General features: G+C 72.1%; 206 protein-coding genes, 3 rRNA genes and 2 riboswitches (2 of these 211 cut by a window edge). Of the genes, 65 read left to right on the top strand and 144 right to left on the bottom strand.

Annotated elements, in window-relative coordinates:
- The 3 genes in view from DEJ46_RS33480 to DEJ46_RS33470 are tightly spaced (at most 4 nt apart) and all read left to right on the top strand, a layout consistent with a single transcriptional unit that may run on beyond the window.
- Positions 1-648 carry the 3' portion of a HemK2/MTQ2 family protein methyltransferase gene (locus tag DEJ46_RS33480; RefSeq protein ID WP_150274990.1) on the top strand. 42 nt of this gene lie to the left of the window's left edge, so 648 of the gene's 690 nt are visible here — the last part of the coding sequence; its start codon lies off the left edge, out of view; the stop codon is at positions 646-648.
- 4 nt (positions 649-652) lie between these two features.
- The gene (locus tag DEJ46_RS33475; RefSeq protein WP_411757840.1) at positions 653-886 is read left to right on the top strand and encodes a CDGSH iron-sulfur domain-containing protein; all 234 of its coding nucleotides are present in this window, start codon (positions 653-655) and stop codon (positions 884-886) included.
- Positions 883-1,914: an iron-containing redox enzyme family protein gene (locus DEJ46_RS33470; protein ID WP_150272371.1), complete on the top strand. Its 1,032-nt coding sequence runs from the start codon at positions 883-885 to the stop codon at positions 1,912-1,914. Before DEJ46_RS33475 ends, DEJ46_RS33470 begins: the two co-directional genes overlap by 4 nt.
- Before the next feature lie 39 nt (positions 1,915-1,953).
- Here the strand turns inward: DEJ46_RS33470 and DEJ46_RS33465 are convergent, their stop codons facing one another.
- From DEJ46_RS33465 to DEJ46_RS33455, 3 genes are read right to left on the bottom strand one after another with little or no spacing between them, the layout of a single operon-like run.
- Complete coding sequence (locus DEJ46_RS33465) at positions 1,954-2,985, bottom strand: NAD(P)/FAD-dependent oxidoreductase (RefSeq protein WP_150272370.1); 1,032 nt, start codon at positions 2,983-2,985, stop codon at positions 1,954-1,956.
- The gene (locus tag DEJ46_RS33460; RefSeq protein WP_141298327.1) at positions 2,982-3,497 is read right to left on the bottom strand and encodes an isoprenylcysteine carboxyl methyltransferase family protein; all 516 of its coding nucleotides are present in this window, start codon (positions 3,495-3,497) and stop codon (positions 2,982-2,984) included. The genes DEJ46_RS33465 and DEJ46_RS33460 overlap by 4 nt, the downstream gene beginning before the upstream one ends.
- Before the next feature lie 13 nt (positions 3,498-3,510).
- The gene (locus DEJ46_RS33455) at positions 3,511-4,668 is read right to left on the bottom strand and encodes a type III polyketide synthase (protein WP_150272368.1); all 1,158 of its coding nucleotides are present in this window, start codon (positions 4,666-4,668) and stop codon (positions 3,511-3,513) included.
- Positions 4,669-4,674: 6 nt separating this feature from the next.
- On the opposite strand from DEJ46_RS33455, the gene DEJ46_RS33450 reads away from it, so the two are divergent.
- The 6 genes from DEJ46_RS33450 (at position 4,675) to DEJ46_RS33425 (ending at position 13,363) form a co-directional block, all read left to right on the top strand.
- On the top strand, positions 4,675-5,577 hold the full coding sequence (locus DEJ46_RS33450; RefSeq protein WP_150272366.1) for a UbiA family prenyltransferase: 903 nt from the start codon (positions 4,675-4,677) through the stop codon (positions 5,575-5,577).
- Positions 5,578-5,798: 221 nt separating this feature from the next.
- Complete coding sequence (locus tag DEJ46_RS33445; RefSeq protein ID WP_150272364.1) at positions 5,799-7,334, top strand: glycosyltransferase family 39 protein; 1,536 nt, start codon at positions 5,799-5,801, stop codon at positions 7,332-7,334.
- A gap of 314 nt (positions 7,335-7,648) precedes the next feature.
- Positions 7,649-8,740: a UDP-glucuronic acid decarboxylase family protein gene (locus DEJ46_RS33440; RefSeq protein ID WP_150272362.1), complete on the top strand. Its 1,092-nt coding sequence runs from the start codon at positions 7,649-7,651 to the stop codon at positions 8,738-8,740.
- Between the two features lie 135 nt (positions 8,741-8,875).
- A complete protein-coding gene (locus DEJ46_RS33435) occupies positions 8,876-10,765 on the top strand; it encodes a glycosyltransferase (RefSeq protein WP_150272360.1) in 1,890 nt (629 codons plus the stop codon).
- Positions 10,766-10,810: 45 nt separating this feature from the next.
- Positions 10,811-11,833, top strand: coding sequence for a UDP-glucose 4-epimerase GalE (gene galE, locus DEJ46_RS33430; RefSeq protein ID WP_150272358.1), 1,023 nt, complete (start codon positions 10,811-10,813; stop codon positions 11,831-11,833).
- A gap of 54 nt (positions 11,834-11,887) precedes the next feature.
- Positions 11,888-13,363, top strand: a complete 1,476-nt coding sequence (locus DEJ46_RS33425; RefSeq protein WP_190623021.1) for a UDP-glucose dehydrogenase family protein — start codon at positions 11,888-11,890, stop codon at positions 13,361-13,363.
- A gap of 79 nt (positions 13,364-13,442) precedes the next feature.
- Here the strand turns inward: DEJ46_RS33425 and DEJ46_RS33420 are convergent, their stop codons facing one another.
- Positions 13,443-15,137 (bottom strand): right-handed parallel beta-helix repeat-containing protein, encoded by a 1,695-nt coding sequence (locus DEJ46_RS33420; RefSeq protein WP_223835300.1) that lies wholly within the window; start codon positions 15,135-15,137, stop codon positions 13,443-13,445.
- 337 nt (positions 15,138-15,474) lie between these two features.
- Between DEJ46_RS33420 and DEJ46_RS33415 the strand changes: the two genes are divergently transcribed.
- The 7 genes from DEJ46_RS33415 (at position 15,475) to DEJ46_RS33385 (ending at position 22,882) form a co-directional block, all read left to right on the top strand.
- Positions 15,475-16,689: an MFS transporter gene (locus tag DEJ46_RS33415; protein WP_150272356.1), complete on the top strand. Its 1,215-nt coding sequence runs from the start codon at positions 15,475-15,477 to the stop codon at positions 16,687-16,689.
- Positions 16,690-16,739: 50 nt separating this feature from the next.
- Positions 16,740-17,186 carry a GlcG/HbpS family heme-binding protein gene (locus tag DEJ46_RS33410; RefSeq protein WP_150272354.1) on the top strand — a complete coding sequence of 149 codons (447 nt, stop codon included), beginning with the start codon at positions 16,740-16,742 and terminating at the stop codon, positions 17,184-17,186.
- Between the two features lie 63 nt (positions 17,187-17,249).
- Positions 17,250-18,089, top strand: coding sequence for an aldo/keto reductase (locus DEJ46_RS33405; protein ID WP_150272353.1), 840 nt, complete (start codon positions 17,250-17,252; stop codon positions 18,087-18,089).
- 56 nt (positions 18,090-18,145) lie between these two features.
- Positions 18,146-19,156 (top strand): aldo/keto reductase, encoded by a 1,011-nt coding sequence (locus DEJ46_RS33400; protein WP_150272351.1) that lies wholly within the window; start codon positions 18,146-18,148, stop codon positions 19,154-19,156.
- Positions 19,157-19,203: 47 nt separating this feature from the next.
- Positions 19,204-19,623 (top strand): SRPBCC family protein, encoded by a 420-nt coding sequence (locus tag DEJ46_RS33395; protein ID WP_150272349.1) that lies wholly within the window; start codon positions 19,204-19,206, stop codon positions 19,621-19,623.
- Between the two features lie 261 nt (positions 19,624-19,884).
- Positions 19,885-22,128 carry an alpha-N-acetylglucosaminidase gene (locus tag DEJ46_RS33390; protein ID WP_150272346.1) on the top strand — a complete coding sequence of 748 codons (2,244 nt, stop codon included), beginning with the start codon at positions 19,885-19,887 and terminating at the stop codon, positions 22,126-22,128.
- Between the two features lie 28 nt (positions 22,129-22,156).
- A complete protein-coding gene (locus DEJ46_RS33385) occupies positions 22,157-22,882 on the top strand; it encodes an adenosylcobinamide amidohydrolase (protein ID WP_411757796.1) in 726 nt (241 codons plus the stop codon).
- Between the two features lie 16 nt (positions 22,883-22,898).
- Here the strand turns inward: DEJ46_RS33385 and DEJ46_RS33380 are convergent, their stop codons facing one another.
- The 7 genes from DEJ46_RS33380 to DEJ46_RS33350 all read right to left on the bottom strand — a co-directional run bounded on the left by DEJ46_RS33380 (position 22,899) and on the right by DEJ46_RS33350 (position 27,530).
- On the bottom strand, positions 22,899-23,507 hold the full coding sequence (locus DEJ46_RS33380; protein ID WP_190623302.1) for an alpha/beta fold hydrolase: 609 nt from the start codon (positions 23,505-23,507) through the stop codon (positions 22,899-22,901).
- 143 nt (positions 23,508-23,650) lie between these two features.
- Positions 23,651-24,358, bottom strand: a complete 708-nt coding sequence (locus DEJ46_RS33375) for a DUF6230 family protein (RefSeq protein WP_150272344.1) — start codon at positions 24,356-24,358, stop codon at positions 23,651-23,653.
- Entirely contained in the window at positions 24,355-24,972 is a 618-nt protein-coding gene (locus DEJ46_RS33370) for a hypothetical protein (RefSeq protein ID WP_150272343.1), read from the bottom strand. The genes DEJ46_RS33375 and DEJ46_RS33370 overlap by 4 nt, the downstream gene beginning before the upstream one ends.
- Positions 24,969-25,406 carry a DUF6114 domain-containing protein gene (locus DEJ46_RS33365; protein WP_223835298.1) on the bottom strand — a complete coding sequence of 146 codons (438 nt, stop codon included), beginning with the start codon at positions 25,404-25,406 and terminating at the stop codon, positions 24,969-24,971. The genes DEJ46_RS33370 and DEJ46_RS33365 overlap by 4 nt, the downstream gene beginning before the upstream one ends.
- A complete protein-coding gene (locus DEJ46_RS33360; RefSeq protein WP_150272341.1) occupies positions 25,400-26,176 on the bottom strand; it encodes a DUF6230 family protein in 777 nt (258 codons plus the stop codon). The genes DEJ46_RS33365 and DEJ46_RS33360 overlap by 7 nt, the downstream gene beginning before the upstream one ends.
- Complete coding sequence (locus DEJ46_RS33355; protein ID WP_150272339.1) at positions 26,173-26,688, bottom strand: DUF6114 domain-containing protein; 516 nt, start codon at positions 26,686-26,688, stop codon at positions 26,173-26,175. Before DEJ46_RS33355 ends, DEJ46_RS33360 begins: the two co-directional genes overlap by 4 nt.
- A 161-nt stretch (positions 26,689-26,849) precedes the next feature.
- Positions 26,850-27,530, bottom strand: coding sequence for a DUF6230 family protein (locus DEJ46_RS33350; RefSeq protein WP_150272337.1), 681 nt, complete (start codon positions 27,528-27,530; stop codon positions 26,850-26,852).
- Between the two features lie 190 nt (positions 27,531-27,720).
- Between DEJ46_RS33350 and DEJ46_RS33345 the strand changes: the two genes are divergently transcribed.
- Entirely contained in the window at positions 27,721-28,332 is a 612-nt protein-coding gene (locus DEJ46_RS33345; RefSeq protein ID WP_150272335.1) for a TetR family transcriptional regulator, read from the top strand.
- 6 nt (positions 28,333-28,338) lie between these two features.
- Here DEJ46_RS33345 and lepB read toward each other — a convergent pair whose 3' ends face one another.
- On the bottom strand, positions 28,339-28,971 hold the full coding sequence (gene lepB / locus DEJ46_RS33340; RefSeq protein ID WP_150272333.1) for a signal peptidase I: 633 nt from the start codon (positions 28,969-28,971) through the stop codon (positions 28,339-28,341).
- Between the two features lie 122 nt (positions 28,972-29,093).
- On the bottom strand, positions 29,094-30,119 hold the full coding sequence (locus DEJ46_RS33335) for an AraC family transcriptional regulator (protein ID WP_223835297.1): 1,026 nt from the start codon (positions 30,117-30,119) through the stop codon (positions 29,094-29,096).
- Between the two features lie 142 nt (positions 30,120-30,261).
- On the opposite strand from DEJ46_RS33335, the gene DEJ46_RS33330 reads away from it, so the two are divergent.
- Entirely contained in the window at positions 30,262-30,666 is a 405-nt protein-coding gene (locus tag DEJ46_RS33330; protein WP_150272329.1) for a Rieske (2Fe-2S) protein, read from the top strand.
- On the opposite strand, the gene DEJ46_RS33325 is transcribed toward DEJ46_RS33330, so the two are convergent.
- Complete coding sequence (locus tag DEJ46_RS33325; protein ID WP_150272327.1) at positions 30,653-31,357, bottom strand: cysteine hydrolase; 705 nt, start codon at positions 31,355-31,357, stop codon at positions 30,653-30,655. The genes DEJ46_RS33330 and DEJ46_RS33325 overlap by 14 nt on opposite strands.
- Before the next feature lie 76 nt (positions 31,358-31,433).
- Between DEJ46_RS33325 and DEJ46_RS33320 the strand changes: the two genes are divergently transcribed.
- Positions 31,434-31,892 carry a pyridoxamine 5'-phosphate oxidase family protein gene (locus tag DEJ46_RS33320; protein WP_150272325.1) on the top strand — a complete coding sequence of 153 codons (459 nt, stop codon included), beginning with the start codon at positions 31,434-31,436 and terminating at the stop codon, positions 31,890-31,892.
- A 29-nt stretch (positions 31,893-31,921) separates the two neighbouring features.
- Here the strand turns inward: DEJ46_RS33320 and DEJ46_RS33315 are convergent, their stop codons facing one another.
- The gene (locus DEJ46_RS33315; protein WP_150272323.1) at positions 31,922-32,824 is read right to left on the bottom strand and encodes a LysR family transcriptional regulator; all 903 of its coding nucleotides are present in this window, start codon (positions 32,822-32,824) and stop codon (positions 31,922-31,924) included.
- A gap of 73 nt (positions 32,825-32,897) precedes the next feature.
- Here DEJ46_RS33315 and DEJ46_RS33310 point away from each other — a divergent pair, with 73 nt between their 5' ends.
- Positions 32,898-34,046, top strand: coding sequence for a DMT family transporter (locus tag DEJ46_RS33310; protein ID WP_223835295.1), 1,149 nt, complete (start codon positions 32,898-32,900; stop codon positions 34,044-34,046).
- On the opposite strand, the gene DEJ46_RS33305 is transcribed toward DEJ46_RS33310, so the two are convergent.
- The gene (locus tag DEJ46_RS33305) at positions 34,037-35,371 is read right to left on the bottom strand and encodes an aminotransferase class I/II-fold pyridoxal phosphate-dependent enzyme (RefSeq protein ID WP_150272321.1); all 1,335 of its coding nucleotides are present in this window, start codon (positions 35,369-35,371) and stop codon (positions 34,037-34,039) included. The genes DEJ46_RS33310 and DEJ46_RS33305 overlap by 10 nt on opposite strands.
- A 35-nt stretch (positions 35,372-35,406) precedes the next feature.
- On the opposite strand from DEJ46_RS33305, the gene DEJ46_RS33300 reads away from it, so the two are divergent.
- The gene (locus DEJ46_RS33300; protein ID WP_223835293.1) at positions 35,407-36,084 is read left to right on the top strand and encodes a pyridoxamine 5'-phosphate oxidase family protein; all 678 of its coding nucleotides are present in this window, start codon (positions 35,407-35,409) and stop codon (positions 36,082-36,084) included.
- Positions 36,085-36,112: 28 nt separating this feature from the next.
- Positions 36,113-36,757 carry an FMN-binding negative transcriptional regulator gene (locus DEJ46_RS33295; protein ID WP_150272317.1) on the top strand — a complete coding sequence of 215 codons (645 nt, stop codon included), beginning with the start codon at positions 36,113-36,115 and terminating at the stop codon, positions 36,755-36,757.
- 39 nt (positions 36,758-36,796) lie between these two features.
- Here DEJ46_RS33295 and DEJ46_RS33290 read toward each other — a convergent pair whose 3' ends face one another.
- From DEJ46_RS33290 to DEJ46_RS33280, 3 genes are all read right to left on the bottom strand, one after another.
- Positions 36,797-37,762 (bottom strand): DMT family transporter, encoded by a 966-nt coding sequence (locus DEJ46_RS33290; protein ID WP_150272315.1) that lies wholly within the window; start codon positions 37,760-37,762, stop codon positions 36,797-36,799.
- A 174-nt stretch (positions 37,763-37,936) separates the two neighbouring features.
- Positions 37,937-38,944 (bottom strand): EamA family transporter, encoded by a 1,008-nt coding sequence (locus DEJ46_RS33285; protein WP_150272313.1) that lies wholly within the window; start codon positions 38,942-38,944, stop codon positions 37,937-37,939.
- Positions 38,945-38,985: 41 nt separating this feature from the next.
- Positions 38,986-39,717 (bottom strand): Clp protease N-terminal domain-containing protein, encoded by a 732-nt coding sequence (locus DEJ46_RS33280; RefSeq protein ID WP_150272311.1) that lies wholly within the window; start codon positions 39,715-39,717, stop codon positions 38,986-38,988.
- A gap of 196 nt (positions 39,718-39,913) precedes the next feature.
- Here DEJ46_RS33280 and DEJ46_RS33275 point away from each other — a divergent pair, with 196 nt between their 5' ends.
- Positions 39,914-40,138 carry a hypothetical protein gene (locus DEJ46_RS33275; RefSeq protein WP_150272309.1) on the top strand — a complete coding sequence of 75 codons (225 nt, stop codon included), beginning with the start codon at positions 39,914-39,916 and terminating at the stop codon, positions 40,136-40,138.
- Positions 40,139-40,206: 68 nt separating this feature from the next.
- Positions 40,207-40,635 (top strand): SRPBCC family protein, encoded by a 429-nt coding sequence (locus DEJ46_RS33270; RefSeq protein WP_150272308.1) that lies wholly within the window; start codon positions 40,207-40,209, stop codon positions 40,633-40,635.
- Positions 40,636-40,728: 93 nt separating this feature from the next.
- Here the strand turns inward: DEJ46_RS33270 and DEJ46_RS33265 are convergent, their stop codons facing one another.
- Complete coding sequence (locus DEJ46_RS33265; protein WP_150272306.1) at positions 40,729-41,343, bottom strand: PadR family transcriptional regulator; 615 nt, start codon at positions 41,341-41,343, stop codon at positions 40,729-40,731.
- A 156-nt stretch (positions 41,344-41,499) separates the two neighbouring features.
- On the opposite strand from DEJ46_RS33265, the gene DEJ46_RS33260 reads away from it, so the two are divergent.
- Entirely contained in the window at positions 41,500-42,057 is a 558-nt protein-coding gene (locus DEJ46_RS33260) for a GNAT family N-acetyltransferase (RefSeq protein WP_150272304.1), read from the top strand.
- Here the strand turns inward: DEJ46_RS33260 and DEJ46_RS33255 are convergent.
- Complete coding sequence (locus DEJ46_RS33255; protein WP_150272302.1) at positions 42,046-42,399, bottom strand: hypothetical protein; 354 nt, start codon at positions 42,397-42,399, stop codon at positions 42,046-42,048. The two genes, DEJ46_RS33260 and DEJ46_RS33255, sit on opposite strands and share 12 nt — an antisense overlap.
- Before the next feature lie 135 nt (positions 42,400-42,534).
- Here DEJ46_RS33255 and DEJ46_RS33250 point away from each other — a divergent pair, with 135 nt between their 5' ends.
- Positions 42,535-43,344, top strand: coding sequence for a PhzF family phenazine biosynthesis protein (locus tag DEJ46_RS33250; RefSeq protein ID WP_150272300.1), 810 nt, complete (start codon positions 42,535-42,537; stop codon positions 43,342-43,344).
- 94 nt (positions 43,345-43,438) lie between these two features.
- Here DEJ46_RS33250 and DEJ46_RS33245 read toward each other — a convergent pair whose 3' ends face one another.
- Complete coding sequence (locus DEJ46_RS33245) at positions 43,439-44,221, bottom strand: CPBP family intramembrane glutamic endopeptidase (RefSeq protein ID WP_190623016.1); 783 nt, start codon at positions 44,219-44,221, stop codon at positions 43,439-43,441.
- A 200-nt stretch (positions 44,222-44,421) separates the two neighbouring features.
- The gene (locus tag DEJ46_RS33240; RefSeq protein ID WP_150272296.1) at positions 44,422-45,921 is read right to left on the bottom strand and encodes a glutamate--cysteine ligase; all 1,500 of its coding nucleotides are present in this window, start codon (positions 45,919-45,921) and stop codon (positions 44,422-44,424) included.
- A gap of 489 nt (positions 45,922-46,410) precedes the next feature.
- Between DEJ46_RS33240 and DEJ46_RS33235 the strand changes: the two genes are divergently transcribed.
- Both DEJ46_RS33235 and DEJ46_RS33230 read left to right on the top strand, forming a co-directional pair.
- Positions 46,411-47,001 (top strand): hypothetical protein, encoded by a 591-nt coding sequence (locus tag DEJ46_RS33235; RefSeq protein WP_150272294.1) that lies wholly within the window; start codon positions 46,411-46,413, stop codon positions 46,999-47,001.
- A gap of 331 nt (positions 47,002-47,332) precedes the next feature.
- Entirely contained in the window at positions 47,333-47,539 is a 207-nt protein-coding gene (locus DEJ46_RS33230; protein WP_150272292.1) for a DUF5999 family protein, read from the top strand.
- Positions 47,540-47,642: 103 nt separating this feature from the next.
- On the opposite strand, the gene gcvP is transcribed toward DEJ46_RS33230, so the two are convergent.
- Entirely contained in the window at positions 47,643-50,528 is a 2,886-nt protein-coding gene (gcvP, locus tag DEJ46_RS33225) for an aminomethyl-transferring glycine dehydrogenase (protein WP_150272290.1), read from the bottom strand.
- Between the two features lie 177 nt (positions 50,529-50,705).
- Positions 50,706-50,805, bottom strand: a riboswitch (glycine riboswitch).
- Positions 50,806-50,918: 113 nt separating this feature from the next.
- Here gcvP and DEJ46_RS33220 point away from each other — a divergent pair.
- Positions 50,919-51,287 carry a PRC-barrel domain-containing protein gene (locus DEJ46_RS33220; RefSeq protein WP_150272288.1) on the top strand — a complete coding sequence of 123 codons (369 nt, stop codon included), beginning with the start codon at positions 50,919-50,921 and terminating at the stop codon, positions 51,285-51,287.
- 427 nt (positions 51,288-51,714) lie between these two features.
- Here DEJ46_RS33220 and DEJ46_RS33215 read toward each other — a convergent pair whose 3' ends face one another.
- The 13 genes from DEJ46_RS33215 to DEJ46_RS33155 all read right to left on the bottom strand — a co-directional run bounded on the left by DEJ46_RS33215 (position 51,715) and on the right by DEJ46_RS33155 (position 67,344).
- Positions 51,715-53,115 carry a DNA polymerase IV gene (locus tag DEJ46_RS33215; RefSeq protein ID WP_150272286.1) on the bottom strand — a complete coding sequence of 467 codons (1,401 nt, stop codon included), beginning with the start codon at positions 53,113-53,115 and terminating at the stop codon, positions 51,715-51,717.
- A 146-nt stretch (positions 53,116-53,261) separates the two neighbouring features.
- Positions 53,262-53,879, bottom strand: coding sequence for a MerR family transcriptional regulator (locus tag DEJ46_RS33210; RefSeq protein ID WP_174867433.1), 618 nt, complete (start codon positions 53,877-53,879; stop codon positions 53,262-53,264).
- A 247-nt stretch (positions 53,880-54,126) separates the two neighbouring features.
- Complete coding sequence (locus DEJ46_RS33205; RefSeq protein ID WP_015032172.1) at positions 54,127-54,600, bottom strand: bifunctional nuclease family protein; 474 nt, start codon at positions 54,598-54,600, stop codon at positions 54,127-54,129.
- 53 nt (positions 54,601-54,653) lie between these two features.
- Positions 54,654-55,397: a MerR family transcriptional regulator gene (locus DEJ46_RS33200; RefSeq protein WP_150272284.1), complete on the bottom strand. Its 744-nt coding sequence runs from the start codon at positions 55,395-55,397 to the stop codon at positions 54,654-54,656.
- Between the two features lie 29 nt (positions 55,398-55,426).
- A complete protein-coding gene (locus tag DEJ46_RS33195; protein ID WP_190623299.1) occupies positions 55,427-56,368 on the bottom strand; it encodes an FHA domain-containing protein in 942 nt (313 codons plus the stop codon).
- An 81-nt stretch (positions 56,369-56,449) separates the two neighbouring features.
- Positions 56,450-57,481, bottom strand: coding sequence for a DUF881 domain-containing protein (locus tag DEJ46_RS33190; protein ID WP_411757795.1), 1,032 nt, complete (start codon positions 57,479-57,481; stop codon positions 56,450-56,452).
- Complete coding sequence (locus DEJ46_RS33185; protein WP_015032176.1) at positions 57,478-57,810, bottom strand: small basic family protein; 333 nt, start codon at positions 57,808-57,810, stop codon at positions 57,478-57,480. The genes DEJ46_RS33190 and DEJ46_RS33185 overlap by 4 nt, the downstream gene beginning before the upstream one ends.
- On the bottom strand, positions 57,807-58,736 hold the full coding sequence (locus DEJ46_RS33180) for a DUF881 domain-containing protein (protein ID WP_150272278.1): 930 nt from the start codon (positions 58,734-58,736) through the stop codon (positions 57,807-57,809). Before DEJ46_RS33180 ends, DEJ46_RS33185 begins: the two co-directional genes overlap by 4 nt.
- Positions 58,737-58,837: 101 nt before the next feature.
- On the bottom strand, positions 58,838-61,333 hold the full coding sequence (locus tag DEJ46_RS33175; protein WP_150272276.1) for a mannose-1-phosphate guanyltransferase: 2,496 nt from the start codon (positions 61,331-61,333) through the stop codon (positions 58,838-58,840).
- 116 nt (positions 61,334-61,449) lie between these two features.
- Positions 61,450-62,058, bottom strand: coding sequence for a CDP-alcohol phosphatidyltransferase family protein (locus DEJ46_RS33170; RefSeq protein ID WP_024756906.1), 609 nt, complete (start codon positions 62,056-62,058; stop codon positions 61,450-61,452).
- Between the two features lie 147 nt (positions 62,059-62,205).
- Positions 62,206-62,322, bottom strand: a 5S ribosomal RNA gene (rrf, locus tag DEJ46_RS33165).
- 84 nt (positions 62,323-62,406) lie between these two features.
- Positions 62,407-65,529: ribosomal RNA gene (locus DEJ46_RS33160) — 23S ribosomal RNA — on the bottom strand.
- 290 nt (positions 65,530-65,819) lie between these two features.
- Positions 65,820-67,344, bottom strand: a 16S ribosomal RNA gene (locus DEJ46_RS33155).
- Together the 16S, 23S and 5S rRNA genes form the textbook arrangement of a ribosomal RNA operon.
- 688 nt (positions 67,345-68,032) lie before the next feature.
- Here DEJ46_RS33155 and DEJ46_RS33145 point away from each other — a divergent pair.
- On the top strand, positions 68,033-68,482 hold the full coding sequence (locus DEJ46_RS33145) for a PTS glucose transporter subunit IIA (protein ID WP_150272271.1): 450 nt from the start codon (positions 68,033-68,035) through the stop codon (positions 68,480-68,482).
- Positions 68,483-68,562: 80 nt separating this feature from the next.
- Complete coding sequence (gene ptsP / locus DEJ46_RS33140; protein ID WP_150274982.1) at positions 68,563-70,233, top strand: phosphoenolpyruvate--protein phosphotransferase; 1,671 nt, start codon at positions 68,563-68,565, stop codon at positions 70,231-70,233.
- 78 nt (positions 70,234-70,311) lie between these two features.
- Here ptsP and DEJ46_RS33135 read toward each other — a convergent pair whose 3' ends face one another.
- Both DEJ46_RS33135 and DEJ46_RS33130 read right to left on the bottom strand, forming a co-directional pair.
- Positions 70,312-71,202, bottom strand: a complete 891-nt coding sequence (locus DEJ46_RS33135; RefSeq protein WP_150272269.1) for a hypothetical protein — start codon at positions 71,200-71,202, stop codon at positions 70,312-70,314.
- A 24-nt stretch (positions 71,203-71,226) separates the two neighbouring features.
- A complete protein-coding gene (locus DEJ46_RS33130) occupies positions 71,227-72,513 on the bottom strand; it encodes an MFS transporter (protein WP_317852202.1) in 1,287 nt (428 codons plus the stop codon).
- Between the two features lie 45 nt (positions 72,514-72,558).
- Between DEJ46_RS33130 and DEJ46_RS33125 the strand changes: the two genes are divergently transcribed.
- Positions 72,559-73,878: an aminotransferase class I/II-fold pyridoxal phosphate-dependent enzyme gene (locus DEJ46_RS33125; RefSeq protein WP_150272267.1), complete on the top strand. Its 1,320-nt coding sequence runs from the start codon at positions 72,559-72,561 to the stop codon at positions 73,876-73,878.
- Positions 73,879-73,986: 108 nt separating this feature from the next.
- Here DEJ46_RS33125 and DEJ46_RS33120 read toward each other — a convergent pair whose 3' ends face one another.
- Positions 73,987-75,642: a serine protease gene (locus DEJ46_RS33120; protein ID WP_223835270.1), complete on the bottom strand. Its 1,656-nt coding sequence runs from the start codon at positions 75,640-75,642 to the stop codon at positions 73,987-73,989.
- A gap of 155 nt (positions 75,643-75,797) precedes the next feature.
- Between DEJ46_RS33120 and DEJ46_RS33115 the strand changes: the two genes are divergently transcribed.
- Positions 75,798-76,565: an RNA polymerase sigma factor gene (locus tag DEJ46_RS33115; protein WP_150272266.1), complete on the top strand. Its 768-nt coding sequence runs from the start codon at positions 75,798-75,800 to the stop codon at positions 76,563-76,565.
- Positions 76,562-77,650: a CU044_5270 family protein gene (locus DEJ46_RS33110; protein ID WP_150272264.1), complete on the top strand. Its 1,089-nt coding sequence runs from the start codon at positions 76,562-76,564 to the stop codon at positions 77,648-77,650. Before DEJ46_RS33115 ends, DEJ46_RS33110 begins: the two co-directional genes overlap by 4 nt.
- Before the next feature lie 100 nt (positions 77,651-77,750).
- Here DEJ46_RS33110 and DEJ46_RS33105 read toward each other — a convergent pair whose 3' ends face one another.
- The gene (locus DEJ46_RS33105; RefSeq protein WP_150272262.1) at positions 77,751-79,721 is read right to left on the bottom strand and encodes an acetoacetate--CoA ligase; all 1,971 of its coding nucleotides are present in this window, start codon (positions 79,719-79,721) and stop codon (positions 77,751-77,753) included.
- A gap of 214 nt (positions 79,722-79,935) precedes the next feature.
- Between DEJ46_RS33105 and DEJ46_RS33100 the strand changes: the two genes are divergently transcribed.
- A complete protein-coding gene (locus tag DEJ46_RS33100) occupies positions 79,936-82,290 on the top strand; it encodes a glycoside hydrolase family 31 protein (RefSeq protein ID WP_150272260.1) in 2,355 nt (784 codons plus the stop codon).
- 71 nt (positions 82,291-82,361) lie between these two features.
- On the opposite strand, the gene DEJ46_RS33095 is transcribed toward DEJ46_RS33100, so the two are convergent.
- From DEJ46_RS33095 to DEJ46_RS33080, 4 genes are all read right to left on the bottom strand, one after another.
- The gene (locus DEJ46_RS33095; RefSeq protein ID WP_150272258.1) at positions 82,362-84,434 is read right to left on the bottom strand and encodes a hypothetical protein; all 2,073 of its coding nucleotides are present in this window, start codon (positions 84,432-84,434) and stop codon (positions 82,362-82,364) included.
- Between the two features lie 7 nt (positions 84,435-84,441).
- Positions 84,442-85,215, bottom strand: coding sequence for an ATP-binding protein (locus DEJ46_RS33090; protein ID WP_190623015.1), 774 nt, complete (start codon positions 85,213-85,215; stop codon positions 84,442-84,444).
- Between the two features lie 35 nt (positions 85,216-85,250).
- Complete coding sequence (locus DEJ46_RS33085; RefSeq protein ID WP_150272254.1) at positions 85,251-85,586, bottom strand: hypothetical protein; 336 nt, start codon at positions 85,584-85,586, stop codon at positions 85,251-85,253.
- Between the two features lie 163 nt (positions 85,587-85,749).
- Positions 85,750-86,313 (bottom strand): NUDIX domain-containing protein, encoded by a 564-nt coding sequence (locus DEJ46_RS33080; RefSeq protein WP_150272252.1) that lies wholly within the window; start codon positions 86,311-86,313, stop codon positions 85,750-85,752.
- On the opposite strand from DEJ46_RS33080, the gene DEJ46_RS33075 reads away from it, so the two are divergent.
- From DEJ46_RS33075 to DEJ46_RS33065, 3 genes are all read left to right on the top strand, one after another.
- On the top strand, positions 86,312-87,133 hold the full coding sequence (locus DEJ46_RS33075) for a M15 family metallopeptidase (protein WP_150272250.1): 822 nt from the start codon (positions 86,312-86,314) through the stop codon (positions 87,131-87,133). The genes DEJ46_RS33080 and DEJ46_RS33075 overlap by 2 nt on opposite strands.
- A gap of 89 nt (positions 87,134-87,222) precedes the next feature.
- A complete protein-coding gene (locus DEJ46_RS33070) occupies positions 87,223-87,696 on the top strand; it encodes a Zn-ribbon domain-containing OB-fold protein (RefSeq protein WP_150272248.1) in 474 nt (157 codons plus the stop codon).
- Between the two features lie 26 nt (positions 87,697-87,722).
- On the top strand, positions 87,723-88,880 hold the full coding sequence (locus DEJ46_RS33065) for a lipid-transfer protein (RefSeq protein WP_150274977.1): 1,158 nt from the start codon (positions 87,723-87,725) through the stop codon (positions 88,878-88,880).
- A 60-nt stretch (positions 88,881-88,940) separates the two neighbouring features.
- On the opposite strand, the gene DEJ46_RS33060 is transcribed toward DEJ46_RS33065, so the two are convergent.
- The 4 genes from DEJ46_RS33060 to DEJ46_RS33045 are packed head-to-tail and all read right to left on the bottom strand — an operon-like array spanning position 88,941 to position 93,282.
- Positions 88,941-89,546 carry a GTP-binding protein gene (locus tag DEJ46_RS33060; RefSeq protein WP_150272246.1) on the bottom strand — a complete coding sequence of 202 codons (606 nt, stop codon included), beginning with the start codon at positions 89,544-89,546 and terminating at the stop codon, positions 88,941-88,943.
- Positions 89,527-89,952: a DUF742 domain-containing protein gene (locus DEJ46_RS33055; RefSeq protein ID WP_150272244.1), complete on the bottom strand. Its 426-nt coding sequence runs from the start codon at positions 89,950-89,952 to the stop codon at positions 89,527-89,529. The genes DEJ46_RS33060 and DEJ46_RS33055 overlap by 20 nt, the downstream gene beginning before the upstream one ends.
- A gap of 10 nt (positions 89,953-89,962) precedes the next feature.
- Positions 89,963-90,412 (bottom strand): roadblock/LC7 domain-containing protein, encoded by a 450-nt coding sequence (locus tag DEJ46_RS33050; RefSeq protein ID WP_055644645.1) that lies wholly within the window; start codon positions 90,410-90,412, stop codon positions 89,963-89,965.
- A complete protein-coding gene (locus DEJ46_RS33045) occupies positions 90,409-93,282 on the bottom strand; it encodes a nitrate- and nitrite sensing domain-containing protein (RefSeq protein WP_150272242.1) in 2,874 nt (957 codons plus the stop codon). Before DEJ46_RS33045 ends, DEJ46_RS33050 begins: the two co-directional genes overlap by 4 nt.
- 415 nt (positions 93,283-93,697) lie before the next feature.
- On the opposite strand from DEJ46_RS33045, the gene DEJ46_RS33040 reads away from it, so the two are divergent.
- Positions 93,698-94,150 (top strand): hypothetical protein, encoded by a 453-nt coding sequence (locus DEJ46_RS33040; protein WP_223835268.1) that lies wholly within the window; start codon positions 93,698-93,700, stop codon positions 94,148-94,150.
- A gap of 65 nt (positions 94,151-94,215) precedes the next feature.
- Here DEJ46_RS33040 and DEJ46_RS33035 read toward each other — a convergent pair whose 3' ends face one another.
- The 5 genes from DEJ46_RS33035 to DEJ46_RS33015 all read right to left on the bottom strand — a co-directional run bounded on the left by DEJ46_RS33035 (position 94,216) and on the right by DEJ46_RS33015 (position 103,125).
- Positions 94,216-98,907 carry a hypothetical protein gene (locus DEJ46_RS33035; RefSeq protein WP_150272240.1) on the bottom strand — a complete coding sequence of 1,564 codons (4,692 nt, stop codon included), beginning with the start codon at positions 98,905-98,907 and terminating at the stop codon, positions 94,216-94,218.
- Positions 98,908-98,975: 68 nt separating this feature from the next.
- On the bottom strand, positions 98,976-99,887 hold the full coding sequence (locus DEJ46_RS33030) for a hypothetical protein (protein WP_150272238.1): 912 nt from the start codon (positions 99,885-99,887) through the stop codon (positions 98,976-98,978).
- Positions 99,884-100,714 carry a hypothetical protein gene (locus DEJ46_RS33025; RefSeq protein ID WP_150272236.1) on the bottom strand — a complete coding sequence of 277 codons (831 nt, stop codon included), beginning with the start codon at positions 100,712-100,714 and terminating at the stop codon, positions 99,884-99,886. Before DEJ46_RS33025 ends, DEJ46_RS33030 begins: the two co-directional genes overlap by 4 nt.
- Complete coding sequence (locus tag DEJ46_RS33020; protein WP_150272234.1) at positions 100,711-102,237, bottom strand: hypothetical protein; 1,527 nt, start codon at positions 102,235-102,237, stop codon at positions 100,711-100,713. The genes DEJ46_RS33025 and DEJ46_RS33020 overlap by 4 nt, the downstream gene beginning before the upstream one ends.
- A 186-nt stretch (positions 102,238-102,423) precedes the next feature.
- The gene (locus DEJ46_RS33015; protein ID WP_150272232.1) at positions 102,424-103,125 is read right to left on the bottom strand and encodes a GntR family transcriptional regulator; all 702 of its coding nucleotides are present in this window, start codon (positions 103,123-103,125) and stop codon (positions 102,424-102,426) included.
- Between the two features lie 174 nt (positions 103,126-103,299).
- On the opposite strand from DEJ46_RS33015, the gene DEJ46_RS33010 reads away from it, so the two are divergent.
- The 4 genes from DEJ46_RS33010 to DEJ46_RS32995 are packed head-to-tail and all read left to right on the top strand — an operon-like array spanning position 103,300 to position 106,956.
- The gene (locus DEJ46_RS33010) at positions 103,300-104,580 is read left to right on the top strand and encodes an MFS transporter (RefSeq protein ID WP_150272230.1); all 1,281 of its coding nucleotides are present in this window, start codon (positions 103,300-103,302) and stop codon (positions 104,578-104,580) included.
- Positions 104,581-104,636: 56 nt separating this feature from the next.
- On the top strand, positions 104,637-105,401 hold the full coding sequence (locus DEJ46_RS33005; RefSeq protein ID WP_150272228.1) for a LamB/YcsF family protein: 765 nt from the start codon (positions 104,637-104,639) through the stop codon (positions 105,399-105,401).
- Positions 105,398-106,096, top strand: a complete 699-nt coding sequence (locus DEJ46_RS33000; RefSeq protein WP_150272227.1) for a 5-oxoprolinase subunit B family protein — start codon at positions 105,398-105,400, stop codon at positions 106,094-106,096. The genes DEJ46_RS33005 and DEJ46_RS33000 overlap by 4 nt, the downstream gene beginning before the upstream one ends.
- Positions 106,093-106,956: a biotin-dependent carboxyltransferase family protein gene (locus tag DEJ46_RS32995; protein WP_150272225.1), complete on the top strand. Its 864-nt coding sequence runs from the start codon at positions 106,093-106,095 to the stop codon at positions 106,954-106,956. The genes DEJ46_RS33000 and DEJ46_RS32995 overlap by 4 nt, the downstream gene beginning before the upstream one ends.
- Here DEJ46_RS32995 and DEJ46_RS32990 read toward each other — a convergent pair.
- The 6 genes from DEJ46_RS32990 to DEJ46_RS32965 form a co-directional block, all read right to left on the bottom strand.
- Positions 106,940-110,569: a hydantoinase B/oxoprolinase family protein gene (locus DEJ46_RS32990; protein WP_150272223.1), complete on the bottom strand. Its 3,630-nt coding sequence runs from the start codon at positions 110,567-110,569 to the stop codon at positions 106,940-106,942. The genes DEJ46_RS32995 and DEJ46_RS32990 overlap by 17 nt on opposite strands.
- Positions 110,566-111,507, bottom strand: coding sequence for an SGNH/GDSL hydrolase family protein (locus tag DEJ46_RS32985; protein ID WP_150272221.1), 942 nt, complete (start codon positions 111,505-111,507; stop codon positions 110,566-110,568). Before DEJ46_RS32985 ends, DEJ46_RS32990 begins: the two co-directional genes overlap by 4 nt.
- Positions 111,504-112,814, bottom strand: coding sequence for a glycosyltransferase (locus DEJ46_RS32980; protein WP_411757794.1), 1,311 nt, complete (start codon positions 112,812-112,814; stop codon positions 111,504-111,506). Before DEJ46_RS32980 ends, DEJ46_RS32985 begins: the two co-directional genes overlap by 4 nt.
- Before the next feature lie 80 nt (positions 112,815-112,894).
- The gene (locus DEJ46_RS32975; RefSeq protein WP_150272219.1) at positions 112,895-114,016 is read right to left on the bottom strand and encodes a glycosyltransferase family 4 protein; all 1,122 of its coding nucleotides are present in this window, start codon (positions 114,014-114,016) and stop codon (positions 112,895-112,897) included.
- Between the two features lie 264 nt (positions 114,017-114,280).
- A complete protein-coding gene (locus DEJ46_RS32970) occupies positions 114,281-115,696 on the bottom strand; it encodes a HEAT repeat domain-containing protein (RefSeq protein WP_150272217.1) in 1,416 nt (471 codons plus the stop codon).
- A 254-nt stretch (positions 115,697-115,950) separates the two neighbouring features.
- The gene (locus tag DEJ46_RS32965) at positions 115,951-116,343 is read right to left on the bottom strand and encodes an ankyrin repeat domain-containing protein (protein WP_150272215.1); all 393 of its coding nucleotides are present in this window, start codon (positions 116,341-116,343) and stop codon (positions 115,951-115,953) included.
- A 308-nt stretch (positions 116,344-116,651) separates the two neighbouring features.
- Between DEJ46_RS32965 and DEJ46_RS32960 the strand changes: the two genes are divergently transcribed.
- Positions 116,652-116,846, top strand: a complete 195-nt coding sequence (locus tag DEJ46_RS32960) for a hypothetical protein (protein ID WP_015032212.1) — start codon at positions 116,652-116,654, stop codon at positions 116,844-116,846.
- 66 nt (positions 116,847-116,912) lie between these two features.
- A complete protein-coding gene (locus DEJ46_RS32955; RefSeq protein ID WP_150272213.1) occupies positions 116,913-118,676 on the top strand; it encodes a hypothetical protein in 1,764 nt (587 codons plus the stop codon).
- Between the two features lie 94 nt (positions 118,677-118,770).
- Here the strand turns inward: DEJ46_RS32955 and DEJ46_RS32950 are convergent, their stop codons facing one another.
- On the bottom strand, positions 118,771-120,270 hold the full coding sequence (locus tag DEJ46_RS32950; protein ID WP_150272211.1) for a PLP-dependent aminotransferase family protein: 1,500 nt from the start codon (positions 120,268-120,270) through the stop codon (positions 118,771-118,773).
- A gap of 64 nt (positions 120,271-120,334) precedes the next feature.
- On the opposite strand from DEJ46_RS32950, the gene DEJ46_RS32945 reads away from it, so the two are divergent.
- The 4 genes from DEJ46_RS32945 to DEJ46_RS32930 all read left to right on the top strand — a co-directional run bounded on the left by DEJ46_RS32945 (position 120,335) and on the right by DEJ46_RS32930 (position 123,877).
- Positions 120,335-121,066, top strand: coding sequence for a YczE/YyaS/YitT family protein (locus tag DEJ46_RS32945; protein ID WP_150272209.1), 732 nt, complete (start codon positions 120,335-120,337; stop codon positions 121,064-121,066).
- Positions 121,063-121,827 carry a glycerophosphodiester phosphodiesterase gene (locus DEJ46_RS32940; RefSeq protein WP_150272207.1) on the top strand — a complete coding sequence of 255 codons (765 nt, stop codon included), beginning with the start codon at positions 121,063-121,065 and terminating at the stop codon, positions 121,825-121,827. The genes DEJ46_RS32945 and DEJ46_RS32940 overlap by 4 nt, the downstream gene beginning before the upstream one ends.
- 55 nt (positions 121,828-121,882) lie before the next feature.
- A complete protein-coding gene (locus DEJ46_RS32935; RefSeq protein ID WP_150272205.1) occupies positions 121,883-123,247 on the top strand; it encodes an MFS transporter in 1,365 nt (454 codons plus the stop codon).
- A gap of 255 nt (positions 123,248-123,502) precedes the next feature.
- On the top strand, positions 123,503-123,877 hold the full coding sequence (locus tag DEJ46_RS32930; protein WP_015032218.1) for an RNA polymerase-binding protein RbpA: 375 nt from the start codon (positions 123,503-123,505) through the stop codon (positions 123,875-123,877).
- Between the two features lie 154 nt (positions 123,878-124,031).
- Here DEJ46_RS32930 and fxsA read toward each other — a convergent pair whose 3' ends face one another.
- The 4 genes from fxsA to DEJ46_RS32910 all read right to left on the bottom strand — a co-directional run bounded on the left by fxsA (position 124,032) and on the right by DEJ46_RS32910 (position 128,105).
- Positions 124,032-124,625: an FxsA family membrane protein gene (gene fxsA / locus DEJ46_RS32925; protein ID WP_150272203.1), complete on the bottom strand. Its 594-nt coding sequence runs from the start codon at positions 124,623-124,625 to the stop codon at positions 124,032-124,034.
- Between the two features lie 85 nt (positions 124,626-124,710).
- Positions 124,711-125,523, bottom strand: coding sequence for a polyprenol monophosphomannose synthase (locus tag DEJ46_RS32920; RefSeq protein WP_150272201.1), 813 nt, complete (start codon positions 125,521-125,523; stop codon positions 124,711-124,713).
- 412 nt (positions 125,524-125,935) lie between these two features.
- The gene (locus tag DEJ46_RS32915; RefSeq protein WP_150272199.1) at positions 125,936-127,597 is read right to left on the bottom strand and encodes an amidohydrolase; all 1,662 of its coding nucleotides are present in this window, start codon (positions 127,595-127,597) and stop codon (positions 125,936-125,938) included.
- A gap of 67 nt (positions 127,598-127,664) precedes the next feature.
- Positions 127,665-128,105, bottom strand: a complete 441-nt coding sequence (locus DEJ46_RS32910) for an Lrp/AsnC family transcriptional regulator (RefSeq protein WP_017242178.1) — start codon at positions 128,103-128,105, stop codon at positions 127,665-127,667.
- 226 nt (positions 128,106-128,331) lie between these two features.
- On the opposite strand from DEJ46_RS32910, the gene DEJ46_RS32905 reads away from it, so the two are divergent.
- Positions 128,332-128,700 carry a hypothetical protein gene (locus tag DEJ46_RS32905; RefSeq protein WP_150272197.1) on the top strand — a complete coding sequence of 123 codons (369 nt, stop codon included), beginning with the start codon at positions 128,332-128,334 and terminating at the stop codon, positions 128,698-128,700.
- A gap of 28 nt (positions 128,701-128,728) precedes the next feature.
- Here DEJ46_RS32905 and DEJ46_RS32900 read toward each other — a convergent pair whose 3' ends face one another.
- Together DEJ46_RS32900 and DEJ46_RS32895 are read right to left on the bottom strand one after the other, a co-directional pair.
- Positions 128,729-129,820, bottom strand: coding sequence for a phosphotransferase family protein (locus tag DEJ46_RS32900; RefSeq protein ID WP_150272195.1), 1,092 nt, complete (start codon positions 129,818-129,820; stop codon positions 128,729-128,731).
- 10 nt (positions 129,821-129,830) lie between these two features.
- The gene (locus DEJ46_RS32895) at positions 129,831-130,967 is read right to left on the bottom strand and encodes a hypothetical protein (RefSeq protein WP_150272193.1); all 1,137 of its coding nucleotides are present in this window, start codon (positions 130,965-130,967) and stop codon (positions 129,831-129,833) included.
- A 312-nt stretch (positions 130,968-131,279) separates the two neighbouring features.
- Here DEJ46_RS32895 and DEJ46_RS32890 point away from each other — a divergent pair, with 312 nt between their 5' ends.
- Positions 131,280-131,507 carry a hypothetical protein gene (locus DEJ46_RS32890; RefSeq protein ID WP_223835266.1) on the top strand — a complete coding sequence of 76 codons (228 nt, stop codon included), beginning with the start codon at positions 131,280-131,282 and terminating at the stop codon, positions 131,505-131,507.
- On the opposite strand, the gene DEJ46_RS32885 is transcribed toward DEJ46_RS32890, so the two are convergent.
- The 3 genes from DEJ46_RS32885 to DEJ46_RS32875 all read right to left on the bottom strand — a co-directional run bounded on the left by DEJ46_RS32885 (position 131,470) and on the right by DEJ46_RS32875 (position 134,378).
- Positions 131,470-132,642: an acyl-CoA dehydrogenase family protein gene (locus DEJ46_RS32885; protein WP_150272191.1), complete on the bottom strand. Its 1,173-nt coding sequence runs from the start codon at positions 132,640-132,642 to the stop codon at positions 131,470-131,472. The two genes, DEJ46_RS32890 and DEJ46_RS32885, sit on opposite strands and share 38 nt — an antisense overlap.
- Before the next feature lie 95 nt (positions 132,643-132,737).
- The gene (locus DEJ46_RS32880) at positions 132,738-132,887 is read right to left on the bottom strand and encodes an SCO1431 family membrane protein (RefSeq protein ID WP_150272189.1); all 150 of its coding nucleotides are present in this window, start codon (positions 132,885-132,887) and stop codon (positions 132,738-132,740) included.
- 75 nt (positions 132,888-132,962) lie between these two features.
- Complete coding sequence (locus DEJ46_RS32875; RefSeq protein ID WP_150272187.1) at positions 132,963-134,378, bottom strand: peptidase C39 family protein; 1,416 nt, start codon at positions 134,376-134,378, stop codon at positions 132,963-132,965.
- A gap of 193 nt (positions 134,379-134,571) precedes the next feature.
- Here DEJ46_RS32875 and DEJ46_RS32870 point away from each other — a divergent pair, with 193 nt between their 5' ends.
- Both DEJ46_RS32870 and DEJ46_RS32865 read left to right on the top strand, forming a co-directional pair.
- Positions 134,572-135,201, top strand: a complete 630-nt coding sequence (locus DEJ46_RS32870; RefSeq protein ID WP_150272185.1) for a uridine kinase — start codon at positions 134,572-134,574, stop codon at positions 135,199-135,201.
- A gap of 309 nt (positions 135,202-135,510) precedes the next feature.
- A complete protein-coding gene (locus tag DEJ46_RS32865; RefSeq protein ID WP_150272183.1) occupies positions 135,511-137,430 on the top strand; it encodes an AAA family ATPase in 1,920 nt (639 codons plus the stop codon).
- Here DEJ46_RS32865 and DEJ46_RS32860 read toward each other — a convergent pair.
- The 10 genes from DEJ46_RS32860 to ribD all read right to left on the bottom strand — a co-directional run bounded on the left by DEJ46_RS32860 (position 137,427) and on the right by ribD (position 145,964).
- A complete protein-coding gene (locus DEJ46_RS32860) occupies positions 137,427-138,461 on the bottom strand; it encodes a hemolysin family protein (RefSeq protein ID WP_150272182.1) in 1,035 nt (344 codons plus the stop codon). The two genes, DEJ46_RS32865 and DEJ46_RS32860, sit on opposite strands and share 4 nt — an antisense overlap.
- Positions 138,458-139,906, bottom strand: a complete 1,449-nt coding sequence (locus tag DEJ46_RS32855) for a hemolysin family protein (RefSeq protein ID WP_223835263.1) — start codon at positions 139,904-139,906, stop codon at positions 138,458-138,460. The genes DEJ46_RS32860 and DEJ46_RS32855 overlap by 4 nt, the downstream gene beginning before the upstream one ends.
- Before the next feature lie 219 nt (positions 139,907-140,125).
- The gene (locus tag DEJ46_RS32850) at positions 140,126-140,578 is read right to left on the bottom strand and encodes a PH domain-containing protein (protein WP_150272180.1); all 453 of its coding nucleotides are present in this window, start codon (positions 140,576-140,578) and stop codon (positions 140,126-140,128) included.
- Positions 140,579-140,622: 44 nt separating this feature from the next.
- Entirely contained in the window at positions 140,623-141,471 is an 849-nt protein-coding gene (hisG, locus tag DEJ46_RS32845; RefSeq protein ID WP_141302165.1) for an ATP phosphoribosyltransferase, read from the bottom strand.
- Positions 141,472-141,522: 51 nt separating this feature from the next.
- Positions 141,523-141,804, bottom strand: coding sequence for a phosphoribosyl-ATP diphosphatase (locus tag DEJ46_RS32840; RefSeq protein WP_055644610.1), 282 nt, complete (start codon positions 141,802-141,804; stop codon positions 141,523-141,525).
- A gap of 35 nt (positions 141,805-141,839) precedes the next feature.
- On the bottom strand, positions 141,840-142,325 hold the full coding sequence (gene ribH, locus DEJ46_RS32835; RefSeq protein WP_024760819.1) for a 6,7-dimethyl-8-ribityllumazine synthase: 486 nt from the start codon (positions 142,323-142,325) through the stop codon (positions 141,840-141,842).
- Positions 142,326-142,355: 30 nt separating this feature from the next.
- Positions 142,356-143,636, bottom strand: coding sequence for a bifunctional 3,4-dihydroxy-2-butanone-4-phosphate synthase/GTP cyclohydrolase II (locus DEJ46_RS32830; protein ID WP_150272178.1), 1,281 nt, complete (start codon positions 143,634-143,636; stop codon positions 142,356-142,358).
- The gene (locus tag DEJ46_RS32825) at positions 143,633-144,214 is read right to left on the bottom strand and encodes a nicotinamide riboside transporter PnuC (RefSeq protein WP_223835520.1); all 582 of its coding nucleotides are present in this window, start codon (positions 144,212-144,214) and stop codon (positions 143,633-143,635) included. Before DEJ46_RS32825 ends, DEJ46_RS32830 begins: the two co-directional genes overlap by 4 nt.
- Before the next feature lie 56 nt (positions 144,215-144,270).
- The gene (locus DEJ46_RS32820) at positions 144,271-144,879 is read right to left on the bottom strand and encodes a riboflavin synthase (protein ID WP_055644607.1); all 609 of its coding nucleotides are present in this window, start codon (positions 144,877-144,879) and stop codon (positions 144,271-144,273) included.
- 2 nt (positions 144,880-144,881) lie between these two features.
- Complete coding sequence (gene ribD / locus DEJ46_RS32815) at positions 144,882-145,964, bottom strand: bifunctional diaminohydroxyphosphoribosylaminopyrimidine deaminase/5-amino-6-(5-phosphoribosylamino)uracil reductase RibD (RefSeq protein WP_150272174.1); 1,083 nt, start codon at positions 145,962-145,964, stop codon at positions 144,882-144,884.
- A 173-nt stretch (positions 145,965-146,137) separates the two neighbouring features.
- A riboswitch (FMN riboswitch) is annotated at positions 146,138-146,267 on the bottom strand.
- 275 nt (positions 146,268-146,542) lie between these two features.
- Here ribD and DEJ46_RS32810 point away from each other — a divergent pair.
- Together DEJ46_RS32810 and DEJ46_RS32805 are read left to right on the top strand one after the other, a co-directional pair.
- On the top strand, positions 146,543-148,924 hold the full coding sequence (locus DEJ46_RS32810) for a chitinase C-terminal domain-containing protein (protein ID WP_150272172.1): 2,382 nt from the start codon (positions 146,543-146,545) through the stop codon (positions 148,922-148,924).
- Positions 148,925-149,206: 282 nt separating this feature from the next.
- Entirely contained in the window at positions 149,207-149,968 is a 762-nt protein-coding gene (locus DEJ46_RS32805; protein ID WP_150272171.1) for an SDR family oxidoreductase, read from the top strand.
- Between the two features lie 55 nt (positions 149,969-150,023).
- Here the strand turns inward: DEJ46_RS32805 and DEJ46_RS32800 are convergent, their stop codons facing one another.
- Complete coding sequence (locus DEJ46_RS32800) at positions 150,024-151,160, bottom strand: ROK family transcriptional regulator (RefSeq protein ID WP_150272169.1); 1,137 nt, start codon at positions 151,158-151,160, stop codon at positions 150,024-150,026.
- A 126-nt stretch (positions 151,161-151,286) separates the two neighbouring features.
- On the opposite strand from DEJ46_RS32800, the gene DEJ46_RS32795 reads away from it, so the two are divergent.
- From DEJ46_RS32795 to DEJ46_RS32785, 3 genes are all read left to right on the top strand, one after another.
- Positions 151,287-152,510, top strand: a complete 1,224-nt coding sequence (locus DEJ46_RS32795) for an MFS transporter (protein ID WP_150272168.1) — start codon at positions 151,287-151,289, stop codon at positions 152,508-152,510.
- Between the two features lie 139 nt (positions 152,511-152,649).
- Positions 152,650-154,050, top strand: coding sequence for a uracil-xanthine permease family protein (locus DEJ46_RS32790; protein ID WP_150272166.1), 1,401 nt, complete (start codon positions 152,650-152,652; stop codon positions 154,048-154,050).
- Between the two features lie 73 nt (positions 154,051-154,123).
- Positions 154,124-154,867 (top strand): DUF5995 family protein, encoded by a 744-nt coding sequence (locus DEJ46_RS32785; protein WP_223835261.1) that lies wholly within the window; start codon positions 154,124-154,126, stop codon positions 154,865-154,867.
- Between the two features lie 13 nt (positions 154,868-154,880).
- On the opposite strand, the gene DEJ46_RS32780 is transcribed toward DEJ46_RS32785, so the two are convergent.
- Complete coding sequence (locus DEJ46_RS32780) at positions 154,881-156,578, bottom strand: flavin monoamine oxidase family protein (protein WP_150272164.1); 1,698 nt, start codon at positions 156,576-156,578, stop codon at positions 154,881-154,883.
- A 59-nt stretch (positions 156,579-156,637) separates the two neighbouring features.
- The gene (locus tag DEJ46_RS32775) at positions 156,638-157,444 is read right to left on the bottom strand and encodes a carbon-nitrogen hydrolase family protein (protein ID WP_150272162.1); all 807 of its coding nucleotides are present in this window, start codon (positions 157,442-157,444) and stop codon (positions 156,638-156,640) included.
- Between the two features lie 291 nt (positions 157,445-157,735).
- Here DEJ46_RS32775 and DEJ46_RS32770 point away from each other — a divergent pair, with 291 nt between their 5' ends.
- Positions 157,736-158,302, top strand: a complete 567-nt coding sequence (locus DEJ46_RS32770) for a Repetin (protein ID WP_150272160.1) — start codon at positions 157,736-157,738, stop codon at positions 158,300-158,302.
- Positions 158,303-158,375: 73 nt separating this feature from the next.
- Here DEJ46_RS32770 and DEJ46_RS32765 read toward each other — a convergent pair whose 3' ends face one another.
- Together DEJ46_RS32765 and DEJ46_RS32760 are read right to left on the bottom strand one after the other, a co-directional pair.
- Positions 158,376-158,831 (bottom strand): Lrp/AsnC family transcriptional regulator, encoded by a 456-nt coding sequence (locus DEJ46_RS32765; RefSeq protein WP_015032260.1) that lies wholly within the window; start codon positions 158,829-158,831, stop codon positions 158,376-158,378.
- Positions 158,832-158,841: 10 nt separating this feature from the next.
- Entirely contained in the window at positions 158,842-160,329 is a 1,488-nt protein-coding gene (locus DEJ46_RS32760) for an amino acid permease (protein WP_150272158.1), read from the bottom strand.
- A 376-nt stretch (positions 160,330-160,705) separates the two neighbouring features.
- Between DEJ46_RS32760 and DEJ46_RS32755 the strand changes: the two genes are divergently transcribed.
- Positions 160,706-161,719 (top strand): GDSL-type esterase/lipase family protein, encoded by a 1,014-nt coding sequence (locus DEJ46_RS32755; RefSeq protein ID WP_150272156.1) that lies wholly within the window; start codon positions 160,706-160,708, stop codon positions 161,717-161,719.
- Here DEJ46_RS32755 and DEJ46_RS32750 read toward each other — a convergent pair.
- The 9 genes from DEJ46_RS32750 to fmt all read right to left on the bottom strand — a co-directional run bounded on the left by DEJ46_RS32750 (position 161,691) and on the right by fmt (position 169,435).
- Positions 161,691-162,200 carry a GNAT family N-acetyltransferase gene (locus tag DEJ46_RS32750; RefSeq protein WP_150272155.1) on the bottom strand — a complete coding sequence of 170 codons (510 nt, stop codon included), beginning with the start codon at positions 162,198-162,200 and terminating at the stop codon, positions 161,691-161,693. The genes DEJ46_RS32755 and DEJ46_RS32750 overlap by 29 nt on opposite strands.
- Positions 162,201-162,293: 93 nt before the next feature.
- Positions 162,294-163,736 (bottom strand): GuaB1 family IMP dehydrogenase-related protein, encoded by a 1,443-nt coding sequence (locus tag DEJ46_RS32745; protein WP_190623012.1) that lies wholly within the window; start codon positions 163,734-163,736, stop codon positions 162,294-162,296.
- 105 nt (positions 163,737-163,841) lie between these two features.
- Positions 163,842-164,174: a barstar family protein gene (locus tag DEJ46_RS32740; protein WP_150272151.1), complete on the bottom strand. Its 333-nt coding sequence runs from the start codon at positions 164,172-164,174 to the stop codon at positions 163,842-163,844.
- The gene (locus DEJ46_RS32735) at positions 164,171-164,608 is read right to left on the bottom strand and encodes a ribonuclease domain-containing protein (RefSeq protein WP_150272149.1); all 438 of its coding nucleotides are present in this window, start codon (positions 164,606-164,608) and stop codon (positions 164,171-164,173) included. Before DEJ46_RS32735 ends, DEJ46_RS32740 begins: the two co-directional genes overlap by 4 nt.
- A 65-nt stretch (positions 164,609-164,673) precedes the next feature.
- Positions 164,674-165,723, bottom strand: coding sequence for a sugar-binding transcriptional regulator (locus DEJ46_RS32730; protein WP_185909493.1), 1,050 nt, complete (start codon positions 165,721-165,723; stop codon positions 164,674-164,676).
- A gap of 135 nt (positions 165,724-165,858) precedes the next feature.
- Entirely contained in the window at positions 165,859-166,542 is a 684-nt protein-coding gene (gene rpe, locus DEJ46_RS32725; RefSeq protein ID WP_125748970.1) for a ribulose-phosphate 3-epimerase, read from the bottom strand.
- Positions 166,543-166,692: 150 nt separating this feature from the next.
- Complete coding sequence (locus tag DEJ46_RS32720) at positions 166,693-168,105, bottom strand: RsmB/NOP family class I SAM-dependent RNA methyltransferase (RefSeq protein WP_150272145.1); 1,413 nt, start codon at positions 168,103-168,105, stop codon at positions 166,693-166,695.
- A 36-nt stretch (positions 168,106-168,141) separates the two neighbouring features.
- The gene (locus DEJ46_RS32715; RefSeq protein WP_150272143.1) at positions 168,142-168,498 is read right to left on the bottom strand and encodes a hypothetical protein; all 357 of its coding nucleotides are present in this window, start codon (positions 168,496-168,498) and stop codon (positions 168,142-168,144) included.
- 4 nt (positions 168,499-168,502) lie between these two features.
- On the bottom strand, positions 168,503-169,435 hold the full coding sequence (gene fmt, locus DEJ46_RS32710; protein WP_150272142.1) for a methionyl-tRNA formyltransferase: 933 nt from the start codon (positions 169,433-169,435) through the stop codon (positions 168,503-168,505).
- Between the two features lie 227 nt (positions 169,436-169,662).
- Here fmt and DEJ46_RS32705 point away from each other — a divergent pair, with 227 nt between their 5' ends.
- Positions 169,663-170,181: a hypothetical protein gene (locus tag DEJ46_RS32705; RefSeq protein ID WP_150272140.1), complete on the top strand. Its 519-nt coding sequence runs from the start codon at positions 169,663-169,665 to the stop codon at positions 170,179-170,181.
- Positions 170,182-170,279: 98 nt separating this feature from the next.
- On the opposite strand, the gene DEJ46_RS32700 is transcribed toward DEJ46_RS32705, so the two are convergent.
- From DEJ46_RS32700 to pyrR, 14 genes are all read right to left on the bottom strand, one after another.
- Complete coding sequence (locus tag DEJ46_RS32700) at positions 170,280-172,418, bottom strand: primosomal protein N' (RefSeq protein WP_150272139.1); 2,139 nt, start codon at positions 172,416-172,418, stop codon at positions 170,280-170,282.
- Positions 172,419-172,543: 125 nt separating this feature from the next.
- Entirely contained in the window at positions 172,544-173,752 is a 1,209-nt protein-coding gene (metK, locus tag DEJ46_RS32695) for a methionine adenosyltransferase (protein ID WP_150272137.1), read from the bottom strand.
- Between the two features lie 307 nt (positions 173,753-174,059).
- The gene (coaBC, locus tag DEJ46_RS32690; protein ID WP_150272135.1) at positions 174,060-175,283 is read right to left on the bottom strand and encodes a bifunctional phosphopantothenoylcysteine decarboxylase/phosphopantothenate--cysteine ligase CoaBC; all 1,224 of its coding nucleotides are present in this window, start codon (positions 175,281-175,283) and stop codon (positions 174,060-174,062) included.
- 96 nt (positions 175,284-175,379) lie between these two features.
- Positions 175,380-175,652, bottom strand: coding sequence for a DNA-directed RNA polymerase subunit omega (gene rpoZ / locus DEJ46_RS32685; RefSeq protein ID WP_017242218.1), 273 nt, complete (start codon positions 175,650-175,652; stop codon positions 175,380-175,382).
- A 54-nt stretch (positions 175,653-175,706) separates the two neighbouring features.
- Positions 175,707-176,279 (bottom strand): guanylate kinase, encoded by a 573-nt coding sequence (gene gmk / locus DEJ46_RS32680; RefSeq protein WP_150272133.1) that lies wholly within the window; start codon positions 176,277-176,279, stop codon positions 175,707-175,709.
- 49 nt (positions 176,280-176,328) lie between these two features.
- Positions 176,329-176,652, bottom strand: coding sequence for an integration host factor (locus DEJ46_RS32675; RefSeq protein ID WP_030204477.1), 324 nt, complete (start codon positions 176,650-176,652; stop codon positions 176,329-176,331).
- Between the two features lie 342 nt (positions 176,653-176,994).
- Positions 176,995-177,831: an orotidine-5'-phosphate decarboxylase gene (pyrF, locus tag DEJ46_RS32670; RefSeq protein ID WP_150272131.1), complete on the bottom strand. Its 837-nt coding sequence runs from the start codon at positions 177,829-177,831 to the stop codon at positions 176,995-176,997.
- Positions 177,828-178,937 carry a quinone-dependent dihydroorotate dehydrogenase gene (locus DEJ46_RS32665; RefSeq protein WP_150272129.1) on the bottom strand — a complete coding sequence of 370 codons (1,110 nt, stop codon included), beginning with the start codon at positions 178,935-178,937 and terminating at the stop codon, positions 177,828-177,830. The genes pyrF and DEJ46_RS32665 overlap by 4 nt, the downstream gene beginning before the upstream one ends.
- Positions 178,938-179,012: 75 nt before the next feature.
- The gene (gene carB, locus DEJ46_RS32660; RefSeq protein ID WP_150272127.1) at positions 179,013-182,321 is read right to left on the bottom strand and encodes a carbamoyl-phosphate synthase large subunit; all 3,309 of its coding nucleotides are present in this window, start codon (positions 182,319-182,321) and stop codon (positions 179,013-179,015) included.
- The gene (gene carA / locus DEJ46_RS32655; RefSeq protein ID WP_017242224.1) at positions 182,314-183,462 is read right to left on the bottom strand and encodes a glutamine-hydrolyzing carbamoyl-phosphate synthase small subunit; all 1,149 of its coding nucleotides are present in this window, start codon (positions 183,460-183,462) and stop codon (positions 182,314-182,316) included. The genes carB and carA overlap by 8 nt, the downstream gene beginning before the upstream one ends.
- Entirely contained in the window at positions 183,459-184,037 is a 579-nt protein-coding gene (locus DEJ46_RS32650; RefSeq protein ID WP_190623009.1) for a hypothetical protein, read from the bottom strand. Before DEJ46_RS32650 ends, carA begins: the two co-directional genes overlap by 4 nt.
- Complete coding sequence (locus DEJ46_RS32645) at positions 184,034-185,347, bottom strand: dihydroorotase (protein WP_150272123.1); 1,314 nt, start codon at positions 185,345-185,347, stop codon at positions 184,034-184,036. Before DEJ46_RS32645 ends, DEJ46_RS32650 begins: the two co-directional genes overlap by 4 nt.
- 2 nt (positions 185,348-185,349) lie before the next feature.
- Positions 185,350-186,339, bottom strand: a complete 990-nt coding sequence (locus DEJ46_RS32640; RefSeq protein WP_150272121.1) for an aspartate carbamoyltransferase catalytic subunit — start codon at positions 186,337-186,339, stop codon at positions 185,350-185,352.
- Positions 186,340-186,423: 84 nt separating this feature from the next.
- Positions 186,424-186,987, bottom strand: coding sequence for a bifunctional pyr operon transcriptional regulator/uracil phosphoribosyltransferase PyrR (gene pyrR, locus DEJ46_RS32635; protein WP_150272119.1), 564 nt, complete (start codon positions 186,985-186,987; stop codon positions 186,424-186,426).
- Positions 186,988-187,232: 245 nt separating this feature from the next.
- Here pyrR and bldD point away from each other — a divergent pair, with 245 nt between their 5' ends.
- Positions 187,233-187,733 (top strand): transcriptional regulator BldD, encoded by a 501-nt coding sequence (bldD, locus tag DEJ46_RS32630; RefSeq protein ID WP_015032294.1) that lies wholly within the window; start codon positions 187,233-187,235, stop codon positions 187,731-187,733.
- Between the two features lie 231 nt (positions 187,734-187,964).
- Here the strand turns inward: bldD and nusB are convergent, their stop codons facing one another.
- The 15 genes from nusB to DEJ46_RS32555 all read right to left on the bottom strand — a co-directional run bounded on the left by nusB (position 187,965) and on the right by DEJ46_RS32555 (position 201,901).
- Entirely contained in the window at positions 187,965-188,402 is a 438-nt protein-coding gene (gene nusB / locus DEJ46_RS32625) for a transcription antitermination factor NusB (RefSeq protein WP_055644573.1), read from the bottom strand.
- A gap of 2 nt (positions 188,403-188,404) precedes the next feature.
- Positions 188,405-188,971 (bottom strand): elongation factor P, encoded by a 567-nt coding sequence (efp, locus tag DEJ46_RS32620; protein WP_030316297.1) that lies wholly within the window; start codon positions 188,969-188,971, stop codon positions 188,405-188,407.
- Between the two features lie 49 nt (positions 188,972-189,020).
- Complete coding sequence (locus DEJ46_RS32615; protein WP_150272117.1) at positions 189,021-190,133, bottom strand: aminopeptidase P family protein; 1,113 nt, start codon at positions 190,131-190,133, stop codon at positions 189,021-189,023.
- Between the two features lie 119 nt (positions 190,134-190,252).
- Entirely contained in the window at positions 190,253-191,212 is a 960-nt protein-coding gene (locus DEJ46_RS32610) for an AAA family ATPase (RefSeq protein WP_223835259.1), read from the bottom strand.
- 308 nt (positions 191,213-191,520) lie between these two features.
- On the bottom strand, positions 191,521-191,970 hold the full coding sequence (gene aroQ / locus DEJ46_RS32605; RefSeq protein ID WP_150272115.1) for a type II 3-dehydroquinate dehydratase: 450 nt from the start codon (positions 191,968-191,970) through the stop codon (positions 191,521-191,523).
- A complete protein-coding gene (gene aroB, locus DEJ46_RS32600) occupies positions 191,967-193,064 on the bottom strand; it encodes a 3-dehydroquinate synthase (protein ID WP_150272113.1) in 1,098 nt (365 codons plus the stop codon). Before aroB ends, aroQ begins: the two co-directional genes overlap by 4 nt.
- A complete protein-coding gene (locus DEJ46_RS32595) occupies positions 193,061-193,582 on the bottom strand; it encodes a shikimate kinase (RefSeq protein WP_150272111.1) in 522 nt (173 codons plus the stop codon). The genes aroB and DEJ46_RS32595 overlap by 4 nt, the downstream gene beginning before the upstream one ends.
- Positions 193,579-194,763: a chorismate synthase gene (aroC, locus tag DEJ46_RS32590; protein WP_150272110.1), complete on the bottom strand. Its 1,185-nt coding sequence runs from the start codon at positions 194,761-194,763 to the stop codon at positions 193,579-193,581. Before aroC ends, DEJ46_RS32595 begins: the two co-directional genes overlap by 4 nt.
- Before the next feature lie 114 nt (positions 194,764-194,877).
- Positions 194,878-195,159: a hypothetical protein gene (locus tag DEJ46_RS32585; protein WP_150272108.1), complete on the bottom strand. Its 282-nt coding sequence runs from the start codon at positions 195,157-195,159 to the stop codon at positions 194,878-194,880.
- A gap of 50 nt (positions 195,160-195,209) precedes the next feature.
- Positions 195,210-196,037 carry a shikimate dehydrogenase gene (locus DEJ46_RS32580; protein WP_150272106.1) on the bottom strand — a complete coding sequence of 276 codons (828 nt, stop codon included), beginning with the start codon at positions 196,035-196,037 and terminating at the stop codon, positions 195,210-195,212.
- Positions 196,034-197,863 carry an endolytic transglycosylase MltG gene (gene mltG / locus DEJ46_RS32575; protein ID WP_150272104.1) on the bottom strand — a complete coding sequence of 610 codons (1,830 nt, stop codon included), beginning with the start codon at positions 197,861-197,863 and terminating at the stop codon, positions 196,034-196,036. The genes DEJ46_RS32580 and mltG overlap by 4 nt, the downstream gene beginning before the upstream one ends.
- A gap of 101 nt (positions 197,864-197,964) precedes the next feature.
- Positions 197,965-198,429 (bottom strand): Holliday junction resolvase RuvX, encoded by a 465-nt coding sequence (gene ruvX, locus DEJ46_RS32570; RefSeq protein ID WP_099054263.1) that lies wholly within the window; start codon positions 198,427-198,429, stop codon positions 197,965-197,967.
- A gap of 2 nt (positions 198,430-198,431) precedes the next feature.
- Positions 198,432-201,101 carry an alanine--tRNA ligase gene (gene alaS / locus DEJ46_RS32565; protein ID WP_150272102.1) on the bottom strand — a complete coding sequence of 890 codons (2,670 nt, stop codon included), beginning with the start codon at positions 201,099-201,101 and terminating at the stop codon, positions 198,432-198,434.
- The gene (locus tag DEJ46_RS32560) at positions 201,101-201,457 is read right to left on the bottom strand and encodes a DUF6167 family protein (RefSeq protein ID WP_150272100.1); all 357 of its coding nucleotides are present in this window, start codon (positions 201,455-201,457) and stop codon (positions 201,101-201,103) included. Before DEJ46_RS32560 ends, alaS begins: the two co-directional genes overlap by 1 nt.
- Positions 201,458-201,463: 6 nt before the next feature.
- Entirely contained in the window at positions 201,464-201,901 is a 438-nt protein-coding gene (locus tag DEJ46_RS32555) for a DUF948 domain-containing protein (RefSeq protein WP_150272098.1), read from the bottom strand.
- A 166-nt stretch (positions 201,902-202,067) separates the two neighbouring features.
- Here DEJ46_RS32555 and DEJ46_RS32550 point away from each other — a divergent pair, with 166 nt between their 5' ends.
- Positions 202,068-204,344: an ATP-binding protein gene (locus DEJ46_RS32550; protein ID WP_150272097.1), complete on the top strand. Its 2,277-nt coding sequence runs from the start codon at positions 202,068-202,070 to the stop codon at positions 204,342-204,344.
- 34 nt (positions 204,345-204,378) lie between these two features.
- On the opposite strand, the gene rpsD is transcribed toward DEJ46_RS32550, so the two are convergent.
- The 6 genes from rpsD to DEJ46_RS32520 form a co-directional block, all read right to left on the bottom strand.
- Entirely contained in the window at positions 204,379-204,993 is a 615-nt protein-coding gene (gene rpsD / locus DEJ46_RS32545; RefSeq protein ID WP_015032311.1) for a 30S ribosomal protein S4, read from the bottom strand.
- Positions 204,994-205,324: 331 nt separating this feature from the next.
- Entirely contained in the window at positions 205,325-205,885 is a 561-nt protein-coding gene (locus tag DEJ46_RS32540; protein ID WP_223835257.1) for a hypothetical protein, read from the bottom strand.
- 32 nt (positions 205,886-205,917) lie between these two features.
- On the bottom strand, positions 205,918-207,270 hold the full coding sequence (locus tag DEJ46_RS32535) for a replication-associated recombination protein A (RefSeq protein WP_150274969.1): 1,353 nt from the start codon (positions 207,268-207,270) through the stop codon (positions 205,918-205,920).
- Between the two features lie 42 nt (positions 207,271-207,312).
- Positions 207,313-207,939 (bottom strand): vitamin K epoxide reductase family protein, encoded by a 627-nt coding sequence (locus tag DEJ46_RS32530; protein WP_150272095.1) that lies wholly within the window; start codon positions 207,937-207,939, stop codon positions 207,313-207,315.
- 171 nt (positions 207,940-208,110) lie between these two features.
- Positions 208,111-209,373, bottom strand: coding sequence for a histidine--tRNA ligase (hisS, locus tag DEJ46_RS32525; RefSeq protein ID WP_150272093.1), 1,263 nt, complete (start codon positions 209,371-209,373; stop codon positions 208,111-208,113).
- 11 nt (positions 209,374-209,384) lie between these two features.
- On the bottom strand, positions 209,385-210,092 hold the full coding sequence (locus tag DEJ46_RS32520; protein ID WP_150272091.1) for an MBL fold metallo-hydrolase: 708 nt from the start codon (positions 210,090-210,092) through the stop codon (positions 209,385-209,387).
- 163 nt (positions 210,093-210,255) lie between these two features.
- Here DEJ46_RS32520 and DEJ46_RS32515 point away from each other — a divergent pair, with 163 nt between their 5' ends.
- Both DEJ46_RS32515 and DEJ46_RS32510 read left to right on the top strand, forming a co-directional pair.
- On the top strand, positions 210,256-211,050 hold the full coding sequence (locus DEJ46_RS32515) for a peptidylprolyl isomerase (protein WP_150272089.1): 795 nt from the start codon (positions 210,256-210,258) through the stop codon (positions 211,048-211,050).
- Between the two features lie 201 nt (positions 211,051-211,251).
- A complete protein-coding gene (locus DEJ46_RS32510; protein ID WP_150272087.1) occupies positions 211,252-212,481 on the top strand; it encodes a DUF349 domain-containing protein in 1,230 nt (409 codons plus the stop codon).
- 73 nt (positions 212,482-212,554) lie between these two features.
- Here DEJ46_RS32510 and DEJ46_RS32505 read toward each other — a convergent pair whose 3' ends face one another.
- The 15 genes from DEJ46_RS32505 to pgsA form a co-directional block, all read right to left on the bottom strand.
- Positions 212,555-215,038 (bottom strand): RelA/SpoT family protein, encoded by a 2,484-nt coding sequence (locus DEJ46_RS32505; protein WP_150272086.1) that lies wholly within the window; start codon positions 215,036-215,038, stop codon positions 212,555-212,557.
- 229 nt (positions 215,039-215,267) lie between these two features.
- Complete coding sequence (locus DEJ46_RS32500) at positions 215,268-215,819, bottom strand: adenine phosphoribosyltransferase (protein ID WP_150272084.1); 552 nt, start codon at positions 215,817-215,819, stop codon at positions 215,268-215,270.
- Positions 215,816-216,886 carry a protein translocase subunit SecF gene (gene secF, locus DEJ46_RS32495; RefSeq protein ID WP_150272082.1) on the bottom strand — a complete coding sequence of 357 codons (1,071 nt, stop codon included), beginning with the start codon at positions 216,884-216,886 and terminating at the stop codon, positions 215,816-215,818. Before secF ends, DEJ46_RS32500 begins: the two co-directional genes overlap by 4 nt.
- Before the next feature lies 1 nt (position 216,887).
- On the bottom strand, positions 216,888-218,666 hold the full coding sequence (gene secD, locus DEJ46_RS32490) for a protein translocase subunit SecD (RefSeq protein ID WP_150272080.1): 1,779 nt from the start codon (positions 218,664-218,666) through the stop codon (positions 216,888-216,890).
- A gap of 143 nt (positions 218,667-218,809) precedes the next feature.
- A complete protein-coding gene (yajC, locus tag DEJ46_RS32485) occupies positions 218,810-219,268 on the bottom strand; it encodes a preprotein translocase subunit YajC (protein WP_150272078.1) in 459 nt (152 codons plus the stop codon).
- A 165-nt stretch (positions 219,269-219,433) separates the two neighbouring features.
- Complete coding sequence (ruvB, locus tag DEJ46_RS32480) at positions 219,434-220,534, bottom strand: Holliday junction branch migration DNA helicase RuvB (RefSeq protein ID WP_150272076.1); 1,101 nt, start codon at positions 220,532-220,534, stop codon at positions 219,434-219,436.
- A gap of 60 nt (positions 220,535-220,594) precedes the next feature.
- Complete coding sequence (gene ruvA, locus DEJ46_RS32475; RefSeq protein ID WP_150272074.1) at positions 220,595-221,227, bottom strand: Holliday junction branch migration protein RuvA; 633 nt, start codon at positions 221,225-221,227, stop codon at positions 220,595-220,597.
- Positions 221,224-221,823, bottom strand: a complete 600-nt coding sequence (gene ruvC, locus DEJ46_RS32470; protein WP_150272072.1) for a crossover junction endodeoxyribonuclease RuvC — start codon at positions 221,821-221,823, stop codon at positions 221,224-221,226. Before ruvC ends, ruvA begins: the two co-directional genes overlap by 4 nt.
- Before the next feature lie 117 nt (positions 221,824-221,940).
- Positions 221,941-222,693, bottom strand: coding sequence for a YebC/PmpR family DNA-binding transcriptional regulator (locus DEJ46_RS32465; protein WP_024758564.1), 753 nt, complete (start codon positions 222,691-222,693; stop codon positions 221,941-221,943).
- A 62-nt stretch (positions 222,694-222,755) separates the two neighbouring features.
- The gene (gene pdxT, locus DEJ46_RS32460; protein ID WP_150272070.1) at positions 222,756-223,346 is read right to left on the bottom strand and encodes a pyridoxal 5'-phosphate synthase glutaminase subunit PdxT; all 591 of its coding nucleotides are present in this window, start codon (positions 223,344-223,346) and stop codon (positions 222,756-222,758) included.
- A 6-nt stretch (positions 223,347-223,352) separates the two neighbouring features.
- Positions 223,353-224,267 (bottom strand): pyridoxal 5'-phosphate synthase lyase subunit PdxS, encoded by a 915-nt coding sequence (pdxS, locus tag DEJ46_RS32455; protein ID WP_055644543.1) that lies wholly within the window; start codon positions 224,265-224,267, stop codon positions 223,353-223,355.
- A gap of 115 nt (positions 224,268-224,382) precedes the next feature.
- Positions 224,383-224,925 carry a hypothetical protein gene (locus DEJ46_RS32450; protein WP_150272068.1) on the bottom strand — a complete coding sequence of 181 codons (543 nt, stop codon included), beginning with the start codon at positions 224,923-224,925 and terminating at the stop codon, positions 224,383-224,385.
- Positions 224,926-225,308: 383 nt separating this feature from the next.
- Entirely contained in the window at positions 225,309-226,463 is a 1,155-nt protein-coding gene (locus DEJ46_RS32445) for a glycosyltransferase family 4 protein (protein WP_150272066.1), read from the bottom strand.
- On the bottom strand, positions 226,460-227,395 hold the full coding sequence (locus DEJ46_RS32440; RefSeq protein ID WP_190623297.1) for a phosphatidylinositol mannoside acyltransferase: 936 nt from the start codon (positions 227,393-227,395) through the stop codon (positions 226,460-226,462). The genes DEJ46_RS32445 and DEJ46_RS32440 overlap by 4 nt, the downstream gene beginning before the upstream one ends.
- A 5-nt stretch (positions 227,396-227,400) precedes the next feature.
- Positions 227,401-228,056: the 3' portion of a phosphatidylinositol phosphate synthase gene (gene pgsA / locus DEJ46_RS32435; protein ID WP_150272062.1), read on the bottom strand. Its footprint extends 4 nt past the window's final position; only the last 656 of its 660 coding nucleotides appear in the window; the start codon falls outside the window, past its right edge — the gene reads right to left on this strand; the stop codon is at positions 227,401-227,403.

The raw sequence follows: 228,056 nt of genomic DNA, 5'->3' as shown, positions 1-228,056 counted from the left end.
ACGCTCATCGCCCTGCCCGGCGTGTACCGCCCGCAGGCCGACACCTGGCTCCTCGCGGAGGCTCTCTCGCACGAACGGATGGACGCGGACACCGACGTGCTCGACATCGGCACCGGAACGGGTGTCATCGCGCTGTCCGCGGCACGTACAGGGGCCCGGGTCGAAGCCGTCGACGTCTCGTGGCCCGCTGTCATCGCGGCTGCCCTGAACGCCTTCCGTCAGCGACTGCCACTGAGAGTGACGCACGGCGACTTCGCGACCCGTACCCGAGGCCGGCGCTTCGACGTCGTCCTCGCCAACCCGCCATACGTACCCTCACCACGATCCCGGCCGCCGCCGCACGGGGCCGCCCGCGCCTGGGACGCCGGCCCCGACGGGCGGAGAGTCATCGACCGCGTCTGCGCGTGCGCGCCGGCCTTGCTGCGACCCGGTGGCGTCCTGCTGATGGTGCACTCCGGGATGTGCGGTCCACCGGCCACTCTCACCCGTCTGGAAGCGGGCGGGCTGTCCGCCGAGATAACGGCGCGGGCCTCCGTCCCCTGGGGTCCCGTACTGCGTGCGCGACGCGCCTGGCTGCAGCAGCAGGGCATCGCGGGCGACGGCGACGAGCACGAAGAGCTGGTGATCATCCGTGCCGAGCACCCCTGACGGAGTGACGCCGGCGGGCACCTCGTGCCCCGCACGCCGGGTGGTCATCGATCCGCAGGGCCCGATCCTGGTCGAGGGCCCGGTGGAGTTGGTGCTGGACGACGGGACCCTCGCCCGATCCGATCGGTTCATGGTCGCGCTGTGCACGTGCGGCCGTAGCCGTGCGTATCCCTGGTGCGACACCAGCCACCGCCGCCGGGAGCGTGTGGCACCATCCGAGGACAGGAGCCTCGCATGACCCCCTCCAGCACGAGTGTCACGGAATCCGGACCCCACCTCGTCGCAGCGCGGGGTGACCTGTCCGGCGCCGTCGAGAGGGCCCTTCGCACCGGCCGGCCACCTGCGTACACCGAGGCCAGCCTCCGAAGAGCGGACCCCTGGGGAGAGGACCTCCAGCTCGCGCTGTACCTGCTGTACGAGCTCCACTACCGGGGCTTCGAGGGCGTCGACGACGACCGCGAATGGGACCCGGACCTGCTCCGTCTGCGGCGGGATTCGGAGAACCTGTTCCTCCGTGCGCTGCGCACCGCGCTCCCCGATGCGCCCCGGTCCGTCGAGGAGGCCTTCGCCCCGCTGCTTGTCGAACAGGCGAATCCGGCCGACAGCGCCAGCCACTACCTGGAAACCGAGGGCGAGCTGTGGCAGTTGCGCGAGTACACCGCCCTGCGCTCCCTCTACCACCTCAAGGAGGCGGACCCGCACGCCTGGGTCATCCCGCGTCTGACCGGCCGGGCCAAGGCCGCGATGGTGGCCGTCGAGTACGACGAGTTCGGCGCCGGGCACCCCGCACGCATTCACGCGCAGCTCTTCGCGGACCTCATGACCGACCTCGACCTGGACCCGGCCTACGGCCACTACCTGGATCACGCCCCCGCCCCGCTGCTCGCCACCGTCAATCTCATGTCCCTCTTCGGACTGCACCGGGCCCTGCGCGGAGCGCTGGTCGGCCACTTCGCCTGTGTCGAGGTCACCTCCCCGCCCGGCTCGCGAAGGCTCGCCGAGGCCATGCGCCGCTGCGGCGCGGGGCCGGCCGCCGAGCACTTCTACGCCGAGCACGTCGAGGCCGATGCCGTCCACGAACAGGTCGTACGGCGCGAGGTCATCGGCGGGCTCCTCGCCGACGAACCCGCCCTGGAGCCGGACATCGCCTTCGGGTGCGCGGCCACCGTCCTGCTCGAGAACAAATTCGGCGCCCACGTTCGCACCGCGTGGTCGGCGGGGCGATCCGCGCTCCGCAGCCCCCTGCCCCCGCACCCGACGAGCTGACCGTGGCCGGCCTCGACGGCTTCACGGCAGGGAAGACGCTCAGGCGAGGGCGTTCACCGCGAGGGTGAAGACGCGGGGAAGCCGGGCCGCGGTCGGCACGATCTTGTCCGCCAGCCGGGGCCGTTGCCGAGCTCGCACCAGGCAGTCGGTCAGGAGCCGGTGCTGGAGGGTCGCACGCTGCCAGGCGGCCTCGTACGAGCCGGCTGATCCGCGACGCAGCCGATCTACCAGGACCCTGGCGCCGGTGAGAGCCAGAGAGATGCCCTCGCCCGTCAGCGCGTCGATGTAGCCGGCGGCATCGCCCACCAGCAGGACCCGCCCGTGGACGCGCGTGCGGACCTTCTGGCGGAGGGGACCCGCACCACGCACGGCGCCGATCGCGGCCTGCCGGGGCAGAGTGGCCGCCAGTTCGGGGAAGCCGGCCAGCTGTTCGTCGAAGGGGGCACGCCGTGAGGTCAGGAGCGCGACGCCCAGGAGCTGTGGCCCGAGCGGCGTCACGTACGCCTCGCCGTGGGGACCCCAGTGGACCTCGACGTACGAGGAGGGCGGCGCCACGGCGTAATGCCGGCGGAGCCCGTAACGCGGGACGCCTTTGCCGGGCATGCCGAGCCCCAGCGAACGTCGCACCGGCGAGTGCAGTCCGTCCGCGGCGACGAGCCACCTGGCGCGCACACCCGTGGCGCCGTCGAAGACGCCCGCGGCATCCTGACGCACGTCCCGTACGCGTACCGGCAGGACGGGCACTCGGGCGGCGAGGACGGCCGCGTGCAGGGCGGCGTGCAGCACGGTGCGACGCACTCCGAGGCCGGGGCTGTGCCGGAACTCCGCCTGGGCGTGGTGCGGGCCCTGCCGGTAGCGGATGCCGAGGATCGGCCGTCCGGGCACGTCCAGTCCCAGCGCGCCCAGTTCCCTGACCGCCCCGGGCATCAGCCCCTCTCCGCAGGCCTTGTCGACGGGCAGGGCTCGCGGCTCTGCCAGGACGACGTCCAACCCTGCCCGCACGGCATACAGCGCGGTGGCCAGCCCCGCGGGGCCGCCGCCCGCGATCAGCAGATCGTGGGTGCGGCTCACGCCACGCTCACCCGCGCCAGGGCGGAGTTCTCACACCGGACGCGGACGGTGAGCAGCGCCGCGTTGGCCACGGTGAAGACGGTCGCGGTCAGCCACGCGGAGTGCACCAGGGGAAGCGCCACGATCTCCGCCACGACCGCGACGTAGTTGGGGTGGCGCGCGAAGCGGTACGGTCCGGCGCGCACGAGACGGGCGCCGGGGACCACGATGACCCGCGTGTTCCAGTACGGGCCCAGGGTCGTGACACACCACCAGCGCAGCGCCTGGGCCAGGACGACGACGGCCAGCATGGTCCAGCCGAGTACGGGCAGGAACGGTCGGTGGGCCAGCCAGGCCTCGGTCAGACAGCTCGCGAGCAGGGCCGTGTGCAGGGCCACCATGACCGGGTAGTGGCCGCGGCCGTACTCGACCCCGAGACGGGCCAGGGTCCAGGCCGCGTTGCGTCGTGCCACGACGAGTTCGACGAGGCGTTCCGCCGCGACGCCCGCCAGGAGGAGCGTGTACCAGAGCATGATCCGTGATTCCTCACCAGCGCAGGAGGACGAACTCGACACAGAAACCGGGACCCATCGCCATCATCAGGCCCCATGAGCCCGGTGGCGGAGGGGTGTTGGTGGTGACGTCCTCCAGGATCCGCAGTACCGAGGCGGAGGACATGTTCCCCGACACCGCCAGGGCCCGGTGGGCCGAGTCGAGTGCACCGTCGGGAAGGTCCAGGGCGTGTGCCACCGCTGTGAGGATCCGCGGTCCCCCGGGGTGGCAGATCCAGCTCCCGATGTCGTCCGGAGCCAGTCCCTGGGCGGCCAGGAAGTCCCGGAGGTCCGGACCGATCCGGGCCCCCACGACATCGGGGATGGCGGCGTCCACCACCGGCCGGAACCCTCCGGCACCGATCGTCCAGCCCAGCAGGTGCTCGGTGTCCGGGTAGAGGAGACTGCGGGTGGCCACCACCGCCGGCCGGCCGGACCGGTGGTCGTCGGCCCGCGCGGCATGCACGACGACCGCCGCCGCACCGTCGCCGAACAGGGCACCGGCGACGAGGTTGGCCGGTGAGTCGTCGCGCTGCTGCAGGGTGAGTGAGCACAGCTCCACGCTGAGCAGCACGGCCACCTCGCCCTGATGGCCGCGCAGGTAGTCGTGGAGCCGGGCAAGACCGGCCGCTCCCGCCACGCAGCCGAGCCCGAACACGGGGATCCGCTTCACATCCGGCCGCATGCCCATGCGCGAGGCGAGCCGGGCGTCGAGCGACGGCGCGGCGATGCCGGTGATGGAGGTGCACACCAGAAGATCCACCTCCGAGGGCGACAGCACGGCGGCTTCGAGCGCACACGTCAGAGCCCGTTCGCCGAGTTCCAGACCGGCGGCCATCCATGCCGCGTTCGTCTCACCGAAGTCCCCCAGAGCCGCGTACCGGTCGAGCGGCAGAGCGAGATGACGAGTCCGCACCCCGGCGGCCCCGTGCAGCCGGCGCAGCACCGTGCGGTCCGCTCCCGGGGCGAGGCAGAGGTCGCCGATCAGCTCGGTGAGCTCGTCCTGGGTGTACCGATGCTCCGGCAGGGCCGTACGGACGGCGGCGACGACGCTCTTCCATCCGTCCGGATCGGCCCGCTCGCCGATGGGGCCGCCGGCGGGCGCGGCCGAGGGCGTGACGGGGGCGAGCCGGTCGGCTGTGGGGACACGCATTCCGGGATGTCTCCTCACGACCGACGGCGCGATTACCTTGCTCCCGTGTCTCTATACCTCCCTGGTCTTCCGGTGCGAGCGACACACCGGCTCTCGACGCTGCTCCACTCGTGCCACCCGGAGCCGACACTCGCGGTGACGGCGTTCGTCACCGCTCTGGCCGCCACGTCGGGGCGCGGACCGGGGGGCGCCGTGGCGGTCGGAGCGGCGGTGCTCGCCGGTCAGCTCTCGATCGGGTGGTGCAACGACGCGGTGGACGCGGGCCGGGACACGGCCAGCGGCCGCCGCGACAAACCGGTCGCGACCGGGGCTCTGCGCCCACGGACGGCCGCCGTGGCCGCCTTGGTGGCGCTCGCCGCCTGCGTCCCGCTCTCCTTGCTCAGCGGCCCGGCCGCCGCGGCCGTCCACCTCACGGGCGTGATCGCCGGCGGGTGGGCGTACAACCTGGTCCTGAAGAGAACCCCGATCTCGCCCGTGCCGTACGCCGTCGGGTTCGCGTCCCTGCCCGCCTTCGTGACGCTCGGCCCGCCGACGCACGCCTGGCCCGCCTGGTGGGCCGTGGTCACGAGCGCCCTGCTCGGTGTCGGCGCCCACTGGGTGAACGCACTGCCGGACATCGCGGACGATCTCGCGACGGGCGTGCGTGGACTGCCGCAGCGCCTCGGTCCCGTGGCCTGTCGCCGGCTCGCTCTGGTCACGATGCTCACCGCGGTCGTGATCGTCACCGTGTGCCCGCCCGGGACGGCGGGAGCACCGGGCTGGGCGTGTGCGACGGCAGCGGGATGCGCCGCGGTGACGGGTACCGTCCCGAGGTGGCGTGAGGGCAGCCGATGGCCGTTCCGGGCGGCGATCGCGGTTGCGGGGCTGGCCGTCGTGCAGCTCCTGTCAAGGGGCTCGGTCATCGCCTGAGGCCGGAGCGCGGGTGTTCTCCGGCTCCCCGCGGTGTCTCCGATGCCCTCGGACCTGGAAGCGATGGCACCGCCGCCGGCAGCCGCCGCGGTTGAGGCCTGCGCATGGCACGGGCGTCAGCGGCGACACCGCGTCCCGCTCCAGCTCCGTTGAGGTGACAGAGTGTTCCCCCAACAGGATTGAACTGGGGCAAATGCGTCTGAAACGCCTAGGGTCCGAGCATGCACACGGCGAACTCACCCGTCAGCAGCGCCCCGCCCCGGTACGTCCCGGACGGTGACCGCACACCTCCGCCCGCCGTCCCGCCGAGCCGCCTCGCCACCGCGGGCGCGGTCCTCACGCCCGCCGCCGTCATGCTCGGCATCGCGCTGTGGGGCCTGAACCGCGGCACGATGTGGCGCGACGAGTCCGCGACGTTCCAGATCGCCCGGCGCTCGGTACCGGACATCTGGCGTCTCCTCGGCGAGCTCGACGCCGTCCACGGCCTCTACTACCTCCTGATGCACGCCGTCCTCGCCGTCCGGGCCGACGAGGTGATGCTGCGGCTCCCGTCGGTGCTCGGCGCGGCATGCTCCGCAGGACTGGTCGCCGCGATCGGCTGCCGGCTCGCCCGCCCCCGGGTGGGCCTGTGGGCCGGGCTGTTGTACGCGGCCACCCCGTTCACCTCCTTCTACGCACAGGAGGGCCGCTCGTACGCCCTCGTGGCCGCCGGTGCCGCGCTCGCCACCCGGTGCCTGGTGAGCGCCATCGAGCACGACTCGGCCGGACGCTGGGCCGGGTACGCGGCCGCCGTCGCCGGCACGGCCCTGCTGCACGAGTTCGCCGTGCTGATGCTGGTCGCCCATGGGGCCACGGTGCTGGCGGCCGGGTCCCGTCCCGGGGTCTGGCGGCGGTGGGCGGCGGCCGCGGGCGCGGCGGGCGTGCCGCTGGTGCCGCTCGCCCTGGTCTCCTCCCGCCAGGGCGGTCAGACCTCGTGGATCCAGGAGCCGGGAGTGGAGGAACTGAGGCTGCTCGCCCTGCAGTTCGCCGGCCCGGACGTCCGGGTGCTGACGGTCGCGGCGCTGCTCGCCGCCCTCGCCGTGCTGTCGCCTCTGCGGCGCAGCGGCCGTGTCGGCCTGACCGCGGTGGCGCTGCCGCTCGTCGTCCTGCCGGTGGCGGTGCTGTTCGCGGTCTCGCTCGTGAAGCCGCTGTTCGTCGACCGCTACCTGCTGTTCGCGTTCGCCGGATTCCCGCTGCTGGTCGCCGCGGGGTCGGAACGCCTCCTGGGCGCGCTGCGCTCCGCGCCCTGGCGGCCGGTGGTGACGGCGGCCGGCGTCGTGGCGGTCGCGGCCGCGTTCTGGTGCCAGCTCCCGTTCCAGGAGCAGCAGCGCGGCAAGGACGGCCGCATCGACGACCTCCGGGAGCTCGCCGCGTACGTGGCCGCGCAGACGCGCCCGAACGACGCGGTGCTGTTCGTCCCCTCGTACCAGCGGCACATCTTCCTCACCTACGACCGGGAGTTCGCCGGCCGCCGCGACATCGCCCTCAAGGCGGACGCGGCCTCGTCGGGCACGTTCTACGGCCAGGAGTTCGACGCGACCCGGATCGGTGCGCGCATCGGCGCGGAACGGCGGGTCTGGGTGGTGGCCTGGCCGAGCGCCTGGAGCGAACAGTGGTTCGACGAGGACCCGAAGATCATCGCCCTGCGCAAGGGATTCGAACTCGCCCGCAGCACGCAGCTGAAGAGCGGCCTGGTGCAGTTGTACGTACGGGAGTGAGCCGACGTCCGCGCGCGGCCGTCCTCCGGGCGCGCGCAGCCCGCACTCACACGTGCGCGTGACGGTGACCCGCAGGCCGCACGGCAGCGGCGGCCCGGGAACTGGGGAACTTCCCGGGGAGGCGGCCACCGAAGGGATCGGCCGAACAGCCGAACCACCGGAATCGCCTCCGAAACAACAAGTAAGTACGGCCATACGCTTTTGCTTACTTTTCCGGAGAATGCTGCGCTTATCAGCTCGCCCGATCAGCATTTCTCCGGCCGTCGCGCCAGTGGGGCGTGACGCCTTTCCGCTTCTCATCCCTGGAGAAACACATGCGCGTGGCCGTGACCGGTGGCGGTGGTTTCCTTGGGTCACATCTCTGCGAAGCGCTCTTGCGGCGCGGTGACTCGGTGGTGTGCCTGGACGACTTCTCGACGGGCGATCCCGAGAACATCGCCCCGCTCCTCTCCCACCCGGGCTTCGCCTTCCAGCACGCCGACGTGAGCGTGTCGGCGGAATGCGCCGGCCGCGTCGACGCCGTGGCCCATCTCGCGTCCCCCGCCTCGCCGCCCGACTATCTGCGCCGGCCGCTGGAGACCCTCAGGGTCGGCAGCCGCGGCACGGAGAACGCCCTGCGCCTCGCCCTGCGCCACAACGCGCGTTTCGTCCTCGCGTCGACCAGCGAGATCTACGGCGATCCGCTGGTCCATCCGCAGGAGGAGGCGTACTGGGGCAATGTGAATTCCATCGGCCCGCGCAGCGTCTATGACGAGGCGAAACGATACGCCGAGGCGGTCTCCGCGGCGTACCGCCGTACCCACGGCCTCAACGTCGGCATCGCGCGCATCTTCAACACCTACGGGCCGCGGATGCGCCCGCACGACGGGCGGGTGGTGTCCAGCTTCATCACCCAGGCCCTCACCGGTGAGCCCCTGACGATCTACGGCGACGGCAAGCAGACCCGCAGCTTCTGCTACGTCGACGACCTGGTCCGCGGTCTCCTGGCGCTCCTCGACTCCTCCGAGATGGGCCCGTTCAACCTGGGCAACCCGGTCGAACGGACCGTCACCGAGCTCGCCGAGGCGGTCCTGGCCATGACCGGGTCGCCCTCTGAGGTGAGGCACCACCCGCTACCGGTCGACGATCCGGTCCGCCGCCGCCCGGTGATCACCCGGGCCCAGGAGGTACTGGGCTGGCAGCCGGAGATCGACATCACCGAGGGCCTGCGCAGGACCGTCGCGTACTTCGCCGCCCGGCCGGACCGGCTCGGCGCCTCGGCCGCGGCGATCCGCGGCGGCCAGGACGAGACGGTGCCGCTGACCGCGGTGACCGGCTCCGCCACGGCGCAGACGATCCCCGGCCCGGCCGCCGAGACCGCCGGTGCGACGCCCACGACGGCCGGTCCGCCCGGCTCGGGCGGCTGATCTGCGCGACGCCCGCGCCTCCCCGCCGCACCGTCCAGGGGCCTCCCGCCTTTCCGCCGGCGGCTCCTTCCCCGGCTCCCCCGCCTCCTCCGTGTCCCACGGCCCGCTCACGCACCGCCTGGAGAACTCGCTGTCATGACGTCGCTGGAGCAAGGTCCCCCCCTCGCCACCGGGACCGTCCAGGATCCCCCACTCCGCTCCCCCGTACCCGGCTCCCCGGAGGAATGGGAGGCGCTGGGCGCGGAGATCCGTACCCTGTCCGGCGGATCCGTGGCCTCCATCGGCCCGGACGGCCCGGTCCTCGCCGGGCCGCCGCGCCGGCTCGACACGCTCCCGTCGAGCTTCGTACGCGCCTTCTCGCGCGTCGACCGCTTCCTCGTCGTCCTGCTGTCCCTCGGCTGGGTGGCCTGCCTGGTCTGGTTCTGGGCCTGGTGGCTCGAGCCCTCGCACCGCATCGGCTGGCCAGGTCTCGTCGTCAACAGCGCCCTGCTGCTCTATCTCACCTACCTGCCGGTGCACTTCCTCGTCGCGCTGATCCGGATGCGCCGCTTCGATCCGGCCGTCGGCGTGCCGGCGCTCCACACCGCGTTCGTGGTCACCCGCGCCCCTTCCGAGAGCTGGGACATCGCCCGCACCACCCTGGAGGCGATGCTCGCCCAGGACTTCCCGTACGGCTACGACGTGTGGCTGTGCGACGAGGACCCGACCGAAGAGATCCTCGACTGGTGCGAGGACCGCGGCGTCCACGTCTCCTGCCGGCGCGGCCGCGCCGACTACCACCGGGCCGAGTGGCCACGGCGCACGCGCTGCAAGGAGGGCAACCTCGCCTTCTTCTACGACCACTGGGGATACGCCCACTACGACGTGGTCGCCCAGCTCGACTGCGACCACGTGCCCGGCCCCCGGTACCTCGCCGAGGTCGTGCGCCCCTTCGCCGACCCGGCCATCGGTTACGTCGCGGCTCCCAGCGTGTGCGACTCCAACGCCGCCGAGTCCTGGGCGGCCCGCGGCCGGCTGCAGCGCGAGGCCATGTTCCACGGGCCCGTGCAGCTGGGCCACTCGGCCGGCCTGGCGCCCGTGTGCATCGGCTCCCACTACGCCGTCCGCACCCAGGCCCTGCGGGACATCGGCGGCCTCGGACCTGAGCTCGCCGAGGACTTCTCGACCACGTTCCTGCTCAACTCGGCCGGCTGGCACGGCGCGTTCGCGATCGACGCGGAGGCGCACGGCGAAGGACCGCTCACCTTCGGCGCGATGATCACGCAGGAGTTCCAGTGGTCCCGCAGCCTCGCGGTGATGCTCCTGGGGATGCTGCCCCGCCACCTCGGCCGGATGCCGCTCAAGCTGCGCGTGCGCTTCGCCACGGCGCTGATGTTCTACCCGCTGCTCGCCGCGGCCACCGTCGTGGGCATCGCGCTGCCGCCGATCGCCGCGATCACCGGCATGCCCTGGATCAACGTCAACTACGGGCAGTTCCTGGCGCACTTCTGGAGCATGTCCGTCTGGCTGATCCTGCTGACACTGCTCTGCCGCCGCCGCGGGCTGCTGCGCCCCCGGGACTCCGCCGTCCTCAGCTGGGAGATCTGGCTGTTCGGCCTGTCCCGCTGGCCATACGTGGCCTGGGGCGTGCTCGCCGCGGTGCTGCAGAAGCTGCGGCCCCGTCAGATCACCTTCAAGGTCACCCCCAAGAAGCGCGACGGCCTGGAGCCGCTCCCGCTGCGCACCGTCGCCCCGTACCTGCTGATCACCACGGTCCTGTCGGGCTCGGCGCTCGTCGGCCAGTTCACCGGGCCCGCCGTGGGCTATGTCTTCCTCTGTCTGCTCGGCGCCGTCTCGTACGCCGCCGTGACGCTCGCGATCGGCGTACTGCACGTCAAGGAGACCGCGCGCGCCACCGGTGTCTCCGTGTTCCGAGCCCTGCGCACGGCCGCGCTGCCGCTCTGCTGCGGCCTGGTGTGCGCCGTTCCCCTGGCGCTCGCCGTGTACGTCTTCCCCACCTATCTCACCGGCTACTACGCCTGGTGACGACCCGGCCGGCCCGCGCGTCCGGCCGAGAAATGAGAGTTCCCCGTGCCCCGTACGGTCCTTGTCACCGGCGGCGCCGGCTTCATCGGCAGCCACACCTGCGTCGAGCTGCTCGCGTCCGGCCACGAGGTCGTCGTCCTCGACGACCACTCCAACAGCTCCCCCGAGGCCCTCGAACGCGTCGCCAAGATCGCGGGCCGTCCGATCACGGCGGCCCATGTCGGGGACGTACGTGACCGCCGGGCCCTGGACGCCGTCTTCACCGCCCACCCGATCGACGCGGTGATCCACTTCGCCGCGAAGAAGGCCGTCGGCGAGTCGGTGCAGATCCCGCTCACGTACTACGACATCAACGTCGGCGGCACCACGGCCCTGATCTCGGCCATGCACGACCACGGGGTGCACCGGCTGGTGTTCTCGTCGTCCTGCTCGGTCTACGGCGACACGACGACCGTCCCGCTGACCGAGGCGTCCCCGGCCGCGCCGACGAACCCGTACGCCACCAGCAAATGGACCTGCGAGCGGATCCTGGCGGACGTCTGCCAGCATGTGCCCGAGCTGCGGGTACTGGCCCTGCGCTACTTCAACCCGGCCGGCGCCCACCCCACCGGGCTGCTCGGCGAGGACCCGCACGGCGTGCCCGGCAACATCATGCCGTACCTCACCCAGATCGCCGTGGGCCGTCGCGAGGAGCTGAGCGTCTTCGGCGACGACTACCCGACGCCAGACGGCACCGGCATCCGCGACTACATCCATGTCGTGGACGTCGCCGAGGGGCACCGCGCGGCGCTCGACCGCATCGACGACCAGCCCGGCATGCTGATCCTCAACCTCGGCACCGGACGCGGTGCGTCGGTCCTGGACCTCGTGCGCACCTTCCAGGAGGTGTCCGGCCGCCCGATCCCGTACCGCGTCACCGGGCGCCGCCCCGGCGACGTCGCGGAACTCGTCGCCGATCCGTCGAAGGTCGCCGCGGCCTGGGGCTGGAGGGCCCGCCACGACCTGGCCGCGATGTGCCGCGACGCCTGGCGCTTCCAGCAGCAGAACCCGTACGGCTACGCCCCCTGAGCCTCCCCCCCCACTCCCACCTTCCCCTCCCCCGCGTAGACAGGAGCACAACGCATGCGGTTGACCGTCATCGGTACGGGATATCTGGGAGCCGTGCACGCCGCTTGCATGGCCGAGATCGGACACGACGTCCTCGGTGTGGACATCGACCCCGAGAAGGTGGCCGGCCTCGCCGAAGGCCGGCCCCCCTTCTACGAGCCGGGATTCGAGGACGTCCTGACCCGGGCGCTCGACTCCGGCCGGCTGCGCTTCACCACCGATCTGCGGGAGGCGGCGGCGCACGGCGAGGTCCACTTCATCTGCGTCGGCACCCCGCAGCAGGCCGGCTCCCAGGCCGCCGACCTGCGGTACGTGGACGCCGTCGTCGACGGACTTGCCCCGAACCTGTCCGCACCCTGTCTGCTCGTCGGCAAGTCCACGGTCCCCGTGGGCACGACCGCCCGGCTGGCCGCCCGCGTCGCGCGGCTCGCGCCACCGGGCACGCGCGTGGAGCTCGCCTGGAACCCGGAGTTCCTACGCGAGGGCTTCGCCGTCGACGACACGCTGCGGCCGGACCGGATCGTCACCGGTGTGACCGGCGAGGCGGCGGACGAGGCGCTGCGCCGCGTGTACGCCCCGATGCTGGCGGCGGGCGTCCCGTACCTCGTCACCGACCCGAACACGGCGGAGCTGGTCAAGGCCGCGGCCAACTCCTTCCTGGCCACGAAGATCTCCTTCATCAACGCGATGGCCGAGATCTGCGACGCGACCGGCGCGGACGTCGCCACCCTCGCCGACGCGATCGGCCACGACACCCGGATCGGCCGGCAGTTCCTGAACGCGGGGATCGGCTTCGGCGGCGGCTGTCTGCCCAAGGACATCCGGGCGTTCACCGTCCGCGCCCAGGAGCTCGGCGTCGGGCCCGCGGTGGCGTTCCTCGGCCAGGTCGACGAGATCAACCAGCGGCAGCGGAGCCGGACCGTCGCGCTCGCCCGGCGGCTGCTCGGCGGCGACCTCACGGGCCGGCGGGTCACGGTGCTGGGCGCCACGTTCAAGCCGAACAGCGACGACGTACGGGACTCGCCGGCGCTGGCCGTCGCGGCGGAGCTGCACCGGCAGGGCGCGCGGGTCCGGGTCCACGACCCCGAGGGCGCGGCGAAGGCCGTGCTCGCCCACCCCGAACTGGACTGCGGAGCAGATCTGCTGACGGCGTGCCAGGGTGCCGAGCTCGTGCTGCACCTCACCGAGTGGAGCGAGTACCGCGAGCTGGATCCGGTCAAGCTGGCCCGCGTGGTTCGTACCCCGCTGCTGATCGACGGGCGCGACGCGCTCCCGCACGACGCGTGGCGCGCGGCCGGCTGGACCGTGAAGGCGCTGGGCCGTCCGGCACCGCCGCCGGAGGAGCCGCGGCCGGCCGGCGACCGGGCAGTGGAGGCCCTGCGCACTCTCATCGCGTCCCCGGCTGCGTCCGGTTCGCAGGCATCCGGAGTGCCGTCCCCCGCGCTTCCCGTCAGACCGGTGGGCGGCGTCAGCTCTGTCAGCGGGACGTAGTGAGCCGGTGGTGACCAGCGGCGCGCTGCCCGGACCGGTCTCGGCCGGCCGGGCAGCGCCGCACGGTACCGGGGCCGGCTCAGTCGGTGGCGCCGGGCTGGACGGCCCCGACCGCCGGAGTCTGCGGAACCGGGCGGCCGAAGTAGTCGACGGGACCCGGGTCGATGCCGAGGGCCCGCGGATCCACGCCGAGGGGCACCAGGCCCTCGCAGCGGGGCGCCAGGTTCTCCGGACCGGCGGCGCCGTCCGTGACCGGCGCGGTCAGGCCGCTCAGACACGGGTCGTCGCTGAGGCCGGTCGGACCGCCGTCCAGCGTCTCCTGGCCGGACGCGACACGCCAGCCGTCCAGGGACGTGTAGCGGTGCACGCCCCACTCCAGGGCCCAATCGCCAGTGCTGTAGTAGTCGTTGCCTGCGAGCCTGACGGTGCTCTGGCCGTACGCCGACTGGGTGTCGATCAGGGGGCCGCCGTCGGTCGCGAAGACGTTGTTGGCGACGCGCACACCGGCCATGCCGTCGCGCAGCCGCAGGGCCGGGGGCCGGGTGCCCGCGGCCACCGCGGAGGGGAGGCCCTCGGTGCGCATCACGACCGTGTTGTGGTGGATGTCCAGGTTCTTCATGCGGGTGCCGTAGGCGACGATACCGCCGTACTCGGGCAGCTTCCTGGCGTCGTCCCAGCTCATGTTGAAGCGGACGACGTTGTCGTGGTGGGCGCCGGTCGGCTGACCCGAGTAGACGAGGAAGCCGGGACCGTCGTTGCCATAGGCGAGGTTGTACTGCATGACGGAGTAGGACACGTTGTTGTCGAGGCCGAACCCGCCGCCGTCGACGCGTGATCCGGTGCGGTTGCGGTACGACTTGTTGTGCTCCAGGACGACGCGGGAGGAGTCGTAGACCCAGATGCCCTCGGGGCCCTCCTCGGCGTCGGTGGCGGACCTCGTGCCGTTGCCGTGGGCCACCGAGCCCACCACCTTCGCGTCCAGCACGCTGCCGAGCGAGATGCCGCTGCCGGTGTTGCGCTGGTCGCTCTCCGGATCGCCGGTGTTGGCGTACGCTTTGACGCCTTCGATCCGGAGTCCGGAGTGCGCGTACGCGGGGTGCGCGGCCTGGAACGCGGGTCCGTAGACGACGAGCCCGGTCTCGAGGTTGTCGTGCACGGAGACGTTGACGATCCGTACGTCGCCGAAGCCGGCGCGCGCCTCACCCTCGGCGCCGACGCTGATCCCGTTCTGGAATCCGCTCGCCTCCACGTTCGTGATCCTGACGTGGCTGAGCCGACGGGTGTCCGGCAGACGGTTGCGCAGCGCGATGCCGACGCCCTCGCGCCGTGACTTCCGGTCGCCGACGAGGGCGATGTCCCTCACCTCCACGCCGGCGGTGTCGCGCACGGTGATGCCCGACGTCCCGCGCGGGGCGATCGTCGCGCGCCCGGCGCCGTACGACTCGATCACGACCGGCTTCGTGGCGCTGCCCGCCTCGTCCTCGTCCAGGGTGATGCTGCCGGCGAACCGCTCGCCGCCCTTGAGCCGGAGACGGTCGCCCGGCCGGAACCGCACGGTGTTCGCGTGGTCGAGGGTCCGCCACGCCGCCGCCGGCGACATTCCGTCGTTCCTGTCGTCACCGTCGCGGCTCACGTAGAACGTGAACGGACCGCCCGTGGCGGGGCGGGCCGGCCGGTGGACACCGGGCACCTCACACCCCGTCAGCAGCAGAAGCGCCACGGCCGAGACGCCGACGGCGGCCCTCACCGTCCGGCTTCGGTTCTCCGCATTCACGAATACCCCTTATCGACTGTTCGCATGACATACCCCCATGCGCGAACAGAGTGCCAGAAGGCAGACATACGAAACGCCGACGACGCACGGAACCTCGCCACGCACCGAGCGATCACCGACGGCGCCGCCGAAGCCCGCGCAGAGGCGATGCCGACGACGACCTTCCCCCTCTGCCCGCAGCACGACCGAGCAGCCGGCATCACACCTGGGCCGGACTCACCTGCAGCCACCACCATCCCGAGCGCACGGATTGCCAGCGCTTGCACTTATAGCGCGCATGCAACTATTGTGAAGGCACGTAAAGAGCTCACTCAAGCAATTTCGGAAGGGTTGAGCCATGCCGCTCGCACTCCTCGCCCTGGCCGTCGGGGCCTTCGGAATCGGCACCACCGAATTCGTGATCATGGGGCTGCTGCCCGAGATCGCCGCCGACTACGGCGTCACCATCCCGACCGCCGGCCTGCTCGTCACCGGCTACGCGCTCGGCGTCGTCGTCGGCGCGCCCCTGCTCACGGTGCTCGGCAACAAGGCCAGCCGTAAGCGGATGCTCATGCTGCTCATGGGCCTGTTCGTCCTCGGCAACATCCTCTCCGCCGTCGCCCCGAGCTTCGGGCTGATGCTGACCGGCCGGGTCGTCGCCTCGCTCGCCCACGGCGCGTTCTTCGGCATCGGGTCCGTCGTCGCTGCCGAGCTGGTCGCCCCGGACAAGAAGGCCGGCGCCATCGCGACCATGTTCACCGGGCTCACCGTCGCCAACATCGTGGGCGTGCCGCTGGGCACCTTCATCGGGCAGGCGGTCGGCTGGCGCACCACCTTCGCGATCGTCGCCGCGCTCGGCGTCGTCGGGCTCTTCGGCATCGCCAAGCTCGTTCCCGCCACGCCGCGCCCCGAGGGCGCCCGACTGCGCCGGGAGCTGACCGCCTTCCGCAACCCGCAGGTGCTGCTCGCGATGGCGATGACCGTGCTCGGCTTCGGTGGCGTCTTCGCCGCGATCACCTACATCGCCCCGATGATGACCGAGGTCGCCGGCTACTCCGAGGGCGCCGTGACCTGGCTGCTCGTCCTCTTCGGCGTCGGCATGTTCCTCGGCAACCTGATCGGCGGCCGGTACGCCGACCGCGCCCTGATGCCCCTGCTGTACACCACCCTCGGCGGGCTCACGGTCGTGCTCGCGCTGTTCACCGTCTTCGCCCACCAGAAGGTCCTCGCCGCGATCGCCATCCTGCTCGTCGGGGCGCTCGGCTTCGCCACCGTGCCGCCGCTGCAGAAGCGGGTCCTCGACCAGGCGCACGGCGCTCCGACGCTGGCCTCCGCCGTCAACATCGGCGCCTTCAACCTCGGCAACGCGCTCGCCGCCTGGCTCGGCGGCCTCGTCATCGCCTCCGGCTTCGGTTACACCTCCCCGAACTGGGTCGGCGCCGTCCTCGCCGCCGCGGCACTCGGCCTCGCCTTCTGGTCCGCCGCCCTGGAGCGCCGCGCCCCGGCCCCGGCAGCGGCGCCGGACGAGACCAGTGTCGCCGCCGACACAGCCCGCATCCCCGTGCACCACTGACGCCCCCACCCGCTCCCCCTCCCCCTCCCCTCGATCCCAGGAGAAGCACCATGACCACCACCGCCACCGCAGCCACGGCCGTCACCGCCGTCGCCCCGCTGACGACCGCCGACGCCGAAGTCCTGATCACCTCCGCCCGTCGCGCCGCCGAGGCGGCCGGGGTCTCCGTCAGCGTCACCGTCCTGGACGCCGGCGGGCACCTGCTCGCCTTCCGTCGCGACGACCGGTCGGTCCTGATCTCCGGCGAGACCAGCACCCGCAAGGCCTACACCGCGCTCCAGCTGAACGCCCCGACCGCCGACCTGGTCGACCTGGTCAAGCCCGACGGGCCGTTCCACTCCCTGCCCACCGCGCTCGACCGGCCGCTCCTGTTCATCGCCGGCGGCATCCCCGTCCACCGCGACGGCCGGCTGATCGGGGCGATCGGCGTCGGCGGCGGCGCTCCCGAGCAGGACCACGGCTTCGCCGCCACCGCGCTCGCGGACCTGTCCCGATGACGATGCCCGGCACCACCCGTCCCACCCCACCCCCCGCACCACGTGAAGGAAGCCCCGCACACCATGGCCCCCTCCGCCACCCCCACCGTCCCCACCGTCACGCTCAACAACGGCGTCGAGATCCCCCAGCTCGGCTTCGGCGTCTTCCAGGTCCCCGACGACGAGACCGCCGCCGCCGTCACCACCGCGCTCGAGACCGGCTACCGCAGCATCGACACCGCCGCGATCTACGGCAACGAGACCGGCGTCGGCCGCGCGCTCGCCGCCTCCGGGCTGCCCCGCGAGGAGCTGTTCGTCACCACGAAGCTGTGGAACGCCGACCAGGGGTACGACGCCACCCTGCGCGCCTTCGACGCCGGCCTCGCCAAGCTCGGCCTCGACTACACCGACCTGTACCTGATCCACTGGCCGGCCCCCGCCCGCGACCTGTACCGCGACTCCTGGCGCGCCCTGGAGCGCCTCGCCGAGGAGGGCCGGATCCGCGCGGCCGGCGTCTCCAACTTCCAGCCCGGCCACCTCACGCGGCTGGCGGACGGCGCGAAGCTGGTCCCCGCCGTGAATCAGGTCGAGCTGCACCCCGGACTGCAGCAGGCCGAGCTTCGCGCGTTCCACGCCGAGCACGGCATCGCCACCGAGGCATGGAGCCCGCTCGCCCAGGGCGCGGTCCTCGACGACCGGGTCATCGGTGAGCTGGCCGCCCGGTACGGCAAGTCCCCCGCCCAGGTCGCCCTGCGCTGGCACCTCCAGCTGGGCAACATCGTCATCCCCAAGTCGGTGACCCCGGCCCGGATCCGCGAGAACTTCGAGGTCTTCGACTTCGCCCTCACGGACGAGGAGATGGGCACCGTGGCCACGCTCGACCGCGGTCTGCGCACCGGCCCGCACCCCGACGAGCTCAACTGACCCGCACCCGCGTCCCCCACGCCCACCCCACCCCGCACCCCCGCAAAGGCACTGTCATGTCGCTCAAGGAATTCCTTCCCGGCCGTCTCGGCTTCGGCACCGCCCCGCTCGGCAACATGTTCCGCGCGATCCCCGACGAGGAGGCCCGCGCCACCGTCGAGGCCGCCTGGAGCCACGGCATCCGCTTCTACGACACAGCCCCCTTCTACGGCGCCGGTCTCGCCGAGACCCGCCTCGGCGAGGTCCTGGCCACCAAGCCGCGCGACGCGTACGTCCTGTCCACCAAGGTCGGCCGGGTCATCCTCGACGAACACGAGACCACCGCGCGCGAACTGGGCGAGAAGGGCGGCCTGTTCGAGCACGGCAACCCGAACAGGATCGTCCATGAGTGGACCGCCGAGGCCACCGAGCGCTCCGTCGAGGACAGTCTGAAGCGCCTGGGCACCGACCGCCTCGACATCGTCTGGGTCCACGACATCGCCCAGGACTTCCACGGCGACCAGTGGCTCCGGAAGTTCGAGGAGGCCCGCACCGGCGCCTTCCGCGTGCTGTCCCGGCTGCGGGACGAGGGCGTCATCAAGGCCTGGGGCCTGGGCGTCAACAGGACCGAGCCCATCGAGCTGACCCTCGCCCTCGACGAGCCGCGGCCCGACGGCTTCCTCCTCGCCGGCCGCTACACCCTCCTCGACCACGAGCACGCCCTGACCCGCCTGCTCCCCATGGCCCAGGAGCAGAACGTCGACATGGTCGTCGGCGGTCCGTACAGCTCCGGCATCCTCGCCGGCGGCACCCACTTCGAGTACCAGAAGGCCCCCGCCGAGATCATCGAGCGGGTCGACAGGCTCAAGGCCCTGGCCGGGAAGCACGGCGTGAGCATCAAGGCCGCCGCGCTGCAGTTCTCCCTGGCCCACCCGGCCGCCGCCGCGGTCATCCCCGGCGCCACGCGCCCGAGCCGTATCGCCGAGGACACCGCCGCGCTCACCGAGCCGGTCCCCGCCGTGTTCTGGACGGACCTCCGCGCCGCGGGCCTGGTCGGCAAGTCCGCCCCGCTCCCCGGCAACGCCTGACCCGACACCCCGCACCCCCACCCCACCCCCTCGGAGAAGCGATCACCATGGCCTCCACATCCGTCTCCCGCGTCGTCCCCGCCTCCCCCCAGCGGGTCTGGAAGCTCATCGGCGGCTTCGACGCCCTCCCGGACTGGCTGCCCTACATCCCCCAGAGCACCGCTCTCGAAGGCGGCCGGGTCCGCCGCCTGACCAACCCCGACGGTGACGTCATCATCGAGCGCCTGGTCGCCTTCGACGAAGCCGAACGCCACTACAGCTACGCCATCCTCGAAGCACCGTTCCCGGTCACGGGATACGTCTCCACCCTGCGCGTCCACCGGATCACCGGCCGGGACGACATCGCCGAGGTCCAGTGGTCCGGCCGGTTCACCCCCGACGGCGTCACGGACGCCGAGGCCGAAGCCCTGTTCGCGGGCATCTACCGCGACGGCCTCGACGCCCTCCACCGGAACCTCTCCGACTGATCCCCGAGCACAGCCGGCCCGGGCATGCGCCGAGCCTGCCCGGGCATGTGTTTCTGTGGACCTTCCCCGGCCTACGCCTCGGCTGTCCGGGCAGCCGGGGCCACTATCGGCGCGCGCCCGCCAGGATGAGCACCGGCCGGTCCACGGCTCCGCCTACCTCCGCGGCACCACGGAACACCCCACAATGAGCCACGCTTTCGTGCCCTTCGCCTTCTTCGACCGCCTCCTCGGCGCAGGGGGCCCACCCCGATCAGGAGCCGGATGACCAGTCGTCTGATCCTTCGATGCCGTCCCGCCCTCGTCATCGCGGCACTCGCCATCCTGGTCGCGGCCTCCCCGTCCGCCACACCGGCCGCACCCACACCAGCGTCAGCACCCACCCCCGCCCCCGGAGCACCCCCCGCGTCCCCCTTCGATCCCGCGCCCGCCCGGGCCGTCCTGAAGCGTCTCCTGCCTTCCGTGGCGGGGCAGTTCGAGCTGATCCCGGTCGAGGAGGCCGCCTCCGGCGACTACTTCTCCGTCTCCGGGACGGCCGGAGCGATCCGGGTACGGGGCACCTCGCCCGCCACCCTCCTCACCGGAGTCGGCTGGTACCTGGAGCGGGTCGCGGGCGTCGACATCGGATGGCCGGGCGACAGCCTCGGCCGCCTGCCCTCCACCCTCCCCGAGGTCACCGGCACCGTCACCCGCAAGGCGGCCGTGCCGCACCGCTACGCCCTGAACGACACCGACGAGGGGTACTCCGGCGCGTACCGCGACTTCGACTCGTACCGGCACGACATCGACCTGATGGCGCTGCACGGCGTGAACGAGGTCTTCGTACCGACGGGCGCCGAGTACGCGTACTACCTCGCTCTCCAGCGGTTCGGCTACAGCGCGGCCGAGTTGCGCGACTGGATCCCGGCCCCGGCCCATCAGGGCTGGTGGCTGCTGCAGAACATGTCGGGCTTCGCGGGACCGGTCTCGGAGCAGCTGATCGAGGCCCGCGCGACGCTGGGGAGCAGGATCGCGGAACACCTGCGCTCACTGGGGATGACCCCGGTGCTGCCGGGCTTCTTCGGCACGGTCCCGCCGGGCTTCACCGCCCGGAACCCGGGCGCGGTCACGGTGCCTCAGGGCAAGTGGGTGGGATTCGCCCGGCCGGACTGGCTGGACCCGACCGGACCGGTCTTCGATCGGCTGGCCGCGACGTACTACCGGGTCCAGCAGCGGCGGTTCGGGGACACCGACATGTTCAAGATGGACCTCCTGCACGAGGGCGGCACCGCGGGGCCCGTCGACGTGGCGGGAGCCGCCGGGGCCGTCCAGCGTGCGCTGGAGGCCGCGCACCCCGGCGCCACCTGGGTCATGCTCGGCTGGCAGCGCAACCCCTCCCCGGCTCTGCTGAGCGGTGTGGACCGCCGGCGGGTCCTCGTCGTCGACGGCCTCTCCGACCGCTACGACGGTCTCGACCGCGACACCGAGTGGGGTGGTACGCCGTACGCGTTCGGCTCGATCGGCAACTTCGGCGGCCACACCAGCCTGGGCGCCAACACCGCTGTGTGGGGCGGCCGTTTCCACGCGTGGCTGACCGCGCCCGGCAGCTCGCTGCGCGGCATCGCCTACCTCCCGGAGGGCACCGGCGGGAACCCCGCCGCGTTCGACCTGTTCACCGAGCTCGCCTGGCAGCCGGGCCCCGTCGACCACCGGGCGTGGTTCGCGGAGTACGCCGCCCGGCGGTACGGCGGTGCCGACCGTCACGCCGCCGCCGCGTGGGAGCAGTTGCGCCGCGGCCCGTACAGCACGCCGTCCGGCACGTGGAGCGAGCCGCAGGACGGCCTCCTCGCCGCGCGGCCCAGCCTGACGGCGGCCAGGGCGGCACGCTGGAGCCCGGCCGCCATGCGCTACGACGCCGCCACCGTGGAGCGCGCGCTCGCCGAACTGCTCCGGGTGGCGCCCGGGCTGCGGACCACGGATGCCTACCGCTTCGACCTCGTGGACGTGGCACGGCAGGCGCTCACCAACCGCGGCCGCGTCCTGTTGCCGCGTATCAGGACGGCGTACGAGGCCAAGGACACAGCTCGGTTCCGGGAGCTGGTGGCCGAGTGGAACGCCCAGCTGGAGCTGCTCGGCCGGCTCGTCGCCTCCGACCGGCGGTTCCTGCTCGGTCCGTGGCTCGCCGACGCCCGCGCCTGGGGGACCGACCGCGCCGAGCGCGACCGGCTGGAGTACGACGCCCGCTCGATCCTCACCACGTGGGGCGGCCGGGTGCCGAGCGAGGCGGGCGGTCTGCACGACTACGCCAACCGCGAATGGGCCGGTCTCGTCCAGGACGTGTACGCGCCGCGCTGGGCCGCGTACTTCGCGAGTCTCGACACCGCGCTGACGAACCGCACGGATCCGCAGCCCATCGACTGGTTCGCGAGGGACGACGCCTGGGCACGCGGCCACGAGCCGTACGCGACGGCACCGACCGGAGACCCCGTCGCCCTGGCCCGGGAGGCACTGGCGGCCCTGTCGAGGTGACCGGCGGGGCACCTCCTAGGGTGTGGGGGTGCTTCCCCGAACCCTCCTCGCGAGCCCGTCGCCGGCCGACGCCTCCCGCCTCGCGAGCCCGTCCCTGGCCGACGCCACCCTGCTCGCCCACACCGAACAGGGCCGCGCGTGGCCCCTCCTGGTGTGGGCCCCGGGACCCGGCGTACGGATGGTGTCGAGCGCCGTCCTGGGCGGGGGCATCGGGGAGCGGGCGTGGGTCCTGAACGCTCAGGTCCCGCCCGGCTACGACCGTCTCGACCCCGTCGCCCACCTCGGCGCGCTGGCCTCCGGGGCCGGCCTGGCAGGGCCCGGGGTGGGGCTCATGACGGCGGCCTCGGTCGGGGACCGGCGGTACGCGGCGGACGACGGCGCCGAGGCCGTGGTCACGGCCGGGATCGGGGTACGGGGCTGGGCGGCCGTGCCGGGGCCCGGCGGTGTCGCCGCCCCGCGCCCCGGGACGATCAACATCATCGTGTCGCTGCCCGTGCCGCTCACGGACGCCGCCCTCGTCAACGCGGTCGCCACCGCCACCGAGGCGAAGGTGCAGGCCCTCGTCGAACTCGGCGCGGACGCCTCTGGCACCCCGACGGACGCCGTCTGCGTGGCCGCGCCCTCGCCGGACGGAAACGGCACGGGTACGGCGGCCGAGCCGTTCGCCGGGCCGAGGTCGCTCTGGGGCGCACGGCTCGCGCGGGCGGTGCACCGCGCCACGTACGAGGCCTGCGCGGGCCTGCTCGCCTCCTAGAGGAGGTCCTGCGGCCTCAGCCGTGCGAGAGCAGCGCCGCCGTGAGTTCCGCCGCGCGCCGGTGCCAGAAGCCGGCGCCCCGGAGCATGGCGTGGCCGCCCGTCGGCATCGGGATGCCCGCCGCGTCCGCGCCCGCCGCCCGCGCCCTGCGGACGAAGTCCCAGGACTCGCGCGCCGAGGTGACACGGTCGGTCTCGTCGTGAAGGAGGTAGAGCCGGCGGCCGCCGAGGTGGTCGACGGGCTCGCCGGTGGGGCACCAGGGCGCGAGGGCGACCACACCGCGGACGGCCGGGTCGCCGGCGGCGCTGAGCGCGGCGCGACCGCCCATGGAGTGGCCCAGGAGCACGACGGGCACGGGACCGACCCGTTCCCTGAGCCGTACGAGGGCGGCCTCGGCGTCCCTGGCGGCGTCGGCGCGCGGGCCGTTCCAGCCCCGGTGGCGGTAGCGCACCTCGGCGACCAGCACGTCCCGGCCCCGGACCGCGCGGGTCACGGCGCCGACGAAGGGCCGCATGCGCAGCGCGGGCAGGTTGAGGGCGGGGGGCGGCTCCGGCCCGTCGGCACGGCCGCCGTGGAGCAGCAGGACCGCCGCGGCGGGAACCGCCGGTGCGCTGCGGACGAGCAGGGTGCCGGGCTCGGTCGGCCTCGCGCGGCAGCCGGTCCCCGGGGTCACCGGGAACCCGCGCTGCTCGTGCGGAGCGCGTGTCCGGATCGCCGCCACGCCATGGGGTACCTCCAGGAGTCGACCGTGAGGGCCGCAGTCTGCCATCACGGTGTCCCCGGTGTACCGACGGGCCCGGGTGGAGCGGGGCAGGCGACCGTGCCCGGTCGGACGGAGAGGGCGAGTTTCGGGGTCGTGAGGAGGCCCGGGATCTGGAAGTCCTGGGCGGTGCCGACGATCCGGTCGAACTTGGCGTAGCGCGCCTGGATGCCGAAGCGGTGCTGCGGGCTGTCCAGCGGGTTGACGACGTACGCCCCCGTCGCGTCCTTGACCGTCTTCACGTCGGCGCCGTTGACGTTGAGGTCGACGATGCCGTCCATGTCGAGGACCCCGGTGGCGCTGCGCAGGTCGAGGACGGTGTTCTTCGTCCGGATCTCCCAGGAGCGGGGGTTGTCGTCGCCGAGGGTGAGCATGAGCGTGTACGTGGCTCCCGCGATCTGCTGGCGCTGGCTGAGGCACAGGCCGTTGATCACGCCGTCCGCGAAGCCCATGCGGAGCACCCGGACGGTGCCTGTGGTGCCGTCGGGCCGGACGACGGCCTGGTCGACGACCGCGGCGCCGTACTGCGTCCCGTACAGACTGCTGGTCGTGAAGTCGACGGGGCGGTCCTGGATCCGGAGGCCGACGGCGAGCGCGCCGCTCGCCATCGCGGACCCGAGACCGGCCGCCACCAGGAGCGCCGGCCCGGCGACGGCGAGCGAACGGCGCCAGTGGGTACGCCCTTCCGGGAAGGGCCGGCGGCGGTCGGAGCTCACGGGACGGTCACCGTGATGGTCCCGGGGAGGTGGACGGGGTTGTCGGTGGAATCGAGGGCGGCGCGGTCGTCGACCGTACGGATGGCGTAGATGTCCCCGACGAAGTCCTCGGCCCCGGCGGTGAGGGGGATGAGGGAGCCGAAGAAGTCGAGCAGCCCCTGCACCCCGCAGATCTTGACGAGGACCCGGACGCAGAGGTTGGTGATGTTCCCCCACATCGTGGTCGTCTCGGGCTTCCCCGCACTGTCGTAGCCGCCGAGGGAACCCTCATTGGGCACGTCGATGGCGACGGTGTGCCCGGCGGCCCGCTGGGTGACGTTCATGTGCGAGCGGATCTTGAGCTTGGTGAAGGTGTACTGGGTCGTGGTCCTGGTCGTGCCGTCGGAGAGCCGGATGGTGACGTTCCTGTCGACGGTCATCGAGACGGCGACCATGCTCGCGATGGTGACGTGCAGCGGGTCCGGCGCGGGCAGGAAGGGCACGCCCAGCGGCTCGGGCGCGGCCGCGGTCCTGCCGGTGGCGCTGCTCGGCTGCCCGGACCAGACGGCCGTGGCCACGGCGAGGAGGAGGGCGGTGGTCACGGCGAGGAGCTTGGACGGTACGCGGCGCGTCATCCTTCCACCGCCTCGCGGCGCGGGCGCTTGGCGCCCCAGCCGACCGTCATCGAACCGCCGAGGACGCCGAGCGCCATGCCGACGAGGAACCCGCCGAGGTTGGAGACGACGAGGGAGACGACCGCGAGGACCACGCCGATGAGCCCGAAGGTGTAGCGCTGGCCGGGGAGGGCCAGGGGGATCAGACCGCAGAGGATCATGCCGCCGCCGACGAGGTAGCCGGCCACTCCCCCGAAGCCCGTGCTCACGATCAACTGGAGGGAGCTGAGGGAGAACTTGAGGACGGTCCACCCGCCGGCGATCAGCCACAGGCCTCCCCAGAACGGCCGGGTCCGCCGAAAGGCCCGGAACCACCGGACCCACCGGACCCACCGGCCGTCCCGCTCCCGAACCGCCCGGGCCGCCCGGACCGCACCGCCCGCCCCGGTCAGCACGCCGTGGCCGATCCCGCGACGACCCTGATCTTCAGGTCGGGCAGCACGAGCGCCCCCGCCATCTCGGCGTCGTACGCGGTCGCGTTCAGCCCGTGCAGGGTGATCGAGCTGCCGCCCTCGCCGCCCGCCGAGCCGAGCCCGAAGCCGCCGGGCAGCGCCCCCGTGAGCGGCTTCCCTGCGACGGTGACCTGGTCGGCGGACTGGCCGAGCACCGCGTTCTGGAGGGTGGTCGGCCCGTACGCCTGCAGTTCGGTGGCCTGGATGTAGAGGTTCGACGCGTCGATGTCGGTGGTGAACGTGCCGGGCGGTGCGGCCGTCACCTTCTGGCCGCCCGTCAGGAGCAGCGAGTACGGGACTCCCGCGATCGTCTGGTGGACGATGCCGCACAGTCCGGCGAGCCCGGCGCTCGCGAATCCGACGCGCGCCATCGCGGTGTCGGTGGTCGTGGTGCCGTCCGGGCGCCCGACGGCCGGGGTGTTGACGATGGCACCGAAGCCGGAGCCCTCGACCCCGTTGGAGGTCAGGGTGAAGGGCTGCCCGGTGACGCTGAAGTTGGCGGCGAGCGCGCCCTGCGCCAGCGCGGTGCCCAGCAGGCCGACGGCGAGGGCCGAGGGCACGAGGGCCAGGGCGCCGCGCCCCCAACGGGTGCCGCGCCGGGTCCCGTCGGAGGCCTCGGCGAGCATCCGGGCGTTCCACTCCGTGGCGGCGCGGGTGCTTCGCGCACGTACCCGGCCGACGGACGGGCCGAGTCGGGTCGTCAGGTGGTTCATACGGATCCGCTCCCAACGGATTCGGAGGGTGAGGGTACGGGCGTTCCGGCGCCCGGCCGCGTACGGCGGAGGAGGCCCCCGCGCTTCCGGGCGGGCTTCTCGGGCAGCCAGGCGAAGGCCATGGAGCCGCCGAGGACGGACAGGAACATGCCGAGGAAGAGCCCGCCGAGGTTCGAGAGCGGGAAGGAGGCGACGCCCGCGATCACGGCGATGACACCGGCGGTGTGGCGCTGACCGGGGAGCAGCAGGATCAGCAGGGCCATCGCCATGAGGACGACGCCTCCTGCCATGCCCGCGATGCCGCCGACGCCGACCTGGAGGATCTTGCCGAGCGGTGCCATCGGCAGGAAGAAGATGACGAAGCCTCCGGCTCCGGTCCAGAGGGCCGCCCAGAACGGCCGGGTACGGCGCCAGCGACGAAAGGCCCGGCGCGCGCCACGGGCGGCGGGGCCGGAGGCAGTGGGGACGGGAGCCGGGGCTCCGGTCGGCTCGGGCGGCGGATCGGCGGTCATGGGCCCTCGCAGTCGGGGGTCAGGTGGGGCGGAGAGGAGGGTGCCGGGGATCCGCGCCCCGAGGGACGCGGATCCCCGGCGGTGTCAGGCCGGACGAAGGCCGGATTCGGCCCGGGTTCAGGCCGGGTTCAGACCGGGTTCAGACCGGACTCGGGCCGGACTCAGCAGGGCTTGTCGCCGTGGGCGACCGCGATGGCGAGGTCCGGCAGGGTGATCGCGCCGGAGATCGTCGCGCCGTTGGCGTCGGCGTTGAGGTTCTTGATGTCGGTCCGGCCGCCGGTGGCGTCCAGGCCGAACTGCCCCGGGGTGCCGTCGTTGATGCCGGTGCCCTTGATCCCGGCGCCGTCGGCGGCGGCGCCGATCACGTTCGGGGTGGCGTCGCTCGCGTTGAGCGTGGCGGTGGCCGCCTTGAGCGACTGGGCGTCGAGGACCAGTTTGTTCGCCTGGAGCCCGGCGCCGGCGACGAGCTGGTCGCTCGTGAGCGGGGTCGCCGCCGCCGGTGAGGAGATGTTGAGCGACCAGGTGCCGAGGCTGCCGATGACCGGGAGGTTGACGGACTGGACGGCGTGGACGCAGATGCCGTCGAGGCCGGCCTTGGCGATGCCGACCTCGGCGGCGCCCTTGGCCCCGCCGGCGTCGATGGTGTGCATGACCGCGCCGATGCCCTGCGGAGCGGCGACGGTCTTCGAGCTGAGGGTGAAGGGGACGCTCGTCAGCGAGAGGTTCGCGGCGAGCGCGCCCTGGACCATCGCCGTGGCCATGGCCGCCACGGCCGCGGTCGCGGGCAGAGCCAGGAACGCCGATCTGCGCCAGCGGGTGACGCCTCTGTTCTCTTCCTGCATGTGAACTCCCACCGTCGTCCCGCGCCGTCGGCACGGGGGATGTGAACCCGGCAGCCGTGCGCCCCACGGCCGGAAGACCGGAGACGGGTGACACTTCGCAGCTACCTGTTCGAGAATTGGACAGTCACAGAAGAAGTGTCAATACTCTGGACACTTCGAGGGGAAATTCCGGCTGGACTAGGCTGACCGGATGGCACGGTTCAGGGAGACGGTCCGGACACTGCTGCGCGAACGCCTCCTGGACGCCGCGTACGAGGCGGTCGCGGACCGCGGCTTCGACAAGCTGCGGATGGCACACCTCGCAAGCGCCGTGGGCGTCAGCCGGCAGACGCTGTACTCGGAGTTCCCCTCCAAGGAGGCGGTCGGCGAGGCCCTGTTCCGGCGCGAACTGGAGCGCTGCCTCCTCGGGATCCAGCAGGGCCTGGACGCGCACCGGGACGACCTGCGCGCCGCCGTCGAGGCGGCCGTCGGCTTCACCCTCACGCTGGCCGGGCGGAATCCCCTGGTCAGGGCGGTCCTGACGAGCACCGGCGAGGACGGCCTCCTCCCCTACCTCACGACCCGGTCCGCGGCCGCGTTCGAGACCGCGACGGCGATGGCCGACGCGTACGTCTCGGAGGCCTGGCCGGGCGTGGACCCGGTCGCGCGCGAGCTGGCCGTGGACGCGGCGGTCCGGCTGACGGCCAGCCACATCGTCCAGTCCACGGCCTCGCCCGAGGAGTCGGCCCGCCGCGTCGCGGACACGGTGGTACGGGTCGCGCTGAGCACCGGCCAGGAGAACCTCGCACCCACCACCAGGTAGGCCGGCTCACGGACCCGCCCCCTTCACCACCCCCCGCCCCAAGCCCTGCCATCGCTCCAGGACGGGCCGGTTGCCGAGACCCGGCGAGGCCGAGACGGGGAAGGCCCGCAGGCCGACCCGCCCCTCGACGCGGCCGAGTTCCCCCCAGCCGTACGCCCGGGAGTCGTCCGAGAGGTCAGGGTTGTCCCCCAGGTAGAAGAACGCGCCCTCGGGCACGGTCCGCAGCTCCGCCCGCGCCGACCTCGTCCCGTCCGGGGCGCAGCACGCGCCCGTACGGTGCACCTGTGCGGTCCACTGCGGGGCCACCACCCGGTGGACGGGCCCCCGGCCCCGCTCCTGCAGGAGGACCTCGAAGGGCCGTTCGGGCGTGGAGGCGATGGCGACCCGGTCGCCCGGCAGCCCGATCACCCGCTTGACGAGCAGCGCGTCCCGGCCGGTCGCCCGGAGCAGGACGACGTCGAAGCGGCGCGCCTTGCCCGCCGAACTCGGCGCGACGAGCACGCGGTCCCCTTCCTGGAGGGTCGGGGCCATGCTGGTGCCGTCGACGCGGACGCTCAGGGACGTGACGGCCAGGGCCGCGAGGAGGCAGAGCAGGACGCCCGTACCGAGGACGGCACCGGCCGCCCGGCGCGCGTTCACCGGTGGCCGGTGGGGTCCGGGGGCCGGGCGGCGCCGGACCGTTCGATTTCGGTCATGGCGGGACGGTAGGCCCGGCGACGGACGGCGGCTGTGACCGTACCGCTCACGGTTGTTGACCGTCTTCACCCACCGCGGGCCCGGTAGGCCCGGGGCGTCTCGCCGGTCCAGCGCCGGAACGCCCGGTGGAACGCGCTGGGTTCCGAGAAGCCGAGCTGCCGCGAGAGCAGTTCGATGGACACGCGGCCGCCGGCGAGTTCGGCGATGGCGTGGTCGCGGCGCACCTGGTCGCGCAGCCGTTGGTACGTGGTTCCCTCGGCGGCCAGTCGGCGGCGGAGGGTCTGCGGGCTGACGGACAGCCGGTCGGCGAGTTCCTCGGGCGTCGGCACCGGCCCCGCCGGCAGGGCCCTCCCCATCAGGTGCCGTACGCGGCCGGTCACCGTACTGCCGTAGTCGGCGCAGACGAACACGTCGACGGGGGCCCGGCGGAGGAAGGCCCTGAGGGCCGCCGCGTCCCGCAGGACGGGTTCGTCGAGGTCGGCCCGGTCGAAGACGGCCGCCGTCCGCCGGGCGCCGAAGACGCAGGGCGCCCCGAACAGGAGGGCGTACTCCTGGGCGTGCCGGGGCTCGGGGTAGGCGAACTCGACGCGCCGCAGGCCGATCCGGCGGCGGATGAGCCAGCCGGCGAAGCGGTGGGCGACGAGCACGGTGGACTCCGCGCCGAAGTGGAGAGGGTCGTCGTACCCGGTGACGTCGAACTCCATGCGGGCCTCGTCGCCTCCGCCCGGCTCGGTCCGCGCTTCCGGTTCGACGAGCCGGAAGCGCGGACCGGACGGGAAGAGGGAGTAGAAGGCCTGGCTGCGCCGGAGCGCCTCGCGCAGGTCACGGCTGCCGTGGACCACGGCATGGCCCATCATCGCGAAGGTCCCGACCTTGCTGGGCGCATCGCCGAAGCCGATCAACTCGTCGTCGAGGATGGCCCACAGCAGCCTCACGAGCTGTCCGAACTGTTCCGCCGGCACCCTGGCATGGGCGTCCCCGAGCAGGTCGGAGGGCAGTCCCGCCCTGGCGAGGAGCGGCGCGGGGGCGACTCCCCGCCGCTCGCCTCCCAGCAGTACGGCCCGTACATGGTGGGCGCTGACCGTTGACACTTTCACCGCACTGTGTCCATGTTCCGACACTCTACTAAGAACTGTAAGGCTTCCGAAGGGGCAATCCTGTGAACGGAACACAGGTCGCACCCGTACCGTCGGGTGCCAACACACCAGTGCGTGACGGGAAGAGGGGCAGCACATGAGCGGAGTGGCACGCAGGACGGTGGTCTCGGCGGCGGGTGCCGCGGGCCTGGCGGCGGCGCTCGCGGCCTGCGGGGGCGGCGGCACCGAGGACAAGGGCACGGAGCAGCAGGCGGGCGCCACCCTCGCGCGAACGGGGGACATCCCGGTCGGCGGCGGCAAGGTCATCGCCGGTCAGGGCCTGGTGATCACCCAGCCGAAGGCCGGCGAGTTCAAGGCCTTCTCGTCCAAGTGCACCCACGTGGGCTGCGCCGTCAGCGGCGTCAAGGACGGCGTGATCGTGTGCCCGTGCCACCAGAGCCACTTCGACATCTCGGACGGCAGCGTGAAGTCCGGCCCGGCGACCTCCCCTCTGCCGCCGACGCCGATCCAGGTGGTGGGTGACGAGATCAGCTTCGGCTGACGGCACCTCCGGCGGGCCCGCGGGAGGTGCCGTCGGCCCTCCTGGCGCGCCTGGGGGCCTTCCAGCAGCCCAGCACCTCGTCCGTCGTCGTGATCGTGGCGACGAGCGCGAGGGTGTTCCGGATCATCGCGGGGGTGTACTCGGCCGGCACCCCCGCGATCGCGTCCCCGGGCACGACGACCGTGTAGCCGAGGTTCACGGCGTCGAAGACCGCGTTGGGCACGGCCACATTGGCGGAGACGCCGGTGACGATCAGCGTCCGGCAGCCGAGGTTGCGCAGGAGCGCGTCGACGTCCGTGCCCGCGAGCGGCGAGAGCCCGTGCAGGCGCCGGACCACGATGTCCTCGTCCGCGACCTCGATCGGTTCGGCGATCCGCACGGCCGTACTGCCGCTGTGCTGCTGCACCGGCAGGCGGGCGGCGGCCCGGAAGAGCCGCGCGTTGGTGTTGGCGCCGCGCCCGTCGGGGCGCCGCTCGGCCACGGCGTGGATCACCTGCACGTCGGCCTCGTGCGCGGCGGCCACGAGCCGCGCCACGTTCCGCAGGGCGCCCGACGAGCGTGCCACTGCGGCGAGTTCGGGCAACGCGCTCTCCACGCCGACGACCCCCCGCTGGCATTCGACGGTGAGCAGCACGACTCCGCCGTCCGGACGGATCCACTCCCCGAGCCGCTCTCTCACACTCTCACCCATGGTCTCCCCTTGCCTGCGCGCCGATGGCCCTCCATGCTTTCTGACGTCTCATCAGAAATCCAGAAGGGTGCGGACGATGACCGTCGCACAGCGCCATGGCCGCAGGATCATGATGACCCCGGCCGAGCTCGATTCCTTCCTCGCCGAACAGCGCACCTGCCGGGTGGCGACGGTGTCGGCCGACGGCCGTCCGCACGTGAGCGCGCTGTGGTTCGCCTGGGACGGCAGGTCGCTGTGGCTGTACTCGCTGACGCGCAGCCGCCGCTGGTCGGAGATGCGTGCCGATCCGAGGATCGCGGTGGTCGTGGACGACGGCGAGGAGTACGGCGAGCTGCGGGGTGTCGAGCTGTCGGGCACCGTCGAGTTCGTCGGCGAGGCTCCCCGTACCGGCGAACCGCTCCCCGCGCTCGAAACCCCCGAACAGCTCTTCGCCGCCAAGAACTTCGGGCTGGACGCGATGCCGCACGACGGCCGCCACGCCTGGGCGAGACTGACCCCGGACGCCATCGCGTCCTGGGACTTCCGCAAGATCTAGCGCGCGTCCACCCCGGAGGGGGGCACCCGTCAGCTCCCGAGCGGCTCCGCCGCCGCCCGCAGGGCCGCGACGACCGCCCGCACGGAGGGCCGGCGGCCCGCGTCGGCGCGCCAGGTGGCGTAGATGTGGCGCCGCACCTTCTGGCGTACGGGCACGAAGACGACCCCGTCCGGCACCGGGCGGCCGAGCCGGGGCGTGACGCACACGCCGAGGCCGGCCGCGACGAGCGCGAGCTGCGTGTGATGCTCCCCCGCGAGGTGCCCGATGCGCGGCTCGATGCCCTGCGAGCGCAGCGTGAACATCAGCCAGTCGTGGCAGAACTCGCCCTCGGGCCAGGACACCCACTCTTCGTCGGCGAAGTCCTCCAGGTCCACGGCCTCCCGCCCGGCCAGGCGGTGTCCGGCGGGCAGCGCCACGTCCGCCGTGTCGTCCAGGAGGTGCGCCCGCTCCAGGCCGCCCGGCACCGGCGCCCGCTTGTTGCTCCAGTCCAGGACGAGCGCGAGGTCCGCGTCGCCGCGCAGCACCGCGCGCACCCCCCGCTCGGGCTCCAGCTCGGTCGTCCGGACGCGGAGGTCCGGGTGCCCCTCGCGCAGAGCGGCGAGCGCGGCCGGGAAGAGCCCCCGGGCGGCCGTCGGGAAGGCGGCGGCCCGCACCTCGCCCACCACCTGGCCCCGCTGGGCCTCGATGTCGGCCTGGGCCATCTGGACCTGGGACAGGATGCGGGCGGCGTGCTCGGCGAGGAGCAGCCCGGCGTCGGTGAGCCGCACCCCGCGCCCGTTCTTGGCGAGCAGTTGCTGTCCCACCTCGCGCTCCAGCTTGGAGAGCTGCTGGGAGACGGCCGAGGTGGTGACGTGCAGCCCGTCGGCCGCGCCGCTGACCGAACCGTGCCGGGCGACGGCGTCGAGGGTGCGCAGGCGCTCCAGATTCAACATGTAAGCAATACTAAGGGAAGGGGTCGACCAATTCTCGCTTGTTCTACGAGATGGGGCCCGTCACCCTGAGTGCATGAGCCCCGCAGCCTCGCCCTCCGCACCCCCTTCGCCCTCCGCTCCCCCCTCTCGCCCCGCCCGCACCTCACGTCGGCTCGACTGGCGCGTCCGCTTCGGCGTGCTGGCCCTCATCTGGGGGTTCAGCTTCCTCTTCATCAAGGTCGGTACGGAGGGCTTCGCTCCGTTCCAGGTGACGTTCGGGCGTCTGCTGTTCGGTACGGCGGTGCTCGCGGTCGCCATGGTGGTGAAGCGCGACCGGCTGCCGCGCGGAGCCCGCGTCTGGGGCCATCTGACGGTCGCCGCCTTCCTGCTCAACGCCCTGCCGTTCTCGCTCTTCGCGTACGCGGAGCTGACGATTCCGTCGACCCTGGCGGGCATCTGCAACGCGACGACGCCGCTGTGGGGCATGCTGCTCTCGCTCGTCGCCCTCTCCGAGGACCGCCCGACCCGGGTCCGCGCGGCCGGCCTGGGGATCGGCTTCATCGGCGTGCTGACCGTCCTCGGCGCCTGGCAGGGCTTCTCCGGGCTCGACGTGACGGGCACCGCGCTGGCCCTCCTGGCCTCCTTCAGCTACGCGGTGGGCTGGATCTACGTCCGCAGGACGCTGAGCGACACGGGCGTCTCTCACCTCTCGCTCGCCGGTTCGCAGGTGGGCGTCGCGACGCTCCAACTGGCCTTGGTCACGCCCCTGTTCACCTCGATGCCGGAGTCGGTGGAGGTCGTGCCGCTGCTCGCCGTGATCGCGCTCGGCGCGCTCGGCACCGGGTACGCGATGCTGCTGCAGTACGGCGTGGTGGCGGAGGTCGGCCCGACGACGGCCGCCATGGTCACGTACTTCATCCCCGTCATCGCCACGGCGGCGGGCGTGGCCGTCCTCGACGAGCAGCTCACCTGGAACACCCCGGTCGGCGCGGTGATCGTCCTCGCGGGAGCCGCCCTCACCCAGACCCGGACTTCCCGCCGTACCGCACCGCCGTCGCGTGTGGACGCGTCCCGCCGGGGCTGGGGGTCCCCCCTCCGGGGGAGGGTGGGCACACGGAACGGCACCCTCGCGGGCGCCTCCGCCCCACGGCGCCTCCCCGCATCACCGGTTCGGCGCGCACAGGGTGCGGGTCCAGGCCCGGAAGCCCAGGCCGGGCACACGGCGACCGGGGCTCACCCGTAACTCCGCGCGGGCGCCGGCCCCGCCGCCCGCGCGACGGCCTCGGCGAGGGCCTCGACGTCCCCGACGGCGAGGCCGGAGACGGTGACCCGCACCGCGGGCCCCGCGCTCATCCGGAAGCGCGCGCCGGGCGCCACGGCCCAGCCCTCGGCCACGAGGCGCGACACCGCACCGGTCTCGTCCGCGACGGGCACCCAGACGTTCATCCCGCTGCGCCCGTGGGCCTCGACGCCCCGCCGGGCGAGGGCCCTCACCAGCCCGTCGCGTCGCTTCCCGTACGAACGGGAGACGGCGACGGGGTCGACCGCCTCGGAGGCCCAGAGGTGGGCGACGGTCCGCTGGAGCAGCCGGCTGACCCAGCCGGGGCCGAGCCGCTGCCGTCCGAGGACCCGGTCGACGGTCTCCGCGTCCCCGGTGAAGGCCGCGATCCGCAGGTCCGGCCCGTACGCCTTCGCGACCGAGCGCACGAGCGCCCAGCGTTCGGTGACCCCGGCGAGGGGGTGGAGTGGCTGCGCGACGATGCCGTGCCCGTGGTCGTCCTCCACGAGCAGGACGTCGGGGTGCGCGGCGAGGACCCGCCGCAGCTCCCCCGCCCGCGCCTCGGTCACGCACGCCCCGGTCGGGTTCTGCGCGCGGTCGGTCACGATGACCGCCCGCGCCCCGTCTCGGCGGATCGCCCGCTCGACCTCCTCGGGCAGCGGCCCCTCGTCGTCGACGGCGACGGGCACCGGCCGCAGCCCGAGCGCCGGTACGAGGTCGAGGAGGCTGCCCCAGCCCGGGTCCTCGACGGCGACGGCGTCCCCGGGCCTGAGGTGCACGGCGAGCATCCGCTCGATGGCGTCGAGGGAGCCCGAGGCGACGCCGACCGGCCCGGCGGGCACGCCGTCCGCGTCGAAGGCGGCCCGCGCGAGGCGCCCGAACTCCTCGTCGACGGGGGCCTCTCCGTACATCCCGGGCCGTTCGGCGTACCACCGCGCGACCTCGGCGAAGGCCTCTCCGAGCGGCGGCAGCAGCGCGGGGTCGGGGCTTCCGTTGCTCACGTCCCGGACCCCGGCGGGGGCGTCCACCCGGAGGGATCCGCGGGCGGTCGTGGCGGGCTGCGGCCGCACGCGACTGCCGCGCCGGCCGTCCGTCTCGATGACCCCGCGCTCACGCAGGGTGCGGTAGGCGGCGGCGACCGTATTGGCGTTCACACCGAGCGTCAGCGCCAATTCCCTCATGGGAGGCAGGAGTTGACCGGGCTCCAGAGCACCCGCGCCGACCCCGCGCTCGACGCTGGCGGCGATGTCCGCTGCGCGACGACCTTCGATCCGATATTCTCCTAGCACAAACCACATTATGCACTAGTGCAATGGAGTACGCAATGACCGCCACGGCCGCCGCCGACACCTACGCACCGACCGACCGCACCGTCCCCACCCGCTCCCGGGAGCGTGCCTCGTACGACAAGGCCCTGGTCCACTCGATACTCGACGAGGCATACGTCTGCCACCTCGGTTTCGTCCGCGACGGCGCGCCGGTCGTCCTCCCGACGCTCTACGGCCGCGTCGGCGAGAGCCTGTACGTCCACGGCTCCACCGGCTCGCGCCCGCTGCGTGCCACGGGCGACGGCGTGAAGGCCCCCGGCCTGCCCGTGTGCCTGACCGTGACCCACGTCGACGGCCTCGTGCTCGCGCGCTCCGCGTTCCACCACTCCCTCAACTACCGCTCGGTCGTCGTCCACGGCATCGCCCACCAGGTGACCGACCCGGAGGAGCTGCGCACCGCGCTCGACGCGCTCGTCGACCACGTCGTCCCGGGCCGCTCCACCGACTCGCGCCCCGCGAACACCAAGGAGCTCGCCGCCACCGCCGTGATCCGGCTCGACCTGGACGAGGTCTCGGCGAAGGTCCGCACCGGCGGCCCCAACGACGACGCGGAGGACCTCGGCCTGCCGTACTGGTCCGGCGTGGTCCCCGTCCGCACGGTCAGCGGAACCCCGGTCCCGGCCTCCGACCTCGACCCGGCGGTCGCCCTCCCCGACTACCTCTCCGCGCTCTGAGAACGACGGCACGACAGGAGCATCCACGATGCTGATCCACCCCTGGGACGCGGCCCACGACGAGGACGAGTGGCGCGACTGGCTCTCCCGCCACGATTTCGGCCAGCTCGCCGTCAACGGCCTGCCCGGCGACCCGCCGTGGGTGCAGCCGATGCACTTCCGGCACGAGGACGGGCCCGGCCCGTACGGCCGTGTCATCGCCCACCTGGCCCGCCCCAACCCCGTGTGGCGAGCCCTGGAGGCGCGGCCGACGGTGCTCCTGAGCGTGGTCGACGACTACGTCTTCGCCCCGGGCCCGTGGACGGCCCCCGAGGGCACGCCGCCCGCGCACGGGACGCCGACCTCGTACTACGCCGCCGTCCAGCTGCGGTGCACGGCGCGGGTGGTCGACGACCCGGCGGAGAAGGCCGAGCTCCTCAACCGCCAGGTCGCCCACTTCCAGCCGGACGGCGCCACCGCCCTCGCGGCCCCCGGCGAGGCGCCGTTCGGCCGCCTCCTCTCGGGCATCCGCGTCCTGGACCTGGAAGTGACGGAGGTCCGGGCCAAGTTCAAGTACGCGGGCAACAAGCCCCTGGAGGTGCGGGACCGGATCGCGGACCGCCTGGCGGAGCGCGCGGGCCCCGGCGACCTCGCCGCCCGAGCCCACCAGCTGCGGCGCCGCACCGCGAACTGACGGCGCCGGAGCGCGCGCGACGCCCGGCAGCCGACGGTCCTACACCGCCACCGCTTCCCTCTGACGGCGTACCGCCACCGTCCTCGCCTCGGCGAAGGCGAGTCCCGTGACGGCGACGAGCAGCAGCAGGGTGCCGAGGACGATCGCCGCGGTGAGCCGCTCGCCGAGCAGCGAGACGGCGATCAGGGCCGCGCTCACCGGCTCGAGGAGCATGATCACGGAGACGGTGGCGGCGCGGACGACGGCCGCTCCGGCGAAGTAGAGCGCGTAGGCGAGGGCGGTCGGCACGGCCGCGACGTACAGCAGCAGGAGCACGAGCCGCAGCGGCGACCCGGTGTGCGGTACGAGTCCCTCCGCGACCGCGAACGGCAGGAGACCGACCGCCCCGACCGCGAAGGCCCACGTGGTGGTCCCCAGGGCGTCCGTGGCGCCGCCGTCGCGCCCGAGCCAGCGGGTGAGCAGGGTGATCGCGGCGTACCCGGCGGCCGAGACGACCGCGAGGACCACGCCGAGCGGTCGCACCTCCGCGGCCCCGCCGCCGAGGACGAGGACGGCCAGTCCGGCGAGCGCCCCGGTGGCGGCGAGGAGCCCGCCGCGGCCGAGCCGTTCGCCCATGGTCAGCCGGGCGCCGACGGCGATGAGGACCGGCCCGGCCCCCAGGGTGACGACGGTCCCGACGGCGAGGCCGGTGTGCTGGACGGCCGCGAAGTAGGCGCTCTGGAAGACGGTGAGCCCGATGCCCGTACCGAGGATGCGGGCCGTCCGCCGGCCGCGCGGTTCCGCGGCGGTGCGGGAGACGGCGCGGCGGGGACGCAGTGCCAGCGCGCCGAGCAGCAGGACGAGCCCGCCGAGACAGCGCCAGAAGGAGAGGGCCAGCGGGCCCATGTCGCTGACCCGGAAGATCAGCGAGGCGGCGGCACCGGCCGTGCCCCAGGCGATCCCGGCGACGATCAGATAGAGCAGGCTCCGCCCGACGGGCAGGGCGGATTCCGAGGAGTTCGGCACGTGACTTCTCCGAGGAGGAAGAGGGAAGGGTGGTCGCTCGGCTCCGCGCGCGGACGGCGACGAACCGCCCGGGGCGGAGATCCGCCCGCCCGGGCCCGGTCCTCGTCAGGAGATGTCGCCGCGCGCTAGGAGACGGACGGCGGCGAAAGTACGGTCGCGTGCATGATCGGCACGCTAGGCGCCGGTCCGCCCGGCCGACAACTCCTTTTCGTCCCGCCCCTCGGTCTCCTCCGCGCCGACGGCCCCGGAGGCCGCGACGGGATCGGTCGGCGGGGCCTTCGGCGTCGAGGACTGCGCGATGAAGGCGCCGACCAGGACCAGCGCCCCGCCGAGGATCTGCGGCCCGTCCAGGTGCTCGCCGAGCAGCACCCAGGCCAGGACGGTCGCGACGACGGCCTCCAGGCAGGCCACGACGCCCGCGACCTGCGGAGAGAGCCGGCGGACCGAGATGACGCCGGTGACGTACGCGAGGACCGTGGCGATCAGCACGATCCAGCCGAGCAGCAGCCACGCGGGCACGCTGCTGCCGTCCATGTCGGCGTTCCCCCCGAGGATCGCCCAGTCCATGCCCCAGGGCCGGGCCACGACGGTGAGGACGAGCGCGCCGATGAGCAGCCCGTACGCGATGACGCCGAGCGGATCGGCCTGCTCGGCCTCGTCGGAGCCCTGGTCGGAGAGGACGAAGTAGCCGACCTGGCAGCAGGCGGCGGCGAGGGCGAGGAGCAGACCGACGAGGTCGAAGCTCAGCCCGGACCAGACCTGGACGACGCACGAGAGGCCGCCGACGGCCAGGACGACGCCGAGGGCGGCGGCGCGGGTGACGGGCCGGCGCTGGACGAAGCGGACCCAGCCGAGGACGAGTGCCGGGGCGAGGTACTCGATGAGCAGCGCGACGCCGACGGGGATGCGGGAGATCGAGGCGAAGTAGAAGGCCTGGACTCCGGCGACGGCGAGCAGGCCGAAGCCCACGAGGAGGGCGGGTTTACGGCGCAGGAGGTCCCGGTGGCGCCAGGCCACGGGCAGCATGACGAGGGCGGCGCCGGCCACCCGGAGCCACACCACGTGGAGCGGGTCGAGTCCCGCCTCGATGAGCGGCTTGGCCGCCACTCCTGAACCACCGAATGCGAAGGCCGAGGCCAGGGCAAGTCCCAGGCCGGCGCTTCTCCCCTGAGACGCGTGCATCGGGCCATCATGACAGGACGCGGTCAGGTGCGTAACCCCCGTTACACCTGTTGAGACGGCTCCTCACCGAAGGCGCTCTCGCGACCACCGGTACGGGGTTCGACGGGGGCGTCGATCGCCCCGCCGCCGCATGCCTCGATGCCCCCGCCGGCGCCCGGATCGCCCCCACGGGCCATCCCGGCATCGATGCGCGCGATCAGGTCGCCCGGATCGACCCCGGCCCGCCGGAGCACCTCGACGGCCCGGTTCTCGGGGTCGGCGGCGACACCGACGAGGAGGTCGAGCCCGCGAGCGCGTTCGTCCCCGCGCCGGGCGGCCCGCCGGAAGGCACCCTCCAGGGCTGCGGCGGCAGCCGGCGACCAGCCGAAGCTGCGGCCGTCGTCGCCCCGGGACTCGCGACGGGACTCATCCCGGGGCTCACGCCGGGACTCCGCCTCGCGCGCGGCGGGCAGGAGGCGCCGGGCGCCCGATTCCTCGACCGAGCGCTGCCAGCGCAGACCGTAGCCGATGGACCGCTGCGCGAGGTAGCCGAGGACGCGGGCGAGCTGATGACCGCTCTCGAAGACGGCGCCGACGTCCGGGTCCGACTCGACCAGCGCGTGCAGGAGGTGCGCGGTGTCGATCTGGCGGTCCCCGTCCCGGAGGGCTCTGCGGCGCGCGCCCGTCACGACCGTCGCGAGCGAGGGCGTCAGGAAGGACAGGAAGGAGGTGAGCTCGGCGCGCGGGGCGACGGGCTGCCGGGGCGGCTGCGGAAGAGGAACGGGACGGTGCACCCTTCCACCTCATCAGGCCGGGCCGACCGGAACATCACCAGGGAGAAGCATGTCCGCATCCCACCGGGGTTGGGCACAGGCGCACGGTTCCTCCTCCTTACGGAGGAGATTGCCCGCGTTCGCCTGCAGGGGCGCGCGCCGCCTTGCATTGCGCCCCCTTTGCAACCGCAGGCCCGTTGCCGATCGTCCTCCGGTCGTGTTCTGGATGGTGGCTCTGCTCGCGCGCGACGGACGGCAGTACGTGTACCGGGTGTACGCACCCCGGGAGGCACTGCCGGCCGATCTCTTCTGGGCCGCGTTCCACTGCCACGAGGAGGACGGGGCGCCACGCGCCTCCGACTGCTTCGACTCGGCCGAGATCTGGTGGATCGGCGACGGCACGGGCCCGACCACCGCAGAACTGACGGTTCATCAGTATTGAATGTTCACGCCCACCCGGCTACGTTCCGCGACACCGGAAGCAGTTGGCACGCCTGAAGGGGTGGTCTCATGGCCGAAGTCAGCGCGGAGGCACGGATCGAGGCACCGGCAGGGAAGGTCTGGGCGCGCCTGACGGACTTCCCCTCGTACGGCGAGTGGAACGCCACGCACACCAGCTTCCCGAGCGGCGGCCCGGAGACCCTGGAGACGGGCGCCACCTTCACCGAGAACATGAAGCTGATGGGTTTCCCCGCCGAGGTGCTCTGGACGGTCGAGGAGCTGGAGACGGACCGGGCGCTCGCCATCCGGGGCAAGGGCCCGATGGGAGTGACCGTCTCGACGCGCTACTCGCTCGCGGCCGACGGGGAGGCGACGACGGTCCGGATCGACGGCGAGTTCACGGGCGCGGCGGTCTCCCTGATGGCGGGGAAGCTCAAGGACTCGGCGACGGCGGCGCTGACGGAGTCGCTCCGCAAACTCGCGGGCCTGGTCGCCTGACCGGAGACGGGCCCGGCCGCCCGACCGACGACACGAAGGGGCCCCGCGGCACACACCGCGGGACCCCTCGCCACTCACTCCTGCCGCTCGGCCTCAGTCCTCGTCGGCGAGGATCAGGTACAGCTTCTTGCGGGCTTCGTTGATCACGCCGACGGCCTTCTGCCGCTGCTCGGCGCTGCCGGTCTTCCAGACCTGCCCGAAGGCCTCCATCAGACCGAAGCCGGCCTGCCGGATCTCGTTCACGGCGTCCCAGTCGACACCGCGCCCGGCGTCCTCCCAGGGAGCCTCCGGGCCCTCCTCGGCCTCGGCGCGCCCGGCGTCGGTGAGCGTGAACAGCTTCTTGCCGCCCTCGCTCGCGCTGGTGATCAGCCCCTCGTCCTCCAGCATCTGGAGGGTGGGGTAGACCGAGCCGGGACTGGGCTTCCAGGCCCCGTCGCTGCGCTCGCCGATCTCGCGGATCATCTCGTACCCGTGCATCGGGCGGTCCTTCAGCAGCGCCAGGATCGACGCGCGCACGTCACCGCGCCGCGCCCTCCCCCGACCGCCACCGCGGCCCCGCCCACCCCCGAAGGGGCCACCGCCACCGAAGCCGGGCCCGAACGGCCCGAACGCGGACCGCCGCCCCTCGAAGTCCCCACGAGGTCCGGGGCCGCAGGCCCCACGACCGGCTCCGTGTCCGTTTCCGTACTCGTGTCCATGTGAACGCATCGCAACGCTCCTTCCGTCGGGTGTCCATCGTTGAACTGTCGCGATACTTCAACGATATATCGGAACCGTTCGCCGAGCAAGAGCCGATACCCGATTCCTCCCAGGACGGTCCGAAGCCGGCAGGCCATCCATCCCGCGCCTGCCATGATCACGACCATGACGACGGTCGTGCCGAGCGACAGCGCTCCCCTCTACATGCAGCTGACCTCCCCCGACGCGGTGAGCGACGCGCTCGCCGCAGCCCTCGCCGAGTGCTGGACCGAGGTGAGCGACGCGGGCGGCGCCGCCGGCTTCCCCTTCCCTCCGGTCGACCCCGCCGAGGTCGCCGCCGCGGTCGACCGCCTCGTCACCGGCCTCGCGCCCGCGACCGGTCGCCTCGTCGTCGCGACCCTGGACGGAGCCCTCGCGGGCTGGCTGCACCTCCGCCGCGACCCCCATCCCCTGGTCGCGCACTGGGGCACGCTGCACCACGTCCAGACCCGCCTCGGGGTACGGGGACGGGGCATCGGAGCGGGTCTGGTGCGGCAGAGCCGGGTGATCGCCCGTGACGAGATGGCCCTGGAGCAGCTGCGGCTCGCGGCACGCGGCGGCGTCGGCCTGGAGGAGTTCTACGGCCGCCTCGGCTGGCGGGAGGCCGGCCGCTGGCCCGGTGCCCTCCGGCTGGCCCCCGGCGACGACCGCGACGAGGTCCTCATGGTCCTGTCACCCCTGTGACCCCGCCCGCCGCCGCGCCCGGACGGCTCGTACGGCCCGCACCACCCGTGTGATCCCCCACCCGAGCAGCCACGGCAGCACCGTGATGCCCAGGACGTACACGAGGACATAGCCCACGAGGTCGTCGGTGCGCTTCGGCTGATCCAGCGGCATCACCATCGCGATCGCGGAGACCGTCACCGGAAGCAGCGGCACCAGTACGGACCACAACCGCGCCCGCAGGCCCGGCCGGAGGGCGCACCACACCCCCATCCCGCCCATGACGAACGGTCCGAACGGCACCCACAGCACCACCGGAACGAAGAACAGCACCCACCACTCGTCCGCGTACCCGAACATCATCGAAGCCCCCCGAGTCCGCCGACGTTCCCGGCTGCCCGTACCCCCGCCCCCACTCGGGGGACGCAGGACAGCCCGGTCCAGTTCTCCGCGATTGGCCTTGGTCCGCGCGTCCGCACGCCTTGTACGGTCGGCGACATGCGGATCCGAATCGTCGACGCCTTCACCGACCAGCCCTTCTCCGGAAACCCGGCCGGAGTCCTGCTCCTCGACTCCTTCCCCGAGGACGCCTGGCTCCAGAAGGTCGCGGCCGAGGTCAACCTCTCCGAGACGGCCTTCGCCCACCCCCTGCCGGCCGGCGGCGAGGCGGACTGGGCGCTGCGCTGGTTCACGCCGACCACCGAGGTCGACATGTGCGGCCACGCGACCCTGGCGACGGCTCACGTCCTCCACACCACGGGCACGGCGAGCGACACCGTCCGCTTCGCCACCCGGTCCGGCGTCCTGGGCGCCACCGCCGCGGCGGACGGCACGATCACCATGGACTTCCCGACCTCCACCCTCGCTCCCCTCCCCGTCCCCGACGGCCTGGAGAAGGCGCTCGGCGCCGAGGTCGTCGCCGTCCACGACACGGCCGCCCATGTCGGCGACCTCGTCGTCGAACTCCGTGACGAGGCCACGGTGCGCTCCCTCACGCCGGACTTCGCCGCCCTCAAGGGCCTGTCCTCGCGCGGAGTCATCGCCACCGCCGCCGCGGAGGACCCCGGCCGCGGCTACGACTTCGTGTCCCGCGGCTTCTTCCCCGCCGTCGGCATCGACGAGGACCCGGTGACCGGCAGCGCCCACACCGCGCTCGCCCCGTACTGGTCGGCCCGCTTCGGCCGCGACGAGCTCACCGGCTTCCAGGGCGGTGCCCGCACGGGCCTCGTCCGCACTCGTCTGCGCGGTGAGCGCACCCTGCTGACCGGCCACGCCGTGACGGTCATCGAGGGCGACCTCCACGCCTGACGACGGAGGGCGCGGAGGAACGAAGGAGAAAGGGGCGTGCGGCACAAGCCACACGCCCCTCACCACTCACTCCCCCTGCATCCCGCAGGACCCGTCACCCGGTGGGCAGCCAGTCCACCTTCCCCGCGAGCAGCCCGTATCCGACGAAGGCCACGATGTCGAGCAGCGCATGCGCCACGACCAGCGGCCCGACCCGCCCCCAGCGGCGGTACAGCAGGACGAAGACGACACCCATCACGACGTTGCCGATGAAGCCGCCGATCCCCTGGTAGAGGTGGTACGAGCCGCGCAGCACCGAACTGGCGACGAGCGCCGCCATCGGCGTCCACCCCAACTGCCCGAGTCTGCGCAGCAGGTAGCCGACGACGATGACCTCCTCCAGGACGGAGTTCTGCACCGCCGAGAGGATGAGCACCGGGTACTTCCACCACACCTCCGGCAGCGACTCCGGAACCACCGTCAGGTTGAAGCCGGACGCCCGCGCCGCCAGGTAGAAGGCGAGCCCCGCGCTCCCGATGCCGGCCGCGACCAGTGCCCCGCGCCCCAGGTCGGGCCAGGGCCGGGTCCGGTCGAAGCCGATGGCCCGGAGCCCGGCCCCCTCGCGCAGCAGCAGGTGGGCGACGAGGGCGACCGGCACGAGCGCCGAGGCGATGCCGAAGAGCTGCCAGGACAGGTCGAGCCACGGCCGCCCCGGAGCGTACGAGCCGTTGAGCGTCGCCGCCTGCTCCTTCAGCGACCCGGGCCGGGTCAGCGAGCCGATGAAGCTGATGAGGGACGACAGCGCGCTCGCGCCGAGCGAGAGCGCGAGGACGATGAGGGTCTCGGAGCGCAGCAGCTTCCGAGGCAGACCTCCGGGGGGCAGGGAAGCGTCCCTCACGTCTTGCTCCGACACCACACCTGTCTCCACTTCCCCGTCGTGGGCCCATGCCGTTCGGCGGTTTCGGCGGCCGGGGTCGCCCTCGGCCCGCCTCGCTACCTTGACATGATCACCCATGCACGGGGATGCCGTTCCGGACCACCGCCCGGAGCCGCACCCAAGCCGCACCGGACCCGTACCGGCCCGCGGCGCGGCAGGCGTCAGCCGATCCCCACGGGCCAGGTGTGCACGGGCTCGCCCTCGTGCATGAGCGTCCGGTACCGGCGGGTGGTCGCGGCGAGGGCCGCCTCCCGGTCGAGGCCCGACTCCAGCGCCTGGTGGAAGGTGTCGGCCTGCCAGGAGGCGCCGTTCACCTTCCGCAGACAGCGCTGCTCGATCACCCCGAGGTAGAAGTCCCGGTCCGCCGGCTCGATGTGCCAGGCGTCGAGACCGGCCGCGGCGAGCGGCAGCAGCTCGTCGAGGACGAGCCGTACGGCCGGCAGGGTCGCGACACCGCCGGCGCGTCCGGCCCTGGGCCAGCGCAGCTCCGCGTCGATGCCGTAGCGGCAGGCCGTGTCGAAGTTGGCCTCGGCGTCCTCGAAGGCCATCCGCTTCCAGACCGGCCGCGGTTCGTCGGCGAGGGAGCGGACGAGCCCGTAGTAGAAGGCCGCGTTCGCGATCACGTCGGTCACGGTCGGCCCGGCGGGCAGGACCCGGTTCTCCACGCGCAGGTGCGGGACCCCGTCGACCCAGCCGTACACGGGCCTGTTCCAGCGGTAGACCGTGCCGTTGTGGAGGACGAGCTCCTGGAGCTTCGGTACGCCGCCCTCGTCGAGGACGAGCAGCGGGTCCTCCTCGTCGCAGATGGGGAGGAGGGCGGGGAAGTAGCGGAGGTTCTCCTCGAAGAGGTCGTAGACCGAGTCCACCCACCGCTCCCCGAACCAGGTGCGCGGCCGGACGCCCTGGGACTGCAGCTCGGGCGGCCTCGTGTCGGTGGCCTGCGTGAAGAGGGGCGGCCGGGACTCGCGCCACACCTCGCGGCCGAAGACGAAGGGCGCGTTGGCGCCGAGGGCGATCTGGACGCCCGACACCGCCTGCGCGGCGTTCCAGACGGCGGCGAACCGGGCCGGTGTGACCTGGAGGTGGAGCTGGACGGAGGTGCAGGCGGCCTCCGGCACGATCGACTCCGAGGTGCACTGGAGCCGCTCGACCCCGTGGATGTCGAGGGTGAAGTCCTCACCCCTGGCAGCCAGGATCTGGTTGTTGAGGAGCGTGTAGCGGTCGGCGGCCGACAGGTTCTCGAAGACCAGGTCGCTCTGGGCGAGCGTGGGCAGTATGCCGATCATGACGACGCCGGCGTCGAGTTCCTTGGCCTTGCGGTCGGCATATCCGATACCGGTCCCGATCTCTTCGGCGAGCCGGTCGAAAACCCTGCCGCCCAGGCGGTGGGGAGCGATGTTCACTTCCAGGTTGAACAATCCGAGTTCCGTCTGGAAATCGGAGCTCGCGATCCTTTCCAGCACCGGTGCGTTGAGCATCCGCGGCAGCCCGTCGGCACCGGCGAGATTGAGTTCGATCTCCAGGCCCATGAGATTGCGGGGCCGGTCGAACCTCTTCTCCGCCAGCAGCCTCGCGAGCCCCGCGAGACACTGCTGGAGCTTTCGCCGGTACTGCTGCCGGTCGGCCGGGCCGAACCCGTCCGCGTCGACCTTCTCCCCCATCGAGCCGTCCCTCCCACCGTGGGCAGCCGCGACGACGGCCGCGCGTCACGGACCATGATGCCCAGGTCTCTGATCCACAACGCCTGCGGATCGGGGCCGCCGAAGGATAGGCTGGAAGGAGCTCTCCACCGGCACTTCCCGAAGGCATGACGCGGTCGACATATACCAATGTCCTATTGTCCCTTGACGGGGGATCGGAATTCAGCCGTCCGACTCGGCGAGGACTACGCAGGTGAGCACCGCGCGGCCGTCATGATTCCGCTTGAACAGCCCATGGAATAAGGCTTGATGAGGCCTTGCCAGGAATATCGACGGCGTCTAGCGGAAACACTCTGTGAACACGTGTCGTATAAACTCCGCGGACGAGGCAGAGTGTTGGTGCCCGGTCATGGACCCATGACCCCATGGCCCCTCTCTGGCCGCGCCGCTGACAGCGCCGTCGTACCTGCCCATGCATCACCGTGTCTCCTGAGTGAGAGGCGACCCACCATGCTCCGACCCTCTCCGGCCCCTGCGCCGGCCCTCCGCAGCGTCCTCACGGCCCTCGGCTCACCGACCGCCGTCCGCGAGGCGCGAACGCCCGCCCTGCGGGCTGCGCAGGGACCGCTGAGCCCCGAACTCCCGCTGCCCGTACACGTCCTCGGCGTCCCAGGAGCACCCGGACAGTGGCCCCGCACCCGGCTCACCGGCTGGCGGTTCCTGATCCGGAACGGGGAGCGGGCGATCGCCGCCGCGGACACCATGCTCACCCCGGACGGCTGGACCTTCTCGCACTTCTTCGAGGGGCCGTACGTCACCGCGACGGAACGGGCCCTGCTCCAGGCCGAGGCGCTGCCCACCCCGTACCAGCCCCGGCTGCTCTCCGTGCCCGAGCTCTACATGCTGACGCTCTGGCTGCACGCCGAACCGGAGGCGGACGGCACGACCGACGCCCCGGCCGCGGCCGACCTTCTGGTCCCCCTGGCCCCCGCGCCGCCGGGGATCGCGGCCCACCGGCCCTACCAGGTCGCCGACCTCCTGCCCGTGCTCAGTACGCGTCTCGCGCCGCCGCCCCTCCTGGGCTCGGCGGCGCCCGCCTGATCCACCCTGCCCAGCCCCGCCCCGTGACCCGGCCGGGTCACGGGGCGCACTGCTGTCCGAGGACCCCACCCGAACAGTGCTCCCGAACAGCGCTCCCGTACGGACTAGCCCGCTCGGGCCACCCCGAACCACCCGAAGAGACCGTGCACTTGACCTGAACCGCCCCTGCGGGTGATGCGTCTTCCCCGGAGAGGACGAGCTGCCGCGAAATACCTGCGGAAGGCCGTCCGTGGAGCAAGACTGGGACCGGAACCGAACCGACCGGACGGGGGCGGCGATGAGCGCGAAGAGCCGCAGGACATCCACCACGACGCAGCGAAAGAACCCACCCATGTGCCAGCACCAGCCTGCCTGTCCCACCGCCGACTCCAACGACCGGGAGGCGGCCCGACTGATGGCACACCACCCGGAACAGGGCTGGAGCCTGCTGTGCAACGGTGTCCTGCTCTTCGAGGACACCGGTGAACTGCTGCCGGACGGGCAGATCATCGCCCCGCACCGGGCGCTGACGGCGGGGCAGGTCACGACCGCCGCCTGAGCGCGTGCGGAGAGCCGTACGAGGGAGACGAACGCCGAGGGCCGGCCCGGAGGAAGATCCTCCGAACCGGCCCTCGGCCGTGCTCAGCGAGTCACGGTCGCACTCACTGGTCGTACTCGTCCATCGGCGGGCAGGAGCAGACCAGGTTCCGGTCGCCGAAGGCGCCGTCGATGCGGCGGACCGGCGGCCAGTACTTGTCGGCGGCCGAGACGCCGGACGGGAAGACCGCCTCGTCACGGGTGTAGGCGTGGTTCCACTCGCCGCCCAGCGCGGCCGCGGTGTGCGGGGCGTTGTGCAGCGGGTTGTCGTCGGCGGGCCACTCGCCCGAGCCGACCTTCTCGATCTCGGCGCGGATCGCGATCATCGTGTCACAGAAGCGGTCGAGCTCGGTGATGTCCTCGGACTCGGTCGGCTCGATCATCAGCGTGCCGGCCACCGGGAAGGACATCGTCGGCGCGTGGAAGCCGTAGTCGATCAGGCGCTTGGCGATGTCGTCGACCGTCACGCCCGTCTCCTTCGAGATCGGACGAAGGTCCACGATGCACTCGTGGGCGACCAGACCGGCCGGACCGGTGTAGAGCACCGGGAAGTGCGGCTCCAGGCGCTTGGCGATGTAGTTCGCCGCGAGCACGGCGACCTGCGTGGCGCGCTTGAGGCCCTCGCCGCCCATGAGGCGCACGTACGACCAGGAGATCGGCAGGATGCCGGCGGAGCCCCACGGGGCGGCCGAGATCGGGCCGACGCCCGTCTCCGGGCCGGCCGTCGGCTGCAGCGGGTGGTTCGGCAGGTACGGCGCGAGGTGCGCGCGGACGCCGACCGGGCCGACACCCGGGCCGCCGCCGCCGTGCGGGATGCAGAAGGTCTTGTGCAGGTTCAGGTGTGAGACGTCGCCGCCGAACTTGCCCGGCTTGGCGAGACCGACCAGCGCGTTGAGGTTGGCGCCGTCGACGTACACCTGGCCGCCGGCCTCGTGGACCTCGGCGCAGATGTCCGCGACGTGCTCCTCGAAGACGCCGTGCGTGGACGGGTAGGTGATCATCAGCACGGACAGCTCGTCGCGGTACTGCTCGATCTTGGCGCGCAGGTCCGCGACGTCGACCTCGCCGTCGTCGGCGGTCTTGACGACGACGACCTTCATGCCGGCCATCACCGCGGAGGCGGCGTTGGTGCCGTGCGCGGAGGACGGGATGAGGCAGACGGTGCGCTGGAGGTCGCCGTTGGCGCGGTGGTAGGCGCGGACGGCCAGCAGACCGGCCAGCTCGCCCTGCGAACCGGCGTTGGGCTGGATCGACACCTTGTCGTAGCCGGTGACCTCGGCGAGGCGCTCCTCCAGCTCGGTGATGAGCGTGACGTAGCCCTGCGCCTGGTCGACCGGGGCGAAGGGGTGGATCTGGCCGAACTCGGGCCAGGTCACCGGCTCCATCTCGGTCGTCGCGTTCAGCTTCATCGTGCAGGAGCCGAGCGGGATCATGCCGCGGTCGAGCGCGTAGTCGCGGTCGGCGAGCTTGCGCAGGTAGCGCAGCATCGACGTCTCGGAGCGGTGCGCGTGGAAGACCGGGTGGGTCAGGTACGCGTCGGAGCGCAGCAGCCCGGAGGGCAGCGTGTCCTCGGCGGCGGCGTCCAGGGCCTCGACGTCGCCGTCGACACCGAAGGCGCCCCAGACGGCGACGAGCTGCTCACGACCGGTGGTCTCGTCACAGGAGATCGAGACGAGGTCGGCGTCGACGCGGTGGAGGTTCACGCCGGCCTCGCGGGCGGCGGCCACGACCGAGTCGGCACGACCGGGCACCCGGACGGTGAGGGTGTCGAAGTACGAACCGTGCACGACCTCGACGCCACCGGCGGTGAGACCCGCGGCGAGGATCGTGGCGTACCGGTGGGTCCGCTGCGCGATTCCCTTCAGCCCGTCCGGCCCGTGGTAGACGGCGTACATACCGGCCATGACAGCAAGCAGCACCTGAGCCGTGCAGATGTTGCTGGTGGCCTTCTCGCGGCGGATGTGCTGCTCGCGGGTCTGCAGCGCCAGGCGGTAGGCGCGGTTGCCGTCGGCGTCGACGGACACACCCACCAGGCGGCCGGGCAGGGAGCGGGCGTGCTTGTCCTGGACGGCCATGTAACCGGCGTGCGGGCCACCGAAGCCCATGGGCACACCGAAGCGCTGCGTCGTACCGACGGCGATGTCCGCGCCCAGCTCGCCGGGCGAGGTGAGCAGGGTCAGCGCGAGCAGGTCGGCGGCGACGGTGACGATCGCGCCGAGCTCGTGGGCGGCGTCGATCAGCGGCTTGATGTCCCGCACGGCACCGGAGGCACCCGGGTACTGAAGGAGCACACCGAAGACACCGCGCTCGGCGACCTCGGCGGGAATGCCCTCGCTCAGGTCGGCGACGACGACCTCGACACCGGTCGGCTCGGCGCGGGTCTCGATGACGGCGATCGTCTGCGGCAGGGCGTCGGCGTCGATGAGGAAGACACCGTTCTTGACCTTGCCGACGCGCCGGGCGAGCGCCATGGCCTCGGCGGCGGCGGTGCCCTCGTCGAGCAGGGAGGCACCGGAGGTGGGCAGCCCGGTCAGGTCGGCGACCATGGTCTGGAAGTTGAGCAGCGCCTCGAGGCGGCCCTGCGAGATCTCGGGCTGGTACGGCGTGTAAGCGGTGTACCAGGCCGGGTTCTCCATGACATTCCGGAGAATTACGGGCGGGGTGAAAGTCCCGTAGTACCCGAGGCCGATCATCGGGGCGAGGACCTGGTTGCGGTCGGCGAGCGTGCGCAGCTCGGCCAGCACCTCGGCCTCGGTGCGCGCGGCCGGCAGGCCCAGCGCCTCGGCGTTCTTGATCACGTCCGGCACCGCGGCGGCCGTGAGCTCGTCGAGCGAGCCGTAGCCGACCTGGGCGAGCATCTTGGCCCGCGCCTCGGCGTCGGGCCCGATGTGCCGCTGCTCGAACGGGATGCCCTGCTCGAGCTCGGAGAGCGGAATGCGGTTGGCGGTCATGTACGGAGGCCTCCTGGTCGTCACGACCTGCGAGGGGCACCACGGCGCGGGTACCCGGACGGCCTCCCCCTCTGTCATCTCAACCTGAGAGTTTCACCGGCACGCCTCGCGGCACACCGGCTTTCACCGTCGGTGAGAGCGCATGCCGTCGGACACCGCTCTGCTTTCCAGAGTGACCTCGTCCGCGCGGTACAGGGGCCTGAGAGATTCCGGGGAGGATTTGCTCCTTCGGCGCCCTCCGAAAGGTTTCTCCGGGGGACTCTCCCGCACAGGGTCGACAGCCACAGCCAGCCTACCAGCGCGGTTGCGGCTTCCATCGCTCAAGTGGCCGACATCCCACTTGTGCACTTTCGTAGAGGTGTAGAGCAGTTGCGACCAGTTGGAGGGACCGTGCAGACCGACATCGATCCGCGCAGCCTGATCGGCCGCAAGGCGTTCGACCGGAACGGAAACAAGATCGGAACCGTGGACGAGGTGTACCTCGACGACGCGACCGGCATCCCGGAATGGGCCGCGGTCCGCACCGGCCTGTTCAGTCGGGACGCCTTCGTGCCCCTGGAACCGAGCGACCTGCTCGAGGACGGCCTGCACATCCCCTTCGAACGCGCACTCATCAAGGACGCCCCCGACTTCGGAGTAGGCCGCCACCTCTCCCCGGAACAGGAACTCCAGCTCTACCGCCACTACAGCCTCACGCTCCCACCCCCCACGCCCCAGGACACCGACTTCGGCCGCCTGGCAGGCCAAGAGGGCCCTTAAGGCCCCACCACCAGCCCAGGCGCCGCCCCACACCCGCCCACGGCGCCTCGGCCAAACGCATGCCCGAACCACCGGGCCGCCGCACCCCACCACCCCCGCGCGCCTGGACCCCCGGGCCGCCGCCCCACTACCCCGCACCCGGACCACGGGCCGGGCTCCCGCCGCTGCCACGCACACCCGGACCGTCGGACCGTCGGTCCGGCACTGCCCCACACACCCGGTCCGTCGGGCTGACGCCCCGCACCACCCAGCACGCCCGAACCACCGGGCCGGGCGCCTCCCCACGCCCGCAGCCGCCAACGGCGCGAACCCCCCACGGGAAGACCCGCGCTGCCCACCGACGCGCACGGGCGGTGCGGGTGGGAACCTCCAGCCCGGCCGCAAGGCCGGGCGCTCCCCCACCACCCCACACCGGCCCACCGCCCCGTCACGCCTCCGCCCGGCACTCCTTCCGCACCAAGGGCAACGGCTCCGAAGGCTCCAGCTCCGGATCGTCCACGGAGAACGTCCGCACCCTCCCCGGCGCCGACCACGGCTCCTCGAACCGCACCGTGACCCGCCCGACCCCGCTCCCCTGCACCCACCCCGCCCCGTGCACCGCGTGCCGCACGTCATGCCCGGGCGCCCACCGCCGCTCGACGGAGACGGCGACGCCCCCGGCGGACTCGGACTCGGACTCGCCCGAAACACCACCGCCCCCGCCCCCCACCGACTCCACAGCGGCAGCGTCCGCGCCCGCGCCGGCCGCCCGCTCCTCCTCCGCCTGAGCGAAAAGATCCTCCTGCGTGTAGTCCGCGAGCCCGCTCACGCCCACCCCGAGCAGCCGGACGCCCCCGGTCGTGTCGACCGCCTCCAGAAGCCGCCCAGCGGCCTCCCGCACGACCACCGGGTCGTCCGTGGGCCCACGGAGCGTCTCGGACCGGGTCAGCGTCGAGAAGTCGTACCGCCGCACCTTGAGGACGATGGTCCGCCCCGAGTGCCCCGAGGCCCGCAGCCGCGCCACGCACCGATCGGCGAGCCGGTCCACCTCGGTCCGGATCCGCACGCGGTCGTGCAGGTCGACGTCGAAGGTGTCCTCGACCGACACCGATTTGGCGTCCCGCTCGGCCACCACGGCCCGATCGTCGTACCCCTGGGCCATCAGGTACAGCGAGGCCCCGTGCGCCCGTCCAAGGAGCCGTACGAGCTCGTCCTCGCCCGCCTCTGTCAGGTCGGAGACCGTGGTCATCCCGGCACGCCGCAGATGCTCACCGGTCGCCGGCCCGACCCCGGGCAGGATCCGCACCGACCGGGGCCCGAGCAGCTCCCGCTCGGTCCCCGGCTCGATGAGCACGAGCCCGTCCGGCTTGGCCTCCTCGGAGGCGATCTTCGCGATCATCTTGGATCCCGCGAGCCCCACCGACCCCGTCAGCCCCGTGGTCGCGAGGATGTCGGCCCGCAGCCGCTCCCCGACGACCCGCGCGCCCGCGCTGTCGTCGGCGAGGCCCCCGGCCTCCAGGTCCACGAAGGCCTCGTCGAGGCTGAGCGGCTCCACGAGCGGCGAGAGCCGCCCGAGCAGCTCCATGACCTGTTCGCTGATCGACCGGTAGAAGGCGAAGCGCGGGACGAGATACGCGGCGTTCGGCGCGAGCCGCCGCGCCTGGCCCATCGGCATGGCCGAGTGCACTCCGAAGCGGCGCGCCTCGTACGAGGCGGTGGCGACCACTCCACGCGGCCCGAGACCGCCGACGACCACGGGCTTTCCGCGCAGGCTGGGCTTCGCCGCCTGCTCGGCGGCGGCGAAGAACGCATCCATGTCGAGATGCAGGATCGTCGGCGCGGTTCTCACACTTCCGATGCTGCCCCATGCCACTGACAACGGGACGGCAACCACCCGAAGCACCCCGGAAACGCGTGCGGCACCAGCAGCACATCGGCCGGAACACCGACTCACCCAGCCCCAGACCTGCAGAAGCGCCCCCTCAGGGGCGCCCCTCAGACCGCCTTGTCCCGCCGCCGCCTGGCCAGCTCGTCCCCCGGGTTGTGCCCGACGAGCGTCTCGCCCGTGTCCACCCGCTCCCCGTGCAGCTGCGAGAGCGCCGCCTCCACGTCCCGCCAGACGACCCCGACGGCGATCCCGAAGACGCCCTGGCCGCCCTGGAGGAGGTCGACGACCTCGTCGGGCGAGGAGCACTCGTAGACCGTGGCTCCGTCGCTCATGAGCGTCATGCGCTCCAGATCCCGGAAACCCCGGGCACGCAGGTGCTGAACGGCCGCCCGGATGTTCTGCAGGGCCACCCCGGTGTCGAGGAAGCGCTTGACGATCTTCAGCACGACGACGTCGCGGAAGCTGTAGAGCCGCTGTGTCCCCGACCCGTACGCGGGCCGCACGCTCGGCTCCACGAGCCCGGTGCGCGCCCAGTAGTCCAGCTGGCGATAGGTGATGCCGGCGGCCGCGCACGCCGTGGGGCCGCGGTAGCCGATCACGTCACCCGCCGGGCCCGTACTCGCGTCCGCTCCGAAGTCGCCCACACTGCCGTGAAGCGGATACGGACCGGACTCCCCGGACACGCGTCCGAGCGAGCTCCCTGCCGTACCGTCCGCGCTGCTCATCACGCCGACCCTCCGTCCTTGACCTGCCCACACGAAGGTAGGCAGTCACTCGGGGTGCGTCAACGATCGCCACACTCGGCACGCCGAGTGATAATCACCCTGAGAGTGGTTTGCCGTGTCTCTCCCCGGGGAAAGGCTACTCGAATGCGCTGACGGCACCCCACGAACGGCTCGTACGACGGCCGTACGACCGGCCGTACGAGCGGGCCGCGCGAACGGCCTCACAAGCGGCCTCCGGCCGCACGTCTCACTGACTGTTGGTCCCGAAGTCCTCCGGTGAGATCTGGTCGAGAAACTCGCGGAACTTCTCCACCTCGTCCTCCTGCTCGTCCGGAATCGCGATACCGGCGTCGTCCAGCACACCGTCACTGCCGTAGATCGGCGTTCCGGTACGCAGGGCGAGTGCTATCGCGTCGGACGGCCGGGCGCTCACCTCGACGCCGCTGGCGAAGACCAGCTCGGCGTAGAAGACCCCGTCACGCAGATCCGTGATGCGGACCTCGGTGAGCTCCTGCCCCACGGCCTCCAGCACGTCCTTGAACAGGTCGTGCGTCAGCGGCCGGGGAGGCGCCATCCCCTGCTGGGCGAAGGCGATCGCGGTCGCCTCACCAGGTCCGATCCAGATGGGGAGGTACCGATCGCCTCCCACTTCCCGCAGGAGCACGATCGGCTGGTTGGAGGGCATTTCCACCCGGACACCCACAACGTCGAGCTCGTTCACACAGCAACCCTAGGACGTGCCCGACCTGTTTGGATAGTCGGGCCCGCCCAAGATCACTGGAGCCGGATGCCCAGAGCCGCCTGTACGAAGGCCGCGTGAAGCCTCACGGAGAGCTCGGCGAGCTCCTTCGCGGTGGCCTCCGCATGCGCTCTGGTCTGCGGATTGCGGTGCCGGCGCAGCGGCGCGACCATCTGTTCAAGGAGCCCGGCCTCACGGTCCGCGGCCGCCTTGACGCCCCGCAGGTGACGAGGTTCGAGACCGAATCTCCCCAGATCCGCGACAAGTCTGGCGATGGTGACGGCCTCCGCGTCGTAGCCGCCGCCCCGCACCTCGGCGAGGAGGCCGAAGGACTCCCACTCGGCGAGCTCGGCCTCGGTCACCGCGGCTGCGGCGAGCAGCTCGGCCCGGCCGATCCGGGCGGCGGTGGGCCGCTCGCCGTCCTGCTCCCAGGGCCCGTCGAGCAGCTCGCCGCGGCGCCCCGGCGCCGGGAGACTGACCTGCTCGCCCCGGGCGAGAGCGTCGAGATGCTCACGGATGACCTTCAGCGGAAGATAGTGGTCCCGCTGCATCCGCAGGATCTGAGCGAGCCGCTCCACGTCCTGCGGGCTGAACTTCCGGTACCCGGACGCCGTCCGCCGGGGCTCCACGAGCCCCTCGGCCTCCAGGAACCGGATCTTGGAGATCGTCACTTCGGGAAATTCGTCACGCAGCTGGTTCAGCACCGTGCCGATGCTCACCAGCCGGTCGCCCGCGGTGGCGGTGCCGGATCCGGCACCGCCCGTCGGTGTTCGCAGCATGGACCTTCCCTGAAGGCTTCTCCGAGGCGTCACACGCCCCGCTGGCTCGAATAGAAGACCAGCCGGTACTTGCCGATCTGCACCTCGTCGCCGTTGGACAGCACGACCGACTCGATCGGCTCACGGTTGACGTACGTGCCGTTGAGGCTGCCGACATCGGCGACGGTGAAGCTGCCGTCCTGCGCCCGCCGGAACTCGACATGACGCCGGGAGACGGTGAAGTCGTCCAGGAAGATGTCGCTCTGCGGGTGACGGCCGGCCGTCGTCAGGTCCCCGTCGAGCAGGAACCGGCTGCCGGAGTTCGGACCCCGGCGCACCACGAGGAGCGCGGAGCCGAGAGGCAGGGCCTCCACGGCCGCGAGCGCCTCGGGGGACAGCGACGGGAGCGCGGTCTGGCCGGTGACCTCCGCGTCGTACGCCTCGAGCCCCGAGATGGAGATCGTCGACGTCGTCTCGGACGCACGCTCGGCGGCGACCCCGCCCCGCAGCGGCGTGCCGCAGTGGGAGCAGAAGCGGCTGTCGGCCGCGTTGCGGTGACCGCACCTCGTACACACCGGCATGGACGCATCCTCCTGCCGCGGCATCCCCGCGGAGGTCTGTGTCGCGTACGGGTCGGGGGTAAACCCTCCACCCGTACTTGAGGTTGATGGTTCCCCGAAACCTATGCGTCCGGCCCCGGCGGGGTCAACAGAAGACGCGCCCGGCGCGCCCGAAATGTCACCGCCCTGACCGTCGACCTCATCGCGGAAGAGCGGGCGCTCGCCGCCCTGCTCCTCGCTCTGGGCGTGGCGCGGCGCGCGGTGCCTGGCGTTGCCGCCGTCCTCGCGTGCGCTCTTGCCGAACAACTTCGCAAACAACTTCACGGGCGATTCCCCTTGACCGAAACAGACCCGCCCGTGGGGCAGGACGAACCGAAATCCCTCACACCTGCCGACCCGGACACCTTCACAACGTCCGTATCCTCCGGACAGTTTCCACCACGCACCACCGTTGTGGTGCGCCGACCCCCCGCAACGTCATGCCCTTGTCGCGGGACCCTCTCGTCCCCCGTCTCACTGCGAGGACGACTGAGCGTAGTCAGGCCGCTTCGCGGGTCGCAAGGCATCGACGACGATCTTCGCCGACCGCTCCACCGTGGCTGTGGCCTGCTCCTTCTCGAGGGTCTGCACGACACCGCCGGGGATGTTGAGCGCGGGCTCGAGATCCTCCGGCTTGCCGATGACCTTGAAGACGTACGGAGCGGCCACCTTCGTTCCATCGATCCGCATGTCATCACCGCTACCGGTGAAATAACTGTCCGCCACCACCCGCACACCGTTGACCTGGATCGCCTCGGCACCCGCCGCGCGCAGCTCCTGGATGGCGTCGAGCAGCATGTCGGACTCGACGGCCCCGGTGGGGTCACCGACGCTCAGGGTGATGCCCGGTCCCTCGGCGCCGACCGTCCCGGCCAGGACGCCGAGCTGCCGCTCCTTCTCCTGGGTCTGCTTCCGGGCCTCCTCGGCCTGGTCCGAGCTGGACTCCAGCTCGGTGCGCTGCTTCTCCAGGCGCGCCTTCTCGTCCTCCAGGCGCTGCGTGCGGTCGTCGAGCTCGTCGAGGATCCGCACGAGGTCCTCCTGCCGCGCGCCTCGCAGCGCGCTGTTCTCGCTGGTCGAGGAGACCTGGATGGCCAGGCCCAGACCGAGGACGAACAGCAGCAGCGCGACGATGAGTTGGGCCCGGGTGACCCGCGGCGGCCACACGGCGTCGGCGAGCCGGCGCCGCCCGCTCGGCTCTGCCCCACCGGAAGCGACCGGCGCGGCAGGCGCGACGGGTGCGTCCACGGCCTCGCCCCGCTCCGAGCTCCCGGCACCCGGCGAGCTCTCCGGCGTACGAGGCTGCTCGGAGGTCTCACCCGGACGAACCCGCTCGGACTCCTGCGGGCTGTGCGTGCTCTCCGACCCCTCCGGGCTCCCCGACCCGTCGGGGCTCTTCGGGCTCTTCGGGCTCTCCGGATCCCGCGAGCTCTCCGGATCCCGAGGGCTCCGGGACGTGTCGGGGTTCTCAGGCATCTGAGGGTCCTGGTCGTCGCTCATCGGCCTCACGCCCGGAACACGTGGCGCCGGATGGCGGCCGCGTTGGAGAAGATCCGGATGCCGAGCACGACGACCACACCGGTCGAGAGCTGCGCGCCCACGCCCAGCTTGTCGCCGAGGAAGACGATCAGCGCGGCCACGACCACGTTCGAGAGGAACGACACCACGAAGACCTTGTCGACGAAGATCCCGTCGAGCATGGCCCGCAGACCGCCGAAGACCGCGTCCAGGGCGGCCACCACGGCGATCGGAAGATAGGGCTCGACCACCGCCGGAACCTCGGGTCGGACCAACAGTCCGACCACGACTCCGACGATCAGGCCCAGTACGGCGATCACGATGTGCCCTTCCCTGTGTCGGCCGTGGCCCGCCCGGACGGCGTCGCCGCCCCGGCCCCCCTCGGCTCTGCGGTACGTACGGTCAGGCTCGGCGCGGCCGGCAGGCGTACGTCGCCCTCGGCCGAGATGCTGCTCCTGATCCCGAAGTTCTCCACCAGCGCGTGCAGATACTGCCCGTCGGCGCTGTCCTGGAACGCTGTGCTCAGCCGCTGCCCGTCCCCGATCGCGAGGACGGTGTACGGCGGCACCAGCGGCTTGTTGTCGACCAGTATGGCGTCACCGGCGGCCCTGATCGCGGAGAGCGACGTCAGCCGCTGGCCGTTGATCGAGACGGCCTCGGCACCGGACTCCCACAGACCGTTGACGACCCGCTGCATGTCCCGGTCCCGGACCCGGCCCGTGTCGGAGAAACCGCTGCTCTCCCGCGGTCCCCCGCCACCGGTGTCGGTGCCCTTGGCGTCGTCGACGACGAGCTTCACCCCGGGGCCGTGCACCGGGGTCGCACCCGAGAGCAGGGCGACGAGCTCGGCCTGGTCCCCGCCGTGCTGCTCCAGCGCCTGCCGCTGCCGCTGCCCGACCTCGGACCGGATCCGCTCGACCTCGTCCTCCAGCCGATCGGCGGCCGAGGTCTCCCCCTCGATCCGGTCGATCAGCTCCTGGCGCTCCTTGGCGACGACCGGCGCCGAGATCCGCGCCTCGGCCGCTCCCACGGTCACCACGACGGCGGCGAGCAGGAGGCCCGCCGCGACGCCGAGCTTGGCTCGCAGGGGACGGGGCAGATCGCTGCCCTCGGCGGCACGCCGGGCCGTCGCCTCCGCATAGCCGTCGTCGAGCGCGTGGTCGATCACGTTGTTCAGCAGCGACATCGACGCGTCCGGGCGCGGCGGCGGTGATCCGGTGCTCCGAACGGGGGGCTGCTGCGACATGCCGCACATCGTCGCACGTCGCACGGCCTACCACCGAATGGCCCCCACAAAGCGCCGGGAGGCACCCCCACGGGCACCTCCCGGCCTGATGGCCTGCCGCGTCAGCGACCGGCGCTGTCGACCACCTCGGTCCACTCGTCGAGCAGGGCCTGCGCGGAGGCGTCGTCGGGGCCCTCCGCCCACAGGTGAGTGACGGCCTCCGCCGGGTCGGGCAGGACCATCACCCAGCGCCCGTCGGCCTCGACCACCCGCACACCGTCGGTGGTGTCGACGGACCGGCTGCCCGCCGCCTCCACCACCCGACGCATGACGAGACCCTTCACGGCCCACGGGGTCGCGATGTCCTTCTTCAGGACATGGGCCCGCGGAATCCGCGCGTCGATCTGGCTGAGCGTGAGCTGCGTCCGCGCCACGAGACCGATGAGCCGCACGAACGCGGCGGCACCGTCGAAGACGCTGCTGAACTCGGGCACGATGAACCCGCCGCGCCCGTCACCACCGAAGATCGTCGACTCCTCCCGGCCGACCCTCGTGAGGTCGTCGGGCGAGGTCGTCGTCCACTCCACCTGAGTGCCGTGGTACGCGGCGACCTGCTCGGCGATCCTCGTGGTCGTCACGGGCAGCGCGACCCGCCCCGACCGCCGCTCGGCCGCCACCAGGTCCAGCATCACCAGGAGCGCCCGGTCGTCCTCGATGATCCGCCCCCGCTCGTCGACGAGCGAGAGCCGTTCGCCCACGGGGTCGAACCGCACCCCGAACGCCGCCCGCGCCGAGGCCACGATCTCCCCCAGCCGCACGAGCCCGGCCCGCCGGCTCTCGGACGACTCGGTGGGCCGGGACTCGTCGAGCCCGGGGTTGATCGTCAGCGAGTCCACCTGAAGCCGGCCGAGGAGGCTCGGCAGGACGAGCCCCGCACTGCCGTTGGAGGCGTCCACGACGACCTTGAGCCCCGCCTCCGCGATCCCGGACGTGTCGACGTTCCGCAGAAGCGACCCGGTGTACGAGTCGAAGACACTCGCCGGGAAGGACAGGTCACCGATCTCCCCCGGGAAGGCCCGCCGGTACTCCTGCCGCGCGAACACCCGGTCGAGCTTCCGCTGCCCGGCCTGCGAGAGGTCCGCCCCGCGTTCGTCGAAGAACATGATGTCCACGGAGTCCGGCACACCGGGCGAGGTCCGGACCATGATCCCGCCGGCGCTGCCTCGTGCGGTCTGCTGCCGGGCCACGGGCAGCGGTACGTTCTCCAGGTCACGTACGTCGATGGCGCTGGCCTGCAAGGCCGAGATCACCGCCCGCTTCAGCGCCCGGGCACCCCGGGAGTGGTCACGGGCCGTGGTGACGGTCGCACCCTTCTTGAGCGTCGTCGCATAGGCACCGGCGAGCCGTACGGCCAGCTCCGGAGTGATCTCCACGTTGAGGATGCCGGAGACCCCGCGCGCCCCGAAGAGATGCGCCTGCCCTCGGGACTCCCAGATGACCGAGGTGTTGACGAAGGCTCCGGCCTCGATCGTCTTGAACGGATAGACCCGGACGTTCCCCTGCACGATCGATTCTTCGCCGACGAGGCACTCGTCCCCGATGACGGCTCCGTCCTCGATCCGGGCGGCCCGCATGATGTCGGTGTTCTTGCCGATGACGCAGCCGCGCAGATTGCTCTGCTGCCCGATGTAGACGTTGTCGTGCACGACGGCCTTGTGCAGGAAGGCCCCGCTCTTGACGACCACGTTGGAGCCGATGACGGTGTGCTCACGGATCTCGGCACCGGCCTCGACCTTGGCGTAGTCACCGATGTAGAGCGGCCCGCGCAGCACGGCGTCCGGATGCACCTCCGCGCCTTCGGCCACCCAGACACCCGGGGAGATCTCGAACCCGTCGATGTCGACCTGGACCTTGCCTTCGAGGACATCGGCCTGGGCCTTCACATAGCTCTCGTGAGTGCCGACGTCCTCCCAGTAGCCCTCGGCGACATAGCCGTAGATCGGCTTGCCCTCCTTCATGAGCTGAGGGAAGACGTCACCCGACCAGTCCACCGACGTGTCGGCCGCGACGTAGTCGAAGACCTCGGGCTCCATCACGTAGATACCCGTGTTCACCGTGTCCGAGAAGACCTGGCCCCATGTGGGCTTCTCCAGGAACCTCTCGACTTTCCCTTCCTCGTCCACGATGGTGATCCCGAATTCCAACGGATTCGGAACCCTGGTGAGACAGACGGTGACGAGGGCGCCTTTCTCCTTGTGGAAGGCGATGAGATCGGTCAGATCAAAATCTGTGAGCGCGTCCCCCGAGATGACGAGAAAAGCGTCGTCCTTCAACGCTTCTTCGGCATTCTTCACGCTGCCCGCTGTGCCGAGCGGCTTCTCCTCGTTGGCGTAGGTGAGCTCCATTCCGAGCTCCTCGCCGTCGCCGAAATAGTTCCTGACGAGGGAAGCGAGAAACTGCACGGTGACGACGGTCTCGTTGAGACCGTGCCTCTTGAGCAGTCGCAGGACGTGCTCCATGATCGGCCGGTTTACCACCGGCAGAAGAGGCTTGGGCATGCTCGAGGTCATGGGGCGAAGTCGGGTTCCTTCGCCACCGGCCATCACGACGGCCTTCATGTCGGAAGCGTCCTCCTTGAAGAGACGACGGTCCTGCCGACTTCACCTGTCCGCTCGGTGGCCCTTCGGCGTCCTCGTTCCTGCCGGCGACGTTGCTCGGCACGGGACGGACGGGCTCAATCGGCCGCGGTATCCGCCTTCACGAGTCGACGGACCTGGACCACGTAGAGGATCCCTGCCCACCAATACAGAGTTGTACCCCATCCGGCGAAGGCCCACCCGAAAACTTCAGCGAGTGACGAGAGCCAGCCCGTTCCGTCACTGAGAAGCAGCAACGGGAACGCGTACATCAAGTTGAATGTCGCAGCTTTCCCGAGGAAGTTCACCTGCGGCGGCGGGTAGCCGTGCCGGCGGAGGATTCCCACCATGACCAGCAACATCGCCTCGCGCGCCAGAAGGGCGGCGGTGAGCCACAGCGGCAGGATCTCGCGCCAGGTGAGCCCCACGAGTGTGGACAGGATGTACAACCGGTCGGCGGCCGGGTCGAGCAGCCGGCCGAGGTTGCTGATCTGGTTCCAGCGCCGGGCGAGCTTGCCGTCGAGATAGTCGCTGACACCGCTGAGCATCAGGACGAGCAGAGCCCACCCGTCGCTGTTGGGGCCACCGAACTCCGGACGGAGAATGAGCCAGAGAAACAGCGGCACGCCGAGAAGACGCGCCATGCTGAGAATGTTGGGGATGGTGAGGACCCGGTCGGTCTGAACGCGAGTCTCCTGGACCTCCACCCGGGGGCCTCCTGCTGGGATGGTGCCGACGTTGCCCCCTGACCCTACCCGCAGCCGGGACGCGCCTGTACACAGGGTCCCGCCTACCGGCAGAACGCAAAAATGCCTCAACCCCCGGAATTAATCCGGGGGTTGAGGCTAAAAATTGTTCGGCGGCGTCCTACTCTCCCACAGGGTCCCCCCTGCAGTACCATCGGCGCTGAAAGGCTTAGCTTCCGGGTTCGGAATGTAACCGGGCGTTTCCCTAACGCTATGACCACCGAAACTCTATGAAGATATGAACCGCCGCACCACCCAAAGGGGGGCGTGTTCGTTACTTCAGAACTAACACAGTGGACGCGAGCAACTGAGGACAAGCCCTCGGCCTATTAGTACCGGTCAGCTCCACCCATTACTGGGCTTCCACATCCGGCCTATCAACCCAGTGGTCTACTGGGAGCCTTACCCTCTCAAGGAGGTGGGAATACTCATCTTGAAGCAGGCTTCCCGCTTAGATGCTTTCAGCGGTTATCCCTCCCGAACGTAGCCAACCAGCCATGCCCTTGGCAGGACAACTGGCACACCAGAGGTTCGTCCGTCCCGGTCCTCTCGTACTAGGGACAGCCCTTCTCAATATTCCTACGCGCACAGCGGATAGAGACCGAACTGTCTCACGACGTTCTAAACCCAGCTCGCGTACCGCTTTAATGGGCGAACAGCCCAACCCTTGGGACCGACTCCAGCCCCAGGATGCGACGAGCCGACATCGAGGTGCCAAACCATCCCGTCGATATGGACTCTTGGGGAAGATCAGCCTGTTATCCCCGGGGTACCTTTTATCCGTTGAGCGACGGCGCTTCCACAAGCCACCGCCGGATCACTAGTCCCGACTTTCGTCCCTGCTCGACCCGTCGGTCTCACAGTCAAGCTCCCTTGTGCACTTACACTCAACACCTGATTGCCAACCAGGCTGAGGGAACCTTTGGGCGCCTCCGTTACCCTTTGGGAGGCAACCGCCCCAGTTAAACTACCCATCAGACACTGTCCCTGATCCGGATCACGGACCGAGGTTAGACATCCAGCACGACCAGAGTGGTATTTCAACGGCGACTCCACCATGACTGGCGTCACGGCTTCAAAGTCTCCCACCTATCCTACACAAGCCGAACCGAACACCAATATCAAACTGTAGTAAAGGTCCCGGGGTCTTTTCGTCCTGCTGCGCGAAACGAGCATCTTTACTCGTAGTGCAATTTCACCGGGCCTATGGTTGAGACAGTCGAGAAGTCGTTACGCCATTCGTGCAGGTCGGAACTTACCCGACAAGGAATTTCGCTACCTTAGGATGGTTATAGTTACCACCGCCGTTTACTGGCGCTTAAGTTCTCAGCTTCGCCACACCGAAATGTGACTAACCGGTCCCCTTAACGTTCCAGCACCGGGCAGGCGTCAGTCCGTATACATCGCCTTACGGCTTCGCACGGACCTGTGTTTTTAGTAAACAGTCGCTTCTCGCTGGTCTCTGCGGCCACCCCCAGCTCAAGGAGCAAGTCCTATCACCGGTGATGGCCCCCCTTCTCCCGAAGTTACGGGGGCATTTTGCCGAGTTCCTTAACCATAGTTCACCCGAACGCCTCGGTATTCTCTACCTGACTACCTGAGTCGGTTTAGGGTACGGGCCGCCATGAAACTCGCTAGAGGCTTTTCTCGACAGCATAGGATCATCCACTTCACCACAATCGGCTCGGCATCAGGTCTCAGGCTTAATGCGTGACGGATTTGCCTATCACACGCCCTACACCCTTACCCCGGGACTACCACCGCCCGGGCTGGACTACCTTCCTGCGTCACCCCATCGCTTACCTACTACCACCTTGGGTCGACGGCTCCACCACTTTCCTTTCCCCGAAGGGTCCGGAACGGCTTCACGGCCTTAGCATTAATGGGCTCGATATTGGGCGTTTCAAAGCGGGTACCGGAATATCAACCGGTTGTCCATCGACTACGCCTGTCGGCCTCGCCTTAGGTCCCGACTTACCCTGGGCAGATCAGCTTGACCCAGGAACCCTTAGTCAATCGGCGCACACGTTTCTCACGTGTGTATCGCTACTCATGCCTGCATTCTCACTCGTGAACCGTCCACAACTCGCTTCCGCGGCTGCTTCACCCGGCACACGACGCTCCCCTACCCATCACAGCGGGCGTTGGCCCTATTGCTGCAATGACACGACTTCGGCGGTACGCTTGAGCCCCGCTACATTGTCGGCGCGGAATCACTTGACCAGTGAGCTATTACGCACTCTTTCAAGGGTGGCTGCTTCTAAGCCAACCTCCTGGTTGTCTCTGCGACTCCACATCCTTTCCCACTTAGCGTACGCTTAGGGGCCTTAGTCGATGCTCTGGGCTGTTTCCCTCTCGACCATGGAGCTTATCCCCCACAGTCTCACTGCCGTGCTCTCACTTACCGGCATTCGGAGTTTGGCTAAGGTCAGTAACCCGGTAGGGCCCATCGCCTATCCAGTGCTCTACCTCCGGCAAGAAACACACGACGCTGCACCTAAATGCATTTCGGGGAGAACCAGCTATCACGGAGTTTGATTGGCCTTTCACCCCTAACCACAGGTCATCCCCCAGGTTTTCAACCCTGGTGGGTTCGGTCCTCCACGAAGTCTTACCTCCGCTTCAACCTGCCCATGGCTAGATCACTCCGCTTCGGGTCTTGAGCGCGCTACTAAATCGCCCTATTCGGACTCGCTTTCGCTACGGCTTCCCCACACGGGTTAACCTCGCAACACACCGCAAACTCGCAGGCTCATTCTTCAAAAGGCACGCAGTCACGACCCATTGGGTAAACCCAATGAGCGACGCTCCCACGGCTTGTAGGCACACGGTTTCAGGTACTATTTCACTCCGCTCCCGCGGTACTTTTCACCATTCCCTCACGGTACTATCCGCTATCGGTCACCAGGGAATATTTAGGCTTAGCGGGTGGTCCCGCCAGATTCACACGGGATTTCTCGGGCCCCGTGCTACTTGGGTGTCTCTCAAACGAGCCGTATGAATTTCAGCTACGGGGGTCTTACCCTCTACGCCGGACCTTTCGCATGTCCTTCGCCTATCCATACGGTTTCTGACTCGTCCTGTCGCCGGCAGACGACAGAAGAGAGATCCCACAACCCCGCATGCGCAACCCCTGCCGGGTATCACACGCATACGGTTTGGCCTCATCCGGTTTCGCTCGCCACTACTCCCGGAATCACGGTTGTTTTCTCTTCCTGAGGGTACTGAGATGTTTCACTTCCCCTCGTTCCCTCCACATGCCCTATGTGTTCAGGCATGGGTGACAGCCCATGACGACTGCCGGGTTTCCCCATTCGGAAACCCCCGGATCAAAGCCTGGTTGACGGCTCCCCGGGGACTATCGTGGCCTCCCACGTCCTTCATCGGTTCCTGGTGCCAAGGCATCCACCGTGCGCCCTTAAAAACTTGGCCACAGATGCTCGCGTCCACTGTGTAGTTCTCAAACAACGACCAGCCACCCATCACCCCACCGGACAAACCGATGAGTTCACTGGGGCCGGCATCCTCGAAGATACGAACCATACGGCCGTACCCTCAGACACCCAACAACGTGCCAAGCGTGAGCCACCCACCGGACTCTTCTTTCCACGCCGAAGCAGTACTCGAAGAACCATCAGGTTCGCTCACGCCAACTAATCAACGTTCCACCCATGAGCTGACCGTGCAGAACGTTTGTCTGCAATCGGTACTGTGCTCCTTAGAAAGGAGGTGATCCAGCCGCACCTTCCGGTACGGCTACCTTGTTACGACTTCGTCCCAATCGCCAGTCCCACCTTCGACAGCTCCCTCCCACAAGGGGTTGGGCCACCGGCTTCGGGTGTTACCGACTTTCGTGACGTGACGGGCGGTGTGTACAAGGCCCGGGAACGTATTCACCGCAGCAATGCTGATCTGCGATTACTAGCAACTCCGACTTCATGGGGTCGAGTTGCAGACCCCAATCCGAACTGAGACCGGCTTTTTGAGATTCGCTCCGCCTCGCGGCATCGCAGCTCTTTGTACCGGCCATTGTAGCACGTGTGCAGCCCAAGACATAAGGGGCATGATGACTTGACGTCGTCCCCACCTTCCTCCGAGTTGACCCCGGCGGTCTCCTGTGAGTCCCCATCACCCCGAAGGGCATGCTGGCAACACAGGACAAGGGTTGCGCTCGTTGCGGGACTTAACCCAACATCTCACGACACGAGCTGACGACAGCCATGCACCACCTGTATACCGACCACAAGGGGGCACTATCTCTAATGCTTTCCGGTATATGTCAAGCCTTGGTAAGGTTCTTCGCGTTGCGTCGAATTAAGCCACATGCTCCGCTGCTTGTGCGGGCCCCCGTCAATTCCTTTGAGTTTTAGCCTTGCGGCCGTACTCCCCAGGCGGGGAACTTAATGCGTTAGCTGCGGCACCGACGACGTGGAATGTCGCCAACACCTAGTTCCCAACGTTTACGGCGTGGACTACCAGGGTATCTAATCCTGTTCGCTCCCCACGCTTTCGCTCCTCAGCGTCAGTAATGGCCCAGAGATCCGCCTTCGCCACCGGTGTTCCTCCTGATATCTGCGCATTTCACCGCTACACCAGGAATTCCGATCTCCCCTACCACACTCTAGCCTGCCCGTATCGGATGCAGACCCGGGGTTAAGCCCCGGGCTTTCACACCCGACGTGACAAGCCGCCTACGAGCTCTTTACGCCCAATAATTCCGGACAACGCTTGCGCCCTACGTATTACCGCGGCTGCTGGCACGTAGTTAGCCGGCGCTTCTTCTGCAGGTACCGTCACTTTCGCTTCTTCCCTGCTGAAAGAGGTTTACAACCCGAAGGCCGTCATCCCTCACGCGGCGTCGCTGCATCAGGCTTTCGCCCATTGTGCAATATTCCCCACTGCTGCCTCCCGTAGGAGTCTGGGCCGTGTCTCAGTCCCAGTGTGGCCGGTCGCCCTCTCAGGCCGGCTACCCGTCGTCGCCTTGGTAGGCCATTACCCCACCAACAAGCTGATAGGCCGCGGGCTCATCCTTCACCGCCGGAGCTTTCAACCAGCCTCCATGCGGAGGCCGGTGTTATCCGGTATTAGACCCCGTTTCCAGGGCTTGTCCCAGAGTGAAGGGCAGATTGCCCACGTGTTACTCACCCGTTCGCCACTAATCCACCCCGAAGGGCTTCATCGTTCGACTTGCATGTGTTAAGCACGCCGCCAGCGTTCGTCCTGAGCCAGGATCAAACTCTCCGTGAATGTTTACCCGTAATCGGGTGACACTCGCGTTGAGCGGGACGGTCATGCCGGAATGTGGCCGACCGTCCACAGCGTCCTCGCTGTGTATGTTGCCTACCCGCCACAAGGGCCGGCAGGACTTTCAAAGGAACCTCGCCATCCGAAGATGGACGGGGTATCAACTAATCTGGCGTTGATTTTTGGCACGCTGTTGAGTTCTCAAGGTGCGGACGCTTCCTTTGTACTCACCCTCGCGGGCTTTCCTCCGGGCTTTTCCTGCGGTATTTCGTGTTTCCAGCCTAGCAGATCCGATTTCCCGTTTCTGCCACCCGCTGGAGCGGGATGTCGGGGCGGAATTCGCATTCGCGTTTCCCGTTCCCGGCGGGGTCAAACATTACCAGGCTTTCTCGGCCCCCCCTGACCACTCCCCCGGCGAGCTGACGCACGCAGAGGTGTAGACCACTGGGGTTAGGATCTGGCTTGATAGGTGCTGCCGACCCACGACTCAAAGTCGCGTTGGGGTCAGGCAGGAGTACGACAGTACATCCCACCGTCAGTAGAGGCAAATCGTTTCGGGGTAGTCCTAGGTCCGCCAACTGGTACGTCTCGTGCGGAACTAGGACTTCTTATGACTTACGCTTCTGAACAGTACGCCGTCCAGGACAGGTAGTGACGGCGCCACACAATCTCCGCCCCTGGGAGGCTTCCCATGACAACCGTGACGTCGCCGCTTGCTGGACGCGCCATCGGTCTCGCCGCAGTTCCCGACCCGGTCTTCTCCGGTGCGATGGTCGGTCCCGGTACCGCCGTCGACCCCGTGCGTGAGCCCTCGGAGGCGGTGTCTCCCCTCGACGGGGTCATCGTCTCCATGCACCCGCACGCTTTCGTCGTCGTCGACAGTGAGGGGCACGGCGTGCTCACCCACCTCGGCATCGACACCGTTCAGCTCAACGGGCAGGGCTTCGAGCTGCTCGTCAACAAGGGTGACACCGTGACGCGCGGACAGGCCGTCGTGCGCTGGAACCCCGCCGAGGTCGAGGCCGCCGGCAAGTCCCCCATCTGTCCCATCGTGGCCCTGGAGGCCACCGCGGACTCGCTCTCCGGAGTCGTCGACGACGGCGACGTGAAGGCCGGCGACCAGCTCTTCGGCTGGAGCTGAGCCGGATCGTCCTCGTGACGACCGCGAGTTCGACATTCAACGCGGCGGCCGGGGCCGTCGCTCAATCGGAGACGGGTGAGATGGAGACAACGCTGCGAGGCGTCGGCGTCAGCCACGGTGTGGCGATCGGCGAGGTCCGGCACATGGGCACGGCGGTTCTCGAGCCGCCGGCCAAGCAGATTCCGGCCGACGAGGCGGAGCGCGAACAGGGGCGCGCCCGCCAGGCGGTGGAAGCTGTGGCCGCGGACCTGATTGCGCGAGGCAATCTGGCCGGCGGCGAGGCCCAGGCGGTGCTCGAGGCCCAGGCGATGATCGCCCAGGACCCGGAGCTCATCGCCGACGTCGACCGCCGGATCGCGGTCGGCAGCACGGCTGAGCGCGGTATCTACGACGCGTTCTCTCACTACCGGGAGCTGCTCGCGGGCGCCGGTGAGTACATGGCCGGGCGGGTCGCCGACCTGGACGACGTGCGGAACCGGATCGTCGCCCGGCTGCTCGGTGTCCCGATGCCGGGCGTGCCGGACAGCGACGAGCCGTACGTGCTGATCGCGCGGGACCTCGCGCCGGCCGACACCGCGCTGCTCGACCCGACGCTCGTGCTCGGCTTCGTCACGGAGGAGGGCGGGCCGACCAGCCACAGCGCGATTCTCGCGCGGGCGCTCGGTGTGCCTGCCATCGTCGCGCTGCCGGGCGCCGGTGAGCTTGCCGAGGGCACGCTCATCGCGGTCGACGGTTCGACCGGTGAGATCTTCGTCGACCCGAGCGAGGAGAAGAAGGCGGAGCTGACGCAGGCCGCCGCCGCGCGGAAGGCCGCGCTGGCCTCGTCCAGCGGTCCTGGTGCGACCTCGGACGGACACAAGGTGCCGCTGCTCGCCAACGTCGGCGGTCCTGCGGACGTGCCGGCCGCTGTGGAGGCGGGCGCCGAGGGCGTCGGTCTGTTCCGGACCGAGTTCCTCTTCCTCGACGACAGCAAGCAGGCTCCGTCCGAGGAGAAGCAGATCGAGGCCTACCGCAAGGTCCTCGAGGCGTTCCCCGAGGGCCGTGTGGTCGTGCGTGTCCTCGACGCGGGTGCGGACAAGCCGCTGGACTTCCTGACGCCGGCGGACGAGCCGAACCCGGCGCTCGGTGTGCGTGGGCTGCGCTCGCTGCTGGATCACCCGGAGGTGCTGCGGACGCAGCTGACCGCGCTGGCGAAGGCGGCCGAGGGGCTGCCCGTGTACCTCGAGGTCATGGCGCCGATGGTGGCCGACCGTACGGACGCGAAGGCCTTCGCCGACGCGTGCCGTGAGGCGGGGCTGCGGGCGAAGTTCGGTGCGATGGTCGAGATTCCCTCGGCCGCGCTGCGGGCGCGCTCGATTCTTCAGGAGGTCGAGTTCCTGTCGCTCGGCACCAACGACCTCGCTCAGTACACCTTCGCCGCCGACCGTCAGGTCGGTGCCGTGTCGCGGCTGCAGGACCCGTGGCAGCCGGCGCTGCTCGACCTGGTCGCGCTGTCCGCCGATGCGGCCAAGGCCGAGGGCAAGAGCTGTGGCGTGTGCGGTGAGGCCGCTTCGGATCCGCTGCTCGCCTGTGTCCTGACGGGGCTGGGTGTCACCTCCCTGTCCATGGGCGCCGCGTCGATTCCGTATGTGCGGGCGACGCTCGCCAAGTACACGCTCGCGCAGTGCGAGCGGGCGGCTGCCGCGGCGCGCGCCGCGGACACCGCCCACGAGGCGCGTATCGCCGCGCAGGCGGTGCTGTCCGGGGAGTGATCCCGGGACGCTGCTGACGCAGGGATCGGAGGGGCTTCCCGTCACCTCGGTGGCGGGGAGCCCCTTCCGCGTACCCGGTCAGTGGTGGGTGGGCCATTCGTCGTCGGGGTCGGGGGCGAGGGGGAAGCCTGCCCGGTAGTCGACGCCGGGCTCCGGGGAGAGGGGCTCTCCTGTGCGGGCGTCCGTGCAGTAGGCGGCGAAGACCTCTCCCTCGGTGAGGGGTGTCAGGGTGCCGTCGGTGAGGCGCCAGCCGTGGAGGTGGTCGGGGGCGTCGGGGTCGGTGGTGCGCAGGACGAGGCCGCCCGGTGCCGCGAGGGCGATGCCTGCCGCCAGGACTGCGGTGAACTCCGTCGCCTCTGTGCCGGCGGGGTCGGTCCCGCCGTCGGCGTGGAGGACTGCGAGGAGTTGGTCGTCGCCCGCGGGGACGCTGCAGACGAGGTGGTGGGAGCCGGGGCCGGCTGCTTCGAGGAGGCGGACCAGCAGGTGGGAGGCGCGGGTGAAGGCTGCCCTGCCGATGTCCTTGCCGCAGGTCGCGCAGTCGCCGGCGGTCGCGAGGACCGTGGTCGCGTACTCCCAGGTCGCGTGGCGGACCGCCGTGTCGACGAGCTCCGGCAGGAGGGTGCTGAGCGGCTGGCCCGTGTAGGTGACGCGGGCGCCTGTTGCCGCGAGGTGCGCCGTGAAGCGGCTGCGGCTCGCCGGGTGGTCGGGGTCGATCGCCGTCTCCGCGCAGTAGGCCTCGTACTCCTCGGGGTCGAAGAGGGTGACCGTCGTGTGTCCGCCCTGGGTGGCGAGGGATTTGAGGAGCGCTTCGATCTGCTGGAGATAGGCCGTGTGGTCGTCGAAGGCGAAGGTGCTGTAGCGGCGCATCGCCGCGAAGTCCCGCGCGTCCGCGAGCAGGCCGACTGTGCTGGGGACCTCGCGGCGCAGGGCGCGGCGGAGGTTGGTCGTCGTTGTCGCGGTCCGGTTCATGCATCCCCCTTGTGACCGTCCGAATCAGTGCTCACTCACCGTAACCGTCCGCACTGACAGTGACGGTTCGGTGAGGCGTCGGCGGACCAGCCTGCTCTGGGCCGCGCAGGTGGCGACGAGGGCCGCGCCGAGGAAGGGCCAGCCGAGCGGGCCCGTCGCGACGAGTCCTGTCATGAGGAGGGGTCCCGCGAAGCGCTGGGTGGACTGGGCGAGGCCGTGGACGCCGAGGTAGGCGCCCTGGGCGTCGCCCGGGGCGAGGGCGACGGAGATCTCCCAGGAGGCGATGGTGTGGATCATCTCGGCGAAGGTGAGGACGACGGCCGCCGTGACGAGGGCTGCGACCGAGAGGGTCGGGCCGCCCAGGGCGGAGGCCGCGACGGCGAGGGTGCCGGCCGCGAAGAGCGCCGCCAGCGGGGTGTAGAGGCCGCGGGCCGCGTCGGTCGTCGCGCCGAAGCGGGAGAGCGGGACCTGGAAGACCACGACGAGGACGCTGTTGAGGACCAGCAGGAGGGGTGCGAGGCCTACGGGGGCGTCCGTCGCATGGACGATCCAGAGGGGCAGGGCGACCTGGAGGATCGAGTCGTGGAGGAAGAAGACGCCGTCTCCTGCCGTGAAGGCGAGGAATCCGCGGTCGCGCCAGGGGTTCGCGGGCTTGGCCGTGGAGGACTCGTCGGTCGAGGCCGCGACGACGCGTGAGGGCGTGGGGGCCGGTGGCTCGGCGCAGCGGAGGGTGAGCGCCGCCATGACGAGGTAGGAGAGCGCGTCGCCGACGAGGAGGAGCTGGAAGGCGGTGGTGGAGCCGACCGCGAGTGCCGCTGCGGCGCCGAGGCCGCCGAGGGTCCAGCCGATGTTGGAGGTCGTGCGGTTGATCGCCTGGTAGCGGACGCGGTCGGGGCCTGCCACGCGGGCCGCGTAGAGCTTGGTGAGGACGTTGGTCGCGCGGTCGGGGAGGGCGCCGATCGCCGAGATCAGGACGAGGAGGGCGTAGTCGTCGGTGGTGAGGAGGGCCAGGAGGGCGGCCGCGCGCAGGAGCTGGGTGCCGATGATCACGCGGACGAGGGGGAAGCGGTCCGCGAGGCGCCCGCCGAGGGGGGAGCCCGCGATGCCGACCGCGCCCGAGACGGCGATCAGGAGGCCCACCTGTCCGAGGCCGAGGCCGGTGACATAGGTGAAGTAGAGGGCCATCGCCGTGGACCAGAGGCCCGTGCCGCACTTGTCGATGAAGCCGATGAGCAGCATTCTGCGGCCGTCGCTGCCACCTGGGATGCGGTCCTTGAGCGGTTGGCGGGTCGGGCTGGTCCTGCTCCTCATGGGTCCCCCTTGCGCATTCTTTTGTATTGATACATAATGCGTTACGTGGCAGCACAATATGTGATCGAAGGGGCTACGGCCAAGAGGATTGCCGCGTCCGTGGAGCGGGGCGTCGCGGAGGGCGGGCTCGCCCCCGGCGACGCCCTGCCGCCCGTACGGCGGCTCGCCGACGATCTCGGGGTGAGTCCGGGAACGGTCGCGACCGCCTACAAGGAGCTGCGGCAGCGGGGGCTGATCGTCACCCGCGGCCGGGGCGGCACGGTGGTCGCGGACGTGCCCTCGGTGGCCTCCCGGCGGCCTCCGCGCGTACCGGACGGGCTCGTCGATCTCGCCGGCGGCCATCCGGACCCCGCCTTCCTGCCCGTCCTGCGGCCGCCGTCGGCCGTCGCCCCCGTGTACGGCTCCCATCGCGCCGCGCCGCGTCTGTCGGCGCTCGAAGCGCTGACCCGGGAGTGGTTCGAGCGGGACGGGGTGCCCGCGGAGCACGTGACGTTCGCGCACGGCGCGCTCGACTGCATCGCGCGGCTCCTCTCGACGGAGCTGCGGCCCGGCGACGCGGTGGCCGTCGAGGACCCCGGCTTCCACCACCTGCTCGACCTCGTACCCGCGCTCGGGCTGCGGATGGTGCCGGTGGCGGTGGACGGCGAGGGGCTCGTACCGGAATCGCTGCGGACGGCGCTGCGGGGCGGGGTGCGCGCGGTGGTGTGCAGCCCGCGCGGGCAGTGTCCGACCGGCGCGTTCTTCACGCGGACGCGGCGGGACGAACTGGTCCCCGTGCTGTGGGAGTTCCCCGAGGTCCTCGTCGTCGAGGACGATCACAACGCGGAGGTCGGCGGGGCAGCCGCGTACACGCTCGCCGCGGCGGGGCTCGACCGGTGGGCACAGGTGCGGACCGTGTCGAAGCACCTCGGGATCGACCTGCGCTGGGCCGGGGTCGCGTGCGACGCGGTGACGCTCGCGCGGCACGACGGGCGGATGCTGATGACCTCGGGCTGGGTCAGTCACGTACTCCAGGAGACGGTGACCGGGCTGCTCGCCGACGGGGCCGTGCGCGAGCTGGTCGCCGCGGGCGAGGCCGCGTACGCGGAACGGCGTGCGGCGCTGATCGGGGCGCTCGGCACGTACGGGATCCGCGCCGTGGGGGCGAGCGGGCTGAATGTGTGGGTGCCGGTGCGGGACGAGTCCGCCGTGGTCAACGGGCTGCGGACGCAGGGCTGGTGGGTCGCGGCGGGCGCGCGGTTCCGGATCGCCGCTCCGCCGGCCGTCCGCATCACGACGGCGGCACTCGCGCCGGCGGACGCGGTGCTGCTCGCCGCGGACTTCGCCGGGGTCCTCGGGGACTCGCAGGCTACGTATGGGGGGTGAAGGGTTACGGAGGGCTGGTTCACGGGGGGGCTGGGTTGCAGGGGGCGGGAGCCCCGGGGGAGGGTCGGGCCTCCCCCGGGGCTTCCGCTCGGCTGTCGGGGCGTCAGGTCAGCTGGTGCGGTAGGCGTTTCGCAGGGTCTGGGTGAGGGTGTTGCCCGCGGTGTCGGTGAGTTCGGCGCGGAGCGAGACCGTTCCGCCCGCGGCGGGGGTGCGGAACCCCGCCCGGCCGTCGAGGACCGGGACCCTGGTCCAGGTGGTGCCGCCGTTCGTGGACATCGACACCGTGAGGGAGCGGACGCCCGTCGTCGCCGCCGTGCCCTGGACGGTCACCGGGACGCCGACCAGGGCGCCGGCCGGGGCGGTGCCGTCGAGGTCGAGATCCGGGGCGAAGCGGACCGTGCTGAGCGGGAGTGCGGCCGGGCCCGCCGTTGCCGCCGAGGTGAAGGTCCAGGCCGCCGTCACGCGGCCGCCCGCCGTCGGGCCGCTGCCGTGGGTCGCCGTGGCCGTGAGCTTGTATGCGGCGCTGCCGGGGGTGGTGGTGAACCGGGCACGGCCCGGGGTGCCGTTGTTCGTACCGATCAGGACGCCGTTCCGGTGGAGCGTCGTGGTCGCGGTGTGGAAGCGCGGCGCTGTCGGCGCGTGGCCCTCCCCGTCCGCGAGGAGGGGGAGGTCGAGGGCGAGGGTGTCGCCGTCACGGAGGCCCGCGGGCCGGGCGCCGGACGAGGCGTCGAGGGAGGGGCCGTAGACCGCGTTGTCGAAGGTGTGCGTGGTCGTGGCGCCCGCGCGCACCGCGAAGTCGTTCGCGGAGTAGCGGTTGGGCTGCTTCCCGGGGATGTCGGCGGCCGCGTAGCCGACATCCCACCGGCCGCGCTCCGGGGTCACGAGGAAGGTGGCGGTGGCGCGCGGTGCGAGGGGCTGGTTGAGGCCGACGGTCGGGCCGGCACTCGGCTGGATGTCGACGAATCCGGGCCCTGTCGCTCCGGCAGGGGCCGCCGCCCGGACCTTGACGGTGGCCAGCGCGCCTTGTTCGGGGTGCCGGACGAGACCCGTCAGGGCGCGGTCGGACTTGAAGGTGTAGCCGAGCGCGTAGTCGGCGCGCTCGCCGGACCAGTAGGTGTCGATCCACTCCTTCACCGAACCCGCTTCGGCGGCGGGCCCGAGGTGGGCCACCCGGAGGCGGTCGCTCGACATCATGATGTTCGCCGAGCGGGTGGTTCCCTCGTGGGTGGCCTCGACGAACGCCATGCTGTGGAGGTACCGGGCGCCGGTCTCCTGCGGGCGGACGTCCACCGGGACCGTGGTGCGGGCGTCGACGGTGACCGCGGTGTCGCGGTCCAGGTCCAGGCGGGGCTGGACGATCCAGTCGGTTCCTGCGGCCGGGTCCGCGCCGAGCAGGGTGGAGTCGAGCAGGTAGCGGCCCTTGGGCAGGCGGACGGTGACCGTGCCGGACTCGTCGTAGGGGGTGGCGGAGGCCTCGGCTCCGGGGCCTGAGATGCCGGTGACCGTCGTCTGGTAGCCACCGGTCGCCGCTCCCGCGCGGTCGAGGTGCCGGATGGTCAGCGCGTACGTCTCGGGGGCACCGTCCGCGGCGACCGCGAGGGGGTTCGGCGTGGAGAGGGAGGTGCCGGCGAGGACTCCGGCCAGGGCCAGGGTGCGCAGGACCGAGCGGCGGGTCGCACGGCGGGGTGTGGACGGGTTCGTCGACCGGTCCGTGGACGAATTCGTCGACGGGTTCATGGACCGGGGTGTCGTGGGATCGTTCATGTCCAGCACTGATCGCCGCGGGCCGGGCGTTCCCGTGACCTGGGACACATCGAGGACGGGGCCGGGACGCGTCGCCGTCGCTTCGGCCCGCCGGTGTGGTCCACGTCACCGGAACCCGGGCGAACCGACGCCCAGTGCCAGATGTGGAATCACCTATGAGAGATCGTTTCCGCGCCGGAGACCCGGCGGCGCTGGGCGAGGCGTACGACGAGCACGCGCGGGTCCTGTACCACTACGCGTTCCGGGTGTGCGGCGACCGGGCGGCGGCTGAGGACGTCGTCTCCGCCACGTTTCTGGAGGCCTGGCGCTGCCGCGGGAAGGTGCACGCCGACGGCGGGACCCTGCGGCCGTGGCTGCTGGGCATCGCGACCAACATCATGCGCGGCGCCGCGCGGGAGGCGCGGCGGCGGGACGCGGCGCTCGCCAGACTCCCCGAGCGCGGTGTGCTGCCCGACTTCGCCGACGACGTCCTCGCCCGGATGACGGACGGCGAGCAGGTACGGGCGGCCCGTGCCGCGCTCGGCAGGCTCCGGCGCCGCGAGCGGGAGGTCTTCACGCTCGTCGTGTGGGCCGGCCTCGACTACGCGGCGGCCGGGGAGGCGTTGGGGGTACCGGTCGGGACCGTGCGGTCCCGGCTGTCCCGGGCGCGTGAGCGGCTTCGCAAGCTCGCCGACGCCGAACTGCGTGCGCTTCGGCGGCGACAGCGGGCCGCTGGGGCAGGGGCGGTGGGGCCAGGTGCGGCCGGGCCGGGGGCCGTCGGGTCTTCCGCCGTCGGGTCTTCCGCCGTCGGCCGTTCCGTCGGACGGGCCGCAGGTGAGCGGCCCGCTGCCGAGCCTTCCGCTCGCCCCGTTGGTCGGACCGTCGTCCAGTCCGCTGTCCGCTCCGCCCCCGTGCCCCGAACGACCCCGGAGAACCAGGCATGAACGCCAACCGAAAGACGCACTCGACGCACTCCCCCTCCGACGAGCGCCTGCGCGGCGAGCTGGCGGAGCTGCTCCCGCCGCCGCCCGTGCCCGAACTCGAGCCCGAGCGGGAGCACGAGCTCCGGTACGCGGTCCTGCGCGACGCCCTGGCCTCCGGGCCCGCGGCGCGCCGCCCGCGTTCCGCCCGCGCCGTCCCCCGTTTCGCCTGGATCGCCGCGCCCGCCGCGGCCTGCGCCCTTGTGGCCGGGGTCGTCGTCCTCGCGCCGGCGGAGACTCCGGCCGGGGCCAAGGGGCGGATCGAGGCCGGGCAGCCGACGGCGCCCGACGCCGGACGGTTGCTGTCCCGCGCGGCGCTCGCCGCCGCCGCCGCTCCGGCGCCGGACGCCCGTCCCCAGGACTTCGTCTACATCAGGAGTCTGGCCGCCCACGCCGGGCGCGGCGCCGCCGGTGGCGTCGCCACGCTGCCGCCCGTCCGTCAGCGTGAGGTGTGGCTCTCCGCAGACGGCAGCCGCCCGGGGCTCCTGCGCGAGGCCGGCGCGGCCGACTCCGTGCTCTCCCCGAGCCTGCCCGTGTACGAGCTGGACCACCCCGGCGCGTCACCGCGGCCGTCCACCCTGGAGGCCGGTCCGGCGTCCGTCACGAATCCGACGCACGCGTACGTGGCCACCCTGCCGACCGACCCCGAGGCTCTGCTGCGGCTGATCCGGGAGGAGACCCGCGGGGACGGGGGCGATGCCGACCAGCGGGCCTTCCGGGCGATCGGGACGCTGCTCGCCGAGACCTGGGCCCCTCCGAAGGTGACGTCCGCGCTGTACGAGGCCGCGGCGCGGATCCCCGGGGTCTCCGTCCTGCCGTCCGCGAAGGACGCCGCCGGGCGTGAGGGCGTCGCCGTCGCCCGTACCGCCGAGGGCGAGCAGACCCAGTGGATCTTCGACCGGGCCACGTCGGTGTTCCTCGGGGAGCGCACGGTGCTCGTCGAGACCACGGCCGCGGGGAAGAAGGGCACCGTGCTCGGACTCTCGGCCGTCCTCGCCAAGGGCGCCGTCGAGCGGACCGGCGAGCGGCCCGGCGGCCCCGGCGTCTGAAGCCCGTAGGCGCGTAGGCATGTAGGCGTCTCGGCGTGTCGGCGCACATGAGAAGAGGCCGGTTCCCTGTCGTGGGACCGGCCTCTCCTCATGTGCCGCGTCAGGCCCTGCGGGTGGCCGCCAGGGTCTCGTAGAAGTGGAGGAGACCGAGGTTGTCGACCGAGCCGGCGTTGACGGCCTTGGCCAGGGGGGTGCCCTGGAGGAGGCGCTTGACCGGGACCTCGATGCGCTTGCCGGTGAGGGTGTGGGGCACGCCCGGCACCTCGATGATGTCGTCGGGGACGTGCCGCGGAGAGAGCTCCGTGCGGATCGTCCGCTTGATGCGGGCGATCAGCTCGTCGTCCAGGGTGGCGCCGTCCACGAGGTGCACGAAGAGCGGCATCCAGTACCCGCCGTCCGGCTCTTCCAGGCCGATGACGAGGGATTCGCGGATCTCCGGGAGGCGTTCGACGGCCTCATAGATATCGGCGCTTCCCATCCGCACGCCCTGACGGTTCAGGGTGGAGTCGGAGCGGCCGTGGATGACGACCGAGCCGTGGTCGGTGATCGTGATCCAGTCGCCGTGGCGCCAGACACCCGGGAACATCTCGAAGTAGCTGTCGCGGTAGCGGCTGCCGTCGGGGTCGTTCCAGAAGTGGATCGGCATGGACGGCATGGGGTTGGTGACGACGAGCTCGCCGACCTCGCCGATCACCGGCTTGCCGGAGGGGTCCCAGGACTGGAGGTCGGTGCCGAGGCCGGCCGCCTGGAGCTCGCCGATGTGGACGGGGAGCGTGGGGACCGCGCCGGCGAAGCAGGAGCACACGTCCGTGCCGCCGCTGACGGAGGCGATCCACAGGTCCTCGCGGACCTCGTCGTGGAGCCAGCGGAAGCCGTCGGGCGGCAGCGGGGAGCCGGTGGTGGCCACGCACTTCACGGCCGAGAGGTCGAAGTCCCGGCCGGGGTGCACGTCCGCCTTCGCGCAGGCCATCACGTACGCGGCGGACGTGCCGTACAGCGTCGCGCGGGTGCGTTCGGCGACGCGCCACTGGGCGCCGGTGTCGGGGTAGCCGGGGCTGCCGTCGTACAGGACGACGGTCGCCCCGGTGAGCAGGCCGGAGACGAGGAAGTTCCACATCATCCAGCCGGTGGAGGTGTACCAGAAGAACACGTCCTCGGGGCCGAGGTCGCAGTGCAGGCCCAGCTGCTTGACGTGCTCGACGAGGATGCCGCCCTGGGACTGGACGATGGCCTTCGGCAGACCGGTCGTGCCGGAGGAGTAGAGGACCCACAGCGGGTGCGCGAACGGGACCTGCTCGTAGACCGGCTCGGCGTCGCCGGCGACGAGGTCGGCCCAGTCGAGGGTCCCTTCCGGGGCGGGAGTGCCGAGGAGCGGGATGTGGACGACGGCGCGGAGGGTGGGCAGCTCGGCGCGGAGTTCGGCGACGGTCTCGCGGCGGTCGTGCTCCTTGCCGCCGTACCGGTAGCCGTCGACGGTGAAGAGGACGACCGGCTCGACCTGCTGGAAGCGGTCGAGGACGCTGCGGGCGCCGAAGTCCGGGGCGCAGGAGGTCCACACGCCGCCGACGGCGGCGGTGGCGAGGAGGGCGACGACGGACTGCGGGACGTTCGGCAGGTAGCCGCTGACGCGGTCGCCGGGGCGTACGCCGATGGCGCGCAGTTCGGCGGCGAGGGAGCCGACCTGGCGGCGGAGCTCGGCCCAGGTGGTCGGCACGGGCTCATGTGTTTCGTCCACATGGAGCAGGGCCGTGTCGTGGGGGCGCTCGTCGGCGGCGCGCAGGGCGTGCTCGGCGTAGTTGAGGGTGGCGCCGGGGAACCACTCGGCGCCCGGCATCGAACGGTCGCCGAGGACCCGCTCGTACGGCGTGGAGAAGCGGACGTCGAACCACTCGGCGACGGCCTGCCAGAAGGCTTCGAGCTCGTCGACCGACCAGCGGTGGAGCGCCGGGTAGCCGCCCTCGGCCGGGGCGCCGTGGTGCTCGGCGGCCCAGGCCTGGAAGCGGGTGACGGCCGCGGTGGCGATGCGTTCGTCGTCCGGCTGCCAGAGCGGCTCGGTCTGCGCTGATGTCATGGTGCTGCTCCCTGGCTGTACGCGGGGTCGGCGTGTGTCCCGCGCACGTGCTGGGGTGTGCGCGTGACGCGGCTGACAGGACGATGCCATGTGATCGTCTTTCGCACCAGGTCTGCCTGCCCATGGTCGGCCAGTTGAACATGTGCCCCCACCACGGGTGAACGGATGTTGAACGGAGCTCGTATCGCCCCAGGTGGCTGGCAGGGTGATCATCATGGACGGTCGGGAACTGGTGCGTTCGATCAAGGTGTTCGGTTCGGCGCGGGGCTTGCGGACGGTACGGGCGGCGTGGCGGCAGCGCCGTGCGGACGCGTGGGGACTGCCGCCGAAGGGGGCGGAGCGGGCGCGGGTACCGGGGCTCGCGACGGGGGCGGAGGCGCTGCCGGGCGGCGGGACCGTCCGGTTCGCGCGTTCCTCGTTGCGGATCTGCGTGTCGGCGGGCGGCGCGGTGTTCTGGGGCTGGGACGGGGCCGAGCCCCTGCCGTCGTACGCGCTGGCCGGTGAGGCGCCCGAGCCCGATCTGCGGGCCGCTCTGGAGCCGGACACGGACGGCGGGTGGCGGATCGTCTCGGAGCGCGTGACGGTGGCGGTCTCCCGGCACGGGGCGGTGGAGATCCGGACGCCGGGCGGGGTGATGCTGCGCCGGGACCTGCCGCCGCGCTGGTGGGAGCCGGTGGGGGCCGCCGGTGCGGCGGCGCGGTGGGTGCAGCGCAGTGAGGTGCCGGCGGACGCGCGCTTCTTCGGGCTCGGCGGGCGGGCGGCGGGGCCGCGGCTGCGGGACGGCTCGTACCGGCTGTGGAACACCGACCCCAAGGGGGGCTTCGGCCCGGGTGACGATCCGCTGTACCTCACGATGCCGGTGCAGTTCGTCGTCTCGGACGCGGGGACGCACCTCGCGTTCCACGACAACTCCTGGGACGGGCGGGTCACGCTCGCCGAGGGCGAGGAGGGTGCGGGGTCGGGGCACGACCGGCCGGGGACCAGCGAGGTCCGGATGGGGGGCGGGCCGCTGCGGTGCTGGGTGGTGGTGGGCACCCCCGCGCGCGTTCTGCACGGCTGGGCCGCGCTGACGGGCGCGCCCGCGCTGCCGCCGTCCTGGGCGCTCGGACCCCAGCACGCCCGCTGGGGGTTCGGCAGCGCGGCGGAGGTGCGGCGGGTGGTGGCCGGGTACCGGGAGCGGGGGCTCCCGCTGTCCGTCGTGCATCTGGACATCGACCACTACGACGGGCACCAGGTGTTCACGGTGGACGCGGAGCGCTTCCCGGACCTGCCGGGGCTCGCGGCGGAGCTGCGCGAGCAGGGCGTGCGGCTCGTGTCGATCGTGGACCCGGCGGTGAAGGCGGAGCCGGGGAACGCCGTGTACGACGGCGGACGGGCGGCCGGGGCGTTCGTGCGGGACGCCCGGGGCGGGGAGGTCCGCGGGGAGGTGTGGCCGGGCGAGTGCGCGTATCCGGACTTCACCGATCCGGCGGTACGGGAGTGGTGGGGCGGGCTGTACGAGGAGCGGCTCCGGCAGGGCTTCTCCGGCATGTGGCACGACATGAACGAGCCGGTGTCCTTCGCCCCCTTCGGCGACCCGACGCTGCCGCGGTCGGCGCGGCACGCGCTGGACGGGCGGGGCGGTGACCACCGGGAGGCGCACAACGTGTACGGGCTGACGATGGCCCGGGCCGGGTACGAGGGGCTGCGCCGGCTGCGGCCCGATGAGCGGCCCTTCCTGTTCTCCCGGTCCGGCTGGGCGGGCATGCAGCGGTACGGCGGCACCTGGTCGGGGGACGTGTCGACCGGGTGGCCGGGGCTGCGGGCCTCGCTCTCCCTGGTCCTGGGGCTCGGGCTGTGCGGGGTGCCGTACTCGGGGCCGGACGTGGGCGGCTTCGACGGGAGTCCGTCGCCCGAGCTGTACCTGCGCTGGTTCCAGCTGGGGGCGTGGCTCCCGTTCTTCCGGACCCATTCGGCGATCGACGCGGGGCGGCGCGAACCCTGGGAGTTCGGGCCCGAGGTCCTGGAGCACGCGCGCGTGGCGCTGGCCGAACGGGAGCGGCTGCGGCCGTACTTCGAGACGCTGGCGCGGCTCGCCCGGATGACGGGCGCGCCGTACGTCCGTCCGGTGTGGTGGGGGACGCCGGAGGACCGGGGGCTGCGCGACTGCGAGGACGCGTTCCTGCTGGGGGACGCGCTGCTTGTGGCGCCGGTCCTGACGCGGGGCGCGGACCGGCGGGCGGTGCGGCTGCCGCGCGGCCGCTGGTACGACACGGCGACGGGACGGGCGTACGAGGGTCCGGGGCAGGTGCTGCTCGACGCGCCGCTGTCGCGGGTGCCGGTGCTGGCCCGGGCGGGGGCGGTGCTGCCGGTGCGCGGCGACGGGGACGGGCCGGCTCTGGAGGTGTGGGCGCCCGCGGCGGGGCGCACGGGTGGCGGGCTCGTCGTCCGGGACACCGGGGACGGCTGGGAGCCGGCCGAGATCGAGCGGTACCAGTCGCGGCTCGTGGACGGCCGGGTGGTGGTGGAACGGGTGACGGACGACGGGGTGGAGCCGGCGGGGCTGCCGGTGCGGGTGCGGGGGATGTGAGGAGTGCGAGGGATGCGGGGATGTGAGAGGTGCGAGGTGTGTGAGGCATGAGAGAGGTGTGAGGGCCTGTTTCAGCCGGTGAGTGCGCGCGCACGGCGGCGTCCGTCGCGCGCCGGCAGATGCCGGCGGCGCAGCCTCGTCAGGACGGCCACGGCCAGGAAGGCGCAGACCACCGCTCCGCAGACGGACAGGGCCACTCCCACGGCGTTTCCCAAGGGCATGGTCGCCATGGCGAGGACCGCCACGCCGATGCTCGTCGCCCTCACGATGCTCAGTGGCTTGTAGGCGACGGCGTGCAGGGCATGGGGTTTCGCGTCGCCGCCTCGGTGGCCCGCGCGGACGACCTCGACCACGAGGGCGCCGGCGGCGACCAGCGCCGAACCGACCTGGGCCCAGACGAACGGGTCCAGCAGGATCTGCAGGACCGCGGCCGTCACCGAGACCGCCGTCCCGAGGGCCGTCGCGACGAAGGCGTGGACGAAGTTCTCCCGGGGCAGGACGTACGGCAGCTGCACATGGATCCGCGTCAGGCGTTCGCCGCGTTCCCAGGCGGCCTCCCGGCCCTCGGTGGTGTCGAGCGAGAACTCCAGGACGTCGTCGGCCGCGTCGGCCTCGACGAGCGGCCGGATCTCGGCGTTCTCGCTCACCCGCGGGGGCCCGGCGACCTCGAGCCCCTCCGGCGTCACGACGTGCAGCCGGTTCTGCCGTACTTCCTGGGGGAAGGCCACCTCCGTCGAGACCAGTACGGCGCCCCAGCCGAGCCGGTCCACCCGGCACTTGGCGTCGAACTCGTAGCTCACCTCCGACGACATCCCCGGGTGGGCGTCGATGAGTGCCACCACCGGCATGTAGCGGATCAGCCGGCGGATCCGCCACCGGTATCTGTCGCCCAGGTCTTCGCTCTCGGCCGCCTGCGTGAGCACGGAGGTGATCTCGTCCGTCTCGGGGCTCCACGCGAGGGCCTGGAGGCTCCGGGCGATCTCCCGTCCCGGAGCGGTGTCCGCGTCGCCTTCCGGGGTCAGGAGCCGATGGACGCCCCGGGCGATCTGCAGCTTCACGTCGGTCGAGGTGAGCATGTTGAGCGGGCGGCCGTTGCGGTCCTTGAGGTGGAGGTCGTCCAGGAACCTGTCCTCGTCCCAGGGGACGAGGTCCACGATCACCGGTGTCCGGGGAGCCGACTGGACCTCCGCGCCGACGAGTGCGCTGAGCTTCGTCCTGACGTGGTGGCGCGCGACGCTCCGGTCGGGGAACTCCAGCCGGTGGGTGCGGGTGGTGATCGTGGCGGAGATCTCGTCGAGCTCCTGGAACATGCGCAGTTCGTCCCAGCCCGGGGCGGCGGGCAGCCCCCGCGGGTCCACGGTGGTGATCGCCGCGGGCATGACGGAGGCGGTCAGGGACAGCGCCGGGGCCCGCCTCTCCGTGTAGTAGGCGACCAGGTCGGCGGCGAGCATGACGATCCGTGAGACCGCGGGGTCCTGCGACGGCGGGTGCTCCGCGAGGTGCTGTTCCAGTTCCATGACCGTGGCGTGCTCCGCCCGGTCAGGGGCGCCGAGGATCTCGGCGACGGACCGGACGATCCGCGCCAGCGGGACGGCGTCGGGGGTGGGCACGGCGAGGGAGTTCACCGCCGCGGTCGCGGCCCGGCCTGCGGCCTCGGCGCGGCCGGCGAGGAGGGCGCTGTGCGCGAAGGAGGCGAGCCGGGTGACGGAGGCGCCGGGCCGGACCGCCGCGAGGTGGCGTACTTCTTTGACGTACCGGTCGAGCCGGTCGGTACGCAGCGGCTCCAGGGGCTGGTGGTAGTAGGCGGCGGCGAGGCGATGGGCTCGTGCGTGCCGGTCGGGGGCCGTCTCACGGAGGCGGGTGGTCAACGCCGTACGGAAGAAGGACCGGAGGACGTACGCCGCCCGTTCGGGTCCTTCGTCGTCGCCGTCGGCGGCCCAGGGATGGGCCACGGAGTCCCTCTGGACGAAGGGGTTCGCGGCGATCTCGCGCGTGCCGATGCCCAGCGCGAGCGCCCTCGCCGTGTAGACGACGAGCGGGGGGTCGAAGAGGTCGTGGACGGAGAGGGCTTCGATCAGCCGCCGCTCGTCGGTGGGCAGGCGGTCGAAGCGTTCGAACGCGCGCTGGGTCAACTCGTCGTTCATGGCTGCCTCACCCGGTCCCGAGCGGTTCGCTGTGGAGGCCGAGGAACTCGCGTATCAGGCCGGGAACGCCTTGGTGGCTCCGGTGGATGCTCGTCGCCTGTCCCTTGAGGCTGTCGAAGCCGAGCGTGGTGATCCACTCCTCGACGGCGTCGACACCGAAGGGGGGCAACACCATGGTGTGGACCGCGGTGACATGGGGGTACGCGAGGCGTGGGACGTGCCGTCCGGCCACGAAGACGCTCGTACGGCGGCGGCTGAGCAGTTCGGGCAGCAGGTCCGTGCCGAGCCAGTCGCGCATGGGCGCCTCGCAGTGTTCGAAGCCGTCCAGGCAGATGACGGGGTTGCGGGGGTCCCCCGCGAGGGTGTCCAGGAGGGCGTCGCTCATCGCGTCCAGCTGGATCTTGTGGTCCCTCGAGGTGTTGACGACCATCTGGATGCTGGCGTTGCGCGCCCTCATGTCGTGCACGTTCACCGTCGTCGCCGTCGACTGGGCGATCTGGGAACGCACCGCCTGGTAGCCGGGGACGGGGACGTCCTGACGGCGGGCCTGGCGCGCCAGGTCCCTCAGGACGTCGTCCTTCTCGACCACGCGCTCCAGGTCGACGTAGTAGACGCCGGAGGCGATGTGCCGCCGGTAGATCTCCCGGAGCAGCGAGGTCTTCCCGATGCCTTCCGGCCCTTCGAAGAAGAGCGCCTGCTGTTCGTTCCTCCCGTCGACGACGGCCGCGGAGCGTGCCAGCTGCTCCGTCCGGTCGACATGGACGTGTTCTCGACTCGGCACCCCGTCGCCCCCCGCTTCCGATGTCCCGATGCGTGTCAGGTGCGGTCGGTGCCGGTGGGCTCGCCGGCGGGAGCGCTGCCGGTCCCGTCGCCCGTGGTGATCGTCAGCTTCGAGCGCTTCGCCTTCGAGCGGAAGAACGCGGTCCGCGCGCCCTTCGGCATCGTGAGCTCGGAGTTCTTGAACACGGAGTCGTGGGCCTGGAACTCCTGCTCGCTGAGGCCGCGCGGTTCCTCACTGCCCTCGAAGCCCGCGCTGGCGCCGGGCATCCTCACCGTCACCTTGCGCAGCCTGTGCCGGAGCGCGAAGACCATCGCGACGAGTGCGGCGACTCCGACGATGGCGATGACGGCCTCGGGCCAGCCGACGTTCATGGACGCTCCCCTCCACATCGTCACCTGAGGCGACGGCGAGCGGACAGCATGCCACAACAGGCCGACGGGCAAGGAGAGTTGGAGGCGTGAGCGCACACGCCCGCGCCCCGGCGTACGCCCCCTACCCAGACGTACGCCCCTTGCTCAGTCGTACGGCTCCTGCTCAGCCGTACGCCCCCGCGAACCACTTCCGTGCCGCTTCCGCGTGGAGCGGGAAGGCCAGCTCCTGCGGGGCGAAGATCACGTGGTGGCCGCTGGTCTCGTCCGTGGGGGCCGAGGGCGGGAGCGAGGCGGCGGGGCGGGGAGGGAGGAGGCCGAAGAGGAGGAGGTGGCCGCCCGGGGAGCTCATCGCGTCGGCGAGGCCGACGTCCTCGGCGGAGGCCTGGATGCCGGTCTCCTCGCGCAGTTCTCGGGCGACGGCGGCGCGCCAGTCCTCGGCGTGGTCGATGAAGCCGCCGGGCAGGGCGATGCCGCCCTTCTGGGGCTCGATGGTGCGGGTGATGACGACGAGTCCCGTCCCCCGGTCCCCGTCCGTGACGGGGAGGAGGGCGACGGCGACGGGCAGGGGGTTGCGGTAGGCGGTGTGGCCGCAGGCGGGGCAGGTGCGGGGCCAGCCGGCGTCGGGCGTGTGCGCGGCGCCGCAGGCGGAGCAGTGGGAGTCCATCACGGCCCGACGGTATGCGATCACCCTTTCCCGGCGCTGCCGGAACTGATAGACGGTGCGCATGACAGGACTCGCTTCCGCATTCCGTACCCTCGCCGTCGCCGCCGCGGCCGGGCTGCTCGCCGTGACGGGCGCCGTCGCCGCCCCCGCTCCCCCGGCCTCCGCCGCGCCGGAACCCAAGGCCCCACGGGAGTTCGTGGCGCTGAGCTCGGTGGACCGGACGATCGTCCAGGAGATGCGCTACACGACGGCGCACAACTTCGTGGGCGAGCCGATCGACGGCTACCGGCAGCCGCTCTGCATCCTGACGCGGCCGGCCGCCGAGGCGCTGCACCGCGCGCAGGTGCGGCTGCTCGCCCGGGGCCACACCCTGAAGGTCTACGACTGCTACCGGCCGCAGCGGGCCGTCGACCACTTCGTGCGCTGGGCGAAGGACCTGGAGGACGAGCGCATGAAGGGGGAGTTCTATCCGCTCGTCGACAAGTCGAGGCTGTTCGCGGACGGTTACATCGCGGAGAAGTCCGGGCACAGCCGGGGCTCGACGGTGGACCTGACGATCGTGCGGCTGCCGGCGGTGCCCACGCGCGCGTACGTGCCGGGCGAGCCGCTGACCGAGTGCTACGCACCGCGGGCGGAGCGGTTCCCGGACAACTCCGTGGACATGGGGACCGGGTACGACTGCTTCGACACCCTCTCGCACACCGACGACCCGCGGATCCAGGGTGCGCAGCGGGCGAACCGGCAGCTCCTCAAGGGTGTGCTCGCGGAGCAGGGCTTCGTGAACCTGCCCGAGGAGTGGTGGCACTTCACCTTCAAGCCGGAGCCGTTCCCGGCGACGTTCTTCGACTTCCCGGTGGCGCGGAGGTCGGTGGCCGGGCACTGACTCTTCCCCGTCCGGATCCCCCGTGCCACACTTCTGACGCTCCGTCAGGTCAGTGGTGATCGATGGTACGGGTGGCACGGGAGGCCTCGATGGCACGGACGCGCAGACCGGTGGTGGCCCGGTGGTTCACCGACGACACGGTGCCGGAGGAGGAATTCCGGCTGCTCGGGACCCGCTGCACGGCCTGCGCCTCGGTCTTCTTCCCGCGCGAGGACGACCGGTGCCGCAATCCGGGGTGCTCCGGCGACGGTGAGCTCGCCGAGGTGCCGCTCTCGCCGCGCGGCCGGGTCTGGTCGTACACCGACGGCCGGTACCGGCCGCCCGCCCCGTACGTCTCCGATCCGGGCGCGCCCTGGGAGCCGTACACGCTCGTGGCCGTGGAACTGGCGGCCGAGGCGATGGTGGTCCTCGGACAGGCGGCCCCCGGGGTGCGGCCGGCCGATCTCGCGGTGGGCACGGAGGTCGAGGTGGTGCCCGGCGTCCTGAACGAGGACGACGTGCACACCTGGACCACCTGGAACTGGCGGCCCGTCGCCCGGGACGAGCGGGAGGAGCGGTCGTGAACGACATCGCCGTCCTCGGGGCGGGAATGCACCCCTGGGGCAAGTGGGGCAGGAGCTTCGTCGGTTACGGGACGGCCGCCGCCCGCACCGCGCTCGCCGACGCCGGTCTGGACTGGACGGACGTCGGCTCGATCGTCGGCGCGGACACCATGCGGTGCGGCTACCCCGGTTACGTGGCGGGGGCGACCTTCGCCCAGGCCCTCGGCTGGCAGGGCGCGCGGGTCACCAGCGTCTACGCGGCCTGTGCCTCGGGCGCACAGGCCATCGGGACCGCCCGCGCCCAGATCCTGGCCGGGCTCGCGGACGTGGTCCTTGTGGTCGGTGCGGACGCGACGCCCAAGGGGTTCCTCGCCCCGTCGGGCGGCGAGCGGCCGGACGATCCCGACTGGCTGCGGTTCCGTGTGCTCGGGGCGACGAACCCCGCGTACTTCGCGCTCTACGCCCGCCGCAGGATGGCCCTGTACGGCGACACGACCGAGGACTTCGCCCAGGTGAAGGTGAAGAACGCGGCGGCCGGCGCGCTCAACCCGCTCGCCCGCTACCGCACGCGCGTGACCGCCGAGGAGGTCGCGGCCTCCGCCGTCGTCGCCGATCCGCTGCGGCTCCTCGACATCTGCGCCACCTCGGACGGGGGCGCCGCGCTCGTCCTGTCCAGCATGGAGTTCGCGCGTCGGCACGGGCGGCCCGACCCGGTGCGGGTGCGCGCCGTGTCCACGGTCTCCCCCACGTACCCCAAGGCGGTGCTCGACCTGCCCGACATCGCCACCGACTCGGCGGCCGTCGTCTCCCCCGCGCCGCACGGTTTCCGCTCCTCGATCGCGCGGGCCGCGTACGAGGAGGCGGGGATCGGGCCCGAGGACCTGTCCCTCGCGGAGGTGTACGACCTGTCCACCGCACTGGAGCTGGAGTGGTACGAGGACATCGGGCTGTGCGGGACGGGCGAGGGCGCCAAGCTGCTGCGCGAGGGTGTCACCGCGCTGGGCGGACGGCTGCCGGTCAACACCAGCGGCGGCCTCGCCTCCTTCGGGGAGGCCGTGCCCGCGCAGGCGATCGCCCAGGTCTGCGAGCTGACCTGGCAGTTGCGGGGCACGGCGGGCGACCGGCAGGTGCCCGGGGCCCGCGTCGGCATCACCGCGAACCAGGGGCTGTTCGGGCACGGGTCGGCGGTGGTGGCGGTGCGCTGAAGCCCCCTCTCTGAGGAAGGGGCTCAGCGGGAGGGGCCCTCAGAGGCCCCTCCCGCTGCTTCAGGTGGCGGCCGGCGCGTGGGTCCTGTCCGCGAGGACGAGGGCGTGCTGGACGACCGCCACGAGGACGTTCTTCACCGACTCCCGGTCCCGGGCGTCGCACATCAGGAGCTCGACCTCGGGGTCCAGGTCCAGCGCCCCGCGCACGCTCTCGGCGGGGAACCTCCGGGCGCCCTCGAAGCAGTTGACGGCGACCGTGAAGGGGATGCCGCGCCGCTCGAAGTAGTCGATGGCCGCGAAGCTGTCCTCCAGGCGCCGGGTGTCCGCGAGGACGATCGCGCCGAGCGCACCCTGGGCGAGCTCGTCCCACAGGAACCAGAAGCGGTCCTGGCCGGGCGTCCCGAACAGGTACAGGACGAGGTCCTCGCGAAGGGTGATCCGGCCGAAGTCCATGGCGACCGTGGTGGTGGTCTTGTTCTCGACGCCGTGAAGGTCGTCGACGGGCCGCCCCGCCTCACTGAGGATCTCCTCGGTGCGCAGGGGCCTGATCTCGCTGACCGCGCCCACCAGCGTCGTCTTGCCGACCCCGAACCCGCCCGCGACGAGGATCTTCAGGGTCACCGGCTCGACGAGCGGCTTCTTGCGGCTAGAGCGCCCGAAGGCCATTGATCACCTCGCGAAGGATGCTCACGTCCGGCAGTTCGGCCGGCGGAACGGGGCGGGTCACATGGACGAGTTCGTCCTCGACGAGATCGCCGACGAGGACCCGGACCACCCCGACGGGGAGGTCGAGTCCTGCGGCGAGCTCGGCGATCGACTGGGGCTGCTCGGAGCAGCGTTCGACGATCTCCACGTGTTCCGGGGAGAGCGTCTGGTCACGGCCGGGGTCGTCGGCGGCGGGCTCGGGCACCACCAACGCGATCAGGTCGAGCCGGTGGCGGGTGGCGGCGCTGGTCCGGCCACGGGTCATCGCGTACGGACGGACCACCGGCCCGGCGTCGGCGTCGAACCAGTGGTGGAGACCGGGGGCCCGCTCCTCGGTCGCCTGGTTCGGCTCGGCTGCGTCACTCATGCCGTCCCACTCACCCTCCGGAGGGCAGGCCGGTCCGCGGGGCGGTCGTGAGGTGGGCCCCGACCCTCTTCACCATCAGCGTCATCTCGTAGGCGACCTGGCCGACGTCGGAGTCGGCGTCGGCGAGTACGGCCAGGCAGCTGCCGTCACCGGCGGCCGTGACGAACAGGAAGGCGTCCTCCAGCTCGACGACCGTCTGCCGGACCCTACCCGCCTCGAAGTGGCGCCCGACGCCCTTGGCGAGGCTGTGGAAGCCGGACGCCACGGCGGCCAGGTGCTCGCCGTCCTCGCGGGTCAGTTGCTGCGAGGCGCCGGTGGGCAGCCCGTCGCTGGAGAGCACCAGGGCCTTGCGGATGGACCCGACCCGCTGGACGAGTTCGTCGAGGAGCCAGTTCAGCTCGCCGTTTCCGTGGCCGAATGCGGAGTTGGTGCTGGGTGCTGCGGCGTTCGGTGCGGTCATCGACCGTCCCCCTCGGGTGTCGTTCCTGGTGCTGACGTGTCGTCCGGGTCCGCTGTGTGCCGTCGGCCGCGCTGCCAGCCGCGCTGCATCGCGGCCATGCGGGCGCGTACCTCCTCGGCGTCGCGCTCGAAGGATTCGGGCCCCGCGGCGCCGACGGTCCCACGGTCGTCGGCGCCCGCTCCGGTGCCACGGTCGGCCGGCCCCTCGGTCTCGCGCAGCTGGGGCGCGAGGCTGGCCTGGCGGACGCGGCGGGGCAGCCCGCCGAACGGCTCGGGGTCCGCCGAAGCCACAGGCCCCTCCGAGGCCACGCGCCCTTCCGAAGCCACGCGCCCTTCCGAAGCCACGCGCCCCTTCGGCGCCACGGGACCCTCCGGCGGTACGGGACCCTCCGGCGGTACGGGAACGAGGGTGGGTCCCTGGACCGGGACCGGGACCGCCTCGGGGACCGCGGGGTGCGAGCGGCCGGGCTCGTCGACGCGGCGGCCGCGGTCCACGACGAGCGTGGGGGTGGAGCGGCGGGGCAGCGGGACCGGGCCGCGTACGGCTCCGTCGGCGTGCGCGTCGTCCTCGCTCCGGCCGGACGTCTGGTCGGGGGCCTGCTGGTGCTGCTCACCGGCCGGCGCGAGGCCGGAGCGGCGGCGGTCGCGGGGCCGGAAGAGGCCGCCGCGCTCGCTCTCGGTGTCGAGGATGTCGGCGGACCGGTCGAACAGCACGTCGAACTCGTCGGCGTCGAGCGGCGCCTCCAGCTCGACGGGCCCGTCGAGGACTCCGGGGACCTCGGTCACGTCGGGGACCCGGGCGAGCACGGGACGGCGGGTCGGCAGCGGCGTGGGGCCCGCGGCGTCCGCGTCGCGGCGGTCGGCGCCGTCGGCGTGACCGGCGCGCTCCAGGGTCTTGCCGTCCGGGGTCCTGGCGTCCACGGCATCGCGGTCCATGGACTTGCGGTCCAGCCGGAATCCGGCGCCCTGGGTCTCGGGAGCGTCGGTGAGCAGCGCGGCCGGGATGAAGACGACCGCGGTGGTCCCTCCGTACGGGGAGGGCTGGAGCGAGACGCGGACGTTCTGCCGCTGGGCGAGCCGGCTGACCACGAAGAGGCCGAGGCGGTCGGTGTCCGAGAGCTCGAACTCGGGGGTCTCGGCGAGCCGGAGGTTGGCGTCGAGGAGCGCGTCGGCGTTCATGCCGAGGCCTCGGTCGTGGATCTCCAGCGTGAATCCGTTGGCGACGCGCTCGCCGAGCACCTGCACGGCGGTGTGCGGGGGCGAGAACACCGTGGCGTTCTCGAGGAGTTCCGCGATGAGGTGGGTGAGGTCGGCGACGGCGGGGCCGCCCACGCCGAGGCGGGGCAGCCTGCGCACCTCGATCCGCTCGTAGTCCTCGACCTCGGCGACGGCGGCGCGGACGACGTCCATGAGCTGGACGGGCTTGCGCCACTGGCGGGAGGGGGCCGCGCCGGACAGGATCACGAGGCCTTCGGCGTGCCGCCGCATGCGGGTGGTGAGGTGGTCGAGGCGGAAGAGGTCCGCGAGCTCGTCGGTGTCCTCCGTGCGCCGCTCCATGGTGTCGAGGAGGGTGAGCTGGCGGTGGAGCAGGACCTGATTGCGGCGGGCGAGGTTGACGAACACCTCGGAGACCCCGCGGCGCAGCTCCGACTGCTTGACGGCGGCCTCGACGGCGGCGCGCTGGAGGGTGTTGAGGGCCTGGCCCACCTGGCCGACCTCGTCCTCGCCGTACCGGAGGTGGGGCACCTCGGTGCCGACGTCGACGTGTTCGCCGGCGGCGAGCCGGCGCATGACGCTGGGCAGCCGCACGCCGGAGACCTCCTGGGCCTCCTTCTGCAGCCGGCGCAGGTCGTGGACGAGGGAGCGGCCGATACGGACGGAGATGACGACCGAGGCGAGCAGGGCGAGGAAGCCGAGGACACCGGCGACGCCGACCTTGAGGAGCACGCTGTAGGCGGCGGGCTGGACGCGGTCCTGGTAGCGGTCGCCCGCCGCGGTGTTCTCGCGGGCGAGGTCGTCCAGGACGGGGCTCGCCTCCTCCTGCCAGTAGGCGGCGGTGACGGCGCGCGGCTCGTCGGTGGGGCCCTCGTCGATGATCGCCTTCTCGGCGGCCCGCAGCGCGGCGGTCTCGGGGCTGGCCCAGTACTTCTCGAAGCGCTCGCGCTCGGAGGTCGGCAGGAGTTCGAGGTTGACCTCGTAGAACTGCTCGCGGTTGGCGACGAGGTCGGACATCGCGCGGAGCTCCGGAGCGGTGACCCGGTCCGCGACGAGCATGGAGAGGACGAGCGCGTCCTCTCGGGAGAGGACCTCGCGGGCGCGGGTGATGCCGACGAGGGCTCGGCCCTGCTTGTCCATCTCCACGTTCTCGAGGGCGTGGAGGGTGATGAGGAAGCTGTAGCAGGGGTCGACGAGCCGGTTGTAGAACTCGAGCGCCTGGATGCGGCCGATGCTCCGCTTCTCGACGGAGCGGCGCAGCGACTCGAGGTCGTCGAGCGCGTCGAGGAGGGAGTTGAGCCGCTGGGTGGTGACGGGCCGCATCTCCTCGCGTACGCCCGGGTCGGCGGCGTTCGCTCGGATCCGGGATATCTGCCGGTCGGTGGCCCGCCGGGTCTCGCGCAGGGAGGCGAGTGCCGTGGAGCCCCGGGGGTCGGCGAGGTAGACGAGCGACTGGCGGCGTTCGAGCTGGATGACGCGGGCGGTGTCCTCCAGCGGGTAGCCGACCTTCTCGACGATGTAGCCGACGTCGAGGAGCTGGTCGGCCTCACGGCCCGTCAGGACCGTCGCGAAGGCCCAGAGACCGGTCAGGGAGACGAGCGGTACGAGGAGCAACGCCACGATCTTCCGGCGGATGGACTTCCCGCGAAAGCGCATGGCCTCCCCCAGCTCGGCCCCCGCGCGCCACGGAGGTCCTGCACGTTCGTGACGGCGCGCGTCAACACGCGGCGTCAACCTTCGGATTCAAACAAATGGCGGCGTGAGCCTACTACTGCATCACGGCCATCTCGAAGGCATGTCCGGACGATTTTCAGCCTGTCGAGTGAGTGTTGATCATGAGATGTCCCAGTATTCGGGGAGTTGGGATCGGCCACTGTGGCACAGGACACCTGATGGTGTGCCATTTCTCCGGCCTGCGGAGATGGCTGGAACTGTGCGTTCCGGTCAGATTCAGGCGAAACCTTTTCCCGCTCTCGTGCGTCATTAAGTACGGGGAGGGTCCTGTCCGCGTAAAGGCGCTCACAACGGGCAGCCACCCCGGAGGCGTTCAGTGGTGGGGAGTGACAGGACGATGGAACACGAGTCGCGGTCGGCGCGGCAGTTGTGGGTGGACGACGAGAAGGGCCGGCAGCGGATGCCCGATCCGGTGCGCAACGCCGCCGTGCGCGCCGTGATGATCACGTCGGTGACGCTCATCCAGGGGGTGGTGGCCTTCTACTGCTCGGTCGCGGGCTCCTGGCTGGCCTTCCCGATGACGATCAGCTCGGTGGCGTCGACGGTCGTGGCCACCTGGAGTGTCCTCGACGTCTGGATCACCCGTCAGGTGTGGCGTCAGCGCAACGGGGTCGTGTCGGAGCCGAGCAGTACGGCACGTCAGCTGCGGCGCGAGCGTCGCGCCGAGGAGCGGGCGGAGGAACGGGCGGACGGCCTCCAGGACGGCCTGGCTGATGATCGGACGGACGGCCGGACTGATGGCCGGACGGACGGCCGGACGAAGGCCGCCCGGTTGTCCGAGGCGGCCTGAGCCCTGGTCGTACGACGGAGCGGCCCGGTCCCCTTGCGGGGGCCGGGCCGCTCCGTCGTCGTGGGTCAGGCGGTGGCCTGCGGTGCGGTCGGGTCGTCGGACGCGTGCCGGCGGAACATCCGCGTCGCCGTGATCTCGCCGTGGATCGACTCGCCCTCCCCGGCCGCCTGCGGCAGACCGGGACGCAGGTGCTCCTCCACGCTGATGTACTTGAGCCCGGCCCGCAGGTCGGCGTCGTTGCGCAGACGGATCACCAGCGGGAACTCGGCCAGCGCCGTCGTGTCGAACAGGCCCGTCGTGTACAGCAGCTGGACGCCGAGCGCGTCCGACACGGCCCGCTGGAGCTCCAGCAGGTACGTGGCGTTGGCGCGGCCGATCGGGTTGTCCAGGAAGAGCGTGCCCGCGTGGCGGTGCTTGTCCCGGCCCCGGTCGTTGGAGCGGAGCGCCGCCATCGTGCAGTAGAGAGCAATGGCCGCGGTGAGCAGCTGGCCGCCGGAGAAGACGTCGCCCATCTGCCCGACGGGCACCCGCTCGGCGCGCAGCACCGCGTCGGGCTTGAGGATCTCGACGGAGACGCCCTTGGGTTCGAGGGCCGCCTGCACGCCCCTCAGCAGCAGGGACATGCCGTCGCCGCGCAGGTCGGAGTTCTTCTTGACCGCGGCGCGGGTCGCCTCGTCGACGACCTCGCCGAGCCGCTCCGCGAGGGTCGCCTGATCGGGCTCCTCGAAACGGATCCGCAGGAACTCCTGGCCCGACCACTCTCCGAGCCCCTCGGGGAGCCGGGAGAGCCGCTGCGCGGAGCGGAGGGTCGTGAGCGAGGACTCCACGAGGCCGCGGAGCCGGTCCACGATCGAGTCGCGGTTGCGCTCCAGCTGCGCCAGTTCGTCCGTGAGGACCCGGAGCCGGGGCGCGAAGGCCTCGGCCCACTTGGCGGCGTGCTCGGGCAGCGCGGACGCGGGCAGTTCACGGATCTGCTGGCGCGCCGGGGTGCGGACCTGCTCGTAGCGCGTGGAGTTGGCGTGCCGGACGAGGATGTCGCTCGCCTCGCGCACGGCGGCGTCGGCGGCGGACAGCTCGGCCGTGCAGCCGCGCAGCGCGCGGCGCGCCTCGGCCGCCGTCGTGCGGGCCTCCTCCAGGGTGCCGGTGTACGTCTCCGACTCGTCGTGCTCCTCGTCGGCGTGGTCGCGGAGCAGGTCACGCAGGAGGGCCGACGTCTCGTCGAAGCCGCCCGCCGCGTCCTCGGCGGCCCGGTGGTCCCGGAGCAGCCCGGCGTGCGCGGCCCGCGCCGACTCCAGCGCGTCCGTACGGGAGGCGAGTTCGCCGGTCGCGGTACGCAGCAGGGCCTGGGCCTGCTCGGCGTCGGCGGGCACCCGGTCCTCGGGCAGCTCGGTGTGCGCCTCGCCGTCCTCGGGGGCCAGGCGCTCGGACTCGCCGCGGAGCCGGCCGAGCTTCTCGCTCGCCTCCGTGGCACGCGACTCCAGCATCTGGACGAGGGACTCGGCGCGGGCGGCGGCCGCCTGCCGGGACGGGCCGTCGGCGCCGTCGGTGGACTCCAGGAGCTGTTCGGCGCGGGTGCGGACCTTGTTGGTGAGGCGGTCGAGCTCGGCGAGGGCGGCGGACTCGTCGCTCTCGGCGCGGGCCTGCTCGGCGCGCAGGTCGGCGCCGACGCCGACCTTCTCGTACAGCTGGGACGCGGCCCGGTAGGCCTCGCGGAGGGTGGGGAGCGCGGTCCGGGGCGCGGCCGGGTCCTCCTCGGGGAGGGTGTCGGGGGCGCCGGCGATCTCGGCGCGCTCGGCGCGCAGGGCCCGGGCCGTGCGGTGGGCGTCGTCGGCGGCGCGCTGGGTCGCGCGGCGGTCCTCGTCGGCGGCGCGGGCGCGCTCCAGGCAGGTCTGTGCGCGGGCCTCGGACTCGGCTGCGTCGTCGGCGAGTTCGCGGAGCTTGGCCTGCCAGGCGGGGCGCTCGCGCAGCCGGAACGCCAGGCCCGCGAGGGCGTCGGCGGCCCGGCGGGCGCGCTGGGCGGTCTCCTGGCGCTCGTCGCGGAGCTGCGCCGCCTCGGCGGCGGTCTCGTCGGCCTCGCCGCGTGCCGTACGGGCCTCGGCGAGGGTCGCGGCGGCGGCCTCGGCCGTCTCGCGGGCGGTCGACGCGACGGCCGCGAGCTCGGCGAGCATGCCGGGCGGGCAGTCGGCGCGCCAGGCTCCGATCCGGGAGGCGAGGGCGCGGTCCCCGGCGAGCCGGGCGGCGAGGGTACGGATCTCCTCGTCGCGGGCGGTCGCGCGGGCGCGCAGGGCGTGCCGCTCCTCGTCGGCGGCCTGCTCGTCGTGCATGGCGGGGTTCGGCGGCACGAGGAAGACGCCGCTGTCCTCGCCCGTGTCCTGCGCCGGTACGGGGGCGAGCAGGGCGGCGGCGGTGCCGACGGCGACGGTGGAGCGGGGCAGCAGGGCCGCCGTGCCGAGGACCTCGCGGGCGCGCCCGTACGAGACGGGGTCGGTGATCACGACGCCGTCGACGAGCTCGGGGCGGGAGGCGAGGACGCGGGCGTGGTCGGCGGGGTCCACGGCCTGGGCGAGGTAGCGCCAGCCGGGGAGGGCGGGGATGCCCTGCTCGCCGAGGTACTCGACGGTGGCGAGGACGTCGGGGCCGGGGGGCAGCAGCCCACCGTCGCCGAGGGCGCCGAGGATGCGGGAGTCGTCGGCCGCGGCGGTGCGCAGTTCGAAGAGCTGCCGCTCCGCCGAGGTGACGGCCTGGTCGAGCATGCCGCGCAGCTCGTCGGCGTACCGGTCGAACTCGGTGACGGTCAGCGGCCCCTGGGGGGTGGCGCCGGAGCCATCCGCGGCGGTGGCGTCCTGGTCGTCGGTGTCCCCGGCGGGGGCGCTGGCGGCGGACGCGCGCTGGCCCGGAAGCGGCGAGCCGCCCGCCGGGAGGCTCAGCAGCTCGGCGAGCCGCTCCTCCGAGGCGAGGGACTCGGCGGCGCGGCGCTCCGCGTCGTAGGCGTTCCCCGCGGCCTCGGCGGCGTCCGCGGCGCGGGCGGCGGCGAGTTCGGCGCGGGCCTCGGTGGCGGCGGCCTCGCGGGCGCGGTCGGCGGCCGTTCGGGCCGCCTCGCGGGCCGTGTCCCAGACGGCGACCGCGGTCTTCTCCGCGTCGCTCGCGGCCAGGGCGGCCCTGGCGGGGTCGGCGTCGGGCGCGGAGTCGTCGAGCCAGCCGGCCCGTACGGCCTCCGCGGTCTCCTGCTCGACCTCGGCGAGCCGCTGGCGCAGGTGGCCGGCCTCGCTGCGGGCCCGCTGGGCTTCCGTGGCGGCGGCCGTGGCGTCACGGTGCGCGGTCTCGCTCGCGTCCTGGAGGGCCGTGGAGCGCTCCTCCTCCTCGGTCGCGTGCCGCTCGCCCTCCTCCGCTGCGGCGGCGAGGGCGCGGACGAGATCGGCGGCGGCCTTCGCGCGGGCCGCGAGGGCGGGGGCTGCGTCCCGCTCGGCCTCGCGGATGGCGGCGGCCACGCGCGCGGAGCGGTCGCCGGCTGCGCGGTGCCGGAGGACGACCTCGGCCGCCTGCCAGGCGGCGTGCACGGTGCGGGCGTCGGTGAGCTCGCGGCGCTGGGAGGCGGCGCCCTTCTCGGCGGCGGTGAGGGCCAGGGAGGCGTGCCGGTAGGCGAGTTCGGCGGAGATGAGGGCGCTGTGGCCGCGGGCGGTCTCGGCCTCGGCGACGGCGTGGGCGGCCGAGGTGACCTGCTGGGCGAGCTCGGCCGCCCGGCCGCGCTCCTCGCCGGCGCGGCCGGAGAGCCGGCGGGCGAGCGTGCGGGTGCGCCGCTCGGCCGCCGTGTGGACGTCCCGGGCGTGGGCCCGGGTCGCGGCGGCCTCGACGATGCGGCCGAGGAGGTCGACGGAGCCGGCCGTGAACTCGCGCTCGGCGGTCAGCTCGGCGCGGCGGCCGAGCTTGTTGCCGAAGCCGCCGACGAGGTCGGCGAGGCCGTCGGTGTCCCGGGTGTCGGTGACGGCGCGGAGCAGGAGGTCGGTGAAGTCGGAGTCCTTCTTGACCGCGAAGAGGCCCGCGGCCTCGCCCTCGTCGGCGTTCATCTCGCGCTGGTAGCGGAAGAGTTCGGGGTCGAGTCCGAGTTCGCCGAGGTGTTCGTTCCAGCGGTCGTGGATCTCCTCCCAGACCACTTCCAGGTGCGGGTAGGCCTTGCCGGCCTCGGTGAGGGCGTCGCGGAAACCCTTCATCGTGCGGCGGCGGCCGGTCGCTCCGGAGGCGCCCTCGACCGGCCGGCGGACGGAGGTCGCCTCGGCGACGGGGAGGTTGTCCAGGCTGAGCCCGGGGCCGGGGCGGAAGGAGTACCAGGCCTCGGCGAACTTCCGCGGGTCGTTGGAGACCTGGCGGCCGCGCCACTCGCTGGCCTTGCCGACGACGACGAGTTCGCCCGTGAGGGTGTGCTGCCACTCCAGGGCGACGTGTCCGCAGTCGTCGGCGAGGAGGAACTTGCGGAGCACGCCCGAGCTGGCGCCGCCGAGGGTGTTGCGGTGGCCCGGGAGCATGACCGAGAAGATCAGCTTGAGGAGGACGGACTTGCCGCCGCCGTTCTCCAGGAAGAGCACGCCCGCGGGCGCGGGGCGGCGCGGCGGGCCGACCGGCTCCTCCTCGAAGAACTCCGCCTGGGTGGGGGCGGGGTGGGGCACGGGCGCGCCGACCCCGCGCAGGTCCAGGACGGTGTCGGCGTAACGCGCACCGGCGGGGCCGATGGAGTACAGGCGGACCCGGGACAGCTCGTACATGGCGGGGGACTCTCGTGCTCGTCGTGCTCAGGAAGGTCGGTTACGCGGAGCGGGGCGGGGCGACGGCGCTACGCGTGGAAGGGAAGGCCGGCGTCGGCGGCGAGTTCCAGGTCGTCGCCCTCGGGCGGCGGGACGAGGGTCGCGGTGCCGTCGCTCACCGGCACGACGCCGAGTTCGAGGAGCTCGGCCATGGCGGCGGAACCGGCCATGTCGCGGACCTGGAGCTGGTAGCGGGCGGTGGTGCGGTAGGAGCCGCCGCCCTCGTCGCCGGTGCGCTGGAGGAAGCCGGAGTCGGTGAGGAAGGCGGCGGCCTTGCCGACGATTCCGGTGGTGGATCCGGCGAGGCGGCGGGCGTCCTTGGTGGCTCCGGTGGCGCTGCGGCGGGCGTAGATCCGCCAGCCGGCCTCCAGGCCGGGGGCGTCGGAGGCGGGGTCGGTGTTCTCGCCCTGTTCCTCGGCGCGCTGCTCCAGACGCAGACAGGCCTGACGTACGAAGGCGTCGACGCCGTTGACGGTGAGGCGGCCGATGTAGGCGTCGTCGGCGAGGTCCTCGGGGCGGGGGAAGGCCATGGCGGCGACGGCGAGGTGGGCCAGGCCGTGCAGGAACCGGTCGGCGGAGTCCGTCGAGGCGCGGCGGGCGTAGTCGCCCATGCGGACGGCGAAGACGGAGTCCTCGCCGGCGGTGACGGCCATCCCGGCGCGCGGGGAGACCTCCAGGACGACGAGGCCGAGGCCGGTGGCCACGGCGTCGGCGAGGCGCGCGAAGGCGGGGTCCTCGCGGTAGCGGCGGAGCAGCTCGGTGTACTCGGCGTCCCGGGCCGGGAGCAGCTTGGGCTGGAGCCCGAAGGAGACGAGCCGGGCCGCGTCGGCGGCGTCGGCGGGGGTGATCGCGGACGACGGGGCCGGGGCGGGGCCCGGCTGGGGGTGCGGGGGCTCCTGCTCGCTCCACCCGTCGGCGTACTCGGCGTGGATCTCGCTCACGGCTGGGGCTCCTCGGTGCGGCTCTCGGGCGGTACGTCGTCGGTGACGGGTCGGGGTACGGGCAGCGGCAGGGGTACGGGGGTGACGGCCGCCGGTGCGGGTGCGGGGCGGCGGGAGGGCGCGGCCGGGTCGGCCGTGAGCCGCACCGCCCGCACGGTCGGGACGCTCCTGCGCCGCGCAGCGGCGTCGGCCCGGGACGGATCCCCTGCCGGTACGGCTCCGAGCCGGGGCGGCATCCCGGGCTCCGGCCGCGACTCGGCGCCGGCCTGCCCGCGCGCGCCACCGGGCGGATCCACGAGCACGGCCCGCACCCGCGGGCCGCTACCGGCCCGGCCGGTCGCCGCGGCCGCCGCCCCCGGGCGGAGGGACTCGGACTCCGGTGCCGGTTCGGGCTGAGAGTCCGACTCGGGCTGCTCCTCGGGCGCTGCCGACGCCGCCCTGGGGCCGGGTACGGCGACGGCACCGACGCCGACGGCCCCTTCGGCCCGGGCCTGCTCGGCTGCGGAGGTCAAGGTCGGCTCGGCCTGCTCAGCGGCGGAAGTCGAAGCCGGCTCGGCCGGCGCGGCGGTGGACGTCTCGGGCGCGGACGCACCGAACAGGGCATCCACCGGCGCGGACGCCCCGGGTGCGGGCGTCCCGGCCGCGGGCGATCCGGGCGTCGACGGCGGAAGCGCGGGATCCGTGTGCGTGGACTGGCCGGGCGTGGACGTGCCGGGTCGCCGCGGCTCCGTCGGGGTGTCGGCCGTGGCCGGCGTCGGTGTCGCCGGGAGTTCCTGCCGGGCGGGGGGGTCGGAGGGGTCCGTGGGGGCGGCCGGGGTGAGGGTCACGTGGACTCCGAGCGGTCCGCGGCCATGCCCACCGCGTCGAGGAGGGCCGTACCGACGATGAGGTCGGCGCCGCCGAACTCCGGGTCGTCCAGCGGGGTGCCGTCGTCGACGGCGAACAGGAGCCGTTCCTCGCCCTGGCGGTAGGCCGTGCCGACCGGCGGGCTGGCCGCGTGCACGGCGAGCAGGGCCACCAGGTAGGGCAGGTCGCCGTCCAGAAGGCGGGCCTCGGCCAGCAGGCCGGAGAGCCGGCGCGGGGCGTCGTGCTCCAGGTCGAGCAGGCGCATGGCGTTCGCCAGCTGCTCCTCGCTGAAGCGGGAGTCGTCGGGCGTGGCGATGAGGTCCGGCTCGGGCATCTCCGCGCCGAGGTGCTCGCGCTCCACGGGCGGGGTGAGCAGCAGGTCGACGAGGTCGCCGAGGCGGACGGAGGCGGGGGTGCGCAGTCCCGTTCCGTGGGCGAAGAAGGCGTCGGTGACCTTGCCCGCCTGCTCGACGGGGAGCGGCAGGATCGGGGCGACGAGCTGCCCGTACAGGTCGAGGCCGGTGTACGCGGTGGGGGCGGCGAAGGCCTGCCGGTCCTGCTCGGCGCGGAAGAGCGGTCCGGCCTCCAGGAGGCGGGACTGGAGCTGGGTGTGGCGCCGGATGCAGTCCTTGACGATGTCGACGAGCTCGGCCGCGCGGCGCTTGTGCTCCTGGTCCTCGGCCTCGTCCCGGGCCTTGCGGATGTTGGTGAGGATCGCGTTCTCGTGGCGGTAGCGGTCGGCCACGTGGTCGAGCGCCTCGTCGATCATGTCCGGCACCGCCTGGAGCCAGTCCACCGCGCGGACGTTGCGCCGGGTGGCCTCCAGGGTCTTGCGGAGGGTCTCGGCGTACTGCACGGTGCGGTACCGCGCCTGCTCGGCGGCGAGCTGGGCGTCGGCGAGGCGGCCCCGGCTGATGAGGACCTCCAGCTTCACCTCGGCGGCGATCTGGGCGCTGGTGACGTCGGTGTCGAGGGCGCCGACGAGGACGTTGACTGCTTCGTCGGTGGTGCGGAGGTAGACGCCGCCCCCGTAGCCCGGGACCTCTTCGATGAGCTTGAAGTCGTAGTCCCTGCGGACGTAGACCCCGTCGGTGCCGAAGGTGCCGTAGACGGCGCGGAAGCCCCGGTCGACGCTGCCGACGTTGATCAGGTTCTCCAGGACCCAGCGGGCCACGCGCTCGTGCTCGGCGGCGGGGCGGGAGGGGGCCTGGGCGGCGACGCGGGGCAGCAGCCGGGCGACGATCTGCTCGTGGTCGGCGCCGGTGTCGAAGTCCATGTTGAGTGTGACGAGGTCGATCGCGGAGAGGGCCACCTCGGCCATCGCGTAGACCGAGTACTCGCCGGCCAGGTTCGCCTTGCGCGCGTCGAGGTCGTGCAGCGGGGCGGTGCACGCGAGCGCGCGGAGGCGCCGCGCGAGCCCTTCGTCGGCGGCCGGGCCCTGTGCGGGTCGCGGCGCCGCGCTGAGCTGGGGCGGAGCGAGGTCCGTCGAGGCAGGCGAAGTCACGGTGGACAGATTAGGTCCTCGAACTGACAACGGTCGAAACGGCGCAGATGCGACCGGGCCCGCGGAGGCCGCCGGGCTGCCGGCCGGGGGCGGCCCGGTCGTCGGTCGAGGGACCGGTCGGAGGTCGGTCAGGAGCCCGCCGGGCCCGTCGGTCGCGGCCCCGCCCCGCCGTCGGTCATAAGCCCCTCACAGCCCCGTCGGGTCGTCCACGGCCTGCGCGTAGGCCGCGGCGACGCGGGTGCGGGAGTCGTCGAGGTAGCGGGCCAGGAGTCGTTCCGCCGTGGCGCGCTCCCCGGCACGCAGCGCGTCCAGGATCTCCCGGTTCCGCAGGAGATAGGGCTCGTGCAGCGCGCGCGGGTCGTCGACGACGTGGAACGCGAGCCGGAGTTCCGCGAGGACGCCGCGCATCAGCTCGTCCGTGCGCGCGCTGCCGGCGAGGGCGACGAGTTCGCGGTGGAAGTGGATGTTGGCCGTGGAGACGCCCCGCCAGTCCTCGGCGCGGGCCGCGCTCTCGCCCTCCACGACGGCGGCGACGAGGCCGTCGACGGCGTAGGGAGGCTGCCCGAGACCCCGGACGACGGCGCATTCGACGAGCCGCCGGGTGCGGTAGATGTCGTCCACGTCACCCACGGCGAGCACCCGGACGAAGACCCCGCGGTTGAGCTCGTGGACGAGCAGGCGCTCGTGGGTCAGGAGCCGGAAGGCCTCGCGGAGTGTGTTGCGGGACACACCGAGGGCGCCGCCGATGCTCTCCTCGGAGAGCCGGACGCCCGGCGGGAAGTAGCCCTCCGCGATCCGGGTCCGCAGGATGTCCGCGACCCGCTCCGCCGTGCTCGTACGCCCGAGCAGCGCGCGGTCGTCCGCCAGGCCTCCGGTCTCACCACTCACGTCCACAGCGCCTCTCCCCTTCCGTCGCCCGCGGCCGAGTCAACCGCAGAAAGCGGAATTCAGGAAGCGCCGACATCCCTCTTGTCGGATCGTTGAACAATCCCCTACCTTGGCGGCACCGCACGGTTCCCCGGTACGTCACTCAGGCACGCCTCCCCCTCCTGCGAGGTGCAGATGAGCACGACACAGATCCGGCAGCAGCCCCAGGGCGAACAGCCCGACGACACGGGCGCGTTCGCCTGGCTGCGCGCCCTCGGGCCGCGCGGCCGGCGCGCCTTCGGCGGCGCGTTCGGCGGATACGCCCTGGACTCCTACGACTTCTTCACCCTGCCCCTGTCGATGGTGGCCATCGCCGCCTACTTCAACCTCGACAAGGGGCAGACCGGCCTCCTGACCACCGTCACCCTCGTCGTCTCGGCGGTCGGCGGCGCGCTCGCCGGCGTCCTCGCCGACCGCGTCGGCCGGGTCAAGGCACTGATGATCACGGTCGTCACGTACGCGCTCTTCACCGTGCTCTGCGGCTTCGCCCCGAACTACGAGACCCTGCTGGTCTTCCGGGCGCTCCAGGGCCTCGGCTTCGGCGGCGAGTGGGCCGTCGGCGCGATCCTCGTCGCCGAGTACGCCTCCGCCAAGCACCGGGGCCGTACGCTCGGCGCCGTCCAGAGCGCCTGGGCGGCCGGCTGGGCCCTCGCGGTGCTCGCGTACACCCTGGTGTTCCAGTTCGCCGACGCGGACCTCGCCTGGCGGATCCTCTTCTGGACGGGCGCGCTGCCCGCGCTCCTCGTCGTGTACGTGCGACGGAACGTGGAGGACGCCCCGCAGGCGGCCGAGCTCCGGCGGGCCGACTCGGAGCGCGGCTCCTTCCGGGCGGTCTTCCGTCCCCCGCTGCTGCGCACCACGCTCTTCGCGACCCTGCTCTCGACCGGCGTCCAGGGCGGCTACTACACGCTCGCCACCTGGGTGCCGACCTTCCTGAAGACCGAGCGCGGGCTGACGGTGGTCGGCACCGGCGGCTATCTGGCCTTCCTCATCTCCGGTGCCTTCGCGGGCTATCTGACCGGGGGCTACCTCACGGACCGGCTCGGCCGGAAGAAGAACATCGCGCTCTTCGCCGTCCTGTCCGCCCTGTCCGTCCTCGCGTACACGAACATCCCCGTCGGCGCGAACTCCCTTCTGCTGGTGCTGGGTTTCCCCCTCGGTTTCTGCATGTCGGCCATCTTCAGCGGCTTCGGCTCCTTCCTGGCGGAGCTGTACCCGACGCCGGTCCGCGGGACCGGGCAGGGACTCACGTACAACACGGGCCGTGCGATCGGCGCCGTCTTCCCCACGCTGGTCGGATTCCTCGCCGGCAGCTGGGGAGTGGGCGGGGCCCTGGTGTTCGGCGCCGTCGGCTACGGTCTGGCCGTCCTGGCCCTGTTCGGACTCCCCGAGACGCGCGGGAGGGAACTCGTGTAACGGGACCCGCAGCACCACCGCACGACCGCACGACCAGGTGAGAAAGGAAGCACCACATGGCCTGGGCCTCGATCGATCTCAACGCCGACCTCGGTGAAGGCTTCGGCCGATGGACGCTGACCGACGACGAGCGGCTGCTCTCCGTCGTCACCAGCGCCAACGTGGCCTGCGGTTTCCACGCCGGGGACGCGGCCACCATGCGGCGCGTCTGCGAGCTCGCGGCCGAACGGGGGGTACGGATCGGGGCCCAGGTCTCCTACCGGGACCTGGCCGGCTTCGGGCGGCGCGCGATGGACGTCCCGGCGGCGGAGCTGGCCGCCGAGGTGGCGTACCAGATCGGCGCCCTGGAGGTCTTCGCCCGGGCGGCGGGCTCGCGCGTCTCGTACGTGAAGCCGCACGGCGCGCTCTACAACCGGGTGGTCCGGGACGAGGAGCAGGCGGCGGCGGTCGTCGACGGCGTCCTGCTCGCCGACCGGACGCTGCCCGTCCTGGGACTCCCGGGGTCCCGGCTGCACGAGGCCGCGGCGGAGGCCGGACTTCCGGTCGTCCCCGAGGCCTTCGGCGACCGGGCCTACCGGGCCGACGGCTCCCTGCTGCCACGGGGGCAGGCGGGGGCCGTCGTCAGTGATCCGGCCCAGGTCGTGGAGCGCTCGGTCGCCATGGCCCGGTTCGGGGTCGTGACGGCGCACTGCGGGAACTCCGTCGCCGTCCGGGCCCGGTCGCTGTGCCTGCACGGCGACACCCCGGGCGCGGTGGAACTGGCCCGCCGGGTCCGGGAACGCCTGGAGAGCTCCGGGGTCCGGGTGGAGGCCTTCGCATGAGCGTGCGGACGCTGCGCGTCGGCGACCGGGCGCTCCTGGTGGAGCTGGCCGGCGGCGCGGAGACGGAGGCCTTCCACGCCGAGCTGCTGAGGCGACGGGCCGCGGGGGCGCTCCCCGGCGTACGGGAGATCGTGCCGGCGGCGCGGACGGTGCTGCTCGACGGCGTGGACGAACCGGGGCGGCTCGCGGCCGAGTTGCCGCGCTGGGAGTCCGGACCGCTCCACGCGCGCGTGGAGGCGGTGGTGGAGGTGCCGGTCCGCTACGACGGGCCGGATCTGACGGAGGTCGCGGCGCTGTGGGGGGTGTCCGTCGAGGAGGCGGTACGCGTCCACACGGCGACCGAGTTCCGGGTCGCCTTCTGTGGGTTCGCGCCGGGCTTCGGCTATCTGACCGGTCTCGACGAGCGGTACGAGGTGCCGCGCCGGGCCACCCCGCGTACGGCCGTCCCCGCGGGATCCGTCGCCCTGGCCGGCCCGTACACCGGTGTGTACCCGCGCTCCTCCCCCGGCGGCTGGCAGCTGATCGGCACGACGGACGTGGTGCTGTGGGACACGGGGCGTGAGCCCGCCGCACTGCTCGCGCCCGGGACCCGGGTGCGGTTCACGGCGGTGGGCGGGCCGACGGGCGAGGTCGGGCGCGTGCCGGTGGGCGTGCCTACGGCCGAGGTCGGGTACGCGGCGGAGGGCGGGCGGTGACCGACCGTGCCGTCGCCGTGGTGCGGGCCGGAGCGCTGACCACCGTGCAGGACCTGGGGCGCGCGGGGTACGCGCATCTCGGCGTGCCCCGCTCGGGCGCCCTCGACCCCGGTGCCGTACGCCTCCTCAACCGCCTCGTCGGCAGCGCGGAGGAGGCCGCCGTCCTGGAGACGACCGTCGACGGGTGCGCGCTGCGGCCCCGGTGCGCCGTCACCGTCGCCGTGGGCGGTGCGCCCTGCCCGGTCCGGGTGGACGGGCGCCCGGCCGCCTGGGGGACGGCGGTCCGCGTGCTGGCCGGGTCGCTCCTGGAGGTCGGCGCGGCCGTCCGCGGGCTGCGCTCGTACGTGGCGTTCGGCGGCGGGCTCGCCGTCGATCCCGTGCTCGGCAGCCGCTCCACCGACCTGCTGTCCGGGCTCGGCCCGGCGCCGCTGGCGGAGGGGGCGGTGCTGCCGCTGGGAGCGGACACGGCCGCACGGGGGTCGGTCGACGCTCCTCCCTGGCCGGGCCCGCCGGACGAACTCGTCCTGCGGGTCCGGCTGGGCCCCCGCGACGACTGGTTCACCGCCGCAGCCCTGCGCGCCTTCGCCACGCGCGCGTACCGGGTGTCGCCGGCGAGCAACCGGATCGGGCTGCGCCTCGAAGGGCCGGCCCTGGAGCGGGCCCGGCCGGGAGAGCTGGCGAGCGAGGGCATGGTCCTGGGCGCGGTCCAGGTGCCGCCGGACGGGCGCCCGGTGGTCTTCCTCGCGGACCATCCCACGACCGGGGGCTATCCGGTGGTCGCGGTGGTCCGGGAGGCCGACCTGGGCGCGGCGGCGCAGGCGGTGCCGGGGACGCCGGTGCGGTTCATCCCGGTGCGCTGACGCCTCCCGGTGCGCTGACGCCTCCCGGCGGCGGGCCGTAGCCGCCACCGCCGGGAGTGCGCAGGACCAGCACGTCGCCGGGACCCATCTCCGTGGTCGCGGCGCCGCCGAGCTGCTCGACGGTGCCGTCGGCGCGTTCCACGAGGTTCTCGCCGAGGGCGCCCGGCTCGCCACCCGCCATCCCGTACGGCGGGACCCTGCGGTGTCCGGTGAGGAGGGCCACCGTCATCGGTTCCAGGAAGCGGATGCGGCGCTCGACCCCGTGGCCGCCGTGCCACCGGCCGCGCCCGCCGCCGTCCTCCCGTACCGCGAAGGAGTCGACCCGGACCGGGTGGCGCCATTCCAGGACCTCGGGGTCGGTGAGCCGGGAGTTGGTCATGTGGGTCTGGACGGCGTCGGCGCCGTCGAAGCCGTCCCCCGCGCCCGAGCCGCTGGCGACCGTCTCGTAGTACTGCACGCGCGCGTTGCCGAAGGTGACGTTGTTCATGGTGCCGGAGCCCTCGGCCTGGACGCCGAGGGCCGCGTAGAGCGCGCCCGTGACGGCCTGGGAGGTCTCGACGTTCCCGGCGACGGTGGCGGCGGGGTGGACGGGCGCGAGCATGGAGCCGGGCGGGACGCGGACCTCCAGGGGTTCCAGGCAGCCGCTGTTGAGCGGGATGTCCTCGTCGACGAGGGTGCGGAAGACGTACAGGACGGCGGCCAGGACGACGGACGTGGGCGCGTTGGCGTTCCCGGGGAGCTGGGGCGAGGTGCCGGTGAAGTCGACGACGGCGGAGCGGCGTTCGCGGTCGACGCGGACCGCGACCTGGATGACGGCGCCGTCGTCGGTCTCGTAGCGGTACGCGCCGTCGTGGAGGCGCGCGACGATGCGGCGGACGGACTCCTCGGCGTTGGCGCGGACGTGCCGCATGTACGCCTGGACGACGTCGACGCCGAACTCCTCGACCGTCCGGCGCAGTTCCTCGATGCCCTTCTCGTTGGCGGCGATCTGCGCGCGCAGGTCGGCGAGGTTGGTGTCGGGGTCGCGGGAGGGGTGGCGGGCGCCGGTGAGCAGGGCCCTGGTCTCGGTCTCGCGGAGTCTGCCGTCCCGGACGAGCAGCCAGTTGTCGAAGAGGACGCCCTCCTCCTCGACCGTGCGGCTGAAGGCGGGCATGGAGCCGGGGGTGATGCCGCCGATCTCGGCGTGGTGGCCGCGCGAGGCGACCAGGAAGCGGAGCTCCCCGCCGGTGTCGTCGAAGACGGGGGTCACGACGGTCACGTCGGGCAGGTGGGTGCCGCCGTGGTAAGGGTCGTTGATCGCGTACACGTCGCCGGGCCGCAGGTCGTCCGCGCGCCGGCGCAGGACCTCCTTGATGGACTCGCCCATGGAGCCGAGGTGGACGGGGATGTGGGGTGCGTTGGCGATGAGGTTGCCCTCGGCGTCGAAGAGCGCGCAGGAGAAGTCGAGGCGTTCCTTGATGTTGACCGAGTGGGCGGTGTTCTCCAGGCGCACGCCCATCTGTTCGGCGATGGCCATGAAGAGGTTGTTGAAGACCTCGAGGAGGACCGGGTCGACGTCCGTCCCCGCGGCCACGCGCGCGGGGCGCGGGGTGACGCGGCGCAGGAGGAGGTGTCCGCCGTCGGTCGCGGTGGCCCGCCAGCCGGTGTCGACGACGGTCGTGGCGTCGGCCTCGGCGAGGAGGGCGGGGCCGTCGACGGTGTCGCCGGGGCGGAGGTCCTCGCGCCGGTGGAGGGGTGTGTCGTGGGGTGTGCCGCCGCTGTGGGTCCGGACGGTGGTGCGGGGCGTGAGGGGTCCTGTCCGCGCGCCGGTGTCGACGAGGACGGGGCCATGGGGTCCGGCTCGGCCGACGGCCTCGACGGAGACCGCCTCCGCGACGAGCGGCTTGTCCATGGTGAACGCGTACCGCGTCCGATGGACGGCTGTGAACGCGGTTTTCATCGCTTCGGCGGGGGCGAGGTCGACGGGGAGGCTCGCGTCCGTCCCCGCGTACCGCAGGAGCACGCGCGCGTGGGTGGTGATCGCCGTGTCCGGCAGTCCGTCGGCGCGCAGCTCCTCGCGGGTCCGCTCGGCGAGTTCGGCGCAGAGGGCCGTCACGCGCGCGTGAGTGCCGGGGGCGTCGAGTTCGGCCTCGACGGACCGCTCCCGCATGGCGGTGGCGTCGGCGAGCCCGATGCCGTACGCGGACAGCACGCCGGCCAGCGGGGGTACGAGGACGGTGTCGACGCCCAGGGCGTCGGCGACGGCGCAGGCGTGCTGTCCGCCGGCCCCGCCGAAGCTGGTGAGGGCGTACCGGGTGACGTCGTGGCCGCGCTGGACGGAGATCTTCTTGACGGCGTTGGCCATGTTGAGGACGGCGATCTCCAGGAAGCCCGCCGCGACCTCCTCCGGGGTCCGGCCGCCGCCGATCTTCTCGGCGAGGGCCGTGAACCGCTCCCGTACGACCTCGGCGTCCAGGGGCCGGTCGCCGGTCTCGCCGAACACGGCGGGGAAGTGGTCGGGCTGGACGCGGCCGAGCATGACGTTGGCGTCGGTGACGGTGAGCGGTCCGCCGCGGCGATAGCAGGCGGGGCCGGGGACGGCGCCCGCCGAGTCGGGGCCCACGCGGTAGCGGCGGCCGTCGTAGTGGAGGACGGAGCCGCCGCCCGCCGCGACGGTGTGGATGCTCATCATGGGAGCCCGCATCCGCACCCCGGCGACCTGTGTGCCGAGTTCTCGCTCGAAGGCGCCCGCGTAGTGCGACACGTCCGTGGACGTGCCGCCCATGTCGAAGCCGATGACCCGCTCGTGTCCCGCCTGGGCCGAGGTGCGGGCCATGCCGACGACGCCGCCCGCCGGTCCGGACAGGACGGCGTCCTTGCCGCGGAAGTGGGCGGCCTCGCGCAGTCCTCCGTTGGACTGCATGAACATGAGGCGGATTCCGGCGAGTTCGCGGGCGACCTCGTCGACGTACCGGCGCAGGATGGGCGAGAGGTAGGCGTCGACGACGGTGGTGTCGCCGCGCGGGATCAGCTTGATGAGCGGGCTGACCTCGTGCGAGCAGCTGACCTGGGTGAAGCCGGCGGCCCTGGCGGCCTCCGCGATCCGGGTCTCGTGGGCGGGGTGGCGGTAGCCGTGCAGCAGGACGACGGCGACGGAGCGGAGACCGTCCCGGTGGGCGGCGGCGAGCGCCTCGGCGACGGCGGCCTCGTCCAGGGGGCGGACGACGTGGCCGTGGGCGTCGACGCGCTCCGGGACCTCGGCCACGCGCGCGTACACCGCCTCGGGCAGCACGATGTGCCGGTCGAAGAGCCGGGGCCGGTTCTGGTAGGCGATGCGCAGGGCGTCGCGGAAGCCCTCGGTGACAAGGAGGAGGGTATGTTCGCCGCGCCGCTCCAGGAGGGCGTTGGTCGCGACGGTGGTGCCCATCTTGACGACGGCGATCCGGTCGGCGGGGACGGGTTCGCCGGGCTCCAGGCCGAGGAGCGCGCGGATCCCGGCGACGGCTGCGTCCTGTTGCCGTACGGGGTCGTGCGAGAGCAGTTTGCGGGTGACGAGCCGTCCGTCGGGCCGCCGTCCGACGACGTCGGTGAAGGTTCCGCCCCGGTCGATCCAGAACTCCCAGCGCCCGTTCATCTCCCCATTGTGGCCGTGAGCGCGGCGGCGAGGGCGGCGTCCGCGCGCGCGTCCAGGGGTTCGGTGCCGGTGCCGTCGGCCCAGTGGCGGAGTTCGGCACCGGCGAGCAGGAGCAGCTGAGGGAGCAGGTCGCGGCTGCGGCGCAGCACCCAGCCGGTTCCGGCGGTGGCGAGCCAGAGCAGGGCCTCCGTGCGGGTCGGCGGCGGCTGCGCGGGCTCCCGCGCGGGTGGTGTGCCGTGGGCGAGCCCCCGGGTGGCGAGGAGCCCGTGGAAGCCCGCGGCGACGGCCCGGTGGCCGCGTTCGCCCGGGTGGAGCCGGTCGGCGCTCCACAGGGCTCGGTTCTCGGTCCAGGCGTCGTCGGCGAGGTGGAGATGGACCGCGTCGTACCGGTCGGACAGGGCGTGCACGACCGCGTTGACGGAGCGCTGGCGGCGGGCCAGCGGGCGGGAGAGGGGCGGGGGAAGGCCGAGCATCCGCCCGGGGTCGGGCAGGCAGGCGGTGAGGAGGACGGCGCCGGCGGCGTCGAGGTCCGTGAGGACGCGGTCGAGGCGGTCGGCGAGGAGTCCGATGTCGAAGGTGCGGCGCAGGGTGTCGTTGACCCCGACGACCACGGAGGCGAGATGCGGCCGGAAGGCGACGGCCCGGGGCCGCTGGTCCTCGTCGACGTCCCGGCTGAGGGCGCCGCCGACGGCGAGGTTCAGGAGCACCGTCCGCCGGGCGCCGGGCGCGGGCCCGGCGGACGAGAGCCCTTCCGCCGGCAGCCCGTCGGCCGGGAGTCCGTCGGCCAGCAGGGGTGCCCAGCCGCGCCAGGCCCCGTCCACCCGGTCGCCGACGCCCTCGCTGAACGAGTCGCCGAGCACGGCGAATCGGACGGGACCGTCCGGGCCTCCGGGCCCGGGAGGCACCTCCGTCCGGGCCCCCAGGGACTCGACCGTCATCGACGTACCTCCTCGGAGCGGGACGGGACGGTCCGCGGCGGAAGCGACGGCCGGGGGACGAGTGCCGGTCCGGGCGGCTGTACGTGTGGGAATGCCGGTACGTGTGGGAGTGCCGGTACATGTGGGAGTGCCGGTACGTGTGGGAGTGCCGGTACGTGTGGGAGTGCCGGTACGTGTGGGGGGGCCTGCACTGCCGCCGGCGACGGCGCCGCGTCGTGGGCGTGGAGGAACGCTGCGACCGACCGCTCCCAGGTGAATCCCTCCGCACGCGCGCGTGCGGCCGCCCGGCGGGCGTTCTCCGGGAGGGCGAGCAGCCTCAGGACGGCGGCCGCGAAGGCCTCCGGAGTGTCGGCGGCCACGGCCCCGGCGGTCCCGACGACCTCGGGGAGGGCGGAGGAGGCGCTGACGACGACCGGCGTCCCGCAGGCGAGCGCCTCCAGGGCAGAGAGGCCGAAGGTCTCCGCGGGCCCCGGGGCCAGGCACACGTCGGCGGCGGCCTGGAGGTCGGCGAGGCTCTCCCGGTCGGTGACGTGCCCGAGGAACCGCACCGGGAGGCGCCGCTCGCGCGCCCGACGCTCCAGGGCGCCCCGCAGGGGCCCGTCGCCCGCGACGACCAGCGCCGCCCGGACCCCGGCCTGCCGGAGCTCCGCGAGGGCGTCCAGGGCCGTGCCGGGCCGCTTCTCGACGGAGAGGCGCGAGCAGAGCGCCAGGAGGACCCGCTCCCCGTCCGCGTACCGGGCCCGGAGCACGGTGCTGCGGCGGCCGGGCCGGCAGCGCTCCAGGTCCACGCCGAGCGGAGCCCGTACGACGTTGCGCGCCCCGATCCGTACGAACTCGCGCTCCGCCCACTCCGTGGTGCAGACGATCCGGGCGAAGGCCCAGGCCGTGCGGCGGTTGAGGCGGTCCGCCGCGCGGGCCGCGAGCGCGGGGGGAACGCCCCAGGTGCGCAGCACGCCGTCCGCCGTCTCGTGGGAGACCATCACCGAGGGCACCCGGGCGCGGCGCGCCCACTCCCCCGTCCACCGCAGGGTCGTACGGTCCGAGACCTCGACGCGGTCGGGGGCGAGTGCGTCCAGGAGGCGTGCGACGCGGCGCCGGTCGGCGAGTACCCGGTAGCCGCCGGTGCCGGGCAGGACGGGCCCCGGGAGGGTGATGACCCGGCCCTGGTCGGTGTGGTGGTCGCTCGCGACGTCGCCGGGGACGACGAGGACGGGTTCGTGACCGGCGGCGAGGTAGCCGCGGCCCAGCTGGTCGAGCGCGGTGCGCAGACCGCCGGAGGTGGCCGTCACGAAGTTGGCGAGCCGCACGATACGGAGCCCGCCGCCCGGACCGCTTTCCGGACCGCTCCCCGGAAGGAGGGCACCTCCCAGGGCCGTACGACCGCGCGTCACGCCGCCACCGCCGTCCGCTCGCGCAGGACCTCCCGGTAGTGGCCGATCAGCTCGTCTCCGAGCGCCTCCCAGGTGCGGCCCTCGACGGCGGCCCGGCCGGCCTGCCCGTAGGCGGCGCGCACGTCCGGAGCCGCGGCGAGCGAGGTGACGGCCTCCCGCAGCGCGTCCGGGTCGCCGGGCGGTACGAGGAGCCCCGTGCGCCCGTGGTCGACCAGGTCCAGCGGCCCGCCGGCCGCCGGCGCGATCACCGGGACCCCGCTCGCCATGGCCTCCTGGACGGTCTGGCAGAAGGTCTCGTACGGGCCGGTGTGGGCGAAGACGTCGAGCGAGGCGAAGATCCGGGCGAGGTCGTCGCCGGTGCGGCGGCCCAGGAACAGGGCGTCCGGCAGGGCGGCGCGCAGCCCGGGCCCGCTGGGCCCGTCGCCGACGACCACGGTCCGGACGCCCGGTATCCCGCGGATCCCGGCGAGGAGGTCCACGCGTTTCTCGGGCGCGAGCCGGCCCACGTAGCCGACGAGGAGCTCACCGCCGGGTGCGAGTGCGCGGCGCAGGCCGGCGTCGCGCAGGCCGGGACGGAAGCGGACGGTGTCCACGCCGCGTCCCCAGAGCCGGATGCGGCCGATGCCGTGGGCCTCCAGGTCGCGTACGGCGGCGGACGACGGGGCGAGGGTGCGGTCGGCGGCGCCGTGCACGGCGCGGAGCCGGCGCCAGGCGGCGCCCTCGCCGGTGCCGACGTAGGTCCGGGCGTATCCGGCGAGGTCGGTCTGGTAGACGGCGACGGCGGGGATGCCGAGCCGGGCGGCGGCCGTCATTCCGCGCACTCCGAGGACGAAGGGTCCGGCGAGGTGGACGAGGTCGGCGCGGTGCGCGGCGATGGCGGCGGCGACCCGGCGGCTGGGCAGGGCGACCCGGACCTGGGGGTAGCCGGGCAGAGGCAGGGAGGGCACCCGTACGACGGGGCAGGGGGCGTCGGCGTCGGCCGCCTGGCCGGCGACGGCGGGGGCGATGACGAGCGGGGTGTGGCCCCGGCGGACGAGGTGGCGCGCGGTCTGGAGGGCGCAGTGCGCCACACCGTTGACATCGGGAGGGAAGGATTCTGTGACGATGACGACACGCATACGGGTGTTGTCGTCCCGCTTGGCGTGTACCCGCCGACGTCGATCTGGACGGTGGGGGAACGTCCCATGAGCGTTTCGCCGTGGCGGCCGGAACGCCCGCCGGGCGTCCGGTCACCGGACGCCCGGGGCGGGGCCACGATCGGCGGGATCTCCGCCGCAGGCCGCGCCGCCCCGGGGTCCGGGCGACAGGGTGGGAAGGGTCCGGACCGGATCAGACCTGGGGAGGGGTCAGGCCTGGGACGGGAACGGGACCGGGGACCGGCGTCAGACCTGGAGATCCGGTCCTATCCGGTTGCGCACCGCCGTCTGGACCTCGGCCTCCTCGGCCGGGTCGGCGGCGAGGCGGCGGAGCCGCTCGGCGACCCGTACGTCGCCGGTCTCGGCATGCTGGGCGGCCACCTCGCGGGTGGTCTCCTCGCAGTCCCAGAGGCATTCGACGGCGAAGCCGGTCGCGAAGGTGGGGTCGGTGGCGGCGAGGGCCCGGGCCACTCGGCCGCGCAGCTGGGAGGAGGACGTCTCGCGGTAGACGTGGCGCAGCACGGGTGCGGCGACCGCGATGTCGAGGCGTCCCGCTCCGTCGACGAGGGCGGCGAGCTCGGGGGCGTCCGGCCCGGCGGCGCGGATGGTGCCGCGCAGCGCCCCGAGGACGAGGCCGGCGTCCTGCGCCGTGCCGCGGCAGGCGAGGACCTCGGCGGCGGCGGTGCCGAGCTCGTCGGTGCGCCGGACCCATGCACGGGCGCGGGCGACCGCGTCCTCGCCGCACATGCGCCGGTAGGCGGCGACGGCGGCCTCGGCGACCGGGCCGGAGCCTCCGTCGACAGCGGCCTCCACGAGGTCGAGGACGGCGGGGTCCCGCGATTCGGCGAGGTGGTGCAGTGCGGCGCCGCGCGCTCCCGTGGAACCGTCGCGGGCGGCGGCGAGGAGCTCGGGGCGGTCCTCGGGACCGGCGACGGCGGTGAGGCAGCGGGCGGCGGGGCCGTAGAGCACGGCACCTCGCTCGTACCCCTCCTGCGCCCAGTCGAGGACGGCCCGCACGCTCCAGCCGGGGCGGGGGCCCGCGGGGCGCATCTGGCGCTGCCAGCGGTCGAAGGACCCCGTCTCCTGGGCGGCCCTGACCCGGGCGCCCACGGCGTCCCGCTGGTCCTCGGCCCACAGCCGCCAGGGCCGGGGTTCGAAGGCGTCACGCACGACGCCCGCCAGCTCTGCGTCGCCGGCCGGGTCGGCCGGGAAGCGGGCGAGCACGGGCAGGGCGAGCCCGCGGAGCCCGGCGTCGTCGTCGCGCAGGGCCAGCTCGTCCAGGGCCCAGGCCCAGTTCGTGCCGGTCGCCGCGTAGCGCCGGAGCAGGAGCAGGGCGTCCTGGCGGCCGTAGGAGGCGAGGTGCCCCAGGACGGCGAGCGCGAGCCCGGTCCTGGACTCCTCGGGGTCGAGGTGGTCCTCGGCACCGAAGAGGTGCGCCTCGATCTCCTCGAGACCGCCGTGGAGGTCCAGGTAGAGACGGGCGTAGTAGAGGGAGCGGTTCTCGACCTGCCAGTCGTGGCGGGGGTCGGCGAGAACGCAGTGGTTGAGGGCCGCGAGGGCCTCGGCCCGTGGCGCGGCGAGCGCGTGCAGGGTGCCGTCGCCGCGGCCCCTCTGCAGCAGGCCGAGCAAGGTGCCGCTCGGCGCTATGACTGGATCGAACATGGAAGACGCCTCACATCAAGCTGTCGACACGACCGGGGGAGACCGGGATGACCCGGGTCAGGCGATACATCGGTGTACGCCTAGGCCGTGCGGCAGCATGTCGGGCCGCTCGTCGTCCTGCGCTTGCCAGTGACCATCTTCCTCTGCCTCTCGTCGGTGGCCCGGTCTGCCGGGCTCGACGTCATGATGACCCACCCATTTCGCCACCGCGACCACATTTACGACGCTGCTCTCACCTGGGGTTCAGTACCCGTTCACCGGGCTCCGAAGAGCTCCAGCAGCTCAGCCTTGCCGAACATGCGTGCGGTGTCCACGGCGGACGGAGTCCCTGACTCCGGATTTGCCCCGCCGGCGAGCAGGGCGCGGATGACGGCGTCCTCGCCCTTGAAGACGGCGCCCGCGAGCGGGGTCTGGCCGCGGTCGTTGGCGCGGTCGGCGTCGGCGCCGCGCTCCAGGAGGGCCGAGACCGCGGCGGCGTGGCCGTGGTAGGCGGCGAGCATGACGAGGGAGTCGCCCTTGTCGTTGGTGAGGTTCGCGGGGACACCCGCGTCGACATAGGCGGCCAGGGCCTCGGCGTCCCCCGTGCGCGCGAGGTCGAAGACCTTGGACGCCAGCTCGATGACCTCGGGGTCCGGAGTCTCGCTCATCGGGTGGGACCGCCTCTCTCCTGCAGTGTTGACCTGCGCACGGCAAGCGCGGCCGTACGAGTGAATCGACAGGGTACTGCCCGTCGGTCGACATGACCGCGCCCCGCCGAGGCAAAGATCACCCCGATCCGGCCAACGACCCGCTCCTAGCGCACCGCGGAGTTTTCGCCACCGGGCGAGGCATCCGCCTTGCGCCGGTCAAGTGAAATCAGGCGAATTTCACCCTAATGCACCTTTAGTCACATAGATACTTGCTGTGAACCTGGAAGGACTCATGGTGACTGTCCCCTCAACCAGGAGAACACCAAATGATCCTGTCCATCTCAGGCGTGGTCCTGCTCGGCATCATCTGCTTCCTGTTCTTCAAGAAGGACGGGATGAAGGCCTCACACGCCCTCGTCAGCGCGCTGTTCGGCTTCTACCTCGCGGGCACCGCCATCGCCCCGAGCATCACGGCGGGCGGGCAGAGCCTCGCCGGTCTCCTGGGCGGAATCAAGTTCTGACGCCCCGAGGGGGCGCCCATCCCCTGCCCCCTCCACCAGCCCCTTCCACGAAACCAGGAGTACGACGTGGCCCGGCGACCACTCCCCCGCATTCTGAGCAGCGGCAGCGCGCAGATCGCTCGTAGCCGAGAGATCGCGCGCACGGCCGCCGACAGCGCCACCGATGTGCTCCAGCCGCTCATCACGGTCTCCCGTGGTCTGCGGAAGCTGGCCGCGACCGCGCGCGCCAAGTGGGCCGCGACCCCCAAGGAGCGTCGCGGTCCCACGCTGCTCCTGGTCGCGGCCTGCGTCCTCGTCGTCGCCCTCGTGCCGTACGGGCCGCTGCTCGCGCTCGTCACGCTCATGGGCGCCGCCGCGTGGAAGGGGCGCGAACGCCCGGTCGTCAGGACCGGGCCCGACGACGCGGAGATCGCCCGGCTCAAGGGCCTGTACGAGGCCCTCGTGCCGTACTTCTCCGTCCCCGACGACCCCTCCCCGCTCTTCACCCACGGCGGTGAATGGAGCGGCGCCTTCGGGGAGTTCGCCTTCGACGAGGACGGACGGCCGACCCGGCTGAGGATCGCGTACCCCCCATACTTCACCGACGGCGAGCCGGCCGCGCGGGCCCGCGTCGAGCAGCTCCTGCACGCCAAGTCGGGACGCGGCCGCGAGTACCACTTCGACTGGGACCAGGAGGGCAACCGGCTCGTCATGAGCGTGCTGCCCGCCCTGCCCACCACCATCGCCGCCCAGCGTTTCGTCACCGTCCCGGGCGAGACCGTGCTCGGTTTCACCGACGGGGACGCCGTGCAGCGGACCGTGCCCGTGGTCGCGGCGGACGGCACGGAGGACGCCCCCGCCGTGGTCTGGCGCACCGGCCCCCGCTCCGCCGAACCGCACCTGCTGGCCGTGGGCCAGCCGGGCAGCGGCACGACCTCCCTGCTGCGCTCGATCGCGCTCCAGGCCCTCCCCCACGGAGACGTCCTGATCGTCGAGGGCGGCGGCACCGGCGAGTACGCCTGCCTGACCGGCCGCGAAGGGGTCCTCGCCGTCGAGTGCGGGCTCTCCGGCGCCCTGGCCAGCCTGGAGTGGGCGGCGCACGAGACGGAGCGGCGGCTGATCGCCGCCAACCGCGCGCGGCAGGCGGGACACCCCGCGCCGGAGGACACCCGGCGGCCGCTGTGGATCCTCCTCGACCGGCCGGGCGTCCTCGGCCACCTGGCCGCCGCCGACGGCCGGCCCGACCCGCAGGAGCTGCTCCAGGTGCCGCTGCGGCACGGGCGGGCGGCGCAGGTCACGGTGGTGGTCGCCGAACAGTTCGACAGCACGGACACACTGAGCGAGACGGTACGGAGCCACACCCGGGCGCGGATCGTGCTCGGCCCCGCCTCCGCCGAGCAGGTCGAGTCCGTCCTCGGGACCGCACCGCACACCACGCCGACGCCCCAGGTGCCGCCGGGCCGTGGCTACGCCCGCCTCGGCACCGGCCCTGTCCTGCGGCTCCAGGTGCCGGCGACGCCCGACCCGTACGACGACGCGACGAGCGAGGCACACCGCCAGGCGGTCCTCGCGCTCCTGCCGGAACGCCGCACGGCGGCGGAGGCCGTGGCCGTCGGGACGGCCGGGGCCGAAGTGACGGGCGCAGTGTCGGAGGACTTCGACTCTGAGGGGTTCGACACGGCGGCGCTCAAGAAGGTGCCGGTCGAGGCGGTCCCGGCCTCGGCCCCCGACCCGGCGCCCGCCGCCGCCCTTGCGCCCGCCCCGCCACGCCACGAGCCCGACGTCGCCCCCGTAGCCCGCTACGAGGGGGAGCCGGCCCCGCGCCACACTCCGGTGCCCGCCGAGGGCTGAGCGCACCGCCGACAGGCCGAGAGGCCGGTACGGACCCGGGTCCGTACCGGCCTCTCGTCGTGCGCGCCGATGCCGCGCTCCGTCCCCTACGCCACTACGCCACGAACGAGCGGGGCGGCTCCACGCCCCCGCCCACGCCCGACTCCACCAGCCGCGCCGCGGCGGCGAGGCGGACGGCGGCCTCGTCGGCGACCGCGCCGCCGACCGTGAAGGGCAGCCGGACGAAGCCCTCGAAGGCACCGTCCACGCCGAAGCGCGGGCCCGAGGGGACCCGGACGCCGACGCGTTCGCCCGCCTCGGCGAGCCGGGACCCGGAGAGCCCGCCGGTACGGACCCAGAGGGTCAGCCCGCCCTGCGGCACCGAGAACTCCCACTCCGGCAGCTCCCTGCGGACCGCGGCGACGAGCGCGTCCCGGTTCTCGCGCGCCTGCGCGCGCCGGAGGCTCACGGCCTCCTCCCAGCCGCCGGTCCCCATCAGCCAGTTCACGCCGAGCTGTTCCAGTACGGGGGTGCCCAGGTCCGCGTAGGCGCGCGCGGCCACGAGGGAGCGGATGACGTCGGGCGCGGCCCTGACCCAGCCGATCCGCATCCCCGCCCAGAAGGCCTTGCTGGCCGAGCCGACCGTCAGGACCGTCGAGCCCGCCGGGTCGAAGGCGCAGACCGGCCTGGGCATCACCACGTCGTCGTCGAGGTGCAGCTCGGTCATGGTCTCGTCGACGACGAGGACCGTGCCGGCCGAGCGGGCCGCGTCCACGAGCTGCCGTCGCTGGTCCTCGTCGGCGAGCGCGCCGGTCGGGTTGTGGAAGTCGGCGACGACGTACGCCAGGCGGGGCGCCGCGTCCCGCAGGACCTGGCGCCAGCGGCCCATGTCCCAGCTGCCGAGCCCTTCGGACATGGCGACGGGGACGAGCCGGGCCCCGGCCTCCCGCATGAGCTGGAGGATGTTGGCGTACGAGGGCGACTCGACGGCGATGCGCTCGCCCCGCCCCGCGAAGAGGTGGCAGATGGCGTCGATGGCGCCCATGGCCCCGGTCGTCACCATGATCTGCTCGGGCATGGTGGGGATGCCGCGCGCCGTGTAGCGGTCGGCGAGCATCTGTCGCAGCGCGGGCAGTCCGGCCGGATAGTCGCCGTGCGTGTGGGCGTACGGCGGCAGCTCCTCCAGGGCGCCCTGGACGCCCCGGGTGAGCCAGGGCTCGGGCGCGGGCAGCGCCGCGCAGCCCAGGTCGATCATCGAGCCGAGGGCCTCCGGGGGCAGCGGTTCGAGCCCGCGCGCGGGCAGCGGGTTCCCGGCCGGTACGGCCGTCCAGCTGCCGGCGCCGCGGCGGGACTCCAGGAAGCCCTCGGCGCGCAGCGCCTCGTAGGCCGCGGCCACCGTCGTACGGCTGACGGTCAGGGCGACGGCGAGTTCCCGTTCGGCGGGCAGACGTGCGGCGACGGGGACGCGGCCCTCCAGGACGAGGAGGCGGATGCCGTCGGCGAGGGCGCGGTAGGCGGGCGGCTTGCGGGCGCCGGGTCCCGCGGGCCTCGGCTGCTGCGCCTGGAGCTGCCGGGCGAGCTGCGCCGGCCCCACCGCCGAAGTCCACTGAGCCATCGAAATCAGTCCACCTTCATCGAATTGGCCATGGTTGGCACCGGATACCCCGCCACAGAGTGTCATGAGTCAGTCCACTACCACCACCCTGGGGGGCAGTCCCTTGTCCATCGCCTCCGGCCTCCACGGCCGGCACCTCACCCGTCGGCTCGTCCAGCTGTACGTCGGCCTGACGCTGTACGGGGTGAGTTCGGCGCTCCTGGTGCGCAGCGGGCTCGGCCTGGAGCCGTGGGGCGTTCTCCACCAGGGTCTCGCCGAGAAGACCGGGCTGACCATCGGTGTGGTGTCGATCGCCGTCGGGGCTGCGGTGCTGCTCCTGTGGATCCCGATCCGGCAGAAGCCGGGTCTGGGCACCGTCTCCAACGTCTTCGTGATCGGCGTGGCGATGGACGGCACCCTGGCGCTGGTCCCGGACGTCCACGGCCTGGCCGGGCAGGTGCCGCTGCTCGCGCTCGGCATCGTCCTGAACGGCGTCGCCACCGGCCTGTACATCGCGGCGCGCTTCGGCCCCGGTCCGCGTGACGGGCTGATGACCGGTCTGCACCGGCTCACCGGCCGGTCGATCCGGCTGGTGCGGACGGCGATCGAGGTGGCCGTCGTCGCGACCGGCTTCGTGCTCGGCGGTTCGGTCGGCGTCGGCACGGTCCTGTACGCGCTGGCGATCGGGCCGCTCGCCCAGTACTTCCTGCGCTGGTTCGCCGCACCCGAGCCCGAGACCACGCGCCCGTCCCCGTCGGTGTCCGTCCGCCCGGAGGTTGCCCCCGAGACACCGGGACAGGCCATACTGCGCCCGTGACTCGCGTACGCCACCCCTACCTCGACCACCCCTCCCCCCTCGCGTTCGCCCACCGCGGCGGCACGGCGAACGGCCTGGAGAACACCGCGGCCGCCTTCCGCCGGGCCGCCGCGGCCGGCTACCGCTACTTCGAGACCGATGTGCACACGACGGCGGACGGCGTGCTCGTCGCCTTCCACGACTCGACCCTCGACCGGGTGACGGACACCGCGGGCCGGATCCGCGACCTGCCCTGGGCCGCGGTGAGCGAGGCCCGCGTGGCCGGGCAGGAGCCGCTGCCGCTCTTCGCCGACCTCCTGGAGGAGTTCCCCGAGGCCCGCTGGAACGTGGATCTCAAGGCCGAGTCGGCCCTGGAGCCGCTGGTGGACCTGATCCGGCGGACCGGCGCCTGGGACCGGGTGTGCGTGGGGTCCTTCACGGAGTCCCGGGTGGCGCGGGCCCAGCGGCTCGCGGGCCCCCGGCTCGCCACCTCGTTCGGGGTGCGCGGGGTCGTCGGGCTGCGGCTGCGCTCGCTGGGGATCCCTGCGGCGGTGCGGGCGGGCGCGGTGGCGGCGCAGGTCCCGGAGCGCCAGGCCGGCTTCCCGGTGGTCGACCGTCGTTTCGTACGGGAGGCGCACGCGCGCGGGCTCCAGGTCCACGTCTGGACGGTGAACGATCCCGAGCGGATGGACTCTCTCCTCGACCTGGGCGTGGATGGCATCATGACCGATCATCTGGAGACGCTGCGCTCGGTGCTGACCGAGCGGGGGGCGTGGGTCTGAGCGCGCGTCGAGCCGACGCCGGGCGGATCACGGGGACGAGCGAGGGGGCGCGGCCTTGACCGCAGACACCACCGAACCGGAGGAGTACGCCGCCGGTCCCGCCGAGCGGCTGCGCGAGCAGCGAGGCTGGTACTTCTACGACTTCGCGTGCTCGGTGTACTCGACGAGCGTGCTGACCGTGTTCCTCGGCCCGTACCTGACCTCGGTGGCGCGTGCGGCGTCCGACGCGGAGGGCTTCGTGCACCCGCTCGGGATACCCGTGCGGGCGGGCTCGCTCTTCGCGTACGCCGTCTCCGCCTCGATCGTCGTCGCGGTCCTGGTGATGCCCATGGTGGGCGCGGTGGCGGACCGTACGGGCCGGAAGAAGCCGCTGCTCGCGGCGTCGGCTTACGTGGGGGCGGCGGCCACGGCGGGGATGTTCTTCCTCGCGGGCGAGCGCTACCTCCTGGGCGCGTTCCTGCTGATCGTGGCGAACGCCTCGCTCGCGGTGTCGATGGTGCTCTACAACGCCTATCTGCCGCAGATCGCGGAGCCGGACGAGCGGGACAAGGTCTCTTCACGGGGATGGGCCTTCGGCTACACGTCGGGCGCGCTGGTCCTGGTGCTGAACCTGGTCCTGTACTCGGGTCACGACTCGTTCGGCCTCACCGAGGGCGAGGCCGTCCGGATCTGCCTCGCCTCGGCCGGCGTGTGGTGGGGCGCGTTCACCCTCGTGCCGCTGCGGCGGCTGCGCGACCGGCACGTCCGCGCGGCCGGGGCCGAGCGGGCGGGCGCGGTCGGCGGCGGCTGGCGGCAGCTGCGGGCGACCCTCAAGGACATGCGCCGGCATCCGCTGACCCTCTCCTTCCTGCTGGCCTACCTGGTCTACAACGACGGCGTGCAGACGGTGATCTCGCAGGCCTCCGTGTACGGCTCGGAGGAGCTGGGCCTCGACCAGACGACCCTGATCACGGCGGTTCTCCTCGTCCAGGTGCTCGCGGTGGCGGGCGCCCTGGGGATGGGGCGACTCGCCCGGACGCACGGCGCCAAGCGGACGATTCTCGCCTCGCTCGCGGTCTGGACGCTGATCCTGGCTGCGGGTTACTTCCTGCCGGCCGACGCGCCCGTGTTCTTCTACTGCCTGGCGGCCGCGATCGGCCTGGTCCTGGGCGGCAGCCAGGCGCTTTCGCGCTCGCTCTTCTCGCATCTGGTGCCGCGTGGCAAGGAGGCGGAGTACTTCTCGGCCTACGAGATGAGCGACCGGGGACTGAGCTGGCTGGGTCCGCTCGTGTTCGGTCTCGCGTATCAGCTGACCGGGAGCTATCGGGATGCCATCATCTCTCTCGTGATCTTCTTCGCTGTCGGCTTCGTCCTGCTCGCCCGGGTCCCGGTGCGGCGCGCGGTGGAGGAGGCGGGCAACCCGCTGCCGGAGCGAATTTAGACGCGGAAGTGAAAGGCCGGTAGTGTACGCCTTTGGCCTGCCAGGCGGACCGTTACTGCGTGCTGCTTTGGTGAAGACAGTGAGTTACATCTGATGTCAGATGTGACAAAACGGGCACTGGTGGGTACAACAAGGGGCGGCACGACGGGCGACGCATGACCCGGCACGGGAATCTTTACCGCCGACCGGACGTTGACCGGATAACGACGACAGCGACACCTGTCCTGTGGGCGACAAGCCCGGGAGGCACGATTCATGAGTGAGCGAGCTCTTCGCGGCACGCGCCTCGTGGTGACCAGCTACGAGACCGACCGCGGCATCGATCTGGCTCCGCGCCAGGCCGTGGAGTACGCATGCGAGAAGGGCCATCGTTTTGAGATGCCCTTCTCGGTGGAGGCGGAAATTCCGCCGGAGTGGGAATGCAAGGTCTGCGGAATCCAGGCACTCCTGGTGGACGGGGACGGACCTGAGGAGAAGAAGGGCAAGCCTGCGCGTACGCACTGGGACATGCTCATGGAGCGGCGAACCCGCGAGGAGCTGGAGGAGGTCCTCGCCGAAAGGCTGGCCGTTCTGCGCTCCGGCGCCATGAACATCGCCGTACATCCGCGCGACAGCCGCAAGTCCGCGTAGCGGACCGCCGGACGAACAACGCCGCGGGGCCCGGTACACACATCGTGTACCGGGCCCCGCGGCGTTTCCGCGTCCGCGAAACCCTCACCGGCCGCCGGGGACAAGAGAAGCTCCGCGCACCCGGGGAGGATGCGCGGAGCGAGTACGGCCTCGGTCACGGCAGCAGGGGCGGGCGGGGCTCCTCGGGCCGGCGGGGGCCCTGGCTCGCGTCCTCGCGGACGACCTCACCCTGGACGACCTTTCCGTCCGGGCGGTGGATGCGCGCCTGCTGGAAGGCGTCCTGGAGGCTGCCGGGAGGCGCCGCGGCCATACGGCGCTCGACGGCCTTCTCCGCGTACCGCCCGAGGAGGGTGCGGACCTGCGGGATCAGCAGCAGGAGTCCGAACGCGTCCGAGGCGAACCCGGGGACCATCAGGAGCAGACCGCCGAGCATCAGGAAGCCGTTGCGGTCCTCCGCACCGGTCCGCCCGTCCGGCGAGGGCGCCTGGCCCGTCTGGGCGGCCGCCTGGGCCTGCTGGAAGGTCGTGGTGAGGTTCCGGAAGGCGCGTCGGCCCGCCCGCTTCACCACGGTGGCGCCGAGGACGGCGCCACCGACGAGCAGGGCGAGCACGGTCAGCGCGCCCGTCGCGTTCGCCACCACCGTCAGCAGCCAGATCTCCAGGACCAGCCAGGCGGCGACGGCGAGGGGAACGAGGGTGCGCGCGCGGGAGCGCTTGGGGGCGAGGGGAGGCGGTGCGCCGGTCGTCATGGCTCCCAGTGTGCCTGGCACCCCGCCGGAACGTCGTAAAGAAAGGATCAGTACGCGCGACGGGGACAGGACTCCCGGGGAGGCGTCAGGAGGACTTGCGGCCGAGCAGCTTGCCGACCTTCTCCGCCCGCGCCGTCAGACCCCAGCCGGTGACCCGCCACAGCGCCTCGACGACGATGTTCCGGCTCATCTTGGAGTCGCCGATCTCCCGCTCCACGAAGGTGATCGGGACCTCGACGACATGGAAGCCGGCGGCGACCGCGCGACGGGCCAGGTCGACCTGGAAGCAGTAACCCGCGGAGGCCACGTCCTCCAGGCCCAGGCCCTCCAGGGTCTCCTTGCGGAAGGCCCGGTAGCCGCCGGTGACGTCACGGATCGGGACGTCGAGCATCACGCGGGAGTAGAGGCTGCCGCCCCGGGAGATGAACTCGCGGGACTTGGGCCAGTTCACGATCCGGCCGCCCGGCACCCAGCGGGAGCCGAGGACCAGGTCCGCGCCCTTGAGGGCGGTGAGCAGCCGCGGCAGCTCCTCGGGCTGGTGCGAGCCGTCCGCGTCCATCTCGACGAGGACGCCGTAGCCGTGCTCGATGCCCCAGCGGAAGCCGGCGAGGTAGGCGGCGCCGAGCCCCTCCTTGCCCTTCCGGTGCAGGACGTGGACGTGATCGTCCTCGGCGGAGATCTCGTCCGCGAACTTGCCCGTACCGTCGGGGCTGTTGTCGTCCGCGACGAGCACGTGCGCCTCGGGTACGGCTTCCCGCACCCGCGCGACGATCGGCTTGATGTTCTCCGCCTCGTTGTAGGTCGGAATGATCACCAAGGCCTTGCCGAGCGGGCCGTAACGCCTCTGGCCACCGTCGTTCACTACTGCCCCTTCGGATACATACGAGTACCCCACCATAGCGAGGTCCTCGGAGTGCTCCGGCGAGGTGGTCGTGCGGTTACGGGACATTTGGGGGCGGTTGCCGTGCGGTGCGGGGCCCGACGTCCTTCGGTCCGACCTGGGATCCGCTGGCTGCGGATCGACCGAGAGCCGTTGTCTACTGAACGTCCGGGCCCCACCCGGGTCGCACCTTCCGCCGGAGAAACCTTCCCTCGCGGCCGAGGCGCGGGCGGCGGTCGGCGACTGCGGGGCGGCGTGAACCGGTCGGACGTCCTGTGGTGGACCCGGTGAACCTACCCGTCCCCGACCGTCCGCTGTCAACACCCGCTTGACCTGCGGAGACTTCCTGAAAGGCCAGGCCGGAGAGGAAGATCCGCAGGTCGGGGACAAGCGTACGGAGCGGTGCTCGGGGGTCGGAAATATCGCTACATCACTCGTTCGGCCGTACGAACACCGTCTGTCCGTACACCACCGTGCGCAGGCAGACGGGGAGCTCCGCGCCGGGCGACAGATCGGGCAGACCGGGCGTGCCGGAGCGGGGGTCGGTGGACCAGCGGGCCACCCGGTCGTCGGGGGCCTGGACGAGGAGTTCGCCGGTGCGCCAGACCGCGTAGTCGGCGGGGGCGCCGGGGACGAGCGTCCCGGCGTCGTCGCGGCCCACGGCCCGCCAGCCGCCCCGGGTGTGGGCGGTGAAGGCGGCCCGGACGGAGATCCGGTGCTCCGGGGTGCGATGGAAGGCCGCGGCGCGGACGGTGCCCCACGGGTCGAGCGGGGTGACCGGGCTGTCGGAGCCGAAGGCCAGCGGCACACCGGCGCGCAGCAGCGCCGCGTACGGGTTGAGGGTCCTGGCCCGCTCGGCGCCGAGCCGGTCGGCGTACATGCCCTCCTCGCCGCCCCAGAGCGCGTCGAAGGCGGGCTGGACGGAGGCGGTGAGGCCGAGCTCGGCGAAGGCGGCGATCGTCTCGGGGGTGAGCATCTCGGCGTGCTCGACGCGGTGCCGGGCGGCCCGGATCCGGGCGAGGCCGAGCTTGTCGGCGGCGGCGCGGAAGCCCTCGACGACGGCGGTGACGGCGGCGTCCCCGATGGCGTGGAAGCCGGCCTGGAGGCCCGCCTCGGTGCAGGCCACGACATGGGCGGCGACGGCGGGCGCGTCCAGGTGGGCGGCCCCCGTGGGGGCGGTGCCGGCGTGGGCCGCGTGGTCCTCGTACGGCTCGTGGAGGCAGGCGGTGTGGGAGCCGAGGGAGCCGTCGGCGAAGAGGTCGCCGGCCGCCCCCAGGGCGCCCAGGGCCCGCGCCCGCTCGATGTCGAGGTCCGCCCAGTAGCCCACGACCCGGGGCCCGGCCTCGGCGCGCGCGAGGTCCAGGAGGCCGGTGAAGTCCTCCTCGGAGGAGATGCGGGGGCCGCCGCACTCGTGCAGGGTGCCGATGCCGAGGGAGGCGGCGTGGCTCCGGGCGGCACGCTGCGCCTCCGTGCGCTGCGCCGGGGAGACGGCGGCGAAGGCGGCGGCCCGGACGGCGTGATGTGCGTCACCGGTGAGCGGGCGCTGTCCGTCGTGGAAGCCGTCCAGGTCGCGGATGCCGGGGACGAGGTCGAGGAGGGCGGTCGTGACGACGGCCGAGTGGACGTCGATCCGGGTCAGGTAGAGCGGGCGGCCGCCGGTGAGCCCGTCGAGCTCGTCCCGGGTGAGCGGGCGGCGCTCGGGCCAGCGGGAGGCGTCCCAGCCGTGGCCGATGAGGATGCGGTCCGCGGGGCGGGCCGCCGCATGGGACCGGATGAGGTCCGCCGCCTCGGCGAGCGAGGCGGCGGAGGCCAGGTCGAGGCCCGTGAGGGCGAAGCCGGTGGCCGTGGTGTGCACGTGCGCGTCGACGAACGCCGGGGTGACGAGCGCGCCCTCCAGGTCGACGACCTCGTCCACGCCGGAGGCGAAGGCGTCGGCCGCGCCCTCCGAGCCCACCCAGGCGACGTGCCCGCGCTCCACCACCATGGCGGTGGCGAAGGGATCGGCGGGGCTGTGGACTTCCCCGCCGCGCAGCAGCACCGTGCGCTGCTCGGCGGCGGGGGCGGGGGACTCTGCGGACGCGGACTCACTCATGCGACCAGGCTAGGGCGTGCGGGGACCCGGTTTGTCCGGCAGGGCCCCCGACAGGGGGGGCGCGCGGTCAGATGCGGGGCGGTCGGGCCTCGTACGGAGTGGACAGGACGACGGTCGTACGGCTGGACACCCCGGCCTGCGAGCGGATGCGGCTGAGCAGGTGCTCCAGCTCCAGCGGCGTCGCGACCCGGACCTTGAGGATGTAGTTCTCGTCGCCGGCGACGCTGTGACAGGCCTCGATCTCCGGGATGTCGGCGAGCCGGTCGGGGGTGTCGTCGGGGGCGCTCGGGTCGAAGGGTTTGACCGAGATGAATGCGGTGAGCGGCAGACCCACGGCCTCCGGGTCGACGACGGCGGCATAGCCGCGGATGACTCCGCGCTGCTCGAGACGGCGGACGCGCTGATGCACTGCCGAGGTGGACAGGCCGGTGGCCTTGCCCAGGTCGGTGTAGCTCATGCGCCCGTCCTTGACGAGCAACTCGACGATCTGACGATCCAGCTCCTCCATGCGGTGACCCTAGTGCGCCGCGACCGTCCCGGGACAACCGGGGGCGACCCGTATAGGGCGCTATGGGCTGTCACGGGGCACCTGCGACGGGCATGTGACGAACGCCACAGGTTTGCGCCCGGCCCGGGGTCCCGGCTCACGGTTATGCGGAGTTCCGCATGGGAAGTGCTTGCTGTGGTCGAGGCCGTCACAGACCCGGCCGACGCACCCGAGGGGGAGATTCTCCATGCAGGATCCTGTTGAATCCGTCGACACGTTCGACGAGCTCGACGCGTACGACACCTTTGAGATGTTCCGGGTCGTCTGCCCGGAGTGCGTGCAGCCGATCGCGCTGCTCGCCGACGAGGACGTGCTCCCCGAGCACGCCCAGTGCCCCACGCCGTGGAACCCCTTCGTCCTGACGGTCTGCCGGGGCACGGGCCTGCCGGCGTCCTCGGCCCGCCCGGCGGACGACAGCCTGGAGGTCCAGGAGCAGGACACCGCGCTGCTCCTGACGCTCCCCCAGGGCCTCGACTGGCGGACGCAGCCCTTCTCGCACGTCGGCGGTCCGGGCTCGCGCCCGCTGCGCGTGCCCCAGATGCGGCGCGCGGCCTAGAAGGCACTGTCCTTCCAGGGCACCCGTCTCACCAGTAGCTTCCCCGCACCATCGCCGCGAGCGTGGCGTGGTGCAGGATGAGGGCGTCCGGGTCGCCGGGCACCTCGACCTCTCCGAAGTGGGCCTGCCGGTACGCGATCCTGAGCATCACGATCGCGTGCCGCAGCGCCGCGTACAGCGTGTGGAACTCCATGTCGCGAGGGGTGTGCCCGGTCAGTTCCGCGTACCGCCGCTCGATCGCGTCGCGGCGCAGGAAGTCGGGCAGGCCGGGCTGGCCGAAGGAGACCGTCAGGTCCTGGAAGAAGCGGTGGAGGTAGACCGTCCAGCCGAGGTCGACCTCGCGCGGGACGCAGGACGCCATCTCCCAGTCGAGGACGGCGGCGGGCGTGAACCCGTCGTAGACGATGTTCCCGATCCGGGCGTCGCCCCAGCCGAGCACGGCCTGCCCCTCGTCCGCCGGCCAGTGCGCCTCCAGCCAGTCGAAGGCGGACTCGATGAGCGGCGAGGGGGCGAGCCCCTCCACCACCCAGGCGTAGTAGGCGCGTTGGGCGTCGACGTGGCGGCGCAGCGGGGTGCCCGCACCGTCGGGCAGCAGGAACTCGGCCTCCTTCGCGGGGAACTGGTCGTGCAGCCGGGCCAGTACGGCGACGGACTCGTCCTCCAGGTGGGCGCGTTCGGCGTCGGTGGCGGCGTGCAGCCAGTTCCCCTCGTACGTGTAGGGCATGACGTCCGGAGGCACCCGCCCCTCGGCGCGGGCCATCACGAAGAAGGGGGCGCCGAGCGGCCCCGGGTCCTCCTCCAGCCACAGCACGCGCGGTACGGGGACGTCGGTGTGCTCGCCCACGAGCCGCATCACGCGGTGCTGCCGTGCCATGTCGTAGACGGGGAAGACGGTGTACGCGGCGGGGTCGGCTGCCAGCCGCAGGGCGCAGCCGCGCACGGGGGCGTCGGGGTGGTCCAGGTCGAAGAGCAGGGTCTCGCTGGACATGCCGTTGGACCCGGGCACGGCGAGGCCGGTGACGCGGGCGCCGGGGAGGTGCCGGTCCAGCCAGGCGGTGAGCCGCCGGCCGAGCTCCTCGGGGTCGCGGGTGCTGGTGCGGGGACGGGGTGCGGTAGCCATGCGAGCCTCCTCAGCCGGCCGTCGACGCGTGATCGGCGAAGCCGCTGGGATCGTGGCGGCCGAAGGAACCGTGTTCGAAGATGCCGTAGCCGGTGTGGCCGTCGAGGGTGAAGCGGGCGGCGTGGTCGGTGACCCCGTAGGCGGCCATGGGGTGGGCGGACGGGTCGGAGAGGTCGTAGACGCGCCGATCGGTCCAGCCGCGGCCCTGCCAGGTGCCGTGCTGCCAGTCGGTGGCGGGCGGGTATCCCGCGCCGACGGCCAGGGGAGAGGAGGCGAGGACCTCGACGCCGATCTCCAGCGGTTTCCCGGCCGGGTCGGTGAGGTGGACGACGGCCCGCTCGGGGTGGCGGGTGCCCGGGCGGTACGTGATGTCGGTGCGGGGCCAGCCGAGTTGGGTGTCGCGGTGGCCGTTCCGTACGAGCAGGGCCTCGTTGAGCGTGCGGTAGCCGTCGGCGTTCTCCTGGGCGATGACCATGAGGAAGCGGTCCTCGAAGCGCATCGGGATCCAGAGCCAGTGGAAGCCCTCGGGACGGAACTCGGCGGCGCGGCCGGGTTCTTCGCCGGGTATCGGGCGGACTCCCCAGCTGCGGTCGCGGGTTCCGGTCCACTCCCCCTCGGTGACGGTGAACTCCTCGCCACCGGCCCTGATCGTGCCCGCGCAGTGCCCGGCCTGGACGAAGCGGCGGCCTTCGATGGTGAGGCGGCCGCCCTGGCGCTGGGTGTGGTGGGGCTCCCAGACGGTGGGGAAGTCACCGGTCCAGGTGAGGTCGAAGGAGAGCCCTTCGGGGTCGTCGGGGGCGGGCTCGCAGTGGACGGAGAGCCGCTTGAGCGGTTCGTCGACCGTGATGGTGAGGGGGCCGACGGAGAGGTTCGTACGGTCGTCGCCGAGGGCGTCGGAGGCGCGGACCGCGTGCAGCCGGTCTCCGGTGCGCAGGGTCGCGTAGGCGTCGATGACACCGGTGTTCGGGTAGACGCCGAGGCCGGCGATGAGCAGGGCCCTGCCCTGGTGGTCGAAGACATGGAAGATGCAGCGGTCGTAGGCGTTGCGGTCGCTGCTGACGTGGTGCTTCATCGAGAGCGGGGCCTGGTGCACGGGGTATTCGTCGAGCGCGACGGGCCGGTCCTCTACCTGCCGGTTCACCGACATGCCTGACCTCCTGATCGGCGGGTGGTTCCGCGTCGGCGGGTGCTTCCGCGATGGAAGCTGACGGTACGTCAGGTAAATGCCGGGGGACCAGAGTCGCGCACCGGGTACCGGGCGAACTGCCGCTCGAATCCGTTCGGGGGTGACCCCGGCCGTCCGGAAAGCGTTGGTCCGGGCATGACCACGCTGTACACGACCCCCAGCGGCTACGGTCGGCACCGGCAGGCCGAACCGCATGGTGAAGAATCGGTTCCTCATAAGGTGCCGTTGCCCCCGCAGGCACCCGCACCCGCCTCGATGCCCACCCCTGCCTCGATGCCCGCACCCACCCCGGTGCCCGCACCCGTCGCGGTCCCCGTCTCCGGCCCCCCCGCCGCCGACCCGCCCATCTACCAGGACGTCCTCAGCCTCTGGGCCAGCCAGGGCCGCACCCTCCCAGGACGCCGCGACCACGAGTGGAACCGGCTCGCCGCGGGCCCCGTCTGGGCGGACCGGACCGTACGCGTCAGCGGGACTCTGGTCCGACGAGGTGACGTGCGATGACCACCCGCTGGATCTGATTGGTCCCCTCGACGATCTGCAGCATCTTCGCCTCGCGCAGATACCGCTCCACCGGGAAGTCCGCGGTGTAGCCGTACCCGCCGAGCACCTGCACCGCGTCCGTCGTGATCCGCATCGCGGCGTCGGTGCAGAAGAGCTTCGCCATGGCCGCCGACCGACCGAACTCCCGCCCCTCGTCCCGGAGACGCGCCGCCTCCAGACAGAGCGCCCGGCCGGCCTCCAGCTGGGTCGCCATGTCGGCGAGCAGGAAGCGGAGCCCCTGGAAGTCGGCGATCGGCCGCCCGAACTGCCGGCGCTCGCGCGCGTACGCGACGGCCTCGTCCAGCGCCGCTCGGCCGAGCCCGACCGCGCAGGCGGCGATGCCGAGCCGCCCCGAGTCCAGGGCGGCGAGCGCGATGGCGAAACCCTGCCCCTCCGCCCCCAGGCGCCGCGCGTCGGGCACCCGTACACCGTCGAAGTGCAGCTGGGCGGTGGGCGAACCCTTCATGCCCATCTTCCGCTCGGGCGGGGCCGCGCTCAGCCCCGGGGCGTCCCCCGGCACCAGGAAGGCGCTGATGCCGCGCGCCCCCGGACCGCCGGTGCGGGCCATGACGGTGCAGAAGTCCGCGATCCCGCCATGGGTGATCCAGGCCTTGGTGCCGTCGACGACCCAGTCGTCGCCGTCCCGGACGGCCCGGGTCCGCAGCGCCGCCGCATCCGAGCCGGCGGAGGGTTCGGAGAGGCAGTACGCGCCGAGGAGGCCGCCGCCCAGCATCGCGGGCAGGTGCTCGGCCCGCTGCTCCTCGGTGCCGAAGCCCGCGAGCGCATGGCAGGAGAGTGAGTGGACGCTGACCCCGAGACCCACGGTGAGCCGGGCGGCGGCAAGCTCCTCCAGGACCTGGAGGTAGACCTCGTACGGCTGGCCTCCCCCGCCGTACGCCGGGTCGTACGGGAGTCCGAGCAGCCCCGACCGGGAGAGCAGCGCGAAGAGCTCGCGGGGGAACACCCCGGCCGCCTCCTCCTCCGCGGCGCGCGGGACGATCTCCCGCCGGGCGATGTCACGGACCAGCGCGAGCAGCTCCCGGGCCTCGTCGCTGGGCAGTCGGCGCTCCACACCGTCCGCGGGGCTTTCGGACATGGCCGGGTGCTCCTCCCTGGCGGGCGGCGCGAGCGTGCGCGCACGGGGTCGCGGGGAGTATGCCCGTTCCGTCCCGGGGCATCACGCGGCCGACGTCACATGAGGCCCGCCCGGGTGACGAACACGGCGAGCACGACGACCAGGGTCCAGCCGAGCACGTGCTCCAGGATCTTGGGGCCGTCGCCGTCCCGGGGACCGCCCGTCCGGGCGCGGGTGAGGATGCGGGCGTAGGTGGTTGCGGTCATGGCCACCACAGTGCGGCAGACCGGCGGCCCCGGGGTAGAGACGTCGGTCACGTCTCCCGGGGCCGCCCGCCCCGGTCAGCCGATGCCGAGGACCGCGAGGGCCTTGCGCTGGGCGGGCGAAGGGCGGTCCGGGAAGTAGAGGTAACAGACCCCGCCTGTGCCGGAGACCACTCGCCCGCTCGCGTTGTAGCGCTTCGTCCGGAGCCAGATGTTCTCCCACTCCCGCCGCCGGTAGATCCGGCGGACGGCCTCGTTGCTCGGGGAGGCGGGGTCGTTGGCGATGACGTCGCCGTCCGGCGTGAAGCCGATGACCGTCATGAGGTGGCCGGCGGTGCCGTACCCGGCGCCGGTCAGCTCCTCCTTGAGGAAGGACTGGGACGTTATGGCCGGGATGCCCGCCCGGACCAGGGATTCGAGCTCCGTGAGCGAGCGCAGCCGGGTGACCACCGCGTTCATGTCGGGGTACGTGGCCGCGTAGGCGGCGTTGAAGGGCCAGTTGCCGCAGCCCTCGTACTGGTGGTCGTAGGTGAAGCGGGCCGCGTGGCAGACCTGGGGGTCGGCGAAGTCCGGGTTCACCCAGGCCAGCTGCTCGACCGAGGGGCGGCGCCCCCAGTACTCGACGATCATCTGGGAGGAGGTCGGGCTGCACCAGGCCTCGCCGCCGTTGTCGTACTCGGGGTACTGCCCGACGTGGGTGTTCTGCGAGTAGCGCGGCACGGTCAGTTCGCGGGCGGGGCCGGGCTCCGAGGCCGGGACGGTGAAGCGGTCCGGGACGTCCGAGGCCATCGCGCCGAGCCGCCACACCGTGGGGGTGAGGCCGCTGCCCGGGGGGCGGTACAGCGTCAGGCGGAGGTGGTAGGAGACCAGCCGGAGGCCGCTCGCCGCGTCGTCGATCGCGAAGGTGTCGGTCCAGACGGAGCTCTTGCCGTCGGTCTGGCCGTCGACCGAGGTGCGCCGGATGTCACCGTCGCCGGAGGCCCAGCGCCCCAGCACGTACCAGGGGGTCGCGGTGGCGTCGGAGTACGTGCCGGAGAGCTCGACCTGGAGCCAGGTGCCGGGCGGCGTACGGGCGTTCCAGGAGGCGATGACCTCGGTGGCGGGCACGGTCGAGGTGTGCGCGGGCGAGGTCCAGGTCGCGTACTCCCAGGCCGTGGTCCGGCCCGTGTGCGGGTCGGCGTACTCGGTGCGGCCCGCGGGGGTGGCGAGGACCAGGCCGGGGCGGCGGCCGGCGACCGCCTTCGTCCCGGCCGCGCTGCCGCACCTCCAGTCGGTGTAGGAGTGCCAGAAGCGGTTGTCGACCGGGCCGGGCGCCGGTTCGTGTCCCGGGGTGGCCCGGTCGGCCGGTTCGCCCGGGGCGCGGTCGGGGGCGGCTGTGCCGTCGGGAGCGGTGGCGGAGGCGGGGACGGCGGAGGCGGCGGTGGCCGCGGCCGTTCCCGCGGCGGCCGCGAGAGCCGCGGCGAGGACGGTTCTGCGCGGGGTGGAGCTGGTCATGGGCGGTGACCCCCAGTCGAGAACGAGTCGAGAACGGTGGGCGTACGGACCTGCTGCGCGGGCTCACTATCCCGGCTCGCGCGGGGCGTCCGCCAGCACTTCGCCCCGCGTCGCCGCACCAATATTGGTCTCGACCACTGGCGGCGGCACCTCCCTGACCTGCGGCGGTCCCCCACTCCCCTACCCTGGGCCCATGAACGACCTCGACCGCGCGGCCCACGCCCTGCTCCGGCTCCCGCCCTCCTGCGGACCGGTCCGGCTGGTCGCGGTCGACGGCCACGCCGGCTCCGGGAAGTCCACCCTCGCGGCCCGCCTCTCCACCGCACTCGGCGGCGCCCCCGTCCTCCACCTCGACGACCTCGCCACCCACGAGGAGCTCTTCGCATGGACCGGCCGGCTACGGCGGCAGGTCCTGGAGCCGCTCTCCCGGGGCGAGACCGCGCAGTACCGGCCGTACGACTGGACCGGCCGGACCTTCGGCGAGCCCCGCGCGCTGCCGCCGGCCCCGGTCGTCCTCGTCGAGGGCGTCGGCGCCGGGCGGGCGGTGGTGCGGCCGTTCCTGGCGTGGCTGCTGTGGATGGAGCGAGAGCCCGAGGAGTCCTGGATCCGGGGGCGGCACCGGGACGGCCCGGAGCAGACCGCTTTCTGGGACGGCTGGACTCTGGCGGAGACTCGCCACTTCGCCGAGGACCCCTCCCGGCCGTTCGCCGACACCCTGGTACGGGAGCGTCGAGAGGGATACGACTGGCTTCCCGGGCCCTCTGCGACAGCGGGCCAGGACCAGATCATCACGTACCGTGACGGCTCCATGTCCGCGAATTGAGGGGCCGAAAGTCCGCTTCCGCAAGTGCTTCAACACCGCTTGACCCCGGGGGCTTACAGGTCTTACGTTCTCAATGTGCGGCTTTTCGGAGCCGCCTCGGACACGAAGCCCCCGGTTGTTCCCCCGTGATCGGGGGCTTCGTTCTGCCCGGATCACCCTCTCGGAAGCCCCCTCGCACCCCCCGGCGCTCACCCAGGGTCACTGCTTCCGGATCATGCGCTTCTCCTTAAGCGCACACCCCCTGCGCAGGTACGATGCCCCCAGGTGCGGTCAAATCCCGTCCATGCGAAGACGGTTGTGGGGGACCCGATGGACATCGGCACGCAGGGCTCGCTTGCCCCCGCCGAGCTCGCCTGGCTGCGCGGAGTCGACGCCTACACGATGGGCGCCTATCCGCAGGCGGAGGACGAGTTCCGGACGGCGGTACGGATCGACCCCGGGATGGCGGACGCCTGGCTCGGGCTGCACGCGCTCCGGGTGGACACCACGACCGCGCTGCTGCGCATGTACCGCAACCGGGAGCGCTTCGGCGAGCAGCGCACCCGGCACCGCCGCACGCTGAACTCCTGGTACTGGCTGGGCTGGTGGGTCCAGCCCGTCCTGGAGAGCCCGCGCGACCTGCTGCTCGCCCACGCCTCCCACTGGCTCGACGGTCGCCACGTGCCGGAGCTGGACCGGGCCCTCGCCGGGCTGCCCCCGGTCGACACCGACGCGCAGGTCCGCTTCCTGCACGCCTGCCGCGCCTATCTCGTCAAGGACTGGGACCAGCTCGTCCGCCACACGGAGACGCTCGTCGACGACCCGCTGCTCGGCATCGAGGCGGGCCTCTTCGGCGGCATGGCCCGGGTCCGGCTCGAGATGTACGGGCAGGCCGAGCCGCTGCTCTCGGCCTCGCTGATGCGCTGCCGCAGCGAGCAGCCGCAGCGCAAGGAGCTCCGCTACTGGCTCGCCCGCGCCCACGAGGGCACCGGGCGCAGCGCCGCGGCGCTGCCCCTCTACCGGGCCGTGCACCGGATCGACCCGGCGTTCATGGACACGGCCGCCCGTCTCGCGGCCATCGCCGAGTACGACGGCTTCGAGGGGTACGACGGCGTGGACGACCCGTCCGGCCTCGCGACGGTCGCCCTCGGCACCGCCGGCGGCGGTCTCGGCCAGGAGACCGTGGACACCGCGCCCGGCCCGGACCCCGAAGCCGGGGTGCTGGGCGACGGGCTGCGGCTCGCGCCCGAACCCGTACCGCCGATCGTTCCCGTCACCCCGCCCGAGACCGTGCGGCACAAGGCGCCGCTGCCCGGGCAGCCGGGGCCGCCGCGCTTCCCCGCCGGACCCACCGACCCCGTCCTGCTCGCGGAGGCGCTCGCCGAGCTGGAGGGCATGGTCGGGCTCGACCCGGTGAAGCGGCAGGTCAAGGCGCTCTCCGCGCAGCTGGAGATGGCGCGGCTGCGCGCCGACCAGGGGCTCCCCGTCCAGCCGCCGAAGCGCCACTTCGTCTTCTCCGGCCCGTCCGGCACGGGGAAGACCACGGTCGCCCGGATCCTGGGCCGGGTCTTCTACGCCCTCGGGCTGCTCGGCGGCGACCACCTCGTGGAGGCTCAACGGGCCGACCTGGTCGGTGAGTTCCTCGGCCAGACGGCGGTCAAGGCCAACGAGCTCATCGACTCGGCGCTCGGTGGGGTGCTCTTCGTCGACGAGGCGTACGCGCTCTCCAACACGGGCTACAGCAAGGGCGACGCCTACGGCGACGAGGCCCTCCAGGTCCTCCTGAAGCGGGCCGAGGACAACCGCGACCATCTGGTGGTCATCCTCGCCGGCTACCCCGAGGGCATGGACCGACTGCTCAGCACCAACCCCGGCCTGTCCTCCCGCTTCACCACGCGGGTCGACTTCCCCTCCTACCGGCCGCTCGAACTCACCGCGATCGGCGAGGTCCTGGCGGCGGCCAACGGCGACGGCTGGGACGACGAGGCCCGGGAGGAGCTCCGCTCGATCGGCGGACACGTCGTCGAGCAGGGCTGGATCGACGAGCTGGGCAACGGCCGCTTCCTGCGCACCCTGTACGAGAAGTCCTGCGCCTACCGTGACCTGCGGCTCTCCGGCTACCCGGGCACGCCGACCCGGGACGACCTCGCGACCCTCCGGCTCGCCGACCTGATGCAGGCGTACGGCGAGGTCCTGTCGGGCCGCGGTCCGGTCGACCGCGGCCCGCAGCAGGAACCTCCGGGGTACTAACCGACGGGCAGCCGGTGGGCCGGGTCCCGGACCTCGCCCACCAGCATCTCCAGGACGTCCTCCAGGGCGACCAGGCCGAGGACCCGGCCCGAGCCGTCCGCGACCTGCGCCAGATGGGTGGCGGCGCGGCGCATCACGGTGAGGGCGTCGTCGAGCGGCAGCTCGGCGCGGAGCGTCGCCATCGGCCGCCACAGCTGGTGCGGTACGGCCCGCTCCCGGTCCTCCAGGTCGAGGACGTCCTTCACGTGCACGAAGCCCATGAAGGTGCCGCGCGCCTCGGCGCGGACCGGGAAGCGCGAGTAGCCGGTCCGTACGGTCAGCTCCTCGATCTCGCGCGGAGTGACGGACGGCGGGACCGTCACCAGGGAGCCCTGGGCGATGAGGACGTCCGTCACCGGGCGGCTGCCCAGTTCGAGGGCGTCCTCCAGGCGCTCCTGCTCGGCCGGGTCGAGCAGCCCGGCCTGGCCGGCGTCCTCGACGAGCCGGCCGAGCTGCGTCCGGGTGAAGACCGCCTCCACCTCGTCCTTCGGCTCGACCTTGAACCCCCGCAAAACGAGCCGGGCGCAGGCACCCAGCGCGACCGTCACCGGCCGGCAGAGCCGGGCGAAGCCGACCAGCGCCGGGGCGAGCCAGAGCGCGGTCCGCTCGGGCGCCGCCATCGCCAGGTTCTTCGGGACCATCTCGCCGATGACGAGGTGGAGGAAGACGACCGCGGCGAGGGCGATGACGTAGCCGAGCGGGTGGATCAGGCCCTCGGGGACCCCGATCGTGTGGAAGACCGGTTCGAGGAGCCGGGCCACGGTCGGTTCGGCGACGGCACCGAGGGTCAGCGAGCAGACGGTGATGCCGAACTGCGCCGCCGCCATCATCTGCGGCAGGTTCTCCAGACCGTGCAGGACCTGCTGGGCACGGGCGCCGGCGAGCGGCTCGATCTGGCTGCGGCGGACGGAGACGAGCGCGAACTCGGCTCCGACGAAGAAGCCGTTGGCCAGCACCAGGACGAGGGCGAACAGCAGCTGGAGCATGCTCATCGGACGCCCTCCGCGACGAGCGGGCCGCCGGTGTCCGCCGCGAGCGGATCGGCGTACGGCTCCGGGACCGGGACCGCGGCCGACCGGTGGCCAGGCTCACGGGCCGGACCCGAGGCGTGACCCGGCTCCGGGTCCCGGCCGGTGCGCACGAGCCGGACGCGCCCGGCCCGGTAGCGGTCGACCTGGCGCACCGAGAGCCGCCAGCCGGGGAGCTCGGCGCGGTCGCCGGGGGCGGGGATGCGCCCGAGGAGGTCGGCGACGAGCCCGGCCACGGTCTCGTACGGCCCGTCGGGCACGTCGAGGCCTATCCGGCGCAGGGTGTGGACCCGGCAGGAGCCGTCGGCCTCCCACGCGGGGTGGCCCTCCTCGGCGGGGGCGGCGGCCAGCTCGGGGCGGCCGTCGGCGAGGGTGTCGTGCTCGTCGCGCACCTCTCCGACGAGCTCCTCGACGATGTCCTCCAGGGTGACGACACCCGCCGTACCGCCGTACTCGTCGACGACGACGGCGATCGGCTGCTCCCTGCGCAGCCGCTCCAGGAGGGCCTGGGCGGGCAGCGTCTCGGGGACGAGGAGCGGCGGGACCGCGATCCGGCCGACGGGGGTGCGCAGCCGGGCGTGCGGGGTGACGGCGAGCGCGTCCTTGAGGTGGACCATGCCGACGATCTCGTCGATGCGGTCGCGGTAGACCGGGAAACGCGAGAGGCCGGTGGCCCGGGTGAGGTTGAGGACGTCGGCCGCGGTGGCGTCCCACTGGAGGGCGCTCACCTTCACACGCGGGGTCATGACCTGGCCGGCCGTGAGACCGCCGAGGGAGAGGGTCCGTACGAAGAGGTCGGCGGTGTCCTGTTCGAGCGCGCCGGCCAGGGCGGAGTGCCGGGCGAGGGAGACGAGCTCGCCGGGGGTCCGGACGGAGTCCAGCGCCTCGGTGGGCTCGACGCCCATGAGCCGGACGAGCCGGTTGGCGACGCGGTTGAGCAGGGCGATCACCGGGCGGAAGAGCGCGGAGAAGCGGCGCTGCGGGGTGGCGACGAAGCGGGCGACCTGGAGGGGCCGGGAGACCGCCCAGTTCTTCGGCACGAGCTCGCCGACCACCATCTGGACGGCGGAGGCGAGCAGCATCCCGATCACCACCGCGATGCCGGAGACGGCCCCTTCGGGCAGTCCGGTCGCGGTGAGCGGCCCGTCCAGCAGCCCCGCGAGCGCGGGCTGCGCGAGCATGCCGACGACGAGCGACGTGAGCGTGATGCCGAGCTGGGTGCCGGAGAGCTGGAAGGACAGCTCGCGCAGGGCGGCGACGACGCTGCGGGCGCGCCGGTCGCCGGCTGCCGCGGCTCGCTCGGCCTCGGCGCGCTCGACGGTCACGAGACCGAACTCGGCGGCCACGAAGAAGCCGTTGGCGAGGATCAGGAGAAAGGCCGCGGCGAGCAGCAGTAGGGAAATGATCATGCCGCCGCCTCCTGGGAGGGGGCGGCGCAGGTACTACCGGACGATCCGTCCATTGCTGGAGGGAGTCACTCCTCGGGTCGAAGGGCGGCCTCGCGGGCCGCGACGGCGGCCCTGCACACGCGAGGCGGTGGTGCCGCTCGGCACCACCGCCTCCAGAGTAGTCACGCGAACGCCCCGTGGGGCAGGGGGTCCGACCCGGATGGGGGACGGAACGGGGTCTCAGACCCGCTCCGCGACCGTCCCCCGGCTGTCGGCCAGGGCCCGCAGGGCGCGGGCGTCCCGGATCGCCGCTTCCTTGGCGATGCCGGGCTGGATGCCGAGCGCGGGCAGGCTCGTGCCGTCGCTCAGGTCGAGGAAGACCCAGGCGTCACCGGGGCGGAGGTTGACCTTGACGATCTCCGCCCAGGCGAGCCGCCGGGTCCGGGTGATGTTGACGACCGTGACGCCCTCGTCGTCGGCGACGACCTTGGGACGGCTCAGCAGGACGAGGATCCCGGAGAGCAGCGCCGCCGTGAAGACGAAGCTGACGCGCTCCCCCGGGCCCAGCCGCTCCAGCATCAGCGCCACGACGGTGACGACGACGAACATCGTGACACTCAGGGTCAGCAGGACCGCCCTGGTGCGCCCGGGACGGAAGGTGACCGGAAGGGCGGGCAGCGGTGCATCGGACATCGGGGTTCTCTCCGTGTCTCGGGGGACGTGCGGGCCGGCAGCCGTCAGAGGCGGCAGGCGTGGATGGCGGTGGTGAGGATGGCGCGCGCGCCGATCTCGTACAGGTCGTCCATGATCCGCTGCGCCTCCTTGGCGGGGACCATCGCGCGGACGGCGACCCAGCCCTCGTTGTGCAGCGGGGAGACGGTCGGCGACTCGAGGCCCGGGGTGAGGGCGACGGCCTGCTCCAGGTGCTCGGCGCGGCAGTCGTAGTCCATCATCACGTACGAGCGGGCGACCAGGACGCCCTGGAGGCGCCGCAGGAACTGCTGCACCTGCGGGTTGTCGTCCGTGGCGCCGTGGCGGCGGACGACGACGGCCTCGGAGGTGAGGATCGGCTCGCCGATGACCTCGAGGCCCGCGTTGCGCAGGCTGGTGCCGGTCTCCACGACGTCCGCGATGACCTGCGCGACACCGAGCTGGATCGCGGTCTCGACCGCGCCGTCCAGGTGGACGACGGAGGCGTCGATGCCCTGGTCGGCGAGGTGCTTGGCGACGATGCCCTCGTAGGAGGTCGCGATGGTCATGCCACCGAAGTCCTCCGGGCCGTTCGCCGTGCCCGGACGGGTGGCGTAGCGGAAGGTGGAGCGGCCGAAGTTCAGCGCGAGGATCTCCTCGGCGCTGGCCCCGGAGTCCAGGAGCAGGTCACGGCCGGTGATGCCGATGTCCAGCTTCCCGGAGGCGACGTAGATCGCGATGTCCTTCGGCCGCAGGTAGAAGAACTCGACCTCGTTGTCGGGGTCGATGACGACGAGCTCCTTGGACTCTTTGCGCTGCCGGTAGCCGGCCTCATGGAGCATTGCCGACGCAGGTCCGGAGAGGGAACCCTTGTTGGGAACGGCGATGCGCAGCATGAGGTGAGCTTCCTTTGCCTGGGAGTTTTCGGAACTGTGGGACGGGTGTGCTCAGAGGTGGGCGTAGACGTCGTCGAGCGAGATCCCGCGGGCGACCATCATCACCTGGACGTGGTACAGCAGCTGCGAGATCTCCTCGGCGGCCGCTTCCTTGCCCTCGTACTCGGCGGCCATCCAGACCTCGGCGGCCTCTTCGACGACCTTCTTGCCGATGGCATGGACGCCCTTGTCCACCAGTTCCGCGGTGCGGGAGGTGGCCGGGTCGCCGGTCTCTGCCTTGAGCTTGAGCTCGGCGAAGAGCTCTTCGAAGCTTTTACGGGTTCCGTTCGCCATGATGGTCCTAAGAGTACGGGGTGGGAAGGCGCCACTCAGCGCCAGGGTTCGCTGACCGTGCGCAGCGTGGTGGCGGTGGCGACGGCGGCGGTGACCGCTTCGTGGCCCTTGTCCTCGGAGGATCCTTCGAGGCCGGCCCGGTCGAGGGCCTGCTCTTCGTTGTCGACGGTGAGGACACCGAATCCGACGGGTACGCCGGTGTCGATCGAGACCTGGGTGAGGCCGTGGGTCACGCCCTGGCACACGTACTCGAAGTGCGGGGTTCCGCCGCGGATGACGACTCCGAGCGCGACGATGGCATCGTAACCGCGTCCGGCGAGTACCTTCGCCACGACCGGGAGCTCGAAGCTGCCGGGGACGCGCAGCAGCGTCGGCTCGTCGATGCCGAGCTCGCTGAGGGCGCGCAGGGCGCCGTCGACGAGGCCGTCCATGATCTTCTCGTGCCACTGGGCCGCGATGACCGCGACCCGCAGGTCGCCGCAGTTCTTCACACTGAGGACGGGTGCGCCCTTGCCGCTCATGTTTCTCCTTGCCGGTGGATACGTACGTGATTACTGGTTGCCACAGGTGGAGGCCGGGGAGCCGTCCAGCCAGGGCAGGTCGTGGCCCATCCGGTCCCGCTTGGTGCGCAGGTAGCGGAGGTTGTGCTCGCCGGCCGTGACGGGCATCGGCTCGCGGCCCTCGACGGTGAGGCCGTACCGGGTGAGGGCGTCGATCTTGTCGGGGTTGTTGGTCATCAGGCGCAGGCTCCGGACGCCGAGGTCGGCGAGGATCTGCGCGCCGGCCGCGTAGTCCCGGGCGTCGGCGGGCAGCCCCAGCTCCAGGTTGGCGTCGAGGGTGTCGCGGCCCTGCTCCTGGAGTTCGTACGCGCGGAGCTTGGAGAGCAGGCCGATGCCGCGGCCCTCGTGGCCCCGCAGGTAGACGACGACGCCGCGGCCCGCCTCGGTGATCCGGTCCATGGAGGCCTGGAGCTGGGGGCCGCAGTCGCAGCGCAGCGAGTGGAAGATGTCGCCGGTCAGGCACTCGGAGTGGACCCGCACGAGGAGGTCCTCGCCGTCGCCGATCTCGCCGTGGACGAGGGCGACGTGCTCGACGCCGTCGACGGTGGAGCGGTAGCCGTACGCGGTGAAGTCGCCGTGCGCGGTGGGGAGCTGGACCTCGGCCTCGCGGCGGACCGTCGGCTCGGCGGAGCGCCGGTAGGCGATCAGGTCCTCGATGGAGATGATCGTGAGGCCGTGCTTGCGGGCGAAGGGCACCAGCTCGGGCAGGCGCAGCATGACGCCGTCCTCGCCGGCGATCTCGACGATCGCGCCGGCCGGGCGGAGGCCCGCGAGGCGGGCGAGGTCGACGGCGGCCTCGGTGTGGCCGTTGCGGGCGAGGACGCCGCCGGCCTTGGCCCGCAGCGGGAAGATGTGGCCGGGGCGGACGAAGTCGGACGGCTCGTGGCTGCCGCTCGCCAGCATGCGCAGGGTGGTGGCGCGGTCGGCGGCGGAGATGCCGGTGGTGACGCCGTGGGCGGGGGACGCGTCGACGGAGACGGTGAAGGCCGTCCGCATCGACTCGGTGTTGTGCTCGACCATCTGCGGGAGCTGGAGGCGCTCCAGCTCCTCGTCCTCCATGGGCGCGCAGATCAGTCCGCGGCACTCGCTCATCATGAAGGCGACGATCTCGGGGGTCGCCTTCTCGGCAGCGATGACGAGGTCGCCCTCGTTCTCGCGGTCCTCGTCGTCGACGACGACGACGGGGCGACCGGCGGCGATGTCGCGGATGGCCTGCTCGACGGGGTCGAGGGCGAGGTCGGTGGCGTCCCAGAGGGGAAGGGCGGCGCTCATGCGTGGGCTCCTTCCAGAGCGGCGGAGGTCGTGCGCGTCCGGAGCCACCAGTCGCGCATGCCCCAGATGACGAGGACGAAGTAGATGACGTAGACCAGGCCGGAGAAGGCGAGGCCGCTGTTGAAGGCGAGGGGGACGCCGACGAGGTCGACGAGGAGCCAGGCGAACCAGAACTCGACCAGGCCGCGAGCCTGGGCGATCATCGCGACGAGGGTGCCGACGAAGATGTACGCGTCGGCCCACGGGCTCCAGGAGAGCGACGGGTAGAGGGTGAAGAGGCCACCGACGGCGAGGGTGCCGAGGACGGCGCCGGCGAGGAGCAGGCCGCGCTCCTTCCAGGTGGCGAAGCGGACGGCGATGGAGCCGTCCTGGGCCTGCTGCCGGCCGCGGTTCCACTGCCACCAGCCCCAGGCGGCGACGCCGATGACCAGGAGCTGCTTGCCGACGCCGCCGGAGAGATGGGCGGAGGCGTAGGCGCCGACGAGGATCACGCCGGAGAGCAGCTGGGCGGGCCAGGTGAGTATGGAGCGCCGCCAGCCGAGCGCGAGGGCGATCAGACCGATCGTGTTGCCGATCATGTCGGACCACACGATGCGCTGGTCGAGGACGGTGAACGCCTCGGAGTTGAGCCAGTTCACTTGCCGTTCTCCTGGGCGTTCGGGCCGAGCAGTCGCTCGACGTACTTGGCGATGACGTCGACCTCGAGGTTGACCGGGTCGCCGCTCTGCTTGATGCCGAGCGTGGTCAGGGCGAGGGTCGTGGGGATGAGGCTGATGGTGAACCAGTCGTCGGCGACCTCGACGACGGTGAGGCTGACGCCGTCGACCGTGATCGAGCCCTTCTCGACGACGTAGCGGGAGAGGTGGGCGGGCAGGCCGACCTTGACGATCTCCCAGTGCTCGGACGGGGTCCGGTCGAGGATGGTGCCGGTGCCGTCGACGTGGCCCTGGACGATGTGGCCGCCGAGGCGGTCTCCGACGGCCATGGGTCGCTCCAGGTTGACGCGGGAGCCCGCTTCGAGGGCGCCGAGGCTGGACCGCTTGAGGGTCTCGGCCATGACGTCGGCGGTGAACTCGCCGTCGCCGTGCTCGACGACCGTGAGACAGACACCGTTGACGGCGATGGAGTCGCCGTGCTGGGCGCCTTCCGTGACCAGGGGGCCGCGCAGTCGGAAGCGGGAGGCGTCCTCCAGCTGCTCGACGGCGACGACCTCGCCCAGTTCTTCGACGATTCCGGTGAACACGGTCAGCGCTCCTTGGGGGTGGCGGTGATGCGGATGTCGGTGCCGATGCGCGCGGTCTCGGTGACGTCGAGCCGCAACGCGTCGGTGATGGTGGTGATTCCGGCGTCGGCGAGGGCCTGCGGGCCCGCGCCGAGGAGGACCGGGGCGATGTAGCCGACGACCTGGTCGACGGCGCCCGCGGCGACGAAGGCGCCCGCGAGGGTGGGGCCGCCTTCGAGGAGTACGGAGCGGACGCCGCGCTCGTGCAGGGCGTCCAGGAGGGCGGGTACGGACAGGCCGCGCCCGGCCCTGGGGAGGCGTACGACGTCGGGGAGGCCGGTCGCAGCGTTCTCCGCGTTCTCGGCGATCGCGATCAGGGTGGGGGCCGCGTCGTCGAGGACCCGGGCGCCGGGCTTCACCGCGGTCGCCTCGGTGTCGACGACGACCCGCAGGGGCTGCACGGCCTCCTCGATCCCGCGTACGGCCAGATGGGGGTCGTCGGCGCGGGCGGTGCCGGAGCCGACGACGACGGCGTCGGCCTCGGCGCGCAGTCGGTGGACGTCGGCGCGGGACTCGGCGGAGCTGATCCAGCGGGAGGTGCCGTCGGCGGCGGCGATCCGGCCGTCGAGGGTGGCGGCGTACTTCCACCGGACGAAGGGCCGGCCGCGGCGGACGGAGGTGAGCCAGGCGATGTTGACCGCCTGGGCCTCGTCCTCCAGGAGGCCCTGCGCGACCTCGACGCCGGCGGCGCGCAGGGTGTCGGCACCGCCCGTGGCCTGCGGGTTCGGGTCGCCGACCGCGTACACGACCCGGCTGACCCCGGCCTCGATCAGGGCCTGGGCGCAGGGGCCGGTGCGGCCGGTGTGGTTGCAGGGTTCGAGGGTGACGTACGCGGTGCCGCCGCGGGCCAGGACGCCGGCCTCGCGCAGGGCGTGGACCTCGGCGTGCGGGCCGCCGGCGCGCTGGTGCCAGCCCTCGCCGACCCGGTGTCCGGAGGCGTCGGTGACGACGCAGCCGACGACGGGGTTGGGGCTGGTGGCGCCGAGTCCGCGTGCGGCGAGCTCGACGGCGCGTCGCATGGCGGTGATGTCGGCCTGCTGGGCCACCGGGTCCTCCTGCCTCTTCGGGCACGGACTCCGGGGCCTGTCGATGACGACAGAGAGCGGGAAATACGCCTTTCACAGGGTGCGCCGAGGCCGCGTCCTGCGGGTACGCCGATCGGTGACGACACGGCGACCAGCGGACGTACGGCCGGCACACCCCTGGAAGGGGTCACCCGCCGCGCACTGCCTCCCATCCGGACTTTCACCGTCGGTCCAGGAATTTCACCTGGTCAACCGGCCGCTGGCTGCGGACGGGTCGCGGACTATACCGCCGGTTCGGAATTACACCGACCCCGGAGTGCGCTGCTGCTGATACAGGGCCAGTGTGCCACGAGCCGCGCGAAGCGATGTGGCCGAGATCCTGTGGTCTGGCTCACAGAGTCCCACAGAATTCTTCGTTGGTCCAGACCTATTGACGCACTGGTCTAGTCCTCTTAATCTCCGTGTCACCTCCTAGGAGGGGCCCGGCGGCGTGCGCACTCCACGGGCCCAACACGACCCACCCCCTTGTTCGTTGTGTTCTTTCGACTCCCCCTGCGCCCTGCGGCGTGGAGGGACCCCCACCCCAGGAGGACCCGATCGTGTTGTCCCCCACCGCGAAAAGAGCCTCGCTGCTCTCCTCCGGCGCAGCCGTCGCCGGGCTGCTGCTCAGCTCGCTCTCCGGCGGCGTCTCGTACGCGGCCGACAACGAGTCCTGTCGCCCCGACGGGCTCTACAAGACCCCGGGCGTCGACGTCCCCTACTGCTCGGTCTACGACACCGAGGGCCGCGAGAAGATGGGCGCGGACCACCAGCGCCGGGTCATCGGCTACTTCACCGGCTGGCGCGACGGCAAGAACGGCCAGCCCGCGTACCTGGCCAAGGACATCCCGTGGGAGAAGATCACCCACATCAACTACGCCTTCGGTCACATCGGCGGGGACAACAAGCTCTCCGTCGGCACGGACGGTCCGAACAACGCGGCCACCGGGATGACCTGGCCCGGTGTCGCGGGCGCGGAGATGGACCCCGCCTACTCCTACAAGGGCCACTTCAACCTGCTCAACAAGTTCAAGAAGCAGCACCCGAACGTCAAGACGCTGATCTCGGTCGGCGGCTGGGCGGAGACCGGCGGCTACTTCGCGGACAACGGCGACCGGGTGAACTCCGGCGGCTTCTACTCGATGGCCACCAACGCCGACGGTTCGGTCAACCAGGCCGGGATCGACACCTTCGCGACCTCGTCCGTCGACTTCATCCGCAAGTACGGCTTCAACGGCGTCGACATCGACTACGAGTACCCGACGACCATGAAGGACGCCGGAAACCCGCTCGACTGGCAGCTCGCCAACGCGCGCCGCGCCGGACTCGTGCAGGGCTACGCGGCCCTCATGAAGACCCTGCGCGAGAAGCTCGACGCGGCGGGCGCCGCCGACGGCAAGCACTACCTGCTGACCGTCGCCGCCCCCTCCTCCGGCTACCTGCTGCGGGGCATGGAGACCTTCCAGATGCAGAAGTACCTGGACTACGTCAACATCATGTCCTACGACCTGCACGGCGCCTGGAACGAGTACGTCGGCCCGAACGCCTCGCTCTTCGACGACGGCAAGGACGGCGAGCTCGCCGCCGCGAACGTCTACGGCTCGGCGCAGTACGGCAACATCGGGTACCTCAACACCGACTGGGCGTACCACTACTTCCGCGGCTCGATGCCGGCCGGCCGCATCAACATCGGCCTGCCCTACTACACCCGCGGCCACAAGAACGTGCAGGGCGGCACCGACGGTCTGTGGGGCAAGGCCTCCGCGACCACCTGCCCCGCCGGCGCCGGTCTGACCAAGTGCGGGGACGGTGCCACCGGCATCGACAACCTGTGGCACGACAAGGACACCAACGGTGTCGAGTCGCCCGCCGGCTCCAACCCGATGTGGCACGCCAAGAACCTCGAGAAGGGGATCGTCGGCGACTACGTCACCCAGTACGGCTTCCCGGCGAACACCACCCTGACCGGCACCTACGCCCGCAAGTACGACTCGACCCTGGTCGCGCCGTGGCTGTGGAACGCGCAGAAGAAGGTCTTCCTCTCCACCGAGGACGAGCAGTCGGTGGCCGCCAAGGCCGACTACGTGGTCGACAAGGGCATCGGCGGCACCATGGTCTGGGAGATGGCCGGCGACTACGACTGGAACGCCGCCAAGGGCCAGTACGAGATGGGTGACACGCTCACCTCGCTGATGTACGACAAGTTCAAGGCGGCCACCCCGTACGGCGCGAAGAAGTCCAACGCGACGCTGCCGACGCAGGCCGTGAAGATCGACGCGCAGTTCACCGAGTTCAAGCTCGGCGACTCGAACTACCCGATCACCCCGAAGATCAAGATCACCAACAACACGGCGACGGCGCTGCCGGGCGGCACCGAGTTCCAGTTCGACTACGGCACCTCGGCGCCGAGCAACGCCTCCGACCAGTCGGGCTTCGGCACGAAGGTCATCAGCAGCGACCACACGGGCTCCAACGTGGGCGGCCTGAAGGGCGACTTCCACCGCGTCTCCCTGAAGCTCCCGGCCTGGCAGTCGCTGGCCCCGGGCGCCTCGGTCGACCTGGCGTTCAACTACTACCTGCCGGTGTCCACCCCCTCCAACTGGACGGTGAACATCAACGGCACGACGTACGCCCTCGCCGGTGACCTGGCGCGCGGTACGACGGTCGTGGAGCCGGGCACGACGACCCCGCCGACCACCCCGCCGACCACGCCTCCCACCACTCCGCCGACGACCCCGCCGACCACGCCCCCGACGACGCCTCCGACGACGCCGCCCACGGGCTGCGGCACGGTCCCGGCGTACGTGGCCGGCACGATCTACAACGCGGGCAACGAGGTCTCCCACAACGGCCGCAAGTACAGGGCCCAGTGGTGGACCCAGAACGAGACGCCGGGCACGACCGGCGAGTGGGGCGTCTGGAAGGACCTGGGCGCCTGCTGACCCACGGCTGACGCAGCCCTGGGAAGGACCAGAAAGACCCCCGGCGGCGGTTTCTCACGGCCCTGGCCGCCGCCGGGCTCCCACCGCGCCGCGCCCCCCCTGTCCGGGGCGCGGCGCTCCGTGTGTGCGGACTCCGCCTGCACGGACTCCGCGTGTACGGACTCCGCGTGTACGGACTCCGTACATGCGGACTCCGTACGTGCGGACGGGGCGTCTTCCGCCTATGCGGACCGGGCGCCCTCCGCGTATGCGGACCGGGGCCGGGACCGTCAGTCTTGAGACATGAGCACGATCCTGGTGACCGGCGGCACGGGAACCCTCGGCCGGCCCGTCTGCGAGCGGCTGCGCGCGGACGGCCACGACGTGCGGGTCCTCAGCAGGCACTCCCCGCCGTACGCGGTCGACCTGCGGCAGGGCGGGCCGCTGCTCGACCGGGCCGTCGACGGGGTGGACGCGGTCGTCCACTGCAGCAACATCCTGCGCGGAGACAAGGACGCATCCCGCCTCCTGATCGAGGCGGCGCGGCGCGCCGGGGTGCCGCACCTCCTGTACATCTCGATCATCGGCGTCGACCGGGTGCCGCTCGGCTACTACCGCACCAAGTACGTGGTGGAGCGCATGATCCAGGGCTCGGGCCTCGGCTGGACGCTGCTGCGCACTACCCGGTTCCACGACCTGATCCTCCAGCTGCTCCAGGGCCTCGCCAAGCCGCCCGTCATGCTGCTGCCCAAGGACGTACGGGACCAGCCCCTGGAGGTGGCGGAGGCGGCCGCGCGCCTCGCCGAGCTGGCCGCGGGGCGGCCGGCGGGCCGGGTGGAGGACATGGCCGGCCCGGAGATCCGTACCTTCGTCGAGCTGGCCCACTCCTACCTGCGGGCGAGCGGTCGCCGGCGCCGCATCGTCGAGGTGCCGCTGCCGGGCAAGGTGTACCGGGGGCTGCGGCGCGGCGAGCACCTGGCACCGGACCGCGCGGTGGGCCGCGTGACGTTCGACGAGTTCCTGGCGCGGCGCTTCGGCGGACCGGAGGGGCCGGCGGGCGCGTAGCGGCTCGCCGGGCCGGTTCCGCTCCGACCCGGGGGCTTCAGCGGCACGGCACCCTCTAGAGCCCGGTGGCCGGCGGGCCGAAGAGCGCGTCCTGAGCCGTGTCACGGGCGAGGAGGAGCGCGCCGCGCCGGACGGCCGCGTCGCCCAGCTCCGTCGCGCGGACCTCCGTGCGGAGCGGGGAGAGGGATGCCAGCTCCGACTCGACGCGGGCCGCGAGTGCGGGGCCGCCGTGGTGACCCGTCTCGCCGGCGAGGACCACACAGCCGGGGTCCAGGACGGAGACGACGGCCGCCGCACCGACGGCCAGGCGGCGGGCCAGCGCGTCCAGGAAGGGACCGTGGCCCGAGGCGAGCGCCTCCGACGGGGCGAGACCGTGTGCGGCGGCGAGGGTCCCGACGGCGGCCGCGCAGGCCAGCTCGTGGAAGCCGCCGTCGCAGCCGGTGGCCGAGGGGAGCCCCGAGGTGCCGGGGACCGGCAGGAAGCCGATCTCGCCCGCGCCTCCGGAGGCGCCGCGGCGCAGCCGCCCGCCGAGGACGACGGCGGCGCCGACGCCCTGGCCGAGCCAGAGCAGGACGAAGTCCTCACGGTCGTGCGCCGCGCCCTCGCGCAGCTCGGCGAGGGCGGCGAGGTTGGTCTCGTTCTCGACGAGGACGTGGGCGGGGAGCCGCTCCTGGAGGACGCCGACGAGCCGGCGGTGCCAGGCGGGCAGTCCCGAGGAGTCGCGCAGCTCGCCGGTGGCCGGTTCGATGAGGCCGGGGGCGCCGACGGCGACGGTGTGCAGCCGGTCGGCGCCGGCCTCCTTCACCGTGCGCTCCAGGAGCGTGACCGCCTTCTCGACGGCGGATCCGGTGCCGTCGCCGACGGGGACGGCGGCCTCGGCGAGGGTGGTCCCGAGCAGGTCGGCGACGGTGACGGAGACGGAGCTGGTGCGCACGTCGAGGGCGGCGAGGTGCGCCCGGTCGGCGACGAGTCCGTACAGCTTGGCGTTGGGGCCCCGGCGCTCGGCTCCGGACTCCCCCACGACGTGGACGAGCCCGGAGCCCTGGAGGCGCTCGACGAGGTCGGCGACCGTGGGGCGGGAGAGCCCGGTGAGGGTCTTGAGCTGAGTGGCCGTCAACGGGCCTTCGTCCTGGAGCAGTCGCAGGGCGAACCGGTCGTTGATGGCTCGTGCGGTGCTCGGGGATGCGGCCATGCGGCGATCCTCTCAGACGCGCTCCGGCAGGGATGCCATGCTGCGATCTATTTATCAGGCAGGGTCCCTGATAGTTTACGCCTCGGACCACCGGCACAGCCACACACGACCACCCAGGGAGGGCACATGGCGGCGGAGACCGTCTTCAGCACCGAGCGTCTGCGGCGGGCGCGCTTCGCCGTCGCCGCGGTCTTCTGCGTCCACGGCACGGTGACCGGCAGCTTCGCGACCCGCATCCCGTGGATCCAGGAGCACGCGGGCGTCAGCGCCGGACAGCTCGGGCTCGCACTCGCCTTCCCCGCGCTCGGCGCCTCCCTCGCGATGCCGCTGGCCGGCGCCATCAGCCACCGCTTCGGCGCCCGCACGGCCCTGCGCGGCCTGCTCGCCCTGTGGACGCTCTCCCTGACGCTGCCCTCGCTGGCACCGAACATCTGGGGGCTGTGCGGCGTGCTCTTCGTGTACGGCGCGACCGCGGGCATGTCCGACGTGGCGATGAACGCGCTCGGCGTCGAGACCGAGAACCGGCTCGGCAAGTCCATCATGTCGAGCCTGCACGGCATGTGGAGCGTGGGCGCGCTGCTCGGTTCGGCCGCCGGCACGGTCGCGGCCCACATCGGCGCCGACGCCCGCGTCCACCACCTGATCGCGGCCCTGACCCTCACCGCGCTCGGCCTGGTCTGCTGCCAGGGCGTCCTGGACGTGCAGAGCACGCCGGACGAGGAGGCGCCGCCGCGGTTCTCGCTGCCGCCGAAGTCCGCGCTGGTCATCGGCGCCATCGGCTTCTGCGCGGTCTTCGCGGAGGGCGCCAGCCTCGACTGGTCGGCCGTCTACCTCCAGGACGAGCTGGGCAGCTCGGCAGGGCTCGCGGCCGCCTCGACGACCGCCTTCGCTCTGACGATGGCCGTGGCCCGGCTGGTCGGCGACCGCGTCGTGGACCGCTTCGGCGCGGTCCGTACGGTACGGGTCGGGGGCGCCGTCGCCACCCTCGGCGGGATCATGGTCGTCCTCGCCCCGCACGCCGCCGTCGCGATGGCCGGATTCGGTCTCATCGGGCTCGGCGTCGCGGTCGTCGTCCCCCTGGCCTTCGCCGCCGCGGCCCGCAGCGGGCCGAACCCCAGCCAGGCCATCGCGGGCGTCGCCACCATCACGTACACCTCGGGTCTCATCGCCCCCTCGGCGATCGGCGGCATCGCCGACGCGACCTCGCTCCTCTTCTCCTTCGGCCTCGTCACGCTGCTGGCCCTCGGCCTGGTTCTCGGCGCGGGTGTGCTCAGGCCCGGCGCTCGCGCCGCGGCGGCCTCGGCCCACGCCGACGGCACCCCGGCGAAGAGCTCCGGCCCGGTCGCGTGACGGCGATCGCGCCCGGCCCCCCGGACAGGCCCGGGGCCGCTCGGCGGAAGGCGGTTCCGGCAGGTCACGGCGCATACCATGTGGCTGATCTTTTGCGGCCACGACACGGCCGCCGGAACCTCGGAACGGGAGCGACCTCATGAACCTCGGCGTGCGCTGGACCCTGCACGGCGACGGGAGAACACCCGCTCCCGGGGCCGTCGTCCGGCCGGACGAGCGGCTCTCCTGGCCCCGCACCGTCGGCCTCGGCGCCCAGCACGTCGTCGCGATGTTCGGGGCGTCCTTCGTCGCCCCGGTCCTCATGGGTCTGGACCCGAACCTCGCGATCATGATGTCGGGTGTCGCGACCGCGATCTTCCTCCTCGCGACCCGCGGCACCGTCCCGTCCTACCTGGGCTGCTCGCTCTCCTTCGTCGGAGTCGCCGCCGCCATCCGGGCCTCGGGCGGCAGCAGTGCCACCGTGACCGGCGCGGTCCTCGTCGTCGGCGCGGTCCTCTTCCTCGCCGGTCTCGCGGTCAGGAAGTTCGGCGCGCGGATCATCCACGCGGCGATGCCGCCGATCGTGACCGGCGCCGTCGTCATGCTGATCGGCTTCAACCTGGCCCCGGTCACCGCGTCGACGTACTGGCCGCAGGACCAGTGGACCGCGCTGCTCGTCATGCTGTTCACCGGACTCGCCGTGGTCTGCCTGCGCGGCTTCTGGTCCCGGATCGCGATCTTCCTCGGCCTGATCTTCGGCTACGCCATCTCCTGGATCTTCGACCTCGTCTTCGGCAAGATCCACTCGATGTCCCCGAGCGGCCAGATCACCGACCACTGGCGGCTGGACCTCTCCGGTGTGTCGAAGGCCGACTGGATCGGCCTGCCGTCCTTCCACGGACCGAGCTTCGAGTGGTCCGCGATCCTGGTCGCGCTGCCCGTGGTCATCGCGCTGATCGCCGAGAACGCCGGGCACGTCAAGGCCGTCGGCGAGATGACCGGCGACAACCTGGACGACAAGCTCGGCACGGCCATCGCCGCCGACGGCGCCGCCTCGATGCTGTCGACCGCCGTGGGCGGCCCGCCCAACACCACGTACTCCGAGAACATCGGCGTCATGGCCGCCACCCGGGTCTACTCGACCGCCGCCTACTGGGCCGCGGCCGGCTTCGCGCTCCTCTTCGGTCTCTGCCCCAAGTTCGGCGCGGTCGTCGCCGCCATCCCCGGCGGTGTCCTCGGCGGCATCACCGTCATCCTCTACGGCATGATCGGCCTGCTCGGCGCCCAGATCTGGATCAACGCCGAGGTCGATCTGCGCAACCCGCTCAACCTGGTCCCGGCCGCCGCCGGCATCATCATCGGCGTCGGCGGGGTGAAGCTCACCTTCACCGACACCTTCGAACTGGGCGGCATCGCGCTCGGCACGATCGTCGTCATCACCGGCTACCACGTGCTGCGGGCCTTCGCCCCGGCCCACCTCAAGGAGCAGGAGCCCCTCCTGGACTCCGGCACGAGCTCGTACGAGAGCACCTCCGACGAGGATCCGCTGTCGAAGAGCTGACTGATTCGCCCGTTCTGGGGAAGCCGGGCCCGGGGAGTTCCCTCCCGGCCCCGGCGACTGGAAGCCTGCCCCCATGGCGCAGACCCAGCAGCTCGGGCAGGACAGCGGTCATGACATCGGCCGGGAGACCGGTCGGGACCTCGGGCAGTTCGTGGCGGTCGACCCCGTGGTCGACCGCATGCGGACCCTTCGCGCCACCTGGCATCCGGCCGACGGCGTCGCCGTCTTCAACCGGGTCTACCTGACGGTCACCGAGGAGATCGGGCGCGCCATCCAGGCGGGGACCTTCGCCGACCGCACGGCGGCCGCCACCCTCGACGTGCGGTTCGCCGAGCGCTACCTCACGGCGGTCGACACCGTCGCCACCGGCGGCCCGGCGCCCGCCTGCTGGCGGCCGCTCTTCCACTACCGGCGCCACCCCGGCGTACGTCCGCTGCAGTTCGCGCTCGCCGGGATCAACGCCCACGTCGGCCACGACCTGGCGCTCGCCGTGGTCGACACGTGCCGCGTCCTGGAGTGCGCGCCGACCGACCTGGAGGACGAGTTCGACCAGGTCGGCGACATCCTCCTCCTCCTGGAGGAGCGCATCAGGGAGGAACTGATGCCGGGCCCGGACCTCCTGGAGATCGCGGACCCGCTGACGCATCTGCTCGGCTGCTGGAGCCTGGACCGGGCCCGCGACGGGGCCTGGCTGGCGGCGCGCTCGCTCTGGCAGCTGCGCGGGCTGCCGGAGCTGGCCGGGGAGTTCACCGAGCGGCTCGACCGCTCGGTGGGCCTGGTGGGGCGGATGCTGCTCACGCCGCTCACCAGGCCGTGACCCGTACGGGGACTCAGTCCTCCGGCAGCTCGACCGGAGCGATCTCCTCGTAGACGTCGCCCGGACCCGGGTTGGTGGCGTCGGTGCCGCCGCCGAAGTGGTGCATCACGCCCCACACCGCGTTGAGCGCCGTCTGCACCGCGCCCTCGGCCCAGCCGGCCGTCCAGGAGATGTCGTCGCCCGCGAGGAAGATGCCCCGCTTGTCCTCGGGCAGCCCCTCCTGCATGAAGTGCGTGAACAGGCGGCGCTGGTAGCGGTAGTGGCCCGGCAGGTTGGCCTTGAAGGCGCCCATGAAGTAGGGCTCGTTCTCCCAGGAGACCGTCACCGGGTTGCCGATGATGTGCTTCCGGATGTCGACCTTCGGGTAGATCTCGCCGAGCGACTTCAGCATGACCTCCATGCGCTCGTTCGCGGAGAGCGGCAGCCACTTCAGGCTGTCGTCGCACCACGTGTACGAGAGGCAGATCGTGGCCGGCTTGTCCGGGCCATCGTCCAGGAGGTACGTGCCACGGGTCATCCGGTCGGTCAGCGTCATCGACATGACGTCCCGGCCGGTCTCCTCGTCCTTGTCCAGCCAGAACGGCCGGTCGACCGGGACGAAGAGCTTGGACGACTCCATGTAGTGGGTGCGCTCGATCGCCGTCCAGTGGTCGATCGGGAAGAGCGAGTCGTCACAGGCGATCTTGGAGAGCAGCATCCACGACTGGGCGGTGAAGATCGCCGCCGGGTACGTACGGATGTCGCCGGAGGCGTCGGTGACGGTGATCCGGTTGCCGGCGGTCCGGTTGAGCCGGGTCACGGCCGGCTTCGGGGTGCCCTCGTGCAGGGAGCTGAGCGAGGTGCCCTGCGCCCAGTGGACGATCTTCTCCGGCTCGCGCTCCCACAGGCGCAGCGGCAGCTGCTGCGAGCCGCCCACGATGCCGCGGTGGTGGTCGTCCGCCTCGGTGTAGACGACGCGGAGGATCTCCAGGATGGAGTTGGGGAAGTCGGTGTCCCAGCCGCCGGTGCCGAAGCCGACCTGGCCGAAGATCTCACGGTGCCGGAAGGACTTGAAGGACTCGGACTCGCAGAGGAAGCCGTAGAAGGTCTGGTTGTCGAGCTTCTCGACGAGCTTCGCCCAGATCTCACGGATGCGCGGGACGTCGCGCTCGCGCATGGCCTGGTTCATGTCGGAGAAGTCGGCGCCCTCCTCCAGACAGGCGTTCCACGCGTTCATCACGTCGCGGTAGACCTGCGGGAGGTCGTCGACGGTGGTGGCGTAGTGCGACTCGCCCTTGAGGTCGACGACGGTCGAGGGGGTCGACTCGGCCAGCGGGTTCGGGAACGGCGTGGTCTCCAGGCCGACGAGGTCGATGTAGTGCTGGAGGGCGGTCGAGGAGGGCGGGAAGCGCATCGCGCCCATCTCGGCGGTGAGACCCTCGGTGGCGGTGCCCTCGAAGCCCACGGTCCGCAGCCGGCCGCCGATCTGGTCGGCCTCGTAGACGACGGGCTTGAGGCCCATCTTCATGAGCTCGTACGCGGCGATGATGCCGGACAGACCGCCGCCGATGACGGCGACCTCGGTGCCGTGCTCGGTGGCCGGTATCTGGCCGAGCCCGGCCGGGTGGGCCAGGAAGTCGTCGTAGGCGTACGGGAAGTCCGGACCGAACATGGTGATCGGCGGCTGGCCGTCGCTGTGGGGGACGGCGGTCGTGGGCACCGTGGACGTCATGGGGTACGGACTCCTTGCACGGAAAGAGGTGAGGCGGGTCGGGAAGGCGGTGGGGCGGCTCAGACGAGGGGGCCGTAGAGGCCCGGGCGCCGGTCGCGGAGGTAGGGGTTCTCCGCGCGGGAGGCCGCCAGGAAGTCGGGGTCGGCGTCGCCGATGACGAGCTCCTCGCCCCGCCCGGCGCGGGCCCGGGCGACGCCGTCGGGGCCGGCCAGGGCGGAGAGGCCGACGAACTCGAAGTCGCCCTCGGGGCCCGTCCGGTTGGCGTACGCGATGTACAGCTGGTTCTCGAAGGCACGGACCGGCACCACGGACAGGGGCACGATCTCGGCCGGGTGCATGAGCGCGGTCGGTACGAGGAGGAGGTCCGTACCGGCCAGCGCGTGCGCCCGGACGTTCTCCGGGAACTCGACGTCGTAGCAGATCATCATGCCGACGGTGAGTCCGCCGAGCTCGGCCTGGACGACGGCCTGGTCACCGGGGGTGAACCAGGTCGTCTCGAAGCCGCCGAAGAGGTGGGTCTTGCGGTAGTCGGCGAGCACTTCGCCGTCGGCGCCGACGAGCCGCGCCGCGTTGTACAGCACCCCGTGCCGCTCGGTGTCCCGTTCCGGGTAGCCGTAGCCGACGGCGAGGCCGTGGCGCACGGCGATGGCCGCGACGGCGCGGGCGGAGGGGCCGTCGGCCGGTTCGGCCAGGCGCGCCATGTCGGCGCCGATGGCGTAGCCGGTGAGGAACAGCTCGGGGGCGAGCAGCACGCCGGCTCCGGCGGCCGCGGCGCGGGCGGCGGCCTCGTCGAGGATCTTGAGGTTGGCGGCCACGTCACCGAGCTCGCCGGAGCTCTGGAGCAGGGCGGTGCGCAGCGCGGGCATGGGCGATCCTCGGGTGGGTCGGAGTACAAGGGGAAGACGTCAAAAACGGTACGGTTTCGCGCTCTGTTCGGACAAGGCGGGAGCGTTGCGGACCGACCGTCGAACCGTTGCGCGATCTCCGGCCACCACGGCGATTCGTTGCGCGGGGCTCCGCCCGGGGGCGTAGGGCTCCCCGCCGCGCGGCGGAGACGAGGACCGTCCTGCGGCGCGACGACCGGGCGGCGGCCGGGCGGAAGAGTGGTGCTCGTCCGGAAGACCCGCCGGACGACCTGCCGAGAGGAACGGGAAGCCATGAACCGCCGTACGAAGATCGTCGCCGTCGCCGCCGCCGTCCTGCTGACGCTGGGAGCCGGGGGCATCGCCGCCGCCTCGGTGGACGAGGCTCCCGCCCCCGCCGCGGCCCGGGCCACGGTCTCGGAGGCAGCCGCGCTGACCGGCACGGCCAAGCTGTACCGGCCGGCCGGGGACGACATCACCTTCACCTTCGACGCGCATCTCGCCGAGAAGGACCGGCAGGATCCGATGAAGGCCACCGGCACGTTCCGCTTCAGCCACTACAAGGGCGACTGGGGCGGCTACGCGAAGGTCAAGGTCGACTGCCTCACGACGGGCGGCAAGGTCGCCGTCGTGTCCGGTGTCGTCGTCGAGACCGATGTGAAGGAGTTCAAGAAGGCGCGCGTCGGGGTCACGGTCCACGACGACGCCGCCGGCGACCGGCTCGGCTACACCTGGATGACCGCCGACCCGAAGAAGGACAAGGTGCCGCCGTGCATCAGCGGCGCGCCGTTCGAGAAGGTCGAGGAGGGGACGGGCGACTTCGAGGTCGTGCCGTGGGAGTTCGTCTACCCGACCGAGTAGACCGCCCCACGGGGGTGGGCGGGCGAAGGGCGGTGCGGGAACCACGGCCCGCACCGCACCGCCGCTCGCTCGGCTACGCGGGTGAGCCCGAGGAGAAGCGCCGCAGCAGCGGCGAGAGCACCAGGACGGACTTGGTGCGCTCCACGAAGGGCTCGCCCGCGATCCGCTCCAGGACGCGCTCGAAGTGGCGCATGTCCGAGGCGAAGACCTGGACGACGGCGTCCGCGTCGCCGGTGACGGTCGACGCGGACACCACCTCGGGATACCGCTCCAGACCTCGCCGGATGTCGTCCGGCGAGGTGTTGTGGCGGCAGTAGATCTCGACGAAGCCCTCGGTCTCCCAGCCGAGCGCCGCCGGGTCCACCCGTACGGTGAAACCGGTGATGGCGCCCTCGGCCCTGAGCCGGTCCACGCGCCGCTTCACGGCTGGCGCGGAGAGTCCGACGAGCGAGCCGATGTCGGCGTAGCTGCGGCGGGCGTCTTCCGCGAGGGCGTGGACGATGCGTTCGTCGAGGTCGTTGAGTCGCACTACGGGTGGATCACTTCTCTGCTGGGGCCTCTGCCACGGCCGGGGCCGTGGCCAGTCGGGAGCGGCGCATGCCGTACAGGAAGTAGAACACGAGCCCGGCGGCCATCCAGCAACCGAAGACCGTCCAGGTGGAGGCGCCGAGGCTGAACATGTTGTAGACGCAGAAGCCGAAGCCGAGGACCGGGAAGAGCCAGCCGAGCGGCACGCGGAACGTGCGCTTCATGTCCGGGCGGGTCTTGCGCAGGATGACGACCGCGATGTTGACCAGCGCGAAGGCGAAGAGCGTGCCGATGCTGGTGGCGTCGACGAGCTCGCCGAGCGGGATCGCCGCCGCGAGGATGGCGCAGAAGGCGGAGACGATCACGGTGTTGATCCGCGGGGTGCCGGTCTTGGTGCTGACCTTGCCGAAGACCTTCGGGACGAGACCGTCGCGGGACATCGCGAAGAGCACGCGGGTCTGTCCGTAGAGGACGGTCAGGACGACGCTCGCGATGGAGATGACGGCGCCGGCGGCGAGCAGCGTGCCCCAGAAGGTCTGGCCGCTCACGTCGTTCATGATCGCGGCGAGCGAGGCCTCGGAGCCCTCGAAGTCCTTCCAGTTCCACGCGCCGACGGCGACCGCGGCGACGAGGACGTACAGGGCGGTGACGATGATCAGCGAGAGCATGATCGCCCGCGGCAGGTCGCGCTGCGGGTTCTTCGCCTCCTCGCCGGCGGTGGAGGCGGCGTCGAAGCCGATGTACGAGAAGAAGAGGCTGGCACCGGCGGCGCTGACCCCGGCCATGCCGAGCGGCATGAAGTCGGAGTAGTTGCCGGACTTGAAGCCCATGAAACCGATGGTGCAGAAGAGCACGAGCGCGGCGATCTTCACCACGACCATGATCGTGTTGGCGCGGGCCGACTCCTTCGCGCCGCCGAGCAGGAAGACCATCGCCAGCAGGACGACGATCAGGGCCGGCAGGTTGATGATGCCGCCCTCGCCGGGCGCGGAGGAGAGCGCGTCGGGGATGGTGACGCCGATGGTGCCGTCGAGGAGCTCGTTGACGTACTCGCCCCAGCCGACGGCCACGGCGGCGACGGAGACGCCGTACTCCAGGACCAGGCACCAGCCGCAGACCCAGGCGACGAGTTCGCCCATCGTTGCGTACGCGTACGAGTACGAGGAGCCGGCGACCGGGATGGTGCCGGCCAGCTCGGCGTACGAGAGGGCGGAGAAGAGCGCGGTGAGGCCGGCGATCACGAAGGCCAGGGTGACCGCGGGGCCGGCCTGCGGGACGGCGTCGCCGAGGACGACGAAGATGCCGGTGCCGAGCGTGGCACCGATACTGATCATGGTCAGCTGCCACATGGAGAGCGAGCGGCGGAGGCTGCCGCCCTCACCCTGCCCACCCTCCATGACCAGGCGTTCCACCGGCTTGCGCCGGGTGAGAGCGCCGAGCGCGGAGGTCTTGGGGGTGGCCGTGTCGACGACCGGCGGGGCTGCGCCGTGGTCCAGCACTGCGGAGGCTCCTTATCGCTGCCTGTAGGCGGTGGGACGACCACGGCGGCACGTGGACATGCCGAAGCAAGCCCACGGGGGAGGGGAACCGCCGAGCAGGCGGTCATCGCCACTCCTGGTACGGGGCACGAGCCTAAGGGTCCGAGGTTCGCACTCGTAATGCAGGGTTGTTGCGCAGTGCCGAATGATCATTGCGCTCTCGCGGCGCAGACGGGGAAACATTGCGCGCCCCTGCATGAATCGGCACATTGGGGTCTCCGCACCGCCCCGGGCGGCTCGGCGCGCCCGCCCCGCTCGGCGCGTGCACGTGCCTTGACTCCTCGTGTCCCGTGACCCACGCTGCGAGCCCCCGGCAACCCCACGATCGGAGGCCTCGGTGGGCTGGCTCGCCCCGGCGCCCTTCCTGCGCGGCACGGCCTGGCTCGACGGGGACCGGCCCGTCCGGGCGGACCCCGCCGACCTGGAGCGGCTCCCGTGGGACATCGCCGAGCGGGCGGCGCTGCCCATCGGCGTACGCCTCGAGTTCACGGCGGAGCCCGGGACGCGGGCCGTGGAGCTGCGCTACCGCGCGGCCGTCCCGGAGCCGGACGACCCGCTCGCCGCGCTGCGGCACTGCTTCGCGCTCTGGCAGGGCCGGCGGCTCGTCGGCGAGACCTGCGCCGTCCCGGCTCCGGAGGGCACGGTCAGCCTCCCCCTGCCCCCGTACGGCGGCGTCTTCACCGTCCACCTCCCCGAGGGCCAGTCCCCGGTCCCGCTCGCCCTGCGGGCCGTCGGCGGCCGCCTCTCCCCCGCTCCCGTACGGCCCCGCTGGCTCGTCCACGGCGACTCGATCACCGAGGGCTGGTGGTCGACGCGCCCCGCGCACTCCTGGCCCGCCACGACGGGGCGGCTCCTCGGGCTCGATCCGGTCAATCTGGGGTACGCGGGCGGGGCGCGCGGCGAGCTCCCGCTGGCCGAGCACCTCGCACGGCTCCCGGGCGAGGTGGTCACCCTCGCCTTCGGCACCAACTGCTGGTCCCGGGTGCCCGCGACGGCCGACTGGCTGTACGCGACCGTCCGGGCGTTCGTCGGTCTGGTCCGCCGGGGCCATCCGGCCACCCCGCTGCTGCTCGTCTCGCCCGTCCTGCGGCCGGAGGCCGAGCACACCCGCAACGCCCTGGGAGCCACGCTCACGGAGCTGCGCAGGGCCATGGAGCGCGCGGGCCGCGACCTGGCCGCCGAGGGCGACGGGCGGCTCCTGGTCCTCCCGGGGCGCCCTCTGCTCGGCCCGGAGCACCTGGCGGACGGGCTGCACCCGAACGACCGGGGGCACGCCCGCATCGCGGCGGCGGTGGCGGAGGCCCTGCGCCCCCACGTGCCGCTCAGCGGCCCCGTACCGCCAGGGACCTGACGAGGAAGGTGCACGCGTCCGCGCACGCGTGCGTGCGGCCCTCCGGGTCCGTCCAGGCCCAGCGGTCGGTGTAGGCGACGACGGGCTCGTAGCCGAGCCGCGCGTACAGGGCGGCCGCGCGCGGGTTGTCACGGGCCACGCCGAGCCCCAGCGCGGTCCCGCCGCGCTCCCGCACCAGTTCCTCGGCCGCATGGACCAGCGCCGACCCGATGCCCTGCCCGCGGAGCGTCTCGGGCCACACGTCCAGGCCGTTGAGCTCGGGGCAGTCGCCGAGGACGGCCCGCACCTCGGGGGCGGCGCAGCCGTCCCAGCGGACCTGTCCGTGGCCGACGGGCACCCCGTCACACCACGCCAGGAGGTACGTCCCGGCGCCGGACTCCTGGCGCGCGAAGCGGTCGGCGTGGCGGCTCGGCGCCCCGGGAGCGGGGATGTGGCGGTCGAGTACGGGCACGTCCTCGGCGCGGCAGGGCCTGATCTCCATGCGCCGACCGTACGGGAACGCCGTGGGTCCCCGGGAGGAATTTCCCGCGGACCCACGGCGTACGACGGTGAGGTGCCGTTTCCGGCGGAGCGGCTAGCTCCAGCTGGCGTGCAGCGGCTTGCCCTCGGCGTAACCGGCGGCGGACTGGATGCCCACCACGGACTTCTCCTCGAACTCGGCGAGCGAGCCGGCACCGGCGTAGGTGCAGGAGGAACGGACGCCCGCGATGATCGAGTCGATCAGGTCCTCGACGCCCGGACGGGTCGGGTCGAGGAACATGCGGGAGGTCGAGATGCCCTCCTCGAACAGCGCCTTGCGGGCACGGTCGTAGGCGGACTCGTCGCTCGTGCGGTTCTTGACGGCGCGGGCGGAGGCCATGCCGAAGGACTCCTTGTAGGCGCGGCCCTGGGCGTCGTGCTGGAGGTCGCCCGGGGACTCGTACGTGCCGGCGAACCAGGAGCCGATCATCACGTTCGACGCGCCGGCGGCGAGCGCCATGGCGACGTCGCGCGGGTGCCGGACGCCACCGTCGGCCCAGACGTGCTTGCCGTACTTCTTCGCCTCGGCCGCGCACTCCAGGACGGCGGAGAACTGCGGCCGGCCGACGCCGGTCATCATGCGGGTGGTGCACATGGCGCCGGGGCCGACGCCGACCTTGATGATGTCGGCGCCCGCGTCGATGAGGTCCTTGACGCCCTCGGCGGCGACGATGTTGCCCGCGACGATCGGGACCTGCGGGTCGAGCGCCCGGACGGCCTTGATCGCGGAGATCATCGACTCCTGGTGCCCGTGCGCCGTGTCGATGACGAGCGTGTCCACGCCCGCGTCGAGGAGCTGCTTGGCCTTGCCGACGAAGTCGCCGTTGATGCCGATGGCGGCGGCGATGCGCAGCTTGCCCTCGGCGTCGGTGGCCGGGGTGTACAGGGTCGCGCGGAGGGCGCCCTTGCGCGTCAGGATGCCGACCAGGCGCCCGTCCTTGTCGACGGCCGGGGCGTAGCGGCGGTTGGCGTGGTCCAGCGTGTTGAAGGCCTCGCGCGGCTCGATGTCGGCGTCGAGGAGGAGCAGGTCCTTCGACATGACCTCGGACAGCTGGGTGAAGCGGTCCACGCCGGACAGGTCGGCGTCGGTGACGACACCGATCGGGCGGCGGTTCTCGTCGACGACGACGCCGGCGCCGTGGGCCCGCTTCGGCAGCAGGGAGAGCGCGTCGGCGACGGTCTGGTGGGGCTCCAGGACGATCGGGGTGTCGAGCACGTGGTGGCGGCTCTTGACCCACGAGATGACGTCGGTGACGACCTCGATCGGGATGTCCTGGGGGATGACGACCAGGCCGCCGCGGCGGGCTACGGTCTCGGCCATGCGACGGCCGGCGATGGCGGTCATGTTGGCGACGACGAGCGGGATCGTCGTCCCGGTCCCGTCCGGCGAGGAGAGGTCCACGGCCTGGCGGGAACCCACGGCCGAGCGGCTCGGCACCATGAACACATCGTCGTACGTCAGGTCGTAGGGCGGCTTGACGTCATTGAGGAAACGCACGTGCTGACATCCCAGTCGTTCGGATCGGCCCCTAGGCATTTCAGCCAGGGGAAAAAGCACGTAGTTCATTGTCCCACGCCGGTACGAATACCAGCCCCGGGCAATTCATCCGAGCCTTCCGGCAGGGGGTTCGTCGGATCCTACGAGCCCTTCGCCCAGGGAGAGGAGGACGGAGAGGCGGGTGGGGCGCTCGTCGACGGCCGTGGCGAAGACGTCCTGGGCGGTCCGCCACTCGCGAGGACGCGTCCTGGCGTACTCCTGCCAGCCCGTGACGACGACGGTGACGGGTTCGGGGAGATCCGTCAGGCAGTCGGCCAGGGCGTCCCAGTTCCGGCCGAACCAGGCGGGCAGCGCGAGGGTCACGGCGCACCGGTCCATGAGGGCGGCCTTGTCCGTGACTCCGGCCAGGTCGAGGAGGACGGCGTCGTCGATTCTCATCCGAGCACCTCCCGGAACGTCTCGTAGTGGTCGTCGGTCCAGTAGAGCTCGCCGTCCCGGCCGGTGACGATCCGGCGCGCCCCGCGGTCGCGCTCACCGGGGGTCTTCACGGTGTACTCGCGGTAGTACCCGCGTTCCTTGCGCGGCAGGATCCGCTCGAAGTTCGAGAAGACGGCGCCGTCCTTGGCGTACGGGTAGGGGCCGCCGCGCGCGATGAGGCCGAGCGTGCGGCGGGCCTCGGGCGGCAGGTCGGCGGCCCGTACGGTCGGCAGCCCCGAGAGCCCGGCCGACCCGGTGGGCGCGGCGGCGGGAGCGGAGGCGGCGGGAGCGGCGCCGGTCGCCCTCGTGGAGACCGTGTCGCCCGCGGCGGAGCATCCGGCCAGGAAGACGCACAGGACGAGCGCGAGGAGTACGCGAAAGGGCCGGAGCAACATGTCCCGAACATACCGTTACGGGAGGGCTCCGGCCCTGGGAAATCGCGGTGGTGGGCGGTGGCGGCTCAGCTGCCGTCGGGGTCCGTCCGGTCGAGCGCCGGGTGCGTGCCGGGGCTGGACTCGGTCAGCAGGTAGTCCGCGGCGGCGCGGTCCGTGACCAGGCTGGTGACGAGTCCGGAGCGGAGGACCGCCCCGATCGCCGCCGCCTTGCGCTGCCCGCCGGCGATCGCCACGACCTCGGGGATGCGCCGCAGCCGGTCCGCCTCGACGGTGATGCACCGCTCGCCCAGGTCGCGGCCGACGCGGCGGCCCTCGGCGTCGAAGAGGTGCGCGGACATCTCGGCGGCGACACCGAGCGAGGCGTAGTGGGCGCGCTCCGCGTCGGAGAGCATGTCGTGCACGGTCGAGATGCCCGGCTCCCAGGAGCCGATGGAGACGCAGGCGACCGTCACCTTGTCGAAGTACTCGAAGGCCCGCGCGATGCCGGTCTGGCTGCGCAGCGCCGCGGCGGTCGCCGGGTCCGGCAGCAGCATGGGCGCGTAGATCGGGTGCGCCTCGCCACCGGAGACCTGGGCGGCTCGGCGTACGGCCTCGACCGAGCCGCGCTCGGCGGTCCCGGCGTCGTACACGCCGGTGAGCTGCACGACCGTGCAGGGCGGCAGCCGGTCGAGCGCCGCCGCCATGTGGATGGTGGAGCGGCCCCAGGCGAGACCCAGGACGTCGCCCTCGGTGACCAGCTCGCCGAGCAGGTCGGCCGCGACCTCGCCGAGGTTCTCCGGGTCGGGCGACTCGTCCTCGCCCTCCGCCGGGGACTCGACGACGACGGCGTGGCGGAGCCCGTAGCGGGCACGGAGCGCGTCGGAGCGCTCGGCGTCGAGCTCGGCCGGCACACGGATCTCGATGCGCACGAGATCGCGCTCCAGGGCGGTCTCCAGGACCCGTGCCACCTTGAAGCGGCTCACGCCGAACTCCTCGGCGATCTGGATCTTGGACTTGCCCTCGAGGTAGAAGCGGCGGGCCATGGCCGCCGCCTGCACCAGCTCCGCGGGGCCCATCCGCAGGGCTGACCGTCCCGCCGACATACCGGCCACCGCGATCTCCTCACTGCTGTTCACGTACCGCTGTTCGCATACGGCTGTTCGCATACGGCTGTCGTTCACACTCTGGACTCGCCGTTCATCCTGTCAGATCCGGCGGGCCTTGATCGGTCCTGTCGGCGACCCGACGGGCCGCGTTCATCCGACGGTGGTTCAGTGGCCACACGCCCACGCGGCCGAGGCCGTCGTGGCCTCGGCGCGGGCCCGCAGCGAGGCCACGGCGGCCGCCGGGTCCGCCGCGCCGTAGACCGCCGAGCCGGCGACGAACACATCGGCGCCGGCCTCCGCGCACCGCTCGATGGTGGACTCGGCGACCCCGCCGTCGACCTGGAGCCACAGCTCCAGGCCGTGCTTGGAGATCAGCTCACGGGTCCGGCGGATCTTGGGCAGCATGATGTCGAGGAAGGCCTGGCCGCCGAAGCCCGGCTCGACCGTCATGATCAGCAGCATGTCGAGCTCGGGGAGCAGGTCCTCGTACGGCTCGATCGGCGTGGCCGGCTTGAGCGCCATCGAGGCGCGCGCACCCTTGGCCCGGATCTCCCGCGCGAGCCGCACGGGAGCGGCCGCGGCCTCGACGTGGAAGGTGACCGAACCGGCGCCCGCCTCCACGTACTGGGGCGCCCAGCGGTCGGGGTCCTCGATCATCAGGTGGCAGTCGAGCGGCGTCCCCGTCGCCCGGGAGAGCGACTCGACGATCGGCACCCCCAGCGTCAGGTTGGGCACGAAGTGGTTGTCCATCACGTCGACGTGCAGCCAGTCGGCACCCTCGACCGCCTTCGCCTCCTCGGCGAGCCGGGCGAAGTCCGCGGACAGGATGCTGGGGTTGATCTGCGCCATGTGCCAAGCCTCCCACGTTCTTGGGTACTTCTTTGCCGCTGAGCGGTTTCGAATCCGGTCCAGACCAATTTCGGTACGAAGCGACGAGCCGCGGACCGGGACGGACCGGGAGATTGCGGTCAGGTGATCGAAGGGTCGGACGCCCGTGGGTCAGGCGGTACGGCGCAGCAGCGCCAGATACATGGCGTCCGTGCCGTGCAGATGCGGCCACAGCTGGACGTCCGGGCCGTCACCGAGCGCCGGGACGCCGGGCATGTAGGGACGGGCGTCGATCAGCTCGGCGCCGCCGACCTTCTTGAGGACGTCGTCGACGACCACCCGGGTCTCGGCGAGATGCGGCGAGCACGTCGCGTAGCCGACGATCCCGCCGACGCGCACGGCGCTCAGCGCTTCGGTCAGCAGGGCGCGCTGGAGCGGGGCGAAGCCGTCCAGGTCCTCGGGGCGACGGCGCCAGCGGGCCTCGGGGCGACGGCGCAGCGCGCCGAGACCCGAGCAGGGCACGTCCATCAGGACCCGGTCGAAGGAACCGGGGCGCCACGGCGGGCGGGTGCCGTCGGCGGCGATGACCTGGTAGGGGCCGGGGTTGCCGGCGAGGGCGCGCTCGACGAGGCGCGCGCGGTGCGGCTGCTTCTCGGAGGCGAGCAGCGCGGCGCCGCGCTCGGAGGCGAGGGCGGCGAGGAGTGCCGCCTTGCCGCCGGGGCCCGCGCAGCCGTCGAGCCAGCGGGCGTCGGATCCTTCGAGCGGCGCGTTCGCGAGAGCCAGGGCGACGAGCTGGCTGCCCTCGTCCTGGACGCCCGCCCGGCCCTCCTTGACCGCCTCGATGGCGCCGGGCTCGCCGCCCTCGGCCATCCGCAGGGCATACGGGGACCAGCGGCCCGGCAGCGTCTCGGTGACCGCGGCGAGCTCCTCGGTGGTGGAGCGGCCGGGGCGTGCGACGAGGGTGACCTCGGGCCGCTCGTTGTCGGCCTCCAGGAGGTCCTCGATGCCCGCGCGGCCGCCGCCGAGGGCGTCCCAGAGCGCCGAGACCACCCAGCGGGGGTGCGAGTGGACGACGGCGAGGTGGTCCTCGGCGTCCTTGTCGTACGGCGGGGCGACCTGCGCCACCCAGGCGTCGAGGTCCTGCTGCGAGATCTTCCGCAGCACGGCGTTCACGAACTTGGCCCGTCCGTCGCCGAGCACCACCCGGGCGAGCTCGACGCTGGCGGAGACGGCCGCGTGCGTGGGGATCCGGGTCCCGAGCAGCTGGTGCGCGCCGAGCGCGAGCACGTCGAGCACGGGCGGGTCGACCTCGCGCAGCGGCCGGTCGATGCAGGCGGAGATGATCGCGTCGTACGTGCCCTGGCGACGCAGCGTCCCGTAGACGAGCTCGGTCGCGAGAGCCGCGTCCCGCCCGTCGAAGTCGCCCTTCTCGCGGGCCTTCCGCAGGAGCGGCGGCAGCACCAGGTTGGCGTAGGCGTCGCGCTCGTCCACCGCCCTCAGAGCCTCGAAGGCGAGCATCCGGACGGGGTCCTTCTGGGGCCTCCGGTAGGGCTTGTGGGGACGGCGACGTGCCTGCTCGCTCAAAGGTGCTCCGCGTGACGAAATGAGGGTCGAACTCCCTCAGCGTACGTCCGCCGACGTCCCCCGGGGAAAACGCCCCTGGCGGATCGCCCAGTCCTCGGCCGCGATCAGGCACACGGCCGACACCGTGCCGCCGCCGTCCGCCTCGAAGGCGACGAGCACGGGCGGCTCGGCGCCGACGAGACGGGTGACCTCCGCGCGCTCCTCGGGCGTGGGCGCGCGGAACTCCGGGTCCATGAAGTGCATCGGGCACCGGACGTAGAGGGTGTCCGTGAAGACGACCTCGAGCCCGTGGTGGTACGAGAGGTCGTGGTCGGCGACCAGGGTGAGCCGGCTGCCGTCGTAGTGGCGGACCTCCCAGTCCCACCAGGGCCCTTCGGGGAGCGGCGGCAGCACGGGGTCAGGCCCCCAGCCGCTCCCCGGCGGTGATGCGGACGCCGCGGGCCCAGTCGGCGGCCTTCATCGGCTTCTTGCCCTGCGGCTGGACCCAGAGGAGCTCGACGGCGTACGAGCCGGTGCCGGCGTACACGTTGTTCTTGCCGACCACGAGCTCGCCCGGGGCGAGGTCGGTGCGGTCCGGGAGGGGGGTGACCTGGATCAGCTTGAGGCGCTCGCCGCGGAAGAGCGTCCAGGCGCCCGGGGCGGGGGTGCAGCCGCGGACGACGCGGTCGACGCGCAGGGCTGGGGCCGCGAAGTCGACGTGCGCGTCCTCGACCTGGATCTTCGGGGCGAGGGTGATGCCCTCGACGGGCTGCGGGACGGCCTGGAGGTTGCCGTCCTCGATGCCGTCCATGGTCGCGGCGAGCAGCCCGGCGCCCGCGAACGCGAGGCGGGTCAGCAGGTCGCCGCTGGTGTCGGTCGGGCGGATGTCCTCGGTGACGACGCCGTAGACCGGGCCCGAGTCGAGCCCCTCCTCGATCAGGAAGGTGGACGCGCCCGTCACCTGGTCGCCCGCCATCAGGGAGTGCTGCACGGGCGCCGCGCCGCGCCACGCGGGCAGCAGCGAGAAGTGCAGGTTGACCCAGCCACGGGAGGGGATGTCGAGGGCGACCTTGGGGAGCAGCGCGCCGTAGGCGACGACCGGGCAGCAGTCCGGGGCGATCTCCCGGAGCCGGGCGAGGAAGTCCTCGTCGCGGGGCCTGGCCGGCTTGAGGACCTCGATGCCGGCCTCCTCGGCCCGCTGGGCCACCGGGCTGGCGACGAGCCGCCGCCCTCGTCCCGCCGGGGCGTCCGGGCGGGTGACCACGGCGGCCACCTCGTGCCGGCCGGAGGCGAGCAGGGCGTCCAGGGCGGGAACGGCGACCTCGGGGGTGCCTGCGAAGACGAGCTTCATGGGTGGCGGCTGCCTGTCTGTCCGGGGGCTTTACGGGCAGCGCACCAGTCTAGGCGCCCGCGGAGAAGGGGGCGTACGGAAGGACGAGCGCCCCGCGCATATGCGTGTACGCCCCCGCAGCGTGACCCAACTCCCGGTGGCGCGTTGGTCAAGAGAGATTGACCGAATCGGGTCGCCGTTCCCCCCTGCGACCCTCCCCCGTAAACGCCGGTTCGAGAGGCTTTCACATGGCCGACCACGCAACCCACGACGCCCAAGCCCGGGCGAGTCTGCACCTGTTGGTGCGGGACATCGAGCGGGTCCGGCGGCAGGTGGACGCACTGCGCACGCTCACGGCCCAGTTGGGCAATGTCTACCGTCCCCGCCGCTCCGGCCCTTCGACGGGCTTCGTCGTCTACGGGCGCGCGCCCGCCCCGACCGTCCGCCTCGCCCAGGAGCTCCGGGACAGCGTCGAGACCCTGGTGACCGCTGCGGTCGACTTCGACCGCTCGCTCGGCTTCTCGTGGGACGCGGTGGGTTCCGCGCTCGGTGTCACCAAGCAGGCCGTCCATCGCCGGTACGGCGCCCGGCGCGCGCCGCAGCCCGGCGTCCCCGTGGAGCAGGACCACAGCACGGAGCCGGGCGTCACCCGCACCCTTCCCGCGGTGCCCGCCGCCCGCTCGATGCCGCCGCAGCCCACCTCGGGCAGCGCCACCCTCCGCGAGGACCCTCGCCCGTCGGCCCTCCCCGGCCCGCGCAACGGCTGACCCGCGCCGAGCCTCCGACGGCCGCCCGCCCCCCACCGGGGCCGGCGGCCGTCGCGCGTCGTGGCAGCGGGCGTCGGGCGGTGCCGGCCGTCGGCGCGTCAGCCGATGTCCGGCGGGTCGACGCGGATCCGCACCGGTTCGCCTCCGCCGCGCGCGAGCCCGGCCGCCCGGGCCTGCTTGAGGGCCGCCGCCAGGGCCGCCCCGCTGCCCGGCGGCACCCGGACCAGGGCACGCTCCCACTGCTCGCCGGGGGGTGTGTCCCCGGGGCGGCGCGGACCGCCGGGGCGGACCACCGGCAGTGGCACCGGACCGAGGACCTCCGCGTCGCCCGGCAGCCCGGCCGCCGCCAGAAAACCCTCCACGGCCTCCGGCGGGCCGGACACCGCGGCCATCCGGGAGACCGGCGGGAAGCCCAGCTCGGCCCGCTCGGCCAGCTCCCGCTGCGCGTGGCCCACCGGGTCCCAGCGGACGAGCGCCTGGACCGGGCGGAGCGTCGGCTCGGCGACCACGACGACCGTGCCGCCCTCGGGCTGCCCCCGCACCAGCGAGGCCGCGTCGATCCAGCGGCGCAGCGCCTCCTCGCCCGCGCGCAGGTCGGGCCGGCCGAGCATGGCCCAGCCGTCGAGGAGCAGCGCGGCCGCGTAGCCGCCCTCGGCGACGGGTTCGGCACCGGGGGTGGACACGACGAGCGCGGGCCGTCCTGGCACGGTGTCGAGGATGTGGTCCCGCCCCGAGGTCCGCACCGGCACCGCGGGGAAGGCCCGGCCGAGCTCCTCCGCCGTGCGCCGCGCGCCCACGATCTGGGCCCGCAGCCGGTTCGATCCGCACGCCACGCAGTGCCAGTCGGGGGCGCCCCGCCCGCACCAGCCGCAGCGCAGCTCCTGCTGTTCGGGGGCCTCAAGGGGCCCGGCGCAGTGACGGCAGCGGGCGGGCGTCCGGCAGCGCTCGCAGGCCAGCCGGGGCACGTATCCACGCCGGGGGACCTGGACGAGCACCGGCCCGGTCTTCAGCCCCTCCCTTACGGCCTGCCAGGCCAGCGAGGGCAGCCGGGCGGCGCGGGCGGCCTCGTCGCGGGCCAGCTCGCCGTCGCCGACGGTCCGGATCAGGGGGGCGGCCCTGCGGACCTGCTCGCGTCCGGCGCCGAGGGCCTTGGCCCAGCCGGACTCCACCAGCTGGGCGGCCTCGACGGTGCAGCTCGTGCTGCCGAGGAGGAAGGCGCACCGGTCGTGGGCGGCGCGCAGCAGCAGGACCTCGCGCGCGTGGGGCTGCGGGGCGTGCGGCTCGCTGTGGCTGCCGTCGCCGTCGTCCCAGATGACGGCGAGTCCGAGGTCCCGCACGGGGGCGAACATCGCGGCCCGGGTGCCGACGACGGCCCGCACGGAGCCGCGCCGGACGGCGAGCCAGCGTGCGTACCGCTTCTCGGGGCCCGCTTCGGCGGTGAGCAGCGCGTGCCGCCCCTCCCCCAGGACCCCGGTCAGCGCCGCGTCGACCCGGCCGGCCGCCCGGCCGTCCGGTACGACGACGAGGGCGCCCCGGCCGGAGGCCAGGGTCGCGGCGACGGCGCGGGCGATCTCCTCGGCCCAGTACGGTCCCGGCAGCGCGTTCCACACGGCCCGGGGCGCCCCGCCGCGCGCGAGGGAGTTCAGGAAGGCCGGCCCCTGCTCGTACCGCTGCCAGGTCCCCGGCTCCGGGGGCTTCGGCGGCGGCAGGGGCTCCGGGGAGGTCCGGCCCTCGGCGCGGGCGCTGCGCGGCGGCACGGCGAGCTGGAGCACGTCGGCGAGGCTGCCCGCGTACCGGTCGGCGACGGCCCGGGCGAGGCCGAGCAGCTCGGGGCCGAGCACCGGCTCGGGCGAGACGACGTCCGCGAGGGCGGCGAGGGGTCCCGAGTAGTCGGAGGTGGCCCGCCGCTCGACGAGGAAGCCGTCGATCAGCCGTCCGCCCTCGCGGCGCCCGTTCCGCACCTGGTGGGCGCCCGCCCCGAACCGCACCCGGACACGCACCCCGGGCCTGGCGACGCCGTCCAGCTCCTCCGGGACCGCGTAGTCGAAGAACTGGTCGAGGTGGAGCGACCCCTTGTTCACGACGACCCGGGCGACGGGCAGCTCCTTGGCCAGCGCGGCCCCCCGCCAGGTCCGCGGCTTGGCCCGCGGCACGTTCGCCTTCCGCACGGTCTCCCGAATGAGCGCGAGCTGCTCGGGCCCTTCGGTGATCTCGCCGTGCTCCTTCTCGCTGCTCACAGCCCCATACCTACCAGACGGCACCGACAGCCGGGCAGACGGAAGCCCGGCACCCTCCAGGGGTACCGGGCTTCCGTCACGTCCAGCCGGGAATCTTCGGGGTCCGGGTCGCCGGACTCCGGGACCTACAGACCCGCGGCCTTCTTCAGGGCGTCCACGCGGTCGGTGCGCTCCCAGGTGAAGTCCGGCAGCTCGCGGCCGAAGTGGCCGTAGGCGGCGGTCTGCGAGTAGATCGGGCGGAGCAGGTCGAGGTCGCGGATGATCGCGGCCGGGCGGAGGTCGAAGACCTCGCCGATCGCGTTCTCGATCTTCTCCGTGTCGACCGTGTTCGTGCCGAAGGTCTCGACGAAGAGACCGACGGGCTCGGCCTTGCCGATCGCGTACGCGACCTGGACCTCGCAGCGCGAGGCGAGACCGGCGGCGACGACGTTCTTCGCGACCCAGCGCATGGCGTAGGCGGCGGAGCGGTCGACCTTCGACGGGTCCTTGCCGGAGAAGGCGCCGCCGCCGTGGCGGGCCATGCCGCCGTAGGTGTCGATGATGATCTTGCGGCCGGTGAGGCCGGCGTCGCCCATCGGGCCGCCGATCTCGAAGCGCCCGGTCGGGTTCACGAGCAGCCGGTAGCCGTCGGTGTCGAGCTTGATGCCGTCCTCGACGAGCTGCGCGAGCACGTGCTCGACGACGAACTCACGGATGTCGGGGGCGAGCAGCGACTCGAGGTCGATGTCGGAGGCGTGCTGGGAGGAGACGACGACCGTGTCGAGGCGGACGGCCTTGTCGCCGTCGTACTCGATGGTGACCTGGGTCTTGCCGTCGGGGCGCAGGTACGGGATGGTCCCGTTCTTGCGGACCTCGGTGAGGCGGCGCGAGAGGCGGTGCGCGATGTGGATCGGCAGCGGCATCAGCTCGGGGGTCTCGTCCGAGGCGTAGCCGAACATCAGGCCCTGGTCGCCGGCGCCCTGCTTGTCGAGCTCGTCCTCGTCGCCCTCGACCCGCTTCTCGTACGCGGTGTCCACACCCTGCGCGATGTCCGGGGACTGCGACCCGATGGACACCGACACGCCGCAGGAGGCGCCGTCGAAGCCCTTCTTCGAGGAGTCGTAACCGATCTCGAGGATCTTGTTCCGGACGAGGGTGGGGATGTCGGCCCACGCCTTCGTGGTCACCTCGCCGGCGACGTGCACCAGGCCGGTGGTGATCAGCGTCTCGACGGCGACGCGCGAGGTGGGGTCCTCTCGCAGCAGTGCGTCGAGGATGGTGTCGCTGATCTGGTCAGCGATCTTGTCGGGGTGACCCTCGGTGACGGACTCCGAGGTGAACAGACGACGGGACACAACGCTCCCTGGGGTTGCAGCGGCTGCTGGCTACTCGATACGGACCGGCAGGGGGCTGCGCCCCGCGACGTTCCACGAACAGTCTATCGGTCGTGCTCGGGCAATGGACCAGGTGTCTCGCCTGGCGAATGGTCGTGAGTGACCGGAACCGGCCTCCGGCCCGGCGGAGGGGCCCCTTCGGGTGGGGCGTAAATCACTCGCGAGTCGGCGATTCCCGCCCGCGCGAGTCGGCGTTCCCGCCCCTGGGCCCGCTTCCACAGGGTGACATCGAGCCAAGATCGAGCTCGCCGGGGCCGGGCGGGATCTGTCAGGTGGCGGGGGCCGGAACGGGGCGCAGCAGCGGCAGGACGAGGTCCCAGACCGTCTCGGCGAGGGCTTCCTTCGGCCCGTACGGTACGGGGGTCTCGGCGCCGTCCGCGGCGAGCACGACGGCCTCGTTCTCCTCGGAGCCGAAGGTCTTGCGCTCTCCGACCTCGTTGACGACGAGCAGGTCACAGCCCTTGCGGCGGAGCTTCTCGCGCCCGTTGGCGAGGACGTCGTCGGTCTCGGCGGCGAAGCCGACGACGATCTGGCCCGGCAGGGCGCGGTCGGCGGAGAGCTCGGCGAGGATGTCGGGGTTGCGGACGAGCTCGACGGTGGGCGCTCCCCCGTCGTCCTTCTTCTTGATCTTCCCGGAGGCGTAGACGGCCGGGCGGAAATCGGCCACCGCCGCGGCCATCACCACGGCGTCGGCGTCTCCCGCCGCCTTGAGGACGGCCTCGCGGAGCTGGAGGGCGGTGCCGACGTGGACGACGTCGACCCCGGCGGGGTCGGGGATGCCGGTATTGGCCTCGACGAGCGTGACCCGGGCCCCGCGCGCGGCAGCGGCCTTGGCGAGGGCGTACCCCTGCTTGCCGGAGGAGCGGTTGCCCAGGTAGCGGACGGGGTCGAGGGGCTCACGGGTGCCGCCCGCGCTGACGACGACGTGCCGTCCGGCGAGGTCCGGGGCGGCGGTGCCGCGCGTCAGGATCCTCCGGCAGACCTCGAAGATCTCGGCGGGGTCGGGCAGCCGGCCCTTGCCCGTGTCGACGCCGGTGAGGCGGCCGACGGCGGGCTCGATGACGATCGCGCCGCGGCGGCGGAGCGTGGCCACGTTCTCCTGGGTGGCCGGGTGCTCCCACATCTCGGTGTGCATCGCCGGGGCGAAGACGACCGGACAGCGTGCGGTGAGCAGGGTGTTGGTGAGGAGGTCGTCGGCGAGGCCGTGGGCGGCCTTGGCGAGCATGTCGGCGGTGGCGGGGGCGACGACGACGAGGTCGGCGCCCTGGCCGATCCGCACGTGCGGCACCTCGTGGACCGACTCCCACACCTCGGTGGAGACGGGGTGCCCGGAGAGCGCGGACCAGGTCGCCTCGCCGACGAAGTGGAGGGCCGAGTCGGTGGGCACGACGCGCACGTCATGGCCCGACTCGGTGAGCCGGCGCAGCAGCTCGCAGGCCTTGTAGGCGGCGATGCCGCCGCTGACGCCCAGAACGACCTTCGGCTTCGTCACCACTGCCACTCCCCGCACTCGGATGCCTACGACTCCATGAGACACCAAAGGCCCGGCGGTTGTTCCGCCGGGCCTTGGGTGACAAGCGTTACGTGCTTACTGCGCCGGGCCCTCGATGGCCTCGGACGTCAGCAGACCCGCGTTGATCTCCCGCAGGGCGATCGAGAGCGGCTTCTCGTGGACGTGGGTGTCGACGAGCGGACCCACGTACTCCAGCAGGCCCTCGCCGAGCTGGGAGTAGTACGCGTTGATCTGACGCGCGCGCTTGGCCGCGTAGATCACGAGGCTGTACTTCGAGTCGGTTGCCTCGAGCAGCTCGTCGATCGGCGGGTTGATGATGCCCTCGGGCGCAGTCATGGAAGAGGACACGCTCTACCTTCCGAAGATGGAGAAAAAATCAGACATGCTGTGGAGATCGGGAAATCATTCCCCAGATGACAGCAGCATCAACGTTAGCAGCTCGCGTGCGACGTCCTCGACGGAGGTGTTGACGAGCGTGGTGTCGAACTCCGATTCGGCGGCCAGTTCGATCTTCGCCGCCGCCAGCCGGCGCTCGATGACTTCGGGCGACTCCGTGCCGCGGCCGGTGAGCCGGCGGACCAGCTCCTCCCAGCTCGGCGGGGCGAGGAAGACGAGCTGGGACTCGGGCATCGAGTCCTTGACCTGACGCGCGCCCTGGAGGTCGATCTCCAGGAGCACGGGCTCGCCGGAGTCGAGGCGGTCGAGGACCGCGCGCCTCGGCGTGCCGTAGCGGTTGCCCGCGAACTCGGCCCATTCGAGGAGTTCGCCATTGGCGATCAGCTTGTCGAACTCGTCGTCCGTGACGAAGAAATAGTGGACGCCGTGCTTCTCGCCGGGGCGCGGCTTCCGTGTCGTGGCCGACACCGAGAGCCAGACCTCGGGGTGAACCTTGCGCATATGAGCGACGACCGTGCTCTTACCGACCCCTGAGGGGCCGGAGAGCACGGTCAGCCGCGGACGTACCTCTGCTGCCATGCAGCGATTATTCCAGCTTTACCGGTGTGCCCGGGACGCGTGTCCCGGATCAGGCGCCGGTGCTGCCGAACTCGCGCTCCAGGGAGGCGATCTGGTTGGAGCCGAGACCACGGACGCGGCGGCTCTCGGAGATGCCGAGGCGCTCCATGATCTGCTTGGCGCGGACCTTGCCCACGCCGGGCAGGGACTCGAGCAGCGCGGAGACCTTCATCTTGCCGATGACGTCGTTCTCCTGCCCGGTCTTGATGACCTCGTGGAGCGAGGCGCCGGAGTGCTTGAGTCGATTCTTGACCTCGGCCCGCTCCCGGCGAGCCGCGGCGGCCTTTTCGAGCGCGGCTGCGCGCTGTTCAGGGGTAAGGGGCGGAAGAGCCACGCCTACGTCACCTCGGATGTCGATCTGTCGGATACGGACCGGTGAGGAACCCAGCGCCCCACACCAGTGGAGCAACGTGCAACGGAGTGGCCGTTGAACGCCTGCTCTGCCCCGGAGACTAGCGGCCGAGGCCGCTCCAGTCAGCGAGAACAGCGGAAAAGTCCTGGTCAGCATCGACCGACCAGGACTTTTCCGGCATAACGACCCGGTTTTGAGCCAAGTTTTCGTCAAGTAGCCGGACGAGTGGTGAGACGGTTCCTCTCACCGGCCCTCCCGCCGGGTCGATTCAGCGGGCCGATCCGCTCCGACCTGCGGATTGACCGCGAGGCGGTGGGAGCGGGCTCACGCGTCGACGGCCGCGCGGATCTCGTCCGCGTACCGGTCCGCCGAGGCCCGCAGGGCGGACACGTCGGGACCGTGACGGAGAACACCCCGGCTGACGTTCGGGACGACGTTGCGGACGGCCGCGCCGAAGACGGCGGGGAGGTCGGCCGGGGTCGCGCCCTGGGCGCCGATGCCGGGGGCGAGGAGCGGCCCGTTGATGTCCAGGTCGAAGGAGGACAGGTCGCCGAGGGTGGCGCCGACGACCGCGCCGAAGGAGCCCATGGGGGTCTCCCCCGCGTTCTCCTCGGCGAGGTGGGCCAGCATGGTCGCGCCGATGGTGCGGCCGTCCTCGCGGACGGCCCGCTGGACCTCGGAGCCCTCCGGGTTCGAGGTGAGCGCCAGGACGAAGAGCCCGGCGCCGGACTCCCGGGCCAGGTCGACGGCCGGCTTCAGGGAGCCGTAGCCGAGGTACGGGGAGACCGTCAGGGCGTCCGAGAAGAGCGGCGAGTCCTTGCGCAGGAAGGCCTCCGCGTACGCGGCCATCGTGGAGCCGATGTCGCCGCGCTTGGCGTCCATGACGACCAGGCCGCCCGCGGCGCGCAGGTCGGCGACGGCGCGCTCCAGGACGGCGACACCGCGCGAGCCGAAGCGCTCGAAGAAGGCGGCCTGCGGCTTGAAAACGGCGACGGTGCCGGCGAGCGCCTCGACGACCGTGAAGGTGAAGCGCTCCAGACCGGCGATGTCGTCGGTCAGGCCCCAGGAGTCCAGCAGGGCGGCGTGCGGGTCGATGCCGACGCAGAGCGGGCCGCGCTCGTCCATGGCGGAGCGCAGTCGGGTGCCGAAGGAGAGAGTCACGAGGTGGCCTTTCGGTTGTCGGCGCCGACGGCTTCGGCGAGGGTGGCGTACGGAGAGGCGGCGAGGCGCGCGGCGAGGCCCTTGTGGATCGCGCGGGCGTAGAACGGGCCCTCGTAGATGAAGGCGCTGTAGCCCTGGATCAGGGTGGCTCCGGCGAGGATGCGCTGCCAGGCGTCCTCGGCGTTCTCGATGCCGCCGACGCCCACGAGGACGAGCCGGTCGCCCACGCGCGCGTGGAGGCGGCGCAGGACGGCCAGGGAGCGCTCCTTGACGGGCGCTCCGGAGAGGCCGCCGGTCTCCTTGATCAGCGCGGGGTCGGACTTCAGGCCGAGGCCCTCGCGGGCGATGGTGGTGTTGGTGGCGATGATGCCGTCGAGGCCGAGCTCCAGGGCGAGGTCCGCGACCGCGTCGACGTCCTCGTCCGCGAGGTCGGGGGCGATCTTGACGAGCAGCGGGACGCGACGTCCGGTGACCGAGCGGTCGGCCGCTTCCCGTACCGCCGTGAGCAGCGGGCGGAGGGACTCGGTGGCCTGGAGGTTGCGCAGGCCGGGGGTGTTCGGCGAGGAGACGTTCACGACCAGGTAGTCGGCGTGCGCGGCGAGCCGCTCGGTCGACTTCACGTAGTCGGCGGCGGCCTCGGCCTCCGGGACGACCTTGGTCTTGCCGATGTTGACGCCGACGACGGTCCTGAAGACCGGCGTACGGGTCCCCAGCCGCTCCGCGACGGCGGCGGAGCCCTCGTTGTTGAAGCCCATGCGGTTGATCAGGGCGCGGTCCGGGATCAGCCGGAAGAGGCGCTTCTTGGGGTTGCCGGGCTGTGCCTCGCCGGTGACCGTGCCGATCTCGACGTGGTCGAAGCCGAGCATGGCCATGCCGTCGATGGCGACGGCGTTCTTGTCGAAGCCGGCGGCGAGGCCGAAGGGGCCGTGCATCCGCAGCCCGAGGGCCTCGGTGCGCAGCTCCTTGTACCGGGGCGCGAGGACGGCGGCGACGAAGGTCCGCAGGACGGGGACGCGGGCGGCGAAGCGGATCCAGCGGAAGGCCAGGTAGTGGGCCTTCTCGGGGTCCATGCGCTTGAAGACGAGCCGGAAGAAGAACTTGTACATGCGGGAGGTCCAGGTGTGCTCATGAAGAGGGGGACACCGCGGTGTCTCCGGTGTCCCCCTCGTTCGTACGGGCTGCTAGTCGCGGGCCGCGGTCAGATGCTCCGCGTGTTCCTGGAGCGAGCGGACGCCGACGTCGCCGTGGTTGAGCGCGTCGATGCCCTGGACGGCCGCGGCGAGCGCCTGGACCGTGGTGAGGCACGGGACGCTGCGCGCCACCGCGGCCGTACGGATCTCGTAGCCGTCGAGGCGGCCGCCGGTGCCGTACGGGGTGTTGACGATCAGGTCGACCTGGCCGTCGTGGATCAGCTGGACGATGGTCTTCTCGCCGTTCGGGCCCTCGCCCTCGCTGAGCTTGCGCACGACCGTGGCGTTGATGCCGTTGCGCTTGAGGACCTCCGCGGTGCCCGAGGTGGCCATCAGCTCGAAGCCGTGGGCGACCAGCTCGCGCGCCGGGAAGATCATCGAGCGCTTGTCGCGGTTGGCGACGGAGATGAACGCGCGGCCCTTGGTGGGCAGCGGACCGTAGGCGCCGGCCTGCGACTTGGCGTAGGCCGTGCCGAAGACCGCGTCGATGCCCATGACCTCGCCGGTGGAGCGCATCTCCGGGCCGAGGACGGTGTCGACGCCGCGGCCGTGGATGTCGCGGAAGCGCGACCACGGCATGACGGCCTCCTTGACGGAGATCGGCGCGTCGATCGGCAGGGTGCCGCCGTCGCCGTTCTTCGGCAGCAGGCCCTCCTCGCGCAGCTCGGCGATGGTGGCGCCGAGCGAGATGCGGGCGGCGGCCTTCGCGAGCGGGACGGCGGTCGCCTTCGAGGTGAAGGGGACGGTCCGGGAGGCGCGCGGGTTGGCCTCCAGGACGTAGAGGATGTCACCCGCCATCGCGAACTGGATGTTGATCAGGCCGCGGACGCCGACGCCCTTGGCGATCGCCTCGGTGGAGATGCGCAGGCGCTTGATGTCGAAGCCGCCGAGGGTGATCGGGGGCAGGGCGCAGGCCGAGTCGCCGGAGTGGATGCCGGCCTCCTCGATGTGCTCCATGACGCCGCCGAGGTAGAGCTCGTGGCCGTCGTAGAGGGCGTCGACGTCGATCTCGATGGCGTCGTCGAGGAAGCGGTCGACCAGGACCGGCCGGGTGGGGCTGATCTCGGTGGACTCCGCGATGTACGACTCCAGGCGGGTCTCGTCGTAGACGATCTCCATGCCGCGGCCGCCGAGCACGTACGACGGGCGTACGAGGACGGGGTAGCCGATCTCGTCGGCGATGGCCTTGGCGCCGGCGAAGGTGGTCGCGGTGCCGTGCTTCGGGGCGGGCAGACCCGCCTCGGCGAGGACCTGGCCGAAGGCGCCGCGGTCCTCGGCGGCGTGGATGGCCTCCGGGGAGGTGCCGACGACCGGCACGCCGTTGTCCTTGAGCGCCTGCGACAGGCCCAGCGGGGTCTGGCCGCCGAGCTGGACGACGACACCGGCGACGGGGCCGGCCAGCGTCTCGGCGTGGACGATCTCCAGCACGTCTTCCAGCGTCAGCGGCTCGAAGTACAGGCGGTCGGAGGTGTCGTAGTCCGTCGAGACGGTCTCCGGGTTGCAGTTGACCATCACGGTCTCGTAGCCCGCGTCGCTGAGCGCGAAGGAGGCGTGGACGCAGGAGTAGTCGAACTCGATGCCCTGGCCGATGCGGTTCGGGCCGGAGCCCAGGATGATCACGGCGGGCTTGGTGCGCGGCGCGACCTCGCTCTCCTCGTCGTACGAGGAGTAGAAGTACGGGGTCTTGGCGGCGAACTCGGCGGCGCAGGTGTCGACCGTCTTGTAGACCGGGCGGACGCCGAGGGCGTGCCGGACCTCGCGGACGACGTCCTCGCGCAGGCCGCGGATCTCGGCGATCTGGGCGTCGGAGAAGCCGTGCCGCTTGGCCTCGGCGAGGAGCTCGGGCTCGAGCTTCTCGGCGGCGGCCAGCTCGTCGGCGATCTCCTTGATCAGGAAGAGCTGGTCGACGAACCACGGGTCGATCTTCGTGGCGTCGAAGACCTCCTCCGGGGTGGCGCCGGCGCGGATCGCCTGCATGACGGTGTTGATACGGCCGTCGGTCGGGCGGACCGCCTCGCGCAGCAGCTCGGCCTTGTCGCCGGGCTCGCCGACGAAGGTGAACTGCGAGCCCTTCTTCTCCAGGGAGCGCAGGGCCTTCTGGAGCGCCTCGGTGAAGTTGCGGCCGATCGCCATGGCCTCGCCGACCGACTTCATGGTCGTGGTGAGGGTGGAGTCGGCCTGCGGGAACTTCTCGAAGGCGAAGCGCGGAGCCTTGACGACGACGTAGTCGAGCGTGGGCTCGAAGGACGCCGGGGTCTTCTCCGTGATGTCGTTCGGGATCTCGTCCAGCGTGTAGCCGACGGCGAGACGGGCCGCGATCTTGGCGATCGGGAAGCCGGTCGCCTTGGAGGCGAGCGCCGAGGAGCGGGAGACGCGCGGGTTCATCTCGATGACGATGATCCGGCCGTCGACCGGGTCGATCGCGAACTGGATGTTGCAGCCGCCGGTGTCGACGCCGACCTCGCGGATGATCGCGATGCCGATGTCGCGGAGCCGCTGGTACTCGCGGTCGGTGAGCGTCATCGCCGGGGCGACGGTGATCGAGTCACCGGTGTGGACGCCCATCGGGTCGAAGTTCTCGATGGAGCAGACCACCACGACGTTGTCGTTCTTGTCGCGCATCAGCTCCAGCTCGTACTCCTTCCAGCCGAGGATGGACTCCTCCAGGAGCACCTCGGTGGTCGGGGAGAGCGTGAGGCCCTGGCCGGCGATGCGGCGCAGCTCGTCCTCGTCGTGGGCGAAGCCGGAGCCGGCGCCGCCCATGGTGAAGGAGGGGCGGACGACGACGGGGTAGCCGCCGAGCGTCTCGACGCCCTTGAGGACGTCGTCCATGGAGTGGCAGATGACCGAGCGGGCGGACTCGCCGTAGCCGATCTTGGCCTTGACGGCCTCGACGACACCCTTGAAGAGGTCGCGGTCCTCGCCCTTGTTGATGGCCTCGACGTTGGCGCCGATGAGCTCGACGCCGTACTTCTCCAGGACGCCCTGCTCGTGCATGGAGATCGCGGTGTTGAGCGCGGTCTGGCCGCCGAGGGTGGGCAGGAGGGCGTCGGGGCGCTCCTTGGCGATGATCTTCTCGACGAACTCGGGGGTGATCGGCTCGACGTACGTGGCGTCGGCGATCTCCGGGTCGGTCATGATCGTGGCCGGGTTGGAGTTGACCAGGATGACCCGCAGGCCCTCGGCCTTGAGGATGCGGCAGGCCTGGGTGCCGGAGTAGTCGAACTCTGCGGCCTGTCCGATGACGATCGGGCCGGAGCCGATGACCAGGACGGACTGGATATCGGTGCGCTTAGGCACGCTCGGCCTCCATCAGGGATACGAAGCGGTCGAAGAGGTACGCGGCGTCGTGCGGGCCCGCGGCCGCCTCGGGGTGGTACTGGACGGAGAAGGCCGGCTGGTCGAGCAGCTGGAGGCCTTCCACCACGTCGTCGTTCAGGCACACGTGGGAGACCTCGGCGCGCCCGAAGGGGGTGTCGGAGATCTTGTCGAGGGGCGCGTCGACGGCGAAGCCGTGGTTGTGCGCGGTGACCTCGACCTTGCCGGTGGTGCGGTCCTGGACCGGCTGGTTGATGCCACGGTGGCCGTACTTCAGCTTGTAGGTGCCGAAGCCGAGGGCGCGACCGAGGATCTGGTTGCCGAAGCAGATGCCGAAGAGCGGGGTCTTGCGCTCCAGGACGGCGCGCATGACGGCGACGGGGCCGTCGGCGGTGGCCGGGTCGCCCGGGCCGTTGGAGAAGAAGACGCCGTCCGGGTTCACCGCGTAGATGTCCTCGGCGGTGGCGGTGGCGGGCAGCACGTGGACCTCGATGCCGCGCTCGGCCATCCGGTGCGGGGTCATGCCCTTGATGCCGAGGTCGACGGCGGCGACGGTGAACTTCTTCGTGCCGATCGCGGGGACGACGTACGTCTCCTTGGTGGCGACCTCGGCGGAGAGGTTCGCGCCCTTCATCTGGGGCTGCTCCTGCACCTTGGCGAGGAGGGCCTCGTCGCGGACGCCGGTCCAGGCGTCGCCGGAGAAGATGCCGACGCGCATGGCGCCGCGCTCGCGCAGGTGGCGGGTGAGGGCGCGGGTGTCGATGCCGGAGATGCCGACGACGCCCTGGCGCTCCAGCTCCTCGTCCAGCGAGCGCTGGGCGCGCCAGTTGGAGGAGACGCGGGCGGGGTCGCGGACGACGTAGCCGGAGACCCAGATGCGGCCGGACTCGGGGTCCTCGTCGTTGACGCCGGTGTTGCCGACGTGCGGGGCGGTCATGACGACGACCTGGCGGTGGTACGACGGGTCGGTGAGGGTCTCCTGGTAGCCGGTCATGCCGGTGGAGAACACGGCCTCGCCGAAGGTCTCCCCCACGGCCCCGTAGGCGCGACCGCGGAAGATGCGGCCGTCCTCCAGGACGAGTACGGCGGGAGTCTTGGCGGCTCCCCTTGTGGAGGTCGTCATCGTGCGATGCCTTCCGTCGTGGTGATCTGGTTCATGGAGTTGAGGGCCTCGACCCAGGCGGTGTGCTCGGCCGCCCGGTCGGAGCGGAAGCCGGAGTCGAGCAGCTTCCCGCCGTGGGCCCAGGTGACGATCAGCAGGCCGCCCTCGGCGAGGACCTTGCCCGCGATGCCCTTGTCGAGGCGGGCCTCGCGCAGGGCCTCCGCCGGGATGAAGAAGTCGTTCGCCCCGGGGCGGACGACCGCGATTCCGGCGTCGGTGAGCGTGAGCTCGACGCGGCTGCGGGTGCCGAGACCGTGGGCGACGATCCGGTCGAGCCACTGCCCGGCGGTCGTGGACCCGTGGTAGCGCCCGCTGAGAGTCAGTGTCGCCGCACCGGGGGTCTCCGGCGCGGTGGGCAGCTCGGGCAGGTCCGACTGGAGGCTGCCGCGCCACTTCCAGCCCTGGCGCATCAGCCAGTAGACGAGGACGACGAAGAGCAGCAGTCCGGCGACCCAGCCGATCCGTCCGGCCCAGTCGGTCACTACCGCCGACTTCTGATCCGCTGCCTCTGCGGCGATTGCGATGAGTGGTGTCACGCCAGCTTCCCGTCCACGACCGTTGCCCGGCCCCGCAGGATGGTGTGGGTGACGCGTCCCGGCAGCTCACGGCCCTCGTAGGGGGTGTTGCGGCTGCGGGAGGCGAAGCCCGCGGGGTCCACGACACCACGGTATGCCGGATCGACCAGCGTCAGGTTCGCGGGCTCACCAGCCGAGACGGGTCGTCCGTGGCCCGTGGCCCGTCCGATGCGCGCCGGGGCGAAGGACATCCGGTCGGCGACGCCGGCCCAGTCGAGGAGGCCGGTCTCGACCATCGTCTGCTGGACGACGGAGAGGGCGGTCTCCAGGCCGACCATGCCCATGGCGGCGGCAGCCCACTCGCAGTCCTTGTCCTCGTGCGGGTGCGGGGCGTGGTCGGTGGCGACGATGTCGATCGTGCCGTCGGCCAGCGCCTCGCGCAGCGCGAGGACGTCCTTCTCGGTGCGCAGCGGCGGGTTGACCTTGTAGACGGGGTTGTACGAGCGGACCAGCTCGTCCGTGAGGAGCAGGTGGTGCGGGGTGACCTCGGCGGTGACGTCGATGCCGCGGGACTTGGCCCAGCGGACGATCTCGACGGAGCCGGCGGTGGAGAGGTGGCAGATGTGGACGCGGGAGCCGACGTGCTCGGCGAGGAGGACGTCGCGGGCGATGATCGACTCCTCGGCCACGGCCGGCCAGCCGCCGAGGCCCAGCTCGGCGGAGACGATGCCCTCGTTCATCTGGGCGCCCTCGGTGAGGCGGGGCTCCTGGGCGTGCTGGGCGACGACGCCGCCGAAGGCCTTCACGTACTCCAGGGCGCGGCGCATGATCACGGCGTCGTCGACGCACTTGCCGTCGTCGGAGAAGACGGTGACGCCGGCGGCGGAGTCGTTCATGGCGCCGAGCTCGGCGAGCTTCTTGCCCTCCAGGCCGACGGTGACGGCGCCGATGGGCTGGACGTCGCAGTAGCCGGACTCCTTGCCGAGGCGCCAGACCTGCTCGACGACGCCGGCGGTGTCGGCGACCGGGTGGGTGTTGGCCATGGCGAAGACGGCGGTGTAGCCGCCGGAGGCGGCGGCGCGGGTGCCGGTGAGGACGGTCTCGGAGTCCTCGCGGCCGGGCTCGCGCAGGTGGGTGTGGAGGTCGACCAGGCCGGGCAGCAGGATCTGGCCCTCGGCCTCGATCACCGTCGCGCCTTCGGCGGACAGGCCGGTACCACTCCCATCGATTTCGCCCTGCCGGGCGGTGGCGACGATGGTCTCGCCGTCGATCAGGACGTCCTGGGCCTCGCCACCGAGCACCTGCGCACCACGGATAAGGATCTTGCTCATGATTACTTGCTCTCCTCGGTGCGGGTGGTGCTGGGGGCGGTGGCGGCGGAGTCGTTGCCGCCGAGCAGCAGGTAGAGGACGGCCATCCGGATCGAGACGCCGTTGGCGACCTGCTCGATGACCGTGCAGCGGTCGGAGTCGGCGACCTCGGCGGTGATCTCCATGCCGCGGACCATGGGGCCGGGGTGCATGACGATGGCGTGCTCGGGCATCTTCGCCATCCGGTCGCCGTCGAGCCCGTACCGGCGGGAGTACTCACGCTCGGTGGGGAAGAAGGCGGCGTTCATCCGCTCTCGCTGCACACGCAGCATCATCACCGCGTCGGACTTCGGCAGCACGCTGTCGAGGTCGTACGAGATCTCGCAGGGCCAGGTCTCGACGCCGACGGGGACCAGGGTCGGCGGGGCCACCAGGGTGACCTCGGCGCCGAGGGTGTGCAGCAGGTCGACGTTGGAGCGGGCGACCCGGCTGTGCAGGACGTCGCCGACGAGCGTGATGCGCCGGCCGTTCAGGTCCTTGCCGAGGCCCTCGTCACGGCCGACCAGCCGGCGGCGCATGGTGAAGGCGTCCAGGAGGGCCTGGGTGGGGTGCTGGTGGGTGCCGTCGCCGGCGTTGACGACGGGGGCGTCGATCCAGCCGGAGGTGGCGAGCCGGTAGGGGGCCCCGGAGGCGCCGTGCCGGATGACGACCGCGTCGACGCCCATGGCCTCCAGGGTCTGCGCGGTGTCCTTGAGGGACTCGCCCTTGGAGACGCTGGAGCCCTTGGCCGCGAAGTTGATGACATCGGCGGAGAGGCGCTTCTCGGCGGCCTCGAAGGAGATCCGGGTCCGGGTGGAGTCCTCGAAGAACAGGTTGCAGATGGTCCGGCCGCGCAGGGTCGGCAGCTTCTTGATGGGCCTGTCGGCCACCCGGGCCATCTCCTCGGCGGTGTCGAGGATCAGGACGGCGTCGTCGCGGGTGAGGTCGGCGGCCGAGATGAGGTGACGCATCATCGGGGTTTCTCTCCGTGGTGGGGAGGCATGCGGGCATGCGGGGGCGCAGGGGTGTACCCCTGCCCCGCGGGGGAGCCGGTCCGGCTAGGAGGCGGTCCGGGTGCCGAGCAGGACGGTGTCGCGACCGTCTTCCTCGGCGAGCTGGACCTTGACCGTCTCCCGCAGCGACGTGGGGAGGTTCTTGCCGACGTAGTCGGCGCGGATCGGGAGTTCGCGGTGGCCGCGGTCGACGAGGACGGCGAGCTGGACGGCGCGCGGACGGCCGATGTCGCCGAGGGCGTCGAGGGCGGCGCGGATGGTGCGGCCGGAGAAGAGCACGTCGTCGACGAGGACGACGAGGCGGCCGTCGATGCCGTCACCGGGGATCTCGGTGCGGCCGATGGCGCGGGCCGGCTTCAGGCGCAGGTCGTCCCGGTACATGGTGATGTCGAGGGAACCGACCGGGATCTTGGCGCCGGTGATCGATTCGAGCTTCTCGGCGAGCCGGCGGGCGAGGTAGACACCGCGGGTGGGGATGCCGAGGAGGACCACGTCGTCGGCGCCCTTGGCGCGTTCGACGATCTCGTGGGCGATACGGGTCAGGACCCGCGCGATGTCCGGGGCCTCGAGAACGGGCCGGGCGTCATCGCTGTACTGCTGAGCGTCCATGGGAAACGGACCTCCTTCTCCGCCTCACGGGACGGCTCTTAAAGGACGTCGGATTTGCGCGGTCAACACTACCAGGGGCATGTCGTCCCGCTTCCGACGCCCCCACCGCCACTCCGGGCGACGTCCCCCGGGAGGGGGCGGTACGGACCTTTCGGCTTGACGGGAAAGAGTAACGCTGCGTAACCTCACAGTGAGTTACCAGCCGCGCGGCGCAGCCGCATGTCGTCACAGCGTCCGGGAGCGTTATGTCCAGCGAATACGCAAAGCAGCTCGGGGCCAAACTCCGTGCCATCCGCACCCAGCAGGGTCTTTCCCTCCACGGGGTGGAGGAGAAGTCCCAGGGCCGCTGGAAGGCCGTGGTCGTCGGCTCGTACGAGCGTGGTGACCGCGCGGTGACCGTGCAGCGTCTCGCCGAGCTGGCCGACTTCTACGGGGTGCCGGTGCAGGAGCTCCTGCCGGGCACGACCCCGGGCGGGGCCGCCGAGCCGCCGCCGAAGCTGGTCCTCGACCTGGAGCGGCTCGCGCACGTCCCCCAGGAGAAGGCCGGCCCCCTCCAGCGCTACGCGGCGACGATCCAGTCGCAGCGCGGCGACTACAACGGCAAGGTGCTGTCGATCCGCCAGGACGACCTGCGCACGCTCGCCGTCATCTATGACCAGTCCCCCTCGGTCCTCACCGAGCAGCTGATCAGCTGGGGCGTCCTCGACGCGGACGCGCGCCGCGCGGTCGCCCACGAGGAGAACTGACCCGCTGTCCTTCCGAGGCAACAGCAGAAACGTACCGCCGGGCCCGTGGACGTCATCCGACGTCCACGGGCCCGTTGGCTTTTCCCCGCCCTGTACGGGCCGCTCAGGCCCTCCGGGCCCGCCGGTGCCCCGAGGGGCCCGGACACGCCGAAGGGGCCCGCAGCGTGAGCTGCGGGCCCCTTCGGCGACGGGTGACGTCCTGACGCCCGGACTGTCCGATGTCCTGGGGACTCAGACGTCCGCGTCCCGGCGCAGCCGCGGCTTCAGGTCCTTGAAGCGCGCCAGCAGGCCGTTGACGAAGTTCGGGGACTCGTCGGTCGAGAACTCCTTGGCGAGCTGCACCGCCTCGTCGATCGCGACCGCGTCCGGCGTGCCGTCCTCCCAGATCAGCTCGTACGCCCCGAGGCGCACGATGTTCCGGTCGGCGACCGGCATCCGGTCGAGGTCCCAGTCCACCGCGTAGGTCGCGATGAGCTCGTCGATCCGAGCCACGTGGGACGCGTAGCCCTCGACCAGCTGCATGGTGAAGTCGTTCACCGGCGGCTGGCGGTCGTCCGACCGCGCGTGCCGGACCTGGTCCGCGAGAACCTCCTGGACGGAGGCACCACGCTGGTCCGCCTCGAAGAGGATCTGGAAGGCGCGCTTGCGGGCCTTGCTCCGAGCGGCCACGGTTACTTGTTCACCCGGCCGAGGTAGTCGCTGGTGCGGGTGTCGACCTTGATCTTCTCACCGGTGGTGATGAAGAGCGGGACCTGGATCTCGTGACCGGTCTCCAGCGTGGCCGGCTTGGTGCCGCCGGTGGAGCGGTCGCCCTGGACGCCCGGGTCGGTGTGCTTGATCGTCAGCTCGACGGCGGCCGGGAGCTCGACGTAGAGCACCTCGCCCTCGTGCTGGGCGACGGAGGCGGTGAAGCCCTCGATGAGGAAGTTGGCGGCGTCGCCGACGGACTTGCGGTCGACCATCAGCTGGTCGTAGGTCTGCTCGTCCATGAAGACGAAGTAGTCGCCGTCCATGTAGGAGAACTGCATGTCGCGGCGGTCGATGGTGGCCGTCTCGACCTTGACGCCGGCGTTGAACGTCTTGTCGACGACCTTGCCGGACAGCACGTTCTTGAGCTTGGTGCGCACGAAGGCCGGGCCCTTGCCGGGCTTGACGTGCTGGAACTCGACGACGGACCAGAGCTGGCCCCCGTCGAGCTTGAGCACCATGCCGTTCTTGAGGTCGTTCGTGGAAGCCACGGTTGCGGAATCTCCTGGACTGACGTGGGACCGCGGAGACGTACGCGCTCTACAGCGCGAGCAGCTCCTTGGTCGTGATGGTGAGTAGCTCGGGTCCGCCGTCCGCCTCCTGGCGCACGACGAGCGTGTCATCGATCCGGACCCCGCCCCGTCCCGGGAGGTGAACCCCCGGTTCGACGGTGACCGGCACACAAGCGTCCAGTTTACCCATGGCCGAGGGTGAGAGCTGCGGGTCCTCGTCGATTTCGAGCCCCACCCCGTGCCCGGTGAGCGGCACGGCGGCCTCCGCGTGGCCCCCGGAGTCCAGGATCTGGCGGGCCGCCCGGTCCACGTCGCGGTACTCGGCGCCCGGTGCGAGGGACTCGCGTCCTGCCCGCTGAGCGGCGAAGACGAGCTCGTACAGCTCGATCTGCCAGTCGGCGGGCGCCGTGCCGATGACGAAGGTGCGACCGATCTCGCACCGGTAGCCGCGATAGTCGGCGCCGAGGCAGACGGAGAGGAAATCACCCTCCTCGACGCGGCGGTCGGTGGGCCGGTGCCTGCGGCGCCCGGAGTGCGGGCCGGTCGCCACGGAGGTCGGGAAGGCGGCCCCGTCGGCACCGTGGTCGACGAGCCGCCGCTCCAGCTCCAGCGCGAGGTGGCGCTCGGTCCGCCCCACCAGGATCGACTCCAGCAGCTCACCGAGGGCCTGGTCGGCGATCTCGGCGGCGATCCGCAGGCAGGCGATCTCGTCCTCGTCCTTGACGATCCTGAGCTGTTCCACGGCGCAGGCGAGGTCCGCGAGGTGGAGGCCGGGCGCGACGGAGCCCATGGCTCGGTGCCGGGCCACGGTCAGGTCGTGCTCCTCGACGGCGAGCGCGTCGGCGCCCGCCCGGCGCGCGAGGTCGACGGCCGCGACCGCCGGATCTCCCCCGCCGGCGGGCAGGACCTGCTGCCGGAGCAGTTCGTCGAGCCGTCCGTCGGCCGGCTCCCCGCCGGGCGCGACAGTGCAGAGCAGGACGTCCGCGTCCGGCTCGGGGCCGATGAGCAGGACCGCTCCCGCGGGCGAACCGCCCGCGAGATAGCGGACGTTGGCGGGGCGGGAGACCAGGGCCGCCGGGCTGCCCGCGGCCGCGCACCGATCGCGCAGCCGTACACGGCGGTCCGCATACACCTCTGACATGCTCCGAGCCTACGAGGAGCTCGGCGAGGTGGCCTGTTCTGAGCGGCCGACCGTGCGGGGCGCCCGGCGCGGCCGGTTCCGCGCCGGGTCGGTGCCGGGCAGGCGGGCCCCCGGCCCGGTCACCAGGCCGGTGGGCTCGCTATCGCGCGGGCGAGGACGTCGTCGAGGACGCGCGCGGTGGTCTCGACGTCGTACGTGGAGTTGTCGATGATCGGCAGGCCGGAGCCGTACCAGCCGGCCATCCGGCCGTGGATGGCGGCGACCTCCTCGTCCGAGAGGCGCCGGTTGCCGCTGCGCTCGGCATTGCGCTCCAGGACGATCTCCAGGCCCGGCAGGAGCACGACGGGCAGCAGGCCGGGTCCGACGTGCCGCTTCCAGCCGCCGAGTCCGACGACCGGCCGGTCGGGGAAGACCGCGTCGTCGACGATGCAGGAGATGCCGTTGGCGAGGAAGTTGCGGGCGGCGAAGCCGCAGGTGCGGCGGGCGAGCCGGTACTGCGCCTCGGAGTGCTCGTTCCAGCCGGACTGCGGGTCGGCGAAGCCGGAGCAGACCCACTCGCGTACGTCGTCGAGGCTGATGTGCGCGGTGGGCACGCGGCGGCGCTGGGCCCAGTGGCGGGCGACGGTCGTCTTGCCGGCACCCGCGGGGCCGATGAGCAGCACGGCGAGGGTCGCCGCGCCCGTCCCTCCGCCGTGCTCCACGGGCGGCGCGACGGGCGCGCCCACGGGCGGCAGCGGGACGTGGCCGGTGAGGTCGGCGCGGAGCGGCGCCCGGGCCGAGTGGTTCGGGACCGTCGGGTGCTGCGGGGCGGCCGGATGCTGCGGTACGGCTCCGGGGGTGCCCCAGCCCGGTCCGCCGGGGCCCTGGGCGGGCGGAGCGGCGTGCGGGGGCGGCGTGGGGTGCTGCGGCCGGGGAGCGCCCGCCTGGAGGGCGGGGTGCACGCCGAGCCGGGACCCGGCGTTCGGCGCGGGGTACGGGCCGCTCGGCGGGGGCGCGGACGGGAGGGGCGGGTGCCCGCCCTGCGGACCACCGCCCACCGGCGGTCCGGGGACGGGGCCCGGGGCCTGACCGGGAGCCATGGGAGCTCCGGGGGCTGCGGGCGCCTGTCCGGGAGTCATGGGAGCTCCGGGGGCCTGTCCGGAGGCCGGCCCCGCGACGGACCCCGGCGCGGCGCCTGCCACGGGTCCGGTGCCGGGCGCCTGGCCCGGCGACTGCTCGGGCGGTGGCAGCGGGCCCCCCACTGCATGCTGCATCCGGTGCCACTCCGTCTCGTACGACTGACTGATGAATCAGGGACGCCGGAACGTTACCGCCCCATCCCCCCACAGGGGGAACGGCGGGGGCGGGCCCGTAGTGCCCGGCCCGCCCCCGCCCGCTCGCCACCAGGTCAGCTGTCGGTCAGTTCCTCGGCGAGCGCCCGCAGCGCCAGCCGGTAGGAGCCGATCCCGAAGCCGGCCACCGTCCCGGTCGCCACCGCGGCGACGACCGAGGTGTGCCGGAACTCCTCACGGGTGTACGGGTTCGAGATGTGCACCTCGATCAGCGGGGCCGTCCGCTGCGCGGCCGCGTCCCGCATCCCGTACGAGTAGTGGGTGAACGCCCCCGGATTGAGCACGACCGGGACCGAACCGTCCGCCGCCTCGTGGAGCCAGCGGATCATCTCGCCCTCGTCGTTGGTCTCCCGGACCTCGACGTCGAAGCCGAGCTCCGCGCCGAGGGCCCGGCAGGACTCCACGAGCCCCTTGTATGAGGTGGCGCCGTAGATGTCGGGCTCGCGGGAACCGAGCCGCCCGAGGTTCGGGCCGTTCAGCACCAGTACGGGTCGGGGGTCGGTCACACCGCCACCTCGCCGTACGCCGCGAACAGCACGGCCGGGTCGGGGCCTTCGAGGACGGCCGGCTTGCCGAGCCCGTCGAGGACGATGAAGCGCAGCAGGTCGCCGCGGGACTTCTTGTCCACCTTCATCGTCTCCAGGAGCTTGGGCCACTGGTCGCCGCGGTAGGTGAGCGGCAGGCCGACGGACTCCAGGACCGCGCGGTGCCGGTCGGCGGTGGCGTCGTCGAGCCGGCCGGCGAGCCGGCCGAGCTCGGCGGCGAACACCATGCCGACGGAGACGGCGGCGCCGTGCCGCCACTTGTACCGCTCGTTCTTCTCGATGGCGTGGGCCAGCGTGTGGCCGTAGTTGAGGATCTCGCGGCGGCCGGACTCCTTGAGGTCGCCGGAGACGACGTCCGCCTTGACCTGGATGGACCGGACGATCAGCTCGGCGGTGTGCGGGCCCGCGGGCGTGCGGGCGGCCTGCGGGTCCTCCTCGACGAGGTCGAGGATCACGGGGTCGGCGATGAAGCCGGCCTTGATGATCTCGGCGAGCCCGCTGACGTAGTCGTGCACCGGCAGCGAGTCGAGCGCGGCGAGGTCGCAGATGACGCCCGCCGGCGGGTGGAAGGCGCCGACGAGGTTCTTGCCCTCGGCGGTGTTGATGCCCGTCTTGCCGCCGACGGCCGCGTCGACCATGGCGAGGACCGTGGTCGGTACGGCGATCCAGCGCACACCGCGCAGCCAGGTCGCGGCCACGAAGCCCGCGAGGTCGGTGGTCGCGCCGCCGCCGACGCCGACGATGACGTCGGTCCGGGTGAAGCCGGTCTGGCCCAGCGCCTTCCAGCAGTAGGCGGCGACCTCGGCGGTCTTCGCCTCCTCCGCGTTCGGCACCTGGATGGCGACGGCCTCGAAGCCCTGGTCGGCGAGGTCGGCACGGAGCGCCTCGCCGGTGTCGGCGAGCGCCTCCGGGTGGATCACGGCGACCCGCTTGGCCCGCGAGCCGATCAGTGCCGGGAGCTCGCCGAGCAGCTGCCGGCCGACCAGCACCTCGTACGGCTCCGTGCCCGCGCTGCCCGCGACCTGGATACGGGTCGTTTCCTGGTCCGTCGTCATGCGTCCTTCTTCAGATCCAGTGCCGAGAGGACCGCGTCCGCGACCTCTTCGGGGGTGCGGTCGTCGGTGGTGACGACCACTCGTGCGACTTCGGTGTAGAGGTGGCGGCGCGCGTCCATCAGCTCGCGCCACTGGCGGCGCGGGTTCACGGCGAGCAGCGGCCTGGCGGTGTTGAGGCCGACGCGGCGGACCGCCTCCTCGACGTCCATCGAGAGGTACGCGACGGGCAGCCCGGCCAGCAGGCCACGGGTGCCCTCGTCGAGGACCGCGCCGCCGCCCAGGGCGAGGACGCCCTCGTGCTCGGCGACGGCCGTGGCGACCGCGGCCCGCTCCAGGGCGCGGAAGTGCTCCTCGCCGTCCTCGACGAAGATGTCGGAGATCTCCCGGCCCTCGGCGGCGACGATGTCGGCGTCGGTGTCCCGGTAGGGCGCGCCGAGCCGTTCGGCCAGGAGCGCGCCCACCGTGGACTTGCCGGACCCCATGGGTCCGACGAGGACGACCAGCGGTCCGGCGGTCACCGGATGCGCAGGTTGTCGAGGTACGACTGCACGTTGCGGCGGGTCTCCGGGACGCTGTCGCCGCCGAACTTCTCGACGACGGCGTCCGCGAGGACGAGCGCGACCATGGCCTCGGCGACGATGCCGGCGGCGGGGACGGCGCACACGTCGGAGCGCTGGTGGTGGGCGGCCGTGGCCTCGCCGGTGACGACGTCGATCGTGGCGAGGGCGCGCGGGACGGTCGCGATCGGCTTCATCGCGGCACGGACGCGCAGCAGCTCGCCGGTGGTCAGACCGCCCTCGGTGCCGCCGGCGCGGCCGGAGGTGCGCTTGATGCCGTCCTCGGTACGGACGATCTCGTCGTGAGCCTTCGAGCCGGGCACGCGGGCGAGCTCGAAGCCGTCGCCGACCTCGACACCCTTGATGGCCTGGATGCCCATGAGGGCGGCGGCGAGCCGGGCGTCGAGGCGCCGGTCCCAGTGGACGTGCGAGCCGAGGCCGACGGGCACGCCGTACGCGAGGACCTCCACCACTCCGCCGAGGGTGTCGCCGTCCTTGTGGGCCTGGTCGATCTCGGCGACCATCGCCTTCGACGCGTCGGCGTCGAGGCAGCGGACCGGGTCGGCGTCGAGCTTCTCGACGTCGCCGGGCGTCGGGTAGACGCCGTACGGCGCCTTGGCGGCGGCCAGTTCGACGACGTGCGAGACGATCTCGATGCCCGCGGCCTCCTTGATGAAGGAGCGGGCGACGGCGCCGAGGGCGACGCGGGCCGCGGTCTCCCGGGCGCTGGCGCGCTCCAGGATCGGGCGGGCCTCGTCGAAGCCGTACTTCTGCATGCCGGCGAGGTCGGCGTGGCCGGGCCGGGGCCGGGTCAGGGGCGCGTTGCGGCCCGTCTCCTTGAGCAGGGCCGGGTCGACCGGGTCGGCCGACATGACCGTCTCCCACTTGGGCCACTCGGTGTTGCCGACCATGACGGCGATCGGGGAGCCGAGGGAGAGCCCGTGACGGACACCGCCGAGGAAGGTGACCTCGTCCTGCTCGAACTTCATCCGGGCGCCGCGCCCATAGCCGAGTCGACGCCGCGCGAGGTGGTCCGCCACCAGCTCGGTGGTGACGGGGACGCCGGCGGGAAGACCCTCCAGCGTCGCGACCAGCGCGGGTCCGTGGGATTCCCCAGCGGTCAGCCAACGCAACCTGCTCAACGATGCTCCTCATGCTCGCGCCTGGGTACTGCGACGGCGCGGCCGGGTGCGCGGCCCGGGCCCGCCGTGTCCGATCCTCCCACGTCCGGGCCGGTCGCCCGGCCTCCGGTCCAGCTATCGGACGCGGGTCTCACCATCCTGGACGGTCTCCTGGGCGTCCGACGTGCTCTCCGCGGCATCCGGGGCGGTCTCCTGGGCATCCGGGTCGGCCTCCGGGGCGGAGCCGGAACGGTTCCGCAGCCAGGAGACGAAGCCGTACACCAGGGTCGCGCAGAACAGCGCGAGCACCGTGTACCGCGCCCACGGGGGCAGGCTGCTGAAGAACCCCACCCAGAGAAAACGCACCACGTCGAAGCCGACGTCCCACTTGGACGCCAGCACCAGTTCCTCGTCCATGTCCCCCGTACCCCCTCGTGCGCCGATCGGTCCGGCGCACGCACGCGAGCCTACCTGGCGGCCAGGGCCCGCTCTCCCGCCGCCCGCATCGCCGCGAGCGGGGCGGGCGTGCGGCCCGTCATCTGCTCGACCTGGAGGACGGCCTGATGGACGAGGAGGTCGAGGCCGCCGACGACCTTGCCGCCGCGGTCCGACCAGGCCGCGGCGAGGGCGGTCGGCCAGGGGTCGTACAGGACGTCGAAGAGCGTGCCGACGGCGTCGGGGACGGCGGCGGCGAGGGCGTTCGTGGTGCCGGCCGGGGTGGTCGCGATGACCAGCGGGGCGGCGAAGGCCTCGGCCGCGCTCTCCCAGTCGGCGGTACGGACGTCCACCCCGAGCCGTTCGCCCCAGCCGCGCATCTCCTCCGCGCGCGCCTCGCTGCGGACGTAGGCCGTGACGGGGCCCGCACAGACGCGGGCGAGTGCCGCGAGCGCCGAGGAGGCGGTGGCTCCGGCGCCGAGGATCGCGGCGGACTCCACCTTCTCGACGCCCCGCTCGCGCAGGGCGGCGATCATGCCGGGGATGTCGGTGTTGTCGCCGACGCGGCGGCCGTCCTCCCGGAAGACGACCGTGTTGACGGCCTCCACGGAGGCGGCCGTGTCGCTGACCTCGTCGAGCAGCGGGATGATCGCCCGCTTGAGCGGCATGGTCAACGACAGTCCGGCCCAGCTGTCGTCCAGCTCGCCGACGAAGCCGGGCAGTGCGGCCTCGTCGACCTCGAACCGGTCGTACGACCAGTCGTCGAGGCCCAGCTCGGCATAGGCCGCCCGGTGCAGGACCGGGGAGAGCGAGTGGGCGATCGGCGAACCGAGGACGGCCGCGCGGTGCTGCTTGCTCACTGGCCCTGTTCCCGTTCCTTCTCGTACTCCGCGACGTTCTTGTTGTGCTCCTTGAGGGTCACGGAGAAGACCGTCTTGTTCTCGTTGATCGACACGAAGTAGTACCACGGGCCGTCGGCCGGGTTCATCGCCGAGTTCAGCGCCTCGATGCCGGGGTTGCTGATGGGACCGGGAATGAGGCCCTTCACGTCGAACGCGTACGTGTTGTACGGATCCTTGATCTTGCGCATCTCCTCGACCGTGCCGACGTCGAGGGTGCTCGTGCCCCTGAAGTAGTTCACCGTCGAGTCGAACTCCAGACGGCCCACGGTCTCGACGTTGTTCGGCTTGAGCCGGTTGTAGACGACCCGCGCGACCTTGTCGAAGTCGTGCTTGTACTTGCCCTCGACCTGCACGAGGCTCGCGACCGTCAGCAGCTCCCAGGGCCCTTCCAGGCCGTGTGCCTTGGCCTTCGCGTCCATGTCGAGCTTGAGGTACTCCGCGTTCGCGCGCGAGACCATCTTGCGGAGGACGTCCTCGGGCTTCGTGCCCTTCGCGACCGGGTAGCTCGCCGGGAAGAGGAATCCTTCCAGCGGGTCCTTGACGTCGGGATGGTTCTTGGCCCAGTCGGGCAGACCCAGGGAGTCCGCCTTCGCCTGGGCGATGCCCTTGGTGGTGCCGGCCTTGAGGTCGAGGCGCTTGTCGAGCTGGTCGTAGACCCAGGTGTTGCGCTTGCCCTCGGGGATGACCAGGTTGGCCTGGCTCACCGGGTTGAGCATGAGGGAGACCGCGCTCTCGGCCGACATCTCCTTCTTCAGCGTGTAGACGCCAGCCTGGATGGAGAGCCCCTTGGGGTTCTTTCCCTGCGCCGAGACGAAGGCGTCGACGCTCTTGACGACGCCCGCCTTCTTCAGGATGTTGCCGATCTGGTAGCCACCAGAGTCCTTCGGGATCTCGACCTGGACCTCACCGCTTCCGGCGCCCGTGAAGTCGGGTGCCGCGGCGAACTGGCCCTGCCAGAACTGGTAGCCGAAGTAGCCGATGCCGCCGACGCCGCCGACCAGCACGGCCGCGACGACGAGGCAGGCCACGCCGTTCTTGCCCTTGCGTTTCTTCGCCTTGCTCCGGCGCTCGCGGTCGCCGCCGCGGGAGCCGCGTCCGGGAGCGGGCTCGTCCTCGTACTCGTCGTAGTCGTCGTGCTCGTCACGCCTGCCGCGGTCGTCGCGGTCGTCGTCCGAGTCTTCGGCGCCCGTGAAGAAGGGGTGCTGCTCCTCCTCCGGCTCCGGGCGCGCCTCTTCCTCCGGCGCCCAGTCGATCACCGGCTCCGGCGGGTTCTGCCGGTGGCCGGGGGGCTGGGGCGGCGGGTACGCCTGGGGGGTGCCGTAGAGGTCGGGGTTCTGGCCGCCGTACGGATCGGCCGGGGGCCCGCCGTACGCCATCGCGGCCTGGCCCGACTCCCAGCCGCCGTCGTACTGCTGTCCGAGGTTCCCGGGCGTGTCGTAACCGCCCGGGTACCCCGTCCCGTACTGCTGCTGGTGTTGCTGGTGGTGGTGCTGTTGTTGTTGCTGCTGCTGGTACTGCTGCGCCTGCAGCTGCTGCTGATACTGCGGATCCACATAGCCCTGGTGCTGCTGCGGGTCCTGGTACTGCTGCTGCTCTTGGTACTGAGGCTGCTGGTACTGCTGCTGGTACGCAGGGTCCTCGTACCCCTGGCCGCCGCCCTGGCCGTACTGGCTCGCCTGCTGCGGGTGCGGGTACTGCTGCTGACCTTCCCACCCCTGGTCCCCGTACAACGGGTCCGTGGGGTGCCACGGTTCGGAGCCGGGGCTCCGGCCATACTCAGTCATCGATCCCCAAACAGCCGCGAGGCTTCCGGACGATCCGCCTCTACGTAGTGCGGCAGTTGTTCGAACACCGCCGCATCGCGCGGAACGTTACCGTATCGCGATCAGATGACCACTTCGACGCCCTCGCCGGGCGGATTACCTGATACCCGTTCGGACTCAAGAGCTGCTTGCAGGATGATCACGGCAGCGGCCTGGTCGATGACGGACCGCCCCTTCTTCGCCTTGACTCCCGAGGCCCGCAGCCCCTGGGTCGCGGTGACCGTCGTCATCCGCTCGTCGACCAGCCGGACCGGCACGGGCGCGATGCCCTTGGCCATCTCGCGGGCGAAGGCCCTGACCTTGGTCGCGGCCGGACCCTCCCGCCCGCTGAGCGAGCGGGGCAGGCCCACGACGACCTCGATGGGCTCGTACTCCTCGACGATCTGGCGGAGCCGCCGGTGGGCGGCCGGGACGTCACGTCCCGGCACGGTCTCCACCGGCGTGGCGAGGACCCCGTCGGGGTCGCACGAGGCGACCCCGATCCGGGCGTCCCCGACATCGACCGCGATACGGCGGCCGCGACGCATCGTCACGCCGTCTCCACCACGAGACGCTCGACGGCGGCGATGGCCTCGCCGACGGCCTCCGGGTTCGTACCGCCGCCCTGGGCGACGTCCGGCTTGCCGCCGCCACCGCCACCGAGGGTCTTGGCGGCCGTGCGGACCAGCTCGCCGGCCTTGAGACCGCGCTCGCGGGCGGCCTCGTTGGTGGCGATGACCGTGAGCGGCTTGCCGTTGGCCGTGGTGAACAGGGCGACGACGGCCGGACGGTCGGACGGGAAGCGGCCGCGGATGTCGAGGACCAGCTTGCGCAGGTCGTCGGCGCCGGTGCCGTCCTGGACCTGGCCCGTGACGAGGGCGAGGCCGCGGATGTCCTGGGCGGAATCGACGAGACCGGCGGCGGCCTGGAGGACCCTCTCCGCGCGGAACTTCTCGATCTCCTTCTCGGCGTCCTTCAACTTGCCGAGCATGGCCGAGATCTTCTCCGGCAGCTCCTCCGGGCGGCCCTTGACCAGCTCCTGGAGCTGGGCGACGACCGTGTGCTCGCGGGCCAGGAAGTTGTACGCGTCGACACCCACGAGGGCCTCGATACGGCGCACGCCGGAGCCGATGGACGACTCGCCGAGCAGCTTCACCAGGCCCAGCTGGGAGGTGTTGCCGACGTGCGTGCCGCCGCACAGCTCCTTGGAGAAGTCGCCGATGGTGACGACGCGGACCTGCTCGCCGTACTTCTCGCCGAACTCGGCGATGGCGCCCTGGCGCTTGGCCTCGTTGATCGGCATGACCTCGGCGTGGACCTCGAGCTCGCGCGAGAGGACCTCGTTGATCTTCTGCTCGACGTCCGTGAGGACCGTGCCGGGGACGGCGTTCGGCGAACCGAAGTCGAAGCGGAAGCGGCCGGGCTGGTTCTCGGAACCGGCCTGGGCGGCCGTCGGGCCGAGGGCGTCACGCAGCGCCTGGTGGGTCAGGTGGGTGGCCGAGTGGGCGCGGGCGATGGCCCGGCGGCGGCGCACGTCGATGGTGGCGTAGGCGGTGGCGCCCACGGTCACCTCGCCGACCTGCACGGAACCCTTGTGCACGGAGACACCGGGAACGGGCTGCTGGACGTCGCGGATCTCGATGACCGCGCCGCTGTGCAGCTTGATCCGTCCCTGGTCGGCGATCTGGCCGCCGCCCTCGGCGTAGAACGGGGTGCGGTCGAGGACGACCTCGACGTCGTCGCCCTCGGAGGCGGCCGGCGAGGGGACACCGTTGACGAGGAGACCGACGACCGTGGTCTCGCCCTCCAGGTTGGTGTAGCCGGTGAACTCGGTGGCGCCGTTGCCGTCGGCGATCTCCCGGTACGCGGTCATGTCGGCGTGACCGGTCTTCTTGGCCTTGGCGTCGGCCTTGGCGCGGTCCCGCTGCTCCTTCATCAGGCGGCGGAAGCCGTCCTCGTCCACGGAGAGGCCCTGCTCGGAGGCCATCTCCAGGGTGAGGTCGATCGGGAAGCCCCAGGTGTCGTGGAGCAGGAACGCCTTGTCGCCGGAGAGGACCGTGCCGCCGGCGGCCTTGGTCTCGGTCACGGCGGTGTCGAGGATGTTCGTGCCGCCCTTGAGGGCCTTCAGGAAGGCGGCCTCTTCGGCGAGGGCGACGGTCTCGATGCGCTTGCGGTCGGTGACCAGCTCCGGGTACTGCTCGCCCATCGTGTTGATCACGGTGTCGACGAGGTCCTGGACGACCGGGCCGGTGGCGCCGAGCAGGCGCATGTTGCGGACGGCGCGGCGCATGATGCGGCGCAGCACGTAGCCGCGGCCCTCGTTGCCGGGGGTGACGCCGTCGCCGATGAGCATGACGGACGTACGCATGTGGTCGGCGACCACGCGCAGCGAGACGTCGCTGTCGTGGGACTTGCCGTAGGCGACGCCGGTGAGCTCGGTGGCCTTGTCGATGACGACCTGGAGGGTGTCCGTCTCGTACATGTTCTGGACGCCCTGGAGGATCATCGCCAGGCGCTCGAGACCGAGGCCCGTGTCGATGTTCTTCGACGGCAGCTCGCCGAGGATCGGGAAGTCGTCCTTGCCCGAGCCCTCACCGCGCTCGTACTGCATGAAGACCAGGTTCCAGATCTCCACGTACCGCTCGTCGTTGACGGCCGGGCCGCCCTCGACGCCGAACTCGGGGCCGCGGTCGTAGTTGATCTCGGAGCACGGGCCGCAGGGTCCGGGGACGCCCATCGACCAGTAGTTGTCCTTCTTGCCGAGGCGCTGGATGCGCTCGGCGGGGACGCCGACGACGTCGCGCCAGATCTGCTCGGCCTCGTCGTCCTCCTGGTAGACGGTGATCCAGAGCTTCTCCGGCTCCAGCCCGTAGCCGCCGTGCTCCACCGAGGTGGTCAGCAGCTCCCAGGCGAGCTTGATGGCGCCTTCCTTGAAGTAGTCGCCGAAGGAGAAGTTGCCGCACATCTGGAAGAACGTGCCGTGGCGGGTGGTCTTGCCGACTTCCTCGATGTCGGGCGTCCGCACGCACTTCTGCACGCTGGAGGCGCGCGAGAAGGGCGGCTTGACCTCACCCAGGAAGTAGGGCTTGAAGGGCACCATGCCGGCCGGGACGAGCAGCAGAGTCGGGTCGTCCGCGATGAGCGACGCCGAAGGGACGACGGTGTGCCCGCGCTCCTCGAAGAAGCTCAGCCAGCGGCGGCGGATTTCAGCCGACTCCATCAGTGGTCCTCATTCCGGTTGTACGAGATCGTGGGGATTGAATACGTCGTGGTCGGGGGCGCGGTGTGGTCGAGCGCCGCCCTGCGGCGGGGTGCCGGAAGCTCGCGATCCCGGTCGTTGTCGACCGGGGGGCCGTCCAGGCCGAGTGCCTCGCCCAGTTCGGTCTCCCGCTGGAGCATGCCCGCCCTCACGTCGAGGGCGAAGTCCTTGAGCCGGTGACCTGCCTCGACGGCCTTGTCCGCCGCCTGGGCGGCGAGGCTCTCGGGGGTCAGCTGCTTCAGCTTGCGGTTGACCTTGGTGGTGGCCCATACGCCGGCGGCTGCGCCGGCCGTGAACCAGAACGTGCGGCGGAACATGGCGTCTCAGCCCTTCTGCTTCCGGCGCCGTGCGGACGGCACCGTACGGCCGACGATCACAGTACGTCGCGAGGTGGCCGCCGGCACGCCCTCGGCCTCCCGGCCGCGGCCGAGCGCCTTGCGCACGCCGTAGCCGAACGCGGCCACCTTGACGAGCGGGCCGCCGAAGGTGGAGGCGACGGTGGAGGAGAGCGCGGACGCGTTGGAGGTGACCTCCTGGACGTCCGAGGCGATGGCGTCGACCCGGTCGAGCTGGGTCTGTGCGGAGCGCACGGTCGCGGAGGCGTCCGCGAGCAGGGGAACGGCCTGCTCGGTCACGTCCGCCACCAGCTTGGTGGTCGCCCTGAGCGTCTGCGCCAGCCTCACCAGCACCACGGCGAGGAAGGAGACCAGGATCGCCCAGAAGACGGCCACCAGGATCCCGGCAACCTCTCCACCGGTCACTCTGCACCGCTCTCTGCTGTCGTCGGCCCTTCGGGCCCTTGTCAAAAGTAGTCACCCGACCCTATCGCGCCCGCGCCGTCCGGCCGTACCGCATTACGGCCGCCGGGAAGGGAGTTACGGAATCCGATTGTACGGAGCGCGTGCGAATGAGTACGCTCCGTGTCCCATGCGACGGAGCAATCTCCCGGCGGAGCCGAACCGGTTCGTCGGACGGGCCGCCGAGCAGGCCGAACTGGCGCGACTCCTCGAGGATTCGCGCCTCGTCACGGTCGTCGGGGTGGGTGGGGTCGGCAAGACGAGGCTCGCACTGCGTGCCGCCTCGGGGGCGCAGAAACGCTACGGCGACGAGGTGCGGCTCGCCGAGCTCGCACCGCTCCGCGATCCGGATCTGGTGGAGCACGCCCTGGTCGAGGCGCTCGGGCTGACCGATCACACGCTGCGTGGCCCGCGCGAGGTCCTGGTCGAGCATCTCGCGGAGCGGCGGCTCCTGTTGGTGCTCGACGGTTTCGAGCACCTGGTGGAGAGCTGCGCGCCGCTGGTGCGGGAACTGCTCGCGCACGCTCCCGGGCTGACGGTGCTCGCGGTGGGCCGCCGTCCGCTGCGGGTGGCGGGCGAGGCCGTGTTCCGGCTGGCGCCGATGGGCGAGGCGGACGCGGTGGCGCTGCTCGCGGAGCGGGCGGCGGAGGCGGGCGCGCCGGTGGTGCCCGTTCACGATCTCGCCGTACGCGACTCCGTACTTGACCTCCCCTTACGCGACTCCGTCCGTCGCTCCGTGCACGAAGCCGGCGTACCCGGCTCCGCGCACGACTCCCCCGCGTCCGCGGCCGTGCGCGAACTCTGCCGTCGACTCGACGGCATCCCGCTCGCCCTCGAACTGGCGGCCGGCCGGCTGCCCCTCCTCTCCGTCGAGCAGATGCTGTGCCGCCTGGACGACCGCTTCCGGCTGCTCACGGTCGGCGCGCGCGGGGCGCTCCCCCGCCACCAGACCCTGCGGACGGCGATCGGCTGGAGCCACGAGCTGTGCACCCCGGAGGAGCGCCTGCTGTGGGCGCGGCTGTCCGTCTTCGCCGGTCCCTTCGACCTGGAGGCGGTCGAGTACGTGTGCGGCGGTCCGGAACTGCCGCCGGACCGGATCCTCGACCTGCTCGGCGGGCTGCTCGCGCAGTCGCTGGTGGCGCGGGAGGACACGCCCGCCGGCCCCGGCTACCGGATCCTCGACACGGTCGCGGCCTACGGGGCGGAGTGGCTGGACGCGCTCGGCGACACGGAGCGGCTGCGGCGACGGCACCGCGACTGGTACATGGGGCTCGCGACCTGGTGCGAGCTGGAGTGGTTCAGCCCGCGTCAGGCGGAGGTCGCGGCCCGGACGGACGCGGCCCTGCCGAACCTGCGGGCGGCCCTCGACCTGTGTCTCGAACTCCCGGACGACGCACATCTCGCCCAGCACCTGGCGGGCACGCTCTGGTTCGCCTGGGTCGGCTGCGGGCGTCTCTCGGAGGGCCGGCATTGGCTGGAGCGGGCCCTGGCGCTGGAGTCCGGGCACGAGGAGGCCCGGCTGAAGGCGCTGTGGGTGCTCGGGTACGTGACGATCCTCCAGGGGGACGGCACGGCCGCGGTGGCGGCGCTCCACGAGTGCCGGGAGCGGGCCAGGGCCTCCGGGAACGCGCTGGCGGAGGCGTACGCGACGCACCGGATGGGCTGTCTGGCGCTGCTCTCGGACGACATGCCGCGGGCGGAGGAGCTGATCGGGCGGGCCCTGGAGTCGTACCGGGAACTCGGCGAGCTGAACAGCAACGTGCTGATGGGGCAGGTCGAGCTGGCGATGGCGCGGGCCTTCGGCGGCGATCTGGAGGGTGCGGTCGCGATCTGCCGGGAGGTGCGGGAGGTCTGCGAGGAGCGCGGGGAGCGCTGGACCAGGGCGTACGCGCTCTACGTGCTCGCGTTCTCGGCGTGGACCCGGGGTGCGTTCGGGGAGGCGCGGCAGCTGCTCGACGAGTGCGTGACGATCAACCACACCTTCCGCGACCAGGTCGGTCTTGTCCTGGCGATCGAGCTTCTCGCGCTGGTGACGGTGAGCGAGGGCGACGCGGTGGAGGCGGCGGTGCTGCAGGGCGCGACGGTGCCGGTCTGGGACACGGTGGGGATCCGGCTCTTCGGCTCCGCCTCGTTCAACGGGCCGAGGGCGCTGTGCGAGCAGCACGCGGGGGCGGCGCTGGGGGCGGAGGCGTACGCCGTGGCGTTCCGCGAGGGGCTGGGGCTCTCCTTGGACGCGGCGGTGGAGCGGGCGCTCGCGCACCATCGGGGTCCGGCTGTCGGCGGCCCGGCGGGGACGGCCGGGCGGTCGGCTCCGCGTCCGTTCCGTACGGCCAGGTCGGCGGCGGTCCCGGGAACGCGGAAGCCCGCCGGCTCCCCCACCGGAAAGGGCAGGGAAGCGGCGGGCTGAACACCGCGTGGGTGGTACTGCGCCGTTGCTGGGATCAGCGGGCGTAGTACTCGACGACCAGCTGCTCGTCGCAGATGACCGGGATTTCCTTGCGGTTCGGGTCGCGGTCGAGGCGGAAGGCCAGGGCCTTCAGGTTGACCTGCAGGTAGCGCGGGGTCTCGCCGTCGGCGGCGAAGCCACCCTCACGGGCCATCTCGAACAGCGGCTTGGTGCGGCTGCGCTCGCGGACCATCACGACGTCGTCGGGACGGACGCGGAACGACGGCTTGTCGACCTTGCCACCGTTGACCTGGATGTGGCCGTGGACGACCATCTGGCGGGCCTGGTAGATGGTGCGGGCAATGCCCGAACGCAGGACCAGGGCGTCGAGGCGACGCTCGAGCTCGACGACCAGCGCCTCGCCCGTCTTGCCCTCGGCCTTCTTGGCACGGTCGTAGGCGCGCGCCATCTGGCGCTCGCTGATGTCGTACTGGGCGCGCAGACGCTGCTTCTCGAGCAGACGGACCTTGTAGTCCGAGTTCTGCTTGCGGCCACGGCCGTGCTCGCCCGGCGGGTAGGGGCGGGCCTCGAAGTACTTGACGGCCTTCGGGGTCAGCGCGATGCCGAGGGCACGCGACTTCTTGACCTTGGGACGGGACTGGTTCGGCATGAACCAACCTCTCTCATTGATACGAAAACGGCTTCACCAGGGTTAGGGGAGGTCGCATCCGCAGCCGGGAAACCCGTCCGGTCCGTACAAGACGAACCTGTCGGGCAGCCGCTCCCAGGTCTGGGCACATACGTGCAGCACGCGAACGACCCATCGCCGCTCCCGGGAATCCGGGTGGTGATGGGTGGCACGCGACACCTTCGAAGGTGCGCGACGCTCCTGGAAACCCCGCCCGAGGGCCGGGTCTCCGGCTGACTGTCCCGTTCTGGTGGCGCCGACCGGGGTCGGACACGGGACGCAGCAATCCGGACCAGTGTACCGGGTCCGCGAGTCACCCTCGCACCGGGCCCGAGAGCCTCAGCCGCAGGTGGCGAGGAGCTCCCGGACGGCCTCCTTCTCGGGCGGGGAGACCGTCAGGCCGTACTTCGCCTTGATCCCGGTCCAGCGCCGGCCGTACTCGCACCAGTACGCCGTACGCGGGGGGCCTCCACTTGTCCGGGGTCTTGCTGCTCTTCTCCTGGTTGGTCTGCTTGTCGGTGGCGAGCAGGACGCCCGAGAGGACGACGTACCGGTTCCGGTCGCCGAGCCGCACCTCGGTGAGGTCCCGGCGCAGCACGTCGTCCCGGGTGTCGCAGCCGTTGCGCCCGCCGGGGGCGTCGGTCTCGTCGGACCAGCCGTCGCCGAACGCGGAGCGCTCGTACGTCTGCCGGTTCTTCCCCCAGGCCACCTCCAGCGCGGCGAGCCGCGTCCTGGCCTCCGCCGCCGTCGGCGGGAAGCCGGCGCCGACGAGGGGGACGGCGGAGGGGTCGGCCGGCACGTCCACCGGCGCCCGGGCGGGCGCGCATCCGGCCACGACGGCGGCCAGGACCAGCACATCGGCGGTACGGATCATGGGGCGAGCGTAGGCACGCCGTACGACGGCTGCTACTCGTCGCCCTTCAGCCGTGCCCGCACCCGCTCCACCACGTCCGCGTAGCGTGCCTCCGCCCCGTAGCGGGTGGGTTCGTAGTACCGGCGGCTCCGGACCTCGTCGGGGGCGTACTGCTGGGCCGCGATGCCGCCCGGCACGTCGTGCGGGTACACGTACCCCTGGGCGTGGCCGAGCTTGGCCGCGCCCTTGTAGTGGCCGTCGCGGAGGTGGGGCGGGACCGAGCCCGCGAGGCCGTTGCGCACGTCCGCCAGGGCGGCGCCGATCGCGGTCGTCGCCGCGTTCGACTTCGGGGCCAGGGCCAGGGCGATCGTGGCGTGGCTCAAGGTGAGCGCGGCCTCCGGGAAGCCGATCATGGCGACGGCCTGCGCGGCGGCGACGGCGATCGGTAGCGCGTTCGGGTCGGCGAGGCCGATGTCCTCGCTCGCCGAGATCATCAGGCGCCGGGCGATGAAGCGCGGGTCCTCCCCCGCCTCGATCATCCGGGCCAGGTAGTGCAGGGCCGCGTCCACGTCCGAGCCGCGGATGGACTTGATGAGGGCGCTGGCCACGTCGTAGTGCTGGTCGCCGTCCCGGTCGTACTTCACGGCCGCGCGGTCGACGGTCTCCTCGACCGTCTGGAGGGTGATCTCCGGCTCGCGCTTGGCGATGGCGGCGCCGGCCGCCGCCTCCAGGGCGGTCAGGGCGCGCCGGGCGTCGCCGCCGGCGACCCGGAGGAGGTGGGCCTCGGCGTCCTCCGGCAGGGTCACGGCCCCGCCGAGCCCCCGCTCGTCGGTGAGCGCCCGGTCGAGGAGGCCGCGCAGGTCCCCGTCGGTGAGCGGCTCCAGGGTGAGGAGCAGCGAGCGGGAGAGCAGGGGGGAGATGATCGAGAAGTAGGGGTTCTCGGTGGTGGCGGCGATGAGCGTCACCCAGCGGTTCTCCACGGCGGGCAGGAGGGAGTCCTGCTGGGCCTTGGAGAAGCGGTGGATCTCGTCGAGGAAGAGGACGGTCTCCTTGCCGTAGCCGCCGGCGGCGCGTCGGGCGCCCTCGATGACGGCCCGGACCTCCTTGACGCCGGCGGTGATCGCCGAGAGCTCCACGAAGCGCTTGTTGGTGGCCTTCGACACCACGTAGGCCAGGGTGGTCTTCCCGATGCCGGGCGGGCCCCAGAGGATCACCGAGGAGGCACCGGCTGGGCCGCCGTCGCCGTCTCCCACGAGTCGGCGCAGCGGTGAGCCGGGCTTCAGCAGGTGCTGCTGGCCCACCACCTCGTCGAGGGTGCGGGGACGCATCCGGACGGCCAGCGGGCTGCTGGACGGGTCCTTCTCCTGGCGGTCTTCGGCGGCTGCGGTAAAGAGGTCGGGCTCCACAGTCATGAAGCCTAGGTCACGCCACCGACAGTGCCGCCGCCGTCAGCTGGTCCAGAAGTCCCACCAGCGGGTCAGGATCAGCATGCCGATGATCCCGACGTGCAGGACGGGCAGGAGCCAGGTGAACTCGTCGAAGAAGGTCCTGAGGCCCCTGGGGGCGGGGATGACACCGTGCCGGACGTTGTGCGAGGTCACGTACCAGAACATGACGATGGTGGCGACCCAGGCCAGGCAGCACCACAGGCAGAGCGAGTTGATCTCGTACAGCGACTGGTACATGAGCCAGGTGCAGAAACCGACGCCGAAGAGCGTGCCGGCGTTGAGCCCGAGCCAGTACCAGCGGCGGTAGCGGGCGCCCGCGAGCAGGCCGACGCCGATCGCGATGACCATGGCGTACGTGACGAGGCCGAGCATCGGGTTGGGGAACCCGAAGACCGCGGCCTGCTCGCTCTTCATGATGTTGCCGCAGGAGACGATCGGGTTGAGGCTGCAGCCCGGAGTGAAGTTCGGGTCCTCCAGGAGCTTGATCTTGTCGATCGTGATGACCCAGGAGGCGAGCAGTCCGGCCGCTCCGGTGATCACGAGCAGCCAGGAGAAGGCCCGGCTCGCCCCGATCGTGCCGCCGCCGTCCCGGCCGGACGCGACCTCGTCCACCGCTGCCTTCGCCATGTCACCTGTTTCCCTCGCTCGCGGGCCTTGTGGGCACGAACATTCTGCCGCACCGGGCTGTGTGTCCACCGTTCGGTGGACATAAGGACGCGGGCCCGCCCCCTCCCGGACACGCGCGGAGGGGCCCGGACCACGTCACGCGGTCCGGGCCCCTCCGTTCCGTACGGTCCGTCAGGCCAGCTTGGCCAGCACCGCGTCCACCAGGGCGTCCACGGCGACGGCCTGCTGCTCGCCGGACTCCATGTCCTTGAGCTGGACGACGCCCTCGGCGAGGTCGCGCTCACCGGCGACGACGGCGAGCCGGGCGCCCGAGCGGTTGGCGTCCTTCATGGCGCCCTTGAGGCCCTTGCCGCCGAAGGAGAAGTCGGCGGCGACGCCCTGCCTGCGGAGCTCGGTCACCTTGCCGAAGAGCAGGCGGCGCGCCTCGTCGCCGATGGCGACGGCGAAGACGCTGGTGGCGGCGGGGATGTCGAGCTCGATGCCCTCCGCCTCCAGGGCGAGGACCGTGCGGTCCACGCCGAGCGCCCAGCCCACCGACGGCAGCGCGGGGCCGCCGATCATCTCGGAGAGGCCGTCGTAGCGACCGCCGCCGCCGACCGCCGACTGCGAGCCGAGACCGCCGTGGACGAACTCGAAGGTGGTGCGGGTGTAGTAGTCGAGGCCGCGGACCAGCTTGGCGTCGTCCTCGAAGACGACGCCCGCCGCGGTGATCAGGGCGCGCACCTCCTCGTGGTACGTCTTGCACGCGTCGCAGAGGTAGTCGCGCAGGAGCGGCGCCTCGGTCAGCTGCTTCTGCACGGCCTCGCGCTTGTCGTCGAGGACGCGCAGCGGGTTGATCTCGGCGCGGCGCAGGGTCTCCTCGTCGAGGTCGAGGCCTCGCAGGAAGGTCTGGAGGGCCTCCCGGTAGACGGGGCGGCACTCCTTGTCGCCGAGCGAGTTCAGCAGGATGCGGAAGTTCTGCAGGCCGAGCGAGCGGTACGCCTGGTCGGCCAGGATGATCAGCTCGGCGTCGAGAGCCGGGTCCTCGGCGCCGATCGCCTCGGCGCCGACCTGCGAGAAGTGGCGGTAGCGGCCCGCCTGGGCCCGCTCGTACCGGTAGTACGAGCCGGAGTACCAGAGCTTGACGGGGAGGTTGCCGAGCTTGTGCAGGTTGCCCTGGAGCGCCGCGCGCAGGACGGAGGCGGTGCCCTCCGGCCGCAGGGCCAGCTCGTCGCCGCCCCTGGTCGTGAGGGTGTACATCTCCTTGGACACGATGTCCGTGGACTCGCCGACACCGCGGGAGAACAGCTTCACGTCCTCGAAGCCGGGGGTCTCGACGTAGCCGTAGCCGGAGTTCCGCAGCGGCGTGGAGATCGCCTCGCGCACCGCGAGGAACGTCGCGGAGCGGGGCGGCAGCAGGTCGTAGGTGCCCTTGGGGGCCTTGAAGGTACTCACGTGGATCTTCGTCACATTCCTCGTCGGGGAGCCTTCGCACTCCCGAGGCCGGCGGCCACGTCCCGCAGATACGGGTTCGTGGCGCGCTCCTGGCCGATGGTCGTCTGGGGACCGTGTCCCGACAGCACCACGGTCGAGTTGTCGAGGGGCAGGCACACGCGGGCCAGCGATTCGAGCATCTCGTCCATGTCACCGCCGGGAAGGTCGGTGCGTCCGATGGAGCCGGCGAACAGCAGGTCCCCGGAGAAGAACACGGAGGGGATCTCCGTGGTCTCCGGCATCCTGAAGGTCACCGACCCCTTGGTATGACCGGGCGCGTGGGCGACGGAGAAGTCGAGACCGGCGAGCTTCAGCTCGGCGCCGTCGGTGAGCTCGCGCACGTCGTCGGGCTCTCCCACGGTCAGCTCGCCCATGAGGGGCATCCCGATGGAGCGGCCGAGGGCCTTCTCCGGGTCGCTCATCATGTAGCGGTCCGACGGGTGGATCCACGCGGGGACGTCATGGGCGCCGCACACCGGGACGACGGAGGCGACGTGGTCGATGTGTCCATGGGTGAGGACGACGGCGACGGGCTTGAGCCGATGCTTCTTGAGCGTCTCCTCGACTCCCTGGGCGGCCTGGTGGCCCGGGTCGATGATCACGCACTCCTCGCCTGCGGCGGGGGCGACCAGATAGCAATTGGTCCCCCAGGCCCCGGCGGGGAACCCGGCAATCAGCACGTTCGTCCTTAGATGTCGTCCGGCACGGGGGCGCGGAATTCGCGGCAATCACGAAATGTGGCAGATCAGAGCCTACCGGCGCTGCCGGTTCCACAGCCAACCCGTATACGGTACGGGCACATCCGGCCAGGCCGGGAACAGACGAGCGACGGGAGCGGACCCGGTGGTCACGAGCGATCAGCGGCGGCGGCAGCTTGCCAGGGAGAAGTACGCGCGGCAGCAGGAGCGCCGGGCGGAGAGGCAGCGCAAGGCGAAGCAGCGCAACATCGTCATCGCGGCCTCCCTCGCCGTGGTGCTGGCGGCCGGCGGCGCCGTGTACGCCTCGGTGGCGCTGACGGATTCGAAGGGCTCGGACGCCGCCTCGGGCGACACGCCCACCACGGCGGCCCCGACGCCCTCGCAGAGCGAGTCGGCGGCCCCCGAGCCGAAGATGGGCGTGGACGCCAAGGCCACGTACACCATGACCCTCAAGACCAACGAGGGCGACATCGCGATCGCCATGGACGCGGCGAAGACCCCGCGCACGGTGAACTCCTTCCACCACCTCGCCGCGAAAAAGTACTTCGACGGGAGCAAGTGCCACCGGCTGACGACCGACGGCATCTTCGTGCTCCAGTGCGGCGACCCGACCGGTCAGGGCACCGGCGGCCCGGGCTACAACATCCCGGACGAGAACCTGGACGCCCTGGGCAAGGCGGGCGCGGACGGCAAGGTGACGTACCCGGCCGGCACGGTCGCCATGGCCAACACCGGGCAGCCCGGCACGGGCGGTTCGCAGTTCTTCCTCGTCTACAAGGACAGCAAGCTGCCGCCGAGCTACACCCCCTTCGGGAAGATGGACGCGGCCGGTCTCAAGGCGGTCAAGGACGTCGCCGCGGCGGGTGGCGTGGACGGTGCCGCGGACGGCGCTCCGAAGAAGCCCGTCACCGTCGAGAAGGCCACCGTCGCGAAGAAGTGAGCCGGGCGTCCGCACACGGGCGTGACCGTGGAATTTCGGTCGCGCTGAGTGCGGACAGCCGGGCCGCCGTTCGCCTAGATTGGGCGTTGTGCAGCGTGGGCCTGTCGGCCGCGCTGCGGAAGGCGGGCGAGGCCCGCCGGGAAACTGTGGACGATGCCCGGGGGGTACCACCCCACGAGGGCATCATGGTGAGGAGGCGCTGTGAGCAGCGACCCGTGGGGCCGCGTCGACGAGACGGGCACCGTGTACGTGCGGACGGCCGAGGGTGAGAAGGTCGTCGGATCGTGGCAGGCCGGCACCCCTGAGGAGGCCCTGGCCTACTTCGAGCGCAAGTACGAGGGCTTGGTGGTCGAGATCGGCCTCCTCGAGAAGCGCGTGAGGACCACCGACCTCTCGGCGAAGGACGCCACCACGGCGATCGAGCACATCCGCCAGCAGATCGACGAGCACCACGCCGTCGGCGACCTGGCGGCGCTCGGCGCCCGGCTGGACAAGCTCGTCACGTCGGTCGACTCGCGCCGCGAGGAGCGCAAGGCCCAGAAGGCCAAGCAGACCGACGAGGCGCGGGCCGCCAAGGAGGCGCTCGTCACCGAGGCCGAGGAGCTGGCGCAGAGCGAGCAGTGGCGCTCCGCGGGTGAGCGGCTCCGGGCGCTCGTGGACACCTGGAAGGGTCTCCCCCGGCTGGACCGCAAGTCCGACGACGAGCTGTGGCACCGCTTCTCGCACGCCCGCTCGGCGTTCTCGAAGCGCCGCAAGGCCCACTTCGCCTCGCTCGACGCCCAGCGCGAGGACGCCCGCAAGGCGAAGGAGCGCCTGGTCGCCGAGGCGGAGTCGCTGTCGAACTCCACCGACTGGGGGACGACGGCGGCCCGCTACCGCGACCTGATGACGGAGTGGAAGGCGGCCGGCCGGGCGCAGCGCGAGCACGAGGACGACCTGTGGAACCGCTTCCGCGGCGCCCAGGACGTCTTCTTCGCGGCGCGCAGCGAGGTCTTCGCCGAGCGGGACGCGGAGCAGACCGAGAACCTCAAGCTGAAGGAGGAGCTCGCGACCGAGGCCGAGAAGCTGCTCCCGGTGACGGACCTGAAGGCGGCTCGCGCGGCCTTCCGTTCCCTCAACGAGCGCTGGGAGGCCATCGGCCACGTCCCGCGTGACGCCCGCCCGAAGGTCGAGGGCCGGATGCACACGGTGGAGCGTGCGATCCAGGAGGCCGAGGAGACCGAGTGGCGCCGGACGAACCCGGAGGCGCGCGCGCGTGCCGCGGGTCTGACCGGTCAGCTCCAGGACGCGGTCGAGAAGCTGCGCAAGCAGATCGACGCGGCCCGCGCCGCCGGGAACGACTCCAAGGCCGACAAGCTCGCACGTGAGCTGGAGGGCCGTCAGGCCCTGCTCGACCAGGCCATGAAGGGCCTGGAGGAGTTCGGCGGCTGACGCCTCCGTGAGCGTACGAGGAAGGCCCCCGGCATCGCGCCGGGGGCCTTCCTCGTACGTACGGCTCCGGCGCCTACGGGCGCCGGGCGCTGGTCACTCGGTAGACGTCGTAGACGCCCTCGACACCCCGGACCGCCTTCAGGACGTGGCCCAGGTGCTTGGGGTCGCCCATCTCGAAGGTGAAGCGCGAGGTGGCCACCCGGTCGCGGGACGTCTGGACGGCCGCCGACAGGATGTTGACGTGCTGGTCCGAGAGGACCCGGGTGACGTCGGAGAGGAGCCGGGAGCGGTCCAGGGCCTCGACCTGGATGGCGACCAGGAAGACCGAGGACTGGGTGGGCGCCCACTCGACGTCGAGGATGCGCTCCGGCTCGCGGGAGAGCGATTCGACGTTCACACAGTCGCTGCGGTGAACCGATACGCCACTGCCCCGGGTGACGAATCCGATGATCGGGTCGCCGGGGACGGGCGTACAGCAGCGGGCCAGCTTCACCCAGACGTCCTCGACGCCCTTGACGACGACACCGGGGTCCGCGTTGGAACGGCGCTTGGAGCGGCCGCGGGTCGGCGGGGCGACCTCCTCGATGTCCTCGGTGGCGGCCTCCTCGCCGCCGAGCGCCTGGACCAGCTTCTGGACGATGGACTGGGCGGTGACATGACCCTCGCCGATCGCCGCGTACAGCGAGGAGATGTCGGTGTAGCGCATCTCGTGGGCGAGGGTGACGAGCGAGTCGCCGGTCAGGATCCGCTGGATCGGCAGGTTCTGCTTGCGCATGGCCCGCGCGATGGCGTCCTTGCCCTGCTCGATGGCCTCGTCGCGGCGCTCCTTGGAGAACCAGGCGCGGATCTTGTTGCGGGCGCGCGGGGACTTGACGAAGCCGAGCCAGTCGCGGGAGGGTCCGGCGCCGGCGGCCTTGGAGGTGAAGACCTCGACGAGGTCGCCGTTGTCGAGGGTCGATTCGAGCGGTACGAGCCGGCCGTTGACCCGCGCTCCTATCGTGCGGTGGCCGACCTCCGTGTGGACCGCGTAGGAGAAGTCGACGGGGGTCGCGCCGGCGGGCAGCGCGATGACGTCGCCCTTGGGCGTGAAGACGAAGACCTCGTTGCGCGAGAGGTCGAAGCGGAGCGACTCCAGGAACTCGCTGGGGTCCTCGGTCTCCTTCTGCCAGTCGAGGAGCTGGCGCAGCCACGCCATGTCGTTGAGGTGGTCGTCCTTGCCGGTCCTCTTCGGGACGTCGGCGCGGACCTTGGAGGCGCCGGCGACGGCCTCCTGCTTGTACTTCCAGTGCGCGGCGATGCCGTACTCGGCGCGCCGGTGCATGTCGAAGGTGCGGATCTGGAGCTCGACGGGCTTGCCGTTGGGTCCGATGACCGTCGTGTGCAGCGACTGGTACATGTTGAACTTCGGCATCGCGATGTAGTCCTTGAACCGGCCGGGGACCGGGTTCCATCGCGCGTGGACGGTGCCGAGAGCGGCGTAGCAGTCCCTGACCGTGTCGACGAGGACGCGGATGCCGACCAGGTCGTAGATCTCCGCGAAGTCACGGCCGCGGACGATCATCTTCTGGTAGACGCTGTAGTAGTGCTTCGGGCGGCCGGTGACGGTGGCCTTGATCCGGGCGGCCCGCAGGTCGGTCTGGACCTCGTCGGTCACTATGGCGAGGTACTCGTCCCGCTTGGGCGCGCGCTCGGCGACGAGCCGGACGATCTCGTCGTACATCTTGGGGTAGAGGATCGCGAAGGCGAGGTCCTCCAGCTCCCACTTGATGGTGTTCATGCCCAGGCGGTGGGCCAGGGGCGCGTAGATCTCGAGGGTCTCGCGGGCCTTCTTCTCCTGCTTCTCCCGCTTGAGGTAGCGCATGGTGCGCATGTTGTGCAGGCGGTCGGCGAGCTTGATGACCAGGACGCGCGGGTCCTTGGCCATGGCGACGACCATCTTGCGGACCGTCTCGGCCTGGGCGGCCTCGCCGAACCTGACCTTGTCGAGCTTGGTGACGCCGTCGACGAGCAGGGTGACCTGGTCGCCGAAGTCGCGGCGCAGGTCCTCCAGGCCGTACTCGGTGTCCTCGACGGTGTCGTGCAGGAGGCCGGCCATCAGCGTCGCCGGGTCCATGCCGAGCTCGGCGAGGATCGTCGTGACCGCGAGCGGGTGCGTGATGTACGGGTCGCCGCTCTTGCGCTTCTGGCCGCGGTGCCAGCGCTCGGCGACCTGGTAGGCGCGCTCGATCTGGCGGAGCGTCGCCGTCTCGATCTTGGGGTCGTTGGAGCGGACGATCCGCAGCAGCGGTTCGAGGACCGGGTTGTACGGGGACGAGCGCTGCACGCCGAGGCGGGCGAGGCGCGCGCGGACGCGGTTGGACGAGCCGCCCGAGCGGGCGGGCGCGGCCGGGGCGGGCCGGGCGGTCGAGGCCGGGGCGGGCGCCGGCGCCGGGCCGGGCGCCTCGGGCGCGGGCCCGGTCTCCGCGGGCTTGTTCTGGGGCGTGCCGGTCCCCGGCGCGGCCTTTTCGGCCTTCGGGTCGGGCTGCGCGGCGGAGAGTGACTGGGCCTCGTCTGGCAAGAGCGCTCCTCGTGCGGTTCCGGGTCCCCCGGTCAGGCCCGGAAAGGCCATGGTATCGAGCCACGACTCGCTGTGCTCACGCGCCCGGGACGCGGACGGCACGGGCAGCGGGGAAGGGCGCTTTTCGGCCCCCGTAAGCGGACACAAAGGAAAAACAGCGGGGGCGCTCCGGGGATTCCCCGGAGCGCCCCTGTGGGCCTTGCTGTGGGCCGTGCTGTCGGCCCCTGGATCAGACCGTGATCAGTGCGTTGAGCGGGGCGCCGTTCAGGGCCGGTTCCAGCCGGGCGCGGCCCGGGAGGAAGCCGAGCTCCATGAGGACCGCGACGCCCGCGACCTCGGCGCCGGCACGGCGGATGAGCTCGATCGAGGCCTCGGCCGTGCCACCGGTGGCGAGGACGTCGTCGATCACCATGACGCGGTCGCCCGCGGCGAGGTCCTCGGCGTGGACCTCGATCTCGGCGGTGCCGTACTCCAGCTCGTAGGCCTGGCTGAGCGTGGCTCCGGGGAGCTTGCCGGCCTTGCGGACCGGGATGAAACCCAGGCCCGCGCGGACGGCCACCGGGGCGGCCAGGATGAAGCCGCGGGCCTCCAGGCCGACGATCTTCGTCGCGCCGTGCGCGGAGCACAGCCCGGCGAGGGCGTCGGTGAGGGCCGTGAACGCCTCCGGGTCCGCGAGCAGCGGCGTGATGTCCTTGAACAGCACGCCCGGCTTCGGGTAGTCGGGGACGTCACGGATGCGGCTGAGCAGCAGCTCGGTGACGTCCTGCGTACCAGCGGTCATCCCCGGTGCTCCTGAGCCCCGTGACGGCCCGCGCGCGGGCCCACGACGGCGGCCTCGGCGGACAGCTCGTCGACGGCGTCCAGCGGCTCGCCCTTGGCGGCGGCGGAGGCCCGCTTGGCCAGGACGCGCTTCTTGAGCGCCTTGATCGCCGGCTCGCGCTCCTTGAGGTCGGCGACGAGCGGGGTGGCGATGAAGATCGAGGAGTACGCGCCGGCGGCGAGACCCACGAACAGCGACAGCGAGATGTCGTTCAGCATGCCGGCGCCGAGGACGCCGCCACCGATGAAGAGCAGGCCGGCGACCGGCAGCAGCGCGACCACGGTGGTGTTGATCGAACGGACCAGGGTGCCGTTGATCGAGCGGTTGGCCAGCTCGCTGTAGGTGAAGCGGGTCTGCTTCGTGATGTCCTTCGTCTGTTCCTTGAGGGAGTCGAAGACGACGACTGTGTCGTACAGCGAATAGCCGAGGATCGTCAGCAGACCGATGACCGTACCGACGGTGACCTCGAAGCCCACCAGTGAGTAGATGCCCACGGTGATCGTGAGGTCGTGGATCAGGGCGATGAGTGCCGCGATCGCCATTCTCCACTCGAAGGCGATGGCCAGATAGATCACCACGAGGATCATGAAGATCCCCAGACCGGTCCAGGCCTTGGTCGCGATCTGCTCACCCCAGCTGGGGCCGACGAGCTCCGCCGCGATCTTGTCCTCGGGGACGTTCATGTCCTTGGCGAGCTCCTCGCGGACCTGGTCGGACTGCGCGGTGTCGAGACCGCCGACCTGGATGCGGAGGGAGCCGTTGCCGAGCTGCTGGACGATCGCGTCGTGGCCCGAGGCCTCTTCCGCGTACTCCTGCGCCTGGCTGACGGAGACTTCGCTCTTCGGGGTGGTGAAGACGGCGCCGCCCTGGAACTCGATGCCCATGTTGAGGCCCCGGACGGCCAGGGCGACGATGGCGGTGATGGTGATCAGGATGGACAGGCCATACCAGATCTTGCGGTTGCCGATGAAGTCGTAACCGACCTCACCGCGGTGGAGCCGGGCGCCGAGATCTCCGAGCTTCGACATCTCACGCCTCCTTCGGGTCGGCAGCGGCAGGGGCAGTGGCACGGCGGGTGCGGCGCAGCGGCGGCTTGGCGCCGAGCCGCTTCGGGTCGAGACCCGACCACGGGTGACCGTTGCCGAAGAACTTGGTCCTCGCGAGCATCGTCATGATCGGCTTGGTGAAGAGGAACACCACGACGATGTCGAGCAGGGTGGTGAGGCCGAGCGTGAACGCGAAGCCCTGGACCTTGCCGACGGTGACGATGAAGAGCACGGCCGCGGCCAGGAACGACACGAAGTCGGAGACCAGGATGGTGCGGCGGGCGCGCGGCCAGGCGCGCTCGGCGGCCGGGCGGAGCGTGCGGCCCTCGCGAAGCTCGTCGCGGATTCGCTCGAAGTAGACGATGAACGAGTCCGCGGTGATACCGATGGCGACGATGGCGCCGCAGACGGCCGGCAGGTTCAGCGCGAAGCCGATGGCCGGGCCGAGCAGGGCCATGATCACGTAGGTGAGGAGCGCCGAGACGCCGAGGCTGAGGATGGCGATCAGCGACAGGCCGCGGTAGTAGGCGACCAGGTAGATGATGACCAGGCCCAGACCGATGGCACCGGCGATGAGGCCGGCTTCCAGCTGGTCGCCGCCGAGGGCGGCGGTGACGGTGTCGACGCTCTGGGTCTCGAAGGTGAGCGGCAGGGCACCGTAGGACAGGATGTTGCCCAGGTCCTGGGCGGACTCCTGGTTGAAGTTGCCCGAGATCTCCGCGCTGGCGCTGAGCGTCTGGCGCACGGAGGGCGCCGAGACGACCTGGCCGTCGAGGACGATCGCGAACCGGTTCTGCGGGTCGGCCTGCTGCGAGAGCTTGCCGGTGATCGACTGGAACTTCTTCGAACCCTCGTCCGTGAAGTCCATGGTGACGATCCACATACCGCGCTGCTGGTCGAACTGGCCCTTGGCGTCGTCGACGTCCTTGCCCTCGACCTCGGCGGGACCGAGCAGGTACTTCGCCCACACGCCCGGGTTGTCCTCGCCACAGGCCACGGTGGGCTCGTTCGGCTTGACGCCCTGGCCGGCGGCGGCGCGCTGCTTGGGGTCGAGGCAGTTCAGGGTGGCGAACTTCTGCTGCAGCGCCGCGGTGGCGTCGTCGGCCGAAGGGGTCGCCTGCGGGGTGCCGGTGGGCTTCGGCTTCGCGGAGGACGAGGCGGTCGCCGTGGGCGTCGGGCTCGGGGCCTTGAGGGCCTCGCTGACCGCGCGGCCCTGCGTGGTGGCGGTGGCCGTCGGGGTGGCCGACTTGTCACCCACGCTCGCGCCGGTGGAGGACGAGGCGGACGGCTTGGCCGAGGGGGTTCCCGAGGCGGAGCCCGAGGGGGTGGCGCTCGGCGCCGCCGGGGGCGCGCCGTCGGCGACGGTGAGAACGGGCCGGAAGTAGAGCTGGGCGGTGGTGCCGACCTGCTCGCGGGCCTGCTTCTCGTTCGTGCCCCGGGGGATGTTCACGATGATGTTCTCGCGGCCCTGGGTCTGGACCTCGGCCTCGGAGACACCCAGACCGTTGACACGGCGCTCGATGATGCCGACCGCTGTGTTCATGTTGGTCTCGTTGACCGCCGACTCCTGGCCGGGCTCGGCCTTCGCCTTGAGCGTGATCGACGTTCCGCCGGCGAGGTCGATGCCGAGGCGCGGGGTGGTGTGCCCCGACCAGAACATGCCGCCGGTGAGCGCGACCATGGCGATCAGGATGATTGCCAGGGCGCGGCCCGGACGGCTCTGTCCCCCCGCCGGCCCTCGGCCCTTCTTCGGTGCTGCCACCTGTCGTATCTCCCTGTCCAACCGTCTCGCGCCGGGTATGCGTGAGACGGCCACGAAGTGTGTGTGGGGACCTGCCCCCGCAGACGTGCAACCGTTCCGGGGACCGCGCACGCCTGTGGGCGTGCGCGGGTCCCCGGCCGCGACTACTTCGCGTCGGCCTCGCCGTCGGCCTTGCCGTCCTTCTGCCCCTCGGTCGCGGCCTCGGCCGCGTCCGCCTTCTTCGTCAGGTCCGCCTTCGGCGCCGCGTCCTCGGACTCGGCGGTCTCGGTGAGCGAGGAGGCGTCGTCCGGGACGACGGTGTCGGTGTCCGACTCCGGGTCGTCGCCGTGGACGATGCGGTTGTACTCGGAGTCCTCGAGGACCGCGCCGATCGCGTTCTTGGCGTAGACGGCGTGGACGCCCGGGGCGACCTCGAGGAGGACGGTCTCGTCGCCGATCTCCTTGACGGTGGCGTACATCCCCCCGATCGTCCGCACGCCGGTGCCGGGCTGCATCTCGTCGCGCATCTGCGCGGCCGCCTGCTGCTTCTTCTTCGCAGAGCGGGTCATCAGGAACATGGCCCCGATGAGGACGATGAAGGGGAGGAGGGTCACGATGCTCACGGGACGGGTTTCCTTCGCACGGTCGCGGAGAACCCGCGGCCTGATCTTCGGGGGTGGGCGCGCCGACCAGAAAGGGCGGCAACGGCGGAGTCTAGGCGAGTCCGCATCGATGGAACAACGTCCAGCATCGCACCCTGGTTCCGGTCCGGGCGAGTGTCAGCACCGTCACGCCCCGAAGAGCCCCTGTTGTCCCTTTCCCATGCCATACCCTGCGCCGCCTGAGCCCGCTGCCTGCGGCGGAACCAGTCCGAGGTGCGTCCATGCGGCGGGAGTAGCGACCCGGCCACGGGGTGTGCGGGCCAGCAGTCCTTCGCGTACGAGGAAGGGTTCGGCGACCTCCTCGACGGTCTCGCGCTCCTCCCCCACGGCGACCGCGAGGGTGGACAGGCCGACCGGTCCGCCGCCGAAGAGCTTGAGCAGGGCTTCCAGGACGGCGCGGTCGAGGCGGTCGAGCCCGCGGCTGTCCACCTCGTACACCCGGAGGGCGGCCTCGGCGATCTCCCGGGTGATCGTTCCGTCGGCCTTGACCTGCGCGTAGTCGCGGACCCGGCGCAGGAGGCGGTTGGCGATGCGGGGGGTGCCGCGGGAGCGGCCGGCGATCTCGGCGGCGCCGGCGGGGTCGATCTCGACGTCGAGGAGGCCGGCGGAACGGTGGATGACGCGCTGGAGCTCACTCGGGTCGTAGAACTCCATGTGGGCGGTGAAGCCGAAGCGGTCGCGCAGCGGGGGCGGCAGGAGTCCGGCCCGGGTGGTGGCGCCCACCAGGGTGAAGGGCGGGAGCTCCAGGGGGATGGCGGTGGCACCGGGGCCCTTGCCGACGATGACGTCGACGCGGAAGTCCTCCATCGCCATGTACAGCATCTCCTCGGCGGGCCGGGACATGCGGTGGATCTCGTCGAGGAAGAGGATCTCGCCCTCCTGGAGGGAGGAGAGGATCGCGGCGAGGTCGCCGGCGTGCTGGATGGCGGGGCCGGAGGTGATGCGGATCGGCGCGTTCATCTCGGCCGCGATGATCATCGAGAGGGTGGTCTTGCCGAGGCCGGGGGCGCCGGAGAGCAGCACGTGGTCGGCGGTGGCGCCGCGCTGACGGGCCGCCTTGAGGACCAGGTCGAGCTGCTGACGGACCTTCTCCTGGCCGACGAACTCGCTGAGGTCCTTGGGGCGCAGTGCGGCCTCGACGGCCTGGTCGTCCCCCTCGGCGGCGGCGCCGACGATCCGCGCCTCGGCCTCGGCTGCCTCGGCGGTGGTCTCGTCGTCCCAGTTCACGGTGGATGCCTTCTCGTTCGTACGGTCGGGGTGGCGCCCGGCCCCTCAGGGGGCCGGGGGTCAGCGGGCGCGGTTGAGGGTCTGGAGCGCGGCGCGGAGCAGCTGCGGTACGGGCGCGGTGCCGGTCTCGGCGAGGGCGGCCTCGGCCTGCGGGGTGACGGCGCTGACGGCCTCCTCGGCCTCGCGGCTCGCGTAGCCGAGCCCGATGAGCGCGGCGGACAGCTGCTCGGTCCAGGGCGCGGGCCCGGAGGCGGCGGCGCGCTGAGCGCCGACCATGCCGCTGCTGCCCAGGGGGGCGCCGAGCTTGTCCTTCAGTTCGAGGAGGAGCTTCTGCGCGCCCTTCTTGCCGATGCCGGGGACGGCGGTGAGGGCCTTCTCGTCGCCGGTGGAGACGGCGACCCGCAGCGCGTCGGGGCTGTGCACGCCGAGCATCGCCTGGGCGAGGCGGGGGCCGACGCCGCTGGCGGTCTGGAGCAGCTCGAAGACCTGTCGCTCGTCGTCGTCGGCGAAGCCGTAGAGGGTGAGCGAGTCCTCACGGACGACCAGGGAGGTGGCGAGCCGGGCCTCCTGACCGATCCTCAGGGCGGAGAGGGTGTTCGGCGTGCACTGGACGGCCATGCCCACACCGCCGACCTCGATCACGGCGGTGCTGGGGGCGAGCGCGGCGACCGGGCCGCTGACGAAAGCGATCATCGGGTTCGGCCTTTCACGGCGGATGTCTGGTGCGGGGTGGCCGGCTGCTGCTGGGCGGCCTGGTGTCGGGCGACCGCCTGCTGGAGCCGGTTCTGGGCGACGGCCTGCTGGAGCCGGTTCTGGGCGGGGGCACGCCAGATGTGGCAGATCGCGAGCGCGAGGGCATCGGCGGCATCGGCCGGCTTGGGCGGTGCGGAGAGCCGCAGGAGGCGGGTCACCATGGCCCCGACCTGGGCCTTGTCGGCGCGGCCGCTGCCGGTGACGGCGGCCTTGACCTCACTGGGGGTGTGCAGGGCGACGGGGATGCCGCGCCGCGAGGCGCACAGCATGGCGACCGCGCTCGCCTGGGCCGTGCCCATCACCGTACGCACGTTGTGCTGGCTGAACACCCGCTCCACGGCGACCAGTTCGGGTTCGAAGCGGTCGAGCCACTCCTCGATGCCGCGCTCGATGCCGACCAGGCGCACGCCGATGTCCGCGTCCGCAGCCGTCCGGACCACGCCCACCCCGAGCATGGTCAGGGGCCGGCCGGCGACGCCCTCGACGACGCCGACGCCGCACCGGGTCAGCCCGGGGTCCACCCCGAGAACGCGCACTGTGCCCCTCCCTGGACCGCTGTCGCTCAACTGTTTGTGCAGGCTATCGGGTGCCACTGACAACGCAGCGGGCCGACGGGGGTGTGTCCCCGTCGGCCCGCTGCGGAAGAGCCCTGATCAGGCGTCGACCTTCTCCATGACCTCGTCGCTGACGTCGAAGTTGGCGAAGACGTTCTGCACGTCGTCGCTGTCCTCCAGCGCGTCGATCAGCTTGAACATCTTGCGCGCGCCCTCCTCGTCGAGCTCGACCTGCATGGTCGGGACGAAGCTGGACTCGGCCGAGTCGTAGTCGATGCCGGCCGCCTGGAGAGCGGTACGGACCGCGACCAGGTCGGTGGCCTCGCTGATGATCTCGAAGGACTCACCGAGGTCGTTGACCTCCTCGGCGCCGGCTTCGAGCACCGACTCCAGGACGTCGTCCTCGGACAGCTCGCCCTTGGGGAGCACGACGACGCCCTTGCGGTTGAACAGGTACGAGACCGAGCCCGGGTCGGCCATGGAGCCGCCGTTGCGGGTCATGGCGACGCGGACGTCGGAGGCCGCGCGGTTGCGGTTGTCGGTGAGGCACTCGATGAGCACCGCGACACCGTTCGGGCCGTAACCCTCGTACATGATCGTGGCGTAGTCGACGCCGCCGGCCTCGAGGCCGCCGCCGCGCTTCACCGCGGAGTCGATGTTCTTGTTCGGGACCGAGCTCTTCTTCGCCTTCTGGATGGCGTCGTAGAGCGTCGGGTTGCCGTCCGGGTCGGCACCGCCGGTGCGGGCCGCGACCTCGATGTTCTTGATCAGCTTCGCGAAGAGCTTGCCGCGCTTGGCGTCGATCACGGCCTTCTTGTGCTTCGTCGTAGCCCATTTAGAGTGGCCGGACATCTGCCTGTCTCCTTCGCGTAACCCTTTACTGAACGAACCCGAGAGATCCTACCGGGATCGGATCAGCTCGCGGCGCGCACCATGTCGACGAACAGGCCGTGGATGCGGTGGTCCCCCGTGAGCTCGGGGTGGAACGAGGTCGCCAGGGCGTTCCCCTGCCGTACGGCCACGATGTGACCGCCGTGCTCGGCGAGGACCTCGACCGTGGCACCGACGGACTCGACCCACGGGGCGCGGATGAAGACACCCTCGACGGGCCCGTCCTCGATCCCCGTGACGGCGACACCGGCCTCGAAGGACTCGTTCTGCCGCCCGAAGGCGTTGCGGCGGACGATCATGTCGATGCCGCCGAAGGTCTCCTGGCCCGAACGCGGGTCGAGGATCTTGTCGGCGAGCATGATCAGGCCGGCGCAGGTGCCGTAGACCGGCATGCCCGCGGCGATGCGCTCACGGAGCGGCTCCATGAGGCCGAAGAGCACGGCCAGCTTGGAGATGGTGGTGGACTCACCACCGGGGATGACCAGGCCGTCGACCTCGGCGAGCTCCTCGGGGCGCCGGACCGGCCTGGCCACGGCGTCAGCCGAGGCCAGGGCGATCAGGTGCTCCCGTACGTCGCCCTGGAGGGCCAGGACACCAATCACGGGGGTGCTCATCGGTGCTTACCAGCCCCGGTTGGCGTAGCGCTCGGACTCGGGGAGCGTGTCGCAGTTGATGCCGACCATGGCCTCGCCCAGGTTGCGGGAGGCGTCCGCGATGACCTTCGGGTCGTCGAAGAAGGTGGTGGCCTTCACGATCGCGGCGGCGCGCTTGGCCGGGTCGCCGGACTTGAAGATGCCGGAGCCGACGAAGACGCCCTCGGCGCCGAGCTGGCGCATGAGCGCGGCGTCGGCGGGGGTGGCGACACCACCGGCGGAGAACAGCACGACCGGCAGCTTGCCGAGCTCGGCGACCTCCTTGACGAGCTCGTACGGGGCGCGCAGCTCCTTGGCGGCGGCGAAGAGCTCGTTGTTGTCGAAGCCGCGCAGCTTGGCGATCTCGTTCTTGATCTGGCGCAGGTGGCGGACGGCCTCGACGACGTTGCCGGTGCCGGCCTCGCCCTTGGAGCGGATCATGGCCGCGCCCTCGGCGATGCGACGCAGGGCCTCGCCCAGGTTGGTGGCACCACAGACGAAGGGGGTCGTGAAGGCCCACTTGTCGGAGTGGTTGACCTCGTCGGCCGGGGTCAGGACCTCGGACTCGTCGATGTAGTCGACACCGAGGGACTGCAGGACCTGGGCCTCGACGAAGTGACCGATGCGGGACTTGGCCATGACCGGGATGGAGACCGCGCCGATGATCTCTTCGATCATGTTCGGGTCGGACATGCGGGCCACGCCGCCGTCCTTGCGGATGTCCGCGGGGACCCGCTCCAGGGCCATGACGGCCACGGCGCCGGCGTCCTCGGCGATCTTCGCCTGCTCGGCGTTGACCACGTCCATGATCACGCCGCCCTTGAGCTGCTCGGCCATGCCGCGCTTGACGCGGGCGGTGCCGGTCTCGGGGGACTGGAAGGTGGTGGAAGGCGTGGTGGACACGGATACCTCACTCGTGACAACGGGGGTTGACGACAAGACGAGGAAACAGGCCACAGGGGGGCCACATCAAGGGCCAATGTGGACCCGGTGGATCGTTTTCGCAGGTGACGAGGGTTCAGGCGGGCCGATCGGCAAGGGCCACAGGCGGCTCGTCGTCCATTTCGAAGGCCAGCGGGAAGGGCGCGTGGCCTGCGAGGCGGAACCAGCGGACCTTGCGGTGGCGGCGCAGGGCGCGGGCGGCCCGTACGGCGTCGTTGTGGAAGCGGCGTGCCATCGGCACCCGGCGGACGGCCGCGGCCAGCTCCTCCGCGGCCTCCGGGCCGCCGGGTGCCTCCCGTACGAGCTCCACCTGCTCGGGCTCGCCGAAGACGGCGCGCAGCGCCTGGCTGAGCTCGCTCTCGGCGACCTCGCGGTGGTCCTCCTCGGCCTGCCGGGCGGCGTGCGCGGCCTCGTACAGCACGATCGAGGCGGCGGGGTCGAGGATGCCGGAGGTGGCCAGCTCCTGGGTGACCGAGGCCCGGCGCAGGAGCTGGGCGTCCAGGGCGGCGCGGGCGGCGTCGATACGGGAGTGGAGGCGGTCGAGGCGGCCGGCGGTCCAGCTGAGATAGACGCCGATGAGGATCAGCGCGACGACGGTCCAGATCAGGGTTTCGGTCACGGGCGCACAGGCTACCGGGGCGGTGGCCAGGTCCCTGCCCACGCGACGCCTGGGCAGTCCCCCGGCGCCCCAACCCGTTGTGACCAGTCGCCCCAGCGGGACGATTGCCCACACGGGGGGCGGGATGAGGCACCCCCCCATGCGACGCGCGGTCCCGCGCGGGCCGGGCGAAGGCCCAGCGGGTGGGCGCCGCCCCACAGGTGCACGCCCGCACGGGCCGGCGGGCGCCGTCAGGCAGGTGTGCTCCCGCACGGGCGGGCAGGCACAGCCCGGCGGGGACGCGGCCCACGCGGGCAGAGGGGCACCGCCCGTGCGACGCGCGGTCCCGCGCGCGGAGGGCCGGTCGGCCCGGCCGGCGAGGGTCGGGGCCCTGCGCGGGGCGCCTACAGGCCCAGGCGGGCCCTCAGGCCGCCGACCCGTTCGTCCGTGTCGACCGCCGCCGCGCCGTCCGTGACCGTTTCGTAGACCGCGAGGATGTCCGCGCCGACGGTCGACCAGTCGAAGCGCCGGACGTGCGACGAGCCCCTGGCGCTCAGTTCCGCACGGCGCGTCTCGTCGCCCAGGAGCCGGATCGCCGCGTCCGCGAGCGCGTCCGCGTCCTCGTTGGCGAAGAGCTCGCCCGCTCCGCCCTGGTCGAGGACCTGGGCGAAGGCGTCGAGGTCGGCGGCGAGGACCGGCGCGCCCGCCGACATCGCCTCGACGAGGATGATGCCGAAGCTCTCGCCGCCGGTGTTGGGCGCCACGTACACGTCGACACTGCGCAGCAGCCGCGCCTTGTCCTCGTCGCTGACCATGCCGAGGAACTCCACCCGGGACCGCATCTCGGCCGGCAGCGAGGCCACCGCCTCCTCCTCGTCCCCGCGCCCGGCGACCAGGAGCCGTGCCCCGGGCCGCTCGGTGAGGATGCGGGGCAGGGCGCGCATGAGGACCGGCAGGCCCTTCCTCGGCTCGTCGATCCGTCCGATGAAGCCGATCGTCTCGCCCTGCCACTCCTTCTTCGGCTCGGCGCGGGCGAAGAAGTCCACGTCGACGCCGTTGGGGATGAGGACGGCGTCGCCGCCGAGGTGCTCGACGAGGGTCCGTCGCGCGTACTCGCTCACCGCGATGCGGGCGCTGATCTTCTCCAGGGCGGGCTGGAGGATCGGGTACGCGGCGATCATGGCGCGCGAGCGGGGGTTCGAGGTGTGGAAGGTGGCCACGATCGGCCCCTGCGCCGCCCAGCAGGTGAGCAGGCCCAGGGAGGGCGAGGTCGGCTCGTGGATGTGGACGACGTCGAAGGTGCCGTCGTGCAGCCAGCGGCGTACCCGCGCGGCGGAGAGGAAGCCGAAGTTGAGCCGGGCCACCGAGCCGTTGTACGGGACGGGCACGGCACGGCCGGCCGAGACCACGTACTGCGGGAGCGGTGTGTCCTCGTCGGCGGGGGCGAGGACGGAGACCTCGTGCCCGAGCCGGATGAGGTGCTCGGCGAGGTCGCGGATGTGGAACTGGACGCCGCCCGGCACGTCCCAGGAGTACGGGCAGACGATGCCGATCCTCACGTGGTCCGCTCCCCTTCCCGGTCCGGGCTCCGCGGAGCCTCGGGGCGTTCCTCCAGGTCGGCGAGCCACAGTCGCTGCAGCATGTGCCAGTCCTCCGGGTGGTCCGCGATGCCGGTGGCGAAGGCGTCGGCGAGGGCCTGCGTCATCAGGGACGTCCTGTCGGCCCGCGTACCCGACTCGGGTACGTCGACGGGCGGGTGGATCCGCCCCCGCATGACGGCCGTGTCGTCGTACCAGAGCGTCACGGGCAGCAGCAGCGCACCCGTCTGCTGCGCGAGGATCGCCGGTCCCGCCGGCATCCGCGCCGTGTCGCCGAAGAACGTGACCTCGACGCCGGACGCGGACAGGTCGCGGTCGGCGACGAGACAGACCAGCCCGCCGGCCCGCAGCCGCCGCGCGAGCGTCCCGAAGGCGGAACCCCCGGTGTGCGGGAGGACCTCCATGCCGAGGGACTCGCGGTAGGCGACGAAGCGGTCGTACAGCGTCTCCGGCTTCAGCCGCTCCGCGACCGTCGTGAACGGCACACCGAGCGCGCGCGTCACCCACACGCCGGCCAGGTCCCAGTTGGCCAGGTGCGGCAGCGCGAGGATGACGCCGCGCCCGGCGGCGAGCCCGTCGAGCAGATAGTGGGCGTCCTTGATGTCGACGTCGCGCTCGACCCGCTCCTTGGTCCAGGTCGGCAGCCGGAAGGACTCCATCCAGTACCGCATGTACGAGCGCATGCCGGCCTTCGACAGCTCGGCGAGCCGCTCGGGCGTGGCGTCCGGCACCACGCGCGCGAGGTTGGACTCCAGCCGCAGGACGCTCTTGCCGCGCCGCTTCCAGGTGAAGTCGGCGATCCGACGGCCGAGGCCGGTCGCCACCGGCTCCGGCAGTTTCTTCACGGTCGACCAGCCGAGGCCGTACACCCCGTCGGTCAGCCTGTCCTTCAGCGCGCTCACGTGGTCGCCTCGCTCCCCCTGGCCGCGGCGTCCGCCTCGGCCGACTCCCGCCGTACCGTCACCACGCGCTGCCCCAGGGTCACCGCGCTGCCGACCGCCACGATCCACAGGGCGATCGGGAGCAGCACCTGGACGCCGGGCACGCCGAAGGCGTGGAGTCCGGCGAGACCGGCGGCGACCAGCGAGATGACGAGGCGCTCGGCGCGCTCGATCAGTCCGTTGACCGCGACCGGCAGGCCAATCGATTCGCCACGGGCCTTGGTGTACGACACGACCTGGCCGCTCGCGAGGCAGAAGATGGCGACGGCGCACAGCATGTTGTCATCGCCCTTGCCCGCGTACCAGAGCGCGAAGCCGCCGAAGATCGCGCCGTCCGCGACCCGGTCGAGCGTCGAGTCGAGGAACGCCCCCCAGCGGCTGGAGATCCCCGCCTGCCGGGCCATGTTGCCGTCGACGAGGTCGGAGAAGACGAAGAGGGTGATGACGATCGTGCCCCAGAAGAATTCTCCCCGGGGGAAGAAGACCAGCGCACCGGCCATCACTCCCGCAGTGCCGATGAGCGTGACCGCGTCCGGAGTGACGCCCCGGCGGAGCAGAAACGCGGCGAACGGAGTGAGGACACGCGTGAAAAAGGCACGCGCGTACTTGTTCA

This window comes from Streptomyces venezuelae (genome assembly GCF_008642375.1).
Lineage (GTDB): Bacteria > Actinomycetota > Actinomycetes > Streptomycetales > Streptomycetaceae > Streptomyces > Streptomyces venezuelae_G.
Note: the sequence above shows the minus strand (reverse complement) of the source record. Positions and strands in the feature narration are given on the sequence as shown.

Bases quoted from the DNA above. Each gene is read 5' to 3' on its own strand.
- DEJ46_RS33470 (WP_150272371.1), top strand. From the start codon at position 883: ATGACCCCCTCCAGCACGAGTGTCACGGAATCCGGACCCCACCTCGTC.
- DEJ46_RS33460 (WP_141298327.1), bottom strand. From the start codon at position 3,497: ATGCTCTGGTACACGCTCCTCCTGGCGGGCGTCGCGGCGGAACGCCTC.
- DEJ46_RS33455 (WP_150272368.1), bottom strand. From the start codon at position 4,668: ATGCGTGTCCCCACAGCCGACCGGCTCGCCCCCGTCACGCCCTCGGCC.
- DEJ46_RS33450 (WP_150272366.1), top strand. From the start codon at position 4,675: ATGTCTCCTCACGACCGACGGCGCGATTACCTTGCTCCCGTGTCTCTA.
- DEJ46_RS33445 (WP_150272364.1), top strand. From the start codon at position 5,799: ATGCACACGGCGAACTCACCCGTCAGCAGCGCCCCGCCCCGGTACGTC.
- DEJ46_RS33440 (WP_150272362.1), top strand. From the start codon at position 7,649: ATGCGCGTGGCCGTGACCGGTGGCGGTGGTTTCCTTGGGTCACATCTC.
- DEJ46_RS33435 (WP_150272360.1), top strand. From the start codon at position 8,876: ATGACGTCGCTGGAGCAAGGTCCCCCCCTCGCCACCGGGACCGTCCAG.
- DEJ46_RS33425 (WP_190623021.1), top strand. From the start codon at position 11,888: ATGCGGTTGACCGTCATCGGTACGGGATATCTGGGAGCCGTGCACGCC.
- DEJ46_RS33415 (WP_150272356.1), top strand. From the start codon at position 15,475: ATGCCGCTCGCACTCCTCGCCCTGGCCGTCGGGGCCTTCGGAATCGGC.
- DEJ46_RS33410 (WP_150272354.1), top strand. From the start codon at position 16,740: ATGACCACCACCGCCACCGCAGCCACGGCCGTCACCGCCGTCGCCCCG.
- DEJ46_RS33405 (WP_150272353.1), top strand. From the start codon at position 17,250: ATGGCCCCCTCCGCCACCCCCACCGTCCCCACCGTCACGCTCAACAAC.
- DEJ46_RS33400 (WP_150272351.1), top strand. From the start codon at position 18,146: ATGTCGCTCAAGGAATTCCTTCCCGGCCGTCTCGGCTTCGGCACCGCC.
- DEJ46_RS33395 (WP_150272349.1), top strand. From the start codon at position 19,204: ATGGCCTCCACATCCGTCTCCCGCGTCGTCCCCGCCTCCCCCCAGCGG.
- DEJ46_RS33390 (WP_150272346.1), top strand. From the start codon at position 19,885: ATGACCAGTCGTCTGATCCTTCGATGCCGTCCCGCCCTCGTCATCGCG.
- DEJ46_RS33370 (WP_150272343.1), bottom strand. From the start codon at position 24,972: ATGACGCGCCGCGTACCGTCCAAGCTCCTCGCCGTGACCACCGCCCTC.
- DEJ46_RS33360 (WP_150272341.1), bottom strand. From the start codon at position 26,176: ATGAACCACCTGACGACCCGACTCGGCCCGTCCGTCGGCCGGGTACGT.
- DEJ46_RS33355 (WP_150272339.1), bottom strand. From the start codon at position 26,688: ATGACCGCCGATCCGCCGCCCGAGCCGACCGGAGCCCCGGCTCCCGTC.
- DEJ46_RS33350 (WP_150272337.1), bottom strand. From the start codon at position 27,530: ATGCAGGAAGAGAACAGAGGCGTCACCCGCTGGCGCAGATCGGCGTTC.
- DEJ46_RS33345 (WP_150272335.1), top strand. From the start codon at position 27,721: ATGGCACGGTTCAGGGAGACGGTCCGGACACTGCTGCGCGAACGCCTC.
- DEJ46_RS33330 (WP_150272329.1), top strand. From the start codon at position 30,262: ATGAGCGGAGTGGCACGCAGGACGGTGGTCTCGGCGGCGGGTGCCGCG.
- DEJ46_RS33325 (WP_150272327.1), bottom strand. From the start codon at position 31,357: ATGGGTGAGAGTGTGAGAGAGCGGCTCGGGGAGTGGATCCGTCCGGAC.
- DEJ46_RS33320 (WP_150272325.1), top strand. From the start codon at position 31,434: ATGACCGTCGCACAGCGCCATGGCCGCAGGATCATGATGACCCCGGCC.
- DEJ46_RS33315 (WP_150272323.1), bottom strand. From the start codon at position 32,824: ATGTTGAATCTGGAGCGCCTGCGCACCCTCGACGCCGTCGCCCGGCAC.
- DEJ46_RS33310 (WP_223835295.1), top strand. From the start codon at position 32,898: ATGAGCCCCGCAGCCTCGCCCTCCGCACCCCCTTCGCCCTCCGCTCCC.
- DEJ46_RS33300 (WP_223835293.1), top strand. From the start codon at position 35,407: ATGACCGCCACGGCCGCCGCCGACACCTACGCACCGACCGACCGCACC.
- DEJ46_RS33295 (WP_150272317.1), top strand. From the start codon at position 36,113: ATGCTGATCCACCCCTGGGACGCGGCCCACGACGAGGACGAGTGGCGC.
- DEJ46_RS33285 (WP_150272313.1), bottom strand. From the start codon at position 38,944: ATGCACGCGTCTCAGGGGAGAAGCGCCGGCCTGGGACTTGCCCTGGCC.
- DEJ46_RS33270 (WP_150272308.1), top strand. From the start codon at position 40,207: ATGGCCGAAGTCAGCGCGGAGGCACGGATCGAGGCACCGGCAGGGAAG.
- DEJ46_RS33265 (WP_150272306.1), bottom strand. From the start codon at position 41,343: ATGCGTTCACATGGACACGAGTACGGAAACGGACACGGAGCCGGTCGT.
- DEJ46_RS33260 (WP_150272304.1), top strand. From the start codon at position 41,500: ATGACGACGGTCGTGCCGAGCGACAGCGCTCCCCTCTACATGCAGCTG.
- DEJ46_RS33255 (WP_150272302.1), bottom strand. From the start codon at position 42,399: ATGATGTTCGGGTACGCGGACGAGTGGTGGGTGCTGTTCTTCGTTCCG.
- DEJ46_RS33250 (WP_150272300.1), top strand. From the start codon at position 42,535: ATGCGGATCCGAATCGTCGACGCCTTCACCGACCAGCCCTTCTCCGGA.
- DEJ46_RS33240 (WP_150272296.1), bottom strand. From the start codon at position 45,921: ATGGGGGAGAAGGTCGACGCGGACGGGTTCGGCCCGGCCGACCGGCAG.
- DEJ46_RS33235 (WP_150272294.1), top strand. From the start codon at position 46,411: ATGCTCCGACCCTCTCCGGCCCCTGCGCCGGCCCTCCGCAGCGTCCTC.
- DEJ46_RS33230 (WP_150272292.1), top strand. From the start codon at position 47,333: ATGTGCCAGCACCAGCCTGCCTGTCCCACCGCCGACTCCAACGACCGG.
- gcvP (WP_150272290.1), bottom strand. From the start codon at position 50,528: ATGACCGCCAACCGCATTCCGCTCTCCGAGCTCGAGCAGGGCATCCCG.
- DEJ46_RS33210 (WP_174867433.1), bottom strand. From the start codon at position 53,879: ATGAGCAGCGCGGACGGTACGGCAGGGAGCTCGCTCGGACGCGTGTCC.
- DEJ46_RS33200 (WP_150272284.1), bottom strand. From the start codon at position 55,397: ATGCTGCGAACACCGACGGGCGGTGCCGGATCCGGCACCGCCACCGCG.
- DEJ46_RS33180 (WP_150272278.1), bottom strand. From the start codon at position 58,736: ATGTCGCAGCAGCCCCCCGTTCGGAGCACCGGATCACCGCCGCCGCGC.
- DEJ46_RS33175 (WP_150272276.1), bottom strand. From the start codon at position 61,333: ATGAAGGCCGTCGTGATGGCCGGTGGCGAAGGAACCCGACTTCGCCCC.
- DEJ46_RS33145 (WP_150272271.1), top strand. From the start codon at position 68,033: ATGACAACCGTGACGTCGCCGCTTGCTGGACGCGCCATCGGTCTCGCC.
- ptsP (WP_150274982.1), top strand. From the start codon at position 68,563: ATGGAGACAACGCTGCGAGGCGTCGGCGTCAGCCACGGTGTGGCGATC.
- DEJ46_RS33135 (WP_150272269.1), bottom strand. From the start codon at position 71,202: ATGAACCGGACCGCGACAACGACGACCAACCTCCGCCGCGCCCTGCGC.
- DEJ46_RS33130 (WP_317852202.1), bottom strand. From the start codon at position 72,513: ATGAGGAGCAGGACCAGCCCGACCCGCCAACCGCTCAAGGACCGCATC.
- DEJ46_RS33120 (WP_223835270.1), bottom strand. From the start codon at position 75,642: ATGAACGATCCCACGACACCCCGGTCCATGAACCCGTCGACGAATTCG.
- DEJ46_RS33115 (WP_150272266.1), top strand. From the start codon at position 75,798: ATGAGAGATCGTTTCCGCGCCGGAGACCCGGCGGCGCTGGGCGAGGCG.
- DEJ46_RS33110 (WP_150272264.1), top strand. From the start codon at position 76,562: ATGAACGCCAACCGAAAGACGCACTCGACGCACTCCCCCTCCGACGAG.
- DEJ46_RS33105 (WP_150272262.1), bottom strand. From the start codon at position 79,721: ATGACATCAGCGCAGACCGAGCCGCTCTGGCAGCCGGACGACGAACGC.
- DEJ46_RS33100 (WP_150272260.1), top strand. From the start codon at position 79,936: ATGGACGGTCGGGAACTGGTGCGTTCGATCAAGGTGTTCGGTTCGGCG.
- DEJ46_RS33095 (WP_150272258.1), bottom strand. From the start codon at position 84,434: ATGAACGACGAGTTGACCCAGCGCGCGTTCGAACGCTTCGACCGCCTG.
- DEJ46_RS33085 (WP_150272254.1), bottom strand. From the start codon at position 85,586: ATGAACGTCGGCTGGCCCGAGGCCGTCATCGCCATCGTCGGAGTCGCC.
- DEJ46_RS33075 (WP_150272250.1), top strand. From the start codon at position 86,312: ATGACAGGACTCGCTTCCGCATTCCGTACCCTCGCCGTCGCCGCCGCG.
- DEJ46_RS33080 (WP_150272252.1), bottom strand. From the start codon at position 86,313: ATGCGCACCGTCTATCAGTTCCGGCAGCGCCGGGAAAGGGTGATCGCA.
- DEJ46_RS33070 (WP_150272248.1), top strand. From the start codon at position 87,223: ATGGCACGGACGCGCAGACCGGTGGTGGCCCGGTGGTTCACCGACGAC.
- DEJ46_RS33065 (WP_150274977.1), top strand. From the start codon at position 87,723: ATGCACCCCTGGGGCAAGTGGGGCAGGAGCTTCGTCGGTTACGGGACG.
- DEJ46_RS33060 (WP_150272246.1), bottom strand. From the start codon at position 89,546: ATGGCCTTCGGGCGCTCTAGCCGCAAGAAGCCGCTCGTCGAGCCGGTG.
- DEJ46_RS33055 (WP_150272244.1), bottom strand. From the start codon at position 89,952: ATGAGTGACGCAGCCGAGCCGAACCAGGCGACCGAGGAGCGGGCCCCC.
- DEJ46_RS33050 (WP_055644645.1), bottom strand. From the start codon at position 90,412: ATGACCGCACCGAACGCCGCAGCACCCAGCACCAACTCCGCATTCGGC.
- DEJ46_RS33045 (WP_150272242.1), bottom strand. From the start codon at position 93,282: ATGCGCTTTCGCGGGAAGTCCATCCGCCGGAAGATCGTGGCGTTGCTC.
- DEJ46_RS33040 (WP_223835268.1), top strand. From the start codon at position 93,698: ATGGAACACGAGTCGCGGTCGGCGCGGCAGTTGTGGGTGGACGACGAG.
- DEJ46_RS33035 (WP_150272240.1), bottom strand. From the start codon at position 98,907: ATGTACGAGCTGTCCCGGGTCCGCCTGTACTCCATCGGCCCCGCCGGT.
- DEJ46_RS33010 (WP_150272230.1), top strand. From the start codon at position 103,300: ATGAGCACGACACAGATCCGGCAGCAGCCCCAGGGCGAACAGCCCGAC.
- DEJ46_RS33005 (WP_150272228.1), top strand. From the start codon at position 104,637: ATGGCCTGGGCCTCGATCGATCTCAACGCCGACCTCGGTGAAGGCTTC.
- DEJ46_RS33000 (WP_150272227.1), top strand. From the start codon at position 105,398: ATGAGCGTGCGGACGCTGCGCGTCGGCGACCGGGCGCTCCTGGTGGAG.
- DEJ46_RS32990 (WP_150272223.1), bottom strand. From the start codon at position 110,569: ATGAACGGGCGCTGGGAGTTCTGGATCGACCGGGGCGGAACCTTCACC.
- DEJ46_RS32985 (WP_150272221.1), bottom strand. From the start codon at position 111,507: ATGACGGTCGAGTCCCTGGGGGCCCGGACGGAGGTGCCTCCCGGGCCC.
- DEJ46_RS32975 (WP_150272219.1), bottom strand. From the start codon at position 114,016: ATGCGTGTCGTCATCGTCACAGAATCCTTCCCTCCCGATGTCAACGGT.
- DEJ46_RS32970 (WP_150272217.1), bottom strand. From the start codon at position 115,696: ATGTTCGATCCAGTCATAGCGCCGAGCGGCACCTTGCTCGGCCTGCTG.
- DEJ46_RS32965 (WP_150272215.1), bottom strand. From the start codon at position 116,343: ATGAGCGAGACTCCGGACCCCGAGGTCATCGAGCTGGCGTCCAAGGTC.
- DEJ46_RS32960 (WP_015032212.1), top strand. From the start codon at position 116,652: ATGATCCTGTCCATCTCAGGCGTGGTCCTGCTCGGCATCATCTGCTTC.
- DEJ46_RS32950 (WP_150272211.1), bottom strand. From the start codon at position 120,270: ATGGCTCAGTGGACTTCGGCGGTGGGGCCGGCGCAGCTCGCCCGGCAG.
- DEJ46_RS32945 (WP_150272209.1), top strand. From the start codon at position 120,335: ATGAGTCAGTCCACTACCACCACCCTGGGGGGCAGTCCCTTGTCCATC.
- DEJ46_RS32930 (WP_015032218.1), top strand. From the start codon at position 123,503: ATGAGTGAGCGAGCTCTTCGCGGCACGCGCCTCGTGGTGACCAGCTAC.
- fxsA (WP_150272203.1), bottom strand. From the start codon at position 124,625: ATGACGACCGGCGCACCGCCTCCCCTCGCCCCCAAGCGCTCCCGCGCG.
- DEJ46_RS32920 (WP_150272201.1), bottom strand. From the start codon at position 125,523: ATGGTGGGGTACTCGTATGTATCCGAAGGGGCAGTAGTGAACGACGGT.
- DEJ46_RS32915 (WP_150272199.1), bottom strand. From the start codon at position 127,597: ATGAGTGAGTCCGCGTCCGCAGAGTCCCCCGCCCCCGCCGCCGAGCAG.
- DEJ46_RS32910 (WP_017242178.1), bottom strand. From the start codon at position 128,105: ATGGAGGAGCTGGATCGTCAGATCGTCGAGTTGCTCGTCAAGGACGGG.
- DEJ46_RS32905 (WP_150272197.1), top strand. From the start codon at position 128,332: ATGCAGGATCCTGTTGAATCCGTCGACACGTTCGACGAGCTCGACGCG.
- DEJ46_RS32900 (WP_150272195.1), bottom strand. From the start codon at position 129,820: ATGGCTACCGCACCCCGTCCCCGCACCAGCACCCGCGACCCCGAGGAG.
- DEJ46_RS32895 (WP_150272193.1), bottom strand. From the start codon at position 130,967: ATGTCGGTGAACCGGCAGGTAGAGGACCGGCCCGTCGCGCTCGACGAA.
- DEJ46_RS32890 (WP_223835266.1), top strand. From the start codon at position 131,280: ATGCCCGCACCCACCCCGGTGCCCGCACCCGTCGCGGTCCCCGTCTCC.
- DEJ46_RS32885 (WP_150272191.1), bottom strand. From the start codon at position 132,642: ATGTCCGAAAGCCCCGCGGACGGTGTGGAGCGCCGACTGCCCAGCGAC.
- DEJ46_RS32880 (WP_150272189.1), bottom strand. From the start codon at position 132,887: ATGACCGCAACCACCTACGCCCGCATCCTCACCCGCGCCCGGACGGGC.
- DEJ46_RS32875 (WP_150272187.1), bottom strand. From the start codon at position 134,378: ATGACCAGCTCCACCCCGCGCAGAACCGTCCTCGCCGCGGCTCTCGCG.
- DEJ46_RS32870 (WP_150272185.1), top strand. From the start codon at position 134,572: ATGAACGACCTCGACCGCGCGGCCCACGCCCTGCTCCGGCTCCCGCCC.
- DEJ46_RS32865 (WP_150272183.1), top strand. From the start codon at position 135,511: ATGGACATCGGCACGCAGGGCTCGCTTGCCCCCGCCGAGCTCGCCTGG.
- DEJ46_RS32860 (WP_150272182.1), bottom strand. From the start codon at position 138,461: ATGAGCATGCTCCAGCTGCTGTTCGCCCTCGTCCTGGTGCTGGCCAAC.
- DEJ46_RS32855 (WP_223835263.1), bottom strand. From the start codon at position 139,906: ATGATCATTTCCCTACTGCTGCTCGCCGCGGCCTTTCTCCTGATCCTC.
- DEJ46_RS32850 (WP_150272180.1), bottom strand. From the start codon at position 140,578: ATGTCCGATGCACCGCTGCCCGCCCTTCCGGTCACCTTCCGTCCCGGG.
- hisG (WP_141302165.1), bottom strand. From the start codon at position 141,471: ATGCTGCGCATCGCCGTTCCCAACAAGGGTTCCCTCTCCGGACCTGCG.
- DEJ46_RS32840 (WP_055644610.1), bottom strand. From the start codon at position 141,804: ATGGCGAACGGAACCCGTAAAAGCTTCGAAGAGCTCTTCGCCGAGCTC.
- ribH (WP_024760819.1), bottom strand. From the start codon at position 142,325: ATGAGCGGCAAGGGCGCACCCGTCCTCAGTGTGAAGAACTGCGGCGAC.
- DEJ46_RS32830 (WP_150272178.1), bottom strand. From the start codon at position 143,636: ATGAGCGCCGCCCTTCCCCTCTGGGACGCCACCGACCTCGCCCTCGAC.
- DEJ46_RS32825 (WP_223835520.1), bottom strand. From the start codon at position 144,214: ATGATCGGCAACACGATCGGTCTGATCGCCCTCGCGCTCGGCTGGCGG.
- DEJ46_RS32805 (WP_150272171.1), top strand. From the start codon at position 149,207: ATGAGCACGATCCTGGTGACCGGCGGCACGGGAACCCTCGGCCGGCCC.
- DEJ46_RS32800 (WP_150272169.1), bottom strand. From the start codon at position 151,160: ATGGCCGCATCCCCGAGCACCGCACGAGCCATCAACGACCGGTTCGCC.
- DEJ46_RS32795 (WP_150272168.1), top strand. From the start codon at position 151,287: ATGGCGGCGGAGACCGTCTTCAGCACCGAGCGTCTGCGGCGGGCGCGC.
- DEJ46_RS32790 (WP_150272166.1), top strand. From the start codon at position 152,650: ATGAACCTCGGCGTGCGCTGGACCCTGCACGGCGACGGGAGAACACCC.
- DEJ46_RS32785 (WP_223835261.1), top strand. From the start codon at position 154,124: ATGGCGCAGACCCAGCAGCTCGGGCAGGACAGCGGTCATGACATCGGC.
- DEJ46_RS32780 (WP_150272164.1), bottom strand. From the start codon at position 156,578: ATGACGTCCACGGTGCCCACGACCGCCGTCCCCCACAGCGACGGCCAG.
- DEJ46_RS32775 (WP_150272162.1), bottom strand. From the start codon at position 157,444: ATGCCCGCGCTGCGCACCGCCCTGCTCCAGAGCTCCGGCGAGCTCGGT.
- DEJ46_RS32770 (WP_150272160.1), top strand. From the start codon at position 157,736: ATGAACCGCCGTACGAAGATCGTCGCCGTCGCCGCCGCCGTCCTGCTG.
- DEJ46_RS32750 (WP_150272155.1), bottom strand. From the start codon at position 162,200: ATGGAGATCAGGCCCTGCCGCGCCGAGGACGTGCCCGTACTCGACCGC.
- DEJ46_RS32740 (WP_150272151.1), bottom strand. From the start codon at position 164,174: ATGAGAATCGACGACGCCGTCCTCCTCGACCTGGCCGGAGTCACGGAC.
- DEJ46_RS32735 (WP_150272149.1), bottom strand. From the start codon at position 164,608: ATGTTGCTCCGGCCCTTTCGCGTACTCCTCGCGCTCGTCCTGTGCGTC.
- rpe (WP_125748970.1), bottom strand. From the start codon at position 166,542: ATGGCGCAGATCAACCCCAGCATCCTGTCCGCGGACTTCGCCCGGCTC.
- fmt (WP_150272142.1), bottom strand. From the start codon at position 169,435: ATGAAGCTCGTCTTCGCAGGCACCCCCGAGGTCGCCGTTCCCGCCCTG.
- DEJ46_RS32705 (WP_150272140.1), top strand. From the start codon at position 169,663: ATGGCCGACCACGCAACCCACGACGCCCAAGCCCGGGCGAGTCTGCAC.
- gmk (WP_150272133.1), bottom strand. From the start codon at position 176,279: ATGGCAGCAGAGGTACGTCCGCGGCTGACCGTGCTCTCCGGCCCCTCA.
- DEJ46_RS32665 (WP_150272129.1), bottom strand. From the start codon at position 178,937: ATGTACAAGTTCTTCTTCCGGCTCGTCTTCAAGCGCATGGACCCCGAG.
- carA (WP_017242224.1), bottom strand. From the start codon at position 183,462: ATGACGACCTCCACAAGGGGAGCCGCCAAGACTCCCGCCGTACTCGTC.
- DEJ46_RS32645 (WP_150272123.1), bottom strand. From the start codon at position 185,347: ATGAGCAAGATCCTTATCCGTGGTGCGCAGGTGCTCGGTGGCGAGGCC.
- DEJ46_RS32640 (WP_150272121.1), bottom strand. From the start codon at position 186,339: ATGATGCGTCACCTCATCTCGGCCGCCGACCTCACCCGCGACGACGCC.
- pyrR (WP_150272119.1), bottom strand. From the start codon at position 186,987: ATGGACGCTCAGCAGTACAGCGATGACGCCCGGCCCGTTCTCGAGGCC.
- bldD (WP_015032294.1), top strand. From the start codon at position 187,233: ATGTCCAGCGAATACGCAAAGCAGCTCGGGGCCAAACTCCGTGCCATC.
- DEJ46_RS32615 (WP_150272117.1), bottom strand. From the start codon at position 190,133: ATGTCAGAGGTGTATGCGGACCGCCGTGTACGGCTGCGCGATCGGTGC.
- DEJ46_RS32610 (WP_223835259.1), bottom strand. From the start codon at position 191,212: ATGGCTCCCGGTCAGGCCCCGGGCCCCGTCCCCGGACCGCCGGTGGGC.
- aroB (WP_150272113.1), bottom strand. From the start codon at position 193,064: ATGACGACGGACCAGGAAACGACCCGTATCCAGGTCGCGGGCAGCGCG.
- DEJ46_RS32585 (WP_150272108.1), bottom strand. From the start codon at position 195,159: ATGGACGAGGAACTGGTGCTGGCGTCCAAGTGGGACGTCGGCTTCGAC.
- mltG (WP_150272104.1), bottom strand. From the start codon at position 197,863: ATGACTGAGTATGGCCGGAGCCCCGGCTCCGAACCGTGGCACCCCACG.
- ruvX (WP_099054263.1), bottom strand. From the start codon at position 198,429: ATGCGTCGCGGCCGCCGTATCGCGGTCGATGTCGGGGACGCCCGGATC.
- alaS (WP_150272102.1), bottom strand. From the start codon at position 201,101: ATGGAGTCGGCTGAAATCCGCCGCCGCTGGCTGAGCTTCTTCGAGGAG.
- DEJ46_RS32560 (WP_150272100.1), bottom strand. From the start codon at position 201,457: ATGTTCCGCCGCACGTTCTGGTTCACGGCCGGCGCAGCCGCCGGCGTA.
- DEJ46_RS32550 (WP_150272097.1), top strand. From the start codon at position 202,068: ATGCGACGGAGCAATCTCCCGGCGGAGCCGAACCGGTTCGTCGGACGG.
- rpsD (WP_015032311.1), bottom strand. From the start codon at position 204,993: ATGCCGAACCAGTCCCGTCCCAAGGTCAAGAAGTCGCGTGCCCTCGGC.
- DEJ46_RS32540 (WP_223835257.1), bottom strand. From the start codon at position 205,885: ATGATCCGTACCGCCGATGTGCTGGTCCTGGCCGCCGTCGTGGCCGGA.
- DEJ46_RS32530 (WP_150272095.1), bottom strand. From the start codon at position 207,939: ATGGCGAAGGCAGCGGTGGACGAGGTCGCGTCCGGCCGGGACGGCGGC.
- DEJ46_RS32500 (WP_150272084.1), bottom strand. From the start codon at position 215,819: ATGACCGCTGGTACGCAGGACGTCACCGAGCTGCTGCTCAGCCGCATC.
- secF (WP_150272082.1), bottom strand. From the start codon at position 216,886: ATGTCGAAGCTCGGAGATCTCGGCGCCCGGCTCCACCGCGGTGAGGTC.
- ruvA (WP_150272074.1), bottom strand. From the start codon at position 221,227: ATGATCGCTTTCGTCAGCGGCCCGGTCGCCGCGCTCGCCCCCAGCACC.
- DEJ46_RS32465 (WP_024758564.1), bottom strand. From the start codon at position 222,693: ATGTCCGGCCACTCTAAATGGGCTACGACGAAGCACAAGAAGGCCGTG.
- pdxT (WP_150272070.1), bottom strand. From the start codon at position 223,346: ATGAGCACCCCCGTGATTGGTGTCCTGGCCCTCCAGGGCGACGTACGG.